This is a genomic window from Terrabacter koreensis, from assembly GCF_054783315.1.
Window position 1 is genome coordinate 1 of the sequence record NZ_BAAGQU010000005.1, and the last position, 223,943, is coordinate 223,943.

The following is a 223,943-nucleotide window of genomic DNA, read 5'->3' on the forward strand; positions in this document are numbered from 1 at the left end:
TTCTCGGTGTCTACTCGACATTGAATGTGCTCCTCTCCCTAGCGCGATCGGGTGTCTCGGTGTGGCCCCTTGGGATCGCCACGGAAGCGGGGCGGGGTGAGGCGCGTGCGAGCCGACGGCGCCCCAGGGTCACCGGTGAGCCGCCTTCCACGCACATCGATGGGTGTGCCGTCCCCGTCGGCGAGCACACAGTCCCGCGCCTCTGGCGCGACCTGACGGGCGCATCACGCTCGGTGGGGCCCGCCGCAAGCAAGCTGTCCTCGATCGCGCGCCCGACGGCTGGATGGGGCCAATCCCATTTGCTACGTGCCGGTGGCTTGCAAGGTGGTTTAGGTGACGACGCGCTTGGCGGGTTGGCCGTGCTCCGAGTCGGCGCCGATATCAGTCTGCTGGAGGCGAGTGGCGCGACCGCGGACATTCGACATCGTCTCGCCAATCTTGTGTATTCGCTATGCTTGCGAGGCATTGGCACGCAGGATTTCGAGGACACCCACTGCAACTGTCGCGCCCCCACTGGATCGTCATCGACACCGCTGTACGGGACGCCTGGACAGCTCGTACCTATGGAACTCGCAGGTACTGTCTCGTGGCAGGGGGAGCGAACTCATTTGGCCCTCCGCGCCAACGCTAGCCTCAACTTGGCACTGACGCCCTGCGCAAAGTGCTCCGGAATGATCGAATTGGAGTTGTCCGTATCGATCCAGTACTTACCCGTAAGCGTGCCATAGTCGTTGAAATCAATCTCCGCCTTCCATGTCGAAAGTCCACTGTTGGACTTCACATAAATGACGGCTGTCATTCCGGTTACAACAACATTCGTCACTCTCGGCGTTGACTTCGCCACGTCATTTACCAACTGACTGAACTCCACCTGAGAGTAACTCTCGGAGAAGCACGGAGGTGAGTTCCTCCGCCTACTTGTCTCCTGAGACTCTCGGTAGCTCCGCACGATGGTTGCGCCTATCGCGGCGACAGCGCCGCCCGCCAGCAGGTTGTCCAGCAAGCCCATATTGTCCCCTGTCGAAGTCTCCTTGCCCGAGAGGCTAGTGACTCCTCAGCCCACCAGGTGCCAAGGGGCTCGGTGCGTCGCCAGAGGGAGTGGGGACGGCTGCCACAGCAACCGCTGCGCAGTGCGGGTGAAGCGACGCTGCCGGCGTTCGCAACAGCTTCGGACCGCAGCGTGGGAGACATAGGCGGCGAAGGGACACACCTCCCTCGCCGCGGGTCTCACCGTCTTGCGATAGGCACACGTCGCAGCCTTCCACGGCTTCGAATTGAACCAGTTCACCTACTGACACCCCCGCGGGCCACCTTGTCGTTCATCGAGCCGCCAAGCGATGTCGCCATACGCGGATACATTCGCTCCATGGGACGCGTCAACAAGTTCGGATGTAGGTCAGCGCCAAGGTGGTTGAAGTGAACTTGCTCGACCGCATCGACCAACGCCTCTCCGACACGCGTGCGCGGATCAATCCGCACGATTTCGAAGACTGTGCGACCTCATTGCTCAGTCCCATCCACCCCGGGCTCGTACCGATCACCGGAGGCTCCGACTTCGGCCTTGACGCAGAGATCACCGAAGACTCCCGGATCACCGGTCTCATCATCACGTCCTCGCGGAGTTGGGACGGCGCGAGGCGAAGCCTGCGAGACAGCCTGCGGTCGATACGGAAGAACCAAGTCCCCGTCCAGCGTGTCGTCGTGGTCAACCTCGCCGAAGCGAACAGGTCGAAGCGCGAGAAGCTCAGAGACATCGCGAAGGAGTTCGATTGCGAACTCGTGCAGGTCTACGACCGAGCATGGTTCGCGAACCAGTTCCGAGAAAACCCCGACTGGCGGCGCAAGATCCTCGACATCGAAGGTGGACCGTTCAGCTTCTCGCGCCAACCGCGCGGAGCACGCCCCGACGAACAACAACTATCAACCATCGGACGCGACGCCCTCATCGCCGAAGTGAACCAGTCCGACTCCGACATGACCTTGTTCGGAGTACCAGGCGTCGGGAAGAGCCACGTAGCCAGCAGACTAGACGGCGCCCTTTTCCTCGAACGGCACCCCACGCCCGAACGACTTCTCGATGACCTCATCGAAAGCAGGCCCGCCCTGGTCGTGGTCGACGACGCGGGCGCACGACTCCAAGACGTCGACCTTCTAATACAACTGCGGGACGCGGAGAAGCTCGACTACCGCATCGTCGCAACGTGCTGGCCGCACGAGACGGAACGGATCGCAGACCACCTCCCGAATGCGGTCCAGCTCGAGGTCGACCTCCTCACCCGCGAAGAGCTCGGAGCAATACTCCGCGAACGCGGCATCACCCGGCTTTCAGTAATCGTGCACCTCCTCACACAAGCCGACGGCCGCCCCGCCTGGGCGCTGAACCTTGCCGACCTCCTCATTCAAGAGGGTGACTGGAAGTCCGTATGGACCGGCAACGCGCTGCGAGACCGGATCTTCGCCTTCCTACGCATATCCAACGCACCGGAAGATGCAGTCGATGTGCTCGGCACCCTGGCGCTCCTCGGCCAAGTCAACGACGACCAGTTACGACGCCTAGCCGACCTCCTCCAGATCCGGCAACCCGAACTGGTCCGACTCATCCGATCTATCGCGATCGCCGGCCTCGTCGATGTCCAGGACCACAAGCGCTTCGACCGCGAGACCCAGCAGGTCGAGCACACCCAGACCTACCGCGTCCAGCCGCACATCATCGCCGCCAGCGTCGCATCCGAGGTGTACTTCTCCGGCACCGCCTCACCCGTCCGACTGCGCGACGTCCGAGACAAGTTTCCTGAAATGGCTGCCGACATCATGCAGATCCAGATCTACACGAAAATCCTCGGCGCAACGCACCCAAGAGTGCCGACCACCGCCGAACTCATCTCTGTGCTGCCCGACGCCAAGAAGGCCGTCGAACTCCTACGAAGCTTCGGCCAACTCGGCCCCAAACAAGCGCAAGCCGTCGTGGACATCCACCTAGCACGCGTCACCACAGCGCTTAACGCCAGTGATCCCACGATTGCCGAGAGCGAAGCGAAGCTCTTGGCCGCACGCGTCGCAGACGCAGTGGAAGGCAACGTCCCCGGCGTCGTTGCCACCTTCGTCAAAGCGCTTACCTTTCTCGAAGGCGCAGGCCGCGACATCAAACCGGCGGCCAAGGAACTCGTGGAAGAAGTTCGCGACGCGCGCAGCGGCGACCAACCCCAGCTCGCCGATCTCATGAAACTCGTCCAAGCACTCCAGACCGTGCCCGACGCCGACCTCACCGACACCGTCTGGGCAGCGCTCGCCTTCGAGATCCTCGCCCCGACGTACGACGGCAACTACATGAACCCCGAGGTCCTCCACCAGTTCATCCTGCAGTCGTTCACCTGGGCCGCTACCCATATGGAAACCCTCTACGACGCCATTCAGCCCGCACTCGCAACTCGTGCCCCCGGACTAACGCCCACCCTCCAACTCGCACTGATCGACCTGCTCGACAAATGGGTGCGGATCGCGAACGGATGGGACCTCCCATTCGGCGGCAAGACCAACAAGGCCCAAGTACGCGCGGGCAAGCGGATCGCGAAGAACATCGCGAACACCCTCGCCCCAGTCATCACCGCCCCCGGCGTCCGAGCCCGGTTCAACAACGCGACAAGCACCCTAAATATCCGGCTCGATGAACCAGACAAGTTGTTCGCTACCCTTACGCACGAACGCGAGCGCCTGACCGCCTACGACGAAAGCAGGCGCCGCAAAGAATCCGCGCTCGACAAAGCTCTCGCACCATTCCAGCAGCAGGCACCCGAAGTTCTCATGGAGTGGTTGAAGACCCATGAGCCCGAGCTCGCGACCGTCGGCCAAACGGCCACCGGCACATGGCAAGTGTTCGCGCGCCTCGCCTACCAGGCCGACCGAGAACCAGCGAAATGGCTCACCGCGGCCATCGCCCACGGCTTTGCAGGATCAGCTTCAGCGCTCATCGACGTATGCGCCCGCACCGACCAACTCACCCCCGCGATCGCCGACGGACTACTCTCGGACCCGAACGGCCGACGCGGCATCATCAGCGCCGTCATCGGCCAATCGACGAACTCGGCCCTTGTCCAAAGAGTCGTCGACCAACTCACCTCCGGTGACGTCCAAGAACTCGAGTCAGCGTTCGTCCTAAGACACGCACCCGAGCCAACCAGGCACGCGCTGTTCACACACCCTGACGATCAGGTCCGCGGAACCGCGGCAGCACTCTGGGCCGCCGAATGGACCTACGACAACGACCCCATGCCGGATGACCCCGACTGGCTCAACGCCATGAAGTCCTACACCGTCCCTGAGAACAGCAGACACGATCACGTCCACACCCAAGCGCTCAATGCACTCGCAAAAGCGTCACCCGAAGGATTCATCGAACTCTTCACAAAGCACGCCACGACCACGTTGCGCAGCAGCTGGCGAGACCTCGACGAATGGGAAGAGCCAGTCCGGCTCCTCACCCCCGCCGAACGGAGCAAGCTCTGGCAGCAAATCAGAGACACCGAGCTAGCGCGCGAACTCTTCTGGGTCATCGCAGGCAAGGACATTGAATGGATCACCGAAACGGTCAGCGAACCCACCTTCAACATCTCTGTCCGTGAACTCCTTGGCGCGCTCCAGTTCCAGGTCGGACACCGCTACCCTCTCGACACACTCGCCACCATGCTCCGCGCGCTCAGCCCAGAACCCGACGACCTGCTCCACACCCTCGAAGTTGGATCGTTCTCGGGCGAGGACCACGAACGGTACGCAGCCAAACTCGACAACCTTCGAGACCTCGCCAACTCTGACGACGAGGACATTGCCCGCCTGGGCCGACGCGGCATCGAGATCTACGAGCCATTGCTCAAAGAAGCACTCGTCAATGCGCGACGGGCAGCCGTCCGCGGCATCCGCGACTACTAACGACAACAGTCGGTCGTTAGTCGGTGCGGAATGGAGCGCATTCCGCAGTGCGCATTTCGAGCCAAGCTTCTCGCGTCCTGACTGCGTCTTTGTGGGCGCGGTGACGCGGGTTGCGACGGCAGTTCTCAGGCGGGTTTCCACCCCCCGCGGGTAGGTTCACGACGTGAGTGACGTCCAAGGTGCCCCCCACGCGGCCGCCGTGTACGGGCGGGCTGCCCATGTGCGTGGGCTTGTGCTGGCCGCTGGAGCTGGGCGCCGGATGGGCGGACCGAAGGCCCTTGTGCGCCGCAGCCCGGACGAGCCGACCCTCGTCGAGTCGGCCGTCCACCTACTCCACGCCGGCGGGTGTGCCGGGGTCACCGTCGTCGTGGGTGCCGCCGCCACTGAGGTGACGGACATCGTGAAGGCCCTCGGCCGAGACATCGACGTCGTCACGTGCCCGGACTGGGATGAAGGCATGGGCGCCTCGCTCCGAGCCGGTCTCACCGCGCTGGCCCGGTCGACCCACGAGGGCGAGGGGTGTGTCGACGCGGTGCTGGTCACCCTCGTCGACCTTCCCGACCTGACACCCGAGGTCGTGGCGCGCGTTCTGGACGTGCCCGCCCATGTCGACAACGCCCACAGCGACCACGTCGACGAGGCCGAGCAACCAGACGCAGCCCAACACGCGCTTGACCTCCGCGCCACGAGCGACCCCGAGCTTCGCGCGCAGCTCAAGCGAGCGGCATACGGCGGCGTGCCAGGCCACCCCGCGCTCATCGGTCGCGACCACTGGGAGGAGATCGCCGCGACAGCCACCGGAGACCAGGGCGCCCGCACCTACTTCCGCACCCACGACCACGAGCTCGTCGAGTGCGGCGACCTCGCTACGGGCCGCGACGCCGACACGCCCGATGCGCTGAACACGTTGCGCTGAACGCCCCACGCTTCCGCGAGCAACGATCATCAGCAATGCTCAGGTCATGGACCCCCTCTTCGCGAGCCCAAGCGCCGTCACGACCGCACTCGGCGGCACCGGCTACCTCGCCGACGAGGCGCTCGCGACCGTCACCTTCCTCGCGACGCGGCTGAACCGCCCGATCCTGCTCGAGGGCGAGCCAGGCACCGGCAAGACCGCCCTCGCCGAGGCCCTCGCCGAGTCCCTCGACCTCAAGCTCATCCGCCTCCAGTGCTACGAGGGCATCGACGCGACGCAGGCCCTCTACGACTGGGACTTCCCGCGCCAGATCCTGCACCTGCGCACCGTCGAGGCGCTCAGCCGCGACGAGCACCACGACGCCAAGCAGCTCGAGGCCGAGCTCTTCGACGAGCGCTTCCTCCTCGCGCGCCCCGTCCTGCAGGCGCTGCGTGAGGCCCCCTGTGTGCTGCTCATCGACGAGATCGACCGCGCCGACGACGAGTTCGAGGCCTTCCTCCTCGAGGTCCTCTCCACCTGGCAGGTGACGATCCCCGAGCTCGGCACCATCGCTGCCAAGACCCCACCGATCGTCGTGCTCACCTCGAACCGCACCCGCGAGCTGCACGACGCCCTCAAGCGCCGCTGCCTCTACCACTGGATCGACCACCCCGGCCTGGCCCGCGAGCTCGAGATCGTCCGTACGCGTCTGCCCGAGGTCTCCGAGGCCCTCGCCGAGCAGGTCGTCACCCTCGTCCAGCGTCTGCGCACGAGCGGCGAGCTCATCAAGCCTCCCGGCGTCGCCGAGACCCTCGACTGGGCTCGCGCCCTCGAGACCGTGGGCGCCACCCGTCTGGACCCCGAGGTCGCCGCCGCCACGCTCGGCGCCGCCCTGAAGTACCGCGAGGACTCCGAGCGCATCCGCGCCTCCCTCGACAAGCTGCTCACCGCCTGACGAGCCCCACCCGACCGCATCATGCCAAGCACTGACGCCCACGAAGACCTCGAGCCCGACGAGCTGCTCCTCGGCTTCGCCCGCGCCCTGCGCGCCGCCGGCCTCGCCGTCACCGCCGACCGCGAGCGCACCTTCCTGCTCGCCGCCGCCACCGTCGGGATGGGCGAGCGCGCCCACGTCTACTGGGCCGGCCGCTCCACCCTGACGAGCACGCCCGCCGACTTCCCGGCCTACGACGAGATCTTCGAGCGCTGGTTCGGCGGCGAGTCGATCCCCAAGGGCCGCAACGTCGACATCGTGCGCCCTCCGGTGCGCCAGGCCCCCCTCGACAGCGGCGAGGGTGAAGGCAGCACCGACGACAGCGACACCCTCGAGGCGCGCGCCAGCGCCCAGGAGGTGTTGCGCCACCGCGACGTCGCCACCCTCGACGCTGCCGACCGTGCCGCCGCGGCCCGCCTCTTCGCCTCCCTCGCGCCGAGAGCCCCTCAGAGAAGGGCGCGCCGCCACGTCCGCGCAACGAGTGGCACCGTCGACGGCCGCGCCACCCTGCGCGAGCAGCTGCGCCGCATGGGCGAGCCCGGCCGCGTCCACCACCGCCGCCGCGGCGTACGCCCGCGCCGCATCGTCCTGCTCATCGACGTCTCCGGGTCGATGAGCCCGTATGCCGACAGCCTCCTTCGCCTCGCCCACGCCTTCGTGCGCACGGTGCCCCACGTCGAGGTCTTCACCATGGGCACGCGCCTGACCCACGTGACCCGCGCGCTGACCGAGCGCGACCCCGACCGCGCGCTCGCCGCCGCGGGCCGCGTCGTGCCCGACTGGTCGGGCGGCACCCGCCTCGGCGACTCTATCGGCGCCTTCCTCGACCGCTGGGGCCGGCGCGGTATGGCCCGTGGCTCCGTCGTCGTTGTCTTCTCCGACGGCTGGGAACGCGACGGACCGGAGGTGCTCGGTGAGCAGATGCGACGCCTCGCCGCGCTCTCGCACCGCGTCGTGTGGGCCAACCCGCACCGCGGCAAGGCCGGCTACGAGCCGGTGCAGCAGGGCATCGTCGCGGCCCTGCCGCACATCGACGACTTCGTCGCGGGCCACTCGCTCGCGGCGTTCGAGCAGCTGATCGAGGTGGTCTCCCGTGCGTGAGGTGATGGACGAGCTGATGCAGTGGTGGTCGGCCGGCGAGACCGTCGGCGTCGGCACCGTCGTCGGCACCTGGCGCTCCGCCCCGCGCCAACCCGGCGCGTCGATGCTCGTCGGCCCCGGCGGCGAGGCCGTCGGCTCCGTCTCGGGCGGGTGCGTCGAGGGCGCCGTCTACGAGCTGGGCCAAGAGGTCGTCGAGACCGGCCGGCCCGTGCTCCAGCGCTACGGCGTCAGCGACGACGACGCGTATGCCGTCGGGCTGACCTGCGGGGGCATCCTCGACGTCTTCGTCGAGAAGGTGAACCGCGAGACCTTCCCCGAGCTCGGCGCGGTCGCCGACGACATCGCCGCCGGTCGACCCGTCGCCGTCGTCACCGTGATCGAGCACCCCGAGCCGGCGTGGGTCGGTCGGCGCGTGGTCGTGCACCCTGAGGCCGAGGGGCCTGACGAAGGCGACGACACGGCATCCGTGCTCGGCTCGCTCGGCAGCGGCCGCGCAGACGACGCTGTACGCGACGACGCGAGAGGGCTTCTCGCACAGGGACGCTCGGCGATCCTCACCTACGGCCCCGACGGTGAGCGTCGCGGCGAGGGCATGCGCGTCTTCGTCGCCGCCCACGCGCCCAAGCCGCGGATGCTCGTCTTCGGCGCCATCGACTTCGCGGCCGCCGTGGCGCGCGTCGGAAGCTTCCTCGGCTACTACGTCACCGTCTGCGACGCCCGGCCCGTCTTCGCGACGAAGACGCGCTTCCCCGGTGCCGACGAGGTCGTCGTCAGGTGGCCGCACGACTACCTGCAGAACGAGGTCGACGAGGGCCGCATCGACTCGCGCACCGTCATCGCGGTGCTCACCCACGACCCGAAGTTCGACGTGCCGCTGCTCGAGGTCGCGCTGCGGCTGCCCGAGGTCGCCTACATCGGCGCCATGGGCTCGAGGCGCACCCACGAGGACCGCCTTGCCCGGCTGCGCGAGGCCGGCCTCACCGACGACGAGCTGGCCCGGATGAGCTCGCCCATCGGTCTCGACCTCGGCGCCCGCACCCCCGAGGAGACGGCCGTCTCGATCGCCGCCGAGATCATCGCGCTGCGGTGGGGCGGGGCGGGCGAGCGGCTCGCCTCGACCGAGGGCCCGATCCACCACCACCATCCCGCCCACGACCCGGAACCGTCGCACTGACCTCGCCCCCAGACAATCGAAAGAACACTCCGTCCCGTCAGCGAGGCTGCGCGGTCCCGCTCGCGGGGACGGAGTGTTCTTTCGATTGAACGGTCTCTGCTCAGTTGAGGCGGATCCACTGGTCGCCGGCGCGGCCCAGGCGGGCACAGCCGCCACCGACGAGCACGGCATCGAAGGCGTTGTACGGCGTGGTGATCGGACGGTAGACCGCAGTGCACTTCGGGTCGTCCGCGGCGGTTGCGGTCACCCTGCCGTCAGGGGCGACCGACAGCCGACCCTTGCGGTTCCGGTCGGCGGCGGCAGGGTCGCGCACCTCGTACGCGCCCGCTGCCGTGATGGTGAGCACCCGACCCGTGCCCTTGAGCAGCCAGGTGCCCGCCAGGTCGCCCAAGCCCTGGACGGGAGTGGTCGCACGAGCGGCCCACACCGACGACAGGACTTCGCTGGCGGGAGACTTCGGCGAGATCCGGGTGAGATCCCAGAAGTCACCCTTGGCGAGGTTGCACAGCCGGCCCTGCGTGGGCGTGCTCGTCACGACGGTCGCCCGCATGCGTCCCTCGTCGGTGACAGCGGCCGAGAAGCGTGTGGTGCACTCGGGAGCCTCGGTGTCAATGGTCGTGAAGCCATCCGGAACCAGACTCAGCCGGTGCGTCGCCGAGGGCAGGAAGAGGTCGTTGGGCCCCCCATCTATGGCGAGGGCTCCGGTGCGGAACGTCCAGAGCCACCCGGTCGGGTCCTGGCCCGGCTTTGGTTCCTCGCGCCAGATTCCGGCGAGGTCGGTCATGGTCGGCGTGGGCGCCAAGTCGGACGAGGCGGTGGGCGTCGCGGCAGGTGCCGGTGTCGGTTCCGGTCCACTGCGGAGGGCGAGGGCGCCGAGGACCACGCCCGTCACTGCACAGGCAGCCACGGCCGCTTGGAAGATCCTGTTGCGCCGCCCTCTGCTCTGGGCCTGCTTCGCGGCCCGCTTCTGCTCGAGCTCCTGCTCGAGTCGGTTGACGTCCTGGGTGGTCATCTCGAGTCCTTCTCCGTAGCCGCGCAGCAGCTCGCTGACGCGGCGCTCGAACGTGCTCATCGTGATTCCTCCAGACGTGCCTGCAAGGTGGCGAGGCCCCGGTGCGCATGGCGTTTGACGGAGCCGACACCGATCTCGAGGAGCTCGGCGGTCTCCCTCTCCGTGAGCTGGAGGTAGTAGCGGCAGGTGATGACCTCCCGCTGACGGCGCGGCAGCCCGCGCACCTGGTCCGCGAGCCGGCTCGCCTCGTCACGAGCCACGACGTCGGTCGCGGCGTCGGCGCCCGCCTGGGCACCGACGGCGCTGAGCTGCAGCTGCGGCTGCCCCCGCCGAGCGCTGTAGAGGCGCCGTTGGTCGGAGCGGCAGCGGTTGATGACACCGGCGCGGAGGTAGGCCAGTGCCGACGACTCATCGCGCGGGGGCCAGTGCCGGAACAGCGAGAGGTAGACCTCCTGGACCGCGTCCTCGGCGCGCTCCCGGTCACCGAGCAGGCAGTACGCGAGGCGGACCAGCTCGACGCAGTGCGAGCGGAACAGGCCGGTGAGCACCTGCTCCTTCGTGACGTGCGCTGCAGTCGACTCCATGCGGATCGCTCCCGTGGCCACTTCCCACCTCCGACGGACACCGTGTGTCAGAGGAGAAGTCGCTCGTCTTCCTCAAAGGTTGACACTCCCTGCGGATTTGTCGAGCGGCTCGCGACCCACACGGGCCGCTGCGGGCCGTACGGTGAGGCACCCCCAGGTGACGAGGAGATGGTGATGAGGCGTTCGAGGTGGCTGGTCGCGCTGTCCGTGCTGGTGCTGGGGGCGTCCACCGCCTCGGCCGCACAGGCAGATCAAGGTGGCGTCGACCCCGTCCCCGGGCTGCCCGTCTACCTCGCTCTCGGCGACTCGGTCGCGAACGGCCAGGAGTCGGCGCCGCGTGTCGTCGACTACGCCACGACGGTCGCCGGCTGGCGCGCGAACGGCTACGTCGCCCAGCTCGCCGACACGCTGCGCGACCGGTTCGACTGCTCGCCTGCGCGGAGCGCCGATGCACGCTCCGGCTGCACGGCCCTCCAGGTCGTCAACCTGGCGCGCTCGGCGGTGCCCGCGATGGACGGCCACCCCGCGCTGCCGGGTGTGACCACCCAGACGGTCATCGACGAGCAGCTGCCGCAGGCGACCGCCCTGCTGCGCGCTCGCAACCACGACGCCAACCCGCGCAACGACGTCGAGGTCGTCACGCTCACCGTCGGCGGCAACGACATCTTCGGCCCGATCACGACGGCCTGCCTCGGGCCCACCCCGGCGACGTGCCCCGCCGCCATCGGGGCGGCCTTCGCCGCCGTCTCCAGCAGATATGCCGCGGTGCTGGGTCAGCTGCGCGAGGCCGCCGGTCCGGGCACGCCCATCGTGACCATGACGTACTACAACCCGCTGCGCTCCTGCGTGCTCGGCCAGGGCAACCCGGCGGCCGGCGCCTTCGCCGACTGGTTCCTCGAGGGCGGCACCCTGCCCGGGCTCGGCACGCTACCGGCCGGCTTCAACGACCTCATCACCGCGATCTCGGCGCAGCACGGCGCGCGCACGGCAGACACGTTCGGCATCCTGGCCGGCACGGACCTCGTCGGCGGCACCGACTGCCTGCACCCGAACCGGACGGGCCACACGAAGATCGCGGCAGCCTTCGCCGCCCAGCTCGTCGGCTGAGGAAAATCGAAAGAACACTCCGTCGCCGACTCGAGACCCGCGCGGGCCCGCTCGAAGTGGACGGAGTGTTCTTTCGATTGGAAGGGCGATCGTGCTCCGCTCCGGGGAGCACGATCCGAGTACGCGCGCCCTCTCCGCGTCGAGTGACGGGCCGGCGGCTCAGGTGCGGGGGCGCCAGCGCTTCCAGAGGGCGGTGGCCTGGGCGCGCACCTTGCCGTCGAAGCGCAGCTCGACCTCGACCGTCATCTGCGGCTCGTCAGCCGCCGTGACCGCTGCGAACAGCTCGACCGTGTCGTGCAGCGGCGCGGGCCGCAGGTAGCGCACGTCGAGCCCGGCCGTCACGTAGGAGAGGTCGGCGCCGGGCAGCGGCGGCCACCCGCCGCGCTCGGCCTCGAGCATGACCGCCGCGGCGCTGTGGCAGTCGAGCACCGTGCCGATGATGCCGCCGTTGAGGTAGCCGAGGCCGTTGTCGTGCTCGGGCCACGGCGTGAACGAGGCCGTGACCCCGTCAGCAGCCGTGCCGCCAAGGGCATAGCTCTTGAGCTGCAGCCCCTTGGCGTTGGCCTGGCCGCAGCCGAAACAGGGCAGGTCGGGGTAGAGGCGCTCCTGGATGCTCGGCCCGTCCGTCGTCCCCGTCGTCTGCACCATGGCGCACAACCTACACAGCGGACTACGTCACAGAATTGGTCCAACCTCTTGATGAGTTGACCCCTTGCCGGGCACAGTGGCCCCCATGAGTCAGAGTGGATTCGGCCCCGTCGCGCGACGCTCGGTGTCCGACGAGGTGTTCTCCGAGCTGCGCGACGCCGTGCTCACCGGCCGGTTCACCCCCGGCGACGCCCTGCCACCCGAGCGCGAGCTCGCGGCGTCGTTCGCCGTCAACCGGCACGCCGTCCGCGAGGCCCTCCAGCGTCTCCAGGTCGCCGGCTTCGTCAAGGTCACCCACGGCGGCGGCACCCGCGTGCTCGACGTGCGCAGCAGCGCCGGCCTCGACCTGCTCGCCCACCTCGCCCGTTCCGGCGAGGGCCTCGACCCCACGATCCTGCGCGACGGCCTCGAGATGCGCCGCTGCATCGGCGTCGACGCCGCGCGCCTGGCTGCGACCCGAGGCACCGCGGAAGGGCACCAGCGCATCGTCGCCGCCGCGACGGCATACGGCTGCCCCGACATCGACGACGCCGACCGCACCTTCTGGCTCGAGGTCGTGGAGGCGAGCGGCAACCTCGCCTTCCGGCTCGCCCTCAACTCGCTCACCCACGCAATCGACGGCGCCCCCGGCTCGCTCGACGCGCTGCTCGCGGCCGACCGTGCCGACCTCGTCCCGCACGCGCCCCTCGCCGCCGCCATCGCGGAACGCGACGCCGACGCGGCCGCCCGTCTCTCCGACGCCATCCTCACCCAGGCCATCGACGTGTGGGCCACCCTCACCGACGGCGGCCGCACCCTCGACCACCTCACCAAGGGCGCGTGATGGTCGACCTCATCGTCACGGCGATCCCGTTCTTCATCGCGTTCATCGTCATCGAGGTCCTCTCGCTGTGGCTCGCTCCCGACGACGACGAGGTCGGCTACGAGGTGCGCGACACCGTCACGAGCCTGTCGATGGGCATCGGCAGCGTCGTCGTCGGCATCGGCTACAAGGCCCTGCAGCTCGTCGTCTACGCCGCCCTGTATGCCGTCACGCCGCTGCGCCTCGACACCTCGCTCTGGTGGGTCTGGGTCGTCATCTTCCTCGCCGAGGACCTCGCCTACTACTGGTACCACCGCAGCCACCACGAGGTGCGCATCCTCTGGGCCAGCCACGTCGTGCACCACTCGAGCCAGCGCTACAACTTCTCGACGGCGCTGCGCCAGACCTGGACCCCGTTCGGCGGCATCCCGTTCTGGGCACCCCTCGCGCTGCTCGGCGTGCCGCCGTGGGCGATCTTCCTCCAGCAGTCGATCTCGCTGCTCTACCAGTTCTTCCTGCACACCGAGCGGATCGGAAGGCTCTGGCGTCCAGTCGAACTCGTCATGAACACGCCGTCGCACCACCGCGTCCACCACGGGATGAACAACGGCTACCTCGACCGCAACTACGGCGGCATCCTCATCGTCTGGGACCGACTCTTCCGCTCCTTCGAGCCCGAAGGTGAGCGCGTCGTCTACGGCCTGACGAAGCAGCTGCGCACCTACAACCCGCTCGTCGTCGCCACCCATGAGTACGCCTCGATCTGGCGCGACGTCAGGGCCGCCCGGTCGTGGCGCGACCGCTGGGGCTTCGTGCTCCGCGGCCCCGGCTGGCAGCCGAACGCCTGAGCGTGTGCCGTCGGGCCGGCACGTCCGAAACCGTGACGGCACGAGCGGGGCAGGTCTACCGTGGGTCTCGCCTCTCGGGGGAAGAGCCGCGCGCTCCGGCGCGCCAGCCCCTCGAAAGGTCACCCATGAAGAAGATCTGGTTCGCGCTCGTCGCGTCCCTCGCGCTCGTCCTCGGCGCGGCCGCTCCCTCCGGCGCCATCACGGACGGCGCCCTCGACGGCAACGCACACCCGTACGTCGGTCTCATGGTCGCCCAGGACGCGAACGGCGCCCCGCTCTGGCGGTGCTCGGGCACGCTCCTCAGTGAGTCCGTCTTCCTCACCGCAGGCCACTGCACCGAGGCCCCGGCGGCGCACATCGAGATCTGGTTCCAGTCCGACGTCGAGAACGGCCGTCCGGCCAACGGCTACCCCTTCACCGGTCAGGTGGGCGGCACCCCGCACACCCACCCACTCTTCGACACCAACGCCTTCTTCCTCCACGACGTCGGCGTCGTCACCCTCGACCACCCCTTCGCGATGTCGACCTACGGCGCCCTGCCGACGGCCAACTCGCTCGACTCGCTCAAGCCGCGTCGCTCGACGACCTTCACGTCGGTGGGCTACGGCCTGCAGCAGGCCTACCCGGACGCGGCGGCGTTCAAGGAGCTGGCCCTGCGCATCCGCATGGTCGCCCACCCGCACCTGCTGCAGATCAACACCGGCTTCACCGGGCAGCAGTCGCTGATGCTCTCGAACAACGCCAACACCGGCGGAACCTGCTTCGGCGACTCGGGTGGCCCAAACTTCCTGGGATCGTCCAACGTCGTCGCGGCCGTCACCTCGTTCGGCCTCAACCCGACGTGCGGCGGCACCGGCGGCGTCTTCCGCGTCGACCGTCCCGACGTGCTCGCGTTCATCAACGGCTTCATGAGCTGACCACGTGACCGAGTGCGTATGCCGTGTGGCCGGCCACACGGCATACGCCCTCGGTGTGCGTGGGGTGGGGGAGCGTCAGTGGGCGCTCGAGGTCTTCCAGAGGTTGATGCCGCCCTCGACGGCGTGCTGGTCGATCGTGTCGAGCTCCTCCTGCGAGAAGTCGAGGTTGTCGAGCGAGCCGAGACTGTTCTCGAGCTGGGCCACCGACGAGGCGCCGATGAGCACCGACGTCACGCGCTCGTCGCGCAGGATCCACGCGAGCGCCATCTGGGCGAGCGACTGTCCGCGCTGCTTCGCCATCTCGTTGAGCGCGCGGATGTGCGTGAGGTTCTGGTCGGTCAGCAGGTCGGTCGACAGGGACTTGTCCTGCGACGCGCGCGACCCCTCGGGCACACCGTCGAGGTACTTGTCGGTGAGCATGCCCTGGGCGAGCGGGCTGAACGCGATGCAGCCGACGCCCTCCTCGCCGAGCACGTCCAGCAGGTCCTCCTCGACCCAGCGGTTGAGCATCGAGTAGCTCGGCTGGTGGATGAGCAGCGGGGTGCCCATCGAGCGCAGGATCTCGATCGCCTCGCGGGTGCGCGGACCCGAGTAGCTCGAGATGCCGGCATACAGGGCGCGGCCCGAGCGCACCGCGGTGTCGAGCGCGCCCATCGTCTCCTCGAGCGGCGTCGTCTCGTCGAAACGGTGGGAGTAGAAGATGTCGACGTAGTCGAGGCCCATCCGCGCGAGCGACTGGTCGAGCGAGGCGAGGACGTACTTGCGGCTGCCGCCACCCTGGCCGTAGGGGCCGGGCCACATGTCGTAGCCGGCCTTGCTGCTGATGATGAGCTCGTCGCGGTAGCGCTTGAAGTCCGGCGCGTAGATCGTGCCGAAGTTGCGCTCGGCGCTGCCGTAGGGCGGACCGTAGTTGTTGGCCAGGTCGAAGTGCGTGACCCCGAGGTCGAAGGCCCGGCGCAGCGTCGCGCGCTGGCGGTCGAGCGGCACGTCGTCGCCGAAGTTGTGCCAGAGGCCGAGCGAGACGGCCGGCAGGTCGAGGCCGGAGCGGCCCGTGCGGCGGTAGGTCATCGAGTCGTAGCGGCTGCGGAGCGCCTGGTAGTCGTCGGCGTGGAGAGTCATGCACGACAGTCTTGCGTATGCCGCCGGGTGGGCCGAGAGCGCTCGCCCGGCCGGGTCCGCGGGACGGGTTCTCCCGGTGCCCTTGTGCAGTAGGGGAAGCCGAGCAAGACTCACCGTGGGGAAGTCAACTGCAGTGCGGCAGGAGGACAAACAGCAATGACCCGTATCAATGTGACCGTCGACGGGGTGCGCTACTCCGACGAGGTCGAGCCCAGGACCCTTCTGGTCCAGTACCTCCGCGAAGGACTCGGCAAGACCGGGACCGTCGTGGGGTGCGACACGAGCAACTGCGGTGCGTGCACCGTGCACCTCGACGGAACGAGCGTGAAGTCGTGCAACGTCCTCGCCGTCCAGGCGGACGGTCACGAGGTGACGACGATCGAGGGGCTCGCCACGGATGGCGAGCTCCATCCAGTTCAACGGGCCTTCCACGAGACCCACGCCCTCCAGTGCGGCTACTGCACGCCCGGCATGATCATGCAGGCCTGCGACCTCCTCAAGGAGAACGCCGACCCGAGCGAGCAGGAGATCCGCGAGGGGCTCGAGGGCAACCTCTGCCGCTGCACCGGCTACCACAACATCGTCAAGGCCGTTCAGCAGGCCGCCAAGGACCTCAGCTCACAGGCGGTGGGCTCATGACGATCACCGAGGACCGGGCATCCGAGACCCCGGCGGCCGAGATCGGCAAGGCGCGCACCCGCAAGGAGGACCAGCGCCTCATCACCGGACGCACCCGCTGGACCGACAACATCCAGCTGCCCGGCATGCTGCACCTCGCCATGGTGCGCAGCCCCTTCGCGCACGCGACGATCAGCGCGATCTCGGTCGACGAGGCCAAGGGGGCGCCGGGCGTCATCGCCGTCTTCACCGGCGAGGACCTCAAGGACATCCAGGGCGTCAACATCACGGCCTGGCCGATCAGCGCCGACCAGAAGACGCCCGACCACCTGCCCGTCGCCGTCTCGCACGTCGCCCACGCCGGTGAGATCGTCGCGGTCGTCGCCGCGCGCTCGTCGGCCGAGGCCCGCGACGCCGCCGAGCTCGTCGACGTCGACTACGACGAGCTTCCCGCGGTGCTCGACCTCAAGGAGGCCGCCAAGGACGAGGTGCTCGCCCACCCCGACCTCGGCACCAACAAGAGCGCCTTCTGGCAGCTCGACTCGGCCGGACAGGGCTCGGGCGGTGACGTCGACGAGGCCATCGCCAAGGCCCGCGACGGCGGCATCGTCATCGAGCGCGAGTACCGCCAGCAGCGACTCATCCCCGCCTTCATGGAGCCGCGCTCGACCGTCGTCGACCCGACCGGCGAGCAGGTGACGATGTGGTCGGCCACGCAGGTGCCGCACGTCCTGCGCTTCTGCATCGCCGCGACGACGGGCCTGCCCGAGTCGAAGATCCGCGTCATCGCGCCCGACGTCGGCGGTGGCTTCGGCGGCAAGCTGCAGACGACGCCCGAGGAGTTCACCACGCTCGCGGTCGCCCGCAAGCTCGGCAAGCCGTGCAAGTTCACCGAGACCCGCTCCGAGACGATGGTGAGCGGCCACCACGGCCGCGACCAGTGGCAGAAGCTGACGCTGGCCGCCGAGAAGGACGGCACCGTCACCGGACTGAAGGTCGAGCTGATGGCCGACCTCGGTGCCTACGCCGCCATCGTCGGCGGCGGCGTGCCGGTGCTCGGCGCGTGGATGTTCAACTCCATCTACAAGTTCGGCGCCTACCAGTTCAACACGACGAACTACTACACGAACAAGACGTGGGTCGACGCATACCGCGGGGCCGGGCGCCCCGAGGCGACCTACGCCATCGAGCGGCTCATGGACGAGCTCGCCGTCGAGGTCGGGGTCGACCCGCTCGAGATCCGCGAGAAGAACTGGATCAAGCACGACGAGTTCCCGTTCACCACAGTGGCCGGCATGACCTACGACTCGGGCAACTACGAGGCGGCCACCGCCAAGGCGAAGGAGCTCTTCGGCTACGACGAGCTGCGCGCCGAGCAGAAGCAGCGCCGCGAGTCGAACGACCCGGTCCAGCTCGGCCTCGGGGTCTCGACGTTCACCGAGATGTGCGGCCTCGCGCCGTCCCGCATCCTCGGCGCCCTCAGCTACGGCGCCGGCGGCTGGGAGTCGGCGAGCATCCGCATGCTCGCCACCGGCACCGTCGAGGTCGTCACCGGAACGTCGCCGCACGGCCAGGGCCACGAGACGGCGTGGAGCCAGATCGTCGCCGACCGCCTCGGTGTGCCGTTCGAGAACGTCGAGGTGCTCCACGGCGACACCCAGATCGCGCCCAAGGGCATGGACTCCTACGGCTCCCGCTCGCTCGTCGTGGGCGGTGAGGCCGTCCTGCGCGCCGCCGACAAGGTCATCGAGAAGGCGAAGCCGATCGCCGCGCACCTGCTCGAGGCCAGCGTCGACGACGTCGAGTTCAAGGCCGGCACGTTCGGCGTCAAGGGCACCGACAAGGGCGTGACGATCTCCGAGGTTGCGCTCGCGACGTGGACCGGTCACAACCTGCCCGACGGCATCGAGCCGACCATCGACGCCGACGCGACCTTCGACCCCGACAACTTCTCGTTCCCGCACGGCACCCACCTGTGCGCGATGGAGGTCGACACCGAGACCGGTGCCACGAAGATGCGCAAGTACGTCTGCGTCGACGACATCGGCACCATCATCAACCCGCTCATCGTCGAGGGCCAGGTGCACGGCGGTCTCGTCCAGGGCATCGCGCAGGCTCTGTGGGAGGGCGCCGAGTACGACGACCAGGGCACGCTCGTCACGGGCTCCTTCGTCGACTACACGCTGCCCACGTCGGCCGACACGATCAGCTTCATCACCGACCACACGACGTCGCCGTCGACCTACAACACGTTGGGCACCAAGGGAGTCGGAGAGGCGGGCACCATCGCCTCGACCCCCGCCGTGGTCAACGCCATCGTCGACGCGGTGCGTCACCTCGGCGTCAACGACATCGTCATGCCGTGCACGCCCGAGCGGGTCTGGAAGGCCATCCAGGCCGGTGCCGCCGTCAACACCGAGGGTGAGCGCGACGCGGCGCCGCACTTCGACGAGGGAGCGCCCAACCAGGATCCGGCATCGGGTGGGAGCGAAGGGAGTGGCCAGTGATCCCCGCACAGTTCGACTACGTCGCACCGACCTCGGTGGCCGACGCCGTCGCCGCGCTCGCCGAGCACGGCGACGATGCCAAGGTGCTCGCCGGCGGTCAGTCGCTGCTGCCGATCCTCCGGATGCGCCTCAACGCACCCGGCGTCGTCATCGACCTCGGGCGCATCCCCGAGCTCCAGGGCGTGAGCGAGGACGGTGACCACCTCGTCATCGGTGCCATGACCACGTATGCCGCCGTGCTGGCCTCCGAGGCCGTGTCCACGCACGCCGCCCTGCTCAACAAGGCGATCGCGACCGTGGCCGACCCGCAGATCCGGCACCGCGGCACCGTCGGTGGCGCGCTCGTGCACGCCGACCCCGCTGGCGACGTCGGCGCCCCGGCGCTCGCGCTGGGCGCCGAGCTCGTCATCGCCGGCCCGGGCGGCTCCACGCGTACGGTCGCGGCCGAGGACTTCTTCGAGGACCTCTTCACCACGGCCGTCGGCGAGGGCGAGCTGCTGACGCAGATCCGCATCCCGAAGCACACCGGGTGGGGGGCGCACTACGAGAAGTTCGTACGCGTCAGCCACCAGTGGTCGATCGTCGGCGTCGCGGCGACCGTGCGCAGCGAGGGCGGCTCGATCGCCGAGGCTCGGGTCGGGCTCACGAACATGGGCTCGACCCCGTTGCGCGCCAAGGCGGTCGAGGAGGCGCTCGTCGGCAAGCCGGCCACCGACGAGGCGGTGCGCGAGGCTGTTGCGTCGGTCGCGGAGGGCACCAACCCGCCCTCCGACCTCAACGGCGACGCCGACTACCGCAAGCACCTCGCCACCGTGCTGACGCGGCGTGCGGTGCTCGCCGCGGCGGGAGCGTGATCACCGGATGGAGCTGACGCACTCCTTCACCGTGCCGACCTCGGTCGACGACGCGTGGGCCCTCTTCATGGACCTCGAGCGCGTCGGCGGCTGCTTCCCAGGGGCGACCGTGACGGAGGTGACCGACGACGGCTTCTCCGGCACGGTCAAGGTCAAGCTCGGGCCGATCGCGCTCGTCTACTCCGGCTCGGGCTCGTTCGTCGAGCGCGACGACGCGACGCACCGCGCGGTCATCGAGGCGAAGGGCAAGGACAAGCGCGGCAACGGCACCGCCGGCGCGACGGTCTCGATCGAGCTGTCGCCCGACGGTGACGGCGCGCGGGCCGACGTCACCACCGACCTCGCCGTCACCGGCAAGCCGGCGCAGTTCGGCCGGGGCGTCATGCAGGACGTCTCCGACAAGCTGCTCCAGGCCTTCGTCGCCTGCATCGAGAAGCAGCTCGGCGCCGGCGGTGGCGAGGAGGTGGCTGCTACCGCGCCGGCCGCGCCGGCCGCGCCGACTGCGGCGGCCGAGCCGGCCGCAGACGACTCTCCCGCAACGGGATTCGTCGAGACCGGGTCGGACGCGCTGGCAGCCGACACGGGCCCGCAGGCGGCGACGCCCGCGGTCCGAGCGGCGCCGCCGCCGCGTCGGGTCACGTCCGACGTCGAGGAGGACGCCCCGCTCGACCTCGGGTCGGCCGTCATGCCCGTGCTCATCCAGAGGTACGCCGGCTACGCCGCAGCAGCCGCCTTCGGCGTCGTCCTCGGCTACCTCATCGGCCGAGGCTCGCGCGACACCTGACCGACCAACCCGATCGAGAGAACGCTCCGTCACGCCCCTGTGCGTGACGGAGCGTTCTTTCGTTTGGAGGGGTGGGGCTCCACTCCGTGATCGAGAGTCGGGCGTGAGCTCGGGGTCAGGGGTGGTGGAGCGGGGTGGCGACGAGGACGCTGATGTCGTCGTACTCCTCGCGAGCCGCGTCCCACCGTCCGCCGCACGTCGCGAGGAAGAGCCGCTCCGGGCCGCTGGTGTCGTAGAGGTGCGCGGTGGCCACGATGCGCGGGTAGTCCCGCTGGGCGTCGACGGCCGGCCACACCTTCGCCACCCGGTACGAGCAGACGGAGCCGTCCGGCTGCACGGTCTGGATGAGCTGCCCGGCCGTGGCCCGCGTCGGGAAGTCCTCACCGAAGACCGCCGACCCGTCGCGGTAGGTGTGCCCGTCGAGCAGCACCGTGCCCGCGCCGCTCCCGGGTCGCGGACCCTCGGCGTACCACCCGACCTGGCTGATGTCGGTCGGGTTCCCGAGACGGTGCACGCCGGTGCCGCCGCTCGAACGGTCCCTCTCGAGGCCGATCCTCTCGACGGCGGCATCCACACCGAGGGCGGGGTAGACGACGCGCTGCGGCGCTCCCGGACGGCAGGCCGTCCCCTCGGCCGGGGTGACGGGCGGGTGGGCTTTCGCTGTCGGATGAGCGGCTGCTTCGGCCTTGGCCAGCGGTCGGTCGACGAGGAACCAGACTCCGCCGCCCGCGAGCAGCGTCACGAGCACGGGCACCGCCGCGCGTCCGACAGACGCACGGCGGTGCTCCCGGTGTCGGCCGCTGATCAGTCGACCTCGACGGTGTCGCGCCGGCGACGGCGGGTCCGCAGGGCGAGCACGCCGCCGGCGAGCGCCAGGGCGCCCACACCGATGACGATGTCGAGCGGGCTCGTGCGGTCCGCCACCTGGCCCATGCCGCCGGTGTCGGGGGCACCCTCACCGAGGGCCGGGACGGGCGCGAACGCGACGGTCGCCGGCGCCTCGGCGACGGCGGCGTCCGCGACGACGGGCGGCGCCGGGTCGATGGCCGGCGTGCTCCTCGGGGCGGTGGCGCCGCCGGCGACGACGGGGCCGCTGCCAGGTGCGGTCGGGGCCGGGCTGGTGGTCACGGTGGCGGTCGGCGTCGGGATGGTGGCGGTGCCAGGGCGTGCGGACGTGCCGGTCGCCTCGCGCTGCTGCGTCGTCGGGCACTCGGTGGCGGGTGCCTCGTCGTCGAGCGACACCACGACAGAGAGGAACTGGCCGTCGGAGAAGGTGTCGCCGAGCGCGGGCGCCACACCGCGGTCGTTGGTCAGCGAGGCGGCGTCGACGTGGATCGGGTTCTTGCCGCCCTTGAGCACCTCGTCCGCACCGGGCTTGTGCACGTACTTGCAGACCCACACCTTGTGCGGGTCGCCGGGGGTCGCCGAGGCGGACGGAGCGCCGAGGCTCCACGTGCCCGCGGCGGCGAAGGTGGTGGCGACGAGTAGGGCTGCGGCGCGCGACGGCACGCCGGCATGGGTGGTTCTGGGCATCAGTGAGTGCGCTTCCGGGCAGGGCGGCACAGACCGATCGGGTCACGAGCCGCGAAGGTGGAGGGTGTTGTGACGCAAGGAAACTCAGTGACCGTGAGGGCGGCCGGCGAACCGTGGCGAGGCGCCTGGCGCCTCAGCCGAGGGAGAACATACACGACCCGAACACGCTGCGCCGCTCGGGAGAGTGTCGCGTGCGCCACCCCGCTCGGGAGCGTTCGCGGCGCTCCTCTGCGATGGTGGAGTCATGTCACGAGTCCTTCTCATCGGCGGCCACGGCAAGGTCGCGCTGCTCGCCGCCCCGCTCCTCGTCGCCGACGGCCACGACGTCACCTCCGTCGTGCGCAATCCCGACCACGTCGCCGACGTCCGGGCGACCGGCGCGACCCCCGCAGTGGTCGACGTTGAGTCGGCGTCCACCGAGCAGCTCACCGAGCTCGTCCGCGGCAGCGACGTCGTCGTCTGGTCGGCCGGCGCGGGCGGCGGCAACCCCGCGCGTACGTATGCGGTCGACCGCGACGCCGCCATCCGCTCGATGGACGCGACGGCCGCCGCCGGAGTCAGCCGCTACGTCATGGTGTCCTACTTCGGCGCGGGCCCGGATCACGGTGTGCCGCAGGACAACCCGTTCCACGCCTACGCGGACGCGAAGACCGCGGCGGACGCGTACCTCGAGGGCACCGACCTCGCCTGGACGATCCTGCGCCCGAGCGCCCTGACGCTCGACGCGGCGACGGGACACATCGCCGCAGGCGAGGGCGTCACGGCCGGGCAGGTCTCGCGCGACAACGTCGCCCACGTGATCCGATCGGTCGTGTCGCACCCCGACTCGACGTCGCGGCGCGTCATCGCCTTCAACGACGGGCCGTCGCCGATCGACGAGGTCGTCGGCGGTGCCTGACCCGACTGGCCCGCCGGATCCGCCTCGTCAGTGCCGGGCGACGTGCTCGGCGATGACGAGGTCCTGCCACGCCATGCCGACGCTCTTGAAGACGTTCGGCCGGTCACCGGCTCGGCTGACCCTTCCGAGCACGACCTCCTGGAGGGTCTTCACGTCGTCCCAGTCGATCGCGCCCTGCTCGGCCGCGAGGATGACGTCACCGGCCTCGCGGTGGGCGGTGGTGATGTCCTCGACGACGACGAGGGAGCGTCCGAGCAGGCCGGAACCCAGCTCGCGGCGGTGCGCCTCGTGCGACCCGATCGCCACGACGCACGCGCCGTCGGCCACCCAGTCGTCGCCGAGCACCGGCGTGGCGGCGGACGTTGCCGTGACGACGACCTGCGCCTGCCGCACCGCGTCCTCGACCGCGGCGTCGTCGACGGTCAGGGCCCGCACGTCCAGCCGCGCGCTGCCCCTGAGGCTCGAGACCCGTTGGGCGGTGGACCGGGCGGCTTCGGAGCGCCGCCCCACGACCGTCACCGAGGCCGTATGCCGGATGGCGAGCAACGCCTCCACGTGACCGACGGCCTGCGGGCCCGTGCCGAAGACCACGGCTGCCTCGACCTCGGCCGGCGCCAGCGCGTCCATCGCGACCGCCGAGACGGCCGGCGTGCGCAGCGTCGTGACGGCGGAGCCGTCGATGAGCACCGACGGGGTGAGGGTCTCGGCGTCCATCAGCACGTAGAGGGCCTGGATGCGCTCGAGGTCGCGCGCCGGGTTGCCGGGGGCGACGGACAGCACCTTGACCCCGGCCGACCGGCGGCCGACGGACGGCATGAGGAGCAGCTGCCCCTCGCCTGCGGGCACCGCCTGACGCAGCGGGTCGGCGGAGGGGTCGAGGCCGTCGGCCAGCGCCTGCCGCACCAACCGCCGGGCGCGGTCGGGCGTCAGCGACCGGCGAACCGTGGCGGCGTCGACCCAGCGTGGTTGTGGCATTGCTCGACTCTAGGGTGGCGCGACCCTCGGCGCGCCCGGGGGTGCTGCAGTGTCGTCGCCCGCCGGGGCGGCTCTCACGAGCGTGTGACCGGGACCGCCAGCACGACGCTGATGTGGTCGTACTCCTGCGAGGCCGCGTTCCACGAGCCGCTGCACGTCGCGAGCAGCAGCCGCTCGGGACCGCCGAAGTCGTAGAGGTGCTGCGTGGCGACCAGCCGGGGGTAGCCGCGGGCCGACTCGACCTCACGCCACACCTTCGCGATGCGGTAGGAGCAGACCGAGCCGTTGTCCTGGCGCAGCTGGACGAGCTGGCCCACCTGCACGCGCTCGGAGAAGTCCTCGTGGAAGATCGCGGAGCCGTTGCGGTAGGTGTGCCCGTTGGTGAGCACGGTGCCGCGGCCCGACCCGGGTCTCGGGCCGTCCGCGTACCAGCCGGCATTCTTGCGGTTGCTGGGGTTTCCCAGCGGCGGACGCCCCGCGGCGTCACGCGGAGCGCTCTGGTCCAGGCCGATCCGTTCGAAGGTCGCGTCGACACCGAGCGCAGGCATGACGAGGCGCCGGGGCTCGCCCACGCGGCACGACGACCGGGCGGTCGTGGGCGGCGAGGAGCGAGTTGCCGTCGACGGTGAGGGGGCCGGTTCGACGAGCGCGGGCCTCGTGGGCGCGGCCGCCTCGGTACTGGGCTCGGGCTGCGCCCTGAGGCTCGGCAGCAGCAGCGCGAGCCCCGCCGCGACCAGGAGGGTCGCCAGCGTCCACCGCAGCCAGGCCCGTCTCACCGGTTCGACATCCTCCCTGGTGCCCGGCCGCCGAGCTGGTCGGCGGCCGGGACTCGTGGGTGTGCGTCAGCCACGCGCGTGCTGCCGGCGGCGGCGCTCGGCCTCGGCTAGGGCGACGGCGATGCCGGCGCCGAGCAGACCGGGTCCGACGAGCAGGCCGATGGGCGTGCCGTCCCCGTCACCACCGGTGTCCGGTGCGCCGAGGCCCGGGACCGGGCCGGGGGTGCCCCCGTTGCCGCCGTTGTCGACGAAGCCGCCGTTGTCGACGACACCGCCGTTGTCACCGCCGCCGCCACCACCAGCAGGCGTCGTGGTGGTGGTCGTGGCCGGCACCGTGCTCGTCATCGTCGTGGGCGGCACGGTGTGCGTCATCGTCGTGGGCGGCACGGTGTGCGTCGTGGTCGGAGGCTGGGTGTGCGTCGTCGTGGTCGGCGGCGGCGTGTGGGTCTTGGTAGGTGGCACCGTGTGGGTCTTCGTCGGAGGCGTCGTGTGGGTCTTGGTGGGCGGCTTGGTGTGGGTCGTGGTCGGCGGCGTGCCGGCCGGGCAGGCGCTCTTGCCGGGGTCGGTGCCGCCGATCTTGATGACGACGGACTTGTCGTGCGCATCGGAGAACCTGTCACCCACGTGCGGCGCAGACGCCTTGCCCGTCAGGGAGGCCCAGTCCACGTAGATCGGGTTCTTGCCCGCCTTCAGCACCTCGTTCTGGTGCGGCTTCTGCACGTACTTGCAGACCCAGACCTTGTGGGGGTCGGTCGGGGTGGCGGATGCGGCCCAGCCCGTGCCGAGGGCGACAGCCCCCGACAACGCGAGTCCTGATGCAGCGATGAACGTCAACGTCGTGCGCGGAAGCAGCACTGATCTCACAGCCATGTCGTGTTTTCCCCTTGTCTTCGTGGTGGCGCCTCGTTGCCCCCGAGCGCCCTGACCCCGAGTCCTTGGACCATAAGCACAGTTGCGTCCGCGATAGAGGCTTAGGGTGAAGCAATTTCGTTGCCGCACAAGCGAATTGGGTCGCTATCCACCTAAATGACTCGAATGTCACCGGGCCTGAAGTCCCGCGCGGAAGCATGCGACGGGCCCTCGGGCGGTCGAGCGAGGGGCATCCGGCGACGGGCTCGGCGGCGGGCTGTGTGCGTGCCCAGCGGGGCTGGTCGTACGCTCGACAGGTCGTCCACACCCCGGGCGGCAGCCGTCAGCGACGACACGAAGTCAGGACACCATGGCGCTCAGCGTTTTCGATCTGTTCTCGGTCGGTATCGGGCCGTCGAGCTCGCACACCGTGGGGCCGATGCGGGCGGCGGAGATGTTCGCTCAGCGGCTGCGGGAGGACGGCGTGCTGGAGCGGGTGGCTCGGGTGCGCTCGCAGCTGTTCGGGTCGTTGGGGGCGACGGGGCACGGGCACGGCAGCGACAAGGCGGTGCTGCTCGGGTTGACGGGGGAGCGGCCCGAGTCGTGTGACCCGCGGGCGGTCGAGGGCCGGTTGGCGCAGATCCGGGCGAGCAAGCGTGTGTCGCTGTTGGGGGTGCACGAGATCGCGTTCGTCGAGGACGAGGACCTGGTGCTGCACCGGCGCAAGACGCTGCCGGTGCACCCGAACGGCATGACGTTCACCGCGCTCGACGCCGGCGGGCAGGTGCTCGCGGAGCGCACCTACTACTCCGTCGGCGGTGGCTTCGTCGTCGGAGGCGACGCGGATGGCGAGACGAAGATCGTCGCCGACTCGACACCGGTCGCCCATCCGTTCCGCACGGGTGACGAGCTGCTGGCGCACTGCAAGGAGACCGGCAAGTCGATCTCGCGGATCATGCTGGAGAACGAGCTCTCGTGGCGCACCGAGCAGGAGGTGCGTGACGGCCTGCTCGAGATCTGGCGCGTGATGAAGGAGTGCGTGCGCAACGGCATCGACACCGAGGGCGTGCTGCCCGGCGGGCTGCGGGTGCGGCGGCGCGCCCCCGAGCTGGCCCGCCGCCTGCGCCTGGAGGCCACGAGCGACGACCCGCTGCGCGGCATGGACTGGATCACCCTTTACGCATTGGCCGTGAACGAGGAGAACGCCTCGGGCGGCCGTGTCGTCACCGCTCCGACCAACGGCGCGGCCGGCATCATCCCGGCGGTGCTGCACTACTACGCGAACTTCGTCAACGGCGCGGACCGCGACGGGATCGTGCGGTTCCTGCTGACGGCGGGTGCGATCGGGGTCATCTACAAGGAGACGGCCTCGATCTCCGGGGCCGAGGTCGGCTGTCAGGGCGAGGTGGGTTCGGCCTGCTCCATGGCGGCCGGCGCCATGGCGGCCGTCATGGGCGGCACCCCGGAGCAGGTGGAGAACGCGGCCGAGATCGGGATGGAGCACAACCTGGGCCTGACGTGCGACCCGGTCGGTGGTCTGGTGCAGATCCCGTGCATCGAACGCAACGCGATCGCCTCGGTCAAGGCCATCACGGCCGCCCGCACGGCCATGCGCGGGGACGGGTCGCACGTCGTGTCCCTGGACAAGGTCATCAAGACGATGCGCGAGACGGGCGCCGACATGAAGGTCAAGTACAAGGAGACCGCCCGCGGCGGCCTCGCCGTCAACGTCATCGAGTGCTGAAACCCCGTGGGCACGCGAGGACGCCCTGCCCCCGCCACACCCACCCTGCAACACACCCGGTAGCGGTCAACCGCGCAGGGTTGCAGCACCGCGGCCTGACCGTTGTCGGGTGTGTTGCCAAGGGGGACGGCGACGGCCGGGGCCCCCTGGAGCAGGTGGAGGTCACATGGCGCGGGCGAGGCTGCGCCGCAGGGCCCACGCGCCGACGGCCAGCGCGGCGACGGCCATCGCCGTGAGCACCCCGAGCTGCGGCAGCACGTCGACGAGCGTGCCGTCGCGGCGCTGGATCTCGGCGAAGGCCTCGTAGGCCCACGCGTGCGGTGTCACGTGGGCGACCCCGCGCAACGTGTCGCTGAACACCTCGAGCGGAACCATGCCGCCGCCGAGACCGGCGAGCACCAGGCCCAGGCCGACCCCGAGCCCGCCTGCCGCGCCCTCGTTGTCGACGAGCGACCCGAGCACCATGGCGAGCCCGGCCGACACGGCACCGAAGACGAGCAGCACGAGACCCGTCAGCCAGAGGCTCCCCCAGTCGACGCCGAAGAGCACCGATGTCGCGACGACGATGTAGATGCCCTGCGCGAGAGCGATGACGAGCCGACCCCCGGCCTGGCCGAGCAGCACCTGGGCCGACGAGACGGGCGCCGCCATCGTGCGGGCGATGACGCCGTGGCGCCGCGCCTGGATGAGGGTCGCCGAGCCGGCGAGCGACGTGAGGAACGTGAAGAGCAGCAGCTGGGAGGCCGCGCCGACGTCGAACTGGCCGACACCCTGGAACTCGCGGGCCAGTGCGTCGACGTTCTCCACGCGCGTCGACGGCCCGGTCACCTGGGCACGCGCCGCATCCACGGCCGCCCGGGCTGCCGGCGCGGCGACCCCACGCCCGGTGAGCGCGGCGAGCTGGGCCTGGTCGAGCTGGAGGACGTCGACCGCTCCGCGCACGCGCTGCTGCACGGCGAGGGCATTGCTCGCCGAGCCGGGGACGACCTCGAGGGTGACAGGTCGTCCTGCGGCGAAGGCGGCGCCCGCGCCGTCGGGCACGAGCACGGCGACGGCCGCCCGGCCCCGCGACACCTGCTCGAGCACGTCCTCGCGCGAGCCGCTCGTGACCACCAGCCCCTCCGACTCCAGCTGCGTCGTCAGGGCGGCCACCATCGCGCCGCTCTCACCGGCGACGGCGACCTTGCCCGCCGTCGCTCCGCTGCCGAACTGCGCACCGATGACGAGCACGAGCACGAGCGGGAAGATGAAGACGAAGAAGAGGTTCGAACGGTCGCGCAGGAAGCGCCGCAGCTCGGCGGTGACGATGGCGAGCACGGGCCTCACAGCGCGTCCCCCCGGTCCGGCACCACGCGCGAGACGCCGACCATGACCACCGCGAAGACGAGGAGGACCAGCACCGGCACGCCGATGTCGCCGACGCCTCCGCCGCCGGAGGTGATGCCGAGCCCGCGGATGAAGGCTCCCACCGGGTTCGCGTCGAGCAGGGTGCCGAGCACCCCCCCGGCGTTGAGCGGGAAGAACGCGCCTCCGGCGATGCCGAGCACGAGGGCCACGATGGACTGCGCGACGTTCGACTGCTCGGCGGTGCGTGCGATCCGCGCGATGACGAACGTGATCGAGGTGCCTGCCGTGACGGCGCAGAGCACGAGCACCGCCACCGCGAGCGGCGACCCGAAGTCGACGTCGAAGAGCAGGCTGCCCGCGGTCAGCAGCACGGTGGTCGCGACGACACCGAGGATGAAGCTGACCAGGGCCTTGGCCGCCACGATCAGCCCGGGGCGCATCGGCATGGAGCGCAACCGCGCAAGGGTGCCCTGCTCGCGCTCGTTGACGAGCCCGAGCACACCGAACCCGACCGTGAAGAGCAGGAAGAGTCCGGCCTGGCCGGCGACGAGCGCCCCTGTCGTGGAGAGCTGCTCGTCGGACGCCCGACCCTCCGTGAGGGCGATCGTCGGGGTCGCTGTCGCCACCTCCCGGCCGATGGCGGCCAGGTCGGAGGCCGGCAAGCCGACCCTGCCTGCGGCCGTCGCGGCCACCGTGGCCGCGCGGTAGCGGTCGACGGTCCCGGTCACGACCGAGATGACGACGTCGTTCTCGATGCCGCCGCCCCCGTCGACCACGGTGACGTCCTTCGGAGCGCCCTGAAGCAGCGCCGCCCCGAAGCCGTCGGGCACGGTCAGCCCGAGGTCCGCCTCGTCATTGGCCACCAGCCGGCGCACGTCCGAGGGCGAGACCGGCCGCACCCTGACGTCGAAGCCACCGGCGCCGTCGATGTCACCGAGCGAGCGCAGCGTGCCGACGAGGCTCTGCCCCGCCTCGTCGCCGACGGGCACGGAGACGGCGACGGTGACCGGCGTCAGGTCGCGGCTCAGGAGATTGCCGATGACGAGGTTGAGCACACCCATCAGGGCCAGCGGCACCGCGATGCCGAAGAGGAAGACCGACTTGTCGCGGGCCCGCTGCCGCAGGTCCGAGATCGCCATGGTCCAGAGCGGGCGCATCGTCTCGTCCTCAGTCCCGCAGGGCCTTGCCGGTGAGGTGCAGGAAGACGGACTCGAGGTCGGGCCGGGTGATCTCGACGTCGGCGAGGCTCATCCCCGCGTCCGTCGCCCGGGTGACGACCTGCGCGACCGCGCTCGGCGCGTCACCGACGGTGAGGCGCAGCTCGCGCCGGTCGACGTCGACCTGCGACACCGACGGCAGGGCCCGCAGCGCCTCGGCGGCGGCGTGCGTGTCGCCCGTGCCGGAGAGCCGGATGTGGTCGACGGCCCCGGTGAGGCGGACGAGCTCGTCGCGGGTCCCCTCCGCCTGCAGGACGCCGCTGTCGATGATGCCGATCCGGTCGCAGAGGCGCTCGGCCTCCTCCATGTAGTGCGTCGTGTAGAGCACGGCCATGCCCTCGACCGACAGCCGCTCGACCGACTCGAGGATCTGGTTGCGTGACTGCGGGTCCACTCCCACCGTCGGTTCGTCGAGGATGAGCAGCGTGGGCCGGTGGAGCAGGCCGATCCCGATGTTGAGCCGGCGCTTCATGCCGCCGGAGTACTCCTTGGTCGGGTCCTTCGCGCGCGCGGTGAGGCCGATGAGCTCGGTGACCTCGGCGACGCGGGCCGTGAGCTGCGGACCGGTCATCCCCTGGAGCCGGCCGAAGAGCACGAGGTTCTCGCGGGCCGTGAGCTCGGGGTAGACGGCGAGGTCCTGCGGCACGAGGCCGATGTGGCGCTTGGGCGCGACGGCCGTGCGGCCCATCTGCTCGCCTGCGACGGTCACGGTGCCCTCGTCGGGCGCGATGAGCCCCGCGACCATCGAGATGATCGTCGTCTTGCCGGCGCCGTTGGGGCCCAGCAGGCCGTACGTCTCGCCCGCGGCGATGCGGAACGAGACCCCGTCGACGGCGGTCAGGTCACCGAACCGGCGTACGAGGTGGTCGACGACGAGCACGTCGCCGCGTCCTGTCGGCTCCGCTGTGGCCCCGTCCGTCCGCACGATGCCCTCCGCCCCGCTCGTCGACGCTTCCACTACCGAGCGTAGGAGAGTCACCGTGGCGGCACCCGGGACCTCCGTCACCCATCCCCGTGAGGTTCGACACCAGCGACGAGGTTGCCGGGGGCGTCAGCGGTGGTGGCTCTCCGACTCGCTCACCGGGTACACCTGCCCGGCCACGTGACGGTCGTACAGCTCGGGAGTGCCACCGCCGGCCCGCACGACCTCGGCGAAGAAGCGCCCCGAGTCGCGCACGGTGCGCTGCTGCGTGTCGTGGTCGAGGGCCACCAGCCCGAAGCGCGGGCCCTCGCCCTCGTTCCACTCCCAGTTGTCGACGAAACACCAGTGGTAGTAGCGGTCGACCGGAACCCCTTGTGCCCGAACGTCGCTCACGACCGACAGGTGCTCCCACAGGTAGCGCGACCGGAACGCGTCGGCAGCGTCCGCCGTGCCGTTCTCGGTCACCCACACCGGCAGGCCGTACGTCTCCCACGCCCACCGGGCGGTCTCGCCCATCCCGGCGGGGTAGACCTCCCACCCGAGGTCGTTGACGGGCACCCCGGGCGGAGTGCCGTCGTCGAAGCGCGTCACCGTGGTGCGCGAGTAGTAGTTGAGGCCGAAGAAGTCGGCGTACCGTCCCGTTCCCGAGCCGTCACCCTGCTTCGGTATGCCGGGTGGCCGGCGGAGCGGGGCCGTGAACTCCCCGGTCGTCATCGCACCCACGATCGCGTCCTGGAACAGGTGACGCATGGCGGGGGTCAGCAGCCGGTGCCACGGGTTGCGCGGGTTGCCGGGGCGGAAGGGCCGGAGGTGGTGGGCGACCCCCACCTTCGTGTCAGGTCCGGGCTGCAGGGCGTGGATGAGGGCGTACGCCCGCAGGTGCGCGGCCGCGAGCACGGAGTACACCCGCAGGCCCTCGCGGAGCGAGCGGTGGCCGGGTGGGAAGTCGCCGAAGACGTGGGCACCGGTGACGAAGACGTTGGGCTCGTTGACGGTGACCCACTCCGTGACGAGGTCGCCCAGCCGCGTCACGACCTGGGTGACGAACCGCTCCCACACCCACAGCGCGCCGGGCCCGAGCCACCCGCCGTCGCGCTCGAACCACAGCGGCTGGCTGAAGTGGTGGAGGGTCACCAGCGGGCGGATCCCCCTCTCGCGCAAGAGGTCCAGCTCGTCGCGGTAGTGCGCGAACGCTGCGTCGTCCCACTCGCCGGGCCGTGGCTCGAGCCGGGCCCACTCCACGCTCATCCGGTAGACCTGCACCCCGAGCGACGACATCAGCTCGGTGTCCTCGCGCCACCGGTTCCAGTGGTCGGTGGCGCGCCGCGGCGACGAGCCGTCACGGATCGTGCCGGGGCGGTCGGCCCAGTCGGTCCAGCTGCTCGCGACGTCACCGCCCTCGATCTGGGTCGCGGCGGTGGCCACGCCGAGCAGCACCCCGTCCAGCCGGAAGCCGTCCACGGTCGCCATGCCGGTCAACGTACCGGCCCGTCATGCGACAGACTGGCGCGCGTGGGTCACGTACCTGTCCCGGAGCACCGTGCCGCCGTCGAGCGGCTCCTCGGCGAGGGCGTCGTCGAGCGGGTCGCGCTCGACCGGCACGCGGCCGGTCGCCGCCTCGCCGGTGAGCTCGTCGCCGTCGACGACCTGCCACGCTTCGACTCGTCCGCCATGGACGGGTATGCCGTCCGGCCGGCCGATCCCGACCAGCGCACCTTCCCCGTGGTGGGGGACGTGCCGGCCGGTTCTGCGCCGGGCTTCGAGCTGACCGACGGCCAGGCGGCACGGGTCATGACCGGCGCCCGGGTGCCGGTGGGCACCGTCGCGGTGGTCCCCGTGGAGCGCACCGACGCCGCCCCGACCGGGCCGGCGCCCGCCACGGTGACCATCGACGCCGCGCCCACCGACGGCCAGCACGTGCGACTCCGCGGCGAAGACGTCTTTGCCGGATCGGTCATCGCCGCAAGGGGGTCCGAGGTGACGCCCGCCCTCATCGCTCTCGGGCGGTCTGCCGGCTGCACCGAGGTCGACGTCTGGGCTGCGACCCGGGTCGCCGTCGTGGCGACCGGGGCCGAGCTCGTGCGGGCCGAGAGCGACCCCGGGGCCGGCGGCATCCACGAGTCGAACTCCGACATGGTCGCCGCCCTCGCCGACGAGTCGGGCTGTGCCGTCGTGCGGGTCGAGGTCTGCTCCGACGAGCCCGACGAGCTGCGCGCCCTGCTCGACGCCCTCGACGCGGACGACGGTGTCGACGTGGTCGTCACGACCGGCGGCGTCAGCGCGGGCGCCTACGAGGTCGTGCGCCAGGTCTGCTCGCCGTTGCCGACCTTCGCCTTCGTGCACCTCGCCATGCAGCCCGGTGGCCCGCAGGGCCTCGGCCGCTACGGCTCGACACCGGTGGTGTGCCTGCCCGGCACCCCGGTCGGCGCCTTCGTGGCCTTCCACGTGCTCGTGCGTCCGGCGCTCGACCGGCGCCACGGCGCGCCCGTCCGACAGGCCGGCCGGGCGGCATACGCAGGCAAGACGCGACGGGCCCGCACGGGGCGGGTCCAGTTCGTCACCAGCGTGCTCGCACCCGACGGCACGGTGAGCGCCGCCGACGCACGACACCTCACGGCGCTCGCGGCCGCGAACTGCCTCATCGAGGTGCCCGCGGCGGTCGACCAGCTCATCGACGGCGACGACGTGGTCGTCCACCACCTGTGACCGGGACGTGTTCGCGTCGGCCCTAGGCTGTCCGGCGTGAGCGCGACCCTCGTGGCCAAGGACCTCGCCGGCGGCCACGCCCACCGGACCCTCTTCGAGCACCTCGACCTCACGGTCGCGCCGGGTGACGTCGTCGGGGTCGTGGGTGCGAACGGTGCCGGCAAGTCGACCCTCCTGCGCCTGCTCGCCGGGCAGGACCGGCCGCTCGCCGGGTCGGTGACGACGGCGCCGTCGGACGCGTTCGTCGGCTGGCTGCCCCAGGAGCACGAGCGCCTGCCCGGCGAGACGGTCGCCGGGCACATCGCCCGACGCACCGGTGCGACCGCGGCGACCGAGGCGATGGAGGCCGCCGCCCACGGTCTCGGCGGCGACGACCCCAAGGCCGACGACGCGTACGCCGTCGCCCTCGACCACTGGCTGGCCAGCGGGGCGCCCGACCTCGACGAGCGCATCCCGCCCATGCTCGCCGAGCTCGGGCTCGACGTCGGCCCGGAGGCCCTCATGACCTCGCTCAGCGGCGGCCAGGCCGCTCGAGCGGCGCTCGCGGCCCTGCTGCTCAGCCGCTTCGACCTCGTGCTGCTCGACGAGCCCACCAACGACCTCGACCTCGCAGGGCTCGAGCGGCTCGAGTCCTTCGTCCACGGCCAGCGCGGCGGCGTCGTGCTCGTCTCGCACGACCGCGAGTTCCTCGCCCGCTGCGTCACCCGCATCGTCGAGCTCGACCTCGCTCAGAACTCCGTCGCGGTCCACGACGGCGGCTACGAGTCCTACCTCGAGGAGCGCGAGGTCGCACGACGGCACGCGCGCGAGGCGTACGACGCGTATGCCGGCACCAAGGCCGACCTCGAGGCGCGCGCCCGGACGCAGCGGGAGTGGTCGTCCAAGGGCGTGCGCAACGCGATGAAGAAGAGCCCCGACAACGACAAGAACCGCCGCGCGGCGAGCATCGACTCGGCGGAGAAGCAGGCGCGCAAGGTGCGCCAGATGGAGTCGCGGATCGCCCGGCTCGAGGAGGTCGCCGAACCGCGCAAGGAGTGGGTGCTGCAGTTCAACATCGCGGCGGCCCCGCGCTCGAGCACCGTCGTGTCGACGCTCAACGAGGCGACGGTGCAGCGGGGCGACTGGACCTTCGGGCCGGCCTCGCTGCAGGTGGAGGCGCGCCGCCGCGTCGGCATCACCGGGCCCAACGGCGCCGGCAAGACGACCCTGCTGTCGCTGCTGCTCGGGCGGGTCGAGCCCGACACCGGCAGCGCGTCGCTCGGGGCGTCCGTCGCGATCGGCGAGATCGACCAGGCCCGCACCGGGCTGCGCGAGGACCTGCCGCTCGGCGACGCCTTCGGAGAGGCCGTGCCGGACCTCGCACCCGCCGACCGGCGCACGCTGCTCGCCAAGTTCGGACTCAAGGCCGACCAGGTGACGAACCCGGTCAGCCGCCTCTCTCCCGGTGAGCGCACCCGCGCCGCGATGGCGCTGCTGCAGGCCCGCGGCGTCAACCTGCTCGTGCTCGACGAGCCGACCAACCACCTCGACCTGCCGGCCATCGAGCAGCTCGAGGAGGCCCTCGAGTCGTACGACGGGGCGCTGCTGCTCGTCTCGCACGACCGGCGCCTGCTCGAGAACGTGCGGCTCGACGAGCGCTGGCACGTCGAGGGGGGACAGGTCACCCGCCTCTGACACCCACCCCCACTCGAGTGCTCATTTGCTTGCGTCGGGAACTGAGCACTCGACGGGTGTAGGGGAGGACGGGGCCCCCGGAGAGGGGGTCACCAGGTGCCGCGGTGCACGACCTCGTCGAAGGGGCGCCGGTTCAGCGTGTGGATGACGGCCAGGGGCTTGTCGGCGGGGTAGCCGACCGAGAGGACGTACGCGAGGAAGTGGCCGTCGGGGAAGCCGAGGACCGCTCTGGCGTGGTCCTGGTCGGCCGCCGCGGCGTGCCCCGTGCCGACGCCGAGGTCGGCCGCGGCCACCGTCATCGCGTAGGTGGCCTGCCCGAGGTCGTACTGCAGCAGCCCCGACTGGCGGTCGTCCTGCGGCTGGGGCGCGACGATCGCGATCGCGGCGGCCGCCCCGGCGACGTGTCTCGCGCCCTGCCAGACCTTCGCCAGCTCCCCGAGCTGCGCCTTGTCCGTCACGAGCACGAAGTCCCACGGCTGCCAGTTGCCCGCGGACGGGGCGCGTCGCCCGGCGTCGAGGATCCGGTCGAGGGCCTCGTCGGGGACCGGCTGGTCGGTGAACTGCCTGACGTTGCGTCGCGCCCTCAGGGCGTCCCAGGTCTCCACCGTGTCATCGTGCGCCCGCCGGGCCGGGCATGGCCACCATCCTGTCCAAGGGGAGTGCTGCGCCACCTACGGCAGGTCGGGCCACGCCGCCAGGTCGACGAGGTTGCCGGAGGGGTCGGCCAGGGTGAACCAGTGCGGGGCGTGAGAGTCGTCGACGAGACGGCCGCCGGCCTGCACGGCCGCCTCGATGCGCCGGGCGACCTCGGCCGCCGACGTGCTGAGGTCGACGTGGATCCGCGCGGGCGCCCCGCGCCCGTCGTTCACGGCCTGGTTCCAGACGCCGGGCGCGCGGCGAAGCGGGTCGATGATGTCGGCGTCGGCGACCTGCTCGTAGCCCGTCACCGCCTGCCAGAAGGGGACCGACTCCATCCCGCCGTCGATCGCGATCTGGATCGACTGCAGGTGTGAGACGTCGCCGGCCAGGCCGACCTGTGCCGCGACCGCGGAGACCGAGGCGGCCAGACCGGCTGCGGCCTCGGGCAACCCGCCGGCGTCCCACGAGGAGGGCAGCCGCACCGTGACGCCTGCAGCCCGGAGCTCGAGGTCAGGGCCGTAGCCCTCCGGTGCCAGCTCCACCACCCGCGAGGCGAACTCGACCCTCCGCCGGGCGTCCGGGCACGGGAAGTGCGCCAGCGCCCCCTCGAACGTCAGGCGCCACTCGTCCGCTGACGCCACCGCGTAGAACTCGCCCGCCCCGATGACCGTCGTCACGTCGCCTCCCCGCCTCGGATCCTGCCGCCAACCTACCCGCGACGCCCCGGCAGCCCCAGTCACGCATCGAGGAAGCAATCCGCCCGGTGGACGGATTGCTTTCTCGCTGGGAGCCGTCAGCCGGGCGAGTTCGTCGGGTCGGCCACCCAGGGCCCGAGCGGCGGGTCCCAGGTGCGCACGACCCGGCGCAGCACGTAGCCCCCGAGCCAGTACGGGTCCTGGTCGAACGCAGAGGTCAGCTCCTGCAGCGAGTCCGCGGAGCACACGATCAGCGCAGCATTCGCCGGCTCCTGGTCGGTGGGCTCGCCCTCGCTCACCTCGTCGGTGCCCGGCTGGTACATGCCGGCGACCAGCAGTCCGGGCAGGCTGGTGAGCCATTCTCGGTGCTCGGGCCGGATCGTCAGCATCTCGTCGACGTCGTCGGGATAGGTGTAGTGGACCGCGAAGATCGGCACGCTCGGTTCTCCAGTCGTCAGGTGGGTGGTTGGCAGCAAACCACGGCGGAGGGTCAGGTGGTCGTGATCCGGTGCCCCCCGGCATACACGTTGAGACGGGCGTCGCGCACGAAGCCGAGCAGCGTCATGCCCGCGTCGTCGGCGCACTCGACGGCCAGCGACGACGGCGCCGACACCGCCGCCAGCGCGGGGATGCCGGCCATGATGGCCTTCTGCACCAGCTCGAACGAGGCGCGCCCCGAGACGACGAGCACGCACCCCGCGCCCGGCACGCGGCCGTTCTGCAGCGCCCAGCCGACGACCTTGTCGACGGCGTTGTGGCGGCCGACGTCCTCGCGCACGACGAGCAGCTCGCCGTCGGCAGTGGCGAGCCCCGCCGCGTGCAGCCCACCCGTCTTGTCGAACGAGCGCTGCTCGCGCCGCAGCGCGTCGGGCAGCTCGACGACGACCTTCGCCGCGAGCTCCACCGGGTCGGAGCGCACGTCGAACGCCGACTGCGCGCGCAGCTGCTCGATGCTCGCCTTGCCGCAGACGCCGCACGACGAGTTCGTGAAGAACGCCCGGGTCGCCGAGGCATCGGGCGCGGCCACCCCGGCGGCCAGCGTCACGTCGATGACGTTGTAGGTGTTCTCGTCGAAGCCGCTCTCGCCCGACACGACGGCGCCCTCGCAGTAGCGCGCGAGCGCGATGTCCTCGACCGACCGGATCAGCCCCTCGGCCATGAGGAAGCCGTGCACGAGCTCGATGTCGTGCCCGGGCGTGCGCATGGTGACGGTCAGCGGCGTGCCGTTGACGCGCAGCTCGAGCGGCTCCTCGACGGTCAGCGTGTCGGGACGCGTGCTCGTCGACGGCGTCGCGACGTCGATCGTCGTGACCTTGCGCCGCACGGTGACCCGTCCCATGGGCCCAGCCTAGATCGCGTGCCAGACTCCGAGGGTGTCCAGCACCCCAGTGCCGAGCTGCGTCGTCGTCGTGCTGACGGGCGGCGCCTCGCGACGGATGGGCTCGCACAAGCCGACCCTCGAGCTCGCCGGGCGGCCGCTCGTGGCCCGCGTCCTCGACGCCGCCGGCCCGCACCCTCCCGTCGTGGTCGGCCCCGGTCAGGGCGTCCCCGACGGGGTACCGGTCGTCATGGAGCGCGTGCCGGGCGGCGGGCCGGTCTCGGGCCTTGCGTATGCCGTCGAGGCCGTCCGCGCCGGCGTGACCCGGGTGCCCCACCCGGACGTCGTCGTCGTCCTCGCTGCCGACCTCCCGTTCGTCACGGCCGATCACGTCGAACGCCTCGTCGCAGCCCTCGAGCCCGACGCCCTCGAGCCCGCCGACCTCGCCGTCACCGTCGACGCCGACGGCCGCACCAACTGGCTCTGCGCTGCCTGGCGCACGGACGCCCTGCGAACCCGGCTCGCCGCGCTCGGGGACGTCGGCGACGCGTACGGCCGGAGCATGCGAGAGCTGTGTGACGGCATACGCACCGTGCACGTCGCCGACCCCGACGGGCTGGCCGCCGACGTCGACACCCCGGCCGACCTCCAGCGCGCTCGAGAGCGCGCTCAGAACAGCTTCGACTGACCGCTCGGCCACCCTCCGGACGGCCCGTCACGGCCTCAGAAGAGCCGCGCCGACCCCCGACTCTGGGAGGTCGCCCAAGCGGCTGTCTGCGGCGAATCCTCCTGCCGCCAAGTGTTTTCCCAGAGTTGTCGGACATTTGGCAAAGACTTGGTAAGCCCCGTTGACCGCGATTCTCGCTGCTGCGAACGTCGCGCTCGTTCTCGCCGGAATCTCGGTTCGTGAGATGGGGCGGGACTCCCTCCAGGCGGCCACCGAGCCGCATCCTGACAAGGAGTAACCAGTGAATCGACTGAAGTCCGGGCTGGCGACCGGAGGGCTGCTCGCCCTCGCTCTCGCCATCTCGCCGGCGATCCCGGCGGGCGCAGCGGCCAGTGCGGGACGCGACAAGGCGCCCGCCCCAGAGTCGCAGAGCCTGAAGGCGACCGAGCAGTCCCGAGCAGCATCCTCCGCGAGCGCCCTCGGGCTCGCGAAGGGCGAGAAGCTCGTCGTCAAGTCCGTCATCGCCGACGCGAACGGTGCGACCTCCGTGCGCTACGAGCGCACGCTCGACGGCCTGCGCGTCATCGGTGGCGACCTCGTCACCCACAAGGACGCGGCCGGCTCGGTCAAGAGCGTCACCTGGAACCAGCGCAAGAACGTCACCCCGGCGACCATGACGCCGACCGTCTCGAAGAGCACGGCCCACCAGGCCGGCCTCGCGGCGTCGAAGGCCAACAAGGAGACCGCCTCCGCCGGCGAGCTCGTCGTCTTCCAGTCGGCCACCGGACCCAAGCTCGCCTACGAGGTCATCACGGAGGGCATCAAGCCCGACCAGACCCCGACCCGCCTGCACACCATCGTCGACGCCACGAGCGGTGCCACCCTCACCAGCTGGGACGACATCAAGCACGGCACGGGCAACGGCATCTTTGTCGGCAACGTCTCCCTCGCGACGTCGGGCAGCGCAGGCAGCTACACGATGCGCGACACGCACGGCAACTACACGACGGACCTCAACCAGGCCACGACCGGCACGGGGACGACCTTCACCGACGCCGACGACGTCTGGGGCAACGGCCTGCAGAGCAACCGTCAGTCGGCCGCCGTCGACGCGCACTACGGCGCCGGCAAGACGTACGACTACTACAACACCCAGCTCGGCCGCGCCGGCATCTGGAACAACGGCACCGGCGCCCGCAGCCGCGTCCACTACGGCCAGAACTACGTCAACGCCTTCTGGGACGGCACGCAGATGACGTACGGCGACGGCTCCGGCAACGCGGCCCCGCTCGTCGAGCTCGATGTCGCCGGCCACGAGATGAGCCACGGCGTCACGGAGAACACCGCCAACCTCACCTACTCGGGCGAGTCCGGTGGCCTCAACGAGGCGACGTCCGACATCTTCGGCACGGCCGTCGAGTGGTACGCCAACAACCCGAGCGACGTGCCCGACTACCTCATCGGCGAAGAGATCAACATCAACGGCAACGGCACGCCGCTGCGCTACATGGACAAGCCGAGCAAGGACGGCGCGTCGAAGGACTGCTGGAGCAGCACGCTCGGCAGCCTGGACCCGCACTACTCCTCGGGTCCGCTCAACCACTGGTACTACCTGCTCTCCGAGGGCTCGGGCGCCAAGACCATCAACGGCGTGAGCTACAACTCCCCGGTGTGTGGCACGGCCGGCGCGGTCACCGGCATCACGCACCAGAAGGCGGAGAAGATCTGGTACCGCACCCTCGCGACCTACCTGACCTCCTCGAGCAACTACGCCGCCGCCCGCACCGGCGCGATCAAGTCGGCCAAGGACCTCTACGGCGCCGGCTCGGCCGAGTGCACCGCGGTCGAGAAGGCGTTCACAGCCATCGCGGTCGCCGCTACCTCCGAGACCTGCGGCGGCACCACGCCGCCGCCCACCGGCGGCTCGCTGACCAACGGCGGCTTCGAGTCCGGCCAGACCGGCTGGACCGGCACGTCGGGCCCGATCACGAACAACACGGGTCGCCCGGCCCGCACCGGTTCGTGGAAGCTCTGGCTCGGTGGCAACGGCTCCACGGCCTCCGAGAACGAGTCGCAGACCTTCGCGGTCCCGTCGACGGCCACGTCGCCGACGCTGACGTACTACATCCGCATCGACACGGCCGAGACCTCGACCACGACGGCGTACGACACCGCGACGGTCCAGATCAACGGCGTCACGAAGGCCAGCTTCTCCAACCTGACGACCCCGAAGGCGTCCTACATCACCAAGACGATCGACCTGACGTCCTACAAGGGCACGAACGTCACGCTGAAGTTCGCGGCGAGCGAGGACTCCTCGCTCCAGACGAGCTTCGTCATCGACGACGTGTCGACGAACTTCTGAGCGAAGGTCGCCTGACGCACCTCTGAGGTCGGTGTGCTGCCGGGTCCGCCCGGTGGCACACCGACCTCTTGCGTATGCCGTCGGGCCTGCGTGTGCCGTCGGGCCTGCGTACGCCGTCGGGCGCGGCCGCGTGCCCGGCTCAGGGGGCGGGGGCGACGACGGGCGGCGTCGGCGTCGTGCAGTGCGTCGTGGCGGGAGCCGAGAGCGTGACGTCGGAGACGAGGCTGCCGACGAGGCCCGCGATCTCGCCCAGCGAGGGGTCGCTGAGGTCGATGGCGCGCTCGTGGTCGTCGGTGACCGAGATGGAGATGGGGTCGCTCTCGGTCGCGGCGTTCGGGTCGAGCGGCGTGAACTCGTCGCTCGGCACCTCGGTGAGCGGCACGCCCAGGCGCAGGGTTGCCAGGAGCGTCACGAGCTGGCGCTGGACCGGCCCGGCGAGGGTGCAGATGCGCCCGTGCACCGATCGGGTCTCGACGCGCAGCCGGCCGTCGGCGTCGAGCACGATGCGGTCGTCGAAGCCGGCGATGCCGCCGGTGCGGTGGAGGACGAGCGGGAAGACGGGACTGTCGGACGTCGTGACCGCGCCGCCGCCGCTCGCGCCGAAGCGCTGCTTGGGCGGGGCCGTCGACGTCGCCGTCGACCGGTGCTCCGTGCCGGCAGGGGAGGTGTCACCGTCGGACACGACGGCCCCGCACCCCCCTGTCAGGAGTGCGGCAATGGTCATCCCCACGTACAGACCCGTACGCCCCATGGTGACCATGGTGACCCGTCGGGAGCGTCTGCGCACCGTGGACACGGACGATTTCTGGCAACGCTTGGGTGAATGTTTCAAGTGGCGGGCCTCGGCAAGCACGGGAATGCTCGGCGTCAGAGGTGTCTTCGGGCTCGGGGCCGTGGGCATCTCACCCGCAGAGCGCCTGCCCGTCGACGGACCCGTGTCGACGTGTAGAGCGCCTGCGGTCACCAGGCATACGAAAGGGACCAACGAGTGATACCCAACTCCACTCCACACCGATCAGCGGCACCCCGCCGAGTCCGTCGATCGCTCGCCTCGCTCGGGGCCGTCGCCGCCGTGGCGGCCGGCATGGCGATGGCGAGCCCGGCCGCACAGGCCGCCGACCCGTCCGTGACCGTCGGCGACGACGCCGGCAGCCGCGAGCGCGCCTTCGCGGCGGCGGCATCCGAGTTCGGCGTGCCGCGCACCGTGCTCGAGGCCGTGTCGTACGCGCAGACACGCTGGGACTTCAACCCGGGGCACAGCTCGTCCGGCGGCTACGGCCCGATGCACCTCGTCGACGCCGACCTCGGCTCGGCCGCGGAGGGCAAGGGCCTGGGCGACGCCCCGGCCGCCGACGCAGCCGCGCCGGTCGCCGACACGCTCGGTCGCGCGGCCGGCCTCACCGGGCTCGACGAGGCCGCCCTGCGCACCGACGAGCTCGCCAACATCCGCGGTGGCGCCGCGCTCCTCGCCGCCACCCAGCAGCGGCTCGGCCTGCCCACGGGCACCGACACCAAGGCCGGCGACTGGTACGCCGCCGTGGCCGACGCCTCCGGCTCGGCGCAGGAGGACGTCGCCGCAGCGTTCGCCGACGACACCTACTCGGTCATCGCCTCCGGCGCCTCGCGCCGCACGGTCGACGGCAAGGACGTGTCACTGCTCCCGTCGGCGGCCACGCCCCAGAAGGGCCAGCTCGACCGGCTCGGCCTGACGAAGAAGGCGAACAGCGCGCAGACCGACTGCCCGCCCGGGCTCGACTGCGACTGGGTGCCGGCGCCCTACAAGGACCTCGGCGGCGGCGACTACGGCAACCACGACCTCGCGTCGCGGCCGGTCTCACCGAAGATCACGAACATCGTCATCCACAACACCGAGGCGTCCTGGAACACGACGCTCAAGCTCGTCACGGACCCGACGTACCTCGCGTGGAACTACTCGCTGCGCTCGAGCGACGGGCGCATCGCCCAGCACCTCGAGCCCAAGGACGTCGGCTGGCACGCCGGCAACTGGTACGTCAACAGCCACTCGATCGGCCTCGAGCACGAGGGCTTCGCGGCCACCGGCGCCCAGTGGTTCAGCGAGCCGATGTACCGCTCGTCGGCGCGGCTCGTGCGCTACCTGGCGACGAAGTACGACATCCCGCTCGACATGCAGCACGTCTTCGGCCACGACCAGATCCCCGGCGTGACCCCCGCCAACGTGGCCGGCATGCACTGGGACCCGGGCCCCTACTGGAACTGGGAGCACTACTTCCAGCTGCTCGGCGCGCCGCTGCAGAGCCACGGCGTCGACGGCGCCCAGGACCTCGTCCGCATCCTGCCCGGCTTCGACGACAACGTGCAGACGGTCACCTCGTGCACGACGGCCGGCCAGCCGTGCCAGCCGCAGGGCACGAACTTCGTCTACCTGCGCACGGCCCCGTCCGAGACGGCTCCGCTCGTCAACGACATCGGTCGCAAGTCCAGCGGCGCCCCGTCGACGACGTCGGTCTCCGACATCGGCGCCCGCGCCCAGACGGGGATCACCTTCGCCGTCGCCGACCGCCAGGGTGACTGGACCGCGATCTGGTTCAACGGCGTCAAGGGCTGGTTCCACAACCAGGCGAGCGACCCGACGGCCATCGCGGTCGGCGGCCAGTACGTCGTGCCGAAGGCCGGCCTCGCGAGGGTCCCGGTCTACGGCCGGGCCTACCCCGAGGCGTCGGCCTACCCGGCCGGGATCCCGGTGCAGTCGCTCGCGCCGCTGCAGTACCAGTTCACGGCCGGCCAGCGGTACGCCGTCGGTGACCTCACCGTCCCGACGAACTACTACCGCGCGACGACGTACTCGGCCACGACGCCGAACGACCACGTCGACGTCGTCGGCCAGGACCGCTACTACCAGGTCTCGCTCGGCCACCGCTTCGCGTTCGTGCGCGCTGCCGACGTCGACGTCGTGACCGCCAAGTAGCACCCCGGGCGACTCAGCAAGTGCCCACTCGACGACAACAACCCGTCGAGTGGGCACTTTGTCGGGCCCTAACGTCGAGTGGGCACTTTGCCGGGCCCCGAACGTCGAGTGGGCACTTTGCTGAGCGGCACAGTGCCCACTCGACTGGGTGTCAGCGGAGGTCGTAGGCCTTGAGGAAGCTGATGATGAAGGGGGCCGAGCCGGTCACGCCGTTGTCGCCGACCTCGTTGTAGGCGGCGATCGCGATGTCGCCGCGCCCCGCGACCATCCACGTGTGCGTGTCGGGCGGGTTCTTCGTGCCGAACTCGGCCGTTCCGGTCTTGGCGTACTCGATGCCCAGGGCCTTGAGCACCTTGCCCGAGCCCTCGTTGACGACGGCCCGCATCTCCTGGCGCAGCACCCCGGCCTCGGTGGGGCTGAGCGGCGTGGCGGGTGCCGGCAGCGCCGGAGCACCGGCGACGAGCTGCGGGCGCACCGTCTGTCCCTTCATCACGGACGCGACGACGATGGCCATGGTGAGCGGCGAGGCCTCGACGCGGCCCTGCCCGATGAACGACGCGGCGTGCTCGACGACGTCGTCGGTCGGCGGCACCGAGCCGAGGAAGCCGGTGAACGGCAGGTCGAGCTTGTCGCCCATGCCCAGGGACTGTGCGGCCTTGATGAGGTCGTCCTGGCTCACCTTCTCGTACTGGCTGATGAAGGCCGTGTTGCACGAGAACGCGAGCGCGGTCTGCATGGTGATGTTGCCGAGCTTGTCCTTGGGGTAGGTCGTGTAGTTGCTGAACCGCCGACCGTTGACCGTGAGGGAGTCGGTGCAGGGCAGCGGGGTGTCGGCCGTCGCGCCCTTGCGCACGTTGGCGAGCGAGCTGGCGATCTTGAAGGTCGAGCCGGGGGCCACCTTGCCGGCGAGGGCGAGGGTCGAACCGTTCGCCGCCGGACCGATCGCCGCGGCCAGGATCTCGCCGGTGGAGACCCGCACGGCGACGAGCGCCGTCGGGTGGGCGGTCTGCTTCGCGAGGGCAGCCTCGGCCGCCGACTGGGCCTTGGCGTCGAGGGTGATCGTGAGCGGCTGTCCCTCGGTGGACTGCTCGGCGAACAGCTCGCGCTTGTCGAGCACGCTGCCGTCGGCGCCGCGCTTGACGGCCTGCACCGCGAGCCCGGGCGTGCCCCGCAGCTGGGCGTCGTAGCGGAACTGCAGACCGTTGGTGCCCACGCTGTCGCCGGCCTCGAGCGTGCCCTTGGAGTCCTTGACCTGTTCGGCCGTGGCCTCGCCGACCGAGCCGAGGATCGGGGCGGCGAAGGTGCGGCTCGGCCCGAGCACCTTCATGGCCGGAACCGTGATGGCGCCCTTGACCTTGGCGATCGCGGCACCGTTCTTCTCGATGACCGGGTCGGTCTCGCGCAGGGTCAGCCCCTCGACGAAGGCCTTGGCCCCGGCGGCGGAGACCTTCGCGGCATACCTCGTCGGGTCGATGCCGAGCAGGGTCGCGAGCCGGCGCGCGGACGCGGCGGCCCCGGCGCCGGCCACCTTCGTCTTGTCGATGCCGACGACCGCGACCTCGCGCTCGGTCATGATCTTGCCGCCGGAGGTGTCGACGATGTCGGCCCGTCGCGGCCACTTGCGGGCGATGGTGAGGGTCTCGTCGGAGGCCAGCTGCGGTGCCACGAGGGCCGGGTTCCACGCCACCTGCCAGGCGCCGTCGACGAGGGTCATCGCGGCCTTCGACTGGTAGCTCCAGTCGGCGCCGGCCTTCGAGACGTCCCACGTGGTGGAGAGCGTGGCGGTCGCCTTCTCGGACCCCTCGGCGTGGCTGACGTCGGTGACCGACACCGCCGGCCGCAGCGAGTCGAGGCCCTTGTAGGCGGCCTTGACGAACGTCCCGGCCTTGGCGGCGGTCGTGCCCTTGAGCGGGACCTTCGTGAAGTCGCCGTTCGCGAGGGCGGCGGCGAGGGCGCGCGCCGCGTCGTCGGGCTCGGGCGGCGAGTCGAACATCGAGCAGCCGGCCCCCATCGTCGCGACGAGCGCGCCGGACAGCGCGGTCGCGACGAACGAGCGGCGGCGTGATCCGGTCGATGAGCCGGTCCGTGAGCCGGTGCGTGAGCCGGTGCGAGGTCCCGAAGGCATGCGTCGAGGGTACGTGGCGCCACCCCCAGCGCCGGTCATCGACGGGTCGCGTCGACCTGCTCGCCGTCGGCGGCCGGCGTCGCGGCGCTCGCCACGGCGGGTCGCCCCGGGTCGCTGCCCGCCGGTCCCCTGCGACCGGAGCGGAGCCACAGCACGCCGGTGCCGACGAGCCCGACGGCCACGGCGACGGCATACGCACCCCACGGCTGGAACTCCGGCTGGAGCGCCCGGAGGAAGACGTCACGGCTGGCCTCGACGTGGTCGCGCAGGCCGTCCGGCAGGCCGGACCGCGGGCGCAGGTAGGCCGTGAGGTAGCCGAAGGCGGTGTGCGCGGCGGAGCAGACGGCGACGAGGACGAGCACGAGGGGCCAGACGAGCACGCGCCCCGGCGAACGCACGCCGACCGGGGCGAGGGCCAGTCCGACGAGCACCGCGGTGAGGGTCGTCGTCCACGCGAGCACGGGCAGGGCGCGCTGGGTGCCGACGAGCGCCACCGCGACCGCGCTCACCCACGAGCCGACGGCGACGGCGAGGGGCGCCGCGGCCAGGGCCCGGAACACCGGCCGTCCGAGCACGACGACGAGGCCGAGCAGCAGCCCCGCGACCGTGCCGACCACCGCGACGGCCAGCACGCCGACGAGCACGCGGTCGTCGCGGTCGAAGTCGTTGCCGAGCTGCCGGGTGGCACCGGCCGACTGGGCGACGGTGTAGGCCGCGGCGGCGAGGGTGCCGAGAGCCGCGGCGCCTGCGACGGCGAGGGTGCGTCCCTCGCGCGGTCGCACCCACAGGGCCGCGATCGCGGCGGCGAGCCCACCGACGAGGGTGACGACGAGCAGCAGGCCCATCCGCCCCGCCGTGAACGGCAGCAGGCTGAGGTAGCCGCTGGCGACCGACCCGGTCTCGATGTCGGAGGTCCAGTCGCGCGGCGAGCGCGCCCCCAACCCGTCGACGATCCACGGCAGCGCCCCGACGACCCACCAGCCGGCCGCCGCGAGGGGCAGCACGGGCCACAGGAGGGTGCGGGCGTGCCGTCGGTGTGCCTCACTGCCGAAGCTGACGACCTTGTCCACGCGCAGATCCCAGCACGTCCGCCCGATCTGCGCCAATCGTCGCTATCGCTCGGGCCTCCAGAGCTGCACCGAGGCGACCGGCTCGAAACCCGCTCCGAGGAAGGCTCGGAGGGCGCGGGCGTTGCCCGGGGCGCAGGCCGCGACGACGACCTCGCCCTCGTCGACGAGCGTCAGCGCGTCGCGCACGACGTCGGTGCCGACGTGGTCCTTCGCGGGGTCGGTCTCGACGCCCACCTCGGGCAGCCCGCCGAGCCCCGTCGAGAGCGTCACGAGCGTGCGGTCGTCGGGGGCGGCGTACCCGAAGGTCGCCACCTCGCTGCGCACCGACGTCGCGTGCTCGGCGCGGGGGTGGTTGCGCAGGTCGCTGCGCGGCACGAGGGCCGGCTCGCCGCCGACGCCGCGGGCGACGAGGACGATGTCGAGCGCGTCGATCCACCCGCTGCCGGCCAGGCGCGACACGAGCCGCGGGCTGCTCGCGCCGCCGAAGCCGTCGGGGCCGAGCGAGCCCAGGGTCCCGTCGGAGACGTCGTCGTCGACGGCGAGGTACGCGTGCCCGGTGAAGGCGACGACGCCCTCCACTCCGTCGCGCCACGGGGCGACCCGCTGCCACCCGCCGTCGACGGCGGGGAAGTCGCCTCCGGACGCCTTGCTGAGGACTTCCGCGATGAGGTGCACGCCGTCCATCAAACCCGTGACGTCCGGCCCGCGCTCGCCGGGGTCCACCTGTTGGCACGGCGCCGTATGCCGTCACGCCGCCCCGGCGCTGCCGCCCCGCCACGTCCGCCGGGTAGGTTGTGGCCATGTCACGACCGCACGCGGCCGCCATCATCGAGGACACCGTCCACGAGCAGGTCGAGCGCGTGCTGCGCAGCCGCGGCTGGGGCAACCGCGTCATCACGCACGTCGGCTACGGCTCGTCGTCCTTCGTACGCGTCTTCGCGCGGATCCTGCTGGGGCGCAAGGGTCGCGAGAGCACCGAGGGTCCTGAGAGCCGTCAGGACGCCACGGGCGCGATCAGCCCGGCGCACTACGACCGCGGCTGGCGGGCGTTTCTCACCTCTCCCGCGACCGGCGTGCCGGTCAAGGTCACGGTGGGCGACCGTGAGGTGTTCGGCCGGTCCGACCGCGGCGGGCACGTCGACGTCGTCGCCCGCGACCACGGACTCCCGCCCGGCTGGCAGCAGGCCGTCGTCGAGGTGCAGGGGGCCGAGCCGGTCGCCGCCGACGTCTTCATCGTCGCCGACGACGTGCGCTTCGGGCTCGTGAGCGACATCGACGACACCGTCATCACGACGATGCTGCCGCGACCGATGATCGCCGCGTTCAACACGTTCGTGCGGCGCGGCAAGGCCAGGCACGCGGTGTCGGGCATGGCGCCGATGTACCGCCGCATCCTGTCGGCCCACCCCGGTGCCCCCATCGTCTACGTCTCGACCGGCGCGTGGAACACGGCGGCGACGCTGAACCGCTTCCTCGTCGAGAACGGCTTCCCGCTCGGGCCGCTGCTGCTCACCGACTGGGGCCCGACCAACACCGGCTGGTTCCGCAGCGGCCAGGACCACAAGCGCACGTGCCTGCACCGGCTCGCCCGGGACTTCCCCGACATCCAGTGGCTGCTCGTCGGCGACGACGGCCAGCACGACCCGCAGCTCTACGCCGAGTTCGCGGAGGCCCGCCCCGACCGGGTCGACGCCATCTGCATCCGGCACCTGTCGCCGGCCGAGCAGGTGCTGAGCAAGCCGATGAAGATCGACGCGCCGGTGCGCACCATGGGGCCGGTCAGCGTCTCGACGTTCTCGGCGCCCGACGGGCACCAGCTGCTGCGCGTCCTCGAGGAGCACGGGCGGGTCGGGCCGCCCGTCGCCGCCGACGAGCAGCCGTCACGGCCCCTGCGACAGCCCACCCGCTGACACCGCCTGATGGCAGACTGGCGCCATGCCTGAGCTGCCCGAGGTGCAGGCGCTCGTCGACTTCCTCGCCGAGCGCACGGCCGGGCTCGCCATCACCAAGGTCGAGCTCGCGTCGTTCAGCGTGCTGAAGACGTTCAACCCGCCGCCCCAGGCGCTCGAGGGCGTGCCGGTCGACGGCGTGCACCGGCACGGCAAGTTCCTCGACATCGATGCCGATGGCACCCACCTCGTCTTCCACCTGGCCCGCGCCGGCTGGCTGCGGTGGTCCGACCAGCTGCCGGCGACGGTGGTGCGTCCCGGCAAGTCCCCGATCGCCCTGCGGGTCAGGCTCTCCGACGGCTCGGGCTTCGACCTCACCGAGGCCGGCACGAAGAAGTCGCTGGCGGCCTACATCGTCAAGGACCCGGCCGAGGTGCCCGGTGTCGCGCGCCTCGGCCCCGACCCCCTCGCCGACGACTTCACGCTCGACCGGTTCCGGTCGATGCTCGACGGCCGGCGCACCCAGATCAAGGGCCTGCTGCGCGACCAGGAGTTCATCGCGGGTGTCGGCAACGCCTACTCCGACGAGATCCTCCACGTCGCGAAGATCAGCCCGTTCGCCATCGCCGGCACGCTGGCCCCCGAGGTCGTCGACCGGCTGTATGCCGCGCTGCGCGACACGCTGGCCCACGCCGTCGAGACGGCGTCCGGCAAGCCGGCCAAGGAGCTCAAGGACGCCAAGCGCGCGGGCATGCGGGTGCACGCCCGCACCGGCGAGCAGTGCCCCGAGTGCGGCGACGTCGTGCGCGAGGTGTCGTTCGCCGACACCTCTCTGCAGTACTGCGCCACCTGCCAGACCGGCGGCAAGCCGCTCGCCGACCGCCGGATGTCGAAGCTGCTCAAGTAGGCGCGACCGACGAGTTCGTCCGGAATGCAACGCTTCGGCCGACGTGGTTGTCTTCACCGTCATGAAGCCGCTCCAGCGACACCTCACGTCCCCGCTCACGCTGCTCGCCCTCGGCGCCGTGCTCGTCACCGGCGCCTGCGGGCAGGCGAGCCCGTCCGAGGGTGCAGCCACACCTGCGGGTGGCGGCGCACCGGCGAGCTCGACGTCGGCGGCTGGCACGGCAGGCGGGTCCGGGCCGGCGAAGCAGACCGTGACCGCGGGAGGCGTGCGCCTCGAGGCGGAGATGGCACCGGGCGGGGCAGGCATCGCGGCGAGCTCGGGCCTCGTCGTCGACTACTCCCTGACCAACACCGGCTCGAAGCCCCTCGTCGCCTACGACGTCGTGCCCGCTGACCTCGGCAGCGCGACCCTCCCCAAGGACGTCGACCCGCAGCACGCCTGGGTCTACGCCGAGTCGGGCGTGCTGCGCATCAGCAAGCAGGGCTTCGCGACCGCGCCGGACGTGCGGTTCGCGGCCGCCCCGGTGATGGGCGGGCACACCATCGCGCCCGGCGCGACCGTCACGGGCAAGGCGTATGCCGCGACGCCTCCGAAGCTCGACGTGCCCGGCAGGTCGTTCGAGGCCCCCCGAACCCTCGTCGACCCGGCCGTGAAGCAGTGGCAGCTGTGCATCCAGGTCGACGACCGCGCCGCGCAGGCTCGGCCCTCTGCCGTCGGGGGCGGCGTCGTCGAGGTGGCCTCGATGGCTCCCGAGGGCGACCAGCTCGTGTGCACCCAGCCTGCGATGATCCCCGTCTCCTGACGAGGGCTCGAACCGTCAGGTCCGCCGGTCGGTCGCCAGCCCGGCCTCGACCCTGGCCACCGCCCGGCGGCTGCTCGCGAGGTGGTCGCGGAACTCGGCCGCCGCGCGCGCCGCGTCGCGGGACCCGAGCGCCGCCAGGATCGCCCGGTGCTCTGCGATGATCTCGCCCGGTTCGGCGTGCTGGTTGAGCAGCCATGCCATCCGGCCCGCGACCGGCTCGATGATCGAGGTGAGCACGCGGCTGTCTGCGAGCTCGACGAGGGCGGCGTGGAAGTCGGCGTTGCAGCGCACCGCATCACCCGACCGTCCCGCGGCGAGGTGGGCCTCGGCCGTGCCGACGAGGTCGTCGAGGCGCGTCAGGCCGTCGTCGTCGAGCACGTCGACGAGCCGGTGGGAGAGCACGCCCTCGAGCGCCTCCCGCACCGCGAAGAGCATGGCGACGTCGTCGGGGTCCAGGCGGCGCACGACCATGCCGCGCGTGGCCCGTTCCTCGAGGAAGCCTTCACGCTCGAGGGTGCGCAGCGCCTCGCGCACGGGCACCCGGGACACACCGAGCTGCTCGGCGACGTGACGCTCGACGACGCGCGTGCCGGGCGTGAGGTCGCCGGTGACGATGCGCTCGCGCAACGTCTGGGTGACCGATCCGCGCAGCGAGACGGCGTGCTCCGCATGTTCCTCACCGGTAGGCATTGACGCTCCTCTCGATTTTGGTATACCAAATTGGTATACCAAAACTGCTCACCGCTGAGCGTATCCCCTGGAGGTCTCCCCATGTGCCTGCACGACCACGACGCCGTCACGACTCCTCCGCCCTCGGGCCTGTCCCGGCGAGGCGTCCTCGGTGGCGCCGCGCTCCTCGCCGGTCTGGGCGCCGTCGGGGTCGCCGCAGCCGCGCCCGCCGGTGCCGCCGGGCACGGGGGTGACGCCCCGGGTCATGTCGGGTCGCTCCGTCCGACCGCGGCCCCGCCGCTCGTGGTCGAGGGAGGCTCGGTCGTCGACCCGCTCACCGGGCACGTCGTCGAGGACGGGGTGGTCGTCCTGCGCGACGGCAAGGTGCTCGCGGTCGGCAGCCGGGACGCCACCCGCCGCGCCGTCGCCGACGTCGGCTCGGCCGCGCGCCACATCGAGGCGAGCGGCCGCTGGGTGGTGCCGGGCCTCGTCGACGTGCACGTCCACGCCAACGCGCTCGCGGACGTGCGGGCCCTCGTGCACGCCGGCGCGACCTCCGTGCGCAGCGGGTCGTCCACCTTCTACCAGGACGTCGCCATGCGGTCGCTGCCCGACTACGCGCCGGGCCTCGCGCCCCGCATGCGCGCGGCCGGCGTCTTCGTCTCGCCGCAGCTCGGCGACTCGGCCCTCGCCGACCCCGACCTCGCGCCCTTGGCCGCCCTGCCCGGTGGAGTCACCTCGACCGTCGACATCGCCCACGTCACGAAGGTCAACGTCGCCCGCGGCGTCGACGTGGTCAAGACCCGCGCCAACCCCCGCGCCGGGCTCGCCGAGCAGGACCCGACCGAGCTCGTCTACGACCGCGAGCAGCTCTCGGCCGTCGTGCGCGCCGCGAGCGGTCGTCCCGTCCTCTGCCACGCGTACAGCGAGGAGGGCATCGACGGAGCGGTGCGCGCGGGCGTGCGCAGCATCGAGCACGGTGTCTTCGTCGGCGACGCGACCATCTCCGAGATGGCCCGCCGCGGCACCCACTTCACCCCGACAATGGCTGCGATCACCGGCATGATCGGCTCGAGCAACCCGGTGCTGGACGCGCGCGGCCGGGCCTACACGCCGGTGCTGCAGGCCGCCGTGCGCGAGGCGCACGAGCGCGGGGTCACGATCGTCGCCGGCACCGACTCGTTCGGCACCGACGTCGACCCCATCGGCTCGGAGGTGCGCCTGCTCGTCGAGGCCGGCCTCAGTCACCTCGAGGCGCTGCGCGCCGCGACGACGTATGCCGCCCGCCTCCTCGGCTGGTCGCGGCAGGCGGGGCGCCTCGTGCCCGGAGCCTTCGCCGACGTCGTCGTGGTCGACGCCAACCCGCTGGAGGTCGCCGACGCGCTGGAGCAGGTGCGCGTCGTCGTCGCGCAGGGCGCGGTCGTGCGCGAGTCCTGAGGGCCGGTGCCGGGCGGGCGGCCTCAGAAGTGCATGAACATGCGGCCGCCGCCCAGCGCGCCCAGGCAGCTGAAGAGCAGGGCCGAGCCCGGCCAGATGGCGGCGGCGACGAGACACCACGTCTTGGCGGCGCGCGCGGCCTTCTCCGCGCCGATCCAGTCGCCCTGCGCCCAGCGCGGCTTCACCTGGAGCGACTTGACCACCGCGACGATGCCGAGCGGCATGAAGCAGAAGATCGCGCACACGACCGCCCAGCCGAAGTAGGTCGTCGGGGGAGGCCCGACGCGCGGCGGCCCTGCCCAGGGCGGCGTGACGGCATACGGCAGGGGCGGCGCCGGCGGGACGGCAGGCGGCACGGGGTCAGCGCCCGTCGACGGACCGCTCGCCTGCGGCAGCGGGGTCGTGGACGAGCCCGGGGTCGTGGGCGAGCCCGGGGTCGCCGGCCCGTCGAGCTGCGGGAGCCAGGCCGACCAGGAGTCCTGCGACGGGTCCGGGGCGTCCGGGTCGCGCTCCCGGTCGCGGTCGTGCTCGTTCATCAGATGATGTTCGGCTCGCCGTCGGCCGAGAGCTGCTTGCCGGCACGCTGCCACTCGAGCATGCCGCCCTCGACGTTGGCGACGTCGTAGCCCTGGTGGACGAGCCACTGGACGGCGCGAGCCGAGCGGCCGCCCATGCGGCAGACGACGCCGACGGTGTCGTCGGTCTCGGGCAGCTCGTGCAGACGGCTCGGCAGCTCACCGAGCGGGATGTGGATGGCGTTGGGGGCGTGGCCCGCGGCCCACTCGTCGTCCTCACGGACGTCGACGAGGACGGCGTCGTCGGGCAGCGCGGAGACAGTGGTCGTGGGAATGCTCATGTCCTTATCGTGACACGGAGTCCGGGAGGAACATCCGGGAGGAACATCACGCGCGGCGCGAGGCGAGGGTGTTGAGCACCGCGGCCGCCTCTGCGGCGTCGTCGACGGTGACGACGACGGGCGGCTCGCCGATGCGCTCGACGACGAGGGCCTCGCCGGACCGCGTGACGAAGCCACGGGTGCCGTCCTTGCCGATGCGCCAGCCGTACCCGCCGAACTCACGCAGCGGCGACACCGTGCCGGTGCGGGCCTCGGCGACCCGATCGAGCGGCACACGGCTCCACGTGAGGAAGAGGCTCGTGACGCGCAGCCCCTCGGCGTCGACGACGACCCGCGCCGAACCGGTGAGCACGAGCAGCGCGACGATGCCGACGGCGAGAAGGAGCAGCCACGGCATCCCGAGGACGGCGACGACGAGCAGCGGCGTGACCGCGAGGAGCACGACGAGCAGGATGCCGACGTCGGGCAGTGCCGCGTGCCCCGTCCAGGCGACGCGGGTGGTGTCGGGCACGTCGAGCCGCACCGCACCGGCGGGCACGGATCGCGGCGTGCCGTCGAGGGCGGGGGGCCTCAGGCGTCCCCAGCGCCAGAGCCCGACGCCCACGACGGCGGCCAGCACGAGGGTGGGGAGGAGCCAGCTCACCGGGAAGGCCTGTGCCACCTCACCGGGTCGCTGCGACGTGAGGCTGCCGAAGAGCAGGCCGCCGAGGAAGACGGCGACCGCTCCGCCGAAACCGGCGAGCGGGCCGCGCGCGCTCGGGTGCCACGCCGCGCCGATGACGACGAAGACCAGCGGGAGCAGCGCCGTCATCACCGACGCGGTGACCGCGGCCTCGGTCAGCGACGCGAAACGGTCGGGTCGGCCGCTCGTGCCCCAGTGCACGGCGACGCGCTCGGGCAGACGGTCGCGCACGGCATACGTGAGCAGGAGGCCGGCGACGGTGAGCACCGGCCCGACGAGGGCGCTCGCGACGAGGGCGTGGGTCGGTCGCCGGTCGGCGCCGGCGGAGGCGCTCGTGGCGGCTGGCGTGGTCATCGCTGGAACTCGCTCTCGATCAGTCGGGTGAGGTCGGTGGGGGTGGTGCCGGTGAGGCGGGCCTCCGCGACGAGATCGGCGACGAGGGAGCGCAGCCGCGCGTCGCCGGCGGGATCGGTGGCCGTGACGACGGCGCCCCGCCCGCGGCGCAGGTCGATGAGGCCCTCGTCGCGCAGCGTCTGGTACGCGCGGAGCACGGTGTGGAGATTGACGTCGAGCACGCCCGCGACCTCCTTCGCGGAGGGCAGCCGGTCGCCGCGCTCGAGCCGCCCGTCCGCCATCTCACGGCGCACGCACGCCGCGACCTGGACGTGCAGAGGCGTGCTCGACGTCGGGTCCACCTGCCACAACATAATTTGATTATCACTAGAACTATGCCGTGTTTGCAAGCCACTAGGGTGAGCGGGTGAAGATCCTGTCGATCCAGTCCCACATCGCCTACGGCCACGCCGGCAACTCGGCCGCGGTCTTCCCGCTGCAGCGGCTCGGCCACGAGGTCTACCCCGTGCTCACGGTGACCTTCAGCAACCACACGGGCTACGGCTCGACGCGGGGGCCGCTCATCGCGCCGGCCGACGTCGCCGCGGTCATCGACGGCGTCGAGGAGCGCGGCGCCTTCCCCACCATCGACGCCGTGCTCTCGGGCTACCAGGGCGCCGAGTCGGTCGGCGAGGTCGTGCTCGACGCCGTCGCCCGCGTCAAGGAGGCCAACCCGGCCGCCGTCTACTGCTGCGACCCCGTCATGGGTGACGTCGGCCGCGGCTTCTTCGTGCGCGAGGGCATCCCCGAGTACATGCGCGACCACGTCGTGCCGAAGGCCGACATCGTCACGCCCAACCAGTTCGAGCTCGAGTTCCTCGTCGGTCGCGAGGTGACGACACAGGACGACCTCGTCGCGGCCGCGCGCGAGCTCGTCGCCCGCGGGCCGCGCGTCGTGCTCGTCACCTCGGCGCTGACGTCCGACACTCCCGAGGGCTCGATCCAGATGGCCTGCGTGACCGCCGACGACGCGTGGCTCGTGACGACGCCGATGCTGCCGATGACGGTGCGCGGTGGCGGCGACGTGACCGCCGCGGTCTTCCTCGCGCACTTCCTCACCGACGGGCCCGAGGTGGCGCTGAGCCGCACGGCGGCCACCATGTTCGCCGTCCTCGAGCGCACCCACGCCAGCGGCTCGGACGAGATGCTGCTCGTCGCCGAGCAGGACGCCATCGCCGCTCCCGACGAAGTCTTCGAAATCTCGGCGATCAGTTGACCTCGACGCCCCGGTGGGCGTTATAGTCGCAACGCGCCGTTCCGCATGACCACCCCTGACCGTGCGGAACGGCGCTTTTTCATGCCCGAATTCGCTTGAATCCGAATCAAGTCACTTCGGTTCCCGGTCAGTCGGTGGGCGGCCCGACCAGGGCCCGCGACGCGCCGATGACGCTCTCTGCGGATGTCTCGGGTGAGGCGTAGAGAGACGTATAGCCTCCGATCGTGGACCCGATCACGAACCCGTACGCCCCGGGCGCGGGCCAGCGCCCGCCCGAGCTCGCCGGACGTGACGAGCAGCTGCGCACCTTCGACGTCGTGCTCGAGCGCATCGCCCGCGGCCGGTCCGAGCGGTCGATCGTGCTGACCGGCCTGCGCGGCGTCGGCAAGACGGTGCTCCTCAACGCGCTGCGCTCCTCGGCCGTGCGCGCCGACTGGGGCACCGGCAAGTTCGAGGCCCGCCCCGACCAGCGGCTGCGCCGACCGCTCGCCGCCGCCGCCCACCAGGCCGTGCGCGAGCTGGGTCACCCGCGCACTGACGACGTCGACCAGGTGCTCGGCATCATCAAGGCCTTCGCGCTGCGCGAGTCGCCGAACGGGGCGAAGCTGCGCGACCGGTGGCAGCCCGGCATCGACGTGCCGGCCGTCTCGGGTCGCGCGGACTCCGGCGACGTCGAGATCGACCTGGTCGAGCTCTTCACCGACATCGGCGGCCTCGCCGCCGACGTCGGCAAGGGCGTCGCCTTCTTCATCGACGAGATGCAGGACCTCGACCCCGAGGACGTCTCGGCCCTCTGCGCCGCGTGCCACGAGATCTCGCAGTCGGGTCTGCCGGTCATCGTCGTCGGGGCGGGACTGCCGCACCTCCCGGCCGTGTTGTCGGCGTCGAAGTCATACTCCGAGAGGCTCTTCCGCTACTCGCGCATCGACCGACTGCCGCGCGACGCGGCCGACCACGCCCTCGTCGGTCCCGCCTCCGAGGAGGGCTGTGACTTCACTCCCGAGGCCCTCGACGAGATGTATGCCGTCACCGCCGGCTACCCCTACTTCATCCAGGCCTACGGCAAGGTCGTGTGGGACGTCGCCCCGTCGTCACCGGTGACGGCGCAGGACATCCGCGTCGCCGTGCCCGAGGCCGAGTCGGAGCTCGCCGTGGGCTTCTTCGGCTCGCGCTTCGAGCGGGCCACGCCGGCGGAGCGCGAGTACCTTCGAGCCATGGCCGACGCCGCGATCGTGAATCCGTCACAGGAACAAGCGGATTCGCGGGGTGACGGTGGGGCGGAACCGGGCGCGGCATACGACCGCGACGGGGTGCAGGAGCGCGAGGCGGTGCCGACCTCGGCAGTCGCCGACGTGCTCGGCCGCAAGCCCCAGTCGCTCTCGCCGGCCCGTGACGCCCTCATCAAGAAGGGCCTCATCTACTCCGGCGAGCGCGGCCTCATCGCGTTCACGGTCCCGCACTTCGGGCGCTACCTGCGCACCCAGGGAGTGTGACCCCGATGCAGCTGAAGCTGGAGCTGATCCCGCTGCCGGTCTCGGACGTGGACCGGGCCATCGAGTTCTACGAGGGCACGCTCGGGTTCACCAAGGACGTCGACGTGAGTCCTGCCGACGGGGTGCGGGTCGTGCAGCTGACGCCTCCCGGCTCGGGGTGCTCGGTCGGCTTCGGCACGGGCCTCGACGTGTATGCCGGCGAGCCGGGCAGCATCCGGGGCCTGCACCTCGTCGTCGAGGACATCGAGGAGGCGCGCGCCGAACTGGTCGGCCGCGGCGTGGAGGTCGGCGACATCCACGACTTCGGCGGTGGCGTGCGCGGCGCCGAGTTCGCCGACCCCGACGGCAACGGCTTCGAGCTGCAGGAGATGGCCTGGCGCAGGGGCGCCGACTACTAGTGGCGGTCCCGGTCATCCGCACGGAACGGCTGCTGCTGCGCGGGTGGACGCCGGACGACCGAGCGCCGTTCGCCGAGCTCAACGCCGACCCGGAGGTGATGGGGCACTTCCCGGCACCGCTCACGCGCGCCGAGTCGGACGCGTTCGTGGACCGGATCGAGCAGCACTTCGAGGAGCATGGCTTCGGTCTCTGGGTGGTGGAGGTCGGCGGGGAGTTCGCCGGCTACACCGGCCTGTCGATCCCCCGGTTCCGCGCGGACTGGATGGAGGCGCGGGAGCAGCCGGTCGTCGAGATCGGTTGGCGTCTGGCGAGATCCGTGTGGGGCATCGGCTATGCCACCGAGGCGGCACGGGCGTGCGCGCGGTTCGCCTTCGACGACCTCGGTCGGTCCGAGATCGTCTCGTTCACGGTCGTGGGCAACGCGCGGTCCCGCGCGGTGATGGAGCGCCTCGGGATGCGTGAGATCGCCGAGTACGACCACCCGGTCGCCGGCGGCGTCTCGATGCCGTCAGTCTGCTACCTGCTGGCCTGCCCGCCCGACGTCAGCCGATGAGCTCCTGGAGCAGCTCGACGGCGCGGCAGGCGGCGCTGTTGCCGGCGGGGTCGCGCACGACGGCCGCGATGTGCCGCACCGGGGTGGGGGCGGTGAGGGGCAGCACGCGCACCTCGGGCGGGATGATGCGTGCGGCGAGCTGGGGCACGGCGGTGATGCCGACGCCCGCCTTGACGAACGCGATCGCGGTGATGTGGTCCTGGGCCTGCACCGCGAAGCGGGGCAGGAACCCGGCGGACTCGCACGCGGCCGCGAAGATGCGCGAGCACGTCGTGTGGGGGAGGTCGTTGCGGATCCAGGTGTCGGCGGCGAGCTGCGCGAGGTTCACCTCGTCCTCGTCGGCGAGCGGATGGTCGGCGGGCAGGATCACGACGTAGGGGTCGACCGCGAGCGGCACCCGCTTCGAACCGGCCGGGTCCTGGGCGCCGGGGGTGTCGATGACGAGGTCGAGGTCGAGCGTCGCGCCGGCGTACTCGGGGATCTCGGTGAGCACGAGCTCGAGCGTGAGGTCGGGCATCTCGGTGGTGAGGCGGCGGGCCAGGGTCGGCATCCACTCGGCCCCGGCCGAGGCGAAGTAGCCGATCGTCAGCAGCCCGGACCGGCCCTCGCGCAGGTCCTCGACGACGCGGTCGAGCCGGCTCAGCTCGCCCATGAGGTCGTTGGTGTTGGCGACGAGCGAGCGCGCCGCGGCGGTGGGGCTCAGGCCGCGGCCCTCACGCTCGAAGAGGGTCAGCCCGGTCTCCTTCTGCAGCGCGGAGATCTGCTGGCTGATGGCCGACGGGGTGTAGCCGAGGTTGTCGGCGGCGGCCTGGATGGAGCCGCTGGCCATGACCGAGCGGAACACCCGGATGCGGTGCGTGTCGAGCATGGACACATTCTACAGTCAGCCTTAAGGGTTGTGAAGTAAACATCGCTTGTGCTGAATAGTGCAAGGTTGGATCATAGAGGCATGACGACACGCACCCTCTCCCTCGGTTCCCTCCGCTCCTTCGCCTCCGCCGCCCGCCGCGGGCACCTCGCCGGCAGCTCCTGGCTCGCCGTCGACCGCGACCTCGACCGCGTTGCCGGCGACCTGCTCGCCGTCGCGCACGCCGACCCCGAGCGGCTCTCCGCTCCCGCCGTCGCGGCCCCCGTCGCGCCCGTGGACCTCTCCGCCCGACGCGCCCGCTCGGCCGCCGGAATCTCCGTGCCGCGCGACCACGCGCCCCACGCACAGGCCAGCTGACCGCGTACGCGAGTCGTCGCACACACCGCGAACGGCCGGTCGGGCACGAGCCCGGCCGGCCGTTCTGCACGTCCGGCGCCGGTGGGCGCCGCGAGCGAGCGAATCAGAGGTGGTGGAGCAGGAACGCAACCTCGTCGGTGACCACGCGGTCGAGGTGCTCGGGCGAGAAGCACCCGAAGTGGTCCATCGGGTAGCTGAGCAACTGTCCCTGCGGCGCCGCGGCGGCGGTCCGCTCGATCGGCGCCAGGGGCACCATGCCGTCCTGCTCGCCGACCTGGAGCAGGACGGGCACCGTGATGTCCTTCGCGCGGCGGACCGGGCGGTACCGGAACATCCCGAACACGGACGAGCTGTTGACCTCGTTGAGCCAGTCGGTGCCCGCGGTCAGCTGCTCGAAGCCGCGCACCGCCTCCGGGGCGGCGTTCGCGGCGAGCGTGCCTGGAGGGCCGGCGACCGGCACCGTGACGGGGCGTCGCGTGAGCACCTCCCTGAACGCGCGCCAGAGACCCCGCGCCACGACGCCGGGCGGCGCAGGGCGCAGGTTGAACGCGACCCCGTCGGCCACCGGGACGAGTGACACCACGGCCGCGACGCGTGGGTCGTCTGCGGCAGTCACGAGGGCGTGGCCGCCGCCGAACGACATGCCCCAGAGACCGATTCGGGCGGGGTCCACCCCGTCGAGGCCGCGCGCGTGGGCGACGGCGGCCCGCCAGTCCTCGAGCTGCTCACGCAGCGAGAACCACCGCCGCGGCTGGCCGCCGCTGTCGCCCCAGTGGCGGTAGTCGAAGGCCAGCGCGGACATGCCTGCGGAGACGAAGCGCTCTGCGTAGGCCGGTATGCCGTCGCCACGCGTCAGCGTGCCCCCGGGACCCATGACCACGCAGGCGAACGGCCCGGCGTCGCGATCCGGCCGGTAGAAGGTCGCCGCGCACTGCACTCCGCCGGACACGAACGGAACCTCGAGCCGTTCCATCCCTCGAGGCTAGTGACGATCGGTCGGCCCGTGCGCCGGTTTCGCTGCGCCGGGCAGGACGAGACGCCGGATCGACCGTCGGCAGCACCGGACCGGCACGCCCGAGTTCGCAACCTCGTGGTCCGGACGGCATGCTCGGGGCATGCCAGCGCCCCTCGACGTCCTGCTCGCCGTCACCGGCCTGGCGCTCCTCGTGCTCGCCCTGCGCACCTCCCGTGCCGAGCCGCGGCGCTGGCGCAGCGGAGTCCTGCTGGCCGGATCCCTCTGGGCGGCAAGCGTGCTCGTCGTCGACTTGCTCACCCCACTGGGGGCCCTGACGGCCGTGCTGGCCCTGCCGTGGCTCGCTGCCGCGGTGCTCGGGCTCCTCTTCGTGGGCAGCGCCGCCTCCGCGGCAGTGCGCGACGGCGCCAGCCTCGTGGGGTCGCTGGCGCTGCTCCTCGGCCTCGCGATGGTGGCGGCGACCGTCCTCGCGGCGGTCGCCACGGTCGGCGGTAGTCCGTGGCCGCCGGCCGCCACGGTGGTCCTGCTGCTGCCGGGCTACCCCGGGCTCACCTTCCTCAGCTACCTGTTCTACTGCCTCCTCCAGCGGCGCGCCGAGCCTCGCCCGGCGCCCCTCGCCGTCGTCGTGCTCGGCTCGGGACTCGTCGAGGGGACCGTGCCGACGCTGCTGGCCAACCGGCTGGACGCGGCGGTCGAGGTCTGGCGGGCCGAGCGGGGTGCCGGGCGCGAGCCGCTCGTCGTCCCGAGCGGCGGCCAGGGCGACGACGAGCCGATGGCCGAGGGCGTGGCGATGTCGGCCTACCTCGTCGCGCACGGCCTGCCCACCGACGCGGTCGCCACCGAGGACCGGGCGACGACGACGGAGGAGAACCTGCTGCTGTCACGCGAGATCCTGCGCGCCCGCGGCCTCGACGGCGACGGGCACCTCCGCGTCGTGACGAGCAGCTTCCACGTCGGTCGCTCGGCCCTCATCACCCGCCGGCTCGGGATCGACGCCGATGTCACCGGCGCACCGGCGGCCTGGCACTTCGTGCCGAGCGCGTTCCTGCGGGAGTTCCTCGCCGCCGTCACCTACCGCCCGCGCACCAACGTGGCCGGCCTTCTCCTGTGGGCCCTTTCGACCGCCCTCCTTGCGTATGCCGTCGGGCCGGGCTGAGCACCCCCGCCCGGCACCGCCGAGTCACCCCGTGGCGGAGTCGCCGACGTCCTTGGTGAGGTCGTCGCGAAGCACCCGTTTGAGCAGCTTGCCGCTCTGGTTGCGGGGAAGGCCGTCGACGAAGTGGACGGCCTTGGGCAGCTTGAACGGGGCCAGCGACCCGCGCGCGTGCTGGACGAGCTCCGCCTCGCTCACCGTGTGGCCCTCGCGCAGCACGACGACCGCCGTGACGGCCTCGACCCACCGCTCGTGCGGCGTCGCGATGACGGCCACCTCGGCCACGGCCGGGTGCGTGTAGAGCGCGTCCTCGACCTCGCGCGAGGCGACCATGACGCCACCGGTGTTGATGACGTCCTTGATGCGGTCGACGACGGTGAGGTGGCCCTCCTCGTCGCGGGTCACGAGGTCGCCGGAGTGGAACCAGCCGTCACGGAAGGCCTCGTCGGTGGCGTCCGGCTTGTTCCAGTAGCCGGTGCACAGCTGGGGTGAGCGGTAGAGCAGCTCGCCCGGCTCGCCGGCCGACACGTCGACGCCCTCGGGGTCGACGACTCGCGCCTCGACGAACAGCACCGTGCGCCCGCAGGCCTCGGGTCGGGCGGCGTGCTCCTCGGGCCGCAGCACGGTCGCGAGCGGGCCGATCTCCGACTGCCCGAAACAGTTCCAGAAGCCGAGGTCGGGCAGTCTCTGCTGCAGACGGTCACGCACGGGCACCGGCATGATCGAAGCGCCGTAGTACGCCTTGTGCAGCGAGCCGAGGTCGGCCGTGTCGAGCGCCGGGTGGTTCGACAGCGGCACCCACACGGTCGGGGCGAGGAAGAGCGACCCGATGCGCTGCGAGGCGACCTTCTCGAGAATCGTGGGCACGTCGGGCCGCGTGAGCAGGTGGTTCGTCGCGCCCACCGCGAGGTAGGGCAGGAGGAAGACGTGCATCTGGGCCGAGTGGTAGAGCGGCATCGAGTGCAGCGGTGCGTCGCCCTCGCGCAGGTCGAGCCCGACGATGCACGACACGTACTCGTGCACGAGCGCGCGGTGGGTCATCATCGCGCCCTTGGGCTGCGACGTCGTGCCGGACGTGTAGAGCAGCTGCACGAGGTCGGTGTCCGACCGCTCGACCTCGAGAGCCGGCACGTCGCCGTCGCTCCAGAGCGGCAGCACCGCGCCGTCGGCGCCGTGGAGCAGCAGCACCTGCTCGAGCGACGTGCCCTCGCGCACTGCCTCGACCGCCTCGCGCAGCGCGACGTCGACGAGCGCCACCCGGGCGCCGGAGTCGCCGAGCAGGTAGGTGAGCTCGCGGCCGGTCAGGGCGTAGTTGACCGGCACGTGCACGAGCCCCGCGCGGGCGCAGCCGAGGAAGGCGAGCAGGTACGCGTCGGAGTTGAGTCCCACCGTCGCCACCCGGTCGCCCGCGGCGAGCCCGAGACCCAGCAGGTGCGCTGCCGCGCGGGTGACCGCGTCGTCGAGGGCGGCATACGTCCACGTGCGGTCCTCGAAGACGAGGGCCGTGCGGTCGGGGTGGCGCGCCGCACTGCGTCGCACGACGTCGTCGACGGTGCTCGACGTGGGGCTCGACGTGGTGCTCGAGAAGGTGGCGTTCACTCGGTGTCTCCGTTCGGGGCGGCGAAGGCGGTGATGAGGGCGTCGGCGTCGGGGGTGGCCGAGAGGCGCGCGATGGTGGCGGCCTCGTCGGCGAGCTGGGCGGCATACGGCCGCTCGGGCGCGAGGCGCAGCAGCCGGGCCGCCTCGCCGACGGCCTCACGCGGCAGCGCGGCGATGCCGGCGACGACCTCGCCGGCGCGGGCCTCGAGGTCGTCGAGGTCGACCACCTCGGTCACCAGGCCCCAGTCGAGCGCCGTCGCGGCATCGAGGGTCGCCCCGGAGAGGAGGAAGAGCGCCGCCCGGCGGGCACCGACCGCCGCGGGCAGCAGGGCGCTCACGCCGCAGTCGGGCGACAGGCCCACCGACGGATAGGCCGCCACGAAGGTCGCGTGCTCGGCCGCGACGACGACGTCGGCCGCGAGGAGCAGTCCGATGCCGGCACCGGCCGCGGTGCCCTGGACGACCGCGACGACGGGGACCGGCAGGGCCCGCAGCGCGACGAGGGCGTCGTGCAGCACCCCGGCGAGCTCCGCGACGAACGCCGGTCGGTCGGCCGCGGCCGCCATGGCCCGCACGTCGCCGCCCACGCAGAAGAGCCGCCCCTCGGCGCGCACCACGACGACGTCGATGTCGCGGACGGTCCGGGCGATCTCGGTGACCGCGTCACGCAGCGCGGTGGCGGCCGGCAGGTCGAGGGCGTTCCCGGTGTCGGGACGGCCGAGCCGGATGGTGGCCACGCCGTCCGACACCGACAGGGGCGGCAGCGTCGTCACCCGGTCATCCTGCCCCGCCGCGGTTCCCGGGACCAGAGTCCGTCCTGCGGAGATGGGGAGCGCCGCGCCGAAACATGGGGAGCCGCACCCGATGTGACACCCCTTGCCCGAGCCGCACCCTGAGGGGGCGTCGACAAGCCGTCGGCGTCCCAGCACAGAGAGAAGGACAGATCCTCATGAAGCGGTTCCTCATCGAGCGCGAGATCCCCGGAGCCTCCACGCTCACGATGACCGACCTGTGCGAGATCGCTCGCACGTCCAACGCCGCCGTCGACTCGCTCGGTGTCCCCTACACCTGGGTCACGAGCTACGTCGCCGGCGACAAGATCTACTGCGTCCACGAGGCGGAGGACGCCGAGACGATCCTCGAGCACGCCCGCCGCGGTGGCTTCCCGGCCAACCTCGTCGCCGAGGTGACCAACGAGTTCGGCCCGCACACAGCGGAGTACGTCGCAGCCTGACCGGCGCGACGCGAGAGCGGAGAGGGGGGATGACCATGAACGACACCCAGATGTACGCGTTGCTCCACGAGCTGGAGCGGCGCCGGTCCGGTGGGGCCTGGGAGACGACGCGACAGAGACGCGACCGTCACCGGGGGCTGCAACGGAGCGCTCGGGAGATCTCGCTCGAGGTGCGCCGGCAGCGGCGCCACGGCGAGGCCGCCTGACCAGCGGGGGCGGGAGGCAGGGGGAGCCTCCCGCCCCCGACGTCGTGGCTGCGTGCGGCCGGCGGAAAGGGCGTGCCACGGGCGCCGGTGGAGTCCTACCCTCGACAGGGTGGGGCTCTTGGAGCGCGGGCCCGAGCTCGCGCGGCTCCGGCAGGCGCTGCACGACAGCGCCCGCTCGGGGCGGGTGGTCGCCGTCACCGGCGAGGCGGGAGCGGGCAAGACGAGCCTGCTCCGCGCGCTCACCGCTGCCCCGCTGGAGCCGGCACACACCAGGGTCGTACGCGGACTGTGCGACCCCCTCGCGACGCCGCGCCCGCTCGGCCCGGTCCGTGACGTGCTCACCGACCTCGGTTCCGCCGACGTCCCGGCCGCGCCCGCCCGCGGGGAGATCGAGGCCCACGTCACCTCGGTCGTCGGCAACGCGCCCTCGGTCGTCCTCATCGAGGACGCGCAGTGGATCGACAACGCGTCGGTCGACGTGCTGCGCCACCTCGTGCGCCGGATCGACGCGCTGCCCGTGCTGCTCGTGCTCACCTACCGCGACGGCGAGCTCGGCGCCGACCATCCGCTCAGGCCCCTGCTCGGTGACCTCGCCCGGCTCGAGAACGCCGAGACCCTCGCCCTCGCCTGCCTCAGCCGCGAGGCGGTCGCCACCCTGGTCGCCGGCACCGACCTCGACCCCGACGACGTGCACCGCCTCACGGGCGGGAACGCCTTCTACGTCAGCGAGGTCGCGCGCCACGCGGGGGAGGGGCTGCCCGCCTCGGTGCGTGACGCGGTGCTCGCGAGCACGAGCACCCTGGACGGCGACGACCTCGAGACCATGCAGCTCGTCGCCACCGCGCCCGACGCCGTCGAGGACCGGCTGCTGCCCGTGCTCGGGGTCGACGTGCCGCGGCTGCGCCGGCTTGAGTCGACCGGGCTGCTCGCCCGCACCCGCCGCGGCGTCGGCTACCGCCACGAGCTCGCGCGGCTGGCGGTCCGCTCGGCCATCCCGCTCGGGGTCGAAGTCGAGCTCCACCGTCGCCTCATCGACGCGCTCGAGCAGGTCGGCTCGACCGACCACGCCGTGCTCACCCACCACGCCGAGGCCGCTCACGACCGACAACGCACGAGCAGGTATGCCGCCCTGGCCGCCGAGGAGGCGGCGCGCACCGGGTCGCACACGGAGGCCGTCGCGTTCCTCACCCTCGCCCTCGAGCGCAGCGACGCCGGCCCGGCCGAGCGGGCGCGGCTGCTCGAGCTGCTCGGCGACGAGCAGTACATGGTGAGTCGGCTGCCGGAGGCCATCGCGACGCTGACGACGGCGACCCGGCTGTGGGAGCAGGTCGGCGACCCCGGCGGGCTGGCGGCCGCTCACGCGAGACGCGGCCTCATCGAGTACTACTCCGCGCGGCGGCGGGAGGCCGAGCTGCACGTGAGCCTCGCCACCGAGCGGGAGGACGCCCCGGCGTACGGCTCGGCGTGCGCCACCCAGGCCTACCTCGCCGACCGGCGCCACGACGACGAGGGCGCCGCCGCCAGCGGTCTCGCCGCCCGCGTGACGGCCGAGCGCACGGGCGACACGGCCGTGGGCCTGCGCTGCGACATCATCGAGGACGCCGCCGCCCTGCTGCGCGGGACGCTCGCGGCCCGGGGTCGCCTGCTCCTGCACGCTGCCGTCGCGCTCGAGCGGTCCTACGACGAGATCGGCACGACGGCCTACAGCAACCTCTCCGCCATCGACATCGAGCACCGCCGGTTCCGTGACGCCGAGGAGGTGCTCGCGCGGTCGATCCCGATCACCGTCGACCGCGACATCCCCGTGTGCAACCAGTGGCAGACCGCGATGCGATCGCGGCTGCACTTCCAACGAGCCCGGTGGGCCGCGGCCCTCGAGGACGCCGACCACATCATCGACGGACGGGGCATGCCGCTCTCAGCGATGTGGCCGCATCTCGTGCACGCCCTGGTCGCCCTGCGCACCGGTGACGGGGTCGACGCCGTGGCCGCGCACCTCGACGCCGCGTGGGCGCTCTCGCAGCGCCTGGACGAGCCGCTCGCCCACCTGCCCGTCCTGTCGGCCGTCGCCGAGAAGGTCTGGCTCACGGGCGAACCCGATGCGCGGCTCGACGCGGCCGGCCCGACCCTGGCCCGGGTCGCGCACCTGCCCGGGGTGCAGTGGGCCGTCGGCGACCTCCTCGTCTGGCTGGCACGCCTGGGCGCTGCCGGGGTGCCGGGTGGCGAGCACTCAGCGGTGGCAGAGCCGTTCGCCCTCGAGCTGGCCGGCGACCACGCCGGAGCGGCGGCCGCGTGGCACGCGCTCGGCGCTCCCTACGAGCGTGCCCTCGCACTCGTCCACGGCGCAGACGAGACCGCGGCGACCCGCGCCGTCGACGATCTCGAGGGGCTCGGCGCCGCCGCCACGGCCGTCCGGTGCCGCCGGTCGCTGGCCGACCGCGGGATGCGGGCCACGTCGGGCCGTCGGCGGGCGAGCACGCGCACGAACCCGTCGGGGCTGACCAACCGGCAGCTCGACGTCGCGCGGCTCGTCGCCCGGGGCCTGACGAACGCCGAGCTCGCCGACCACCTCTACATCTCGCCCAAGACCGCCGACCACCACGTGTCGGCCATCCTCACCAAGCTCGGCCTCAGCACCCGCCGCGACGTCGTGCGACGGGCCGTGGAGCTCGGCCTCGACTGATCAGGCACGGTCACCGGGTCACCCCAGCCAGACCATCGCGTGTGCAGCAGGAGGGGTCCTGACCGCACCTGCTGCACACAATGGCGCGACGCCTACCGGGCCGGCGGCATCACCTGAGCAGCGCCGCGATGCCGACCGCGCCGAAGGACACGATGAGCGCCACGACGGTGATGCCGGCCACCCAGAGGGCGCCGCGCTGCTCACCGTTCATGCGCTCCTTCCAGCCCAGCTCGTTGGCCACGCCGCGCACGAGGTCGCGACCCTCGCCGGCGCGGAAGGAGTAGTCGACGACCTTGCCCACCTTGCCCGTGTCGGCGTCGACGCCGAACTCGATGCGCCGCGAGTAGCTCATCACGCGACCGCGGCTGAACTTCTTGCGCGCCGTCAGGCGGACGCCGCCGCCACCTGCGGCCGCGCCGTAGGTGACCTGGTTGTCGACGTCGGTGATGCCGTAGCGTCCGTCGTCCTCGAGGTGGACCTCGTGCGTGAAGACGCGCTTCAGACGGTGGGCGGCGGTCAGGGTGAGCCAGCGCTTGCTGGCCACGTCGACGGTCAGGTCGAAGCCGTACGGCTGCTCCGTGACGGCATACGGCGTGCCCTCGGTGGCGCGACGGACACCGTCGATGAACTCCTGCTTGCTCGTCATGGGCTCCCCTGTGGTCGAACGGGTCCCGAGGCCAGCCCTGGGGACCCGCCTCAGGCTAGCCCTCGAGTCCGGCCTCGAGGGCGGCGATGATGCGTGGACGCATCTCGTGCGCCCCGATGACGGCGTCGACGGAACCGACGGAGACGGCGCGGTGGATGCTGTGCACCGCGTCGAACTCCGACGCGACCTGGCTCAGCTTCTCGGCGCGCACCGACGTGCGCAGGTCGGCGAGCTCAGTCGCCAGGCGGGCGCGCTCGACACCCGACGCCGCCGCGACCTGCGCCTCCAGCTCGGTGATGCGCGGGTCGGAGGCGGTGCGGGCGTCGACGTCGCGCGAGAACACGACGGCCGCCGCCGGCGCCCCGCCGAGCACCGACGCGAAGGAGCCCTCGACGGCGAGCACGGTCATGCGCGGGTTGAGCGTCTTGGAGAAGACCACGAACGCGCCGCCGTGGTAGCGCGAGACGACGGTGAAGACGATCGGTCCGTCGAAGTTGACGATGGCCCGCCCGATCTCGGCGCCGTACTCGAGCTGCAGGGCCCGCATCGACTCCGGTGACCCGTCGAAGCCCGACAGGTTGGCCAGCACGACGGCGGGCCGGTTGCCGCTCGCGGCGTTGATGGCCCGGGCGACCTTCTTCGACGAGCGCGGGAAGAGCGTGCCCGCCGTGTAGGTGTCGGGGCCGTCGGTGGGCGGGAACCCGCGCCGTGCCACGGACTTGCTCTCGATCCCGATGAGCGTCACCGGGATGCCCGCGAGGTGGGCGTCCTGCACGACGGCGGTCTCGGCGTCGGCCATGCCGGCCCAGCGCTCGAGCGTCTCGTGGTCCTGGTCGGAGACGGCGCGCATCAGCGTGCGGATGTCGAACGGCTTCTTGCGGTCGGGGTTGGTGAGCGAGCTGAAGATCTCGCCGACCGTCTTGAAGTCCGACCCCGGCGCGTCGTGCGGGTAGAGCGTCACGTCGCGGTGGGTCGGGTCGCTCGTCGGCACGCGCCGCGGACCCGACTCGCCCGGGGCGACGTACGCGTGGTCGTAGTGCGCCATGAGGATGTCGCGGGCGCCGGCGAGGTCCTTGGCCCAGTACTGCGCCTGGCCGTTGGGGCCCATGACGCGGTCGTAGCCACCGATGCCGAAGTTGTCCTCGGCGCTGACGCCGCCCGAGAAGTCGAGCGACTGCTTGCCGGTGAGCACCATGGCGCTGTCGGGCGTCATGACGAGGATGCCCTTGGTGTGCATGAGCATCGTCGCCTCGGCGTTCCAGTAGGGCTGGGCGCCGACGTTGATGCCGGCGACGACGATGTTGATCTCGCCGCCGGCCTGCGTGAACTCGATGATCCGCTTGAGGGCGCGGGCCACCCAGTCCATGTTCTCGGTGCCGGAGTCCATCGAGATGCGGGCGCCGGCCGACAGGGAGTACCACTCGAGCGGCACGCGCATCTGCTCGGCGAGGTCGATCGCCGCGATGACCCGAGCGCACTCGGCCTCGGCGACCGAGCCGAGCGACCGCAGCGGGTCGCCCGACAGCACGACGCGGGTCACGCCCTCGGGGTGGCGCACGGTGGGCGACGTGACGACGGCGACGATGATGCCGGCCTTGTTGAGGCCCTGCGGGCGGTCGACCGGCACGAGCGCGCCGGTGTCGTCGAGGTCGTGCTCGACGACGGTGCCGCCGTCACCGGCGATCATCGACTGCAGCTCGTACGGGTAGACGAGCCCGCGGCGGCGGGCCCGGACGACCTTCGACGCGTAGTCGTCGAGGGGCTTGAGCGGCTCGGTGGGCGGGGCGCCGACGGAGGCGACGACACCCGAACCCGGCTGGTAGTAGAAGCGACCCGCGATGGCGAGCGGCGCGGCGTCGGGCGTGCCGGCGACCGTCGCCTGCACGAGCACCTCCTCGATGCCGGCCCCGGCGGTGACGGGGGCGATCTTGCTGCGCAGCGCCGTCAGCTGTCCCAGGTCGGCCTCGATGGTCGGCCAGATCTGCACCCACACGTGGTTCATGTCGAGCTTCGAGGCTCGTTGGCCGCGCGAGGCGCGGACCCGTCGGATCGCCTCGAGGCAGTTCGCGATGGCGCGCTCGACGTGCGGCAGGCCGGAGACCTGCCCGGCCTCGTCGCGCACGACGACGACCTGGCGCACCTGGGCGAGGGCGACGAGACGCGTGTCGTCGGGGTTGTCCTTGGCCACGCACTCGTAGAGCAGGACGTCCTCGGGGGCATCGAGGCGCGTCACGTCGAACGCCGAGAGCCGCCACAGGTTGAGGCGTCGACCGACCATCGGGTGCACGCCGCGGACGAGGCGGTCCTCGACGAGGGCGCCGTCGACCGGCCGGAACGTGAAGTAGTCGACGTGGCGGTCGGTGCCGCCGCTGACGCACACCGCGACGCGGCGGGTGTCGTGCGCGAAGGGCAGCTCCTGGAGCAGCGCCGCGAGACGGTCGCTCGCCTCGTCGGGCGACTGCGGCTCGTCGGCCCAGCGCAGGTAGAGGTCGACGACCGACTGGCTGCCCTCGGTGCGGGCCCACACGTCGGCCGAGACGGCCGCGTCGAGGGCGCTGCCGGGCACGAGCTCGTCGACGGAGCCGATGCTCGTCGTGAGGTGCGTCGGCCGGTCGTCGAGGGTGTAGTCGGCCGTGGCGAAGGGCCGGCCACCCTCGGTGAAGGTGCGCAGCGCGTGCAGCTCGTGCTCGCGATAGTGGCGCTTGATGAGCACCTCGAGCATCGGCTCGTGGCGCTGCAGACCCGTGTCGCTGTCGACCGACTCGTGCAGCCGCTCGGCGAGGAAGCGCACGATCTGCTCGGGGATCGCGGCGAGCTCGTCGACGCGGGCGGTGCGATCGGGCGCCTCGGGGTCGGCGGCGAGCGCGGCCACCTTGTCGCGGACTCCCGAGAGCACGCCCGCACGGTCCTCGTCGACGAGGGGCTGGTCGAACCAGCGGAACCGCACGCTGCGGGCGAGGTCGCCGATGACGGGGAAGCGGAGCTGGGTCGCGACGACGAGGCGGTCGAGCGCGTCGCGGGCGGCGACGTCGAGCGGCGCCGCCGGGATGGGCTCGGCCAGCCACCGCTGGAGGATCGACGTCGCGAGCTGCACCTCGGGGGCCGAGCGCTGCTGCGCGAGGAAGATGCGGAAGACCGCCTCCTCGAGGTCGGGCGTGCGCTCGAAGTCGGTGACGCCGTAGTGGCGCAGCACGCGGGCGAGCTTGTCCTGGAAGTCGGCCGAGAGCCCGGCGCGGTCGACGTCGAGGCTCTGCAGGTAGGAGTGGAAGTGCTCGCGGGGGCTGTGCACGAGCAGCTCGGTGTGGCGCTCCTCGGCCGCCGGGCGGTTGCGGCTCAGCTCGGCGAAGTCGGTGATGAGCTCGAGGATCGCGATCTCCTCGGCGAGCGGCACGGCGCCCTCCGAGGCGACGGTGTCGCGGGCCTCGAGGTAGCCCGAGAGCATCCTCGCGTCGCCGCTCGGGTCGCCGTCGAAGCCGAGGACGCTGGCGGAGAGGTCCTCGATGCCGCGGACCACCCGCTCGCGGGCGGTCGCGGTGTGGGCGCTCGAGTCGGGCAGGTCGAGGTCGACGGCTGCGTCGTCGGCAGCCGCGTCGGCGACCTCGGCCTCGTCGCCGGTGGGCTCGAGGCGCACGAGGGGCGCGCCCGTCTCGACCTGGCTGCCCACCGCGACGAGCAGCTCGCGCACCCTCGCGGGGAACGGCGCCGGCAGCACCGTCTCCATCTTCATCGACTCGAGCACGAGCACGGGCGCGCCCGCGGCGACCTCGGCGCCGACCTGGACGGGGGTGGCGACGACGAGCGCGGGCGCCGGGGAGCGCACGACACCGCCTTCGTCGCGGCTGACGCGGTGGGTGACGCCGTCGACCTCGATGAGGTGGACGGGGCCGTGGGTGGCGGTGACGAGGCGGTGGGAGCGGCCCTCGACGACGATGCGGCCGGCATACTCGTCGATGCGGTCGATGGTCGCGTCGACGACGTGCGGCTCGGCGCCGTTGGTGATGCTGACGCGGTAGCGGTGGCCGGCCGTGCGCAGCACCATGACCTTGTAGGCCGTGCCGCGCAGCTTGAGGTCGATGGCGCGACCGACGGCGTGCTGGACCTGTGGGCGGCCGCCACGCGCCGACTCGAGCAGGCGGGCCCGCTCGATGGCCTCGGCGTCCTCGTAGGCCTCGATGCCGGCGGCGACGAGCGCGATGCCGGAGTGGCGGTGCGAGACGAGGCGGCCCTCGGCCCGCACGCGGTCGATCCAGCCGGTGTCGGCCGAGCCGTCGATGATCTCGGGCTGGTCGAGCAGGTCGAGGATGAAGCTCTTGTTCGTCGAGCCGCCGTCGATGACGACCGTCGTCTCGGCCATGGCGCGGCGCAGGCGGGCCAGCGCCTCGTCGCGGTCGCGACCGTAGGCGATGATCTTGGCGATCATCGAGTCGAAGTCGGCGGGGATCGAGTCGCCCTCGCCCACACCGGTGTCGACGCGGATGCCGGGGCCGGCGGGGAACTGGAGCAGGCTGATGCGGCCCGGGCTGGGCGCGAAGTCGCGGTCGGGGTCCTCGGCGTTGAGCCGGGCCTCGACGGCGTGACCGCGCTCGGTGGGACGTCCCTGCGGGAGCTTGTCGAGCCGGCCGCCGTTCGCGACGTGGATCTGCAGCTTGACGAGGTCGGTGTCGGTGACGGCCTCGGTGATCGGGTGCTCGACCTGGAGGCGGGTGTTGACCTCGAGGAAGGCGAAGAACTTCTCGCCCGGGTGGTAGAGGAACTCGACCGTGCCGGCGCCGGCGTAGCCCACGGCGATCGCGAGCCGCTCGGCGCTGTCCTTGACCTCCTGAGCCTGATCGGCGCTGAGCACCGGCGAGGCGGACTCCTCGATGACCTTCTGGTTGCGGCGCTGCACGGAGCAGTCGCGCACGCCGACGGCCCACGCGGTGCCCTGCCCGTCGGCGATGACCTGCACCTCGATGTGGCGGGCGCCGGTGACGAGCTTCTCGAGGAAGACGACGCCCGAGCCGAAGGCGCGCTCGGCCTCGTCGCGGGTGCGCTCGTACGCGTCGGTGAGGTCGGCGTCGGAGTCGACGCGGCGGATGCCGCGGCCACCACCGCCGGCGGTCGCCTTGAGCATGAGGGGGTAGCCGATGCGCGCGGCCGCGGCCTTCGCCTCGTCGAGGGTGTCGACACCGCCGCGGCTCCACGGCGCGACGGGCACGCCGACCTCCTCGGCGATGAGCTTGCTGCCGATCTTGTCGCCGAGCTTGGTCATCGCCTCGGCGCTCGGCCCGATGAAGGTGACGCCGATGCGGTCGCACAGCTCGGCGAAGGCCGGGTGCTCGGCGACGAAGCCCCAGCCGACCCACGCCGCGTCGGCGCCGGTCTCGCGCAGGGCGCGCTCGAGGACGGCGTAGTCGAGGTAGGGCCGCGCCGAGGCCGGCCCGAGGTCGTACGCGTGGTCGCTCTCGCGCACGAACATGGCCCGCCGCTCGCCCTCGGTGTGCAAGGCGATCGTCTCGATGCGGTGACCGCCGGGGCCGGCGCCCGCGTTGAGGTCACGCACGGCGTGGATGAGGCGCATGGCAGCCTCACCGCGGTTGACGATCGCGATCCGCGAGATCATCGAGCAGGTCTCCTTCGTCGTGCTTGCGCCCGGCAGGGCGCGTGGCGCTCGTCACGCCACACCCGCAGCCTTCCACTCATCCATGGCGACCCGCGAGTAGACATCGCCTCGACATCACGCAGGATTGCCGTCACGCCTCGTGGAACCGTCTCTCCACGGCTCGCATCTGCCAGACTGCGCCGGCCGGACGGGCGGCGACAGGAACGGGTCCGACGGCCCGACGACAGGGGACCGACATGTTCAGACGCTCCATCGCCGCAGTGCTCCTCGGTGGCATCGCCCTCGCCGGGTGCACCTCGTCCGACGCCTCGTCGTCCGGGGCTGCGGCGCCCGACCGCGCGGACCAGCTCTGGAAGCAGCGCACCGACTTCGTCGGCGACAACTCCCGTGTCATCTGGCTGACGCGGGCGGCCGGCTTCGGCCCCGACGGCTCCTACACGATCTCGCTGCAGACCGCCGCGAAGCCGTACGGCCTCACCATCACCTTCGACGAGGACCTGCCCAGGCCGGTCGACAGCATCGACTTCACGTCGCCGTCGACGCTGCTGCTCGGGACCATCGGCAACCTCGGCACGGTGCACGTCGAGGCTCCCGGCCGGTCGTTCGACCTCACGTCCGCGCAGGCGAGCACGCAGCTCGGCTACGACGTGAAGAGGCTCGGCCGCGACCACGAGCAGCTGACGGCCTACGTGGACGCGCTCGACGACTGAGGCCGGTGGGGACTGACACCGGCGGCCGATAGCGTTCTCGCTCGTGACCACGATCGACGACGTCAGGCAGGCCGTCCGCACCGCATCCGAGGTGTCGCTCGACGTCGTCCTCGGGCCGATGAAGTCCGGCAAGAGCCTCGCCCTCGTCTCGCTGCTCTCGCCCCTGCAGTTCACGCGCGTGCGTCACCGCGTCTACCAGTCCGAGCGGCACGTCCGTGACGCCGGCGTCACCTCCCGCAGCGGTGGCAGCCTCACCACGACGAAGGTCGCGAGCCTGCACGAGGCTCTCGACGAGCAGCTCGACGTCGTCGCCGTCGACGAGGTGCACATGTTCGACCTCGACGACGTCGCGGTCGTCGACCGGCTGCTGCGCCGCGGCACCCGTGTCGTCGTCGCGGGCATCGACCTCGACCACCGGGGCGAGCTCTTCGCGCCGGTGCGGGCACTGCTCGAGCTCGGGCCCGACACCGTGACCTACCGCCGTGCAGTGTGCGACCAGTGTCGCGACTTCAGCGCCACGCACACCCAGGTGCTCCGCTCCGGCGAGCCGTTCCTCGACCACCTCGGCGGCTCCGAGGCCCTGCCCGACGACGGCACCTTCACCTACGAGGCGCGCTGCCGCTCGTGCTTCGTGCGACCAGCGACGACCTGACCCGCCCGCTCGGGCGCGCCGGGGTCCTCACGCCGGACCCTCGCTCGCCGAGGTCGAGGCCGTCGCCGCGCTCAGGCCCTGACGTGGACGAGCGGCTCGCCGGCCGTGCCGTTGACCAGCAGTGCCGCCCGCTCCCACGGGCGGTCGGCGGCGAGGAAGGGCTCCTCCGACGCGGCGTACTCGTCCCAGAACGCCTCGGCCTCGGCGGGCGTCCGGCCGAGCTCGACGTCGCGTCGTAGCCCGCGCTCGCGCGCGAGGTCACGGTCCGACTGCACCCACACGACGGCGTCCGCGTGGTCGGCGATGGACGCACGGCCCGCGCCGACCCCCTCGAGGACGAGCACGCGTACGTCGTCGGGCACGCGCACCTGCCCGTCACGGCCCCTGGCGACCCAGCCGGGCGGCCGGTAGGAGATCTCCTCGCCGCGGCGCCAGGGCCCGATGACGTGCTCGATCGCGAGGTCGTCCCACGCCGTCAGGTCGTGGTGCCAGGCGAGGTCGTCGGCGTGGACGACGGCGCCGCCGAGCAGGTGGGCCGCCCGCTCGGCGAAGGTGGTCTTGCCGCCGCCGGATCGTCCGTCGACGAGCAGCACCGGCCGGTCGCTCGTCAACAGGTCGCTCAGGGTCGCGGTGAGGGTCGCGTCGTCCACGGGCTGCCACGACGCGACCTCGGGCTCCTCCGGGTGCAGGTGCATGCCCGCGAGTATGCCGTCAGGGAGCCGGGTCGGGCTCGTGCGTCGTGACGATGTCGTTGGCGGCCGCCCAGGCGGTGATGTCGCGCCTCTCGATCGCCGTGGCCATGAGGTCGGGGAAGCGGTCGGGCGTGCACGCGAAGGCCGGCACCCCGACCGCCGCCAGCGCCGCTGCGTGGTTCGCGTCGAAGCTCGGCCGCCCGGAGTCGCTGAGCGCGAGGAGGGCGACCATCGTGGCCCCCGAGGCGACGATGGAGGACGCGCGACGCACCATCTCCTCGGCGATGCCGCCCTCGTAGAGGTCGCTGATGAGCACGAGGATCGTGTCGGCCGGCTGCTCGACGAGTCCCTCGCAGTAGGCGAGTGCCCGGTTGATGTCGGTGCCGCCGCCGAGCTGGACGCCGAAGAGCACGTCGACGGGGTCGTCGAGCTCGTCGGTGAGGTCGACGACGGCCGTGTCGAAGACGACGAGCTTGGTGTCGACCGACCGCAGCGACGCGAGCACGGCGCCGAAGACGCTGGAGTAGACGACCGACTCGGCCATCGAGCCGGACTGGTCGATGCAGAGGATGATCCGCCGCTCGACGCGGTGCGCGCGCCGGGCGTAGCCGACGAGGCGTTCGGGCACGACCGTGCGGTGCTCGGGCTGGTAGTGCTTGAGGTTGGCCGCGACCGTGCGGTTCCAGTCGATGTCGGAGTGCCGCGGCCGGCGAGTGCGCGCGGCCCGGTCGAGCGCGCCGGTGACGGCCTGCACCGTCTCGGCCCGCAGGCGTTCCTCGAGCTCGTCGGTGACGACGCGCACGACCGCCCGGGCCGTGGCGCGGGAGCGCTCCGGGATGACGCGGTTCAGGCCGACGAGCGTCGAGACGAGGTTGATGTCGGGCTGCACGGCCTCCATGAGCTCGGGCTCGAGGAGCAGCTGGGTCAGGCCGAGCCGATCCATCGCGTCGGCCTGCATGACCTGCACGACCGACGACGGGAAGTAGCCGCGGATGTCGCCGAGCCAGCGCGCCACCTTGGGCGCGGACGCGCCGAGCCCGCTGCGGCGCTCGCCGTCGTAGAGCTCGCGCAGCGCCTCGTCGCGCTTGAGGTCGTCGGCGTCGAGGCTCGCCGCCTCGCCGATGCCGTCGGACTGCTCGCCGCCGAGCACGAGCCGCCAGCGGGTCAGTCGGTCGCGTTCCTCGCTCACGAGGCCACCTCCAGTCCGAGCAGGCGGGCGACGGCCGCGATGGCGGGGGCCGCGCGGTCGAGGTCGACGTCGGTCGACGACACCGAGGAGGTACGCGTGCCGCTGGCCAGGTCGCGCAGGTGTCCTCCGATGAGGCGGCGTTCGGCGGGCTGGTAGCGCGAGAAGGTGCGGCGCACGAGGGGCAGCAGGTCCTCGAACGACTCCTCGGACGCATCGACGAGCCACTCGTCGATGATCTGGAGCAGGTCGTCGCCGTGGACGAGGAGCAGCGCCTCGCCGGTGAGGAAGCCGTCGAGCCAGGACGCGGCGGCGGGCGCGGGTGTGCCGGGCGACAGGCGCCGGCTCAGCCGGGCGGCAGCCTCGGCGTGCTCGAGCAGCCCGCCGTCGAGCAGCAGGCGGTTGACCCGGCCGGACACGGCCCCGTGGATCACCTCGTCGCGACCGACGGCGAGCAGGGCCTCGTGCCACGGGTCGCGCAGGTCGTCGCGGTCGACGAGGGCGATGCCGCGGTGCGCCGCCTCGACGGCCTTGCGCATGCGGTCGGCGCTGTCGTCGTCGAGGCTCGCACAGGCGGCCCGCAGGCCGATCGACGCGCGCACGACGACGGTCTGGAGCACGTGCGTCACGTCGGCGACGTCGACGCCACGGACGTCGCCGTAGCGGCACGTGCGGGCCAGTGGCTCGACGGTCTCGAGGAGGGCCTGGGTGTCGTGCTGGCGCGCCGTGCGGTCGGCGAGGGCGGCGACGACGGCGCGCAGACCGTCGGGCAGGTCGGCGAGCAGGCACTGCTCGATGAGGCCGCCGAGCACGCCCAGGTCGGAGGCCTGCTCGGCCTCCTCGGCGACCTTCGACTCGGCGGCGCTGCGAACGGTCGTGCCGTGCAGGCTCGCCTCGATGACGGCGACGGCGAGCTCGGGGGTCCACTCGAGCTCCCACGCCTCCTTGAAGGTGCCCGTCGACCGGCCGGCGTCGACCTGGGCGCCCCAGTGGACGTCGAGGACGGCGAGCCGGTGGAGCAGCACCGAGCGCGCCAGCTGCGACTCGCGGCGGAGGTCGAGCTGGACGACCGCCGACGTCGCTGAGACCTTGAGCCGCAACGACTTCTGCAGCTTGGCGAGGTCGCTCGCGAGCGGCACCATCGGCGTCGACTCGGGCACCCGGCCGAGCTCCTCGCCGATGACGAGCGTGCGGTCGATGAGCCGCAGCGGCAGGTCGGCGCCCTCGGTGAGCACGGCGCGGGCGGCGTCGGTGAGCTCGCTCAGCCCGACGGACGGCCGACCCCGCACGGCGGCCAGCGCGCCCGCGAGCCTGGTCGCCTCGACGACGGATGCCGTGGACGCGTCGAGGTTCTCGCCGCGCAGGGCCCGCGCGACGCGGACGAACCACGACGGCACGACCTCGTCGTCGGGAGTGACGAAGAGGTGCTGGTACCACCCCGGCGAGCGGACGCCGGCACCGTAGCCACTGGCGTACGCGAGCCGGCCGGAGCTCCACGGCGCCCACGTCGCGGCGACCTTGACCTTGGGCAGCTTGCTGAGCAGCGCGTTGTCGCGGCCGACCGGCGGGAACGCCGCGGGGTCGAGGGCAGGCGCGTGGTAGGCGCCGCAGACGAACGCGACCCGCTCGCGGCCTGCCTTGATCTCAGACCGGATCACCTTGCGCATGAACGCTTCTCGTCGGTCGTCGTCGTCGACGTCGAGGTCACCGCGCACGCCCTGCATCGCCTCGCGGAGGTGGGCGAAATGGGCGAGCGACGAGGTGCGCCGGTGCTCGATCGCGTCCTCCCACCAGCGCTCGGGGTCGTCGTAGCCGGCCGCCGTCGCGAGCGCCGTGATCGGGTCGGGCCGACTGCCGCGACGTCGGCGAGGACGCCGCTCGCTCTCGTCGTCGTCCGAGCCGTCGTCCGAGCCGTCGGGGGTGCCGTCGGGGGTGCCGGCGAGGAAGTGGGTCGCCGGCAGGTCGGCGAACCGGACGTCCACCTCGTGCGCGAGCGCCCACTGGAGCGCCACCCACTCGGGCGAGAACACCGCGAACGGGTAGAAGGCGGCCTTCCTCGGCTCGTCGACGGCGTAGACGAGCCCGGCGACCGGGGGCACGAGGTCGGGGTCGGCGGCCAGCGGGATGAGGGCGTCGAGCTCGGGCGGCCCCTCGATGAGGACGACGTCGGGCTTCAGCTCGTCGAGCGCCTGCTCCACCGAGCGCGCCGAGCCGGGTCCGTGGTGCCGGACGCCGAGCACCTCCACGCGGGTCATCTCAGCCGAGCTCGCGGCAGGCGCGGTAGAGGTCGGTCCACTCGGGGCGGTCCTTGACGACCGTCTCGAGGTACTCCTGCCAGACGATGCGGTCCTGGACCGGGTCCTTGACGACGGCGCCGACGAGCCCGGCCGCGACGTCGTCGGCGCGCACGACGCCGTCGCCGAAGTGCGCTGCGAGCGACAGCCCGTTGGTCATGACCGAGATCGCCTCGGCCGTGGACAGCGTGGCCGACGGCGACTTCACCGTGGTGCGCTGGTCGGCGGTGACGCCCGCGCGCAGCTCGCGGAAGACCGTCACGACCCGCTCGATCTCGGCGAGCGACTCGAGGCCGGCGGGCAGCTCGAGCGAGCGCCCGAGGGAGTCGACTCGGGTGCGCACGATCTCGACCTCCTGCTCGAGCGAGTCGGGCAGCGGCAGCACGAGGGTGTTGAAGCGGCGCTTGAGGGCCGAGGACAGGTCGTTGACGCCCTTGTCGCGGTTGTTGGCCGTGGCGATGACGTTGAAGCCCTGCTGCGCCTGCACCTGGGTGTCGAGCTCGGGGATGGGCAGCGTCTTCTCCGACAGGATCGTGATGAGGGCGTCCTGCACGTCGGCGGGGATGCGGGTGAGCTCCTCGATGCGCACGAGCGCGCCGGTCTCCATGGCCCGCATGACGGGGCTCGGCACGAGCGCGGCGCGGGTCGGGCCCTCGGCGAGCAGCCGGGCGTAGTTCCAGCCGTAGCGCAGCGACTCCTCCGGAGTGCCGGCCGTGCCCTGGACGACGAGCTTCGACGACCCGCTGACGGCGGCGGCGAGGTGCTCGCCGACCCACGTCTTCGCGGTGCCGGGCACGCCGAGCAGCAGCAGTGCCCGGTCGGTCGCCAGTGACGCGACCGCGACCTCCATGAGCCGGCGCGACCCGAGGTACTTCGGCGTGATCTCGGTGCCGTCGTCGAGGGTGCCACCGAGCAGGTAGGTCGTGACGGCCCACGGCGACAGCCGCCAGCGCGGCGGACGGGGGCGGTCGTCGGAGGCCGCGAGCGCAGCCAGCTCGGCGGCATACGCGTCCTCGGCGTGGGCCCTCAGGACGGTTGCGGACGTGGGGGATTCGCTCATCTGAAGGCCTCGGTGATCGATCGCTTGACGGAGTGGAACTGGAGCAGGTTGCGCAGGTTGGTCGACAGTGCCTGGTCGCCGCCGGCCTCGGCGACCCAGCGCTCGAGCGGGTCGAGCGAGACCGGGTGCAGTCCGGCGAGCAGGTGCGGCATCGTCGCGAGCACCATGGCCGAGCCGACCTTGGAGGCGCGGAGCCGCGAGAGCAGCGCCACGCTGAAGTCGGGTGACCACGGCGGGTCGACGGCCCCCACGACGGCGCCGAGCTCGTGCACCCGGTCGGTGGTGGCGTCGACGCGCTGCAGGGCCACGCGCTCTCGCGCCTCGCGCGGCAGGGCGGGGACGAGTGTCGCGTCCCAGCCGCGCTCGAGCAGCGCCGCCGCCCACACCGGGTCGCGTCGCGCCCGCACGGCCCGGCGTATGCCGGCCAGCACGTCGGGCTGCTGCGCGTCGGTCAGTCGCCTGACCGTCGTCGCCGGATCGGCCCCGGTCAGCTCGGACCACACCTCGAGCGGGGCGCCGGCACTCAGCTGCTCGAGCCACCACCCGCGAGCGGAGCGGCGCGGGGGCGGCTTGCCGAGCCCGTCGCGGACGGCGGCCGGATCGGGCTCGTCGGGCAGGGTGACGTCGACGCCGCGTCCGAGCATGCCGGTGCGGTGGACGAGAGGCCGAAGCCGCTCGGCCATGCGGGCGGCGCGCCGCGACCCCGGGAGGGCGTCGAGCAGCTCGGCGGCCACCTCGCGCACGGTTCCGGCGCGGTCGTCGAGGGCCGCCTCGAGCAGTGCCTCGTCGTCGGCGCCGAGACCCACCCGCAGCGCCTCGAGGTGCGAGCGCCGGTCGCGGGCGGAGTCGGTCGACCACGTCGACTCGACGAGTGCGCGGGCATCGGCGGCGTCGACGGCGCGTGCCGACGCGAGCACCGCGACCCGGTCGGTCGACGAGAGCCGTGCCCAGTCCTCGGCGGCAGGAACGGCTCCCGACACCCGCGACGCCGTGCGCGCCTCGGCCCCGGCGGTGGCCTCGGCCACCCATCCCCACTCCTCGCGCAGCGCCGCGAGCCAGCGTCCACGCTCGCCCAGGACCGCCGCCGCGGGTCGCCGCAGCTCACGTGACGCAGTGGCCATGCCGAGCAGCAGCGGCAGCACGACGGGCGGCACGCGGCAGCCGGCGTCGTCGGCCGCGCGCAGCCAGTGCACGAGCAGGCCCACGCGCTGCGCGGCCCCCGCCGGTGGCTGGGTCAGCACGAGCTCGAGCAGCTGCACGGCTCGCCGCGGCGCGACCGGACGGGTCTCGTCGGGCGCGGCCGCCGGCGGTGCTGCGTGGTCGAGCCGCCGGCCCGCCCGGAGCGCCGCCCCGCCGAGCGCGGCCGCCTCGAGCAGCGCCTCCTCGCGCGGTCCGGGCACCTCTCGGGGGCGCACCCCGGCGGGGCCCAGGTCGGGCAGGTCGGGCACGGCCCGGCGGGCGGTGCCGAGCAGCGCAGCGTTGCCGACCTCGCGCCACCACGTGTCGACGCCGGACATCGGGTCGGTCACAGCCCCATCACCTCGCCGTCGACGACGACGGTGAGCGGCCGCAGCCGCGCCTCCTCGAGCTCACCGAAGAGCCGGGTGGGCCGGCCTCCCGTCACCGCGAGCAGCGCCCACACGTCGGCGTCGTCGGCGAGGGCCACGCTGGCCCCCTCCGCGTCGACGACCCGGTCGAGCCCGACCCTGGCCTCGTCGAGGACCACCGGGCAGCGCCGCGCCCACGGGTTGAGCCCCCAGGCGGCCGCAGCCGCGGACCGCGCGTGCTCGAGGGACGCGCCGGACGGCATACGCCCCGGGGCGTCGGCGACGACGGGCTCGTCGACGAAGAGGGCACGGCGCACGGCCGCCCCCGGGTAGCGGGCGAGCGTCGCGTCGAGGCTCGACCCGACGATGCGGGCGACGGGCAGCACCTGCCCGCCGGCCGCGAAGTCGAGCACCTGCACGGTCTCGCCCGTCGCGTGCCCGCGCAGCCAGGTGCGCTGTTGCTGGAGCCGGCCGTCGTCGGTGCGGTGGGCGCCGAGCACGAGCCACCGGTCGGTGACCGCGTCGCCGCGCCGCACCAACTCGCTGCTCACCGACCACCCGAGGTAGGCGCGGAGGTCGCCGACCTGGTCGTCGCCGAGCGACTCGCGAGCCGCCCACGCCCGCGTGGCCGTCCACCACCGCCCCAGCGCCACGAGCAGCCGCTCGGCCCAGTCCGGTCGCCCGCTCATAGCCCCGCCGACCGCACGCACGTCGTCGGCGAGCCCGGGCAGCTGCGCGTCGACGAGCCGGGCGGCGGTGCCGTCCCACCACGTATAGGACTGCTGGCGGGCCGACGCCGTGCCGCTGCGGGCGAGGTCGGTGAGCCAGCGGGCGAAGTCGTCCATGCCGCCGTCCATGAGCGCGAGACGCTCCTCGAGGCGCTTCGCCGCAGCAGCGGGGTCAGGCGTACGCGTGGGGTGGGCCGCGTCGCCGGCCGCCTTGGCGCCTGCCCGCGCCGACCGCTCGGCTGCCCACTCCTGCGCGAAGCCGGCCGCCTCCGCGGCGTCGGCCACGGCCCCCGAGCCGGCGACCCAGAGCAGCAGCAGCGCCAGGCCGTGCTTGCACGGGAACTTGCGGCTCGGGCACGAGCACCGGAACGCGGGCCCGGTGAGGTCGACGCTCACCTGGTAGGGCGTCTTGCCCGAACCCTGGCACTTGCCCCAGACGAGCACGTCGGTCGACCCCGTGTCGGACCACGGACCCGGCCGCGCGAGCCTGCGGGCAGCCGCCAGCGACGAGGCGTCGGGGGCCAGGCCGGCCACCTGGGCTGCGGTCCAACGAGTCCATCGGGTCATGACTGGCACATCATGACCCACACCTCCCACAGCGCGGGGAGGTCGGGACGGACGCCGTTCCGACAGGCCGATATGTCCGTTTCGTGCCAGAGTGGCCGGGCCGGAGCCGACCGGCCCCGGCGGACACCGCGATCGCTCCCGACTCGGGGGAGGGCGGTCCGTCACAGGAGGCTCACCCATGCGCCAGCTCCGCACCCTCGCCGCCGCCGCTGCAGCCGTCGTCGCCCTGGCGACCGCCCTGCCTGCCGCCGCTCACGAGCCCTGGGACGACGGGAGCATCCCGCCACCTCCACCGGCCAGCGCGGCCGACGGCTTCAGCAAGGACATGCACCTGCTGAGCACCGACAAGCACACCGGTGGGGTCAACTCCGACCTCGCCTTCAAGGGGACCCTCGCCTTCGCCGGGCACTACGGCGGGTTCCGCGTCGTCGACCTCGCCGACCCGGGCTCGCCGGTCGAGCTCGCCGACGTGCACTGCAACGGGCCGCAGGGCGACGTCACGGTGCACGGCGACCTGCTCTTCCTGTCGGTCGACACCCCGCAGAGCACCGTCGGCTGCGAGGGCTCGCGCAACGTCACGGCGACGACGCCCGGCGCGTTCGAGGGCGTCCGGGTCTTCGACGTCAGCGACCCGGCCGACCCGGTGTTCCTCCAGGGCATCCGCACCGACTGCGGCTCGCACACCAACACGCTCGTGCCCGCCGACGGCGGCAAGGCGTACGTCTACGTCGCCTCCTACCCGCTGTCCGCCAGCGGCATCGGTCCGGACTGCCAGCCCCCGTTCGAGAAGATCTCGGTGATCGAGGTGGACGGCACCGACGCGGCTGCCGGCCGCTCCGCGCGCGTCGTGGCCGAGCCGACGGTCAAGGGTGTCGACTACTTCGGGGCCAAGCAGGGCGTCACGCCGTTCTTCGCCTGCCACGACATCACGGTGCTCGCGCCGAAGAAGCTCGCGGCGGCGGCCTGCCTGTCGCAGGGCCAGCTGTGGGACATCTCGAACCCGCTCCAGCCGGTCGTCACCGCGAACATCGACACCCCCGACGTCGACATCTGGCACTCGGCCGCGTTCACCCCGGACGGCAGGTACGTCACCTTCGGTGACGAGTACTTCGGCCCGGCGAAGGAGCCGTTCGGCGCGCTGTGGACGTACGCGGTCGCCGACCCGTCGCGGGCCCTCAGCCACCTCCGCATCCCGCGGGCCGAGCCGAGCACGTACCACAACTTCAACTACGTCCCGCTGGCCGACCGCTACGTGCTCGTGTCGTCGGCGTACGGCTCCGGCACGTCCGTCGTCGACCTGACGAACCCCTCTGCTCCCAAGGAGATCGGCTACTACGACATGCAGTCCAACCAGTGGTCGACCTACTGGTACAACGGGCTCATCGTGGCCAACGACATCTCGCGTGGCGTCGACACGCTCCGCTTCAGCAACAAGGCCGTGGCCGGGGCGAGGCAGCTGCCGATGCTCAACCCGCAGACGCAGACCTACCTGCTGGGCTGACCCGGCAAACCCGTGGCGTCCGCGTCGAGGCGTGCGGCCTCGGCGCGGGCGCCGCCACGTCCGACGGGAAGGCCGCGCCCTCCGGGCAGCACGACGAGCGCCACGACGAGGGCCAGGGCCGCCAGCGCGGCGACGGCGCCGACGACGCCGACCCAGCCGAGTCCCGACCACGCGTAGCCCAGCACCCAACCGACGACGGCCGAGCCGCTGTAGTACGCGACGTTGTAGAGCGCCGTGGCCTGCGCGCGCCCGGTCGTCGCGCGAGCCCCGACCCAGGCCGAGGCCGTGGCGTGGGCGGCGAAGAAGCCTGCGGTGAGCACGAGAAGACCGCTGACGACGGCGACCAGCGCTCCCGCGAGCGTCAGCCCGGCGCCCGTCGCCATGGTGAGCGTCCCGGCCACGAGCACCCGCCGTCGCCCGAACCTCGGCACGAGACGGCCGGTCAGGCGCGAGCTGACGGTCCCGGCGGCATACGCGGCGAAGATCAGCGACCCGACCGTGGCGGGGAGGGCGAACTCGGGCCCCTCGAGCCGGAAGGCGAGGTAGTTGTAGATGGCGACGAACCCGCCCATGAGCAGGGCACCCTGCACGCACAGGGCGACGAGGGCCGGGTCGCGCAGGCTCACCCGTATGCCGTCGGCGACCGACCGCGCCGTCGCGCCGGACGGGCGGTAGCCGCGGGCCTTCGGCATGAGGCGCAGGAAGACGGCGGAGGCGACGGCGCAGACGACGGCCACGGTGAGCAGGGCGGGTCGCCAGCCCACGAGGCCGGCGAGCGGGCCGGCGACGAGGCGGCCGGCGGCGCCGCCGACCGTCGTGCCGGAGATGTAGGCAGCCGCGGCCGCCGCGGTGTGGTGGGCGTGCACCTCGTCGTGCAGGTAGGTGACGGCGAGCGCCGGCAGCCCGCCGAGCGCCATCCCCTCGACGAGACGGAGCGCCAGCAGCACCTCGATGTTCGGGGCGACCGCGACGAGCACCCCGAGGGCGGTCGAGGCGACGATCGCGACCTGCATGGCCCGGAGGCGGCCCACCCGGTCGGCGACCCACGACCACGGCAGCACGGCGGCGGCGACGCCGAGCGTGGCGACCGACACCGAGAGCGCGGCATCGGCCGGGCTGACCCCGAGGCCGCGGGCGAGCGTCGGCAGCAGGCCCTGCGGGGAGTAGAGCTGCGCGAAGGTGGCGATGCCGGCCGCGCCGAGGCCGGCGAGGATGCGCCGGTACTCGCGGCTCTCGGGCAGGTGGCCGTCCCAGGACATGCCGTCGACGCTAGGCCGAGGCGACCCAGAGCACCAATGCATGTCACGTCGACTACTCATACGATCAAGGCATGAGACCGAGTGACTTCCGTGCGGTGGTGCGTCTGCTGCCCGTCTTCGTCGTGGTCGCCGAGGTCGGCCAGGTCACCACCGCTGCCGCGGTCCTCGGTATGCCGCAGCCCACCGTCAGCCGCGCCCTGGCCCGCCTCGGCGTGCTGCTCGGGACGCCGGTCGTCGAGCGGGAGGGGAGGGGCATCGCCCTCACGGCGGCGGGCCGGGCGCTGCTGCCCTTCGCACAGGAGGGCGTCGCCGCGCTCGAGCGGGGCGTCGACGCCGTCACCGGGTCGGGCGTCATCGGGCACGGCACCGTCGGGCTGTCCTTCCAGACGCTGCTCGGCGAGGCCGTGGTGCCGGCACTGATCCGGCGCTTCCGCGACCGGTTCCCCGGCGTGCGGTTCGAGCTGTCCCAGGGCTCGCGCCAGAAGGCCCTCGACGACTTCGAGGCAGGCCGGTGCTCCGTCGCCCTCGTGGCCTCCCCGCCGGAGGTCGCCGGCGGGTCGAGCACCGTCCTCTACGACGAGCCGCTCGTCGTCGCCGTCCACCGGTCGCACCACGCGGCCGGGGCCGCGTCGGTGTCCGTCGAGAGCCTCGCCGCGGACGGTCGCGACGACCTCATCGTGCTCAAGACCGGCTTCGGTCTGCGCGGCCGCGTCGAGGAGATCTATGCCGACGCCGGGGTGCCGCTTCGGGTCGGGTTCGAGGCCGAGGACGTCCACACCGCAAGGGGACTCGTCGGCGCGGGCCTCGGAGTGGCGATCCTGCCGGCCTTCGCGCCCGAGGGTGACGTCGTGCCCGTCGCGCTCGACCACCCGCAGGCGCTGCGCACCATAGGCGTCCTGGTGCGCAACCCGGCGCACGACCCGACCGTCGCGGCGTTCGAGGAGTTCGTCGTCCGGTCGGGCCGGACGGTCGCACTGGCGGCGCTCAGCCGGACAGCGTGATGACGAGGGTGATGAGTGCGGCGACGAGCAGCCCGGCGGCGGCGATGCCGGCGACCGCGAGGGTGACCCGACGGTCGCGGCCCCGCTGCTCACGCCAGCCGAGGGTCTGGGCGGCCTCGCGGACCAGCCCGCGGCCCTCGCCGTCGGGTGCTGCCTCGTCCCAGCGGGCCGAGTGGGAGACGTCGGTGATCGACAGCTCGTGCGCCGCCTCGTCGACGCGGACCCGGTGGGTCACCACGGGCTCGAGCCCCTGCTGCCCGAGCCGGTCGGCCGAGCGGGCGTCCGCCTCGTCGACCGTCAGGTCGAAACCGTAGGGCCGCTCCACGACGAGGTAGCGGCCACCCGCGGCGACCGAGCGCACCCGCTCGATGAGGTGCTGGGTGTCAGCGGATCCTGAGGGCATGGGCACTCCATCGGTGGGCGGGCTCGCGCGTGGCTGCACGAGTGTTGTGGCACAAGGCAAACGAGCCTAGCCCTGACCGCGTCACGCCGGTGACCGAGCCCCGCTCAGACCGCCGACGGCGCGTCGAGCGCAGGCCGTGTGCCACCGAGCTCCTCGTTGACCGCCCGGGCAGCCCGGACGGGGTCGCCGTCGAGGAAGGACGCGTCGCACAGCTCGCCGACGTCGTCGCTCGCGCCGGGGCCGGCGACGTGCAGTGACGCGGACGCCGCGATGCGTCGCAGCGCCGGCCCGTGCGTCTCGAACGTCTCGTGACGGTGTGCGGAGAGCACGACCGCGTCCGGCTGGAGCGTCGCGCAGGTGAGGGCGAGCTCGGAGATCGGGGTGTCCGCGCCGAGGTAGCAGGTGCGCCAGCCGAGACGCGAGAGGGCGAGCGACATCGCCATCTGGCCGAACTCGTGGTGCTCGTCGGGCATGCAGGCCAGCACGGCCAGGGGCCCCTCGGTGCGTGCCTCGGAGTTCATGAGCAGCGACAGCCGCGACCGCAGGACGTTGCTCGCGAAGTGCTCCTGCGCGACGCCGATCGCGCCCCGGGACCACCTCTCGCCCATCGCGTGGAGGTACGGCAGGACGACGACCGAGAGCGCATCCTCGAGCTCGAGCTGCGTGAAGACCTGGCTGAGCACCCGGTGCCCGCCGGCCTCGTCGAAGCTCTCGAGGGTCTGCTCGAGCTGGTCGACCCACTCGGTGGGCGTGGTGCGTGAGGACATGGTGGAGGGCTCCTTCACGGGTGGTGCCTCGAGTGCCCGGCTGTCGGGCCCGGGAGCCGAAGCCGAACCGACGCGTCATACCCAGTTGCCCCTCCCTCGTCACACTGGCGCGGAGGGAGCCGTCCACCTCCCACCTCGTCGTGGGCGATGGACGGCTCCGGTCGGATGAGGGTCGGCTCCGGCGAGCGGCCGGTGGTGGCCGGCGGTCAGACCTGGGGCAGCCGGGTGAGGGCGAAGGAGGCGGTCGCGGGTGACGGCACGCCGAAGCGGGCGTTGACGACCCACAGCGAACCGAGCGCGGCCGTCGCGGTCGACGGCACGTCGAGCGAGGGGTCGGTCAGCGTCTTGAGCCACTCGGCGCGCCACGTGTCGCCGTGGCGTCGCATCCGGGTGACGACGACCTCCGCGCCGCCGGCCCCGCGCACGTTGTAGAGCTTCGTGCCGACGAGCTCGAGCCCGTCGCCGCTCGTGATGGCCGGGCCACCCTTCACCATCATCCGCCGGGCGTAGCCGGTCTTGCGGTTGACCTGCCACAGACCACCGACACGACTGTTGTTGAGCACGAGCGCGCCGTCCGGCAGGCTGCGGATCCCGTTGGCGTTGAACGTGTTCGGCGGGCTGGGCGGCCACTGCCCCCGAAGGGTCACGAAGTGGGGCATGCCCCCGGTCGGCCGCCCGCTGCTCGTGAGGCGGAGCATCGTGAGCCGGCCGACGGCCGAGTCGGTGACCCACACCGAGCGTCGGGTGACGACGAGGTCGTTGAGGAACCCCGCACCCGGCACCACGGTGTCGCTCACGACACGACCGGACCTGGAGCTGACCGCCCAGACGTGGCCGACGGCACCGAGGCTGCCGACGGCCCACACGAGACCGGTGCGGTGGTCGAAGAACAGACCGCGCAGCGAGCGGCCGGCCGCCCCGGCGAGGAGCGTGCGCACCATCCCGGTGCGGAGGTTGCCCTTGACGATGCGCCCGTCGGCGACGGACCCGACGTAGAAGGTGGCGCCCGGTCCGGACGTGATGCCCTCGGGCTGCGTGCCGTTCGGGAGGGCGACGCTGTGGGGGAGGTGGCCGCTCGTGCGGCTCCTGGCGGAGGCGACCGGGGCGGTCAGCGCGGTGACGGCGACGGCGGCTGCCGAGCCGAGGACGAGGCGACGCGAGGGGGTGCCAAGCACGGCGTTGTGGTTGTCCATCCTCCATGCTGTTCCGCTGCCTCGAGAGATGTCGAGACGCTGCCGTTGAACCTTTGGCGCGGATGTGCCGTTACACCGCGACGGCACATCCGCGCCTGCTGGACCGGTCCGGTCAGCGGAAGAGGTCGAGCTTGTCGTGCTTCTCGGCGAGCAGGTAGTAGACGGTGACGCGGTTCTTCGTGCGGTCACCCTTGAGCGTCTGTCCCACCTCGGCGAGCGAGGCGTCGAGGTCGGCGTCGGACCCGGTCAGGCCGAGCTTCTTCTTCATGAAGCCGTCGCGCACGCGGTCGAGCTCGCTCTTGTCGCTGAACGACACGAGGGAGGAGTCCCGCTTCTGCAGGGCGATACCGCAGTGGCGCACGATGCCCTTGATCGCGGCGTCGTCGGCGTCGGGCGAGTACTTCTTGACGTCTGCTGCCCAGTCTTCTGCCATGTGTCGTGCCCCTCTTCGTTGAATGGCGTAAACACGGACGACGCTAGACCCAAAGCCTTCGGTTGGTGACGTCTCTTCGCTGAGAAGTTGCGGCGAGACCTCCGCCCATCAGACGGTGAGCTTCGCCCAGGTGCGCGGCCCGACGATCCCGTCGGCGGTGAGGCCCCGCGACCGCTGGAACGCCTGCGTCTTCGTCGTGGTCGTCGAACCGAACGTGCCGGTCGCCGACACCCCGAAGCCGCGGTGCGTGAGCAGCTTCTGCACGGCGACGACGGCCTGTCCGGTCGAGCCCTGCTTGACCGTGGCGACGAGGGCCGTCCACGTCCTCGGCCCGACGATCCCGTCGGCGGCGAGAGCCTTCGAGCGCTGGAAGGCGATGACGCGGCTCTCGGTCGTGGGGCCGAACACGCCGTCGACGGTGAGGGAGTAGCCGCGGTGGCGCAGCAGGTGCTGGATCGCCGTGGTGCGGAAGCCGTTGGCGCCTCGCCTGACCGTCGTCCACACGATGGGCGCCGGCGCGGGTGCGCCGCCACCGATGCGCCGGGCGAGGGCCGCGAGCCGGGCGTCGCCGGGACGCACGTTGATCTCGAAGTGCATCTCGTCCTTGCGGCCCGAGTAGTCGCCGCCCCAGCGCACGACGCCGTTGCAGGCGGAGACGATGGAGTGGATCCTCGTGCGCTGCGCGGTGGAGAAGGTGCCCGCCTTGCCGAGCGGGTGGCGGGGGGCGTTGAGGTCGATCGCGGTGCCGCTCGAGTGGTTCGAGAGGGAGGTGCTGCCGGAGATGACGCGGTAGCTGTGCCCCCAGCACCAGCCCTTGACGAGCGCCTCGACCTCGCGGTCGAACCGGCGGGCCACGTAGCCGAGCACCGTGTGCACGTCGCCGCGTCGAACGCCCGCCGGGAAGGTGGCGGCGCCGACGGCGAGGGTGGCGAGCGGGATGGCGGACGACGAGCCGGCCGGCCAGCCGTTCTGTGACGTCGCGGCCTGGGCCGCGGTGCCGGTGACGCCGACCAGGCCGCCGGCGAGGAGGAGGCCACCGGCGCCGCGGATGAGCGTGCGGCGACCGAGTTCGGGCGTGGACGTTTCGTGGAGCTCACACATGACTACCCCTGCTCGTCGTTGGTGCGGGCCGCGGGTGCGTCCGCAGCGCCGAGGCTAGGGGCGGGAGCTCGGCTGGTACATGGGGAGAACTACCCGGCCGGCAGCTCGGTGCCGGAGGCCACGAGGGCGTCACCGACGGCGGTGCGCCAGTAGAGCACCTCGCGGCCCGAACGGCGCCGGAGCACGAGCCCGGCCGCGAGCAGCACCTTGAGGTGGTCCCCGACCGAGCCGATCGCCAGGCCCGTGGTCGCCGCCAGTCCGCTTGTGCTGGAGGGCGATTCGAGCACGACGAGCAGGCGCGCGCGGTTGCGCCCGACGAGCCGTTCGAGCCCGTCGGGCGCCCCGGCGTCCACCCGGGCCAGCGCTCCCGCGACGGGGTAGTAGACGGCATACCTGCTCGGGAGCAGCCAGCCGACCCAGCGCGCACGGTGGTTGACGGGCACGAAGAAGAGGTCGGCGTCGTCGGGCAGCACGCGCGAGGGCAGGTCGTAGTTGTTGATGCGCAGGTGGCCGTCGCCGACCCACTCCCGGTCGCGGCCGAGGTCACGTAGCACCGACGCCCAGCCCTGCGTCGCGAGCCGCGAGGTGCGTGAGACGACGTCGGCGCGCAGGATCCGTTCGCGGCGAGCCCAGTCGGTGGCGAGGACGTGCGTCCAGACCCACTCGAGCAGCTCGACGCCGTGCTCGGTGAGGCCGTCGCGCAGCAGCACGTCGGGCAGGTCGCGCGTGGGTGAGCTCTCGGCGAGCTGCTCGCGCATGACGGCGTCGCCGAGGTCGCGCACGTCGTCGAGCTCCTGCTCGAACGTGCGCCCGCCGGTGGCGGGCGGCAGGCAGAGCCAGTCGGAGATCCACTGCGGCCTCCAGCTGTGGTCGAGCACCACGCGACGGACCGGGTGCTCGTCGAGCATGGCGCGGAACGCCTCGCCGTGGGCGGCGGCCAGAGCCCGCCCCTCGGGGTCGGACGGGCGCACGAGGTCGTTGAGGGCGCCCACGGTCTCGATGCGCGGCGACACGACGAAGCGGCTCCTGGCCAACAGGTCGGCCGAGATCTGCCACGTCCCCATGTTTCGCCTCCGTCCGAAACATTAGCCCGCCGGTCGGTCGGCCGGGCACCGTGTGCGGGTGCAGACGTACCGCCAGCTCTTCTCCGTCCCGGAGTTCCGCGTCCTCTTCCTCGTCACCAGCCTCAACGTCGGGTCGTATGCCGTCGCCTCCCTCGCGCTCGGCACCATCACGTTCGCCGCCACCGGCTCACCCGTGCTCACGGCCCTCGCGATGTTCGGCGCCCCGCTCATGCGGATCGTCGGCCAGGCCCTCTTCGGGTCCGGCTCCGACCTCGTCCGCCCCCGCACCGCGCTCGTCCTCGTCGCGACGACGACCCTCGTCACCGACCTGCTGCAGGCGATCCCCGGGCTGCCGTGGGGCTGGCGGTTCGTGCTGCTGGCGGTCGGGCCGCTCATCACCTCTGCCCTCGGGGGCAGCATGATGGCGCTCGTCTCCGACATCCTCCCGCCCGACGGCTTCATCCTCGGGCGCGCGACGCTCAACATCGCGGTCGGCGGCATGCAGATCGTCGGCTACGGCATCGGTGGCCTGCTCCTCATCCGCTTCACCACCACTCAGCTCTTCCTCGGCTCCGCTGCGGCCCTGCTGGTCGCCGTGGTGCTGCTGCGGCTCGGCCTCTCGGACCACCCGCCGCGCCACACGGGCTCGTCCGTCGTCCGGCGCACCCGCGAGATGAACCGCCGCCTCCTCGGCTCGCCCGTGACCCGTCCGATCTACCTCACGCTGTGGGTGCCGAACGGGCTCATCGTCGGTTGCGAGGCCCTCTTCGTCCCGTTCGCGGGGCAGCGGGCCGGCTATCTCTTCGCCGTGACGGCCGCCGGCATGCTCGTCGGGGACGTCGTGGTGGGTCGCTTCCTCTCGGTCCCGTGGCGCGACAGGCTGATCGGGCCGCTTCGCCTGCTGCTGGCCGTGCCGTACCTCGCCTTCTTCCTCGTGCCGTCGTTGCCGTATGCCGCCGCGCTCGCCTTCGTGGCGTCGGCGGGCTACGCCGCGAGCCTGCCCCTGCAGGAGCGGCTCGTCACGCACACCGAGTCGGGGGCACGCGGGCACGTGTTCGGCCTGCAGGGCACCGGGCTCATGGTCGGTCAGGCGCTGGGCGCCCTGCTCGGTGGCGCGGTGGCGAGCGCGCTCGGGGTCGGCCCCGAGGCCGCGGCCGAGGCCATGGGCGTCATGGCGGTGGCCTCGGTCCTCGTCTCCGTCGCCCTCACGCCCGGCCTGCGCCGCTCCCGCCCGGTCGCCCCGGCAGTCGCCCCGGCAGTCGCCCCGGTGGAGGCCGCCTCTCGCTAGGAGACGATGCCGCGCCGCCTCGCGATGGCGGCGGCCTCGGTGCGACCGGTGGCGCCGAGCTTCGACAGCAGGTTGGAGACGTGCACGCTCACGGTCTTGGTGCTGATGTAGAGCTGCTTGCCGATCTGGCCGTTGGTGAGGCCCTGGGAGAGCAGCTCGAGCACCTCCAGCTCGCGGGGGGTGAGGTCGTGCGACGGCGCGGTGCCGGCGGCACTGCGACCGCCGGCCGACCCCGGCCGCACCTCGTCGAGCTCGCGCAGGAGCGGCTCGGCCTCGAGCCGGACGGCGACCCCACGGGCGGCCTCGGCCTCGCGGCGCGAGCCCGCGGCGTCGCCGACGCTGCGCAGGGCGGCGGCCAGGCGCGCCCGGGAGCGAGCCGTCTCGAAGACGTGGCCGTAGCGCTCGAACGCGGCCGTGCTCGTGCGCCACGCCTCGACGAGCTCGTCGGCCGTGGGTGGGTCGTCGAGCTCGACCGCGTGGCGCAGCCGGAGCACCTCGGCCTCGAGGCGCGACGTCCACGCCCACGTCTCGCGGCTGGTGTCCTCGAGCGACTCAGCGGCGGACCGCTCGAACTTCGGGCGGCTCGCCTTCTCGACGGCGGGTCGTAGCTCGCCGATCTCGCGACCGCGCTGCGTGAGCTCGTCGACGAGGGCGACGGCACGCTCTCGGAGGGGAGGGTCGGCGGTGGGCGCGAGGCGGGCGACCTGGCCGGCGAGCAGCGCAGCGAGCCGGACGACGGCGTGGTACTCGCCCCACGCGGCATCGAGGGTGCGGACCGCGGCCTCGGTGAGGTCGAGCAGGCCGGTGAGGTCGCCGGCGTCGCCGAGCACGTCGACGGCGGGCATGACCGTGAGGACGACGCACAGGCCGTCGACCGGCCACCACTCGCGCAGGGCGTCGAAGAGATCGGGGTCGATGGGCTCACCGCGACCGGCCCGGACCAGCAGCATCGCGCCGGTGAAGATCGTGCGACCCGGCTGCGGCGCGGGGCGTCCGGCGAGGTCGAGGCGTCGGACAGAGCCGTCCCAGTCGCCGAGCTCGTAGGCGGTGATGCCGCCAAGCAGCCGGCACTCCTGGCCCCACGGCGCCCACTCGCGGTGCAGGCGTCGGGCGACGTCGGCGCCCCGGTCGTAGAGGGAGAGGGCGCCCGGCAGGTCGCCGCGGCGGTGGGCCAGCGAGGCGAGCTGGTGCAGGGCGCGAAGCAGCAGCGGGTCGTCGGGGTCGATGTCGTCGACGAGGGCGCGGAGGTGGGTCTCGACGGCGGCGAGGTCCTCCTGGGCCTCGAGCACTCGCGCCATGATGGTGCGCACCTCGGCGACCGCGCCCACCATGCCGAGACGCTCGGCGAGGAGCGAGACCTCGTTGCCCACGACCGCCGCCTCGACGAACGAGCCCTGGTCGACGAGGGCCTGCACCCGAGCGACGAGCACGCGGACCCGGCGCTCGCCGGCCTCGTCGCCGAGCAGGCACATGGCCTCGTCGGTGAGGGCGATCGAGTCGACGGGCAGGTCGAGGATGCGGGCCCGGATGACGAGCGTCGACAGCAGGTCGGCCCGGACGAGGGGGTCCTGTGCGGTGCCGGGATGGTCGAGGCGGTCGCGCAGCAGGTCCATGGCGCGCACCGACTCGCCCGCGACCATGGCTGCCCGCGAGGCGCGCAGGGTCACCTCGTCGCGCTCGGCGTCGTTCTCGTCGAGCCACGTCAGGGCGCGCTCGAAGTGCAGCAGGGCCTCCTGCGGGCCGCCGACGGCCATCGCGGCCTCGCCCGCTGCCCGGCTCGCGCGCACCGCGGTCGGCAGGTCGCCGACCGCGGCAGCGTGGCGCGCCAGCTCCGACGCGGGAGCGAGGTCGGGGCGCTCGGCGAGCACGGCGGCATACGCCCGGTGGAGCCTGAGGCGCTCGCCCGGGAGGAGGCCGTCGGCGACGGTCTCGCCCAGGAGCGCGTGGCGGAACGTGTAGGCCGGGGGCCAGCGCGCCTCGAGCACGTGGTGCTCGACGGCGGAGGCGAGCGCGGTCTCGAGCGTCTCGTCGGGCAGGTCGAGCACCTTCGAGAGCAGCTCGTGGTCGATGAACTGGCCGCCCTTGAGGGCGATGGCGCGCAGCACCCGCTGGGCGGTGTCGTCGAGCTGCTCGACGCGGGCCCGGAGCACGCGGCTCAGGCCGCCGGTCAGGGTCTGGCCCGCCGCGGCGCTCGCCACGAGCTCCTCGGCGAAGAACGGGTTGCCCTCGGAGCGACGCGCGATCTCGGCGGCCGTCGTCGCGTCGGTGGGGGCGCCCTCGATGCCCGAGACGAGCTCTCGGACGGCATCGGCGGGCAGGGGTGCGAGCTCGACGTGCTCGAGCCCGGCGATGCGGGCCCAGACGGCGAGGGTGTCGTGGAGCGGGTGCCGGCGGTAGAGGTCGTCGGAGCGGTAGGTCACGACGAGGCCGACGGCCTTGGCGAAGCCGCGCGTCAGCAGCAGGGTGATGAGGTCGCGCGACGAGTGGTCGGCCCAGTGGACGTCCTCGACGACGACGAGGGAGGGCTGTGCGTCGCCGAGCGCCGACAGCAGGGCGTGCACCGCCTCGGCCACCTGGCCGGGGTCGGTGGTGCGGCCGGCGCGCTCGGGGTCGTGCGACTCGGGGCGGCCGGGCAGGAGGTGGCCGAGGCTCGGGTGGGTGACGAGCACGCGCTCGACGACCTCGGGGTGCCCGGCGTCGACGGCACCGGCGAGCTCGACGAACGGCAGGTAGGCGAGGCTGCTGCCTGCCTGCCCCACGCAGTGCCCGACGGCGGTGAACCAGCCGGAGTCCTTGGCCTCGGTGACGAGCTGCCCGACGAGACGCGACTTGCCGATGCCGGCGTCGCCCGACAGCACGACGACGCCACCGGGCTGGCCACCCGGGGTCGGGCGCAGTCCGATGGCGTCGGCGAGATGGGAGAGGTCGGAGTCCCTCCCGATGAGGGGGCCGGTGCTGAGCGGCATACGCGGAATTCTCGCGTACTCCGCCGACAGCGCGAGGACGGTGGACGACACGGTGCGTGTCGCCGTCGTCACCGCGTGCGGCCCGGGTTGTTCTCCTCACGGGAGATCCGCGCCAGCGTGCGTCGCATGATCTCGAGCGACGAGCTGCTGCGGGGGCGGCGACGCTGCGGGTAGCGGGCCTCGATCTCGGCCTGGACGGTGCGGTAGTCGTAGAAGTGAGTGGTCACGGTCTTTCCTCTGTTCGTGCCTTTTCTGGACTCCTCCAGAGTCGGCTCCTGAGGTAGACCCCCACATCGGGTGAGCTCCCTATCCGTGCGCGCCCACTACCTCAGATCCGCGGTGCCGCCCTACCTCAGACAGGCCCGCCGGCTACCTCAGCCGAGGACGAGGGTGGCGGCGATCGCGAACATGACGAGCGCGATGACGACGTCGAGCACGCGCCACGTCGCGGGACGGGCGAAGAGCGGGGCGAGCAGGCGGGCCCCGTGGCCGAGCGCGGTGAACCACATGATGCTGGCGGCGATCGCGCCCGCGGTGAACCACCAGCGTCCGTCGGGTCCCTGCTGGTTGGCGATGGAGCCGACGAGCAGCACCGTGTCGAGGTAGACGTGCGGGTTGAGCCACGTGAGGGCGACGACGGTGGTGAGCACGCCCCGGCGCGACGTGGCGGTGCCGTCGGCCTCGAGGGCCTTGGGGTGTCGCGCGTTGCGCAGGCACAGCAGGCCGTACCCGACGAGGTATGCCGCCCCGACCCACCGCACGACGGTGAGCAGGGTGGGGTGGGCCGTGACCAGACCGCCGACGCCGAGGACCCCTGCGACGACGAGCACCGCGTCGCTGAGGGCGCACACGGTCACGACGAGGCCGACGTGCCGGCGCGTGAGCCCGGTGCGCAGCACGTAGGCGTTCTGCGCCCCGATGGCGATGATGAGCGAGGCCATCGTGAGGAAGCCGGGCAGGAGGGAGGTCACCGTTCGACGGTACGGGCCGACAGCAATTCAGTGAAGCGAAGGATTCTTCAGCATCATTAGCATGACTTCATGAGGTTGCAGCCCGAGCACCTGGCGACCCTGCTCGCCATCGTCGACACCGGCACCTTCGACGCGGCGGCGCGGCGCCTGCACGTGACGGCGTCTGCCGTGAGCCAGCGCGTCAAGGCCCTCGAGGCGGAGGTGGGGCAGGTCGTCGTCGTGCGCGCCAGCCCGTGCCGTCCCACCTCCGCCGGTGAGGCGCTCGTCCGCCTCGCCCGTCAGCAGGGACTGCTCGAGGCCGAGGCGCTCGCCGGCCTGTCGTCCGGCGCGGAGGGGCGCGTCGACCTGCCCGTGGCCGTCAACGCCGACTCGATGTCGACGTGGTTCGGGGCGGTGTTCGGCGACGTGGCCGGTTGGCCCGACGTCGTGATCCGGGTGCACGTCGAGGACCAGGACCACTCGGCGCGGCTGCTGCGGTCGGGCGAGGTGCTCGCCGCGGTGACGTCGGACCCGTCGCCGGTGCAGGGGTGCTCGACCGAGCCACTCGTGACGATGCGCTACCTGCCGGTCGCGCGGCCCGAGCTGGTCGAGCGCCACCGCGCGGGTCGCGGGATCGACTGGGGCGCAATGCCTCTCGTCAAGTTCAATGGTAAGGACGACATCCAGCAGCGGATCCTCGAGAGGCATCGCGCCAGCTCGGCGCCGCCGACCCACGAGGTGCCCGACGGCACCGGGTTCGCCACGGCCGTGCGCGCAGGGCTGGGGTGGGGTGCGTTGCTGACCTCACAGCTCGACTCGGCCCTCGACTCGGGTGAGCTCGTCCGGCTCGGCACGCGAGACCACGTCGACGTGCAGCTCTACTGGCAGCGCTGGCGCCTGCCCTCCGAGCACCTCGACCGGCTCAGCGCCTCCGTCAGGGCTGCTGCTGCGACGGTGACGTCCCCGCGGAATGCTCGTCCAGCCACTCCCGCCAGGCGGCATACCCGCCGATGACGTCGGTGGCACGGTGGATGCCGAGCTCCTGCAGGGCGGCTGCGGCGAGGCTCGAGGTGTAGCCCTCCTGGCAGAGCACGATGACGGGTAGGTCGTGGCTGGCGAGGGGCAGCGAGGCGTCGCTCGCCGGGTCGAGGCGCCACTCGAGCACGTTGCGCTCGATGACGACGGCGAACGGCAGCTCGCCCTCGGCCTCGCGCTGGGCGGCGGGGCGGATGTCGACGATGACGGCGCCGTGGGCGCGAGCGGCGTCCGCCTCGGCCGGCGTGACCCGGTGCAGGTGCGTGCGCGCCTCGGCCAGCACCTCGTCGATGGTGCGTGGTGGGCGTCCGGGGGTGGGGTCCTGGCTCACCAGTCGACTCCGATCTCCTCGTGCTCCTCGACCTCGAGGACGCCGTCGACGGCACGGTAGTTCGTCATCGCCGTCAGCTTCGGTGCGTAGACGTGCAGGCTCACCGCAGGGTCGGAGCCGGCGTTCGTGACGCGGTGCAGGTGGCGGGTGCCGAAGGTGCGCTGGTCGCCGGGCGTGAGCAGGACGCCGGGACCGGTGACCCGGCGCGAGCCGTCGAGGTCGACCGCTGCCTTGTAGCCGGCGACCTCCTCGGTGAGCACGCCCTGGAGCACGACGAAGGAGCCGGCGCTGCCGCCGTGGTCGTGCCACGGCGTGCCCTGGCCCGGAAGCCACGTCAGCAGCCAGGCCTCGTGGTGCTCGTCGGCGAGCAGGCGGGCGTAGTAGCGGGTGATGGGGTCGAAGTCGACGACTCCCTGCCAGACGGAGCGCTGGCGGGCGAGTCGTCGGGCGGTGTCGGCGAGGTCGACGGAGATGCGCTGGGCGCCGCGGGACATGGTGAGGGCCTTTCGGGGTGGGTGGGGTGTGCGGGTGCGGCGGCGCTCGGGAGGGGTCGGCAGCCCGGTATCAGGCTGGGCGACGGCTCCCGAGCGGGCTACAGGCACACATTCGGCCGTCCCGGCAGCGCGGGTACGCGATGGGCGCGGAGTGGTGGGGGCGGTTCCCTCGCCCACTCACATAACCATTCCTACTCATAATGAAAACGCTAACTTATGCGATCCCGCCAGGCAAGCGGAAGGTTTGCCATTAGGTAAGGCTTACCTATCTAATGTGGGGCGTGCTGAACGCCCTGACGACTCCCACGACTGCGCCCCCGGCCGCACCGTGGCTCGACCTGCCCGGCGACCCGCGCGCCGCCGCTGTCGTGCTGGGCGACCGCGTCGTGAGCCGTGCCGAGCTGCGCGACCTCGTCGAGGACGCCGGGCGCCCCCTGGCCGGGACCCGCCGCCTCGTGCTCGTCGCCATGCAGAACCGGCTCGACTGCCTCGTCGCCTACCTCGCCGCCCTGCGGCAGGGGCACGCCGTCCTGCTGGCCGCCGGCGACCGGCCCGACGTCCTCGAGGGTCTGCGCGCCGCCTGGGACCCCGACATCGAGATCTCCGCAGTGGGGGAGGTCGACGTCCGTCGTGACGCGCCGGCGGCTCCCCTGCACCCCGACCTCGCGCTGCTGCTCAGCACGAGCGGCTCGACCGGCTCACCGAAGCTCGTGCGCCTCTCCTACGACAACCTGACCGCGAACGCCGAGCAGATCGCCGAGTTCCTCCAGATCCGAGAGACCGACTGCGCCGCCACGACGCTGCCGCTGCACTACTGCTACGGCCTGTCGGTCCTGCACAGCCACCTCGTCCGGGGCGCCGGCATCGCGCTCACCGACCTCGCCGTCGTCGACGAGTGCTTCTGGGACCTGGCGCGGCGGGCCGGGGTCACCTCGTTCGCCGGGGTGCCGTGGACCTTCGAGATGCTCGACCGGTCGGGCTTCTCCGGCGTCGACCTCCCGCGCCTGCGCTACGTCACCCAGGCCGGTGGTCGCCTCGACCCCGAGCGCGTGCAGCACTGGGCCCAGCTCGGTCGCGAGAGCGGCTGGGACTTCTTCGTCATGTACGGCCAGACCGAGGCGACCGCCCGGATGTCCTACCTGCCGCCCGACCTCGCCCTGAGCAGCCCCGGCTCCATCGGCGTGCCCGTTCCCGGCGGCAGCCTCGAGGTCGTCGACGGCGAGCTCTGCTACACCGGGCCCAACGTCATGCTCGGCTACGCGGAGCGCCCGGCCGACCTCGCGCTCGGTCGCACGACCACCCGGCTGCGCACGGGTGACCTCGGCCGGGTGGGCCCCGACGGCCTCTTCGAGGTCACGGGCCGCTCCAGCCGACACGTCAAGGTGCTGGGTCATCGCGTCGACCTCGACGTCGTCGAGCGCCGCCTCCGGGACGGCGGACGTGACGTGCGCGTGGCCGGCCGAGAGGGCCTGGTCGCCGTGTCGGTGCGTGGCGGCGAGCGCTGCGGTGCAGGGTCCGGCGTCGACCACGGTGCGGTGCGGCGTGCCGCCGCCGCGGCGGGTCACGTGCCCCTCGGCGCCGTACGCGTCGTCGAGGTCACCGAGCACCCCACCCTGGCGGGTGGCAAGGTCGACCTGCAGGCCATCGTGGCGCTGGGCGAGGGAGGCACCTCCACCTCGTCGTCGCCCGAGGTGGCCGGGGAGGGCGGTTCGGTCGCGCGGATGTATGCCGCAGCCCTGCACCGCGACACAGTGCCCGCCGACGCGACCTTCGCCTCGCTCGGTGGCGACTCCCTCAGCTACGTGGAGGTGTCGCTCAAGCTCGAGGAGCTGCTCGGCGACCTGCCGCCGTCGTGGCACGTGACGCCGGTCGGCCGGCTCCAGGAGCAGGCCGACGACGCCCTCGCTGCGACCAGGCGCGGCGCGTCGGGGGACGACGGCAGCCGGCCGCGCGCGGACCGCGGTGTCGCGGGGGCGGGGCCGACGGCATACGGCAGGGGTCGACGTGCCGGTGTCGGGCGACGACGCACCGTCGAGACCGGGGTGTGGCTCCGGGCGCTCGCGATCCTGCTCATCGTCGGCACGCACGCCGACCTCTTCGCGCTGCAGGGCACCGCGCACGCGCTGCTCGTGCTCGTGGGCTTCAACGTCGCGCGGTTCGCGCTCGCGGCGCCGCAGCGGGCCGCCCGGCTCCGGGCCCTCGGGCGCGGCCTGGTGAGGATCGTGGTCCCCACGCTCGCCGTCATCGTGCCCGCGCACCTCGTGTGGGGCGACTACGAGACCCGCAACCTGTTCCTGCTCAACTGGGCGTTCGGCGAGCAGCGTCTCGGGCCACCATGGCGCTTCTGGTTCATCGAGGCGCTCGTCTTCGCCCTGGTCGTCGCGATCGTGCTCACGGCCGTCCCCGCGGTCGCGCGGCTCGAGAAGCGCTGGCCCTTCGGCCTGCCTGTCACGCTGACCCTGGCCGCCTTCACCCTGCGCCTCCCGCTCTTCGAGCTGCCCGTGCCGCGCATGCAGGGCTCGGCCCTCGTCGTCCTCTTCCTCTTCTTCCTCGGCTGGGCCATCGCGCGGGTCAGCACGCCCCGGCACCGGTGGTGGGTCACCGTCGCTGCGGTGCTGCTCGTCGGCACCTTCTCCGGCAATCCTGCCCGCGACGTCCTGTCGCTCGCGTTCGTGCTCGCCCTCGTGTGGAAGCCGACCACCCGTCTGCCGGCGTGGCTCGTGCCCGCCGTGCAGGTGCTGGCCGCGAGCTCGCTCTACGTCTACGTCATCCACTGGCAGGTGCTCGAGCACCTGTGGGGTCGGCCCGTGCTCGCGTTCACCGGCTCGATGGTCGTGGGTGTCGCGTACTGGCTGCTGTGGACGCGCGTGCTGCCGTGGGTCGGCGAGCGGCTGGCGCGGGTCGGAGCGTGGCCTGCGTGGCGGCAAGTCGCGCACACCTGACCGGAAACCCTGCGGCGCCGTGTCGGTGCCGGCGTCTACGGTCTGCTGGTGACCGTCGAAACGCCCGCCACCGCAGAGGCCCCAGTCACCTCTCGCCGCACCACCTGGCTCGTGCTCGGAGCCGTGGCCGTGACCCTGCTGCTCTGGGCGTCGGCCTTCGTCGCGATCCGCCACCTCGGGCGTGACGTCCCACCCGGCGCGCTGTCGCTGGGCCGGCTGCTCGTCGCGTCCGTGGCGCTCGGGGTGCTCGTCTTCCGCCGGCCACGCACCTGGCCGGCCCGCCGCGACTGGCCGCTGCTGCTGCTGTGCGGCATCGGCTGGTTCGGGGTCTACAACCTCGCCCTCAACGAGGCCGAGCGGCGCATCGACGCCGGCACCTCCGCCCTCATCGTGCAGATCGGGCCGATCATCGTCGCGCTGCTGGCCACCGTGTTCCTCGGCGAGGTGATGACGCGCTGGCTGCTCATCGGGATGGCGGTCGGCTTCGCGGGAGTCGTCGTCATCGCACGCGGTTTCTCCTCCGGCGACTCGGGCGACATGGTCGGCGTCTGGCTCGCCGTGCTGGCGGCGATCACGTATGCCGTCGGCGTCCTCGCGCAGAAACCGCTCCTCGGGCGACTCCCGGGCCCCGAGGTCACCTGGCTGGCCTGCATCATCGGCGCCGTCGTGTGCCTGCCGTGGAGCGGCGAGCTCGTGACCGTGGTCCGCGACAGCGACGCGGCGACGTTGTGGTGGATCGCCTACCTGGGCATCTTCCCGACGGCGATCGCCTTCTCGACGTGGGCCTACGTGCTTGCCCGCAGCAACGCGGGCACGCTGACCCTGACGACCTTCCTGGTGCCGTTCATCGCCACCCTCATCGCGTGGGCGCTGCTGTCGGAGGTGCCCCCGCCGCTGACGTTCGTGGGCGGCGCCCTGTGCATCGCCGGTGTGCTGCTGACGCGGCGCAAGCCACGATGCCCGGTTGCCGCCGAGACGGTCGAGTGAATGCCGCACGTGTGGACAAACCTTTCATTCTGTTCGAACTGGTGTTCTAATGGAGTTGTTGGATCCGACGGCAGGAGGAGGGCGGCGTGCCTTATCAGGAGGCGACTCCTACCGTTCTGGCCCGGATTGCCTATGTGCTGGGTGCCCGCGGCGAGGCCGCTTCGGTGCGCCGCTTCACCGGCACGGGTCCGCGGGCGACTGCAGACGCCGACGGCTCGTTCCGCGATGAGGGGCTCGACGAGGAGGCGGCGGAACTCGTCGCCGAGATCGAGGCGCTCGAGCGGTCGAAGGCACGCACCGAGGCACGGCTGATCGCCGCCTATGCAGCGCTGCACACGGTCGAGGAGCTCCAGCTCGCGAGACTCCCGCGGACGCCGGTCCCGCTCTCCGTCGACCAGGTCGTGACCCAGGAGATCGCCTCTGCCACGGGGGTCGGCGCCGCGGAGGTGTCGCGTCGGCTCGAGCTGGCCACGACACCGAGACGCCACCGGCTGCTGCGCCAGCGACTGTCCGAAGGCCGCGTCAGCCTGCACCGTGCCCTGCAGGTCGTCGCCGAGACCCGGTCCCTCGACGACAGCGTGCTCCCTGATCTCGAGGCTGCCGTGCTGGCGCCCGCGCCGGACGGCTCTGTGTCGTCGCAGCGCCTCTTCATGAGCCGACTGCGCCGCTGCGTCCGCAGTGCCGACCATCGCGGTGAGGGCGAAGGACGCTGCGCGGCCCTTCGTCGACGCAACGTCCACGGGCGCCTCACCGACGACGGTATGGGGGTGTTCACGGTCGTCGCTCCGGCGGAACGGGTCGTCGGCGTCCTCGACCGGGTCGACGCGCTGGCCCGAGCCACCCGTGCAGCCGGTGACGAGCGCACGCTCGACCAGCTGCGCAGCGACGTGCTCACCGACCTCGCCCTCTTCGGCACGGTGTCGGGCTCTGGTGGTCCCGTCCTCAGCCCGTCGGTCGAGCCATCGGGCACCGACGTCGCGACCACCTCCTCCGCAGGCTCGGCCGGGCTCGACGCGGCAGTCCCATCTTCGGCCACGCTTGCGCCGACGTGCGGGTCGTGGCTCGCGTCCGCGCCGCCGGCTGTCGTCCGCATCGTCGTGCCGTTCGAGGTCGCCGTCGGCCTGTCGGATGCTGCGTGCGAGATCCCCGGCCATGGCTGGGTCACCGCCGCGCACGCCCGTCAGATCATGACCGCGCCAGGCTCTGTCTGGCAGCGACTCGCGGTCGACGTCGACTCGGGTCGTGCGCTCGAGCTGTCCTCCGACCGCTATGAGCCGACGCGCGAGATGGTCGAGCACGTGCGCGCCGTCGACGGCGTGTGCCGCGCTCCCGGGTGCCAGGTGCCGGCCGAGCGCTGCGACGTCGACCACATCGTCCCGTGGCCGAAGGGCGAGACGCGGGTCTCGAACTTCGAGTCGCTGAGCCGCGGCTGCCACAACCCCAAGACCGCCCGGGCCTGGACGGTCGAGAAGGTCGACGACGACGGGCTTTGTTGGACCACCCTCGCGCGCCGCGACTACATCACCTACCCGAAGGACTGGCGCGAAGCGCTACGAGATCCCGGCGGCTGTTCAGGTGCGTCGAGTCCGCCGCGCTGCGGCGATACCGGGTGTACTGAGACCAGCAGCGACCCGCCTCCGTTCTGACGAGGCGTGCCCATGCCCTGGCCCACGTGGCTCCTGCTGGATAGCGCGCGGCGGACATGCGTGACGCCGGGTCGGTCGACCCGGCGTCAGCCGGAGGAGTTCGGTTCTGGTCGGCGTGGATGCTCCGGCACGGTCTGGGTCGTCGGTGCGGCTCAGTGGGCGACGGGCACGTCGTGCAGGACCCTGACGAGATCGCGGTCGACCTCGGCGTCCGCGCCGAAGGGGGCGCGTGGCAGCGAGAACGTCCGGCGGTGGTGCGGGCCGAGGGCTGCGACGAGAGCGACGATCATGGCGATGAAGAAGATGATGTCCATGGCAGAAATTCTGCGCCCGCCGTGATCCCGCCACGAGTGGCAGAACTGACGACTGTCGACAAGATTCTGCCAACCGTGCGATGCTGGCCGGATGTTGCGCACGATCGCGGTCATCGCCCAGGAACCGGTCGCCATGTTCGAGCTCGGCGTGCTGAGCGAGGTCTTCGGCATCGACCGCACCGACGACGGCGTCCCGCCCTTCGACTTCCGCGTCTGCTCGGCCAGACCGGGCGAGCCGCTGCGCACGACGAGCGGGCTGAGCATCGTCGCCCCGTTGCCCCTCGAGGCGGCCCGCGGCGCCGACCTCGTCGCCATCCCCGGCGGCTCGGTGGACGGTCCCTTCGACCCCGACGTCCTCGAGATCCTTCGTCACACGGTCGAGCACGGCGGGCGCGTGCTGTCCGTCTGCTCCGGTGCCTTCCAGCTCGCGGCCGCGGGCCTGCTCGACGGTCGTGACTGCACCACCCACTGGCGGTATGCCGCCCGGCTGGCCGACGAGCACCCGAGGGCGTGCGTCGACCTCGACGTCCTCTATGTCGAGGACGGCCCGGTGCTCACCAGCGCCGGCACCGCGGCCGGCATCGACGCCTGCCTGCACCTCGTGCGCACCGAGCTCGGTTCGGAGGTCGCGACCCGCATCGCGCGCCGGATGGTCGTACCGCCGCACCGTTCGGGCGGGCAGCGCCAGTTCGTCGAGACCCCGTTGCCGGCCGAGCCGTGCGAGGGACTGCAGGACGTCATGGAGTGGGTGGCCCAGCGACTCGACGAGGAGCACTCGATCCCGTCCCTGGCGCGGCGCGCGGCGATGTCCGAGCGCACCTTCGCCCGGCGCTTCGCCGCCGAGGTGGGCACGACCCCGCACAAGTGGCTGACCAGCCAGCGGGTGCTGCGGGCCCGGCACCTGCTCGAGACCACGGACTTCGATGTCGAACGCATCGCCCGCGAGAGCGGTTTCGCCACCGCTGCCGTGCTGCGCCACCACTTCCAGCGCGAGATCGGCATCCCGCCGGTCGCCTATCGCCGCGCCTTCGCCAAGCAGCCCGTGTCCGCCTGAGCGGGAACCGGCAGGGCAGGCGCCGAACTGGGCCCGACCTCCCATGACGCCTTCGATCCCGGCGTCTTCGACTGTCTCGCGTCAGCGCTAGACATCCTGATACCGATCTAGCGGCCCCGATCTCGCCGCGACACCGCTTCTTACCGCACGTAGGTTACTGGCCAGTGGGACGACAACGGCGTCGTCCCCAGGCCAGAGGAGCGCCCTCCGTGACCCACCCCTCCGCACCGCCGTCCCTCCCCACCCGCCAGCGCGCACACCGCTTCCGCCGCATCGCCGGCGTGGTCGTGCTGGCCGTCGCCGCAGCAGTCATGTCACCCGTCACGACAGCTCGCGCGGCAGGCGACTTCTACGCCGCGCCGGCCACCGTCGACGGGCCGCCCGGCAGCGTGCTGCGGTCCGAGGCGATGACCTTCTACCTCGACCCGCTGCGCACCCTCCGCTCGACCGCCGCCGCCACCCGCGTCATGTACGCGACCCGCGACCGCTCGGGCGCCCCCATCGCGGTCACCGGCACCGTGCTCGTGCCACCGATCCCGTGGATCGGTCCGGGCCGCCGCCCCGTGGTCGGGTATGCCGCCGGCACCCAGGGCATGGGCGACCAGTGCGCCCCCAGCCGCCAGCTCGCCGCCGGCTCGGAGTACGAAGGCGTCTTCATCTCGGGCCTGCTGGCGCGTGGCTACGCCGTCGCCATGACCGACTACCAGGGTCTCGGCACCGCGGGCACGCACACCTACATGGTGCGCGAGGCGCAGGCGCACGCCGTTCTCGACATGGTCCGCGCGGCCCAGCGCCTCCCCGGCACGGGACTGCCCTCGGCGGGTCCGGTCATGCTCGCCGGCTACAGCCAGGGCGGCGGGGCCACCGCGGCCGCGGCCGAGCTCGCGCCCTCGTACGCGCCCGACCTCGACGTCACGGGTGCCGTCGCCGGCGCCGTGCCCGCCGACCTCGGTGCCGTCGCCGCCAACCTCGACGGCGGTCTCTACTCCGCCTTCGCCCTCTACGCCGTCGCCGGACAGTCCGCCGCCTACGGCCTCGACCTCGACGCCTTCCTCAACGCCCGCGGCACGTCCGTCATCCAGGCCGTCAAGGGCGAGTGCGTGGCCGAGTCCATCGCCCTGCACGCCTTCACCCGCTCGAGCGACCTGACGAAGGACGGCCGCTCCCTCACCGAGCTGGCCGCCGCCGAGCCCTTCCGCTCGATCGTCGCCGACCAGCGCATCGGCCGCCTGAAGCCCACGGTGCCCGTGCTCGTCACCCACTCGGCGCTCGACGACGTCATCCCGTATGCCGTCGGGCGGCGTCTCGCGAGCGACTGGTGCGCCCGTGGTGCGAACGTCGCGTTCTCGCCCAACATCACCCCGACCCACGTGGGCGGCGCCGTGCCGTCGTTCGCCAAGCAGTTCGCCTTCCTCGAGGCGAGGGTCGCCGGCCTCCCGCAGGTCTCCGACTGCTGGTGGCTGTGACCGGTCGGGCCAGGGATCGGCAGGACCGGGCGACCTCGGGCCTCAGCGGTTCCGACGCGCGATCGCGGCCGAGAGGGCGGTCGCGAAACCGCACCACACGGCATACGGCGACAGGGCCACACCGACCGTCCTGTTGACGGACCCGGCCCGGCGGGCGAGGTCGGCGGAGCTGAGCGTCAGCACCGCCGCCTCGGCCGCCGCGGCCCACGGTCGCCGCGCCCTGAAGAAGACGGCGCTCCACGCCGCGTTGAGCACGAGGTTCGTGCCGAACGCCTTGAGGTAGGAGTTGCGGGCCGCCTTGTCGCTCGAGGCGTCGAGCTCGGTGAGCACCGTCGCCGAGCTTGCCGCGATGTCGGCGTAGAGCGCCGTCCACACCACGGGGAACGCGGCCGGCGGTGGCTGCCAGGCCGGCTTGTCCAGCGACGCGTACCAGCGCGAGTCGGGCCGGGTGGCGATCGAACCCGCGAGCGCGGCCGCGGTGACCGCCGCCCCGGTGAGCGCCAGGTTGCGCCACGCCGTGTCGGGCGGCACGGAGGCCATGGCCGAGCGCACCGCCGTGTCGAAGTCCGTCAGCCCGCCCGGCACGTCGACGTGCTGCTCGATGTCGCGCTCCTTGGCGACGACCTCGTGAACGAGGCTCCCCACCAGCGGCTTGGCCAGGCCGGCCGAGATGGGCGTGACGAGGCCGACCCAGTGGCTCGCGAGCCGCGGCGTCAGCACCGGCACCGTGACGACGACCGGTCGCCGCTGCCCGGTGACGTCGGCGAAGCGGCGGATCATCTCGCGGTAGGTGAGCACGTCGGGTCCGCCGATGTCGAACGTCCGGTTCACCTCGGGCGGAAGGCTGCCCGCCCCGACGAGCAGCGTCACGACGTCGTCGACGGCGATCGGCTGGATGCGGTTGTCGAGCCACTTCGGCGCGACCATCGCCGGCAGGCGCGTCGTGAGGTAGCGCAGCATGTCGAACGACGCCGACCCGTCGCCGATGACGACGGCGGCCTGGAGCACGGCCGTCGGAACGCCCGAGTCGAGCAGGATGCGACCCACCTCGACGCGCGAGGCAAGGTGCGGCGAGAGCACCTCGTCGTCGGGGTGCAGCCCGCCGAGGTAGACGATGCGGCCGACGCCCTCCTCGCGGGCAGCCGTGCCGAACGTCGTGGCCGCGTCGCGGTCGCGCTCCTCGAAGTCGGGGCGGTCGTCCATCGAGTGCACGAGGTACCACGCGGCGTCGACCCCGCTGAGCGCCTTGCGCATGTCGGTGGCGGACGACACGTCGCCCTCGGCCACCTCGACCCGGTCGCGCCACGGGCGTCCGTCGAGCGACGAGCGGTGACGGGTCAGGACCCGCACCGCCCACCCCTCGTCGAGCAGCCGAGGCACGACCTGGCCGCCGATGTAGCCGGATGCGCCGGTCACGAGCGCCGTGCGGGCGGTGTCCATGGTGTCGGGGTCAGCGGTCATCGTTCACCTCGTGAATGAGAGGGCGGGTGGGAGGAGGACGAGCATCCCCGTCGACCACACGACGTGCGTGATGATCGGGCCGAGGAAGCCGCCGGTGACGCGGCGCTGCAGCCCGGTCACGACACCGATGACGGCGGCGGCGAAGACGAGCAGCGGCACGCCGCTGCCGACGGTGGTGAGGGCGTAGAGCACCGTGGTCAGCGCGACCGGGTGCCGGGGGATCGCGGCATACAGGGCGCCGCGGAAGTAGATCTCCTCGACGACCCCGTTGAGGAAGGTGATGGCGAGCACCGCGGTGAACGAGCCGAAACGGGCGTGGTCGAGCAGCTGGTCGACGGGCTCGCGAAGCAGCGGGATGCGCGCCACGACGAGTGCGCCGAGCAGGAAGACGGCGAGCAGCAGCGCCCCCAGGGCGAGCGACTGGACCACGGGCCGGGCCTGCTCGCCCCGACGCGTACGCCCCATGCCCGCGTGCAGCGGGCCGGACAGCAGCGCCCCCACGATCCACACCGCCGCGAGGCCGAGGGTGGCGACGTAGAAGAGCGGGTCGCCGGGCGTGATGCGCAGCGCCCACGCGAGCACGGCCGAGCCGATGACGAAGGTGACCGCCACGACGACCTGGCGGCGCCGGAAGACGTCGTCCGGGTCGCGGTGGTCGCGGTCGACCTTCTGGATGAGCGCCGCGTTGACGAACGCGCGCAGCTCGGCCACGGGCCCCCGCATCGTGTCGACTCCTCGCCTAGCCTCGGGCCCGCTCGTAGCGAGCCAGCGTCTCCTTGCGCTCGTCGTCGTGGTCGACGATCCGCTCCGGATACTCGTCGTCGTACCCGTTCTCGTGCTTCCACGGCTCGTGCGCCGCCGCGCCGCTCAGGTGGCGCAGCTCCGGCACCCAGCGCCGCACGTACTCGCCGTCCGGGTCGAACTTGCGCCCCTGCGTCACCGGGTTGAAGACGCGGAAGTAGGGAGACGCGTCGGTGCCGGTGCCGGCGACCCACTGCCAGCCGTGGTTGTTCGAGGCGATGTCGCCGTCGATGAGGTGGTCGAGGAAGTGCTGGGCGCCGACCGGCCACCAGACGTGGAGGTCCTTGGTGAGGAAGCTGGCCGTGATCATGCGCACCCGGTTGTGCATCCAGCCCTCCTCGAGCAGCTGGCGCATCCCCGCGTCGACGACGGGGTAGCCGGTGCGTCCCTCGCGCCACGCGTCGACGAGCCGGTCGGTCTCGGCCCCCGTGTCGTAGGGGAGCTTCGCGAGCTCGGGCCGCAGGTCGTGCCAGGCCGAGCGCGGGTTGTGCCAGAGCACGTCGGCGTAGAACTCGCGCCAGATGAGCTCGGTGACGTATGCCGTCGCCGCCTTCGAGCGCCCGGCCGAGTGGGCGGCGATGTCGGCGAGGATGGTGCGCGGGTGGATCTCGCCGTACTTCAAGGGGGCCGACAGCCGCGAGGTCGTGTCGAGGTCAGGTCGGTCGCGTTCGTCGTCGTATGCCGTCAAGCCGTCGTGGAGGAACGCCTGCCACCGCTTGAGCGCGGCTGCCTCACCGGCCTCCATGTGCGGCGCCTTCGGCAACGGGTCGCTGCGCACGTCGTCGCGCAGCCAGGCGATGCGCTTGGGGCGTGCGGCGGGTGCAGGTCGCCCGTGCTGATGCCATGCCCTGGAGAACGGCGTGAAGACCTTGTAGGGAGAACCGGACTGGTTGACGATGCGACCTGGCCCGACGGCATACGGCGTGCCCGTGGCGACGAGCTCGCAGCCCTGGTCGGCCAGCGCCTTCTCGACCTTCTCGTCGCGGCGGCGGCCGTAGGGCGTCGTCTCGCGCGAGACGTGCACCTGGTGGGCGCCGACCTGCTTCGCGAGGCGCGGGATGACGTCGACGGGGTCGCCCCTGCGGATGACGAGCGCGTCGCGGGTGTCCTTCGACAGGGCCTTGAGGGAGGCGAGCAGCCGCTGCGAGCGTGGCGTGTCGGTGTCGAGCAGCCGGGGGTCGAGCACGAACACCGGCAGCACGCGCGTCGCACTGTCGACGGCTGCGAGCAGCGCCGGGTGGTCGCTAAGCCGCAGGTCGCGGCGGAACCACAGGATCGACGTGCTCGGATCGACCATCAGACCGGCGCCTCCTCGCGCTCGACCTCCTGCTCGACCTCTCGCTCGAGTCGCAGCTGGGCGACGTCGAGGTAGGCCGTGGCGAAGCCCGCCTCGCAGTAGGCCAGGTAGAACTCCCACTTGCGGCGGAACGTCTCGTCGAAGCCGAGCGCGTTGACCTCGGGCCAGCGGGCGAGGAACGTCTCGCGCCAGCGCCGCAGCGTCTCGGCGTAGTCGCTGCCGAACGCGTCGACGCCCGTCATCCGCAGGCTCGTGGCTGCCGAGGTGGTCTCGTGGATCGCCTGGAGGCTCGGGATGAGGCCGCCGGGGAAGATGTGCTTCTGGATCCAGCCGTAGGAGTGCTTCGTCGCGAGCAGCCGCTCGTGCGACATGAGGATCGCCTGCACGGCGGCGACACCGCCGGGCGCGAGCCGCTCGTCGATGGTGCGGAAGTAGGTCTCCCAGTACTCCTCGCCGACGGCCTCGATCATCTCGACGCTGACGACGGCGTCGTATACACCCTCGACCTCGCGGTAGTCCTGGATGCGGATGTCGACCTGGTCGGCGTAGCCGGCCTCGGCCACCCGGACCCGGGCCAGTGCGGCCTGCTCCTTGGACAGGGTGACGGACGTGACGGTCGCGCCGCGACGTGCGGCCTCGAGGGCGAGCGTGCCCCAGCCGGTGCCGATCTCGAGCAGGCGCGTGTGCTGCCCGACCTTGGCCATGTCGAGGATGGCGTGCACCTTGCGCAGCTGCGCCTCCTCGAACGACTGCGTGCGCAGCGGCTGGTCCGGGTCGAAGATCGCCGAGCTGTAGCTCATCGTCTCGTCGAGGAACGTCGCGAAGAGGTCGTTGGACAGGTCGTAGTGCGCCTCGATGTTGCGGCGCGACCCGAGCAGCGAGTTGTTCTGGATCGACGGGATGCGGCGGTCGACGACGCCACGCAGTCGCAGCCAACCCGGCGGCACGGCCGTCGTCATGCGCTCGGCGAACGGCGTGAGGAGGTCGGCGAGGTCGGTGCCCTCGGCCGCCTTCCAGTCGCCGGCCATGTAGCCCTCGCCGATGCCGATCTTCGGGTGGTGCGCGAGCCGCTCGAAGAGGGCGGTCGGGCGGACGATCTCGAGGGCCGGGCGGTCGGCGCGGCGCGTGCCGCCGTCGAGGAGCGAGCCGTCGGGCATGACGACGTCGACGGGCACGCGTTTGGCCACCTGGGAGAGGATGCTGCGGGCCAGGCGGGCCCGCACGCACAGCACGCGCAGGGTGGGGCGGCGCAGGCAGAGCGGCTGGGCCATGGTGGGGGACTGGGCGGTCATCGGACGGCCTCCTCGGGGTGTCGGGGGCGGGGCACGACGGGCAGGCGGCGCAACCAGAGCCGGATGCCGTGCGCGCGGATCAGGGCGGTCACGCGCTGGGTCATCAGCCCGTGGCGTCGGACGAGTCGGAGCAGGGCGCGAGGGGTCGCCGGCTCGGGGGTGCCGCGCGTCACGGCGGTCATGATGCGCTCGCCTCCGCGCTCGAGGGCGACGGTCACGCTGACGGCACGCGGCTCGAGCACGAGGCGGACGGCATACTCGCCGCTCGTGTCGTTGAAGGGCGACACGTAGAACGCCTTACCCACCGTCGCCGTGCCGTCGTCGGCGACGTCGAGCAGGTACGCGTGGCGCTCGCCGTACGTGTTGTGCACCTCGAAGACGACGGCGAGCAGGCTGTTGTCGGGCCGGAGGCACCAGAAGACCGACAGCGGGTCGAAGGTGTGCCCCAGCACCCGGGCATTGGCGAGCATGAGCACCCGGTCGGTGGGCTCGAGCGTGACGCCGCGCGCCTCGAGGAACCGCGAGACGTCGCCGCGTATGCCGCCGCCGAGCCGTCCGCGGTCGAGGTGGTCGCGCGCGTCGAACCGGGCGAACAGCTTTACGGGCCAAGGCATCCGGGGCAGGTCGTCGAGGTCGACGAGCCACTGGTAGTGGCCGTACGTGAAGCTGTGGCGCAGGGGGGTGCGGCGTGAGTGGGCGACGGTTCCGTCGACGAGGGCCGGCACCGGGGGCGGCGTCAGGACCGCTGTCACCAGCGGACCCCGAAGGACTCGGCCGCCTCCACGCCCGACCGGCACCCGTCCTCGTGGAAGCCCCAGCCGAGGTGTGCCCCGGCGAAGGCGAGGCGGTCGCCGCCGGCGCCACGCAGCCGGGCCGCAGCGTCGACGGCCTCACGGGTGAAGATCGGGTGGTCGTAGGTCATCCGCGCCGTGACGAGGGACTCGTCGACGGCGCCGGCGGGGTTGAGGGTGACGACGTGGTCGTCGGCGTCGGTGAGGCCGTGCAGGCGGTTCATCCAGTAGCTGACCGTCACGTCGGGCGCCGGTGCGTCGCAGGCGTGCATGCGGTAGTTCCACGACGCCTTGGCCTGCCTCGGCCTCGGCAGCACCGACGAGTCGCGGTGCAGCCACGTCTCGTTGCGCGAGTAGCGGATCGCCGACAGGTCCCGCTTCTCGTCCGGGGTGGCGTCGGCGAGCAGGTCGAGCGCCTGGTCGGCGTGGGTGGCGACGACGACGCGGTCGAACGTCGTGGTGTGGCCGCCGCCGACGATCACGTCGACCCCGTCGTCGTGCCTGGCCACTGCGGTCACGGGGCTCTCCTTGCGCACGTCGGGCAGACGCTCGACGAGCCGTTCGACGTAGGTCGCCGACCCGCCGGTGACGGTGCGCCACGTGGGCGAGCCCGTCACCGTCAGCATGCCGTGGTGGTCGAGGAACCGGAAGAGGTGACGCGCGGGGTAGGACGACGCGTCGAGGTCGCCGCACGACCAGACGCAGGCCACGAGCGGGATGGCGAAGTGCCGCACGAAGTAGGTGGAGAAGCGGTGCTGCGCGAGGAACTCACCCCACGTCGGGTGCTGCGTCTCGTCGGCGAGGAGGGCACGGGCTGCGCGGTGGAAGCGCGGCACGTCGGCCAGCATCCGCACGAAGCGGGGGTCGGCGAGGCGGCGACGCTGGGCGAACATCCCCTTGGGGCCGCGCCCGCCGGCATACGAGAGCCCGCAGCCCCGGCACGTGATGCTCATGCTCATCTCGGTCGGCTGCGTGGGCACGTCGAGCTCGCGGAAGAGGCGGAGCAGGTGCGGGTAGGTCTTCTCGTTGTGGACGATGAACCCGCTGTCGATGCGCAGCGGCCCGTCACGGCCGGGCACGTCGTGGGTGTGCGCGTGGCCGCCGAGCCGGCGGTCGCTCTCGAAGAGCGTCACGTCGTGGGTCGCGCTGAGCACGTGGGCGGCCGTGAGGCCCGAGACGCCCGCGCCGATGACGGCTGCTGAGGGTCTGGTGCTGGGTCCCGTGCGGGGTCGGGGGGTGCTGTGGGGGCGGTTCACCGAGGCCTCCTGGCTGATGGGTCCCGGGTGGTTCGGCGCGGCGCCCCGACCGGATTGCGGCGGCCAGCGACCTTGTCGGGCCGTCGGTTTCGACGCGTTTTCGACGTGGTGCGTTGTCCATCCTTCGTCCACACCGTAGAGTGGCTGTTCAAGGTATGTCAAAGGTTTGGGAGTAGGCCATGGTCATCGTGCGCACCGTCACCGTCGAGCAGCCGGTGGACCGCGTCTTCGCCTACCTCTCCGACTTCACCAACACCAACGACTGGGACCCCGGCACGGTCCGCACCGAGCGCGTCGCCGGCGAGGGCGGCGTCGGCACGCGGTACCACAACACCTCGAAGTTCCTCGGCCGCGAGACCGAGCTCGACTACCTCGTCACCGAGCACGTGCCGGGCGAGAAGGTCGCGCTGCGCGGCGAGAACGCGACCGTCGTCGCCCACGACACCATGACCTTCGTGCGCACCGTGATGGGGGGCGGCGGCGCCGCCGGCAGCCCCGGCAGCGGCACGGGCACGACCGTCACCTACCGGGCCGAGTTCGAGTTCAAGGGCGTCGCCAAGCTCGTCGCGCCGCTCTTCGCGCCGGCCTTCAAGAAGCTCGGTGACGAGGCCGAGCAGGGCCTGCGCCGGGCACTCGGACAGCTGGCATAACCATGTACACCATCAAACGCGCGGCGGAGCTGACCGGGATCAGCGTCGCCACCCTGCGTGCCTGGGAGCGACGCTACGGCGTCGTCAGCCCCAAGCGTTCCGACGGCGGCTACCGGCTCTACGGCGCCGAGGACGTGCGCGCCCTCGCCATCATGAACTCCCTCGTCAACGAGGGCTGGTCGGCCCGTGAGGCGGCGGCCGAGACCCTGCGCCGCCTCTCGTCCCGCGACCCGGCCGGCAAGGACGGCCGCGACGGCCGCGAGCGCACCCACGCCGTCCCCCGTCGCGTGGCGCCCCTGCGGCCGGGCAGCCGCTACCAGTCCGAGGACGCCGAGGCCTTCATCCGCGCCGCCGAGCGGCTCGACAGCGCGTCGGCGACCGCGGTGCTCGACGCCCGCTTCAGCCTCGGCACCTTCGAGCACGTCGTCGACGACTGGCTCATGCCGACGCTCGAGCTCGTCGGCGAGGAGTGGGCGCACGGCCGCCTCACCGTCGCCGGTGAGCACCTCGTCTCGTATGCCGTGCAGCGCCGTCTCGCGGCCGCCTACGAGGCCGCCTCGGGCCGGTCCGACGGGCCGACCCTGCTCATCGGCCTGCCGCCGGGCGCCCGGCACGAGCTCGGCCTGCTCGCCTTCGCCGTCGCCGCACGCCGTGCCGGGTTCGCCACCGTCTACGTCGGCGCCGACCTGCCCGCCGAGGAGTGGGTGCGCGCCATCGAGGCACGCCGGGCCGCGGGCATGGTCATGGCCGTGCCGCGACACGTCGACATCGCCGCCGCCCGCAAGATCGTCGAGACGGTCAACCGCAGTCACCCCGAGGTCGTCATCGGTCTCGGCGGCAGCCAGCAGGACGAGATCGAGGGAGGCTGCGTGCACCTCGGCCACTCGATCACCGTGGCCGTCGGCGAGATGTCGCGGCGCCTGCGCGTCCCCGCCTGACGTGCGGGTCCTCGTCCTCGGGGGAACCGGCGAGGCCCGGGCGCTCGCCGCCGGGCTCGTCGACCGCGGCATCGACGTCGTGTCGAGCCTCGCCGGCCGGGTCAGCGCTCCGGCCCTGCCCGTGGGAGCCGTCCGCGTCGGTGGCTTCGGCGGGGTCGACGGCCTCGCCGACCACCTCGTCGCCGAGGGCTTCACGCACGTCGTCGACGCCACCCACCCCTTCGCCCAGCAGATCACCGCCAACGCCGTCGCCGCCGCCGCGCGCGTCGGGGTGCCGCTCGTGCGGCTGCAGCGCCCCGGCTGGTCGGTCCACCCCCTGGCGGACACCTTCACGTGGGTCGACGACGTCGACGCGGCCCGGCGTGCCGCCGAGGAGCTGGGGCGGCGCCCCTTCATCACCACCGGCCGTCAGCAGCTCGAGTCGTTCGCGCGGTGGACCGACCGCTACGTCCTCGCCCGCGTGGTCGACCCGCCCGACTGGGCGGTGCCTTCCGGCTGGGAGGTGCTGCGCGCCCGCGGGCCGTACCCGTATGCCGCCGAGCGCGAGCTGCTCGAGAGCCGCCGCATCGACGTGCTGCTGACGAAGGACTCCGGCGGCGCCCTCACCGAGGCCAAGCTCGCTGCGGCGCACGACGTCGGCGTCCCCGTCGTGGTGGTCCGGCGACCGGCCGTTCCGCGGGGCCTGCGGGTCGTCGAGTCGGTGGACGCCGCGCTGGCCGAGGTCGTGGCCGAGGGCGTGTCCGACGTCGTCGCCGACGTCGGGACCGCACTCGACCCGAAACGCACCTGACGGCATACCTCGTCGCGTACCTTCGTCGCGTGACGGCGGTGCAGCGGGAGCGGGCGCTGTGGGAGCGGCTGCTCCCGGGGCTCGCCGTGCTGCGCGACTACGACAAGGTGTGGATGCGCGGCGACGTGCTCGGCGGCATCACCGTCGCCGCGTACCTCGTGCCCCAGGTCCTCGCGTACGCCGAGGTGGCCGGACTCCCCGCGGTCACGGGACTCTGGGCGGTGGGCCCGAGCCTGCTCGTCTACGCCGTGTTCGGGTCGTCGCGGCGGCTCTCCGTCGGGCCCGAGTCGACGACCGCCCTCATGACGGCGGCAGGCATCGGCGCCCTCGTCACGGGCGCGGGCGGTGTGGCGATGCGGCAGGAGATGGCGGCACTGCTGGCGATCGCCGTCGGGCTGATCTGTGTCGTCGGCTTCCTCACGCGTCTCGGGTTCCTCTCCGACCTGCTCTCCAAGCCGGTGCTCGTCGGCTACATGGCCGGCATCGCGGCGCTCATGGTCGTCAGCCAGATCGGCAAGGTGACCGGCATCCGCGTGCAGGGCGACTCGTTCGTCCAGGAGCTGAGGTATGCCGTCACGCACCTGGGCGCCGTGCAGGTGCCGACACTGCTGTTGTCGGCGGGGGTGCTCGTCGTCCTCCTCGGCTTCCAGCGCCTGCGGCCGACCTGGCCCGGCCCGCTCATCGGCATGCTCGGGGCGACCCTCGTCGTGGCGGTGTTCGGGCTCGTCGACCGCGCCGGGGTCTCGGTCGTGGGCGACGTGCCCCAGGGGCTGCCGGCGATCCGCGTGCCCGACCTCGGCAACGTCGACGTGTGGCGGCTCCTCCCCGCTGCCCTCGGCATCGCCGTCGTCGCCTACTCCGACAACGTGCTCACAGGGCGTGCCTTCGGGGCGCGCCACCGCGAGAGCATCGACAGCAACCAGGAGTTCCTCGCGCTCGGCGGCGCCAACGTCGCCACCGGTCTGCTCCAGGGCTTCCCGGTCAGCTCGAGCGGCAGCCGCACCGTCATCGCCGACGCGATGGGCGCGCGCACGCAGCTGCACTCCCTCGTCTCGCTCGTGCTCGTCGTCGCGACGCTGCTGTGGCTCGGGCCGGTCATCGGGGCCTTCCCGACGGCGGCTCTCGGGGCGGTCGTGGTCTACGCGGCGATCCGACTCGTCGACATCCCGGAGATGCGGCGCATCGCCGCCTTCCGCCGCAGCGAGCTCGTGCTGGCGCTGTCGACGACGGCTGCGGTGCTGCTCTTCGGGGTGCTGCCGGGCATCGGTGCCGCCATCGCGCTGTCGGTGCTCGACCTCCTGCGGCGCATCGTGCACCCCCACGACGGCGTGCTCGGCTATGTGCCCGACGTCGCCGGCATGCACGACATCGACGACCACCCGGACGCCGTGCAGGTGCCGGGTCTCGTCGTCTACCGCTACGACTCGCCGCTCTTCTTCGCCAACGCCGACGACTTCACACGACGCGCGCTGGAGGTGGTCGACGCGGCCCAGCAGCGCGGCGGGGTGGAGTGGTTCCTGCTCAACGCCGAGGCCAACACCGAGGTCGACCTCACGGCAGTCGACGCGCTCGAGGCGCTGCGCGCGACCCTCGAGCGGCGTGGCATCGTGTTCGCCATGGCGCGGGTGAAGGAGGACATGCGGGTGTCCCTCGAGGCGGGGGGCCTCGTCGAGCAGGTGGGTGCGGACCTCATCTTCCCGACCCTCCCCACCGCCGTCGCCGCGTATGCCGCGTGGTACCGACGCGAGCACGGCACGCCCCTCCCGGGGCTGCGCATCCCGCCCGTGCCGCCCCAGCCGAAGGCCGAGGCGTGACGGCTCGGCCGACCGTCGTGGGGCTCCACGTGGCGAAGGCGCGCCGCCTGCCGACCCGCTCGGTGGAGAGCGTGGAGGCCGAGGCAGGTGCCGGTCTCGTCGGCGACCGCTACCACGGCAGCAAGCACCGGCACGTCACGGTGCAGTCGGCCACCGACCTGGCGGCCGCGGCCGAAGCCCTCGGGCGGCCCGTCGACCCCGGCCTCACCCGGCGCAACGTCACGATCTCGGGCGGCGACATCCCGACGAAGCCCGGCACGCGCATCACCATCGGCGACGTCGACCTCGAGGTCGTGCGGGTGGCTGCGCCGTGCCGCCTGCTCGACGACAACCTCGGCCCCGGCGCCGCGCGGGCGCTGCACGCCCGGGCCGGCACGGTGTTCCGGCTGCTCACGTCGGGCACCATCCACGTCGGCGACGAGGTCGACCTCCACCCGACCCCCTGACGGGACCACGCCGGACCCCGTCGGGAAGTGGGCACTCGACGAGAAGTCTCGGTCGAGTGCCCACTTTTCCGACGCGCGGCCGGTGATCGACCTCAGAGCGCGGGTGCCGGACTGCGAGGACTGAGTGCGAGCTCGGCGGCCACGAAGTCGGCGAAGGCGGCGCCCAGCGGCATGTCCGACATGCCCTCGACGAAGAGGAACTGCCCCTGCGGGTTGACCTCGAGGAAGACCGGGTGCCCGTCGGGACGCAGCTTGAGGTCGTAGACGCCCATCCGCAGCCCGAGGCGCCGGGTGACGTCGCGGAGGGCGTCCGAGAGCCGTGGCTCGAGCTCGACCGGCTCGACGACCATGTCGTTGGCGAGCCGCCAGTCCAGCTCGGCGCTGCTGATCCGTGCCGCGTGCACCGCGTCGCCGAAGACCATGACGCGCAGGTGGTCGGTGCCGGGCACCTCCTCCTGGTAGACCGTCGCCGAGACGCTGATCTCCGCGTCGTCGTCGAGGGAGTCGAGGGTCACCCGCCCCGCCTGCAGCGACGTGCCGAGCAGCCCGGTGAGGGTCTTGGCGATGACCGTGCCGCCGTGGGCGCGGGTGAAGTCGCGCACGTCGGTGGGGTCGGAGCTGACGAGCGTGCGCGGCACCGTGAGGCCGACCGCATTCGCGACGCTGAGCTGGAGCAGCTTGTTCTGGGCGCGCTCCGTCGCGTACGGGTCGCTGATCCACGTGCCGGAGAAGCCGGCCATGAGGGTGCCCCGCAGCGCAGCCCGGTTGTCCTTGACGACGAGCTTGCGCAGCTGCGTGTCGGTGACGGCGTCGGGCACCGTCGGCCGGCCGTGGCAACGACGCCACCACACGAGGTCGAGGCCGCGCACGTCGACGGTGCCGCCCTCCTCGGTCGGCAGCGTGTGCCCCGGTCCGTCCACGTTGGACCAGGTGAGTCCCCCGGCGGCCGAGAGACGGTCGGAGGCGATGATGGCCGCGTCGATGTCGTGCGCCTCGCGCAGGTGCTTGCTGATCACGTACGCGTGGAGGTCGCCCGCGAGGGTGACGATCGCAACTCTGGTCATGGTTCTACTCCTTCGTCCTTCGGTCGCCGGGGTGCCGGTCACTCGTCGCAGTCGTCCCAGCCGTCATCGCTGCCGGAGATCGAGCCACCGGGCCAGCTCGGGCGCAGGCCGTCGGGGCCGACCACGGTCTGCTCCCAGGCGTCCAGCCGCGGCGGGTGGACGTAGCCCTCGTGGCTGCGGGTGAAGCGGGCCGACATGGGTGAGAGGTCCTTCATGACAACTCCTCGGTACTGGCCGGGCCTCGGTGACCCGGCACCGCCCGTCAGAGGTGCTCAGCCCGAGGGAGATACGGCGCGGCTGCCCATTTGAGTAGCGCTACCCAGCTGGGCTCTCGTGCGGGAGAGGGCGATGGCGAGGCCCACGGCGAGCGAGCCGGCGGCCACCTTGCGGGCCAGACGCGCAGCGGGGGCGATGTGGGCGCGTCCCGCTGCCGGTCCGGTGCCGAGCGTGCCGCGGTCCTCGACGCGACCGTCGTACGTGTTCGACCCGCCGAGCCGCACGCCGAGCACACCGGCGAAGGCCGCCTCGACGACGCCGCCGTTCGGGCTCGGGTGGGCGGGTGCGTCCCTGCGTATGGCCTCCCATCCGGCGGCGGCTCGGTCCGACGAAGGCGCCGCGGCCAGCGCGATGGCGCCGGCGACGCGCGCCGGCACCCAGTTCACGAGGTCGTCGAGTCTCGCTGCCGCCCAGCCGAACTCGGCATAGCGCTCGTTGCGATGGCCCATCATGGCGTCGAGGGTGTTGACGGCGCGGTAGCCGAGCAGACCGGGGACACCGAGGAGGCCGCCCCAGAGCAGCGGTGCCACGACGGCGTCGGAGGTGTTCTCGGCCAGCGACTCGATGCAGGCCCGTGCCACCTCGTCGGCGTCCAGCTCGGCCGTGGCGCGTCCCACGAGGTTGCGCACCTGGACGCGCGCGGCCGCGAGGTCGCCCTGGCGGAGCTGCTCGTCGATGGTGTGGGCCTCGCGCGTGAGCGAGTGCCCGCCCAGCACAGCCCAGGTGGCCGCAGCTGTCGCCAGCGTGTGGGCCGGCCCGAACCGGCGGCTCGACCGCTCGGCGACGACGCCGAGGAGCGCCGTCGCGCCGACGAGGGCGGCGACGTGCGTGGCCCCGGAAGCGCGGCGGGCGGCATACGTCCTGCGCTCGAGCGCCACTGCAGCAGAGCCGAACCCGGCGACGGGATGCCAGCGACGTGGGTCGCCGACGGCCAGGTCCAGGAGGTAGCCGAGAGCCAGCCCGAGGGACCTGCTCATCGCAGCACGTCGAGCGCGGCCACCTCGCCGATGACGACGACCGCGGGTGCGCCGATTCCCTCACGGGCACACGTCTCGGCGATCTGGGCCAGGGGAGCACGCGCGGTGTGCATGCTCGGCAGGCCCGCGTCGGCGACGACGGCGGCCGGGGTCTGTGCCGACATCCCTTCGGAAACAAGGGTTTCCGCGACGACCGCCAGGGTCGCCACGCCCATGAGGATGACGATCGTCGTGTTGCTGCGGGCGATCGCACCCCAGTCGAGCGTGCTGCGTGGGTCGCCCGGAGCGACGTGCCCGCTGACGACCGTGAAGCCCTGGACCAGCGTGCGGTGCGTGACCGGGATGCCCGCGAGGGCGGGGGCGGCGATGCTCGAGGAGATGCCCGGGATCACCGCCACGGGGATGCCTCGAGCGGCGCAGGCCTCGGCCTCCTCCCCTCCACGGCCGAAGACGAAGTTGTCGCCGCCCTTGAACCGCAACACGTTCCGCCCCGCGAGCGCATGCTCGACGATGAGGTCGTTGATGCGTTCCTGGGGGGTGAAGTCGCCGCGCGGGATCTTGCCGACGTCGATGACCTGGACGTCGTCGCGGGCGTGGCGCAGCGCGCTGAGCGGAGCGAGTCGGTCGTGGACGATCACGTCCGCCTGACGGATGGCCTCGATGCCCGCCACGGTGAGCAGTCCGGGGTCGCCGAGCCCGCCGCCCAGGAGCGTGACGGACCCGACGGTCCCGCTCGCGGTGGTGACCGTCGGGTCGGCTGCAGCGGGTGCGGTGGAGACGTCCGCCCGGAGCACGACGTCGTACGCGGCCGGGTCGGCCCCCGCGTCGAGGGCGACGAGCCCGCGCTCTGCGAGGTCGCGCAACGAGGTCGGCAGGTCGGTGAGCTCGGCAGCAACGGTGACCTGGGCGCCGTCGCGGAGCAGCGCGTGCACGGTGGCGACCGTGTGCGGCACGACGCGGGCGAGCAGGACCGACAGGCCGGTGAAGCTCAGCTCAGGCGACACGGCGCACCCTCCCCAGCTCGGCGAACGCGGCTGCGACGGACCGCGACGTCCCAGCGTCTCGCACGGCCAGCCGGACCCAGGTGGGTCCGAGGCCCGGGAACGTCTCGCCGCGGCGCACGGCGAAGCCGAGACGGGCGAGCTCCTCACGCACCGAGTGAGCGCCCAGCGGGCTCGTGTCGACGAGCACGAAGGGGGCGCCCGAGGGAGCGGCCGCGGACAGCCCGACCGCCTCGAGCTCCCGCACAAGCACGTCGCGGTCGGCGGCGATCGTCAGGGCGCCGGCCTCGGCCTCGGCGACGGCGCGATCCGAGAGGCAGGCCACCGTGGCGGCCACGGCGGGGCTCGACACCGACCACGGCGGCTGCACGGCGCGAAGGGCGGCGACGACGGCCGCGTCACCCACCACGTAGCCGGCCCTCAGGCCTGCCAGCCCCCACGTCTTGGTCAGCGACCGGACGACCAGAAGGCCCTCGAGGTCGGGCCCGACGACAGACTCCGTCTCGCCCGGCACGGCGTCCATGAACGCCTCGTCCACCACGACGAGACGACCCGGCGCCCGCAGGGAGTGCACGTCGGCGGCCGGGTGCAGCACGCCAGTCGGGTTCGTCGGGTTGCCGACCACGACGAGGTCGGCGCCCTCGTGCTCGCTCCCCACAGCGAAGGTGCGCGGGTCGAGCCGGAAGCCGGTGTCAGGCGACAGCACGCACCGCGTGACGTCGTGCCCGGCGGCGGCGAGCGCAGCCTCGGGCTCGGTGAACTGCGGGTGCACGACGACCGCGTGTGAGGCCCGGACGCCCCGCGCGACCAGCGTGAACGCCTCCGCGCCGCCCGCGGTCGGCAGCACGCACGCGGGGTCGACGCCGTGCCGGGCGGCGATGGCCTCGACTGCCGGAGCAGGGTCGGGGTAGCGGCCCAGGTCGTGCAGCGAGCCGGCGATGACGTCGGCGAGCCAGGGAGGGGGAGCGGGCAGGCGCACGTTGACGGCCAGGTCGACGAGGCCGGGCGCGACGTCGCGGTCGCCGTGGTGGTGCAGGTCGACGCTCACGACGCCGGCCTCGGGGAGCGCGCCGTGGCGGCATACGCGTGGACGGCGTCGGCGAAGCGGGCCGCGAGGTGCGGGTGGCCCGCCCAGTGGGTGTGGAGGTACGACGCGTGGAGGGTCGCGCGTCCGGTGCCCGCCGGGTCGAGGGCGAAGCCGTCGGGAGTGCCGTCGAGCAGCCACGCCGTGGCGCCGGTCGAGCGGTCGGCGTCGTCCGCGCTGATCGTCGTCCGGTGGAACTCGTGACCGGTGACCCGGGTGCCCGGGACCCCCAGCACGGAGTCGCCCGGTGCCACGGCCGTGCGGTAGCCGAGGGTGAGGCGCGGGCCCATGGAGCCGACACCCGGGATCGCCCCGACCATCTCGTTCCCGTCGACGGAGGCGCTGAGGTAGAGCATGCCGGCGCACTCGGCAACCGTCGGCAGGCCATCCCCCACGACACGACGGATGCCTTCTCGCAGGGCGGAGTTGGCCGACAGCCCCTCGGCGTGCACCTCGGGGAAGCCGCCTCCGAGGTAGAGGCCCGCAGTGCCGGCCGGGAGGTTCGGCGCCGTCAGCGGGTCGAAGACGACCGGCTCGAGCCCCGCGGCGCGCAGCAGCTCGTCGGTCTCGGCGTAGCGGAACGTGAAGGCCCGTCCTCCGGCGACCGCCACGACCGGTCGACGCGTACTCGACCCCGGGCGAGCGGCAGGGCGCGCGGCGTCACCGAGGGCAGCCGATGCGTCCCAGGCCGCGGCATCGAGCTCGGGCGCCGATCGGGCGATGGCCATCAGCTGGTCGAGGTCGACGTGCTCGGCGACGCGTTCGGCGAGCAGGGCCACCGACTCGGCAGCCTCGTCGCGCTCGGCCGCGGGCACGAGCCCGAGGTGCCGTGACGGCGCGGCGATGCCGGCGTCGCGCGGGAGCACGCCGAGGACCGGCACGCCGGTGGACTCGAGCGCCGACCAGACCTCGCGCATGTGGCGCCCCGACGCTGCCTTGTTGAGCACGACACCGGCCACGCGGACGCCCGGCTCGAAGGTGGCGAGGCCGTGGACGATCGCCGCGGCCGTGCGGGTCATGTGGCTGACGTCGAGGGCCAGCACGATGGGGGAGCGGGTCAGCGAGGCGACGTGCGCGGTCGAGGCGTAGCCGTCTCCGCCGATGCGGCCGTCGAAGAGCCCCATGACCCCTTCGACGACCGCCACGTCGGTGGGGCCGTCGGCGGTGGCGCCGTGGACGAGCAGTGGCGCGACGAGCGCCTGGCTCGTGAGGAACGGGTCGAGGTTGCGGCCGGGCCGCCCGGTGGCGAGGGAGTGGTAGCCGGGGTCGATGAAGTCGGGGCCGACCTTGAAGCCGGCCACGCCCAGCCCGCGGGCGCGCAGCGCGGCCATGAGTCCGGTGGCAAGCGTCGTCTTGCCGTGCCCCGAACCCGGCGCCGAGACGACGACGCGGGGGAGCGCGATGGTGGTCGGCTCCTGCGGGGCGTCGCCCGTGCGTGGCAGGCGGCCGAGGGCGGTGTCGATGGCGCTCACCACTCGATCCCCCTCTGTCCCTTCTGGCCGGCGTCGAAGGGGTGCTTCACCTTCGTCATCTCGGTCACGAGGTCGGCCAGGTCGAGGACCTCCTGCGGGCAGCGACGTCCCGTGATGACGACGTGCTGGTGCCCCGGCCGGTCGCGCAGGGTGGTGACGACGTCGTGGACGTCGATCCATCCCCACGCCATCGGGTAGGTGAACTCGTCGAGCACGTAGACGCCGTGCGTCTCGTCGGCCAGGCGGCGCTTGATCTCGGCCCACCCCTCGCGGGCGGCCTCGGCGTGGTCCTCGTCGGTGCCCTCCTTGCGGCTCCACGACCAGCCGGCGCCCATCTTGTGCCACTCCATGGGGCCGCCCTGGCCGGTCTCGCGGTGCAGCTCGCCGAGGGTCTCGACCGCAGTCTGCTCGCCGATGCGCCACTTCGCGCTCTTGACGAACTGGAACACCCCGACCGACCAGCCCTGGTTCCAGCCGCGCAGGGCGAGGCCGAAGGCGGCCGTCGACTTCCCCTTGCCGTCGCCCGTGTGGACGATGACGAGCGGCCGGTTGCGGCGCTGCCGGGTGGTCAGCCCGTCGGCCGGGACCGTGGTCGGCTGGCCGCGCATCAGGCGGCCCTTCCCGAGGTCTCGCGCGCGGCACCCACGATGGCCGACGCTGCGAGCTCACCGACGGGCAGGTGCTCGGCACCGAGCTGCTCGGCGAGGCGGCCGGCGAGGCCCATCCGGAAGCGCCCGGTCTCGCAGTCGAGCACCACGGACTCGACGCCCTCGTGGCACAGCCGGGCGGCCACGCGGGCCGAGCGGGCGAGGGCGTCCGGGCCGCTCGTGGCCCGGCCGTCGGTGACGACGACGAGGAGCGGGCGCCGGTTCGGGTCGCGCAGCCGCTCGACGCGAAGGGTCTCGTAGGCCGTCCCGAGCCCTTCCGCGAGGGGCGTGCGCCCACCGTGGGGGAGCTCGCGCAGCCGGCGCGCGGCGACGTCGACCGACCCGGTCGGGGGCAGGACGAGCTCGGCGCCGGCGCCGCGGAAGGTCACGAGACCGACCTTGTCACGGCGCTGGTAGGCGTCGAGCAGCAGGGACAGCACGGCGGACTTCACCGCCTCCATGCGCCGGCGAGCGGCCATCGAGCCGGACGCGTCGACGCACAGCAGCACGAGGTTGGACTCCCGGCCCTGGAGCACCGACCGCCGCAGGTCGCCCGGGAGGACCCGCAGTCGGGCGCTCGCGCGCGCAGGGCTCGTGGTGGCCCGGCTCGCGGCCGCGCGGATCGTCGCGGGCAGGTGCACCGGGCCGGTGGGGCGGGTCGTCGAGCCGACCCGGCGCCCCGAGCTCGTGATGGCGGTCGAACGACGCCCGGGGTCGCCGTGCCCGATGCCCTTGGCGCGCAGCAGGCGGGCGCGGTAGGGCTCGTCGGCTGCGCTCACGCCGGACGCGGCCGGGGCCCCAGCGGGCTGGGGCTCGCTCGGCTCGCTGGGTTCGCTGGGCTCGCTCGGCTCGCTGGGCTCGCTGCCCTCGGTCGGCGGGCTCGCCTCGCTCGCCGCCTCGTCGGTCTCGGGCTGTCCTCCACCGTCGGGCTCGGGACCCGGGTCACCGTCGCGCAGCAGCTGTTCGAGCAGGTCCTCGTCGAGACCGGGGGAGTCGAAGGGGTTGCGGCGCCGCCGGTGCGGCAGGGCGAGCCGGGCGGCGGCGCGCACGTCGTCGACCGTCACGGCGTCACGACCTGCCCAGGCCGCGTGGGCGACGGCAGCCCGTGCGGTGACGATGTCGGCGCGCAGCCCGTCGACCTCGAAGCCCGCGCACACGTGGGCGATCCGCGTCAGCTCGCGGTCCGGCAGTGCGACGGAGCCGAGCGCCGAGCGGGCTGCGGCGATGCGGTCGCGCAGCGCGTCCTGCTCGGCCCGGAACCGCGCCACGAACCCGGTCGGGTCGGCGTCGAAGGCGAGCCGGCGGCGTACGACCTCGGCGCGCAACGCAGGCTCACGGGGCGCCGCGGCCTCGACGGTCAGCCCGAAGCGGTCGAGCAGCTGCGGTCGCAGCTCGCCCTCCTCGGGGTTCATCGTGCCGACGAGGACGATGCGCGCGGCGTGCGAGACGGAGACGCCGTCGCGTTCGACGGTGTTGCGGCCCATCGCGGCCGCGTCGAGCAGGAGGTCGACGAGGTGGTCGTGGAGCAGGTTGACCTCGTCGACGTAGAGGATGCCGCGGTTCGCGGCTGCGAGCAGGCCGGGCTGGTATGCCGTCTCGCCACGTCCCAGCGCCCGCTCGAGGTCGAGCGACCCGACGACGCGGTCCTCGGTGGCGCCGATCGGCAGCTCGACGAGCCGGGCCGCGCGGGTGTCGGCGTCGGCGTTCGCGTCGTGGGGCCCGTCGGGGCAGCCCGAAGCTGCAGCGTCGGCGGGGGCGCAACCGAAGCGGCAGCCGGCGACGACCTGCTGGTGCGGCAGGACGGCGGCGAGGCCACGCACCATCGTCGACTTCGCGGTGCCCTTCTCGCCGCGCACGAGCACGCCGCCGACGTCGGGGGAGACGGCCGTGAGCACGAGCGCGAGGGCGAGGTCGTCCGAGCCGACGACGGCCGAGAAGGGGAAGGTGGCCGGGCGAGCCGCCGGGTCGCTGCCGGCCTGGTTCGTGCCGTCGTTCGTGCCGTCGTTCGTGCCGTCGTTCGTGCCGTCGCGCATGTCGCTGTGAGCCTCCTGCGGGTGCCTCGCCCGCGTCGGTGGACCGGACGCACCCGGCGGGCGCGACCAGCGACGGGAGATGCCCTGGCTTCCCGCGACCGTCAGGTCAGGGGTTCACAGTGGCGGGACCGCTCCGGACTTGCACCGGATTCCTCTCCAGTCGCCACGCGCAGTCTGCCACGTCGCGTCGAGGTCCGGCGGCGCGGTCAGGCCGAACGGGCCACCGAGCCGCGGCCGAGGTCGTCGAGGCCGTCGGGCAGCACCGCGACGACGGCCCGCCAGAGCTTCGTGCCGGAGACGGGTACGAGCACGGGCCCGTGGTCGTCGGCCTCGATGCGCAGCATCCCGGCGTCCGTGTCGAGCCAGGCGAGCCGGCGGGCGACCGTGCGCCCGGCCTCGACGAAGGCGACGTCGACGAGCGCGAGGTGCCAGCCGCCGGCGCGCACGGCGGCGGCGGCAGCCGGCCACGGCGCGAGCAACCCGGCGAGCGCCTCGACGCCCGCTGCCCTGGCAGTCGATGAGCTGGACGCGAGGTCGTCGAGCACCGCTTCGTCGACGACGACGGAGCCGCTGCCGAGACGCGGACGCGGTCCGACGAGCGTGACGCGGGCGATCGCCTCCGGCACGAACTCGGCCGACACCGAGGCGAAGTCGTACGTCCCGTCGCCGAGGTCGGTGAGCAGGGCGGCGTCACCGGCCAGCCAGCCGTGGTGGAGGCGTACGTCCTCCGGCCCGGCGACGAGCACCTGCAGAGTGGCGACCGACCCCGCGACGGCGGCGAGCCCGGGCCGGAGCAGCGGGTGAGGCACCCCGGCGGTCACGGCGCCGACGTCGACGAGACGGCCGAGCGTGGTGTCGCAGGAGTCGACCGCGTCGCTCGAGAGCTCCGCGAGGGTGATGAAGGCCTCGGCGTCGAGCCGAAGGGTCCCGTTCGCGGCGTCGAACTCCACGCTCATGCGGGCACGTGTCCCGGCACGCCGTCCGCCACGCAGCCGGTCTCGCGGACGACGAGGCTCGAGGCGACCGCGTCGATGAGCGGCGCCATCTCGGTGAGGCGCAGCGTGCCGACGTTCGCCGTGAGGGTGACGCCCGTGCCGCCGACCACCGTCGACCACGACTCCGTCGTCACCGACTCGCGGGCAGGAGTCCAGTGGGTGGTGAGGCGACGGGAGCCGGCGTGGCCGCCGACACCGAGCTCCTCGTGGTCGAGCACCAAGTGCTCGGCCACCTCCTCGTCGTGCCGCGCGACCTGGCGCTGCCAGTCGCCGAGCGGCCCGTCGACGGGTCCGGCGGTGAGCACGAAGTTGGTGCGGAAGAGCCCGGCCCGTTCCGGCTCGAGGGCTGCCACGACGCCGGCGTCCTCGGACAGCACGATCGTCTCCCAGGCGGCGGGCACGTCGAAGGTGACGCTGCCTCCGTGCGCGCTGACGGTCGTCAGTCGCGTCGTCGGGACGCGGCCGGAGTCCGTGCGGGCATCAGTCATGGTTGGGTTCTTCCTCCCCTGTGGCGACGTGGTCGCACGGCATCCCCGACGGTCCCCTGACGCCCTGCGATAGCCCATGATGGGGCCGGGAGGGCACGGGCATGACCGGAACGGGCAGATCCGTCTGCCGATCTTCGTCCGCGCTAGGGTCGCCGCTGTGACCGCCCGAGCGAGTGACGTGCCGATCGACGTCGTGCCGATCGAGGTGGTCGGGGTCGGGGCCGCCGGGCTGGGGACGCTCGACCCCGGCGCGCGGCGCATGCTCGACGAGGCCGACGTCGTCGTCGGTGGCGACCGCCACCTCGACATGCTCGGCGAGCGGCCGGGCGTGCGGCTCGTGCCGTGGCCGTCGCCGCTCCTGCCCGGTCTGCGCGCCCTCCTCGACGAGGTCTCGGGCAGGCGCGTGGTCGTGCTGGCGAGCGGTGACCCGCACGTGTCGGGCATCGGCTCGACCCTCGTCCGCGAGCTCGGCACCGACGCCGTACGCGTGCACCCCGCGGTCTCGTCCGTCGCCCTCGCGCGCGCCCGCATGGGCTGGGCCGCCGAGGACAGCGAGGTCGTGACACTGGTCGGGCGTGACGTCGACCGGCTGCGGCGCGACCTCGCCCCGCGCGCCCGGCTCGTCGTGCTCACCTCTGGTGAGGACGCCCCGTCGCGCGTTGCCGCCCTCCTCGTCGACGAGGGGTATGCCGGCAGCCGCGTCACGGTGCTCGGCGACCTCGGGTCGCCCGCCGAGTCGCGCACCGACGGCGTGGCCGCATCGTGGGACGACCGTCCCGCCCCTCGGTTGCACCTCGTGTGCGTCGAGTGCTCGTCGGGACCCGCCACGCGCGCTCCGTCGCTCGTGCCGGGACTGCCCGACACGGCATACGAGAACGACGGGCAGCTGACCAAGCGCGTCGTGCGGGCGGCGGCGCTCGCCCACCTCGCACCGCGGCCAGGCGACGTCATGTGGGACCTGGGCGCCGGTGCCGGCTCGGTCGGCATCGAGTTCGCGAGGCAGCACCCGCGCAACGAGGTGCACGCCGTCGAGCGCGACCCCGCGCGCGCCGGGCGGGTGCGGCGCAACGCGCGCGCCCTCGGCGTCCCGGGCCTGCGTGTCGTCGAGGCGTGGTCGGCCGACGCCGTCGCGGCGCTGCCCCGGCCCGACGCCGTCTTCGTCGGTGGCGGCGCCACGGCTGACCTGCTCGACGCGTGCTGGACGGCGCTCGCGCCGGGAGGGCGGCTCGTCGTCCACGGCGTCACGGTCGAGACCGAGCTGGTGCTGCACGAAGCACGCCGCCGGCTGGGCGGGTCGATGAGCCGCATCGCGGTCGAGGAGCTGGACGTCATCGGGTCGCTGCACGGGTGGAGGCCGGCTCGGTCGATCGTCCAGTGGTCCGTGGAGAAGGCTGTGCTGCAAGAGGATTCGGAGTTCGACACATGACCGTGCACTTCATCGGCGCAGGGCCGGGCGCTGCCGACCTGCTGACGCTGCGGGCCGTCCGGCTCGTCGGCGAGTCGCAGGTGTGCCTCTACGCCGGCACCTACATCGGCGCCGAGGTGCTGGCGCACTGCCCCGACGGCGCGCAGCTCGTCGACACCCAGCACCTCGACCTCGACGCCATCACCGAGCACTGCGTGCGGGCCCACGAGGCCGGGCACGACGTGGCGCGGCTGTGCTCCGGCGATCCGTCCGTCTACTCGGCCGTCGCCGAGCAGACGCGGCGCCTCGACCGGGCGGGCGTGCCCTGGGACGTCACGCCCGGGGTGCCCGCGTATGCCGCCGCGGCAGCGCTCATCGGGCGCGAGCTGACCGTGCCCGAGGTCGCCCAGTCGGTCGTGCTGACCCGCGCGCACCGCGACTCGACGCAGATGCCCGCGACCGAGTCGCTCGCCCACTTCGCGCGGTCGCGCGCGACGCTCGTGCTGCACCTCGCGATCCGGCGCACGCGCGAGCTGATGGTGACGCTCGTCGAGGACTACGGTGCCGACTGCCCCGTCGTCGTCGTCGCCAACGCCGAGCAGCCCGACCAGCTCGTGCTGCGCGGCACCGTCGCCGACATCGCCGACCAGGTCGAGGCCGCCGGGCTGCGGCAGGCCGCGATCATCCTCGTCGGGCGGGCGCTCGCCGCACGCGACACGGACGACTTCGCCGAGTCGCACCTCTACGGGACGCGAATCACGCGACGCGCGTGAGCATTCGGGCGCACCCCCGTGGCGCCGGCCGTCGGCCTGTGTCAGGATGCGAGGGCCGCAGTGCACGGGAAGTCGGTGTGATTCCGACGTGGTCCTCGCCACTGTGACCAGGGAGCAAGTCCCCACCATCGCCACTGGTGACCTCAGGTGAACAGCCGGGTCGCTGGGAAGGCGGGGAGGCGCGACGATCTGGAAGCCAGGAGACCGGCTGCGGCGTGATCTGTCCACGAGGCATGGAAAGAAAGGGTCAATCTGCCATGACCACTGCTGCATCCGTCGTCCCCTCCACCGCGTCCGCCGCCACCGTCAAGGTCCCCGTGTGGGCCTGGCTGCTGCTCGCCGTCGCCGTCTTCACGATCTACGTGCTCGCTCAGGAGAACGGGGCGCTGCTCAGCGCTCCCGCCGCCGAGATGCTCCACGAGCTGACGCACGACGCGCGCCACGCGCTCGGCGTCCCCTGCCACTGACGTGGCGGTCGGTTTCGGCTCCGTGCTGCGGCGCGGGGCCCTCGCCGGCGTGCTCGCCGGGCTCGCCGCTGCGCTGACCATCTGGCTCGTCGTCGAGCCCGTCATCCGTCGTGCCCTCGTGATCGAGGACCTGCGCGGGATGCACGGGGGGCACGCGGCCGGGGTGCCGCTGCACGGCGGCGACGAGCCGCTCGTGTCGAGGTCGGCGCAGGTCGTCGGGGGTGCGGTCACCTCGGTGGTCGTCGGTCTGGCGGTCGGCGTGATCTTCGCGGTCGTCTTCGCCCGTCTGCGCGACCGCCTGACCGGCGGCGGCGACCTCGGCCGGTCGCTGGTGCTCGCAACGGTCGGCTTCGGCGCCGTCACGCTCCTGCCTGCTGTGAAGATCCCGGCCAACCCGCCCGCCGTGGGCGACCCGGCGACCGTGGGGCGCCGCACGACCCTGTATGCCGTCGTGCTCCTCCTCGGCGTCGCCATCGCCGTCGTCGTGCCGATGCTCGACCGCTGGCTCGCGTCGCGGGTGCCGGTGCCGTCGACGCGGTGGGCCATCGACGTCGTCGCAACGGTCGTGCTGCTCGTGCTCGTGCTCACCCTGCTGCCGGGCACCCCGGACCAGGTGCCGGCCGACGTCCCCGCCGACGTGGTCTGGGACTTCCGGCTCGCCTCGCTCGCCCAGCTCGGCGCGATGTGGCTGACGCTCGGACTCGCGTTCGGGCTCCTCATGGAGCGCGGCGAGGCCGTCCGTCCCGGGCGTGCGCGGGTCGACGCCGGCACGACCGTCTCGGCGTGACGGCATACGAAAGCGGCTCTCCCGCAGGCTCGCCCGGCGGAACATGCATCGTGCGCGTCTGCCGCGACTGTTGCTGCGGCACGCAGGAGAAGCACCCCGGCGTCGACCACGACGGGCTGCTGGCCCGGCTCGAGGTCGGCGCGGGGGCGCACGCGCGGGTGCTGCGGAGCGGCTGCCTGCTCGCCTGCGACGAGTCGAACGTCGTCGTCGTGACACCGTCGCCGGGGGGACGCCGGGCAGGCGCGCGGCCCGTGTGGCTGCGCGCCGTCCTCGACGAGACCACGACCGACGCGATCAGCGAATGGGTGAGACGGGGCGGGCCAGGCGTCGCAAGCATCCCGCCCGCGCTGGTGTCACGGGTCTTCGTGCCGAGCGGGATCGCGCTCGAGTGGGCGCCGGCCTGACAGCGGCAGCTCAGAGCCCGGCGAGTGAGCCCACGGCTGCGACCGCCGCCAGCGCGATCGCGACGGCCGCGACGAAGGTGCCGACCATGAGCGCCACCTTCACGCCCGTCGACTGCTCACCGCGGGTGATCCCGAGGTTGACGAACACCCCGCCGAAGGCGACGGCGAAGCCGATGGCGCCCTGCACCACCAGCAGGGTCACCAGGGGAAGCAGCGCGAGGAGCTGCAGCGCCACCGGCGTCTCCGGGCCGGTCGCGTACTCCCGGTCGCCGACGACGAGCGCCGGGTAGGCGCGGTTGAGGCCCGCCTTGACCCGGGCCTCCACCGGTCCGGCCGTGCCCGGGAGCGTGAGGCGGTTGCGGGGGAACCCGTGCGGCTTCAGGCGGGTGCCGTCGACGGAGAACCGGTAGCCGCTCCAGAACGAGTAGTCGGTCGACACGACTCCCGCGACACCGGGGATGCTGAGGTCTGCGAAGGCCATGGGGCGTACCTTGGCAGATCCGAGCCCGACGGTGTGGGACCGTCCGGTCAGACCTCGGCGCGCACGTCGAGGCCGATGCCGATGACGTCGCCGTCCTCGATGTCCTCGGCCCGACGGACGGCGCTCTTGAGCGGCACGATGTAGCCGCCGTCCTTGGGCCACAACGAGGTCGACCACTCGGTGCGACCGACGCGCGCCGTCACGGGGATCATGCCCCAGCCGTAGCTGACGTGGGCGACGTCGTGCAGCGCCTCGGACTCGGGCTCGGGCACGCGCACGAAGTAGTAGGGCTGGGGGCCGCGCCACTGGTAGACGGTGCCCTCGAAGTCGAGCTGCATGGGGTCAGGATGTCAGGGCGAACCTGCCGACGGCGGGCAGCTCGGGGCCCTCATGCCGCGTCGGAGCTGAACGCGCGCGGCGTCATGACGACCGCGGGGGTGAACTCGACCGGGTCCGGCATGGGGCCGCCCGGCGGCAGGCCCGAGCGTGCCATCGCCCTGGGGAACACGTCGCGGTTGAAGGCCTCGAGCTGTTCCTTGGACTCCCACACCTCGACCAGGTCGAAGCCCCGGTCCGACGGGTAGGCGTAGTGCAGCAGCAGACCCTCGACCTCACCTTCCTCCGAGACGGTCTCCATGATCGCTCGGTGCATGGTCAGGTAGACCTCGATGGGCGCCGGGAAGTGGAGCGTGTATCCGTACATGGCCGTACCTCCGTCCGATCTATCGATGGGACGGCAGCGGCCGCTCGCCTGTCAAGACATCGTGCGACGACGGGTGCCGTCGCATGGCTCACTGGACGAAGCGGGGTGTCCACACCTGGCCGGTGGCGGTGACGCGGGTGCCGGTGGCGCAGACGACGACGAGGCACTTCATGTCGATGGTCGCCGGGTCGAGGGCCTCGAGCGTCGTGACGGTGAGGGTCTCCTCGTCGCGGCCGACGTCGCGACCGACGACGACGACGGTGTCGCCCGAGCGCTCCTCGAGGAGGACCTCGCGCGCCCGGGCGACCTGCTCGGTGCGGCTGCGCGAGGCGGGGTTGTAGAGCGCGACGACGAGGTCGGCGGCGGCCGCGGCGCGCAGGCGCCGCTCGATGACGTGCCACGGCTTGAGCCGGTCGGAGAGCGACATGATCGCGAAGTCGCCGCCGAGCGGTGCGCCGGCGCGGGCGGCCACGGCCTGGGCCGCCGTGACGCCGGGCAGGACGCGCACCGGGACGTCGCCGTAGCCGTAGGTGTCGGCGGCCTCGAACACGGCGGAGGCCATGCCGAAGACGCCCGCGTCGCCGCCGGAGACGACGGCGACACGCTCGCCCTTGCGGGCCAGCTCGAGGGCGTCGCGCGCGCGGTCGACCTCGACGGTGTTGCCCGACGCGTGACGGACGAGGCCCTCGCGCTGGGGCACCCGGTTGACGTAGGGGGCGTAGCCGACGAGGTGGCCCACCTCGGCCAGGGCGGCGGAGGCCTCCGGGGTCAGCCACCGGCCGGGACCGGGACCGAGACCGACGACGACGACCTCACCGACAGGTGCCTCGGTCGGGCTGGCTTCTGCTGGAACAGGACCGGCGGCGGGGGTGCCCGCCGACGAGGCCGCCCGACCGGCTGCGTCGGCGCGCAGATCCTTGCCCGGCAGGACGACCATCGACATGTACGGCACCGACGAGGGGTCCACGTCCGCGACGGGCAGCACGCGCTCGGCCTCCGAGCTGGCTCGCTCGACGTAGCGCGCCTCGTCGAGGCGGCCGGCCTGGCGGAGCGCCTCGCGGACGTTCTCGAAGGTCCGGCCCAGCTTCATGACGACGGCGGCCTCGGTGTCGGCGAGACGGCGCGCGAGCTCTGGCACCGGCAGCGTGCCGGGCAGGACCGTGAGCACGTCCTCGTGTCGGCAGAGCCCGGTCGCGACGGCGGCCGCGCTGCCGCTCACCGACGTGACACCCGGCACGACGGCGGTGTCGTAGCGGCCCGAGAGGCGGTCGTGCAGGTACATGTACGTGCCGTAGAAGAGCGGGTCGCCCTCGGCGAGGACGACCACGTTGCGGCCCGAGTCCAGATGCGCTGCAAGGCGATCCGCCGACTCGTCGTAGAAGTCGGACATGAGCCCGTGGTAGCCGAGCGGGTGGTCGGTGGCGCCGGTGGTGACGGGGTAGACGAGCAGCTCCTCGACCACGTCGTCACGGAAGTACGACTGCGCGATGCGACGCGCGATGGAGTCACCGCGCGGGCCGCTGTGGAAGGCGACGACGTCGGCCCCGCCGATGAGACGCGCAGCCTTGACGGTGACGAGCTCCGGGTCGCCCGGGCCGACGCCGACCCCCCTCAGCCAGCCGCTCACAGCTCCTCCTCGCGGGCGAGCGCGTTGACGGCGGAGGCAGCCAGGGCCGATCCGCCCCGCCGCCCGTGGACGACGAGCCACGGGATGTCGAAGGGGTTGTCGGCGAGGGCCACCTTCGACTCGGCCGAACCGATGAAGCCGACCGGGATGCCGACGATCGCAGCCGGACGGGGGCCGCCGTCCGCGATCGTCTCGAGCAGGTGGAAGAGGGCGGTCGGCGCGTTGCCGATGGCGACGACGGCGCCTTCGACGCGGTCACCCCACAACGACACCGCGGCGGCGGAACGTGTTGTGCCCCAGGCCTTTGCGAGGCCGGCGACCCGCTCGTCGCGGAGCGTGCAGACGACCTCGTTGTCGCGCGGGAGTCGGGCCCTGGTGATGCCCGAGGCGATCATGTGCGCGTCGGTGAGGATCGGCGCGCCCGTCTCGAGAGCGCCCCGGGCGGACGCGACGAGCCGCGGGTGCACGGCGATGTGCTCGGTGAGGTCGACGTCGCCGCTCGCGTGGACCATCCGGACGGCGACGACGCGGGCGTCCTCGGGCAGGTGGTCGAGCCGTGTCTCGGCCCGGATCGTCGCGAACGACCGCCGGTAGATCTCGGCGCCGTCCGTCTCGTACGCGTAGCGGCGGGTCGGTGGACCCTCCGTCCCGTTGGTCGTCCTCAGGTCCATGACCCCTCCTGCTCCGTCGACCCCGTCGAGTGGGCACTCTCCCTCGCCGAGTGGGCCGCGATCTGGTCCAGCGCCGCGCCGAGAGACGGCGGCGACAGCACGTCGACGTGCGCCGCTGCCGGCTTCCCACAGCGACGCTCGCACCCGCTGACGTGCACGGGGAGGTCCCCGGCTGGCAGGACCGGGGCGAGGTCGCGGGCGAGGGCGCGGGTGTCGATGGCCGAGCGGCTGCACCCGGGGAGGCCGGTGCAGGCGTGGAGCCGGTGCCAGGGCGAGCCCGCGTGGGTGGCGAGTCCTGCTGCCTCGAGCGCGGGGAGGTGGCGCGAGCCGTGCTCGACGACGAGCGACCTCCACGGCGTCACGCGTACGGTCTCGGCGACGCGCCAGAGGGCGTCGACGTGCTCGCGGCGCAGCAGGCCGAGGGGGACGGCGACGACGGCGTGCTCGCCGACGGCACCCAGCGGACGGTCGGGCTGGGGCGGTGGCGAGATCGCACACGTGGGGGCGGGCCCGAGACGGTCGGCGAGCTCGTCGACGTGCCAGGCCGTCTCGCTGCCCTTGGTGCGCTCGGCGAACTCCTCCGCGAGCGCGGTCACGGTCCGCACCGCCTCACGGAGCGGCACCGACCAGCCACCCGGTTGCGAGCCTGCCAGGACGACGCCGCGGTCCGGGCCGGTGGCGAGGAACCCGAGGTCGAACGTGCCGCCGATGACGTCGCCGCGCCCGTCGTCGAGGGCGAAGAGGAAGCGGCCGCCGAGGTGGGTTAGCCCGGGCGCGGCGCAGACGGCGTCGTCCAGAGCCGCGGTGAGGGGACGCACGTCACACCGGCCGCCGCCGTCGAGACCCGACAGCGGCGACGCGACGACGTTGCGGACCAGCTCGTGGCTCGGTGCCGGCACGAGGCCGGTCGCGAGGACGGCCGCGCGCGTCTCGGCCGTCAGCGGGTCGGGAAGGCCGCGCAGCTGGAGAGCTGCTCGGGAGGTGAGCAGGACGGTCGGATCCGGCTGTCCCGCAACGACATCGAGAAGTCCAGACAGGGCGCTGACAGACACTGGAAGTCCGGCTGGACGCAGCCGGACGATCGACCCGTCGACAGCGGAGAACGGCCGCGCGACGCCGGGGCAGGCGTCTGCGGCACCTCGGGCTCGGCTCGTCGGGGCGGTCACGCGGCACATCGTAGGGGCGCCCCCGTCCGCGTCAAGGCCGGCGTCTCGGGCTATGGTGGCCCCAGCGTCGTCGACCAGGAACCCGGTGTGAGTCCGGGACGGTCCCGCCACTGTGAGCCGTCACCCGCGAGGGAGGCGGTGAGTCAGGAACTGCCGGCAGCGCCTCACCTTCCTTTCGACCGCGGGGCGTGGACACCCCGCCGAGGAGACCCTGATGACGCGCATCGCGCTGCTCTCGACCTCTGACACCGACCTGCTGTGCGCGCGCGGCAGCGGCGCCGACTACCTGGTCGCGAACCCGACCCGGCCGGGCCACCCGTCGATGGCCGAGGCGATCGAGGCCGCCGACATCGTCGTCGCCCGCGTCCTCGGCGGACCCCAGGACCTCTGCGACGGCTTCCGTCGACTGCGCGGCGCGGGCAAGCCGATGGTGGTTCTCGGTGGCGAGCAGACCCCGAACGCGTCGCTCATGGACCTGTCCACCGTCGCCCCGGGCGTCGTCGCCGAGGCGCACCGCTACCTCGCCGAGGGCGGCGCGGCCAACCTGCGCGAGCTGCACGCCTTCCTCGGCGACACGCTGCTCATGACCGGCGAGGGCTTCGAACCGCCGGCGTCCCTCCCGGCCTGGGGCGTCCTCGATCGCCCCGAGCCGGCGACGGCCTCCGCCCCGACTTCCGACGTCGCGGGCGCCGCTCCCCGCCCGCGCGTCGGGATCCTCTTCTACCGCGCCCAGTTCGCCGCCGAGAACACCGCCTACGTCGACGCCCTCGCCGACGCGGTGGACGCCGCCGGCGGCATCGGCGTCCCGGTGCACGTGTCGTCGCTGCGCGAGGCCCCGGCCGACCTGCTCGAGCACCTCGCGGCATACGACGTGCTCGTCACGACCGTGCTCGCTGCCGGTGGCACGAAGCCGGGCACCGCGAGCGCGGGCGAGGACGACGAGGCGTGGGACGTCCAGGCGCTCGCCGCGCTCGACGTCCCGATCATCCAAGGCCTCTGCCTCACGTGGAGCCGCGAGCAGTGGGAGGCGAGCGACGACGGGATGAGCCCGCTCGACGTCGCCACCCAGGTCGCGGTGCCCGAGTTCGACGGCCGCATCATCGCGAACGCGTTCTCCTTCAAGGAGATCGACGGCGACGGCCTGCCGCACTACGTGCCCGACCTCGAGCGGTGTGCCCGCCTCGCGACGCTCGCCGTCAACCACGCCCGCCTCCGCCACACGCCGGCCGCCGAGCGTCGCATCGCGATCGTGCTGTCGGCGTACCCCTCGAAGCACTCACGCATCGGCAACGCCGTCGGCCTCGACACCCCGGTGTCGATCATCCGGCTGCTGCGGGCCATGCGCGAGGCCGGCTACGGCCTCGGCGCCCCCGGCGAGATCCCCGGCACCGGGCCGCTCGAGCCCGTCGACGGCGAGACGCCTGACACGACCGCGGGCAACGCCCTCATCCACGCGCTCATCGAGGCCGGTGGCCAGGACGAGGACTGGCTGACGCAGGAGCAGCTGAGCGGCCAGCCGGTCCGCATCCCGGCCGCCCGCTACCGCGAGCACTTCGAGGCGCTCCCTGACGAGCTCCGCGACGCCGTCACGAAGCACTGGGGCGAGGCGCCGGGTGAGGTCTTCGTCGACCGGCACACCGACGCCGGAGGCGAGCTCGTCGCGGCCAGCCTGCGCGCCGGCAACGTCGTCATCCTCGTGCAGCCGCCGCGCGGCTTCGGCGAGAACCCCATCGCGATCTACCACGACCCGGACCTCCCGCCGACGCATCACTACCTCGCCGTCTACGACTGGCTGGCAAGGGATTTCGGCGCCCACGCCATCGTCCACATGGGCAAGCACGGCAACCTCGAGTGGCTGCCGGGCAAGAACCTCGCGCTCTCGGCGGCCTGCGGCCCCGACGCGACGATCGGCTCGATCCCGCTCGTCTACCCGTTCCTCGTCAACGACCCCGGCGAGGGCAGCCAGGCCAAGCGCCGGGCCCACGCGACGATCGTCGACCACCTCGTGCCGCCGATGGCACGAGCCGAGTCCTACGGCGACATCGCCCGGCTCGAGCAGCTGCTCGACGAGTACGGCAACGTCTCGGTCATGGACCCGGCCAAGGCGCCGGCCCTGCGCGCCGAGATCTGGACCCTCATCCAGGCCGCGCAGATGCACCACGACCTCGGTCTCACCGACCGCCCCGACGACGACGAGTTCGACGAGTTCGTCATGCACGTCGACGGGTGGCTGTGCGAGGTCAAGGACGTCCAGATCCGGGACGGCCTCCACATCCTTGGCGAGGCCCCCGCGGGGGAGGGCCTCGCCAACCTCGTGCTCGCGATCCTGCGGGCCAACCAGGTCTTCGCCGGCGCCGTCGGTGCCGTGCCGGGCCTCCGGACGGCGCTCGGGCTGAGGGAGGGGGAGTCCGAGCGCTCGTCCGTCGATGTCGCCGAAGCGCAGGCGTCCGCCCTCGTCGCCGCCCTCGCCGAAGCGGGCTGGGCCGAGGACGCCGTGCCCGGGATCATCGCCGAGGAGCTCGGTGATCTCCCGAACGTCGACATCGAGGGCGTATGCCGTTCGCTGGCCTTCGCCTGCCGCGAGGTCGTGCCGCGTCTGCTCGCGACGACGCGCGAGATCGACGCCGTGCTCCACGCGCTCGAAGGCGGCTACGTGCCGGCCGGTCCCTCGGGCTCACCGCTGCGTGGCCTCGTCAACGTGCTGCCGACCGGGCGCAACTTCTACTCCGTCGACCCGAAGGCGATCCCGAGCCGGCTCGCGTGGGAGACCGGGCAGCGGCTCGCCGACGATCTGCTCGCTCGGCACCGCGCCGACACGGGCGAGTGGCCGCGCTCCGTGGGGCTGTCGGTGTGGGGCACGTCGGCCATGCGCACGTCGGGCGACGACATCGCCGAGGTGCTCGCGCTGCTCGGCATGCGCCCCCGGTGGGACGAGATGTCGCGCCGTGTCGTGGGCCTCGACGCCGTCTCGCTCGAGGAGCTCGGCCGGCCCCGCATCGACGTCACGGTCCGCATCTCGGGCTTCTTCCGCGACGCGTTCCCCCACGTCATCGCGATGCTCGACGACGCGGTGCGCCTCGTCGCCGACCTCGACGAGGGCCCCGACGACAACTACCTGCGCGGCCATGTCGCCGGTGACCTCGCCGACCACGGTGACGCCCGCCGAGCGACGACCCGCATCTTCGGCAGCAAGCCCGGCTCCTACGGCGCCGGCATCCTCCCGCTCGTCGAGTCGGGCAACTGGCGCACCGACGCCGACCTCGCGGAGGTCTACGCGACGTGGGGCGGCTTCGCCTACGGGCGCGAGCTGGACGGCATACCGGCTCGGGCCGACATGGAGCGCACGTACGCGCGCATGGACGTCGCCGCGAAGAACATCGACACGCGCGAGCACGACATCGCCGACAGCGACGACTACTTCCAGTACCACGGCGGCATGGTCGCGACCGTGCGCGCGCTGACCGGGCGCGAGCCCAAGGCGTACGTCGGCGACTCGACGACCCCCGACGCCGTGCGCACGCGCACCCTCACCGAGGAGACCGCGCGCGTCTTCCGCGCCCGCGTCGTCAACCCGCGGTGGATCGCGGCCATGCGCAAGCACGGCTACAAGGGCGCGTTCGAGCTCGCCGCGACCGTCGACTACCTCTTCGGGTTCGACGCGACGGCGGGCGTCGTCACGGACTGGATGTACGAGCAGCTCGCCCAGACGTACGTTCTCGACAAGGAGAACCGCGACTTCCTGCAGCACGCGAACCCGTGGGCGCTGCACGGCATGGTCGAGCGACTGCACGAGGCCGTCGAGCGCGGGCTCTGGGAGGAGCCGGACCCCGAGCTGCTCGCCGAGCTGCAGCAGGTCTACCTCGACGTCGAGGGCGACCTCGAGGACTGACCCACCGTCACACCCAGCAGGGCCGGCCGGCCGACCCGCTCAGCTGTAGATGCCGTGGCGGGCATTCCACTCGCGGGCGCCCTGGTACGCGTCGACCATCCCCCACACCCAGAAGCCGAAGACCCCGAGGATCCCCACGAGGACGATGACGAGCACCCAGCTCACGCAGTAGCCGAGCAGGATCAGCACGCCCCGCCCGGCCTGCCCGTTGAGCATCGTGCCGAGCCCCGGGAGGAAGAACGACGCGAGCACGGCGATGGCCGGGTTCTTCGGGACGACCTGCGTGAACGTGGTCTGGGCCGGGGCGTACGGGTACACGGCAGGGACTGCGGGCACCTGCCGGGCGGCGTATGCCGGACCGACGTGAGCCTCGTGGTGCGGCAGCCCGTGGGCATCGACCGACGCGGCCGGTGGCGCGGGGGCGGGCCGGACGTGCGGCGTCCAGGCGCGGCCGTCCCAGTAGCGCTCACCCTCCCCGACCGGGTACCACCCGGCGGGCGCCGTCGGACTCTGGCTCATGCATCTCTCCTGTCGTGCGTCAGAGGCTCTGAGGCTATGTCGCAGCCAGTGAACCCGCGGCGCTTTCAGGCGATTCGCCATCATCTGTGGGTCTGACGCCGCTGTCGCACGGCTCGTCTACGGTTCGTCCGGGACATCAGGGAGCCGGCGTCGTGACCGACGACCACGACGACGCGGCCACGCGAGGGGAGCACCGATGGACGTGAGGGCGGCATACGTCATGGGACGACAGCTCATGGAGCAGCATGCGCTCGAGGACTGGACGCTCGTGCTCGACCGGGCCAAGACGCGTGCCGGTGCCTGCCGCCCCGCGCGGCGCGAGATCGCCCTGAGCGCACCGCTCACCCGGCTCCACGACGAGGCGGAGGTACGCGACACCCTCCTTCACGAGATCGCGCACGCCCTCGTCGGTGCACGTCACGGGCACGACGCCGTGTGGCAGGCCAAGGCGCTCGAGCTCGGCTGCTCCGGCCAGCGGTGCTCGTCCGCCGACGCGCCGTCCCTGGAGGGGCCGTGGAAGGCGACCTGCCCGGCGGGCCACGTCCTGACACGTCATCGACGTCCGACCCGGGCGGGCTGGTGTTCGCGCTGCTCCGGTCCGCCGCGCGACCGCCTGTTCGAGTGGACCTTCCACGGGCGGTCCGTGGCCATGCACCCGAACTACGTCGCCGAGCTCGAGGCGCTCCTGACCGACGCCCCGCACCAGGTCCCGGGCGCCCTCCCCCTCGGCCAGGTCGTGCGCGTCACGGCGCCGGGGCCGTACGACGGCCTCGTCGGTCCGATCCTGCGCAGGGGCCGGAGCAACTACAAGGTGCGGATCGAGCAGGGCGTGCTCACCGTGCCGTTCGCCTGGGTCGAGGCCGCGGGCTGAAGCTGCGGCGGCGTCGCTCGGCCATCAGCCGCTCAGGCCGCGCATGTCGTGAGTCAGCACATCGACGTCACCACAGCGTCTGCACGTCAGGATCGTGCGGCCGCGCAGCTTCAGGCGGTCGTACTTGTGACCCAGGATCAGGCACCTGAGGTTGCGCTTGGCCATTCCCCCAGTGTGCTCCGGGGTTCGTTCTCGCGGGAAGGACCGACGTCGGCGACCGGGTCGGGGAGCACGGGCTGGTCGGTGGGGTAGAGGCCGACCGCGAAGCCGTAGACGGTCTCGCCCTCGCGCGGCAGCGACGTGAACTCGCGGACGAGGCCCTCGACGCGGCGCCAGAACTCCGAGGCGCTCTCGCGCGGGATGCGCACGTGGCGCAGGGTCGAGTAGAGGGTGTCGTCCTCGTGGGCCGGGACCGACTCGGCGGCGGCGACCGACAGCGAGTTGACGCAGACGGGCGTCGTCGGGTCGCCGGGCCGGCGGGCGACGCCGACGTTGATGGTGCGACCCGTGCGGCCGTAGAAGCGCTCGTCGATGGCCCGCACGCGGCGCGTCCGCACCACGCGGAGCATGCCGGCCTCGACGAGCACGCCGACGTGGTGGGCGACGGTGCTCTTGGGCCGCCCGACGGCCGCGGCGAGCTCGGACACGGTGGCGGCGCGCTCGAGCGTGAGGTCGAGCAGCGACGACCGCAGCGGGTCGGCGATGGCCCGCAGCTGCGCAGGCGTGGTCACCTCGACGGTGTCGGGGAGGTCGTAGTCGGGGGTGCCGAGACTATTGATCGACATGATTGGATCAGTCTAGATTGTTGGATCAAACACGCGCGAACCATCGATCACAGGAGCAAGCATGGCCGACGTCCTCCTCTTCCACCACGCTCTGGGCCAGACCCCGGGCTTTCTCGCGTTCGCCGACGCGCTGCGCTCGGCGGGGCACACCGTCCACACGCCCGACGCGTTCGAGGGACGCACCTTCGCCACGATCGAGGAGGGCGTCGCGCACGCGCGTTCGCTCGGCTTCCAGCGCGTGCAGGACCACGGCGTCGCCGCAGCCGACAGCCTCCCCAGCGACCTCGTCTACGCGGGCTTCTCGCTCGGCGTCATGCCCGCGCAGCGGCTCGCCCAGACCCGCCCGGGTGCTCGCGGCGCCGTCCTGCTCGACTCCGCGATCCCGCTCGGCGAGTTCGGCGACGAGTGGCCGGCCGGCGTGCCCGTGCAGGTGCACGGGGGCGAGGGCGACGAGTTCTTCATGGACGAGGGCGACGTCGACGCCGCGCGCCAGATCGTCGGCGCGGCCGACGACGGTGAGCTCTTCACGTATGCCGGCTGCGGCCACCTCTTCGCCGACCCGAGCGCTCCCGCGTACGACGCCGACGCCGCCGCGCTCGTGCAGCAGCGCGTCCTCGACTTCCTCGCTCGCGTGTAGGAGGGGCCTACGCGTCGAGGCCGCTGACGTGGGCCACGACCTCGGCGCCCCGGGTCAGGCGCAGCACCGTCGCCGCCCAGAGCACGAAGGTCGTCACGAAGACCCCGACGTGCAGCCAGCTCTGGGTGGGGTCGGGCACCGCCGTGCGGTCGCCCGACGAGCCGAGGATGAAGGCCGAGCACGGGATCCACGCCAGCGCCCATGCGGTCACCGTCCACGAGCGGCGACCGTGGACCGCCTTGTCCCAGCCCGAGATCCGGACGCCCGGCAGCACCCACATGACGAGGGGCAGCACCCACATCACCCACAGGCCGACGTCGGTCGCCATGGTGCCGATGCGGTTCGCGCGGGCGAGGAAACCCTGCAGGCGCACCAGCCACACGCAGGCGAGGCAGCCGGCCACGAAGAAGAGCAGGCCGGCGAGGTCGACGGTGGTGCCGCTGGTCGGCGTCCCCCACGTGACGAGTCGCTCGGTCTCCGGGCGGAAGGCGGCCCAGGAGAGCGGCACGAGCGACGCGGCTCCGATGCCCAGCGACCACGTGGCCGGGCGGCGCAACCGGGGCTGCCGGCGGCGTACGGGCCGGTCGTCCGGAACGGTCACGACGGCGGCCGGGCCCCGTGACGTCACCTCCCCTGGTGTCCACGATCGCACCGTACCGCGCGGGATCGTTCAGCAGAGCGTCTCCACGACGAAGCGGTCCCTGGTGAGGGAGTAGTAGACCTCGTCGGAGCGGGTCCCGTCGGCGTTGGGCAGCCGCTGGGCCAGGCGACCCTCGGCCCGGAACCCGGCTTTCGCCGCGGCCTTGCCGGACGCGATGTTGTCGACCTTGTGCCCCAGCTCGAGCCGCGCGATCCCCGCCGACTCGAACGCCCAGCCCGACACGAGCCGCAGCGCCCGCGTCGTGAAGCCGCGCCCGCGGAAGGCCGGCAGCACGCCGTAGCCGATGAGCCCGACGCCGGGAGGTCCCATCCGGATGACGTTGATGACGCCCGCGCCCTCGCCGGTGGCCGCGTCGACCATGACGAAACGGGCGGCCCGTCCGGACCGCCACTCGCGCCGCGCCTGCGCCGCCTTCTGCCGCGCCACGTCGTCGCCGTACGTCTCCCCGAAGAAGTCCCAGCGCAGCGACTCCCCGTCGTTGTGCTCGTCGCGCACGACCTGCCAGTCGTGGGCGGCGAGGGGGCGCAGGGTGAGCACGCCGTCGGTCAGCTCGCCCGTATCAGGGAAGCCGGTCGGGCCCGGCGTGCCGGGGGCATCCGCCCGCTGGCGCAGCAGGTAGGTGTCCATCACCCAGCCGTGCCGCTCACGGGCCTCGACACGCACCCGCTGCACCTCGTCGATGACGTCGCCGAGCCGTCCCCGCACGAGCACCTCGTCGGGCGACCCGAGGTAGGCGCCCCAGAACAGCTCGAGGTCGGGGAACGTGTCGGCCAGCTCGGCGCAGGCGAGACCCCCGTCGAGCATGACGACGACGTCGCCGAGCGCCGGGTCGTACTCGTCGACGAGCCGCCGCCCCGTCGTGACGTGGATCGGCGCACCGATGCGGTTGAGCGGGATCCGGTGCCGGGCGGCGAGCAGCTGCGGGGCGCTGATGCCGGCGATGACGTCGTGCTCGACCGTGACGCCGGCGGCCGCCCACCTCTCGACGAGGGCGTCGACGACGCGGATCGTCGAGTCGTAGAACGCCGGGTCGCCCCACACCAGGAACCCGACCGTCGTCTCGCCGTCGTCGAGCCCGTCGATGACGGAGGCGTAGGCGTCGACACGTGCCGCGTGCCAGTCGCGCACCCCCCGGCCGTATGTCGTGTCGTCGCGTTCGGCGTCGGGGCCGCGCCTGGGGTCGGGCACCTCGACGACCCGGTACGCGTGGTCGGCCGGGATCAGGGCGTCGCAGACGCGTTGTCGGGCCACGACGAGATCGGTCTTCGAGCCGCCCTTGTCGGCGACGAGGAAGATGTCGACGGTCGAAAGTGCCTGTGCCGCTTCACCGGTCACCTGTTCGGGACTGCCCATGCCGATCCCGATGATGCGGACCCGTTCGATCATGACGTGCCCCCTGCGCGGGTGAGGTCGAGCAGTGCGTCGAGGTCGACGTGCTCCTCGAGGGCGTCGGCGAGGGTGTCGAGCATGCGCTCGCGCCGCTCGGCGAACCCGGCCGCGCCGTCGTGAGGCTGCCACTGCGATCCCGCGACCGACGCGACGTGCGACAGCCACGCGCGGCGGAAGCCGTCGCTCTCGAAGGCCCCGTGCCACATCGTCCCCCACACCGCACCGGTCGACCAGCCGTCGAGGAACGGGTCGGCGTCGCCCGCGCCGTTGTGCGTCGCGATGCCGTGGTGGATCTCGTAGGCGGTCTCGACCGGGTGGCCGGACCAGGCGCCGGTGGGGCGGGCGAGCACCTTGTCGTCGCCGAAGTCGACGCGCACGGGCAGGAGTCCGAGGCCGGGCACGACGCCGACCCGTCCCTCGACGTCGTCGTCGATCTCGTGCCCGAGCATCTGGTAGCCGCCGCACACCCCCAGCACGGGGCGGCCGGCTGCCGCGCGACGCTCGATCACCTCGGCCAGACCGCGCTCCCGCAACCACGCGAGATCACTTGCGGTGGAACGTGATCCGGGCACGACGAGCAGGTCCGCGGACTCGGCCACCGCCGGGTCGACCGTCACGAGCACGTCCACCCCAGGCTCGGCGGCGAGGGCGTCGACGTCGGTCGCGTTGGAGATGCGGGGCAGTCGCAGCACCGCGACCTTGAGCCGGTCGCGGGCCGTGGCCGACAGCGCCGTCGAGGCGCGCCAGTGCCCGACCTCGAGGGTGTCCTCGCTGTCGAGCCACACGTCGAGCAGCCACGGGATGACGCCGTGGAACGGCACTCCCGTGCGCTGGGTGATGTCGTCGAGGCCGGGCTCGAGCACAGACACGTCGCCGCGGAACTTGTTGATGACGAAGGACTTCAGCAGCGCGCGGTCCTCGTCGTCGAGCAGGGCCCACGTGCCGTAGAGCGCCGCGAGGATGCCGCCGCGGTCGATGTCGCCGACCACGACGACCGGCAGCCCGAACTCGCGCGCGAGTCCCATGTTCACGTAGTCACCGGAGCGCAGGTTGATCTCCGCGGGTGACCCTGCCCCCTCGCAGACGACGAGGTCGTACTCGTCGGCGAGCTCGCGGTAGGCGCCGAACGCCGCGTCGCGCAGGTGACCGCGCCCGGCGGCATACTGGCCGGCCTCGAGGGTGCCGGCGGGCTCGCCGCGCACCACGATGAACGACCTGCGATCGGTGCCGGGCTTGAGCAGCACCGGGTTCATCGCGGTGGTCGGTTCGACGCGCGCGGCGACGGCCTGGAGCCACTGCGCCCGGCCGATCTCGCCGCCGTCGAGGCAGACCATCGAGTTGTTCGACATGTTCTGCGCCTTGAACGGTGCGACCCGCAGCCCGCGGCGCACGAGGGCCCGGCACAGGCCGGCGACGACGACGGACTTGCCCGCGTCGGACGAGGTGCCGGCGACGAGGAGTCCTGAGGGGGCGGGTGGCGTCACGCCGCCATCCTGCCCGACGTGCGCACACCGGCCGACGGGCACCCGCACACGTCGAGCCAGCCAGCGCACGTCGAAGCCGCCCGCCCACCGGGTGCGGTGTGCGGGCGGCCCCTGGGTGTGCTGCCGGGCTCAGCGACCTGTCACTCGGGGTCGCCGTCGGCGAGCAGGCGGTAGAGCTTGCGCCGGGTCTCGGTGAGGATCTCGGCGGCCTCGGCCCGCTGCTGCGAGGTGCCGGTGGTGACGATCTGCCACATCGCGCCCATCACCTGGCCGACGATCGGCATGAGGTCACTGCCGCTGCGCTGCTCGTGCTGCGGAGCGTCCTCGCCGTCGGGGGACTCCTCGAAGGGACGCCACGTGGCGGCCATCTCCTCGGCGTTCTCCTCGACGTAGGTGCGGCCCGCGTCGGTGAGGCGAAGCAGCCGACGGCCCTCGACGTCGCGGCCCTCCACCAGGCCTTCGTCCTCGAGCTGCTGGACGGTCGGGTAGACCGAGCCGGGGCTCGGCTTCCACGCGCCGCCGGTGCGCTCGGAGATCTGCTGGATGAGCTGGTAGCCGTTCATCTCGTCGCCGGCGAGGACGTCGAGGATGGCGGCGCGAACGTCGCCGCGACGCGCTCGTGGCCCGCGGCGGGGCCCGCCGAAGTCCGGCCCGAAGCCGGGCCCGCCGAAGTGGCGGACCAGGTCGGCGACCCACGGGGGCGGACCGGGGCGTCCGCGTCCACCGGGGCCGCCCGGACCGCCGGGGCCGCCCCACGGACCGCGACCCGGGCCGAAGCCCGACCCGCCGCCCCAGCCGCCGCCCCAACCGCCGTCGAACCCGGACTCTCGTCTGCTGTGTCGGTGTCCGTGCATGGTGGTTCTCCTTGTCTGTCGACGCGACTCACGAACAGTCGCGATAGGTCGACGATATATCGCGACTGTTCGAGAATCAAGCGGCGACGCTGTTGTCGTGCTTGGGGTCGATGACGATGGGTACGTATCCCGCGATCTAGCCGTCGTCCTAGATCTCGCGATACGAGCCGATCGCCGCTCCAGGGCGGGAAAAAGTCACAGGTTCGTTGAGGTACGGCGCAGGTTTGGTTAGCGTGCGACGACGGGGACACGCGAATTGCCCGAGGAGGTCCTGACCGTGGCGAGCGCACAGGGGATCGGCCCTCGCGCCCACACCGCAGCACGTGCGGGTGTGGACGCCCGACGAGCCGAAGCAATCTCAAGGAGAGCCACGATGACCAACGTGCCGGCCACGCCGCTGGGCGAGAAGCGCACCGTGCGCATCCAGTGGGCACCGTCCGCGGCTCCACGCATCCGCAAGGAGCTCGTCGAGGACCTCCTCGCGCGCGAGCTGCCCTCGCAGGTCATCGACGAGGCCGAGATCGTCGTCAGCGAGCTCGTCGCCAACGCCATCCGGCATGCCAAGCCGCTCGCCGACGGTGCGATCCGCATCCACTGGAAGGTCAAGAACAACGTCGTCGAGGTCGAGGTGTCCGACGGCGGCGGTCCGACCGCCCCGCGCCCGTCCCCGCCGACCACCTGGGCGCCCGGGGGTCGCGGGCTGCGCATCGTACGGTCGCTGGCGCACGAGTGGGGCGTCATCGACGAGCCGCACGGCCGCACCGTCTGGGCCTCGCTCGGCGGCCCCTCCCGTCGCCGGTCGCACTGACACCACGACGCACCGAGGTGACGCTGCCCGACCCGGCGCTCGTCGTCCTCGTCGGCGCGTCCGGCTCGGGCAAGTCGACCTGGGCCGCCGAGCGCTACCGGGCGGCAGAGGTCGTTTCGTCCGACGCCCTCCGTGCCGTCGTCGGCAGCGGCGAGCAGGACCTCGACGCCTCCGTCGACGCCTTCGCCGTCCTCGAGCAGGTCGTCGCCGCACGGCTCGGTCGTGGCCTGACCACCGTCGTCGACACGCTCGGCACCGACGCGGCGCGGCGTCGCCGTTGGCTCGACGGCGCCCGCGCGGCGGGACTGCCGGCCGTGGCCGTCGTGCTCGACACCCCCGCCGCCGTATGCCGTTCGCGCAACGCCGCGCGTGACCGCCCCGTCCCGGCGCGCGTCCTCACGAACCAGCTCGCCTCCGTCGCCACGGCCACGGACGAGCTCCAGGCCGAGGGCTGGGACCTCGTCAGCCTCGTGACCGACGGCGCCCCGACCGAGCCCGGCCGCCTCTCCCGCAACACACCCGGTAGCGGTCAACCCGAGGCGGCTGCAACCGTGGGGCGCGGACCGCTTCCGGGTGTGTTGCGGGGCCAGGGCTCCGGACTGCGGGGCGTCGTGCTCCAGCTCTCGCGCTTCCCGGCTGACGGTGACCTGCTGGCCTGGCTGCGTGACATGGCCGGCGCCGCCGAGGCTGCCGGCCTGACGGGCATCGCGCTGATGGACCACCTCATCCAGATCCCACAGGTCGGCCGCGCCTGGGACCCGATCCCGGAGCCGTGGGTCACCTTGGGCGTCTTGGCCGCGTCCACCACGCGGCTGCAGCTCGGCACGCTCGTGACGCCGGTGACCTTCCGCGAGCCGGGCATCACGGCGAAGGCGGCCGCGACGCTCTCGGCGCTGTCGGGCGGGCGCGCCTTCGTCGGCGTCGGCGCGGGCTGGTGGGAACGCGAGCACACGGCATACGGCCTCGGGTTCCCTTCCGCAAGAGAGCGACTCGACGCGCTCGAGCGGGGCATCGAGCTGATGAAGGCCCTCTGGGCCCCTGGAACCAAGCCGTATGCCGGACGGCGGGTCTCGCTGCCCGAGACGACCTCGTACCCGCGGCCGGTCGGCCCGATCCCCGTCATCGTCGGAGGCGGTGGTGCCCGGTCGCTGCGCGTCGCCGCGCGTCTCGGCGACGGGTGCAACGTCCCCTCGGACGAGGCGGGCCTCGCCAAGGTCGACCACTACCTCGAGCTGGTGCGCGCGGAGGGACGTGACGCGTCCGAGGTTCACGCCACGGTGCTCGACCTGCCTCTCGTGGGATCCGACCGCGACGACGTGTGGGCGCGGGTGGAGCGGCACCGCGGACGCGCTCCGGCCGCGACCTTCGCGGCCCGGCACCACGCCGGTACGGCGGCGGAGCACGCCACCCGTCTGGCAGGCCTCGCCGCGCGCGGGATCACGACGGCCTTCGTGGCGCCCGTGGGCCTCACGACCCCCGACGACGTGCTCGCCCTGGCGCCGCTCGCGTCCGCGTTCGGCTGACCCGACGGCGGCCACTAGGGTGGCGCGCATGGGTAAGGCATCACGTCGTCCGCGCGGTGAGCGCACCGACCGTTCCGCACGTCCGCAGCCGGCACCGTTCGTGGCCCGCCCCTTCGAGGGCCTGCCCAACGAGACCGACTGGGTCGCGATGCGCGAGATCGTCCCGGCCGCGACCGCGACGGTGCGCTTCGCCAAGGGCAAGGCGCCCGAGGGTGCGCCCGACGAGGTGACGATCGCGACGGTGCTGCCGCTGGCCTGGCCGGGCCTGCACCGCGAGGGCGGTGAGGTGCTCGTCGGCATCCAGTCCGGCAACGCGAGCGGCGACACGAGCCGCGACATCGCCTCCGCGATCGCCCTCGCCTCGGCTGCCGACGCGGGCTCGCCCGTGACCACGCTGCCCGTGTCGATGGCCGACACCCCGCGCCTGCAGGACCTGCTCGACCTCGACGCGCCCTTCGAGATGCAGCTGCACGAGGGCTTCGACTTCTGGGTGGCCGACGCCGACCTCGACGCCGAGGGCAAGGAGTCGCTCGAGCGCGCCAACGAGTCGGCCATCCCGACGGTCAAGCTCGACGCGGCTCCGTCCGCCTTCTGGTGCCGCATCGGCGACCGCACCTACGTGCGGTGGGTGCTGCCGTTCGACGAGGACACCGCGACGAGCGCCCTCGCCCGGTTGCACGCTGCCGGCGAGAGCCACCTCGGTGACGACGGCCGTCTGCTCGGCTGCTTCCGCTCGAGCGGTCTGCTCATCCCGGTCTGGGAGGTCGACCCCGGTTCCGAGGCCGCCGACTTCGAGAAGCCCCTGGCCGAGATGAAGAAGCGCATCGACGCCGCGGCTTCCTCGACCGAGACGCTGACGGCCGCCGAGCGTGGCGCCCGGGCCGGCCTCACCAACCGCCAGGTCACCCTCCGCTGAGGCACGGGCGACGATGACGACCGTGCCGTTCTCCGTCGCCGTCGTCATCCCGGCCAAGGACGAGTCGGCCCGCATCGCCGAGACGATCCGCGGCGTGCGCAGCATCCCCGGCGTCGCCACGGTCGTCGTCGTCGACGACGGGTCGAGCGACGGCACCGCGGCCATCGCCGCCCGCGAGGGCGCCGAGGTCGTGCGCCACGCCCGCAACCACGGCAAGGCCGACGCCATGATGAGCGGCCTCGGACGGGTCAACGGCCTGCGCCGGGTCGGTCGGCTCGACGCCGACACGGCGGTGCTCTTCGTCGACGCCGACCTCGAGGCCTCCGCCAGCGCGGTCGGCGAGCTCGTCACCCCCATCGTGATCGGGGCAGCCGACCTCACCATCGCGAACCTGCCGCAGCAGCGCGGCAGCGCCGGTGGTCACGGGCTCGTCGTCGGGCTCGCGCGGCGCGGCATCGAGGAGCTCACCGGCTGGTCTCCGAACCAGCCGCTCTCGGGGATGCGGTGCCTGTCGCCGGCCGCCATCACGGCAGCGACGCCGTTCGCGCGTGGCTGGGGCGTCGAGGTCGGCATGACCGTCGACGTGCTCGACGCCGGCCTGCGGGTCGTGGAGGTGCCGTGCGACCTGCACCACCGCGTCACCGGCACCGACTGGCGCTCGCAGGTGCACCGCGCGGCGCAGTACCGCGACGTCGCCCTGGCGCTCGGTGTGCGGCGCCTGCGACGCCGCCTCGGCCACGGCTGACCCGCCAGTGAGAAAACGAGCACTCGATCGGACCCACCAGTCGAGTGCCCACTTCCCGACGCCCCGCACCAGTCGAGTGCTCACTTCCCGACGCCGGTGTGCGTTGGAAACTGAGCACTCGACTGAGACAAGAGTTCGGCGCGTCACGCCTGGACTGACGAGCGATGCGAGCGCCAGCGAGCGAGTCGAGGAGGGAAGGCGTGACGTCCAGGCGCGCCGGACGCGGGCGAGCGGAGCGAGCCCAGAGAGCGCGGAGCGAGCCCAGACAGCTCAGAGGTGGTGGCGGTCGCGGCGTCGGCGCACCGGGGCCTTGCGCGCCTCGATCGCCAGGAAGTGCATCACGGCCGACACGACGAGCGGCACCGTGAAGATCGCGGCCACCGGCGGGATCGCGGCCCCCGAGTCGTTGGTGAGGAAGCCGATCACCGCCATGACGATGATCGACCAGAGCCCGCGGTGCATGAGCGGAGCCTCGTCGAGCAGGCGCTTGAGCGGCTCCGTGCCGAAGGCGCCCGGACGCTTGACGACGACCACGACGATCGCCAGCAGCAGCGCGGCGAGGACGAGCAGCACCGGCAGGTGGATCGCCAGCGACACGTTGGCGAGGAACTTGCGCGACATGACGTCCCACGCGCCACCGTCGATGACGGTTTGGAGGAAACGGCCCGGGTGTGAGCGCTCGGACTCGGGGCGGCGCCAGTCGAGGTAGCAGACGAGCCCGACGACGAGTCCCGCCGCCACGAGGACGATGAGCACGTTGCGCGCCGACGTGCGCCACCCCATGACGCCCATGAGCAGGAAGCCGAGGGCCGGCACGAGCGCGATCGGTCCGCCGAAGTCCGCGCCCCAGGCGGGCAGCACGTCGACGGCCAGGGCCACACCACCGACGACGACCATCGCGAAGACCGCCAGGCGCGGCGCGTTGCGGCGCACCAGTGCGTGCGCGAGGGCCGCGCAGAGCATCAGGACCGCGGCGGCATACAGGGCGAAGGCGACGTTGCCCATGCCGTAGAAACGACCACCGACGAGCGGCTGCAGGCCGAAGATCGACGAGATCTGCAGGTGCGACCCGGTGAGCAGGTCGACGCCGATGACTCCCGCCGTCACGGCCGACATCGCGGCCAGGGGGCCGAGGGCGGAACTGCTCCACGGACCCCTCAGGCACACGAGGGTGATGGCCGCGCTGATGAGGAACACCAGCACGAAGAGCATGACGGCGAGCACGATCGTGTCGGTCGACCACCGCCACCACGGGATGAGGTTGGCGAGGAAGGTCGCCGCAGGCATCGCGGCGGACAGCAGGCCCACGAGCCGCACCATGCGCAGCACGCGCGCCCGGGTGAGACGGCGGTTCCACGGCCGAGCCCGCCGCACCACGACCCACAGCACGAGCAGCGCGAGCGCGGTGCCGGCCAGCCAGATGACGAGGAAGGGCGCCACGATGCGGTGCATCGCATCGGCCTTGGTGTCGATGTCGGTGAGCACCGTCAGCTTGCTCGCGGCGGTCGACTCGCTGTTGTTGGCCGACGGCGAGACGCTGAGGGCGCGGCCACCGATCGCCGCGACGGGGTTCACGCCGCCGCGCTGGAGGATCGTCGCGGTGATGTCGGACAGCTGCGCGACCCCGGTGAGGCGGGTCGAGGCCGACGCGAGCAGACCCGGGCCGTAGTGCGGGCCCGACGCGGTGAGCAGCCGCAGCCGCTCCTGCTGGTCGCGGTCGGCGAGGCCCACGACGAGCAGGTCGGCCCCGTTGGGCATCGCGTCGATGACCTGCTCGAGGCGCCGCTCGATGCCGTTGATCTTCTCGATGTGCCGGGTGCGGTCGGGGTCGGTGGCGTCGATGCTGCCCACGTCGACGATGCTCACCGGGCACTGGGCGAGGTCGGACACGAGCGTGGTCGCCTGGAACAGGCTGTACTTCGCGACCTTGCCGCCCGACGTCGCCGCAGCCAGCCCGGCGCCGGGCCCGACCGCCTGGATGCACGTCTTGGCCGCCGCGAAGCTGTCGCCCAGCATGCCGAGCCGGGCCCGGAACTCGGCCTCGCGCGAGGCCGTCGCCAGGTCGTCGAACCCGATGACGCGGAAGCCGGACGTCGCGTCACCGGCGACCGACGGCAGCGACGCGCACGAGGGGCGGGCCTCGCTGGTGTCCGGACCGGCGGCCTCACCCGCGGAGACGGTGGCCCAGCCATCGGTGGGGCACGTCGTCAGACGCAGGCTCTTGACCGACACCGAGGCGGCTGAACCGTCACGCAGCAGGCCCCACAGCGTCGGGGTGTCCTTGGCCGAGACGTCGTCCCACGACAGGCCACCGAGGCCGACCACGACGAGCGACTCGCCTGGTTTCGGCTGCGTCGTCGGCGGCACGGGGACCGTCGTCCGGTTGACGTAGGCGAGGCTGAGACCAGCGACCATCACCAGGAGCAGGACGACGAGCGTCTTGACGGGATGGCGGCGGATCACGGGGGACAGACTACAAACCGGGGCTGTATGCCGAGGGTGAGGTCACGGGCTGGAATCGACCGGGCGCCGGGGCGCCACGCGGCTACCCTTGCCGATCGTGGACTCCTCGACGCTGACGACCGTGGCCGCCGTCGCCGCGGGCGTCGCGCTGCTGGCTCTCGTCCTGGCGGTGGCGGCCCAGCTGCGGCTGGCCAGGGTGCGCCGCGACTTCGCCGCGCTCGGCGGGGACGGCCGCACCGACATCGCGCGCGTCGCCGCCACGCAGAACCACCGCATCGAGCGGCTCACGGCCGAGGTGGCTGCCCTCCGCGACCACGTCGCCACGGCGGAGGAGGACGTGCGCCAGAGCCTGCGCAACGTCGCCGTGGTGCGCTACGACGCGTTCGGCGACATGGGCGGACGGCTCTCGTTCTCCGCCGCCATCGTCGACGACCTCGGGGACGGCATCGTGCTCAGCTCGATCCATGCTCGCGGCGAGTCCCGCACCTACGCCAAGGGCATCGTCGGCGGGCGGTCCAGCATCACCCTGACCCCCGAGGAGCAGCAGGCGCTGGCCTCGGCCAACCGCGACGAGCCCGCCGCCACCAGCAGCACGCGCGCAGGCAGCGCTCGCGCGGCAGACAGCACGAAGGACGTGTCGTGACCCCGCCCCGCACCCCCGACCAGCTCCACCGCTTCGGCTACCTCGGGCCACGCGGCACCTTCACCCAGATGGCCCTCGACGCGTGGGACGCCGCGGAGGGCCGCGAGCACCTGCCGTTCGGGTCGGTCGACGCGGCGCTGAGCGCGCTGCGCGCGGGCGACATCGACGCCGCGATGGTGCCCATCGAGAACTCCGTCGAGGGCGGGGTGTCGGCGACGCTCGACGCCCTCGCGACCGGTGATCCGCTCGTCGTCGTCGGCGAGGTGCTCGTGCCGATCACCTTCGTGCTCTGTGCACGCCCGGGCACGACGCTCGACTCCGTGCGCACCGTGGGCACCCACTCGCACGCGTGGGCGCAGGTGCGCGGCTGGATGGGCGCGAACCTGCCCGACGCGGCGTACGTGCCCACCCTGTCGACCGCAGCCAGCGCCGCCGCCCTCGCGCAGCCCGGAGAGGTCATGTTCGACGCCGGCGTCTGCGCCCCGGTCGCGGCGCGCAACGAGGGCCTCGAGGTGCTCGCCGAGGACATCGGCGACAACACCGCCGCGGTCACCCGGTTCGTGCTCGTCGCCCGGCCCGGCACCCTGCCGGAGCCTTCGGGCGCCGACAAGACGACCGTGGTGCTGTTCCAGCGCGACGACCACGCGGGCGGCCTGCTCGAGCTGCTCGAGCAGTTCGCGGTGCGCGGCGTCAACATGACCCGGCTCGAGTCGCGCCCCACCGGCGAGGCGATGGGCTCGTACTGCTTCTCCATCGACTTCGAGGGGCACGTGCTCGACGCGCGCGTCGGCGAGACGCTCATGGGCCTGCGCCGGGTGTGCGCCGAGGTGCGCTTCCTCGGGTCCTACCCGCGCGCGGACGGCGGCCGGCCCGACGCCCGGCCGGGCACCTCCGACGAGGACTTCAGCCGCGCCCAGTCGTGGCTGGACGACCTGCGCGCCTGACCGAGTCCCTTGACGGCTGGACGTCAGCCCGTTGTCGGCCCGTTGTCAGCCGATCGTCGCGCCGCTCTTGAGCAGGAAGAGGGTCTCCTCGCCCACGACGCCGTCCTCGCCGATGCGGTTGGCGTCCTGGAAGCGCTGGACGACCTTCTTCGTCTCGGGTCCGAACGTGCCGTCGACGGTGAGCTTGCCACCCGCGGCCCGGAGGGCGCGCTGCAGCGTCTCGACGTCGGGGCCCTTCGAGCCCTGCTTGAGCGTCTCGCTGCCCATGGACCGGGAGATGATGAGCACCCAGACCCCGGCGTCGACTCGCCCCGGCTTGGGCGCCGGCCCCTCGAACGTCGCCTCGACCCGGCGCATCGCCTCACGCGTCTGCGCGCCGTAGACCCCGTCTACCGCCACCGGACCGAAGTCGGCGTCGTTGAGGAAGCACTGCAGGGCGCTCACGGCCGGACCCTTCGAGCCGGGTGAGACGACCGGGTATGCCGGCAGCGTCCGCTCGCACGCACCCGCGACGCTCCCCGGGTCGGTGGCCGTGGCCGTCGCCGTGGCCGTCGGCTTGGCGGTCGTCGCGGTGGGGGTCGGCTTCGAGGGGGTCAGCGGATCGGCGGTGACCGTGGGCAGCGGCTCGGTGGGCCCGGGTGCCGTGCTGCCGGTGGTGGCCATGGCGGTCTCCGACGCCGACGACTCGGCAGCCGTGGGGGTGGCCGGGCCGGCAGAGGTGCAGGCCGAGAGCCCCAGACCCAGGGCGGCGGCCACCGCCAGCGAGGTGGTCACGCGCCGCGCACCGACCGGCGCACCGTTCGTCATGCCGAACATCCGACTCCCCTGAGCTCACGGCGCGGCCCCGACGTCCGCGCACGTCCGAAGAGTATGCGCCCGCCCGACCGGGCGCGCGAGCGCGACGCGCGGCGACGGCATACGTGGTCGGCGGCAGTGCACCCCGAGGGGCAGGGAGGGGGCGCCGGTGCTGCCAGGCCCGGCGCCCCACCGATCGGGACCGCCCCCTGGTGGTCCCGACTTCCCTGCTGCGGTCACCGGGCCCTGCTGCCCCTCCGCAGCGCCCCGACATCGGCCCGGTGACCAAACCCCCGTCAGCAAGAGTCGGTACGCGGCGGCTTGATACGTCCTGAGGCGGACAAATTTCTCGAGTCGATGTATCAGGAACGCGAGCACGCGCACTCACTCGGGTGTAAGGGTCTTTCCAGCACCGTCGCCCCACCATCCGTCCCCTCAGGAGGTCAGCCGATGTCAGAGTCGGGTCCCGATGCGCCGCAGGGCGCGAACGACGCGAGTGGGACGGGCGGCCGGCGCCGGTCCGAACGACCGCCGGTCCGCGCCCTCGACCCGGCCACGGCGCTGCGCCTGACCGACGGCCAGCCGCCCCGGCCCGCGCTCTACCTCTCGGACCGCCTGCTGCTCAGCAACGAGGGCGGCCGCCCGCGGGGCCTCGACGACCTGCGCGACGCGCTCGGCAAGCTGGAGCTGGACTACGAGGTGACGCCCCGGCAGGACGGCGGCCCGCGCGACATCGACCAGCCGACGTGGGGCACGAGCATCACGATCCGCCCGACCCGGTCCCCGATCGAGCCCGTCGACGCGTGGAACGTGCTGCAGCGGCTGCGCGAGGCGGGGGAGCCGATCGCGCAGCGCCTCAGCCTCGAGCACGTGCTGCGTCCCGCCGACGGCTACTGGGGTGGCGTCGGTGGCTACTGGGGTGGCGTGGGCGGCTACTGGGGTGGCGTGGGCGGCTACTGGGGCGGGGTCGGTGGCTACTGGGGTGGCGTCGGCAGCGCCGTGCAGGAGTACGCCGTGCCGGGCCGCGGCGGCCGTATGCCGGTCGCCCTGGCCCTGCCCGACCCGCGGCTGCGCGCGCGGTCCCTCGACCGCGCGCCCGTCATCGTCGTGCCGGACACGGCGATCGCCGGGCACCCCTGGTTCAAGGACGACTCCGGCATCGTGCGGCTCGTGCTGAAGGAGGGCAAGCTCATCCCTCTCCTCACGGGAGCCGGCGCCTCGAGCGAGCCCACGCAGCCGCCGCTCTCGGTGCCTGCTCCGAGCGAGCCCGTCGGGCTGCTGCAGGGCCACGCGACGTTCATCGCCGGGCTGCTGCGGCAGGGCTGCCCCGAGGCGACGATCGTGTCGATCCCCGTCATGGGCGACGACGGTGTCGTCGACGAGGGCTACATCCTCGACGTGCTGCAGGCCCTGCTCGACCGCCACGTGCACGGGCAGGCGCACGACCCGTCCGAGGTCGTCGACGTGCTGAACCTCTCGATGGGCTACTACGCCGAGGACCGCACCTACACGTCAGGGCCCATCGCGGACCTGCTCGACCGGTTCGCCGAGCACGGTGTGCTCGTCGTGGCGGGCGTCGGCAACGACGGCACCGACGCACCGTTCGTGCCCGCAGCGCTCGCGGCCGAGCCTCCGTCGCGCATCACGGCCAAGGCGGTGCCGCCGGTCGCGGGTGTCGGGGCGAGCAACCCCGACGGCGTGACCGTGGCGCTCTTCTCCAACAACCTGCCGTACGTCAGCGCGGTCCGCTCCGGCGTCTCCGTGGTCAGCACCCTGCCGCTCACCAACGGCATGGGCCAGCCGTCGTCGCAGGTCCGGTCCGGTGACACGGTGCGGTGCACCGTTGACCCCGACGACTACACCGGCGGCTTCGGTGTCTGGAGCGGCACGTCCTTCTCCACCCCGATCTTCGCCGCCGAGCTCGCCGCCGCCCTCGTCGAGGCGGGCGACCTCACCGACGTCTCCTCGTCCGCGATGCGCAAGCGTGCCATCAAGGCACTGCGCGCCTGCATCGGAAGGGGACGGTCATGACCCCGACCCCGACGGCTCCCGACGGCCTCGGCACCCTGGCGGGCAAGGCCTTCGCGGCCTATGTCGCCGGCGAGCGCGAGCGGCTCTCCGAGCTCGTCGACCTCGTCACGCCCGTGCTGTGGAACGCCGCGCGCTCGCAGGGCGGCTCCCACGCGACGTGCGAGGACGCCATCCAGACGGCCTTCCTCCAGCTCGTCGACCGGGCCGAGTCGATCAACGAGCCCGCCGCCGTGCTCGGCTGGCTCGTCGTCGTCGTCAAGCGCGAGGTGTGGCGGCTCGCCCGCGGCTCGCGTCGCGAGTTCGGTGTCGAGGAGGTTCCGGAGGCACCGGCGCAGCAGCTCGACCCCGAGGCGCAGTCGATCCTCTCGGAGCGCCAGCGGGTGCTGTGGCAGCACATCTCGACCCTCACCCCGCGGTGCCAGGAGCTCCTCCGGGTCATCGCGTTCGCCGACCGTCCCGACTACGCCGCCATCGCGGAGTCGCTCGGGATGCCCGTCGGCAGCATCGGCCCGACCCGCGGCCGTTGCCTCCAGAAGCTGAGGACGACTCTCGGCTCCGACCCCGGATGGGCGGTCTGACATGACATCTCACACTGACGCCATCGACGCCCGCGACGTCACCAACCTCGGTCACGTGCGCGACCTCTTCGCCCACGCCGACCCGGTGCCGAGCGATCTGGCCGAGCGGATCAAGTTCGAGATCACGGTGCACGCCCTGCACGCCGAGGTCGCCGAGCTGATGGACTCGGCCCTGCTCACCACGCGCGGCGCCGAGACGGCGGTCGAGCCGACGCCGACCGAGTCGGTCACCTTCACCGCGGCCTCCGTCAGCCTCATGGTGTCGGCGAGTCCGTCGGAGACGAGCGACAGCGACGACGCCGACCAGCGCGTACGCGTGGACGGCTGGGTCACGACGCCGGGCGCGCAGGTCGAGGCCGTCACGAACGAGGGCAGCCGCACGGCGATTTCCGATGCGAACGGGCGCTTCGTTCTGGATGATCTACCCCATGGGCCGGTCCACTTCGTGGTGACCGACCCCAGCAACGACGAGACGCGGCCGGTCATCACCCCGACGATCACGATCTGACGGGTGGCCGGCCCGAGTGAGAGGCCGGCCACGACCATCGACCTGCTGGAGCACGCACGCACCCTGCGGGACCGGGGGGCGGCGGCGAACTTCGCGGGCCGTCCCGCCGAGGCGGCCGCGACGCTCGCCGCGGCCCTCGACGAGATCGACCGCGCCGGGGGCACCGAGCCGTCCCTCGAGGCCCTCGAGCTGCGCTGCAAGACCCTCATCACGCTTGCCCTGACCGAGTTCATGCTCGAGGGGCTCGACTCGGCGACCGCACGGCTGGCCGAAGCCGAGCAGGTCGTCGACGCCCTCGGTGACGATGCGCTCCGGGCGCGCCTGGACTACCAGCGCGCCAACCTGCACGGCCGGGTCGGTGACCTCGCCTCGGCGTGGGACGGCCTCGAGGGCGCCGTGCGTCGGCTCGACGCCTTCACCGAGCGCGAGCAGGCCTCGGTGCACCTCAGCCGGGGGATGCTCGCCTTCGAGCTGCTGCGCCCCCAGGAGGCGCTCGACTCGTTCGCCGAGGCGGCGCGCCTGGCCCACTCCCTCGGTGCCGGCGAGCTGGAGTTCATGGCGCGGCACAACGAGGGGTATGCGGCATACCTCCTCGGTGACATCCCCCGCTCGCTCGCGGACATGGCCGAGGCCGAGGACATCGAGGCCGACGTCTTCAAGGGGCCGGCGCGCCTCGACCGCGCGCGGGTGCTGCTGGAGGCGGGGCTCGTCAAGGAGGCCGTCGAGGCGCTCGAGTCCGGGCTCGCGGTCCTCGTCGGCGACGGGCACGACCAGATCCGCGCCGAGTTCGAGCTCGAGCTCGCCCGGGCGCACCGGCTCCTCGGGCACCTCGACCTCGCCGCCGGCGCCGCTGCGTCCGCGCGCGGGACGTACGAGCGGATCGGGGCCACCGCCTGGGCGGCCAAGGCGGTGCTCGTCGGTCTGCTGGTGGAGCTCGACCGGCAACGTCGCCGCCCATCGCCCCCCCATCGAGAGAACGCTGCGTCCGCTCTTTCAGGCTCACCCCGCACCTCCACCCCTGATCGAGAGAACGCTCTGTCACCCGCCGCGCCCGTCGGCGAGGACGACCCGAGGGCCGTCACGCGTGCTGCGGCCGGGACGGCCGACCGGCTCGTCGAGACCGCCACCGAGCTGGGAGACTCCGAGCTCGCCGACAGCGCGCGGGTGGTGGCGGCTCAGGCCCTGCTCCTCGCCGGAGAGGTCGAGGGTGCGCAGACGCGGCTGCTGAGCCTCGAGCGGGTGTCGACGGGGTCGCTGTCCGACGAGCTCGACGCGGCCGCGGTGTCGGCGATGACGCTCGTCGCCGCGGGCGAGCCGGGGCCTGCTCGCCGCCTGCTCGTGCGCGCGTCGCGACGGCTCGCCGCCGGTCAGGAGGGCAGCGCGAGCCTCGACCTGCGCACGGCTCGAGCCGTGCACGGTGCCCGGCTGGCCGAGCTCGACCTCGAGCTCGCCGTGCCACGGGGGAGCGCCGCCGTGCTGGAGGCGCTCGACCGGTGGCGCAGCGCGACCGACCGGCTGCCCTCGCTCGGCCGCCCCGACGACGACGAGCTGGCCGCACTCACCGAGCAGCTGCGCGGTGTGCGGGCGCAGGCGCGCGGCGAGAGCGACGCGGCTGTCGTGCGTGAGCTCGACGACCACGCCTCGCGCCTCGAGCGCCGGATCCGCGACCGCGACTGGGCCCTGAGCCGCAGCGGCGGCGCCGGTCGGGCGGCCACGGTGCGGGTGCGTGACGCGCGGGCGCACCTCGTCGACGTCGACCGCGACCACGTGTGGTTCTTCCGGCACCGCGGCCGGCTCGGAGGCGTCGGCATCGTCGGCGGTCGCGCGACGCTGCGCGACCTCATGCCGATCGAGCGAGCCGTCGAGCTCGCCCAGCGCGTCCGCGTCGACCTCCGAGCCGCTGCGACCCACCACCTCGGGCCGCTCGCCGGGGCCGTGTGGTCGTCGCTGCGCTCGAGCGCCGCCGAGCTCGACGACGCGCTGATCCGCCCGTGGCGATCGGACCGCGGACTCGTCGTGGTCTCGTGCCCGGAGGTGTCGGCCCTGCCGTGGGCGGTGCTGCCGTCGATGCGCGGTCGGGCTTTCACCGTGGCGCCCTCGCTGACGTCCTTCGCCCGACGTGGTCTGGCCGGTGCGCCGCCGGGTGTGGTGCCCGAGTGTCCGACACCGGTCCACGTCAGCGTGGGGCCCGGTGTGCCGCGCGCGACCGCCGAGGCCCAGGCGATCGTCGGCACGTGGGGACCCGCGGCCCGGCTGGCGCAGCCGTCACGGCGCGACGAGCTCGTGGAGGCCCTCGCCCGTCCCGGCATCGTGCACGTCGCTGCGCACGGCACGCACCAGGTCGAGTCGCCGCTCTTCTCCTCACTCGTGCTGCACGACGGGCCCGTCTTCGCCCACGAGCTGCAGCCGACCGGCGTGCGCGCCGACCACGTCGTGCTGTCCGCGTGCGAGGTCGGCCTCACCACCCCCCGACCGGGGCACGAGTCCCTCGGCCTCGCCCTCTCCATGCTGTCGCTCGGCGCGCGGTCGGTCGTTGCCGCGGTCGCTCCGGTGCCCGACGACGTGGCCGCGACGACGATGAGCCGCCACCACGAGCTGCTCGCGTCGGGCCTGCCGAGCGACGAGGCCCTGGCGCGAGCCGTCGCCGACACGGACGACGTGGCCGCCGCCTTCCTCAACCTCGGCGGCCAGCACCACCCCTGACCCCACCGCCAAACGCCGAACGCCGCGTTCGATCGTGAACTCAGCGTTCCAACCGTGAGTTCGAGACCGAACGCCGCGTTCGACGCGGGCGTTGAGGGTGATCAGCGGACGAGGCAGGGGCGCTTCGGGTCGAACGCCCAGTCGTCCACGAGGTACTGCATCGCCACGGCGTCGTCACGCGCCCCCAGGCCGTGCTCGAGGTAGAGCTCGTGCGCCTCGGTCAGCGCGTCGCGGTCGAGGGTGACACCGAGGCCGGGCGCGGTCGGCACCTCGATCGCGCCGTCGCGGATCTCGAGAGGCGCGGTCGTCAGTGCCTGCCCGTCCTGCCAGATCCAGTGCGTGTCGAGCGCCGTGATCTCGCCGGGCGCGGCAGCACCCACGTGCGTGAACATCGCGAGCGAGATGTCGAAGTGGTTGTTCGAGTGCGACCCCCACGTGAGGCCGAAGTCGTTGCACAGCTGGGCGACCCGGACCGAGCCGGCCATGGTCCAGAAGTGGGGGTCGGCGAGCGGGATGTCGACGGCGTTCGTGCGGATCGCGTGCGCCATCTCACGCCAGTCGGTCGCGACCATGTTCGTCGCCGTCCGCAGACCTGTGGCCCGCTTGAACTCGGCCATCACCTCGCGGCTCGAGAACCGGCCCTCCGCTCCGCAGGGGTCCTCGGCGTACGCGAGCACGTCGCCGAGCCCTCGGCAGAGCCGGACGGCGTCGACGAGGAGCCAGCCGCCGTTGGGGTCGAGCGTGATCCGCGCGTCAGGGAAGCGCCGGGCGAGCGCCGTGACGGCCTCGACCTCCTCCTCGCCGGCGAGCACCCCGCCCTTGAGCTTGAAGTCGCTGAAGCCGTAGCGCGCCTGCGCCGCCTCGGCCAGCGCGACGACGGCCTCCGGAGTCAGCGCCTCACGGCGCCGCAGCTGCGACCAGCGGTCGTCGCCCTCGTCGCCGACGAGGTAGGGCAGGTCGGTGCGGGCCGGGTCGCCGACGTAGAAGAGGTAGCCGAGCATCGGCACGTGACTTCGCTGCTGCCCGTCGCCGAGCAGCTCCGCGACAGGCACGCCGAGATGCTGGCCCATGAGGTCGAGCAGCGCCGACTCCAGACCGGTGACCGCGTGCACGGTCGTGCGGAGGTCGAACGTCTGGGCGCCGCGGCCGCCCGCGTCGCGGCCGGCATACGTCTCGGAGACCTGGCGGAGCAGCTGGCGGAACCGCGCGATCTCCTTGCCCTGCAACAGCTCTGCGGCATCGCGGATGGTGTCGGCGATCTTCTCGCCGCCGGGCACCTCGCCGAGGCCGGTGTTGCCGTCGCTGTCGGTGACGAGGACGACGTTGCGGGTGAAGAAGGGGCCGTGGGCGCCGCTGAGGTTCAGCAGCATGCTGTCGTGGCCGGCGACGGGCACCACCTCGACGGAGGCGATCTTCGGTGACATCGGCGTGCTCCTGTCAGTCCTGGGCGAGGCGGAGGCGGCCTTCGACGCGCTGGGTGAGCCCCCACGGGTTGTCGTCGCGGGTGGCCTCGGGCAGCAGGTCGGCCGGCACGTCCTGGTAGGCGACGGGCCTCTGGAAACGGTAGATCGCGAGCGAACCGACCGAGGTGGTGCGCGGGTCACTCGTCGCCGGGAAGGGGCCGCCGTGCACCATCGCGTGGCCCACCTCGACGCCCGTCGGCCAGCCGTTGAAGAGGATGCGCCCGGCCTTCGTCTCGAGCAGCGGGAGCAGGGTGCGGGCGACCTCGTGGTCGGACTCCGCCGCCTGCACCGTCACCGTCAGCTGCCCCTCGACTCCGCGGAGTGCCTCGCTGAGCTCGTCGACGCCGCTCCATCGCACCAGCACCCCGGCCGCGCCGAAGACCTCCTCGCTGACGGCGGCCTCGTCGCGCAGCGTGGTCGTCGTGGTCGACGTGAGCAGCGGGGCGGGCGCGTTCGCGGCCTGACCGGCCCGGCCCTCGGCCTCGACCGTCACGCCCGCCGCGCCGCGGAGCGCGCTGGTTCCCTTGTCGTAGGCCTGCGCGATGCCGGTGGTGAGCATCGTCTGTCCCGTGGTCTCGGCGACCGCCCGAGCGGCTGCCGCGACGAACGCGTCGCCGTCGGCGCCCGCCGGCACGAAGGTGAGGCCGGGGTTCGTGCAGAACTGCCCCGAGCCGAGGGTCAGCGAGCCGACGTATGCCGTCGCGAGCGCCTCCGCGCGCCCGCCGGCGATGCTGCCGGGCAGCACGACGACCGGGTTGACCGAGCTCATCTCGGCGTAGACCGGGATGGGCTCGCGCCGGGCCGCGGCGGTCGCGACGAGTGCGAGCCCGCCGGCCCGCGACCCGGTGAAGCCGACCGCCTTGATGCGGGGGTCACGGACGAGGGCCTGCCCGACGGAGGTGCCGCTGCCGTACACGAGCGAGAACGTGCCGGCCGGCAGGCCGGAGTCCGCGACGGCGCGCGCCACCGCGGCGCCCACGAGCTCGCTCGTGCCCGGGTGGGCGTTGTGCGCCTTGACGACGACCGGGCACCCGGCGGCGAGGGCCGACGCCGTGTCGCCGCCGGCGACCGAGAAGGCGAGCGGAAAGTTGCTGGCGCCGAAGACGGCGACCGGGCCGAGCGGCACCTGGCGCTGCCGGATGTCGGCGCGGGGCAGGGGTGTCCGGTCCGGCCGGGCGGGGTCGATGCGGGCCTCGAGGTGGTCGCCGACGCGTACGACCTCGGCGAACATCCGCAGCTGACCGGTGGTGCGGGCGAGCTCTCCCGTGAGGCGGCCGAGCGGAAGGCCGGACTCGGCGACCGCGCGTGCGACGATGCCCTCACCGTCGGCCTCGATCTCGGCAGCAACCTTCTCGAGGAAGGCTGCTCGCTGCTGAGGCGATGTGGCGCGATAGGTGTCGAACGCGTCCGCGGCGGCCTGCGTCGCCTCCTCGAGCTGGGCTTCGTCGACGTTGGTGTAGACGGGCTCGAGCGGCTCGCCCGTGGCCGCCTCGACCCCGGCAGAGCCGTGGAGGCGGCCCGGCACGGGCGAGCCGGCGATGATCGAGTGTCCGGTGAGGGTGGTCATGCGGAGGAGCTCCGTTCAGCTGATCTTGTCGATGAGGATCTTGAGGTCCGACACGTCCTGCTCGGTGAGGTTCGTCAGCGGCGGGCGGACCGGTCCGGCCGGGCGACCGATGGCTTCCAGTCCACCCTTGATGATGCTCACGGCGTACCCACGCTCGCGGTCGCGGATGTCGAGATACGGCAGCACGAAGTCGCTCAGCTTGCGGTAGACGGTCTCGAGGTCCTGCCGGCGCACGTCCTCGTAGAAGCCGACCGCGAACTCCGGCACGAAGTTGAAGATGGCCGACGAGTAGGTCGTCACGCCGAGCTGGAGGAGCGGCAGCGCGAAGGTCTCGGCCGTGGGCAGGCCACCGACGTAGAGCAGGCGCTCGCCGACCCGGGCGTAGGTGCGGGTCATCGCCTCGACGTTGCCGACGCCGTCCTTGAGCCCGATGAGGTTCGGGTTGCGCTCGGCCGCCTCGGCGACGGCGACGTCGCCGAGGACCGCGTTGGCACGGGAGTACGCGATGACGCCCAGCGAGGTGGCACGGCACACGGCCGAGATGTGCTCGACGAGGCCGCGCTGGCTCGCCTCGGTGAGGTAGGGCGGGAAGAGCAGGATGCCGTCGGCGCCCGCAGCCTCCGCGGCCTTGGCCTGGGCGATGGCGACCGCGGTGCCGCCGGTGGCGGGGGCGAGCACGGGCACCTTGCCGCCGATCTCGTCGACGGCGACCCGCACCACGGTGTCGATCTCCTCGCTGCGCAGCGAGAAGCCCTCGCCGGTGCCGCCGGCGGCGAAGAGGCCCGCGACGTCGTAGCCGCTGAGCCACGACAGGTGGTCGCGGTAGGCCGCCTCGTCGAACGCGAGGTCCGGCGTGAAGTGGGTGACGGGGAACGAGAGCAGTCCCTTGCCCAGCGTGTGGGCGAGTTCGTCGGGGGCCAGGGGCACGGGAACGTCCTTTGCGACAGAGCGGCTGCCCGTCCCGGTGGTCGGTGGGCCCGCCGCTGGGCCAGTGAGTGGCATCAGGCTAGGAAGATCGCTGGATACCTGTCCAAGACGGATTGCGTATGCCGTGATGCTCCGTGAGCATCACATCGCCGGGCCTCGCTCAGCCCTCCACCCCGAGCTGCATGCGCCCGACCTGCGCGAGCACCCGCCGCAGCATCGGGCTGCGACGGCCGCGTGCCCAGATGGCGTGCAGCTCGACGGGACGCCCCGGCACCTCGCTACCGTCTGGGTCGCCGCCGCCGTCGACGAGGTCCTTGTAGGCCACGCCCTCCACCCCGAGCGACCGCGCGGAGGCAGGGACGAGGGCGCAGCCGCGGCCGGCGGCGACGAGCAGGACGGCGGTGAGGATCTGGTGCACCTGTTGCACGACCCTCGGGTGCGCGTTGGTGAGGAACCGGACGGTGAGCTCGTGGAAGTAGCGCGACTGGACCGGGTTGTAGCTGATGACCGGCACCCCGTCGAAGTCGCCCGCCGTGAGCGGCCGCGACACCCGGGCGAGCGGGTGGTCGGCCGGCACCGCGGCGCAGAGCGGCTCGCGGAAGACGACGCGCGACTCGAGCTCCGACGTGTCGAAGGGCGGCCGCGCGAGGCCGAGGTCGAGCTCGCCGCGGCGGATGCCGTCGGCCTGGGCGGCCGTCACCCTCTCGTGGAGGATCACCTCGATGCCCGGCAGGCTGCGCTCGAGCTCCTTGAGCAGCGGACCGAGCACGCCGATGGCCGACACCGCGGTGAAGCCGAGCCGGAGCGTGCCGGCGGCGCCGCCGTCGATCCGGCGTGCCACGTCGCCGGCGCTCTCGACGAGGGCCAGCAACCGGTAGGACTCGTCGAGGAACGCGCGCCCCGCCTCAGTGAGCTCGACCTTGCGGTTGTCGCGCTCGAGCAGGGTCACTCCGACGGTGCGCTCGAGCTTCTGGATCTGGCGGCTCAGCGGCGGCTGCGTCATGTTGAGGCGCTCCGCGGCGCGTCCGAAGTGCAGCTCCTCCGCGACGGCGACGAAGGCCTGCACCTGGTCGAGGGTCATCATGCCGTGGGAGATTACCGCACGTGATATCGGGAAGGTATCAACCGATGCAGCATCGGGTTTGGACAGGCATTGAGCGGATTCGTAGTGTCAGGCGGCACGGGGACAGACCGCACCCCGATGAGCACCGAGTCGGTGCCCCAGCTCGCCCCCATCTCGTAGGAGACCTTCAATGACGAACGTTCGCACGAGGACCCGTATCGCCTCCGTGGCCGGTGCCGCCGCCCTCGCCCTCGCCCTCTCCGCCTGCGGCGGGGTCAAGAACGGCAGCGGTGGTGGTGGCGACGCCTCGGGGGGCAGCGACTACCCGACGAAGAGCATCCAGATGACCGTCGGCGCCTCCGCCGGCGGCAGCAGCGACCTCATCAGCCGCGCGATGTCGAAGGGCATGGGCCAGTCGCTCGGCGTCGCGATGCCGGTCGTCAACAAGCCCGGCGCGAACGGCGCGCTCGTGGCCAAGGAGCTGCAGTCCGCCGCGCCCGACGGCTACTCCATCGCGATCCAGAACGCCTCGCTCTTCGCCATCACGCCGCTCGCGGTCTCGGAGTCGGAGTCGGTCAAGGTCGACGACTTCGACATCGTCTACGGCGTCTCGCGCGACGACTACGTGCTCGCCACCAACCCGAAGACCGGCTGGACGTCGATCGCCGACATGAAGGCCGCCGGCAAGACGATCCGCTACGGCACCACGGGTGTCGGCACGGGGGCCCAGCTCAACTCGGCCCTCACCTTCGCGACGGCCGGCATCAAGGCCACGGCTGTCCCGTTCGACGGCGGCGCGCCCAACCTGACCGCGCTGCTCGGCGCCCAGGTCGACGTGTCGACGATGCAGGTCGGCGAGGCCATCGAGAACATCAAGGCCGGCAAGCTCGTGCCGCTGGCCGTCTTCTCGGCCGACCGCGTGAAGTTCCTGCCCGACGTGCCCACCGCCAAGGAGCAGGGCTTCGACGTGCAGGTCTCGCAGTACCGCTTCATCACGACGCCGAAGGGCACGCCGCAGGCGGTCAAGGACAAGCTCGTCGAGGCGGCGAAGAAGACGTTCGCCACCGAGGAGTACAAGAAGTTCAACGAGGAGAACAACCTCACGCCGCTCGAGATCCCGGGCGCAGAGGTCGCGGCCAAGCTCAAGGCCGACCTCGCCTCGAACACGGCCAAGCTCAAGGAGTTCGGCATCTCCCTCGCGTCGAACAGCTGACGCCACCCTTACCGGAGGCCCGGCGCGGGGTGCGCAACCCGCCCCGCGCCGGCCCGCCCAGACGCACCCACTCGAAGAGGAGCCAAGGATGAGCACGACGAGCGAACCGGCGCGGCCCGAGGCCGCGGACGCCGCCGAGGTCGACATCCTCGAGGAGCTCAAGGCAGAGCTCGCCCATGACCTGGAGGAGGAGAGGCCTCCTCACGCCGGTCCCCTCGCCCAGGTCGCCGCCGGCCTCGTGACCCTGGCCCTCGGCGTGGCGGGCGTCGTCCTGTCGCTGGGCTACGGCCTCGGCAGTCTGACCCAGCCGGGGCCCGGGCTGTGGCCGTTCGCCGTCTCGGTCGCCGTGACGGCGCTGTCCGTCGCGCAGGTCGCCTTCGGCCGCCGCGCCCAGGACACCGAGCAGTTCACGCGGTCGAGTGCCCTCACCGCGCTCGGCGTGCTCAGCCTCGTCGTGCTGGCCGGGCTGCTGCCGGTCATCGGCTTCGAGGTGCCCTCGCTCGTGCTCATGGTCGTGTGGCTGCGCTTCCTCGGCGGCGAGTCGTGGCGCATGACGGCGCTCATCAGCGTGGTCACGGTCGCGGCGTTCTACGCGCTCTTCGTGCTCGCGCTGTCCATCCCGCTCCCGCGACTGATCTGAAGGGAGGCGCGCCATGGACTTCACCCCGATCATCGACGGCTTCGGCATCGTCCTGCAGCCGACCAACCTGCTCTACTGCCTCATCGGTGTCGTCATCGGCATGCTCATCGGCGTGCTGCCGGGCCTCGGGCCGGCGGCGACCATCGCGATCCTGCTGCCCATCACCTACGGCGTCGAGCCGGTCTCGGCGATCATCATGCTCGCCGGCATCTTCTACGGCGCCCAGTACGGCGGAACCATCACCTCGGTGCTGCTGCGGCTACCGGGCGAGGCGAGCTCGGTCGTCACCGTCTTCGACGGGTTCGCGATGGCCAAGCAGGGCCGGGCCGGGGCCGCGCTCGGCATCGCGGCCATCGGGTCGTTCATCGGTGGCACGGTCTCGATCATCGGCCTGTCGGTGCTCGCCCCCGTCATCGCCGGCTACGCGCTGGACTTCGGGCCGCCGGAGTATGCCGCGCTCGGGCTCCTGGGCGTGCTGCTCGTCTCGACCGTCGGCAACGGCGGCAAGCTCAAGGCCGTCATCGCCGCCGCGCTCGGCCTGCTCATCGCCACGGTCGGCCGTGACTCGTTCACCGGCGCCGAGCGGTTCACCTTCGGCAACCTCAACCTCGCCGACGGCATCGACTTCGTGCCGATCGCCATGGGCCTCTTCGGTCTCGGCGAGATCCTCTACAACCTCGAGGAGAACCACAAGAAGGTCCACGCGCCGGCGAAGGTCACCAAGGTGTGGCCCAGCCGCAAGGACCTCTCCGACTCCAAGGGTGCGATCGCTCGTGGCTCGGGCATCGGCTTCGGCCTGGGCGTGCTGCCCGGTGGCGGCGCCGTGCTCTCGTCACTCGTCGCGTATGCCGTCGAGAAGCGTCGCGCGAAGCAGCCCGAGCGCTTCGGCAGGGGCGCGATCGAGGGCGTGGCCGCCCCCGAGACCGCCAACAACGCGGCCGCGACGTCGTCGTTCATCCCGCTGCTGACGCTCGGCATCCCCGCCAACGCGACGATGGCCCTGATGTTCGGCGCCCTTCTCCTGCAAGGGGTCCAGCCAGGTCCACAGCTCGTCGACACCCACCCCGACATCTTCTGGGGCGTCATCAACTCGATGTACATCGGCAACATCCTGCTGCTCATCATGAGCATCCCGATGGTCGGCGTCTTCGTGCGCATCCTCAGGGTGCGGCCCGCCATCCTCGCGCCGATCACGGCGCTCATCACGGTTCTCGGCGTCTACACCGTCAACAACTCGGTCTTCGACATCTACCTCGTCATCGTGTTCGGCGTCGTCGGCTACCTCATGAAGAAGTTCGGCTTCGACCCCGGCCCGATGGTCCTGGCGTTCGTGCTCGGCACGCTCATCGAGTCCTCGGCCCGTCAGTCGCTGCTCATCTTCGGGGGTGACCCCACCGGGTTCCTCACCCGCCCGATCTCGGGCACCGTCCTGGCCGCCATCGTCGCCGTCGCGATCTTCCCCTTGGTGCGCAAGGTGATCCGTGCGCGCCGCGGCGGGCCCGTCGACGCCCCGGGCTCGACCCCCACAGAGATCCCCGCAGGGATCCCCGCAGAGATCCCCGACCGCGAGACCACGGAGGCGAAATGACCATCCTCGTCGGCTACCTCGACACCCCGGAGGGCCGGGCCGCGCTCGACTCGGGCATCGCCGAGGCGGCGCTGCGCGACCAGCCCCTGGTCGTCGTCAACTCACCCCGGCGCGGCGCGCCCGTCGACGACGACATGCTCGCGCCCGAGCAGGTCAGCGCCATCGTCGACCGCGCGACCGACCGTGGCGTCCGCGTCGAGGTGCGCCAGCCGCTGCACGGCGACTCGCTCGCCGAGACCCTCGAGTCGGTCGCCCGCGACGTCGACGCCTCCCTCGTCGTCATCGGCATCCGGCACCGCAGCCCGGTCGGCAAGCTCATCCTCGGCAGCACCGCCCAGCGCATCCTGCTCGACGCGTCGGTGCCTGTGCTCGCCGTCAAGGCGGACTCGTGACGCGCGCGACCCGCTCGCGCATCGCGGCGGTCGAGATCACGCCCGTCGCGTTCGAGGACCCGCCGCTGCTCAACGTCGTCGGGGTGCACCAGCCGTACGCGTTGCGCGCGATCGTGCGCGTGCGCACCGACTCAGGGTCGGTCGGCCTGGGCGAGACGTATGCCGACGAGACGCACCTCGCGCGCCTCGCCGCGGTCGCGAAGGCCGTGGTCGGCACCGACGTCTTCGACCTCAACGCGCTGTGGCGCGCCACCGTCGACGCGCTGGGCGCGAGCACGGGGGGAGGTGGCGCCAGCTTCGGCGGCATGCTCGAGCTCGGCTCGGCGGTCGCGACGGTCTACTCCCCGTTCGAGGTGGCCTGCCTCGACGTCCAGGGCCGCGAGACCGGCCGCCCGGTCAGCGACCTGCTCGGCGGGGCCGTCCGCGACACGGTGCCGTTCAGCGCCTACCTCTTCTACAAGTGGGCCGGGCATCCCGACCGGCCCGACGACGACTGGGGTGAGGCCCTGACCCCCGACCAGCTCGTCGATCAGGCCAAGCGGATGGTGACGGCATACGGCTTCGAGGCGATCAAGCTCAAGGGGGGCGTGCTGCCGCCCGCCGATGAGGTCGAGGCGATGCGGGCGCTGCGCGAGGCGTTCCCCGACCACAGGCTGCGCATCGACCCCAACGGTGCCTGGACGGTCGACACCTCGGTGAAGGTCGCGGCCGAGCTCGCCGACGTCATCGAGTACCTCGAGGACCCGACGCCCGGCATCGACGGCATGGCGGCCGTCGCCCGCGAGACCGACCTGCCGCTCGCGACGAACATGTGCGTCATCGCGTTCGAGCACCTCGAGCCGGCCGTGCGCGCGAACGCCGTCGGCGTCGTCCTGTCGGACCACCACCTGTGGGGTGGGCTCCAGCGGTCGCGCCTCCTCGCCGGCATCTGCGACACGTTCGGCCTGGGCCTGTCGATGCACTCGAACAGCCATCTCGGCATCAGTCTCGCGGCCATGACGCACCTGGCCGCCGCGACGCCGAACCTCACGTACGCGTGCGACACCCACTACCCGTGGAAGACGGAGGACGTCGTCAAGCCGGGCGTGCTCGACTTCGTCGGCGGCGCGGTCGCGGTGCCGACGACACCCGGCCTTGGCGTGGATCTCGACGAGGACGCGCTCGGCGCGCTGCACGAGCAGTACCTGTCGTGCGGCATCCGCCGACGGGAGGACACCGTCTACATGCAGTCGGTCCAGCCGGCGTTCGAACCCAACACGGCACGCTGGTAGGCGCGCTCAGCCCTGCTGGAGCCGGGCCCGCGAGTTGGCGAGGTGCAGTCTCATCGCGGCGCGGGCTGCCGGCCCGTCCGCCCGGGCGATCGCGAGGTAGATGTTCTCGTGCTCGAGCGACACCCGCGTCACGTGCGTCGCGTCGGAGACCGTGTAGGCGGCCTCGAGCCGCGTGCGCGGGAGCATGATCATCACCGGCCCCATTGACGCGAGCAGGTCTGCGTAGAAACGGTTCCCGGACGCCAGGGCGATGCGTCGATGGAACTCGAAGTCGGCCTCGACGGCGCCGCTCGGCTTCTCGCCGGCCCGGGTCAGCTCGCGCAGCGCCCGCTCGATCGCCTTCAGCTGCACCTCGGTGCGTCGCTCTGCCGCCAGCCCGGCCGCCTCGCTCTCGACCCCGATGCGGAAGTCGATCATGTCGAGCACGTCGCGGTGGGTGCGCACCCGGTCCGCGCCGACGGCGAAGCCCTGGGTCTCGGGCAGTGCGAGCACGAACGACCCGCGGCCCTGAAAGGTCTCGACGAGGCCTGCCGCCTGAAGCCGCGAGATGGCCTCGCGGACGACGGTGCGGCTCACGCCGTACTCGGCGACGAGCGAGGCCTCGGTCGGCAGCTTCTGGCCGGGCTCCATCCTGCCGGCGAGGATCTGCTCCTTGAGCTTCTCGACCAGCTCGTGCGCCAGGCCGCGGCCGGTGTCCCGGTCGATGAGGTCGGTGCGGTCCGGGCGCTCGTCACCGCCGGCGTCTCGTGGGGTCACGGCGCCCAACCTAGTCGGCGCGCAGGCGGGGCGGCGGGCACGTCAGGCGCGCCCGACCTCATAGGTGTCCACGGTCCAGGCCTTGGCCTGCTCGCTGAGCGTGAAGCCGAGGCCGGGTCGGTCGGGCACGACCATGCGCCCGTCGCGGGTCTCGAGGCGCTCGTTGAAGAGCGGGTCGAGCCACTCGAAGTGCTCGACCCACGGCTCGCGGGGGTAGCAGGCGGCGAGGTGCAGGTGGATCTCCATGGCGAAGTGCGGGGCGAGCTGCAGGCCGGCGTGGTCGGCGAGCGTCGCGAGGCGAAGGAAGGGCGTGATGCCACCGACGCGCGGAGCGTCCGGCTGGATGATGTCGGCCGCGCGCGCCTCGATGAGCCGCACGTGCTCGGCGACGCTCGAGAGCATCTCGCCGGTCGCGATCGGGGTGTCGAGCGCGGCCGCGAGCTGCGCGTGGCCCTCGGCGTCGTACGCGTCGAGGGGCTCCTCGATCCAGACCAGGTTGAGGTCCTCGACGGCGCGGCCGAACCGCAGGGCACTCGCGCGGTCCCACTGCTGGTTGGCGTCGACCATGAGCGGCACGTCGTCGCCGAGGTGCTCGCGCACGGCGGCCAACCGCTGGAGGTCGATCTTCATGTCGGGCTGGCCGACCTTGATCTTGATGCCCCCGATGCCGGCCGCGACCGACTCGGACGCACGCTCCTTGACCTCGTCGATCGGGGCGTGGAGGAAGCCGCCCGACGTGTTGTAGGTGCGCACCGAGTCGCGGTGCGAGCCGATGAGCTTCGAGAGCGGCAGGTCGGCCCGGCGTGCCTTGAGGTCCCAGAGCGCGATGTCGATGGCGGCCAGGGCCTGGGTGGCGACGCCGGAGCGGCCGACCGAGGCGCCGGCCCAGAGCAGCTTGTCGTAGACCTTGGCGATGTCGCTGGGGTCCTCGCCGAGCAGGCCCTCGGCGACCTCCTTGGCGTGCGCGAACTGCGCGGGCCCACCGGCACGCTTGCTGTAGCTGAAACCGGTGCCGCTGTGGCCCTGCTCGGTCGCGATCTCGGCGAAGAGGAGCACGACCTCGGTCATCGGCTTCTGGCGACCGGTCAGCACCTTGGCGTCGCTGATCGGGGTGGGCAGGGGCAGGACGACGGACGAGAGGGCGACGTGGCGGATGCGGTCTGCGGTCATGGCACTTCCTCGAGCACGGACGACGGTGACGCGACTTATATTACGAGTCAATTACTTGTATGACAACTAGTCTCGATCGAGTGGGCAGTTTCCGACGTCGGGAAGTGGGCACTCGACCAGGAGCTTCGGTCGAGTGCTCATTTCGCGGTCGGGTGGGTCAGGAGGCCTTGCGGAGGGCGTTGATCTCGCGGCGCTTCGTCAGCGCCATGGCGAGGGCGATCTTGCGCGCGTCGATGCTGATCTCGCGCAGCATGCCCGAGATCGGGTTCGTGTAGCCGGTGTACCAGAGGCCCCTGGCGCCGCGAGCCGTTCGACCGCCGCGCTCGACCGGGCGGCCCTTGCCGTCGAGCACGCCGAGGTGGCCGAGGAGCGGCTCGAGGCCCTGGTGGTAGCCGGTGGCGAGCACGACGACGTCCGGCCTGAGGCGGGTCCGGTCGGCCAGCACGACCTCGTCGCCCTCGACCGAGACGAGGGCTGCCACGGGCTCGACGGCGCCCGTGCGCACGGCGTCGATGATGCCGACGTCCTGGACCGGGATCGCGTTGTCGCGCTCGACGCGGGTCAGCAGCCCGGTGTCGGGGCGGGGGAGGCCGTGCGCGGACAGGTCAGGCGTCTGGAGCCGCTCGACGAAGGGGGCCACGCGGTCGACGAGTGCGGTCGGCAGGCGGCGCACGGCGATGCCGGTGTACTGCGCGGCGACGGGTCCGCGGTTGCGGCGGAGGATGTGTGGCACGGTGCGGACCGCCATCCGCACGCGGGCGGCGCCGTGCTCGGCGAGGTCGACGGCGAGCTCGGTGCCGGTGTTGCCGGTGCCGACGACGAGGACGTCCTTGCCGGCATACGCGGCGCCGTTGCGGTAGCGCCGGGCCAGCAGCACCTCGCCGGTGAACCCGTGCAGGCCGGGGACGTCGGGCTCGCGCGGCGTGTGGTTGAAGCCCGTCGCGACGACGGCGTAGGGCGCCGTCACGGACGACCCGTCGGCGAGCGAGACGGTCCACGAGCGGCCGTCGGCGGTGCGGTCCACCCGGGCCGCCTCGGAGTCGTGGCGCACGTCGAGGTCGTGGTGGGCGGCATACAGCTCCAGGTAGCGCACGACGTCGTCGCGCGAGACCCAGCGCCCCATCTCCCTCGGGATCGGCAGCCCGGGCAGACCGGAGAGCTCACGCGGGGTGTGCAGGTGGAGACGGTCGTAGTGCCCCCGCCACGAGCTGCCGACGGAGTCGCTGCGCTCGAGCACGACCGCGTGCAGCCCGCGGTGCTTGAGGGCCGCGGCGGTCGCGAGGCCGGCAGGGCCCCCGCCGATGACGTGGGCATCGACAGGTCGGGCGGGCCGGTTGGGTGAGCTCACAGTCGGACCCTAGTGCCGGCTCGGGCTCGGCGGGCCGAGGACGGCCGGACCTCGGCGCCCTGGCGTCTCAGGCGTTCTCCACGTGCTCGGCCACCCACTCGTTGAGGGGACGGATCGCGCGCCACGTGTCGCGCACACGGGTGAGGGTGCTCTTCGTCGCGAGCCAGTCGGGGTCGCCGAAGTCGCGGATCACCATGAGCTCCTTGTGACGGAGGGTCTCGATGCGGGGGTGGTCGGCGGCATACCCCCTCGGTGTGGTGCGCACCTTCTCGCCGTGCACCTCGAAGCCCTTGCGCCGCAGGCCGTCGAGCAGCGACTCGAGGCGCTGCCCGCTCGCCGGAGCGTCGACGGCTCGGCGCAGGCTCGCCGTCTGCGCGGTCGAGTGGGCGCGGAAGCCGCCGCCGGCCCGGAGCCCGGTCGCACTGATCTCGACGTAGTAGCCGGAGCTCGGCTCGGCCGCGACGAAGGCCCCGAGGTGGGTCTTGTAGGGCGACTTGTCGGCGCTGAAGCGGATGTCGCGGTTGGGGCGGAAGAGCTTCGCCTCGCCGAACTCCTCCTCGAGCGCGTCGACGAGGGCGAGCATCGGCGCACGCGCGTGCCGCTCCCACTGCTCCTTGTGGTCGGTCCAGTACGCCTTCGAGTTGTCGGCCTCGAGCCCGGCGTAGAAGCCGAGGGCGCCGGTGGGGAAGCCGGTGAAGGCGGCGGGTGTGGTCGCGTCGGCGCTCATGGGGTGGACTCTCGCACCACCCCCGGCTTGTTAGGCAAGGCTTACCTGTGCTTTGCTCATTTCGGGCACGGTGACGTGACCTAATTGCTGGGAGAAGTCTGGGACTGGAGGGGCACCGTGCTCGCGAGCAACGCGCTCATCGGACTGCGTGAGGGGCTGGAGGCCGCGCTCGTCGTCGTCATCCTCGTCGCGTTCCTCGTCAAGACCGACCGCCGGTGGGCGCTGCGCCACGTCTGGACCGGTGTGGGGGTCGCGGTCGCGCTGTCTGTCGGGCTGGGCGCCCTGCTCACCTACGGCACCAAGCAGCTGACCTTCGAGGCCCAGGAGCTCATCGGCGGCAGCGCCTCCATCATCGCCGTCGTCTTCGTGACCTTCATGGTCTTCTGGATGAAGTCCGCCTCGCGCACCATCTCCGGCGAGCTCAAGGGCAAGCTCGACCGTGCCCTCGACATGGGCCCGTTCGCGATCGCGCTCGTCGCCTTCCTCGGCGTCGGACGCGAGGGCCTCGAGACCGCGATCTTCTTCTACGCCACCACCGAGGCCGCCGGTCAGGGCAACAACCAGCCGCTCATCGGCTGGGTCGTGGGCCTCGCCGGCGCTGTCGTGCTCGGCTGGCTCCTCTACCGCGGCGCCGTGAGGATCAACCTCGCGAAGTTCTTCCGCTGGACCGGCATCCTGCTCGTGCTCGTCGCGGCCGGCATCCTCGCGTACGGCCTGCACGACCTGCAGGAGGCGCGTCTCCTCCCCGGCCTCACCACCCTCGCCTTCGACGTCAGCGCGACGGTCGACCCGAGCAGCTGGTACGCCACCCTGCTCAAGGGCATCTTCAACTTCACGCCGGCCACCACGGTGCTCCAGGCGGTCGCCTGGGTGCTCTACGTCGGCATCGTCATGACGCTCTTCCTGCGTCCGGCCCGGTCCGCCCCGCAGGCCCCGGCCGCGACCTCTGGTGGCACCCGTCCTGCCGTCGCCGCCTGAACCGGCCGACTCAGGGCCGGCACGCGCCCGAACCACCCGACCCACAGCCCAGCTCACAGGAGAACCATGTCCCGCCGCGCCCTGCGCACCGTCACTCCCCTCGCCCTCACCCTCATCGCCGGGCTCGGGCTCGGTGCCTGCACCGACAAGGCCGACTCGAACGGCGCGACCGGTGGGGCGACCGCGGCCGGTGGCCCGATCATCGTCAACGCCACCGACACGGCTTGCGAGCTGAGCGCGACCACCGCGAAGGCCGGCACCATCACCTTCGAGGTCACCAACCGCGGCACCGAGGTCAACGAGTTCTACGTCTACGCCGAGGGCGACCGCATCGTCGGCGAGGTCGAGAACATCACCCCGGGCCTCAAGCGGGAGCTCAAGGTCGAGGTCACCCAGCCGGGCTCGCTGACCACGGCCTGCAAGCCGGGCATGGTCGGGGACGGCATCCGCGGCACCTTCACCGTCACCGGATCGGCCACCGCGGGCAGCGCGGACCAGAAGGTCGCCACCGCCATCGCCGACTACAAGGCCTTCGTGGCGACACAGACCGACGAGCTGCTCACCGGCACAGCGGCTTTCGTGGCCGCGGTCAAGGCCGGCGACGTCGCCAGGGCCAAGGAGCTCTACCCGACCGCGCGGCTCCCGTGGGAGACCATCGAGCCCGTCGCCGAGAGCTTCGGCGACCTCGACCCGCGCATCGACGGACGTGAGGACGTCGTCGAGGACGGCATGACGTTCACCGGCTACCACCGCCTCGAGAAGGACCTCTGGGTCAGCGGCCTCCAGAAGGACTCGAACGCCGTCGCCGAACAGCTGCTCGCCGACGTCAGGGAGATCGCGGCGAAGAGCAAGACCGTCGAGCCCACGGCGCTGACCATCGCGGGCGGCGCCAAGGCCCTCCTCGACGAGGTCGCGACCGGCAAGGTCACCGGCGAGGAGGAGCGCTACTCGCACACCGACCTCTGGGACTTCCGCGGCAACCTCCAGGGATCGCAGTCGGCGCTCGAGACGCTCCGTCCCGTCGTCGCCGAGCGCGACCCCGCGCTCCAGAAGGCGCTCGACGCGCGCTTCGCCGCGCTCAACAAGCTGCTCGAGTCGCACCGCGTCGCAGGCACGTTCGTCTCCTACGAGAAGCTCAGCGACGCCGACATCAAGGCTCTGACCGTCTCGCTCGACGCCCTCAGCGAGCAGGTGGCCAAGGTGCCCGGTGTCGTGGAGGCCAAGTGAGCACCGAGGGCCTGAGCCGCCGTCGCCTCCTCGGAACCGGCGGGACGGCCGCCGTCGCAGGTGTGGCAGGTGTCGCCGTCGGCGCCACGACCGCTGGAGCCCTCGCTCTGCGAGGGAATGCCGTGACCGATGACAGCACCGCCGCAGGTGCCCCGGGGGCGACGACCCCGTCGCCGGCGCTCGCCCTCGATGCGGCGATCCCCTTCCGCGGCGTCCACCAGGCCGGCATCGTCACGCCGGCCCAGGACCGCCTGCACTTCGTCGCGCTCGACGTCGTGACGAAGGACCCGGCCCAGCTGCGCGGGCTGCTCGAGGCCTGGACCCGTGCCGCCGAGCGGATGACCGTCGGTGCCGAGGCGGCTCCGGGCGGCCTCGTCGGCGGTGGACCCAACCGGGCACCCGAGGACACCGGCGAGGCGTACGGCCTGCCGGCATCCGGCCTGACGATCACGATCGGCTACGGACCCTCGCTCTTCGACGAGCGCTTCGGTCTCGCAGCGAAGAAGCCGGCGGCCCTGAAGGAGCTGCCGGCCTTCGCCGGCGACCAGCTCGACCCGAGGCGCACCGGGGGCGACCTCTGCATCCAGGCGTGCGCCAACGACCCGCAGGTCGCCGTCCACGCGGTGCGCAACCTCATCCGCCTGGGCTTCGGCGTCGTCGCCGTCCGCTGGTCGCAGCTCGGCTTCGGCCGCACGTCGTCGACGTCCACCGCCCAGGCCACGCCGCGCAACCTGTTCGGCTTCAAGGACGGCACGAACAACCTCAAGGCCGAGCAGCCCGAGGACCTCGCGCAGCACGTCTGGGTCGCGAAGGACGACGAGCGGACCGGCGGCGCGTGGATGGCCGGCGGCTCGTACCTCGTCGCGCGACGCATCCGCATGCACATCGAGGTCTGGGACCGCACGCCCCTGCAGGAGCAGGAGGACATCATCGGCCGCGACAAGAAGGAGGGCGCGCCCCTCGGGCAGGCCAAGGAGTTCGACGCGCTCGACTTCGCGAAGAAGGGCCCCGACGGCGCGACCGCGATCCCCGTCGAAGCGCACGTTCGCCTGGCCCACGCCAGCCGGCTCGGCGGCATACGCATCCTGCGCCGCGGCTACAACTTCACCGACGGCTCCGACGGGGTCGGCCACCTCGACGCGGGGCTCTTCTTCCTCGCGTTCATGCGTGACCCCGAGAAGCAGTTCGTGCCGATGCAGCGGGCGCTCGCGAAGGCGGACGTGCTGAACGAGTACATCGAGCACAACGGCTCTGCGGTCTTCGCGTGCCCGCCCGGGCTGGCTGACGGCGAGCACTGGGGCCAGGCGCTCTTCGCCTGACCGCCGCTCCCTTGCCACCGAACGCGGCGTTCGGTGGCGAAAGCGCTGTCAGAACACTGAGTTCGCGATCGAACGCCGCGTTCGATGCGGGCGTGGTGCCTGGTCCTAGACGCTGACGCGCACCGTGAGGGAGCCGGGGCGCACGTTCGCGGTGACCTCGGTGGCCTCGCCGACGACGTCGCCGTCGATCTGCAGGGGGAGCGGCCGGTCGGCGCGCACCCGGATCTCCTTGCACACCTTGTGGTCGAGCGTCGGGTGGCCCTTGCGGCGACGGGTGGCGACGCGGGTCGCCACCGGCACCCAACCGACGACGCCCTTGGGCGAGGCGATGACGGTGTCGAGCTGGCCGTCGTCGACGCGGGCACTCGGCATGAGCACGAGGCCGCCGAGCAGCCGGCCGCAGTTGCCGATGACGACCATGCGAGCGCGTCTGCGGAACTCGAGGTCGTCGTCCACCTTCACCGAGACGCGGAACTCCGGCGACACGAGGTGCTTCAGGCCCGAGACCATGTAGGCCGGCCAGCCCACCTTCGCCTTGAGGTTCTCGTTGGTGCCCGCCATGATCTGCGCGTCCATGCCGACGCCGGCCATGACGACGAAGTAGTGCGTCTCGGGCGCGCCGGACTCGTCGGGGGCGTCGTCCATCGGGGCGGCCCCGACCACGATCTCGCCGACGTCGATGCGGCGGTTGCGCCCGGTGAGCGCCACCGCGACCGCGGCCTCCAGCGCGACCGGCAGGTCGAGGTTGCGGGCCAGCAGGTTGCCGGTGCCGGCCGGCAGGATGCCGAGGGGCGTCTCGGTGCCGACGAGCGCGCTCGCGACGTTGCGCACCGTGCCGTCGCCGCCGAGGCTGCAGACGACGTCGACGCGCTCGCTGACGGCCTGTGCCGCCTGGCCGCGGCCGGGGTCGTCGATCGTCGTCTCGAAGTAGAGCGGCTCACCCCACCCGTTGGCGAGGCACGTGCTCGTGATGCGCTCGCGGACACCCGGCAGGTCGGCGAACTTCGTCGGGTTGATGACGATCCCGGCACGCTTGAGCGGCGCGGGCGAGTCGTCGTCGCCGGAGCGAAAGTGGTCGCGCGGCGGACGGGGTCGACGGCGCCGCAGCGTGGCGGTCGTCTCCGGCGCGACACGGTTCAGGACGAGCCCCCCGACGACCAGCGCCAGCACGACGACGCCGGCGATGATCCACGGCAGGTAGTCCTTGAGCACGAAGACATACGCTATCCCGCGCGTGGGGCGCTCCCCGAATCGCCGGTGGACCGCGGCCCTAGGCTGGGCGCATGAGCGAGCCCCTCACCGACCCCGGGCCGTCGACCCCGGACGACTCGGACTGGACGTGGGTGCTGACCCGCCCGTGCCCCGACTGCGGCTTCGACACCGACGCGCTCGACGTCGCCGACGCACCGGCCGTCCTCCGCGACGCGGGGCAGAGGTATGCCGCCGCGCTGGGTCGCGACGACGTGCGCACCCGACCGGCCGAGGGGGTCTGGTCGCGGCTCGAGTACGCCTGCCACGTGCGCGACGTCTGCGACGTGATGACGGGCCGCCTCGAGCAGATCCTCGCCGGCGGTGGCGAGCTCGTCACCTTCGCCAACTGGGACCAGGACGCGACGGCCCTCGAGCGGCAGTACTGGCGCTCCGACCCCGACGTCGTCCAGCGCGAGGTCACGGCGGCGTTCGAGACGGCGGCGACGGCATACGCCCGACCCTCCGGTGCGCAGTGGGAGTGGCCCGCCCTGCGCAGCAACGGCTCGCAGTTCACGGCCCGCACGCTCACGCTCTACTTCCTGCACGACATCCGACACCACCTCTGGGACGTGACCGCATGACTCTCCCGATCGACGTGACCCTCCAGCTTCCCGAGCCCCGCACGCCCGACCCGCACGAGGCGCCGGCGATCCGCTGGGGCGTGCTGGCTCCCGGCGGCATCGCGCACGCCTTCGCCGACGCCGTCGCGGTGGGCACCTCGTCGTCGGTCGTCGCCGTCGGCTCGCGCAGCAAGGAGCGGGCTCAGGACTTCGCCGACGAGTTCGGCATCGCCCGCGCGCACGGTAGCTACGAGGATCTCGTGGCCGACCCCGACGTCGACGCCGTCTACGTCGCGTCACCGCACTCCGAGCACCGCGACCACGCGCTGCTCGCCATCGAGGCCGGCAAGCCGGTGCTCGTCGAGAAGGCCTTCACCCGCAGTGCCGCCGAGGCGCGCGAGGTGCTGTCCGCCGCCGAGTCCCGCGGACTGCTCGTCATGGAGGCGATGTGGAGCAGGTTCCTGCCGCACTACGACGTCGTGCGCCACGTCGTCGAGGCGGGGCTCATCGGCGACCTCGTTGCGGTGTACGCCGACCACGGCCAGCACCTCTACCCCGACGGACCCGCCCGGCTCTCCCAGCCCGAGCTCGCCGGCGGCGCCCTGCTCGACCTCGGCGTCTACCCCATCTCGTTCGCCGACGTCGTGCTCGGGGCGCCGGCTTCGGTCACGGCCGTCGGCACGCTCACCGACCTCGGCGTCGACGCGTCCTCGACCGTCACCGTCACCGGCGCCGCTGGTGGCCACGGGGTGCTCACGTGCACGATGGCTGCCGCGACCCCGTGCTCTGCTGTCGTCGCCGGCACCGAGGCGCGGCTCGAGCTCTCCAGCACGTTCTACACGCCCGGGTCGTCGATCCGTCTCGTCAACCGCGCCGGCGACGTCGTCGACGAGCGCGATGGTGGCCTGCCCGATGACGTGCGCGGCTTCTCCTACGAGGCAGCGGAGTTCGCCCGTCGTCTCACCGCGGGTGAGCGCGAGTCGCCGCTCATGACCCACGCCGCCACGCTGCGGGTCATGGAGACGATGGACGAGGTGCGCCGCCAGACCGGGGTCGTCTACCCCGGCGAGTGATCGGTGGCCGGCGGGCGAGGCCTGCCGTCACCGCGATCCCGCTCCCAGGGAGGCTTTTATGAGCACCTCGACCGACCGCAAGGGCAGCACGGGTGGGTTCGCGCGCCTACTCGGAGGCTAGGCGCCCGTGATGTTCGGGTCGCGCCAGCGGCGCTCGAAGGGCAGGCGCCACGTGAAGGGCGAGACGAGCTGGTGGATCTGGTTCGGTCCCCACGTGCCTGCCTCGTACGGCCGCACGACGGGCGGGTTGTCGAGCAGCGGCTGGGAGATCTCCCAGAGGCGCTCGATGCCCTCGGCGGACGTGAAGAGCGTGCGGTCACCGCGGGCCGCGTCGTAGATGAGGCGCTCGTAGGCCTCGAGCACCGCACCCGCCCAGTTCGTCTCCTGCATCGAGAACTGCATCGACAGCTTGTCGAGCTTCATCCCCGGGCCGGGGCGCTTGCCATAGAACGACAACGACATCCGGGCCTTGTCGGCGAGGTCGAAGGTGAGGTGGTCGGGGCCGTTGTCGCCGACGCCCGAGCTCGCCGGGAACATCGAGCGCGGCGGCTCCTTGAAGGCGATCGAGATGATGCGGGCGCCCTCGGCCATCCGCTTGCCGGTGCGCAGGAAGAACGGCACCCCGGCCCAGCGCCAGTTGTCCACGTAGCACTTGAGCGCCACGAAGGTCTCGGTCTGGCTCTCGGCGGACACGCCCTCGACGTCGCGGTAGCCGACGTACTGGCCGCGCACGACGTCGTGCGGCTCGATCGGCGACATCGAGCGGAAGACCTTGTTCTTCTCCTCGCTGATGGCGTGCGGCTCCAGGGCGGTCGGCGGCTCCATCGCCGTGAACGCCAGCACCTGGAAGAGGTGCGTCACCACCATGTCGCGGTAGGCGCCGGTGCCCTCGTAGAAGTCGGCGCGCTGCGCGAGGCCCAGCGTCTCGGGCACGTCGATCTGGATGTGGTCGATGTGGTTGCGGTGCCAGATCGGCTCGAAGAGGCCGTTGGCGAAGCGGAACGCGAGGATGTTCTGGGCCGCCTCCTTGCCGAGGAAGTGGTCGATGCGGAAGATCTGCTCCTCGTTGAAGACCTGGTGCAGCTCGGCGTTGAGCGCCTTCGCGCTCTCGAGGTCGGTGCCGAACGGCTTCTCCATGATGATGCGGCTGCGCTCGACGAGCTTGGCCTCCTCGAGCTGGTGCACGACGGCGAGCGCGGCCTTGGGCGGGACCGACAGGTAGTGCAGGCGCCACGCGTCGGGCCCGAGGATCGCCTCGGACTCGTCGACGGCATCGCGGATGCCTTGGGGCCCAGCCGAACCTGGCACCCAGTGGATGCGATCGGCGAACTCACGCAGGTCGTTGTCGGTGACGTCGTGGCTCGAGTGCTCGCGGATCGCGGTGAAGGCCAGGTCGAGGAACTCGTCCCGGCTCAGCTCGTCGAGCGAGGTCGCGACGACGCGCAGGCCCTCGAGCAGCTGCGACTCGTGGAGGTGGAGCATGCCGGGGAGGAGCTTGCGCCTCGCGAGGTCTCCGGTGGCACCGAACAGGACGACTGTCGTTGCAGGCATGCCCCCAGCGTCGCGCAAAACTCCTCCCCGCGGGAGGTCAGAGGGCCACCACGTCGACCCGCCCGCCGGCGACCTCCCACCGATGCGTCAGCCGTATGCCGTCGAGCAGGGTCTCGTCGTGGCTGACCACGAGCACGGTGCCCCCGAAGGCCGCCACGGCGGCCTCGAGCTGCTCGATGGCGTCGACGTCGAGGTGGTTGGTCGGCTCGTCGAGCACGAGCACGTTGACCTCGCGACCCTGGAAGAGGGCCATGAGCGCGCGGGTGCGCTCGCCCATCGACAGGCTGCGTGCCGGTCGGGCGACGTGCTCTGAACCCAGGCCGAACTTGGCGAGCAGGGTGCGCACCTCGGCCAGGGGCCACTCGCTGCCCGTGCTCCTGTGCGGACCCAGCTCGCGGCGCACGACGTCGAGCACGGTCGCGTCGTCGTCGAGCAGGGCACGCCGCTGGTCGATGACGCCGACGGAGACCCGCGTGCCGAGCGTGTGCCGACCCGACGTGAGGGGGAGGTCGCCGAGCAGGGCGGCGAGCAGCGTCGTCTTGCCGCTGCCGTTCTCGCCGACGAGGGCGATGCGGTCACCGCGGCCGACAGCGAGGTCGACCGGCCCCAGCCGGAACCCGTGCCTGTCGACGACGGCGTCTGCCAGGGTGGCGACGACGTCGGCCGACGGGCGCCCCTCGGTGATCGTGTAGCGCAGCTGCCACTCCTTGCGCGGCTGCTCCACCACGGCGAGCCGGTCGGCCGCGCGCTCGAGGCGTGCGCCCTTGGCGGCCTGCCGGTCGGCGCGGGCCCGGTGCTTCTCCCGGATGTGCTTGTCGCCCTCCTTCGTCGCCTTGAACCCGGTGCGTCCCTTGACCGCCCAGTCAGCCCGCTGGCGCGACTGCGCGAGCAGGCCGTCGCGCTCGGCGGCATACCCGGCATACGCCTCCCACGCCTGGGCGCGGGCGAGCTCGCGCTGCTCGACGTACGCACTCCAGCCGCCCGTGTAGTGGGCGATGCGCTGCTGCTTCGCGTCGAGCTCGAGGACGCCCGTCGCGACCTCGTCGAGGAACCTCCGGTCGTGGCTCGCGATGAGGACCGGGCCGGTGTGGGAGCGCACGAACTCGGCCATCATCGCGAGGCCACGGGCGTCGAGGTCGTTCGTCGGCTCGTCGAGCAGCAGCACGTCGTAGCGGCTGAGCAGCACGGCGACGAGACAGGCTCGGGCCGCCTGGCCGCCCGAGAGCGTGCCGAGCGGACGGTCGAGCGCGACGTCGAGGCCGACCTTCGCGGCCACCTCGGGCAGGCGCTCGTCGAGGTCGGCCGCGCCGAGGGCGAGCCAGCGCTCGAGGGCCAGGGCGTAACGGTCGTCGCTGCCGGGCAGGCCGTCCGCCACCGCGGCCGAGGCCGCCTCGAGCTCCGTGTCGGCGGCCGTGACGCCGGTGCGGCGGCGGGCGTAGGCGAGGAGCGTCTCGGCGGGGTTCGGCACGACCTGCGGCAGCCAGGCGACGGTCGCGTCGCGCGGGGCGAGCCGGATCGAGCCGGCGTCGACTGAGAGGTCGCCGACGACGGTGCGCATCAGCGTCGACTTGCCGGACCCGTTGGGGCCGACGAGCGCCGTGACGTCACCGTCGGCGAGCGTCAGGTCGAGCCCGGAGAAGAGCGTGCGCGCGCCGAAGGCGACGTCGAGGCCGGAGAGGGTGAGGGTGCACGAGGGTGTGGGAGACATGGCGAGGTCCTTGATGGTCGGCAGGGCCCCGCGGCGTGACGTCAGCTCGAGTGCGAGCGGTCAGGGCGCGGGCGGGCACGAGGCATCAGGAGATCCACACGGAGCAGACCGTAGAGGCTCTGCGCGGCCCCCGTCCACCGACTTTCCGTTCCGGGGGAGGGCGTGGGGGGTCAGGTGAGGCCGGCGTCGTGGACGACGATGGCGACCTGCACCCGGTTGTCGGCGCCCACCTTGTCGAGCACACGTGACACGTGCGCCTTGACGGTCGGCACCGACAGGTAGAGCTCGCGCGAGATGTCGGCATTGGACAGACCGCGGCCGATCGCCAGCGCCACCTCGCGCTCCCGCTCCGTGAGGTCGGCGAGGCGCGCCTCGGCGGCGGAGCGCCTGCCGTCCCCGTCGCCGGCGGCACCGCCGGCCGCACCTGCGACGTGCGCGATGAGCGTGGCCGTGACGCTGGGGGACAGGATCGGCTCGCCCGCGGCGACCTGCCGCACCGCGTCCACGAGCCGCCGCGGCTCGGTGTCCTTGAGGAGGAAGCCGGACGCGCCGTCGCGCAGAGCCTGCACGACCATGTCGTCGGCGTCGAACGTCGTCAGCACGATGACCCTGAGCTCCTCACCCCGGGCGGCGCGCGCAGCACGAGCGGCGTCGGAGAGCAGGGCGCGCGTCGTCTCGAGGCCGTCCCGGCGCGGCATCCGGATGTCCATGAGCACGACTTCGGGCCGGTGCCGTTCGACGACGGACTCCCCCTCGATGCCGTCACCGGCCTCGGCGACGACCTCGAGGTCGTCCGCGCCTCCGAGGATCATGCGCAGCCCGGCCCGCACGAGGGCGTCATCGTCGACGAGCACGACCCGCGTGCGCCGCTTCGCCTGGTCCCCCGACTCCCCGTTCATCGCGACCACGGTAGCCGTGCGGTCACGACGAAGTCGCCCGCCCGGTCGGGGCCGTAGGTGAGCTCGCCGCCCGCGAGGACGGCCCGCTCGGTGAGGCCCAGCAGCCCGAGCCCGGCACCTTCGGTGCGCCCCGGCCGTATGCCGTCCGTCCCGTCGGTGCCTCGCCGCGCGCTCGGGAGGGCGGCGGGGTTGCGGACGCTGACGCGTACCTCCTCGTCGTCGAGGCCCGCGCCGGGCGCGGTCGAGACGGCGAGCCGGACGGGAGCGCCCGGCGCGTGCTTGCGGGCGTTCGTGAGGCACTCCTGGACGATCCGGTAGGCGTTGCGCGACACCTGCTCGGGCACCGACGACAGGTCTCCCGACGAGTCGAACCTGACGATCGACCCACCCGAGGCCGCCTCTGCGACAAGGGGTCCGAGGTCGTCGAGGGTGGGCTGTGGCGGTTCGGGCGCGCCGCCGTCGACCCCGCCCGCGCCGGGCACGTCGCGCAGCACCCCGAGCACGGCCCGCAGCTCTGTCAGGGCCCGGTTGGCGCTGTCGCGCACGATCTCGGCCGTCTCGCTGACCTGCTCCGGACGCAGGTCGGTGCGGTAGGCGAGAGCCCCGGAGTGCATGGCCACCAACGAGATCCGGTGCGCGAGCACGTCGTGCATCTCGCGTGCGATGCGGGCCCGCTCGGCCACCTGGGCCTGCACGACGCGCATCGCCTGCTCCCGCTCGGCGGTGAGGGCGCGCTCGTGGAGCGAGGCGACGAACGCCCGGCGCTCGCCGATGGCCCAGCCGATCGCGACGAGGGCCGCGAGCGACAGGGCGCCGATGATGACGGAGGTCAGCGTCTGGGGCGGCAGCTGGGCCCGGAAGATCCACTCGTGGCCGAAGCCGGCGAGGAAGTAGGGCACCGCGATGACCGCCACCTCGCGCCAGCGCCGACGCGTCGCCAGGGAGACGAGCGCGAGGGCGGACGGTCCGATCGCGACCGTCGACCCGGCGCTGACGACCGACGTGACGACCGCGACGGGCAGCGGCCACCGCCGGCGCCAGTGCAGCAGTGCCGTCGCGACGACGCCGAGCCCGAGGTCGACGAGCAGCCAGTCCTTGCCGAACCGCGTCGTCACCTGCTCCGAGTCGAGCTCGACCTGGACCGCGCCCCAGACGAGGAGTCCGAAGGCCAGGGCGACGGCGAGGCGCCACGACTCTCCCCACACGTGACCGCGGCGGGTAAGGGCGATCCGGGGCTGGGGCACCCGCCCAGCGTAGGCAGCGAACCCGCCGGGCGGCATACGACCAAGGTCTGCTTTCGGGGCCCGACCCTGAGCGCGGACCCTGACTCCGGTCAGGGTCGCGTACGACCTTGGTAGGGGTCGGAATCAGGCTTGTGACGGATGTGCGGGCCCGTTCGTCTCCGAGAGGGTTGGGCCCATGATCACAGTGGAACGACTCACCAAGCGCTACGGCCCCTTCACGGCCGTCGACGACGTCTCGTTCGAGGTGAAGCCCGGTCTCGTCACCGGCTTCCTCGGGCCGAACGGTGCCGGCAAGACGACCGCGATGCGCGTCATGTCCGGCCTGACTCCCGCGAGCTCGGGCCGGGCCACGGTGCTCGGCAAGCCGTACGCCGCCCTGCCGAACCCGGGCCGCCACGTCGGCCTGCTCCTCGACGCCTCCGCGCAGCACGCCGGCCGCACGGGTCGCGAGGTCCTCACGCTCGGCGCGATCCTCATGGGCGTCGGCAAGCGCCGCGTCGACGAGATGGTCGAGCTGGTCGGCCTCACCGAGAAGGAGGCGAACCGTCGGGTCCGCAACTACTCCCTCGGCATGCGCCAGCGCCTCGGCATCGCCCACGCGCTCCTCGGCGACCCCGAGGTGCTCATCCTCGACGAGCCGGCCAACGGCCTCGACCCCGCCGGCATCCGCTGGATGCGTGACCTGCTGCGCGGCTACGCCAACGAGGGCGGCACGGTGCTGCTCAGCTCGCACCTGCTGAACGAGATCGAGCGCGTCGCCGACGAGATCATCGTCATCGGGCACGGCAGGATCGTCGCGCAGGGCACCAAGGACGAGCTGCTCGCCGGCGCCGGCACCTACACCCGCTCGACCGACGACGACGCGCTCCTGGGCGCGCTCGCCGCGCAGTCGATCGTCGCGCAGCGCACCCCGACCGTTGGTCTCCAGGTCGAGGCCGAGCCCATCGAGGTCGGCCGGGTCGCCGCGGCCCACCAGATCGTCCTGACCGAGCTGCGCGGTGGCGACAGCCGGGGTCTCGAGGAGATGTTCCTCGACCTCACGGCCGACGCCGCCCGAGAGGAGGTGGCGGCATGATCACCACGACGTCCCCCGCCACGGCGCCGGTGGCACCGGTGTCACCGAACGCCGAGTCCAGTCTCCCGACCACCGCGAAGGTGCCGTCGCGCCTGGCCGGCCCTCGCCCGGCCATCGGCGTCCCGTTCACCCGCCTCATGCACGTCGAGCTGCGCAAGATGCTCGACACCCGCGCCGGTCGCTGGCTGCTCATCGGCATCGCAGCCATCATCGCCATCGCTCTGACGATCATGTTCTTCAACGACGGTGGCCAGCACTCCTTCGAGGAGTACCTCCAGGCGACGACGATGCCGATGGCGATCATCCTCCCGGTCGTCGGCATCCTGGCCGTGACGTCCGAGTGGAGCCAGCGCACCGGCCTCGTCACGTTCGGCCTGGAGCCGCGCCGCATCCGGGTCGCGTGGGCCAAGCTGCTCTCGGCGCTGGCCGTCGGGGTCGCCGCCTTCGCGCTCGCACTGGCCCTCGCCGGCATCGCCCACCAGGCAGCGATCACGTTCCGGGGCATCACGGCCGACTGGGGCATCGACGGTCTCGTGTTGCTCGGGGCCGGCGGCTACGTGCTGCTCGGCATCGCGCAGGGCGTCGGCTTCGGCATGCTCTTCAAGAACACGCCCGCCGCGATCGTCGTCTACTTCATCCTCCCGACCGCGTGGTCGATCCTCGGCTCGATGGTCTCGTGGCTCGAGTCCGCGGCCGAGTGGCTCGACATGCAGCGCACGATGCAGCCGCTCTTCTCCGGGTCGCTGACCGGTGAGCAGTGGGCCCAGCTCGGCACCTCCGTCAGCCTCTGGGTCGTGCTCCCGCTGGCCTTCGGCATCTGGCGCCTGACCCGCGCCGAGGTGAAGTAGCCGGGGTCGGATAACGGCACCAACCCCCGCAGGTGGGCGGACGAATCCCCAAACGGGACAAGTCCGCCCACTTACGGGGGAGGTCTTGGCCGGGTCGTTCCGACGGTCCTACCGTGGCTTGGGTCAGGGGAAGACCGAACAGGGATGTCCATGATCACGAAGTCATTGGTTCGTCGTATGGCCGGGGTCGGTGTGCTGGCAGTCGCTGCAGGCACCGCCGGAATGAGTTCAGTTACAGCGCAGGCAAGTCCGGCGCACAGTCACATGCCGAAGGTCATCGCCTCCGGCCTCAACAGCCCGCGCCAGCTGGCGTTCAGCCCGAGCGGGTCCCTCTACGTCGCGGAGGCCGGCACGACCGGCAACACCGCCTGCCGCCCCAGCCCGCTGGACCCTGACGGAGGCACCCAGGCCTGCGTCGGCCTCACCGGCTCCGTCGCGCGGATCGGCGCGAAGGGCTACGTGAAGCGCGTCGTCACCGGGCTTCCGTCCGTCGGGTCCCCGGCTGACGCACTCGGCCCGGCCGACCTCGTCTTCACGGGCAACCACACGTTCGCGCTGACCATGGGTCTCGGTGGCTCGCCCGAGTTCCGGGCCAGCTTCGGGCCCAAGGGCAAGAACCTCGGCAAGCTGCTCAACGTCGAGCTCAAGAGCCACGGCAAGGCACGGGTCACGACCATTGCCGACCTCGCCCGGTTCGAGGCGAAGAAGAACCCCGACGGCACGGACGTCGACAGCGACCCGACGGGCCTCGCGCGCGCCGGGAAGGGCTTCGTCTTCACCGACTCGGGCGGCAACTCGATCAACGCGGTGCGCAGGTCGCACGTCTCGAACGTCGCCGTGCTCCCACCGGTTCCGACCACCAAGGCTGCACTGGGCCTGCCCGTCGGGTTCCCGGCCGACTCCGTCCCGACCGACGTCGTCAAGGGTCCGGACGGCGCCTGGTACGTCTCCCAGCTCGTCGGCTTCCCCTTCGAGAAGGGATCCGCGGCCATCTGGCGCATCAAGCCGGGTCATGCCCCGCAGAAGTGGGCGACCGGCCTGACCAACGTCACGTCGCTGGCCTTCGACAAGAAGGGCCACCTCTACGCCGTGGAGATCGCGTCGAACGGGCTCGCCTCGCCGCCGCCGATCGGCGCGCTGGTGCGCGTGCGGCCGCACTCGACGGCCCCGACCGTCGTCACCGGTGGCCTGTTCATGCCGTACGGCCTCGCCCTGCGCGGTGACTACGCCTACGTCACGACGCACTCCACCGATGCCGGAGGCGGTCAGGTCGTGAGGATCCACCTCTGACCCCTTGAAGGAAGAACGAGCGCGAGGTGTGCCGTGTGCCGTGTGGGGCGCACGGCATACCTCTGCGGGTGGGCGGCGCCCTACAGTCGGGGCATGAGGCACGGCCGTCCAGCGCGGACAGGGTCGACGCTGCTCGCGGCGCCGGCCCTGCTGGGGCTGCTGGCCGTCGCCGCGTGCACCTCCGCCGGAGCCCGGCCGTCTGCGCCCACGGTGGCAGACGTCGGCGCGGTCCGGGTGCCGGAGGTGTCGCTCACACCGATCGACCCCGGGCCGTCGCCGAGGCTCGAGGTGCCCGGACGTGCGTCCGGCGAGGTGGCCCGCGTCGTCGTCACGAGCACAGGCGCGCGCAAGGTCTTCCGCAACGTGCCGGGGGTTCCGGTCGCGGCGGGCCGCACCTACACGGTCGAGGTCGCCTGCTCGGCCCGACGCCCCTCGGACGCCTCGGCCGGCACGAGCTACGCCGTCTACGACGCCGCGCCCGGCACGTGGGGCCACGGGGAGCCGCTCTACTCCCGGCCGTTCCCCTGCGACGGGTCGGTGCAGCGCACGGTCGACCTCGGGCTGCCGACGGGCCGCGTCCAGATCGACGTGCGCGGCCTCCCGGAGGACACCGTCGCGGCATACGCCCTCATCCGGCCCGAGTGACGGTGCCGGCGTCACCGGGGATGCCGGAGAGATCTCGGTCGAGGCGCACCGGCGCCCGCCGTTAGGCTGGCCCGCGTGATCGACATCAAGCTCGTGCGCGACGAACCCGACAGGGTCCGCGCCTCGCAACAGGCCCGTGGTGAGGACCCGGGGATCGTGGACGCGATCCTCGCTGCCGACGAGCGGCGCCGATCGTCCCTAGGCGAGTTCGAGTCGCTGCGTGCCGAGCAGAAGACGGTGAGCAAGTCGGTCGGCGCGGCCATGGGCGCCTTCCAGAAGGCGAAGAAGTCGGGCGACCCGGAGGCCGAGCACCTCGAGAAGGTGGCCCACGAGGCGCGCACGCACGCGGCCCGGCTGAGCGAGCAGGTCAAGGCGCTCGAGTCGACGGCCGGTGCGGCCGACGCCGAGCTCGACACGTTGCTGCGCAAGGTCGGCAACGTCATCATCGACGGCGTGCCGGTCGGCGGCGAGGACGACTACGTCGTGCTCGAGACCGTGGGCACCCCGAGGGACTTCGCCGCCGAGGGCTTCGAACCGCTCGACCACCTCGCGCTCGGCGAGAAGCTCGGCGCCATCGACATGGAGCGCGGCGCCAAGGTCGGCGGCGCTCGCTTCTACTACCTCACCGGTGTCGGCGCGCAGCTCGAGCTCGCCCTGCTCAACATGGCGATCGCCCAGGCCAGCGCGACCGGCTTCACGCCGATGATCACCCCGACGCTCGCGCGCACCGAGATCATGGCCGGCGCCGGCTTCATCGACGCGCACGACGAGGAGGTCTACAAGCTCAAGGACGACGAGCTCTACCTCACCGGCACGTCGGAGGTGGCGCTCGCCGGCTACCACGCCGACGAGATCCTCGACCTCAGCGACGGCCCGAAGCGGTATGCCGGGTGGTCGGCCTGCTACCGCCGCGAGGCCGGCTCGCACGGCAAGGACACCCGCGGCATCATCCGCGTGCACCAGTTCCACAAGGTCGAGATGTTCAGCTACTGCCGGCCCGAGGACGCCGAGGCCGAGCACCAGCGCCTGCTCGGCTGGGAGCGCGAGATGCTCGCCAAGATCGAGGTGCCCTACCGCATCATCGACACGGCCGCGGGTGACCTCGGTGGCCCGGCGGCGCGCAAGTTCGACTGCGAGGCGTGGGTGCCCACCCAGGGCAAGTACCGCGAGCTGACGTCGACGTCGAACTGCACGACCTACCAGGCACGCCGGCTGAACACGCGTGAGCGCGACCCGAACGGCTCGGGCACCCGCGCCGTCGCGACGCTCAACGGCACGCTCGGCACAACGCGCTGGCTCGTCGCCATCCTCGAGAACCACCAGCAGGCCGACGGCTCGGTGCGCGTGCCCGAGGCGCTGCGCCCCTTCCTCGGCCGGGACGTCCTCGAGCCCCTCTCCTGACCCACACCTCTTCGATCGAAAGAACACTCCGTCACCTTGCAGAGGTGGCGGAGTGCTCTTTCGATCGGGTTTCGGCGCTCACTCACCAATCGAGAGAGCGCTCAGTCACCTGTCCCGGGTGACGGAGTGTTCTTTCGATCGGGGGAGTAGGTGATGCCGAGCTGTCTCGTGACCTCGTCGAGGGCCGACATGTTGGCCCGGACCGACGCTGCGTCGTGCAGGGGAGACTCGAGCAGGCCGTCACCGATGCAGCGGGCAGCCTCGACCGCCGAGTGGTAGAGGGCCTCGTGGCCGATCGGCTCGGGGTCGGTCCAGGTCACCGAGTGTGAGCCGTCGGCCGACGTGACGACGACGTCGCCGGGCATGAAGAACGGGCTGGGCAGCGTGAGCGTCGCCGCCGTGCCGGCGATCGTCGCAGTCGTGGGCGTACGCGCAAGCAGCGTCGAGTGCAGCACGCTCGTCGCGTCGCCCGCATGGGTCAGCACCATCGCGGCCTGCCCGTTGACGCCCGACGACGTCATCGAACCCGAAGCCTGCACTCGGGTCGCCGGGCCGAGTGCCCACGTCGCGAGAGTCGTGACATAGGTGCCGAGGTCGAGCAGCGTGCCTCCGGCCATCGCCGGGTCGAGGATGCGGTGCGGCGGGTCGAAGTGCGCGCCGTGGTCGGCCAGCACCGTGTGCACCTGCCCGAGCAGCCCGCTCTCCAGCACCTGTCGCACGACGTCGAAACGCGGCAGGAACAGCGTCCACATCGCCTCCATGCAGAAGACTCCCGCGGCGCGCGCGGCTGCCGAGATCTCCTGTGCCTCGGCGGAGTTCAGCCCGATCGGCTTCTCGACCACCACGTGCTTCCCCGCCGCGATCGCAGCCAGGGCCCCGCTGCGGTGGAGGTGGTGCGGCGTCGCGACGTAGACGACGTCGACGTCGGGGTCGCCGACGAGCTGCTCCATCGGACGGAGTGCCTTCTCGATGCCGTGTCGTGCGGCGAAGGCGTCGGCGGACTCCTGGGTGCGCGAGCCGACCGCCACGACCCGCTGCGTCGTCGACGCCTGCAACGACGCGACGAACCGCGAGGCGATCCACCCCGTGCCCAGCACGCCCCAGCGAAGGGACGGCACGGAGTCGGGGGAGCGGCGGCGCGGCGCCGGGAGGGCGTCGGGCAGCGAAAGGGACGTCACGGCATACCTCCTCGGTATCTCGGTGTCGGAAAGTGGGCACTCGGCTGGGGCGGAAGGGGGTCAGCGCTCGTCGAGCATGACCTCGATGGAGTAGTCCTGGGCGCGGTAGCAGTGGTCGCCGTACTCGACGGGCCCACCCACGGCGTCGAAGGCGGTGCGTGTCATCGTCAGCACGGGCTGCGACGGCGTGAGGTTCAGGTGCCTGCGCTCCGCCGCCGACGGCTGGCGGGCGCCGATGCGCTGGTGCGCGACGACCGGCTTGCCGCCGCGCGCGCGAAGCATCGCGTAGAGGCCGTCCTGCTCGAGGTCGGCCCTGCTGATGTCGGAGTAGGCGGGCGGCAGCCAGTTGCGCAGGATCGCGAGCGGCTGGTCGCCGTTGAGCCGCAGCCGAACGAGGTGCAGCAGCGGAGTGTCGGCGGCCAGGCCGAGCGCCGCGGCCGCGACCTCGTCGGTGGTCACCTCGTGGGTCAGCACCTCGGTGCGGGGGTCGCCGCCACCCGCGCGCCGCAGGTCGTCGAAGAGGCTGGTCAGCTCGGCGCGGCGGTGGATCTGCCGCCCGGCGACCGTGGTGCCGAGACCACGGCGCCGGAGCAGCAGGCCCTGCGCGACGAGCTCCTGGATCGCCCGCCGGACCGTCGGCCGCGAGAGGCCGAGCCGCTCCGCCATGGCGACCTCGTTCTCGAACGCGTCGCCCGGCTGCAGCGTGCCGCTGCCGATCGCCGCACTCAGCTGCTCGGCCAGCTGGTGGTAGAGCGGGACCGGCGTCTCGCGGTCGATGCGGACGTCAACGGGCTTCGACATGGCCGCAGACTAGCCAGTACGTGGATTCATGTCCGCACCTGCTCATGTCAGCACCTCTCTGCGTGTCCGCGTGCTCACCTCGGGCTCTTGACGACGAGCACCGGCACGTCGGCATCGAGGATGATGTTCTGCGCCACGCTGCCGAGGAAGGCCTTGCCCAACGGTGAGCGACGCCGTGCCCCGATGACGAGCAGGTCGGGTCCCAGCTCGCCGACGGCCCCGAGGATCGCCTCCGAGACGTCCGCGATGTCGCGACCGCCGGCGACGAGACGGACGTCCCACCGCACGTCCGGCAGGGCCGCCGCGGCCAGGGCCTTCTCGACCGCGTCGGAGATGCCGGCCTTGTTGGCTTCTGCGATGTCGTTGTCGAGCGAGTCGACGACGTGGACGACGACGAGATCCGTCCCGCGGTAGGCCGCCTGGCGGGCGCCCTCCTGCAGGGCGAGGTCGCTCGAGCTGCGGGTGTGGTGGGCGACAGCGACGCTCATGACGTCACCCCGCTCACTTCTGCAGCTCGTGCGACAGCTCGGTCAGCTCGTCCCCGCCGGCCATCTGCCGGGTCAGCTCGTCGAGGGCGACCTCGGACCGCTTCTTGTCCAGCACGGCCTGGCCGAGCTTGAGGATGACGAAGTGGTTGCCGACGAGGTACGCGTGGTGCGGGTTGTGCGTGATGAAGACGACGCCGAGGCCGGCGTCACGGGCTGCCGCGGTGTACTTCAGCACGACGCCCGACTGCTTCACGCCGAGGGCGGCGGTGGGCTCGTCGAGGATGAGGACGCGAGCGCCGAAGTAGACGGCGCGGGCGATCGCGACGCACTGGCGCTGGCCGCCCGAGAGCGTGCCGATGGGCTGGTTGATGTCCTTGACGACGACGCCCATCTTGCGCAGCTCCTCGTCGGCGATGCGCTTCATCTCGTTCACCTTCATCGGCGCGAACGGCCAACGGCCGGCAACCAGCTCGGAGCCGAGGAAGAAGTTTCGCCACACCTCCATGAGCGAGACGACGGCCAGGTCCTGGTAGACGGTCGCGATGCCGTGCGAGAGCGACTCTCGTGGCGAGGAGAACGAGACCTCCTTGCCGTCGACCTTCATGGTGCCCTCGTTGTGCGGGTGCAGGCCGGCGATGATCTTGATGAGGGTCGACTTGCCGGCGCCGTTGTCGCCGAGGACGCAGGTCACCTCGCCTGCGTTCACCGTCAGGTTGATGCCCTTGAGGGCGCGGATCGCGCCGTACGTCTTGCCGACGTTGGTCATCTGGACAAGGGGTTCGCCCCGGTGCAGGGTGCTGTCCGCGTGGTCGGCCAGGGTGTCGGTCATGTCAGCCCACCTTCCGGGCGGTCGAGAGCTTCTTGACGTAGAGGTTGACCATCACGGCGAGGAGGAGCATGACGCCGAGGAAGGCCTTGAACCAGTTGGGGTCCCAGCCGGCGTAGACGATGCAGAGGCTCGTCATGCCGAAGATGAACGCGCCCAGAGCCACGCCCAGCGCGTTGCCGTAGCCGCCGGTGAGCAGGGTGCCGCCCACGACCGCGGCGATGATGTAGAGGAACTCGTTGCCGACGCCGTTGCCCGCCTGGAGCGTGTTGAAGTTGTAGAGATAGTGCATCCCGGTGAACCAGCCGAGGAAGGCCACGGTCATGAAGAGGCCGATCTTGACCCGCGTCACGGGCACACCGACCGCTCGGGCCGAGTCGGCATTCCCACCGACGGAGTAGATCCAGTTGCCGATCTTGGTCCGCTGGAGCAGGTAGGCGGACACGCCCGCGAACAGGAACCACCAGATGACCGTGATCGAGAGCGTGACCGAGCCGATCTGCCACTCGTGGGCGAAGACCCAGCTGAGGGAGCCGTAGCCGGCCATCTGGTTGATGTTGGGGCTGGACACCGAGCCGGTGACGAGCTTGGTGACGCCGAGGTTCGCGCCCTGGAGCACGAAGAAGGTGCCGAGGGTGATGAGGAAGCTCGGTATGCCGGTCCGCATCACCAGGTAGCCGTTGAGGAACCCGATGGCGAGGCAAAGCACGAGCGACAGGATCGCGCCGACCCAGAGGTTGATCCCGAGCTGGTAGCAGAACATCGCGTTGAAGAGCCCCGCGGTGGTCACCACGACACCGGCCGAGAGGTCGAACTCGCCGCCGATCATCAGCATGCCGACCGCGACGGCGACGATGCCGATCGTCGAGGACTGGTAGAGCACGGTGAAGAAGGACGCCGGGGTGCGGAAGGCCGGCGCGGCGACGAGGAAGAAGATGAAGATGACGATCGCCGCGACGAGGGCGCCGATCTCGGGTCGTGCGAGCAGGCGGTTGGACCAGCCGAGCGTGACCCGGTTGGAGGTCTCGACCGGGGCCGAGGGTGTCGGGTCCGTCTTGACGGGAATGGTGCTCATGACAGCTCCAGTGCTGTTCGGCGGGGGCCGGGCCGCACCCGGACGAGCCCGGGCGGCCCGGCCCCCTGGAGGCGGTTAGCGAGTGTTCTGCTTGATGAACGGGAGGACCTGCGCGATGTTCGTCTTGTCGACGAATGAGGGGCCGGTCAGCACGGGCTGGCCGCCACCGAGGACGTTGCCGTTCTTCTTGAAGAGGTAGAGCTGCGTGACTGCCATGTAGCCCTGGAGGTACGGCTGCTGGTCGATGAACCACTCGATCTTGCCGTCGCTGACCGCCTGTGCTGCATCAGGGTTGGTGTCGAAGGTCCCGACCTTGACGGTGGCACCGGCGGTCTGTGCCGCCTTGACCGTGTCGAGGGCCTGCGGTGCGCCGAGGGTGATGACCCAGTTGATCGACTTGTCCTGGGTCAGCTTCGCCTGGATCGCGCTGGTGACCGCCGCGTCGTCGGCGCCGTTGACCTGCAGGTTCTCGGTGTTCGGGAAGGAGTCCTTGACGCCCGCACAGCGGTCCTCGAGGGCCACGGATCCGGTCTGCTGGATGGTGCAGAGGATCTTCGTGGCGCCCGCGGCCGCGGCCCGCTTGCCCGCCTGCTGGCCGGCCAGCTTCTCGTTGGACGCGAAGTGCGTCAGGGCGCCCGCCTTCTGGAAGAAGTCGATGCCCGAGTTGAACGTGTCCACGGGGATGCCGGCGTCGACGGCCTTCTTGATGGTCGGGATGAGCGCGTCGGGCGTGACCAGCGTGGTCGCGATGCCGTCGACCTTGGAGTCGATCGCGTTCTGGATGAGGACCGCCTGCTTGCTGGCCTCCGGGTCCGATGAGTACTTGAGCGTGGCGCCGGTGTCCTTGGCGGCCTGCTGCGCGCCGGCCTTGATGCGGTCCCAGAAGGTGTCGCCAGGGGTCTCGTGCGTGATCATCGCGAAGGTGTAGCCGCTGTTGCCGCCACCACCGCCGCCGCCTCCAGTGGACGTGGTGGCGGGAGCGCCGCCGCCACTGCAGGCGGCGAGGACGAAGGCGGCGGCCGTGACCGTGCCGGTGGCGGCGATCAGTCTCTTCCGAGTCCGAGTCGGAGTCATCGTTGATTCCTTTCGTTGCGTCGCGTGGCCCGGTCGCCGGAGTGACGCGACGATCTGTGACGGGGGCTCCCGTCGATCAGAGCTCTGTTGTCCCGCCGGCGGTGCGGCGGGCTCTCGGGGGCGAGATGTCGCCCAGCGATTGGAGGATGCCCCCGCCAGCAGCGTCATGTCAAGAGATTGATCAAACATCAGAATGTCCTAACATTTGCTTGACATGACGACGGTCGGCGCTGGACGATCGGTGTCACCAAGCCGAGACACCCAAGGGAGTGTGCACATGCGCATCGGACTGGCCGGAGTCGGCCGCATCGGGGCGTTCCACGCCGAGACCCTCCGCGACCTCCCCGAGGTCGACGAGGTCGTCGTCGCAGACCTGGACGCCGACGCAGCCCGGGCGGTCGCCGAGCGGCTGGGCATCGCGTATGCCGCCTCGCCGGCCGAGCTGCTCGCCCAGGGTGTCGACGGCTTTGCCATCGCCACCGCGACTCCCGGCCACGCGCCACTCCTGCGCCTCGGCCTCGAGGCAGGTGTGCCGACCTTCTGCGAGAAGCCCGTCGCCGCCACGCTCGACGAGACGATGGACCTCGCCAAGCTCGTCTCGCAGTCGAGGACGCCCGTGCACGTCGGCTTCCAGCGCCGCTTCGACCGCGGCTACCAGCGGGTCCAGCAGGCTGTGGCCGCCGGCGAGCTCGGCTTCCTGCACAGCATCCGCGCGCAGACGCACGACCAGGCGCCGCCGCACGCGGCCTACATCCCGACGAGCGGCGGACTGTTCCGCGACTGCTCGATCCACGACTTCGACATCATCCGGTTCGTCACGGGCCGCGAGGTCGCCTCGGTCTACGCCACCGGCGCCAACAAGGGTGCGCAGTTCTTCACCGAGGCCGGCGACGTCGACACCGCCGCCGCGGTGCTGACGCTCGACGACGGCACGCTCGTGTCCCTCTCGGCGACGCGCTACAACGGCGCCGGCCACGACGTACGCATGGAGGTCCTCGGCAGCGAGGGCACCCTCGGCGTCGGCTACGACGACTCCCTGGCCGTCACCTCCGCAGAGCCCGGCGCCACCTACCCGTCGGGCCCGCGCCACTGGTCGTTCATGGAGCGCTTCCTGCCCGCCTACCGCGCCGAGCTGACAGCCTTCGCGGCCGTCGCCCGCGGCGCCCTGGCCTCGCCGTGCACCGTGGGCGACGCGCTCCAGGCGTTCCGGGTCGCGGAGGCGTGCGAGCTGTCGCGCCACGAGGACCGGCCCGTGTCCCTCGAAGAGATCCCGAACCTGTGAGGACGTCGCACCGATGAGCACCCAGCCCCCCACGTCGACGGGCGCGGCAGCCTCGACCGGCGACGCGGCATACGACGTCGTCGCCATCGGTCGCACGGGCGTCGACATCTACCCGCTCCAGCACGGCGTCGGCCTCGAGAAGGTGCGCACCTTCGAGAAGTTCCTCGGCGGCAGCGCCACCAACGTGACCGTCGCCGCCGCGCGCCACGGCCACCGCGTCGCCCTCATCACGCGCACCGGCAAGGACGCGTTCGGCCGCTACATCCACGAGGCGCTGCAGGACTTCGGCGTCGACGACCGCTTCGTCAGCGCCGTCGACGGGCCGCCGACGCCCGTCACCTTCTGCGAGGTCTTCCCGCCCGACGACTTCCCGCTCTACTTCTACCGCTACCCGACCGCACCCGACCTGCTCGTCGAGGCCGACGAGATGCCGCTCGAGGCGATCCGCAGCGCCGGCGTCTACTGGTCGACGGTCACCGGTCTGTCGCAGGAGCCGAGCCGCGCCGCGCACTTCCGCGGCTGGGAGGTGCGGGCACGACGCACCCACACCGTGCTCGACCTCGACTACCGCCCGATGTTCTGGAACGACCCCGCCGAGGCGAGCGAGCAGGTCGGCCGCGCCCTCGAGCACGTCACGGTCGCCGTCGGCAACCGCGAGGAGTGCGAGGTCGCCGTCGGCGAGACCGACCCGCAGCGGGCCGCCGACGCGCTGCTGGAGCGCGGCGTCGAGCTCGCCGTGGTGAAGCAGGGCCCCAAGGGTGTCCTGGCCGCGACCCGCGACGAGCGTGTCGAGGTCCCTCCGTTCCCCGTCGAGGTCGTCAACGGTCTCGGGGCCGGGGACGCCTTCGGCGGTGCCCTCTGCCACGGCCTCCTCGAGGGCTGGGACCTGCGCCGGGTCCTCGAGTTCGCCAACGTGGCCGGCGCGATCGTCGCCAGCAAGCTCGAGTGCTCGACCGCCATGCCGACCTCGGGCGAGGTCGAGGAGCGCCTCGCCGGCGCCCACTCGCACGCCAACCCGTTCGCCGCCGTCGCCGAGGAGGCACGATGACCACCACGCACCCGCCCACGAGTCCCGGCCTCGGTGCGGGAGTCGCGGTCGCCGACCTCACCGAGATCCGGGTGCGCGAGCCCGGCCGCATCGCCGCGGCGTGGGCCGCCCGCGAGCACCGCCCGCTCGTGCGCGAGGACGGTCGCATGCTGCTCGTCGCCGCCGACCATCCCGCTCGAGGTGCTCTCGGTGTGCGCGGCGCCGGTGCCGCGATGGCCAGCCGTAGCGACCTGCTCGGGCGCCTCGTGACCGCGCTCGGCCGTCCGGGCGTCGACGGCGTGCTCGGCACCCCGGACGTGCTGGACGACCTGCTGCTCCTCGGCGCGCTCGAGGGCAAGGTCGCGATCGGCTCGATGAACCGCGGCGGCCTCCAGGGCGCCAGCTTCGAGCTCGACGACCGCTTCACCGCCTACACCGCCGCCGAGATCGCGCGGCGTGGGCTCGACGGCGGCAAGATGCTGACGCGCATCTGCCTCGACGACCCGGGCACCGTCGCGACGCTCGAGGCGAGCGCCCGCGCCGTCACCGAGCTCGCCGAGAGGGAGCTCATGGCGATGGTTGAGCCGTTCCTCTCGACGCGCGAGGGTGGGCGGGTGGTCAACCAGCTCGACCCCGACTCGACGATCAAGTCCGTCCACATCGCCGCAGGACTCGGCGCCTCGAGCGCGCACACGTGGCTCAAGCTGCCCGTGGTCGACGAGCTCGACCGGGTCATGGACGCCACGACCCTGCCGACCCTGCTGCTCGGCGGCGACCCGCAGGGCGATCCCCAGGACACGTACGCGTCGTGGGGCCGCGCGCTCGACCTGCCCGCCGTGCGCGGCCTGGTCGTGGGCCGTGCCTTGCTCTTCCCGCCCGACGGCGACGTCGCGGCGGCGGTCGACATCGCAGCCGGCCTCGTCCACGGCAGGGGGGCGGCATGAGCTGGCACCACCCCTTCGGAAGCACGTCGCGCGACGGCTGGGACGTCGTCGTCGAGCCGGACTCGTCCGGCTGGGAGCACACGGGGATGTATGCCGGCCTCCTGGCCGACGGCGACACCCGCACTCTCGAGGCCGGGCACCGCGAGCACGTCGTCGTTCCCCTCGCCGGCTCGGTGCACGTCGCCGTCGCGGGCGCGTCGGGTGAGCACGAGGCGAAGCTCGCCGGCCGCCCGTCGGTCTTCGCCGGAGCCTCCGACGTCGCCTACGTCCCGGCCGGTTCGTCGCTCACGGTGACGGCGGCGGGCGATGCGCGGGTCGCGGTGGTCTTCGCGGTCACCGAGACCGCTGAGGCGCGTTTCCCCTTCCGCCACGTCGCCGCCGACGAGGTGCCCGTCGAGCTGCGGGGCGCGGGCATCGCATCTCGCGAGGTGCGCAACTTCGGCATCCCGGGGGTGCTCGAGGCCGACTCGATCATCGCGTGCGAGGTCATCACGCCGGGTGGCAACTGGAGCTCGTGGCCACCGCACAAGCACGACGAGGAGCGGGCCGGCGAGGAGACCGCACTCGAGGAGATCTACTACTTCGAGGTCGCCCCCTCGGCCGGTTCGCCGGCCGCCGCCGGCACCGACCCCATCGGCTACCAGCGGGTCTACGGCACGGAGCACCGCCCCATCGACGTGCTCGCCGAGGTGCGTGACGGCGACGTCGTGCTCGTGCCGCACGGCTGGCACGGCCCGGCCATCGCCGCCCCGGGCTACGACATGTACTACCTCAACGTCATGGCCGGTCCCGGCGAGGAGCGGGCCTGGCTCATCTGCGACGACCCGGCCCACGGCTGGGTGCGTGAGACCTGGGCCTACCAGCCCGTCGACCCCCGACTTCCCCTTGGAGGCACCCGATGACGCGCGCGCAGACCGACACGACCGCGAACGGAGAGACGGTGCGGCTCACCGTGGCGCAGGCCGTCGTGCGCTTCCTCGCCAACCAGTGGAGCGAGCGTGACGGTGAGCGGCAGAAGCTCTTCGCCGGATGCTTCGGCATCTTCGGTCACGGCAACGTCGCCGGACTCGGTCAGGCGCTGCTGCAGAACGAGCTTGCCGATGGTGAGGAACATCTTCCGTACGTCCTCGCCCGCAACGAGCAGGCGATGGTGCACACGTCGGTGGCGTACGCGCGCCAGAAGGACCGCCTCCAGACGTGGGCCTGCACGGCCTCCGTCGGCCCCGGTTCGACGAACATGCTCACCGGCGCCGCGCTCGCGACGATCAACCGACTGCCCGTGCTGCTGCTGCCCTCCGGCACCTTCGCGACCCGCGTCAGCGCACCAGTGCTCCAGGAGCTCGAGCTGCCGTATGCCGCCGACGTGACGGTCAACGACGCCTTCCGCCCGCTGTCGAAGTTCTTCGACCGCGTCAGCCGGCCCGAGCAGCTGCCCTCGGCGCTGCTCGGTGCGATGCGCGTGCTCACCGACCCGGTCGAGACGGGTGCAGTGACGATCTCACTGCCGCAGGACGTGCAGGCCGAGGCCCACGACTGGCCGGTCGAGCTCTTCGCACCGCGGACGTGGCGAGTCGCGCGTCCGCTGCCCGAGGCCGTCGACGTCGCCGACGCCGCGGCGGTCATCCGCTCGGCGAAGCGGCCGCTCGTGGTCGCCGGCGGCGGCCTGCACTACTCCGGTGCCGAGGAGGCCCTGCGGGCCTTCTGCGAGGCCACCGGCATACCGGTGGGGGAGTCGCAGGCCGGCAAGGGCTCCCTGCCGCACGGCCACCCGCAGGAGATGGGGGCCATCGGCTCGACCGGCACGACCGCCGCCAATGCCCTCGCAGCCGAGGCCGATGTCGTCATCGGCATCGGCACCCGCTGGAGCGACTTCACGACCGCATCGCGAACGGCCTTCCAGGACAGCGGTGTCCGCTTCGTCAACATCAACGTCGCCCGCTTCGACGCGGGCAAGCACTCAGGGCTCTCGGTCGTCGCGGACGCCCGGGAGGCACTCGTCGCGCTGACCGCGGCGCTCGACGGGTATGCCGTCGACGACGCCTACCGGTCCCGCCAGGCCTCGCTGTGGTCCGACTGGGACGCCTCGGTCGAGGCGGCCTTCCACCCGGCGCCCGAGGTGACCGACCGGCTGGCGGCCGGACTGCTCACCCAGGGCCAGGTGCTCGGCGCGGTCAACGAGCTGACCGACCCCCGCGACGTCGTGCTGTGCGCGGCCGGCTCGATGCCCGGCGACATCCACAAGCTGTGGCGGGTGCGGGACCGCAAGGCGTACCACGTCGAGTACGGCTACTCCTGCATGGGCTACGAGGTGCCGGCCTCCATCGGCATCCGGCTCGCCGACGACACGCGGGACGTCTTCGCGATGGTCGGCGACGGCGGCTACCTCATGATGCCGACCGAGCTCGTCACCGCCGTGCAGGAGCGCGTCAAGGTCGTCGTCGTGCTCGTGCAGAACCACGGCTTCCACTCGATCGGCTCGCTGTCGGAGTCCTTGGGATCGCAGCGATTCGGCACGTCCTACCGGTTCCGTGGCGAGCAGTCCGGTCGCCTCGACGGCGACGTGCTGCCCGTCGACCTCGCCGCCAACGCCCGCAGCCTCGGGGCTCACGTCATCGAGGTGCACTCGCTCGACGAGCTGCATCAGGCGATCAAGGAGGCCAAGGCGTGGCCGTCCGACGGCGGTCCCGTCGTCATCCACGTCGAGACCGACCCGCTGGTGCACGCACCCGACAGTGCGTCGTGGTGGGACGTCCCGGTCTCGGCGGTCAGCGACCTCGAGTCGACGCAGACGGCATACGGCGAGTACCTCGACCACAAGGCCACCCAGCGCCACCTGCTCTCTCCGCCCCGCGCGGACTGAAACCCCTGGCCGACAAAGGAGTTCGCCCCTCATGAAGCTCGCCATCGACCCCTACATGTTCCGCCAGGCCCCCCTGCGCGAGCTGCCCGGCCTCGTCGCCGACCTCGGCTACGAGTGGATCGAGCTGTCGCCGCGCGACGACTTCATCCCGTTCTTCAACCACCCCCGTGTGGACGACGCCGGCGTGGCCGCGTTCCGCAGGGAGCTGACGGCCGCCGGCGTCGGTGTCTCGTCGGTGCTGCCTCTCTTCAGGTGGAGCGGCCCCGACGAGGAGGACCGGCAGGCAGCCGTGCGCTACTGGAAGCGCGCCATCCAGATCGCGTCCGACCTCGGCGTCGACACGATGAACTCCGAGTTCAACGGCAACCCGCGTGAGGCGGCGGCCTGCGAGCGGCAGTTCTGGAAGTCGATGGACGAGCTGCTGCCGGTCTTCGAGAAGGAGGGCATCCGCCTCGTCCTCGAGCCGCACCCGGACGACTGGGAGGAGGACGGCAAGCGCGCCGTCGACCTCATCAAGGGGATCAACAGCCCGAACGTCAGCTTCCTCTACTGCGCGCCCCACACGTTCCACCAGGGCAACGACTGCGACGGGATCATGGACAAGGCCGGCGACCTGCTGACGATGGTCCACGTCGCCGATGCCTACGACCACACGGCGTCGTCAGGGCTGCGCTACATCGTCAACCCGCCCGGCTCGCAGGTCACGGTGCACCAGCACCTCGACATCGGACAGGGCGAGGTCGACTTCGACGAGTTCTTCCGCGGGCTCGAGCGCATCGGTTTCGACGGCATCGTCACCTCGTGCGTCTTCGCCTGGGAGGACCGCGCCCGCGAGTCGAGCGAGTACATGCGCGACACCATCCGCTCCTACCTCGACAAGTGGTCGACGCCGCCCACCTTCGTCTCCCCCTGACCGCACACCCTGTCTCACCCGAAGGACCCACCATGAGCACGCCCACCCGCATCACCCACCTCATCGACGGCCAGTCGTGGACCGGCACCGCCGAGCGCACGTCGCCCGTCTTCAACCCCGCGACCGGTGAGCAGACCGGCGTGCTCGACCTCGCCTCCGCGGCCCTCGTCGACGAGGTCGTGAAGTCGGCCGCCTCGGCCTGGGAGTCGTGGACCGACGCCTCGCTCGCCAAGCGCGCCCAGGTGCTCTTCGCGTTCCGTGAGCTGCTCAACTCCCGCAAGGACGAGATCGGCGCGCTCATCACCGCCGAGCACGGCAAGGTGCTGAGCGACGCCGTCGGCGAGGTGACGCGCGGCCTCGAGGTCGCCGAGTTCGCCTGTGGCATCCCGCACCTGCTCAAGGGTGGCTTCAGCGAGAACGCCTCGACGAACGTCGACGTCTACTCGATCCGCCAGGCCGTCGGTGTCGTCGCCGTCATCTCGCCGTTCAACTTCCCGGCCATGGTGCCGCTGTGGTTCATCCCGATCGCCATCGCCTGCGGCAACTCCGTCGTGCTCAAGCCGTCCGAGAAGGACCCGTCGGCGGCGCTCGCCATCGCCGCCCTCTGGAAGGAGGCCGGCCTGCCCGACGGCGTCATGCAGGTCGTGCACGGCGACAAGGAGGCCGTCGACGCGCTGCTGACGCACCCGGACGTCAAGTCGGTGTCGTTCGTCGGGTCGACGCCGATCGCGAAGTACGTCTACGAGACGGGCACCGCGCACGGCAAGCGGGTGCAGGCCCTCGGCGGCGCCAAGAACCACATGCTCGTGCTGCCCGACGCCGACCTCGACCTCGCCGCCGACGCCGCCGTCAACGCCGGCTTCGGCTCGGCGGGCGAGCGGTGCATGGCCATCTCGGCTCTCGTCGCCGTCGAGCCGATCGCCGACGAGCTCATCTCGAAGATCCGCGACCGCATGGGCAAGCTCGTCACCGGCGACGGCACGCGTGGCGCCGACATGGGCCCGCTCGTGACCAGGCAGCACCGCGACAAGGTCGCCGGCTACCTCGACTCCGGGGTGGCGGACGGTGCGACGCTCGTCGTCGACGGCCGTGAGAGCGACTTCGACGCCGACGGTGACGGCTACTTCCTCGCCCCGACACTCTTCGACAACGTCAAGCCCGGCATGTCGGTCTACGACGACGAGATCTTCGGTCCGGTGCTGTCCGTCATTCGTGTCCACTCCTACGACGACGGTCTGAAGCTCATCAACTCCAACCCGTACGGCAACGGCACCGCGATCTTCACCAACGACGGCGGCGCGGCCCGCAAGTTCCAGCGCCAGGTCGAGGTCGGCATGGTCGGCGTCAACGTGCCGATCCCCGTGCCTGTCTCCTACTACTCCTTCGGCGGCTGGAAGAACTCCCTCTTCGGCGACACCCACGCCCACGGCATGGAGGGCGTGCACTTCTTCACCCGCGGCAAGGTCGTCACCTCGCGCTGGCTCGACCCGAGCCACGGCGGCCTCAACCTCGGCTTCCCCCAGAACGACTGACCCCCAGCCGAGCCTCGCGCGTACGTACGCGTTCACCGAACTTCCCCTCGAAAGGACCCCGAACGATGGCCGAGTCCAAGGCCCGCAACACCGACGAGCGTTACAGCAAGCTGACGATCGGCGTGTGTCCCGACCAGTGGGGCGTGTGGTTCCCCAATGATGACAAGCAGATCCACTGGGAGACCGCGCTCGACGAGATGGCCGAGGCCGGCTTCTCGGTCATGGAGACGGGCCCCTTCGGCTACTTCCCGAAGGACGCCGCGCGCCTCAAGGAGGAGATGGACAAGCGCGGCTTCCGCGTGGTCGCCGGCACCGGCTGGGGCATCCTGCACAAGCCGGAGGCGTGGGCCGACACCGAGAAGACGTTCCGCGAGATCGCCGAGACGCACGCAGCGGTCGGCGCGGAGTACATCGTGCACCTGCCGCCCCTCTTCCGTGACGACAAGACGTGGGAGTTCACCGACGACCGCACGCTGTCGGCCGAGGCGTGGAATGCGTACATCGCCAACGCGGACAGGCTCGGTCGCATCATGAAGGAGGACTACGGCCTCAAGATGGTGCTGCACCCGCACGGCGACAGCCACATCGAGACGCCCGAGGACATCGACCGGATCTTCCAGGCGACCGACCCGGACTACGTCGGCTTCTGCCTCGACACCGGCCACGTCGTCTACGGCGGCGGCGACCCGGTCGAGCTGTGCCGCAAGTACCCCGAGCGCATCTCCTACGTCCACATCAAGGCGATGGACGAGGGTCTCGTCAAGCAGGCCCACGACGAGGACTGGCCCTTCGGTCTCGCTGTCGCCAAGGGCTGCTCGGTGCGACCGCCGGCAGGTGCGCCCGAGATGCCCCCGCTCATCGAGGCCCTCGCCGACCTCGGCAAGGAGCTCTACGTCGTGTGCGAGCAGGACATGTACCCGTGCGACCCGTCCTACCCCCTGCCCAACGCCATCCAGACCCGCGAGTACCTCGCCTCCATCGGCCTCGGCCAGCTCTGAGCCTCGCGGCTCGGGCCTCACTGACGAAGGAGTCAGACGAATGACTGTACGTATCGGGATGATCGGCCCCGGTGGCATGGGCCAGGCCCACATCGACCGCATCCACACCGTCATAGCCGGCGGTCGTGTCGTCGCCGTGGCCGACGTCGACGACGTGCGCGCGAAGGAGGTGGCCGCGCGGATCGACGGGACGGCATACGCGACCTCCGCAGAGCTCATCGCGTCTGACGAGGTCGACGCGGTCATGATCTGCAGCTACGGGCCGGCGCACGAGGTCGACGTCCTCGCGGCGATCGCCGCGGGCAAGCCGATCTTCTGCGAGAAGCCGCTGACGCCGACCGCCGAGGCCGCGCTGCGGATCATGGAGGCCGAGCAGGAAGCCGGGCGCCGTTTGGTGACAGTCGGTTTCATGCGTCGCTTCGACCGCAGCTACCGCCAGATGAAGGCGCTGCTCGACTCGGGCGAGCTCGGTGAGACGCTCATGGTGCACTGCGCGCACCGCAACCCGACCGTGCCCGAGCACTACACGTGGGACATGGCGATCAACGACACCGCCATCCACGAGGTCGACACGATGCGCTGGCTCCTCGGCGAGGAGTTCGTGTCGGCGCGTGTCGACAAGCCGAAGAAGACGTCGCTGCGCTTCGAGCACCTGCAGGACCCGTTGGTCCTCATCCTCGAGACGGAGTCGGGGGTGCGCGTCGACGACGAGATCTTCGTCAACTGCCAGTTCGGCTACGACATCCGCTGTGAGGCCGTCGCCGAGAAGGGCACGGTGTCGCTGGCCGACCAGAACGCCGTAGAGGTGCGCGACGGCTCCGGCCACCGCAACTCGATCGCGCGCGACCACAACGACCGCTTCTGGGGAGCGTTCGTCACCGAGGTCCAGGAGTGGATCTCCGCCGTGGCTCGCGGCGAGCACACCGGGTCGACGTCGTGGGACGGGTATGCCGCCGCCTGCGTCTGCGACGCCGGCGTCCGCGCGCTCACGGACGACGGGGTCGTCAAGGTCGAGATGATCGCGAAGCCCGACTTCTACTCCTGACGAGGTGCCCCCGCGGCCGTCCCCCGACGTTCGACTCGCGTGGACAGATGGTCCAGGCGTGGATACTTTGGGCAGATCGTCGCGGGGGCGGTCAGCCTCCGCGGTCCGATCGAGAGGGCCGTCCCATGTCTCGTCACGTGAACCCTTGTCCCTCAGTCCCGTCGGACCGGTCGGCCTGACGTGGCCGGTGCGGGCCCGGAGCTGAAGCGGGCGCTCAACCAGCGGCAGCTGACGATGATCGCCATGGGCGGCGTCATCGGCGCGGGCCTGTTCGTCGGGTCCGGGACCGTCATCCACGACACCGGTCCGGGAGCGTTCATCACCTACGCCCTCTGCGGAGTCCTCATCATCATGGTGATGCGGATGCTCGCGGAGATGGCGGTGGCCAACCCCTCGACCGGATCGTTCGCCGACTACTCCCGCAAGGCCCTCGGCGACTGGGCCGGCTTCTCCGTCGGGTGGCTCTACTGGTACTTCTGGGTCATCGTCGTGGGCTTCGAGGCGGTGGCGGGAGCCAAGGTCATCAACTTCTGGCTCCCGGGCGTGCCGACGTGGGTGCTCAGCCTCGTGCTGATGCTCCTCATGACGGGCACCAACCTCATCTCGGTCTCGTCCTTCGGGGAGTTCGAGTTCTGGTTCGCCGGGATCAAGGTCGCGGCCATCATCGTCTTCCTCTTCTGCGGCGCACTGTTCGTCCTCGGGATCTGGCCCGACGCCGATCTCGACTTCGGCAACCTCACCGCGCACGGCGGCTTCTTCCCCAACGGTGGACTGGCGGTCACGGCGGGCGTCGTGACGGTGATCTTCTCGATGGTGGGGGCCGAGATCGCGACCATCGCCGCCGCAGAGTCGGACAACCCGGAGCGGGCGGTCTCCAAGGCCGCGAACTCGGTCATCACCCGCATCGCCATCTTCTTCGTCGGCTCGATCTTCCTGCTCGCGGTGATCCTGCCGTGGAACTCGGCCACCCTCGAGGCATCGCCCTACGTCGCGGCCTTCCAGCAGATGGGCATCCCGTACGCCGACCACGTGATGAACGCGGTCGTGCTGACCGCCGTGCTCTCGTGCCTCAACTCCGGCCTCTACACCGCCTCCCGGATGCTCTTCGTCCTCGCGGCCCGCAGGGAGGCGCCGGCGTCGATGGTGTCGGTGAACTCCCGGGGCGTGCCGACGGTCGCGATCCTGGCGTCGTCGGTCGTCGGGTTCCTTGCCGTCATCATGGCCGCGGTCTCGCCCGACACCGTCTTCTCGTTCCTGCTCAACTCGTCCGGCGCCGTCATCCTCTTCGTCTACCTGCTCATCGCCGTCTCGCAGATCATCCTGCGCTACCGGGCCGACGCCTCGACGCTCAAGGTGAAGATGTGGCTCTTCCCCGTGCTCTCGGTCATCACGGCACTCGCCATCGTCCTCGTCCTCGTGCAGATGGGCCTGACGGCGGACGTGCGCATCCAGCTCGTGCTGAGCCTCGTGTCGTTCGGCGTCGTCCTCGTCCTCTTCTTCATCAACCGCGCCCGCATCGCGCGCCTGCCCGAGCGGGTCGCGCCCGAGCACACCGGTGAGGCCCGGCGCGTTCTGGTCCTCGCCAACCAGACGCTCGAGTCCGACGAGCTCGTGTCGGAGCTGCAGCGCATCGACGCGCAGGGTGGCGCCACGTACTACGTGTGCGTCCCCGCCAGTCCCGTCGAGACCGGCACGGCCGCGACCCACGGGGCCGTCTCCGTCAAGGATGCGACGACCGAAGCCGCGCAGCGACGGCTCGAGCGCACGCTCGAGACCCTGACGGCCCACCGGCTCGACGCGACCGGCGCCGTCGGTGACCAGCGGCCGCTCCGTGCCCTGCGCGCCGCCATCAAGGAGTTCGACCCCGACCAGATCGTCATCGTGACCCTGCCTGCGGCTGAGTCGATCTGGCAGCGGTTCGAGGTGGTCGACCGGGCGTCCGAGCTCGGCCTACCAGTGACCCACGTCGAGGCGGCCTCGCTCGTCGGCGCGGTCTGAGCCATGGCGATCGTCGTCGCCTACACCGCACAGGACAGCGGCGCATCGGCTCTCGAGCTGGCCGCCGTGTTGTCGCGCTCCACGGGCGAGCCCCTCACGGTGGCTGTCGTCGTGACGACCCCGCAGGCGGCGGGGGCGGTGGAGTTCGTCGACGGCAACTACCTCGGCCCGCTCCGCGACTGGGGCGAGTCCGTGCTCGAGCAGGCGCGGGAGTCGCTGGCTCCTGACGTCCGGGCGACCTTCGTCGTGCGTGCGGCCTCGTCCATCCCTGCCGGGCTGCTTGACCTGGCAGCCGAGGTGAAGGCCTCCGCGCTCGTGCTCGGCTCGTCGAGCAAGGGAGCGCTGGGCCGCATCTCCTTCGGAAGCGTGACGGATCGGCTCGCCCACTCCGCGCCCCTTCCGGTGTTGCTCGCTCCACGCGGCTTTCGGCCCGCGCCCGGGTCCCGCATCCGCCGGGTCACCATCGGGTTCGGCGGGTCGTCGGGTGCAGCGCATGTGGCGTCCGCGGGGGCTGGGCTCGCTGCGTCGGTCGGTGCGAGCCTTCGGGCGGTGTCGTTCGCCGTCAGGCCGCCGAAGAGGATCTACGGCAGCGTCGAGGAGTCGGCGGACGACCTCGTCGTCGAACGGTGGCTGGCCCGCACGAGGAGCGCTCTCCGGGCTGAGGTGGGGGCTGTGGACGCTGCCCTGGCCGAGCGTCTCGCGCGGTCGCTCGTGGTCGGTGAAGGCGTCTCCTGGAGCGCGGCGATCTGGGGCGTCGAGTGGAACGACGGTGACCTGCTCGTCGTCGGCCCGAGCTCCGCGGCGCCGGCAGCCAGGCTCTTCCTGGGCTCGCGCGCGTCGAAGATCGTGCGTTCGGCACCGGTGCCGGTCTACCTCGTTCCGGCCCCGCGGGGCGGCTGAAGGGACCCAGGACGCTCTTGCGGGTAGGTCACACGTGCCGTTGACCGAGTGAGGGGACCACCACCATGACCGACGACAGCACCCGGCTTGCCGTGCTGATCGATGCCGACAACACCTCTCCGAGGCTTGTCAAGGAGATGTTCGACGAGCTCGCCAGCTACGGGACCATCACGGTGAAGCGCGCCTACGGCGACTGGACCAACCCGCACCTCAGCGGTTGGCGAGAGGTGCTGCTCGGCAACGCGATCTCGCCGCAGCAGCAGTTCGCCTACACCGTCGGCAAGAACGCGACGGACTCGGCGCTCATCATCGACGCCATGGACCTGCTCTACTCCGGCAACGTCGACGGGTTCGCCATCGTGTCCAGCGACAGCGACTTCACGCCTCTGGCCACGCGCTTGCGCGAGTCCGGCAAGCGTGTCATCGGCGTCGGGCAACGCAAGACCCCCAAGGCGTTCGTCGAGGCGTGCGAGCGGTTCCTGTTCCTCGAAGTGCTGGCCAACGGCGGCGCCGCGGACGAGGACGACGCCGACCTCGTCAAGATCGAGCCGACGCGTCCCATCGAGAGCGTGCTGACCCGCGCCCTCCAGAAGGTGGACACGGACGACGACGACTGGGCTCCGCTCAGCGCGCTGGGCAACCACCTGCGCCGCACCGACCCGTCGTTCGACTCACGCAACTACGGGTTCGGCAAGCTCAGCGAGCTCGTCCGGGCCCAGGGCTACGTCGAGACGAAGACGGTGAGCGGCGCCAGCGGGAACGGCCAGCTGTGGGTGCGACGCAAACCACGTCGGGCGGCCGAGCTACCGGCCGTCGAGCCCACGGCGAAGAAGACGGCCAAGCGTGCCGCGAAGACCGCGAAGACCGCGAAGACCGCGAAGAAGGCTGTGAAGAAGGCCGTCGCCGCGCCTCGCACCCTGGGGGAGTCCTGAGCGGTCCCCCGGACGCGGGATCTCGGCCGAAGAGATCGGATCTTGCTCCGCCCAGCGGAGCAAGAACCGATCGCTGTCGGGCCTTCTGATCGCTCGGAGACCTAGAAGCTCCACACCGCGGTCAGAGGCCGACGGCCTTGACCCCGTACGCCGCCTGCGACTTGCTGAAGCCCTCGAACCTCAGCTGATCGATGAGTCCGCCGCGTGAGAACGACGTCATGTCCAGGTACGACTGCGCCTTCTTCGCCGCCTGCTCGTTCCAATTCACCGTGATGTGGTCGACGGCGAACGTGGCGTCAGACTTCGAGAACTGCTCGTACTGGAGCTGCTCGATGAGGCCCTTGCGGGAAAAGGCCGTGAACTCCAGATAGGACTCCGCCTTGGCGATCGCTTGCTCCTGCGAGACGGTGACCGCATTGGCGGCCTTCTCTGCCGCGGCTTTCGCGGCGGCGGCCTTGGCAGCAGCCGCCTTCTTGGCGTCCTCCGCCTTCTTGTCGGCGGCGGCCTTGTCGGCGGCGGCCTTGTCGGCGGCGGCCTTGTCGGCGGCGGCCTTGTCGGCGGCGGCCTTGTCTGCGGCGGCCTTGTCGGCGGCGGCATTGTCGGCGGCGGCCTTGTCGGCGGCGGCCTTGTCGCCGGCGGCCTTGTCTGCAGGGGCCGCAACACTCGGTGCGGGCGCAGCCGTGCTCGAGTTCGCGACCGTGCCAGCTGTGGGGGCGGTCTTGGGGTCGTTGGTCAAGGCGCCCATGGCGATGAAGGCCACGAGGATGCCGCCCGTCCAGAGACCGGCTTTCTTGCCCTTGCCCATCTTCTTCTTCGGGTCTGTGTCCTGCCCGGTGTAGGGGGAGCCATGAGGCGGTGGTGCCCAGAGGGCGGGCGGGGGCGTCATGTCTTCGGGCGTGGGGATCTGCTGGGTGTTCTCGTTCATGGCACTTCTTCCCTGTGAGTTGCCTGTACTGCAAGGGAAGTCTCCGTCGCGTCCGGACATGTGTCTCGATTTCGGAGTTATCCGTGCGAAGAATCTCAGTCTGAACCAGGCACGACACTCGACCATCGGCGGTGTCGGTGTTGGGGCTGGACAGACGAGCCGGCCAGCTCCCTGAGGAGCTGACCGGCTCGATGAGTCGTGAGCGACTTTCGTCGCTGGACTCGTGGGTCAGTCTGCGGCTTGGAGGGCCTTCACCTCGTCGCGAGCAGCCACCACCGCCGCGTGCTGGCGGGTCACGACCTCGCGGAAGCCGGCGCTGAGGTCCTGCTCCAGCGCCTTCTCGTACTCCCTGACGGCATGGTCCTCACCCGTGACGGCGGCACCGAGGACGCTGCCCGCGTCGTCACCGGTCAGCGCGTCCTTGAGCGCGATCCACCCGCGGTGCAGGGCCGCCGTGGCGGTCCCGCTGTTGTCGACGTCGTCGCCGTACTCGTGGCCCATCGCGACGATCTCGCGGTGGAAGCCGGCGCGCTGCTCGGAAAAGCGCTGCAGCGTCGTTGCCCACTCGGGTCGATCGTCGTTACGCAGCTTCTCAGCGGCGGAGGCGAACCCACGCTCGCCGTCCTTCAGCGTCTCCACGAGCTCCTTGGCAGCCTTGGCGTCGTCCGACATCTTCACTCCTTCGGTCGATGTGCTGGTCCTTCGGGTCCTACCCGAAGGCGCGACGGTGCAACCAGTGACCGGGGGCGACGCCACCCTGACAGCGAGCTCACCGCAGGTTGTAGAACTCGCGGTGCACGTTGGCCGCACGGACCCCAGCGCGGACGAGGTCCCGCTGCAGCGCGCTCACCATCAGCTCCGGGCCGCAGAGGAAGGCGGATAGACGGTTGGCCTCGACACCGACCGTCTCGAGGATCTGCGCGCTCGTGAGCCGCGGTTGCCTCTCGGTGTCCACGAGGTGCAGGAGGAGCTCCTCGTGGTGGCCCGCCAGGTGGGCGACCTCGTCGGCGAGCGGAGCCGGTCCGCGTGCCGAGAAGAAGAAGTCGACGCGGTGCGGCAGCTCACCGGGACCCGCCGATCGGAGCCAGCTGAGCATCGGCGCCACGCCGATGCCGCCCGCGACCCACACCTGGTGCTCGGTGCCCCGCTTGTAGTCGAAATGGCCCTGGGGACTGCTGATCACCGCTGGCATGCCGGGGGCGACGACGTCGCCGATGCTCGACGTGAAGTCACCCACGGCTCGCACGGTGACGCGCACCTCCTGCTCGCCGGGGCCGCTGGCGATGGTGAACGGATGACGGTGCCAGCCGTCGCGGGCCTCGAGATTGACGAGGGCGAACTGTCCTGGGCGGAAGGCGAACCGCTGCCCGAGTGGTCGCAGCCAGATCTCGTAGGCGGAGTCGTCGATGGGTGCCACCGACGACACCGCGTAGTCGTGGGTCCGGGCCACCCTGCGAGCGAGCAGCTCGCGGAACAGGTAGAAGCCCAGTCCGACGCCACCGACGACGACGTAGGACCACCGCAACAGCGACGAGCCGAACAGTGTGGCGTCCATGAGGCCGTGCACGAAGCCGAAGGCGAGGAAGAGGCCGGTGAGGCGGTGGAAACCGCGCCACAGGCCGTAGCTGCCCACCCACCGCCCGACGATGCGGACGGGCCCGGTCTGCATGAGGCGCTCGACGGGGCCGCGTAGCGGTCTCGGGGTGATGAAGCGCCAGCGCGGCGCGATGGCCCACACCGTGAGGGCCGCGAGGCCGCTGATGCCGATGGTCCCCAGCGTCGGGCCGAGCTGAGTGGCGTTCGGGTTGCCCGTCGTGGCGATGTGCACCCCGATCAGGGTCGTGCCGGCGAGGGCGACCCGGCGGTGCCAGACGGCGGCCTTGTCGACGCCGTCGAAGAACTGTTCCACCCACCTCAGCGTGCTGATGAGGACCAGTCCCACCGAGAGCAGCAGCACGCCCTCGGCCCCGATGAGCTGGCCGACGAACTGGCCGGGATCGCCGGCCGGCCGGACGAGCAGCCAGAACAGGGCGAACGCGGTGACCAGGGCCCCGATGGTGAGGGGACCGACAAGGCGGGTGATGAGATGCGACCCGCTGTAGGGGCGCCGGTGTCGCACGGGTGTGGCGATGGCCATGCTGGGTCTCTGCTTTCGGTCAGGGCGCACGGCGCTGCGCCACGGTGCCGGTCGTCGGCACCCACCCCGATCAGGTTCTGGGGAACACGTACCCAGCCGCCGCTGCCGACCGGCGCAGTGCAGTCGTCCGGCCCCCGCAGAGTCCGGCGGGGCTTGCCGTGCCCGGGCCGCGTGGCCGAAGGTGGACGCCATGGAGACGCGAAGGCTCGGTCGGCTGGGCCACGAGAGCTCGGTGCTCATCTACGGCGCTGCGGCGCTCGCCGACGTGACACAGGACGTGGCCGACGCCTCGATCCAGCAGGCTCTCGACGGCGGGATCAACCACTTCGACGTGGCCGCGAGCTACGGCGAGGCAGAGCTGCGACTCGGGCCGTGGGTGCCGCAGATCCGCGACCGCATCTTCCTCGCCACGAAGACGGGTCGTCGCGACCGCGAGTCGGCCTGGCGGGAGATCAACGCGTCGCTGGAGCGGCTCCAGACCGATCGGGTCGACCTGCTCCAGCTGCACGCGATCGGCGACCTCGACGAGCTGGACCGGGCCACGGGCGCAGGCGGCGCCCTCGAGGCAGCGCTGCGCGCGCAGGACGAGGGCCTGGTCGGCGCCGTCGGAGTGACCGGTCACGGTCAGGAGGCGGCACAGACGCATCTCGAGGCGCTGCGGCGCTACCCCTTCGCGACCGTGCTGACCCCGCTCAACCCGGTGCTGTGGCGCGACGACACGTACCGGACGGCATACCTCGCGCTGGTCGACGAGACCCGGCGTCAGGACGCGGGGCTGATGACGATCAAGACGGTGTCTCGCCGCAACTGGGAGGAGGGCGCCGACCAGACGCACACGACCTGGTACGAGCCGTTCCAGCACCAGGAGGCGATCACGGCTGCGGTCTCGTGGGTGCTGGCGCACGACGAGGTCGCAGGCATCCCGACGGCGGGCGATGTGAGGCTCCTCGGCATGCTGCTCGAGGCCGAGCGCAACCGGATCGCGGCGGAGGACGCCGAACGACACCTCTCGGTCGACGACGCCTACGCGTCACCCTTCGTGGACATGCCGATCTGACCGCACGCCCGATGACGTACTTCTGGGCTGCTGTCGGCGTGCTGCTCGCCGTCGGGCTCGGCCTGATCATCTGGGGTTCGCTGACCGGGCCCGACCGGGAGGGCCGCGACGTGTCGAGGCAGCGCAACCGTGAGATGCAGGTCGGCGCGGTGCTGGTCGGCATCTCGCTGCTGGTCCTGGTGATCGCCTACCTGACGGCAGACTGGCCGTAGCGCTACGGCTTGAGCACCGGGTAGCGCAGGTGCGTCACACCGACGCCCTCGACGACGGTCGGGCTGCCCAGGGTCGCCGGCGTGCCGGTGAGCCGGTCGAAGAGCCGTACCCCGCGACCAAGCAGGATCGCGGCGACGTCGATCTGCAGGTGGTCGAGCAGGCCCGCGTTGAGGCACTGCTGGATCGTGTCGGCGCCGTGCACCGCGACGGACTTCCCACCGGCGGCCTCCTTGGCCTGCCGCACCGCGCTGTCGATGCCGTCCGTCACGAAGCTCACCGTGGAGCCGGGCCGCGGCCAGCCGGCGGGGATCTCGTGGGTGAGCACGAAGGCCGGTCCCCACGCGTGGTTGCCGCCCCAGCCCTGCGCGGCATCGAAGGTCCGACGTCCGGTGACGAGGGCGCCAAGACCGGACGTGAGGTCACGGAAGTGCTGGGCGCTCGGCGCGGACATGCGGAAGGCCATCGGGTCCGACCCGCCGCCGTCGACCTCGACGTCACCCGACCCGAAGTACCAGCCGAAGACGCCCGTGGGGTCGCCGTCGGGGTCGGCGACGTAGCCGTCGAGCGACATGGACATGATCGCGATGACGTCGGACATGGTGATGGTTCCTCTCCGTCGGTGGCGGCCCGGTGTTCCGTGCCCTCACCGTTGCGTCGAACGGACCGCCCCCGTCTCGACACGGGTGGCGGGACCGCTTTCAGCCGTCGTGGGTTCGCGCCCTCCGTGTCAGAGGGCCCGGCGGCTCGCAGCCGACGCGAAACCCAGCCAGGTGTGACGGTTGCCCGCCCAGCACCAGCCGACCTTCGGGGCGCCGCGCCGCTCGCGCCCGTCGCGGCCGGTGCCGTTGCTGATCCAGAGCGCGGGTGTGCGGGCGTCGAGCCGACCGCCGGCCTTGCGCAGCCGTGACCCGATGGTCATGAAGCAGTGGTTGCGTTCGAGCACCTCCGGCACCTGGAGCGCCCAGTGGATTCCCTCGACGAGAGTCAGCGGAGTTCGCCCCGCACCGGTGATGTTCGGCAGCGCCTCGTCAGGGCTCCAGTTGGCCATCTCGTCGCCACGGTCGACGCCGCCGACGACGTATGCCGGACCGCTGGGCAGGTCGACTGCCTCGACGGGGGCGAACGCGTCGACGTCCGTCATGTCCTCGACGACGAAGCCCTCGCGATCACCGAGGCGCAGCAGCGGCGCCAACGCCGAGGTCGGGACGACGGTCTCGCTCAGGACGAGGAGATCGCTTGCAGTGGATGAGGATTCGTCCGCGGCGTACGCCCTCAGCTCAGCGGCCGGCATACCTGCCAGGTCGTGGACACCGAGCGCGACGAGACGGTCGGCCTGGCTGGTCAGCGGGGGGAGGGTCGGGGTCGCGAGAGTGGCTTCGGGCACGGGTCCTCCAACGCTGGGTGGTTCGGTCGGCCATCGTTCAACGCGCACGTATGCCGTGCCGTTCCCTACCACCTCGACGGAGCGTGCGTGGCGGGTTTAGGAGGGTCTAGTACCAATGTCCGATGGTCGGCCATCCGTGTTCGGGAGAAGGATCGGGCACGCACCGTGACACTCAACGCCGAGGAGCAGGTCATGACAGTGAAGAGACGAGTACTGGGGGTCGTGGGGGCGGTGGCGCTGGCAGCATCCACGCTGGCCGTCACCACCGTGCCGGCACAAGCCGCGTCGTCCAAGGGTTGCGAGGGCGGTGGCTTCCGTCTCGTCAACCTGTCGACGGGGGTGACCGTCGCCGCAGCCGGGGCAGACCGCATCCGCACCACCATTGCTGCCAACCAGCTCGGAGGCACCTTCGGCGTGCGCGGCCGCTACGCCCAGTTCGACGTCCGCTCAGTGGATTTCGCCGTTCTGAACCAGGCCTTCACCGGCGCGCCGAACGAACTCGACATGACGGGAGGCCGGTTCACGCCCGTCTTCGCGAGCAAGGTTCCCGACCACCGCGGGCTCGTGCTGAACAGCGGGGTCGCCGTGGAGCTCGACGGTGAGGGACTGTCGCTCCAGCGGACGGGGACTGGCCTGTCGATGACCCTCTCCGCCAAGGACTGCGCGCAGGGCGGCATCTTCCAGATGGAGCCGCAGCGAGGTGACGGCACGAGGACTCGTGTCACCCACACCCTCGCCGCGTCGGGCACCGCCGGGCTGACGCCGTTCTACTTCGACAACCCGAACTTCCGGGCGCGTGTCGGCCAGTTCCTGGGCTCGGGCTGCACCAGCGTGCAGACCGGCCCGCCCGGCCAGTTCTGCGTGCAGGTGAGCACGCGCGTCAACATCGCCAACGACCTGTCCCCGCGCTTCGTCGCGCGTGACAGCGCCCAGGTGGCCGACCGCGTGCCGAACCCGGCGTGCAACACCGCCACGCCCGTGACGCCCAGCGTCCGGCACTGTGGCGGCGTGTCGGTCTGGGACGTCGCGAGTGGCGGACGGATGGGCTTCGTCACCGGAGGCGACGCCACGGAGGTGGCCAACCCGCCGACCGACTGCGTCTCCAACTGCCAGGCCCAGAACCAGGTGCGCGGCCGGCTCGCGAACCTCGGATTCCCCTTCCCGGTGCCCGGGGGAAGCCGTCTCGTGCCGAGGTCCGCTCCCTGACCGGGGAGGGGGACGGCGAACCCACTCCACCGCTGGGTGGGGTGGGTTCGCCGGCACCCCGCTCCACGCACACGGCTTCGCGGAGCCCGGGACTCAGGTCGTCCTCGACCCGTCGATGCTGAGCTGCTCCCTGTGGAAGTCGTAGTGCTCCACGGCGTACGCGTAGACCTGGGCGAGCGTCATCGTGTCGCGGAAGAACGGGTCCCACCCGACCGGGAAGTGCATCCGGAGACCGAGGGCCTCCTCGGTCTCGGCGTCGAGGCGTCGGTGCAGGCCGTCGATGGTGCGGTCGAGCCGGGCGGTCAGTCGAGGGCCGTGGAAGACGAGGGCGCCGCCCACGGAGCCGAGGTAGTTGACGTGGTGGAACGGCCGGATCGCGGCGTCCAGGGCGGCGGCGAAGACGCGGCTGAACCGGTCGGGCAGGCGACCGAACAGCCGCACCAACGGGAGCAACCGGCGTACGACCAGGAAGCCGAACGTCATGTGCCACAGCATCTGACCGTTGGTCCACCTCGTCCCGCGGGTGCGGCGACGCAGGTCGTCAGGCGTCGCGCGCGCGACGAGGTCGCGCAGGTCGGCGCGTGCGCGCTCCAGCTCGTCGTGGATGCGCTGCCGGTCGACGACCGGTGAGCTGTCGGTGGCCACGAGTCCAGTGTCGCGCAGGTCGCCCTTCAGCCCTTCCGGAGCTCCTCGGCGAGCATCACCAGGATGCCGCTGGGGCCGCGGACGTACGTGAGCCGGTAGACGTCCTCGTAGGTGGCGACGCCGCGCAGCGGGTGGCACCCGTGCCTCGCCGCGATCGCCAGCGCCTCATCGAGGTCGTCGACGGAGAACGCCACGCGGTGCATGCCGATCTCGTTCGGGAGGGTGGGCTCGGTCTCGATCGCGTCCGGGTGGATGTACTCGAACAGCTCGAGGCGGCCGCTGCCGTCCGGCGTCTGGAGCATGGCGATCTTCGCGTGGTTGCCGTCGAGGCCGACGGCCGTGTCGGTCCACTCGCCGCTCACCGTGTCACGGCCGAGGACGGTGAGGCCGAGATCGGTGAAGAAGGCGATCGTCGCCTCGAGGTCGCGGACCGCGATACCGACGTTCTCGAGCTTGATGGGCATGCAGGCACGCTACCGAGTCAGCGCGCGTGGGCCACTCAGTCCCGCCCGAGGCTGGCGGTCACGGCGAGCTGGTCGACGAGGTCGTTCATCTCGTGGCCGGAGTGGCCCTTGACCCACTGGAAGGCGACGTCACCGCGGTCGTTGACGGCTGTCACGAGCGGCTCCCACAGGTCGCGGTTGGCGACCGGCTTCTTCGCCGACGTGGTCCAGCCGCGCTTGAGCCATCCGTCCCACCACCGGTCGCGGAAGCAGTTGACGACGTACGTCGAGTCGCTCACCACCACGAGCGGTCCACTGATCGCCGTGACGGCCTCGAGCGCCGCGCGGATCTCCATGCGCTGGTTGGTGCTGGGTCGCTCTGCGCCGGAGGCGAACTGGTCGCGGTCGATCGCCCAGGCCCAACCGCCGGGTCCGGGATTGCCCGAGCAGGCGCCGTCCGTGTAGACGAAAGTCGCGCCGTCGGGGGCCGCCATCGGTGCCTTGGGGGCCTTGGGTGCCTTGGGGGCCTTGGGTGCCTTGGGTGCCTTGGGTGCCCGCGATGTGCTCGCCGTCATGGCGCGCGCCGCTCCTGCTGCCGGCGGGGCCGCCAGGCCAGGGAGGGCGAGCTCGGAGCCGCAGTCCGCGTGCACCCAGACGTTCGCCTCACCGCGGGAGCCGACGATCTCGTCACCCACCCGGATCGGCTCCAGGCAGCGGGTACAGCGTCCGGGAAACTTGGCCAGCACGGTTCTCCTCATGGCTCGGTCGAGGGCAGCAGCGTAGGCCTGCTCGGCCGAGCAGCCGCGCCGGGGTCCCGGTGGCTGGCCGACGACCGGACCTCGAGCTGTTGCCCTACGCGTGTGTGTCGCGTGCCCGAGGTCTCCGGCCGTCGCGCTGTGACCGCGGGCTCAGCCGGCGGTGTTTCTGTCATCCCCATACCCATTTCGTATGCCGTCCGCGTGCCGGCGCCACGCCCGCCTAGGGTTGGACCGTGACTGTCGACGTGGAGAGCTCCATCGAGATCGACGCTCCCCGTGACCGGGTGGCGGCCTCCGCAGCCGATCCCGGGAACGCCCCGCGCTGGTACGTGAACATCCGTTCGGTTGCGTGGGGGACCCCGCCGCCGGCTGTCGTGGGATCCCGCATTGCTTTCGTCGAGGGCCGACCCACTGGGGGCGGTGGATGAGGACCCTGCACCTCGGGCTCCTGGTCGCCGACCTCGAGCGTTCGCTCACTTTCTACGGCGCACTCGGCTACGCCGTGGTCGGCACCGTGCCGCAGGCCGAGTTCGGGAGCCTGACGATGCTCAAGCTCCCCGATGACGAGTTCGTCGCCCTCGAGCTGGTCCACACCCCTGACGCCGGACCGGTCGACCCGCGAGGACTCAACCACCTCGTCGTGCAGGTGGACTCGATGACCGACGCCATGGCCACGCTGGCTGCGAACGGAGTCACCGCCGAA

Annotated in this window: 210 protein-coding genes and 3 riboswitches (1 of these 213 running past the window's edge); of the genes, 100 read left to right on the forward strand and 110 right to left on the reverse strand. The window is 72.1% G+C overall.

Going from position 1 to position 223,943, the window contains the following annotated elements:
* Positions 1-604: 604 nt before the first annotated feature.
* The gene (locus ACYVNR_RS12275) at positions 605-1,003 is read right to left on the reverse strand and encodes a hypothetical protein (protein ID WP_461048308.1); all 399 of its coding nucleotides are present in this window, start codon (positions 1,001-1,003) and stop codon (positions 605-607) included.
* Positions 1,004-1,416: 413 nt separating this feature from the next.
* Between ACYVNR_RS12275 and ACYVNR_RS12280 the strand changes: the two genes are divergently transcribed.
* From ACYVNR_RS12280 to ACYVNR_RS12300, 5 genes are all read left to right on the forward strand, one after another.
* Positions 1,417-4,923: a hypothetical protein gene (locus tag ACYVNR_RS12280; protein WP_461048309.1), complete on the forward strand. Its 3,507-nt coding sequence runs from the start codon at positions 1,417-1,419 to the stop codon at positions 4,921-4,923.
* A gap of 232 nt (positions 4,924-5,155) precedes the next feature.
* Positions 5,156-5,839, forward strand: a complete 684-nt coding sequence (locus ACYVNR_RS12285) for a nucleotidyltransferase family protein (protein WP_461049378.1) — start codon at positions 5,156-5,158, stop codon at positions 5,837-5,839.
* Positions 5,840-5,885: 46 nt separating this feature from the next.
* Positions 5,886-6,773: an AAA family ATPase gene (locus ACYVNR_RS12290; protein WP_461048310.1), complete on the forward strand. Its 888-nt coding sequence runs from the start codon at positions 5,886-5,888 to the stop codon at positions 6,771-6,773.
* 21 nt (positions 6,774-6,794) lie between these two features.
* Positions 6,795-7,913 (forward strand): vWA domain-containing protein, encoded by a 1,119-nt coding sequence (locus ACYVNR_RS12295; protein WP_461048311.1) that lies wholly within the window; start codon positions 6,795-6,797, stop codon positions 7,911-7,913.
* Positions 7,906-9,087 carry an XdhC family protein gene (locus tag ACYVNR_RS12300; protein ID WP_461048312.1) on the forward strand — a complete coding sequence of 394 codons (1,182 nt, stop codon included), beginning with the start codon at positions 7,906-7,908 and terminating at the stop codon, positions 9,085-9,087. Before ACYVNR_RS12295 ends, ACYVNR_RS12300 begins: the two co-directional genes overlap by 8 nt.
* A gap of 100 nt (positions 9,088-9,187) precedes the next feature.
* Here ACYVNR_RS12300 and ACYVNR_RS12305 read toward each other — a convergent pair whose 3' ends face one another.
* Both ACYVNR_RS12305 and ACYVNR_RS12310 read right to left on the reverse strand, forming a co-directional pair.
* Positions 9,188-10,159, reverse strand: coding sequence for a hypothetical protein (locus ACYVNR_RS12305; RefSeq protein ID WP_461048313.1), 972 nt, complete (start codon positions 10,157-10,159; stop codon positions 9,188-9,190).
* Entirely contained in the window at positions 10,156-10,683 is a 528-nt protein-coding gene (locus tag ACYVNR_RS12310) for an RNA polymerase sigma factor (RefSeq protein WP_461048314.1), read from the reverse strand. The genes ACYVNR_RS12305 and ACYVNR_RS12310 overlap by 4 nt, the downstream gene beginning before the upstream one ends.
* A 174-nt stretch (positions 10,684-10,857) precedes the next feature.
* Here ACYVNR_RS12310 and ACYVNR_RS12315 point away from each other — a divergent pair, with 174 nt between their 5' ends.
* Positions 10,858-11,790, forward strand: a complete 933-nt coding sequence (locus ACYVNR_RS12315; RefSeq protein WP_461048315.1) for an SGNH/GDSL hydrolase family protein — start codon at positions 10,858-10,860, stop codon at positions 11,788-11,790.
* A 159-nt stretch (positions 11,791-11,949) separates the two neighbouring features.
* On the opposite strand, the gene ACYVNR_RS12320 is transcribed toward ACYVNR_RS12315, so the two are convergent.
* The gene (locus tag ACYVNR_RS12320) at positions 11,950-12,438 is read right to left on the reverse strand and encodes a PaaI family thioesterase (RefSeq protein ID WP_461048316.1); all 489 of its coding nucleotides are present in this window, start codon (positions 12,436-12,438) and stop codon (positions 11,950-11,952) included.
* A gap of 85 nt (positions 12,439-12,523) precedes the next feature.
* Between ACYVNR_RS12320 and ACYVNR_RS12325 the strand changes: the two genes are divergently transcribed.
* The 3 genes from ACYVNR_RS12325 (at position 12,524) to ACYVNR_RS12335 (ending at position 15,005) form a co-directional block, all read left to right on the forward strand.
* Entirely contained in the window at positions 12,524-13,261 is a 738-nt protein-coding gene (locus ACYVNR_RS12325; protein ID WP_461048317.1) for a FadR/GntR family transcriptional regulator, read from the forward strand.
* Positions 13,261-14,088 carry a sterol desaturase family protein gene (locus ACYVNR_RS12330; protein ID WP_461048318.1) on the forward strand — a complete coding sequence of 276 codons (828 nt, stop codon included), beginning with the start codon at positions 13,261-13,263 and terminating at the stop codon, positions 14,086-14,088. The genes ACYVNR_RS12325 and ACYVNR_RS12330 overlap by 1 nt, the downstream gene beginning before the upstream one ends.
* A gap of 125 nt (positions 14,089-14,213) precedes the next feature.
* Positions 14,214-15,005 (forward strand): trypsin-like serine protease, encoded by a 792-nt coding sequence (locus tag ACYVNR_RS12335; RefSeq protein ID WP_461048319.1) that lies wholly within the window; start codon positions 14,214-14,216, stop codon positions 15,003-15,005.
* A gap of 75 nt (positions 15,006-15,080) precedes the next feature.
* Here ACYVNR_RS12335 and mgrA read toward each other — a convergent pair whose 3' ends face one another.
* Positions 15,081-16,124: an L-glyceraldehyde 3-phosphate reductase gene (gene mgrA / locus ACYVNR_RS12340; RefSeq protein ID WP_461048320.1), complete on the reverse strand. Its 1,044-nt coding sequence runs from the start codon at positions 16,122-16,124 to the stop codon at positions 15,081-15,083.
* A gap of 156 nt (positions 16,125-16,280) precedes the next feature.
* Here mgrA and ACYVNR_RS12345 point away from each other — a divergent pair, with 156 nt between their 5' ends.
* From ACYVNR_RS12345 to ACYVNR_RS12360, 4 genes are read left to right on the forward strand one after another with little or no spacing between them, the layout of a single operon-like run.
* Positions 16,281-16,763: a (2Fe-2S)-binding protein gene (locus tag ACYVNR_RS12345; protein WP_045192842.1), complete on the forward strand. Its 483-nt coding sequence runs from the start codon at positions 16,281-16,283 to the stop codon at positions 16,761-16,763.
* Positions 16,760-19,249, forward strand: a complete 2,490-nt coding sequence (locus ACYVNR_RS12350) for a xanthine dehydrogenase family protein molybdopterin-binding subunit (protein ID WP_461048321.1) — start codon at positions 16,760-16,762, stop codon at positions 19,247-19,249. The genes ACYVNR_RS12345 and ACYVNR_RS12350 overlap by 4 nt, the downstream gene beginning before the upstream one ends.
* Positions 19,246-20,103 (forward strand): FAD binding domain-containing protein, encoded by an 858-nt coding sequence (locus ACYVNR_RS12355; protein ID WP_461048322.1) that lies wholly within the window; start codon positions 19,246-19,248, stop codon positions 20,101-20,103. Before ACYVNR_RS12350 ends, ACYVNR_RS12355 begins: the two co-directional genes overlap by 4 nt.
* A 7-nt stretch (positions 20,104-20,110) precedes the next feature.
* Entirely contained in the window at positions 20,111-20,887 is a 777-nt protein-coding gene (locus ACYVNR_RS12360) for an SRPBCC family protein (RefSeq protein ID WP_461048323.1), read from the forward strand.
* A gap of 115 nt (positions 20,888-21,002) precedes the next feature.
* On the opposite strand, the gene ACYVNR_RS12365 is transcribed toward ACYVNR_RS12360, so the two are convergent.
* Positions 21,003-21,641, reverse strand: coding sequence for a class F sortase (locus ACYVNR_RS12365; RefSeq protein WP_458798887.1), 639 nt, complete (start codon positions 21,639-21,641; stop codon positions 21,003-21,005).
* 50 nt (positions 21,642-21,691) lie between these two features.
* Positions 21,692-22,420, reverse strand: a complete 729-nt coding sequence (locus tag ACYVNR_RS12370) for a hypothetical protein (protein ID WP_458798886.1) — start codon at positions 22,418-22,420, stop codon at positions 21,692-21,694.
* A 244-nt stretch (positions 22,421-22,664) separates the two neighbouring features.
* Here ACYVNR_RS12370 and ACYVNR_RS12375 point away from each other — a divergent pair, with 244 nt between their 5' ends.
* Positions 22,665-23,318 carry an NAD(P)H-binding protein gene (locus tag ACYVNR_RS12375; protein ID WP_461048324.1) on the forward strand — a complete coding sequence of 218 codons (654 nt, stop codon included), beginning with the start codon at positions 22,665-22,667 and terminating at the stop codon, positions 23,316-23,318.
* Positions 23,319-23,345: 27 nt separating this feature from the next.
* Here the strand turns inward: ACYVNR_RS12375 and ACYVNR_RS12380 are convergent, their stop codons facing one another.
* From ACYVNR_RS12380 to ACYVNR_RS12390, 3 genes are all read right to left on the reverse strand, one after another.
* The gene (locus ACYVNR_RS12380; RefSeq protein WP_461048325.1) at positions 23,346-24,293 is read right to left on the reverse strand and encodes an ornithine cyclodeaminase family protein; all 948 of its coding nucleotides are present in this window, start codon (positions 24,291-24,293) and stop codon (positions 23,346-23,348) included.
* Between the two features lie 74 nt (positions 24,294-24,367).
* Positions 24,368-25,069, reverse strand: coding sequence for a class F sortase (locus ACYVNR_RS12385; protein ID WP_461048326.1), 702 nt, complete (start codon positions 25,067-25,069; stop codon positions 24,368-24,370).
* 66 nt (positions 25,070-25,135) lie between these two features.
* Positions 25,136-25,939, reverse strand: coding sequence for a hypothetical protein (locus tag ACYVNR_RS12390; RefSeq protein WP_461048327.1), 804 nt, complete (start codon positions 25,937-25,939; stop codon positions 25,136-25,138).
* 349 nt (positions 25,940-26,288) lie between these two features.
* On the opposite strand from ACYVNR_RS12390, the gene ACYVNR_RS12395 reads away from it, so the two are divergent.
* Complete coding sequence (locus ACYVNR_RS12395; RefSeq protein ID WP_045192852.1) at positions 26,289-27,662, forward strand: L-serine ammonia-lyase; 1,374 nt, start codon at positions 26,289-26,291, stop codon at positions 27,660-27,662.
* A gap of 162 nt (positions 27,663-27,824) precedes the next feature.
* Here ACYVNR_RS12395 and ACYVNR_RS12400 read toward each other — a convergent pair whose 3' ends face one another.
* The 4 genes from ACYVNR_RS12400 to ACYVNR_RS12415 form a co-directional block, all read right to left on the reverse strand.
* A complete protein-coding gene (locus tag ACYVNR_RS12400) occupies positions 27,825-28,988 on the reverse strand; it encodes an ABC transporter permease (protein ID WP_461048328.1) in 1,164 nt (387 codons plus the stop codon).
* Complete coding sequence (locus ACYVNR_RS12405) at positions 28,985-30,166, reverse strand: ABC transporter permease (RefSeq protein WP_461048329.1); 1,182 nt, start codon at positions 30,164-30,166, stop codon at positions 28,985-28,987. Before ACYVNR_RS12405 ends, ACYVNR_RS12400 begins: the two co-directional genes overlap by 4 nt.
* A 10-nt stretch (positions 30,167-30,176) precedes the next feature.
* A complete protein-coding gene (locus ACYVNR_RS12410) occupies positions 30,177-31,151 on the reverse strand; it encodes an ABC transporter ATP-binding protein (protein ID WP_461048330.1) in 975 nt (324 codons plus the stop codon).
* 126 nt (positions 31,152-31,277) lie between these two features.
* Complete coding sequence (locus tag ACYVNR_RS12415) at positions 31,278-32,618, reverse strand: glycoside hydrolase family 1 protein (protein WP_461048331.1); 1,341 nt, start codon at positions 32,616-32,618, stop codon at positions 31,278-31,280.
* A 42-nt stretch (positions 32,619-32,660) separates the two neighbouring features.
* Here ACYVNR_RS12415 and ACYVNR_RS12420 point away from each other — a divergent pair, with 42 nt between their 5' ends.
* The gene (locus tag ACYVNR_RS12420) at positions 32,661-33,854 is read left to right on the forward strand and encodes a molybdopterin molybdotransferase MoeA (protein ID WP_461048332.1); all 1,194 of its coding nucleotides are present in this window, start codon (positions 32,661-32,663) and stop codon (positions 33,852-33,854) included.
* A gap of 36 nt (positions 33,855-33,890) precedes the next feature.
* On the forward strand, positions 33,891-35,528 hold the full coding sequence (locus ACYVNR_RS12425) for an ABC-F family ATP-binding cassette domain-containing protein (RefSeq protein ID WP_461048333.1): 1,638 nt from the start codon (positions 33,891-33,893) through the stop codon (positions 35,526-35,528).
* An 89-nt stretch (positions 35,529-35,617) separates the two neighbouring features.
* Here ACYVNR_RS12425 and ACYVNR_RS12430 read toward each other — a convergent pair whose 3' ends face one another.
* The 4 genes from ACYVNR_RS12430 to fdhD form a co-directional block, all read right to left on the reverse strand.
* Positions 35,618-36,133 (reverse strand): nitroreductase family protein, encoded by a 516-nt coding sequence (locus tag ACYVNR_RS12430; protein WP_458798878.1) that lies wholly within the window; start codon positions 36,131-36,133, stop codon positions 35,618-35,620.
* 66 nt (positions 36,134-36,199) lie between these two features.
* Positions 36,200-36,844 (reverse strand): VOC family protein, encoded by a 645-nt coding sequence (locus ACYVNR_RS12435; RefSeq protein WP_461048334.1) that lies wholly within the window; start codon positions 36,842-36,844, stop codon positions 36,200-36,202.
* Between the two features lie 116 nt (positions 36,845-36,960).
* Positions 36,961-37,299 (reverse strand): YciI family protein, encoded by a 339-nt coding sequence (locus ACYVNR_RS12440; protein ID WP_458798876.1) that lies wholly within the window; start codon positions 37,297-37,299, stop codon positions 36,961-36,963.
* A gap of 53 nt (positions 37,300-37,352) precedes the next feature.
* Positions 37,353-38,201 (reverse strand): formate dehydrogenase accessory sulfurtransferase FdhD, encoded by an 849-nt coding sequence (fdhD, locus tag ACYVNR_RS12445; RefSeq protein ID WP_045192860.1) that lies wholly within the window; start codon positions 38,199-38,201, stop codon positions 37,353-37,355.
* 34 nt (positions 38,202-38,235) lie between these two features.
* Between fdhD and mobA the strand changes: the two genes are divergently transcribed.
* Both mobA and ACYVNR_RS12455 read left to right on the forward strand, forming a co-directional pair.
* Positions 38,236-38,868: a molybdenum cofactor guanylyltransferase gene (mobA, locus tag ACYVNR_RS12450; RefSeq protein WP_461048335.1), complete on the forward strand. Its 633-nt coding sequence runs from the start codon at positions 38,236-38,238 to the stop codon at positions 38,866-38,868.
* Positions 38,869-39,148: 280 nt separating this feature from the next.
* Positions 39,149-41,212, forward strand: a complete 2,064-nt coding sequence (locus tag ACYVNR_RS12455; RefSeq protein WP_045192861.1) for a M4 family metallopeptidase — start codon at positions 39,149-39,151, stop codon at positions 41,210-41,212.
* Between the two features lie 139 nt (positions 41,213-41,351).
* Here the strand turns inward: ACYVNR_RS12455 and ACYVNR_RS12460 are convergent, their stop codons facing one another.
* Positions 41,352-41,894, reverse strand: a complete 543-nt coding sequence (locus tag ACYVNR_RS12460) for a hypothetical protein (RefSeq protein WP_458798872.1) — start codon at positions 41,892-41,894, stop codon at positions 41,352-41,354.
* A gap of 402 nt (positions 41,895-42,296) precedes the next feature.
* Between ACYVNR_RS12460 and ACYVNR_RS12465 the strand changes: the two genes are divergently transcribed.
* Positions 42,297-44,159, forward strand: coding sequence for an N-acetylmuramoyl-L-alanine amidase (locus tag ACYVNR_RS12465; protein ID WP_461048336.1), 1,863 nt, complete (start codon positions 42,297-42,299; stop codon positions 44,157-44,159).
* Positions 44,160-44,310: 151 nt separating this feature from the next.
* Here ACYVNR_RS12465 and ACYVNR_RS12470 read toward each other — a convergent pair whose 3' ends face one another.
* The 3 genes from ACYVNR_RS12470 to ACYVNR_RS12480 are packed head-to-tail and all read right to left on the reverse strand — an operon-like array spanning position 44,311 to position 48,029.
* The gene (locus ACYVNR_RS12470) at positions 44,311-46,284 is read right to left on the reverse strand and encodes a penicillin-binding transpeptidase domain-containing protein (RefSeq protein WP_461048337.1); all 1,974 of its coding nucleotides are present in this window, start codon (positions 46,282-46,284) and stop codon (positions 44,311-44,313) included.
* A gap of 35 nt (positions 46,285-46,319) precedes the next feature.
* Positions 46,320-47,354, reverse strand: coding sequence for a hypothetical protein (locus ACYVNR_RS12475; protein ID WP_461048338.1), 1,035 nt, complete (start codon positions 47,352-47,354; stop codon positions 46,320-46,322).
* Between the two features lie 42 nt (positions 47,355-47,396).
* Complete coding sequence (locus tag ACYVNR_RS12480; RefSeq protein ID WP_458798868.1) at positions 47,397-48,029, reverse strand: N-acetyltransferase; 633 nt, start codon at positions 48,027-48,029, stop codon at positions 47,397-47,399.
* 125 nt (positions 48,030-48,154) lie between these two features.
* On the opposite strand from ACYVNR_RS12480, the gene ACYVNR_RS12485 reads away from it, so the two are divergent.
* Genes ACYVNR_RS12485 through ACYVNR_RS12495 form a run of 3 tightly spaced genes read left to right on the forward strand, consistent with a single transcriptional unit; the run spans position 48,155 to position 50,952 of the window.
* The gene (locus ACYVNR_RS12485) at positions 48,155-49,264 is read left to right on the forward strand and encodes an App1 family protein (protein ID WP_045192866.1); all 1,110 of its coding nucleotides are present in this window, start codon (positions 48,155-48,157) and stop codon (positions 49,262-49,264) included.
* 25 nt (positions 49,265-49,289) lie between these two features.
* A complete protein-coding gene (locus ACYVNR_RS12490) occupies positions 49,290-50,150 on the forward strand; it encodes an Fpg/Nei family DNA glycosylase (RefSeq protein ID WP_461048339.1) in 861 nt (286 codons plus the stop codon).
* Positions 50,151-50,193: 43 nt separating this feature from the next.
* A complete protein-coding gene (locus tag ACYVNR_RS12495; RefSeq protein WP_461048340.1) occupies positions 50,194-50,952 on the forward strand; it encodes a hypothetical protein in 759 nt (252 codons plus the stop codon).
* 15 nt (positions 50,953-50,967) lie between these two features.
* Here the strand turns inward: ACYVNR_RS12495 and ACYVNR_RS12500 are convergent, their stop codons facing one another.
* Complete coding sequence (locus ACYVNR_RS12500; RefSeq protein WP_461048341.1) at positions 50,968-51,642, reverse strand: GntR family transcriptional regulator; 675 nt, start codon at positions 51,640-51,642, stop codon at positions 50,968-50,970.
* 81 nt (positions 51,643-51,723) lie between these two features.
* Here ACYVNR_RS12500 and ACYVNR_RS12505 point away from each other — a divergent pair, with 81 nt between their 5' ends.
* On the forward strand, positions 51,724-53,058 hold the full coding sequence (locus ACYVNR_RS12505) for an amidohydrolase family protein (protein WP_461048342.1): 1,335 nt from the start codon (positions 51,724-51,726) through the stop codon (positions 53,056-53,058).
* A 23-nt stretch (positions 53,059-53,081) separates the two neighbouring features.
* Here the strand turns inward: ACYVNR_RS12505 and ACYVNR_RS12510 are convergent, their stop codons facing one another.
* Genes ACYVNR_RS12510 through ACYVNR_RS12525 form a run of 4 tightly spaced genes read right to left on the reverse strand, consistent with a single transcriptional unit; the run spans position 53,082 to position 55,303 of the window.
* A complete protein-coding gene (locus ACYVNR_RS12510; protein WP_461048343.1) occupies positions 53,082-53,594 on the reverse strand; it encodes a CD225/dispanin family protein in 513 nt (170 codons plus the stop codon).
* Complete coding sequence (locus tag ACYVNR_RS12515) at positions 53,594-53,914, reverse strand: rhodanese-like domain-containing protein (protein ID WP_045192871.1); 321 nt, start codon at positions 53,912-53,914, stop codon at positions 53,594-53,596. Before ACYVNR_RS12515 ends, ACYVNR_RS12510 begins: the two co-directional genes overlap by 1 nt.
* 46 nt (positions 53,915-53,960) lie before the next feature.
* Positions 53,961-54,950 carry a DUF1648 domain-containing protein gene (locus ACYVNR_RS12520; protein WP_461048344.1) on the reverse strand — a complete coding sequence of 330 codons (990 nt, stop codon included), beginning with the start codon at positions 54,948-54,950 and terminating at the stop codon, positions 53,961-53,963.
* The gene (locus ACYVNR_RS12525; protein WP_045192873.1) at positions 54,947-55,303 is read right to left on the reverse strand and encodes a GntR family transcriptional regulator; all 357 of its coding nucleotides are present in this window, start codon (positions 55,301-55,303) and stop codon (positions 54,947-54,949) included. Before ACYVNR_RS12525 ends, ACYVNR_RS12520 begins: the two co-directional genes overlap by 4 nt.
* Before the next feature lie 53 nt (positions 55,304-55,356).
* On the opposite strand from ACYVNR_RS12525, the gene pdxY reads away from it, so the two are divergent.
* From pdxY to ACYVNR_RS12545, 4 genes are all read left to right on the forward strand, one after another.
* The gene (gene pdxY / locus ACYVNR_RS12530; RefSeq protein WP_461048345.1) at positions 55,357-56,205 is read left to right on the forward strand and encodes a pyridoxal kinase PdxY; all 849 of its coding nucleotides are present in this window, start codon (positions 55,357-55,359) and stop codon (positions 56,203-56,205) included.
* 224 nt (positions 56,206-56,429) lie between these two features.
* Positions 56,430-57,698 carry an ATP-binding protein gene (locus tag ACYVNR_RS12535; protein WP_461048346.1) on the forward strand — a complete coding sequence of 423 codons (1,269 nt, stop codon included), beginning with the start codon at positions 56,430-56,432 and terminating at the stop codon, positions 57,696-57,698.
* A gap of 5 nt (positions 57,699-57,703) precedes the next feature.
* On the forward strand, positions 57,704-58,096 hold the full coding sequence (locus ACYVNR_RS12540; RefSeq protein ID WP_461048347.1) for a VOC family protein: 393 nt from the start codon (positions 57,704-57,706) through the stop codon (positions 58,094-58,096).
* On the forward strand, positions 58,096-58,650 hold the full coding sequence (locus tag ACYVNR_RS12545) for a GNAT family N-acetyltransferase (protein ID WP_461048348.1): 555 nt from the start codon (positions 58,096-58,098) through the stop codon (positions 58,648-58,650). The genes ACYVNR_RS12540 and ACYVNR_RS12545 overlap by 1 nt, the downstream gene beginning before the upstream one ends.
* On the opposite strand, the gene ACYVNR_RS12550 is transcribed toward ACYVNR_RS12545, so the two are convergent.
* Entirely contained in the window at positions 58,640-59,518 is an 879-nt protein-coding gene (locus ACYVNR_RS12550; protein ID WP_045192877.1) for a LysR family transcriptional regulator, read from the reverse strand. The genes ACYVNR_RS12545 and ACYVNR_RS12550 overlap by 11 nt on opposite strands.
* Positions 59,519-59,599: 81 nt before the next feature.
* On the opposite strand from ACYVNR_RS12550, the gene ACYVNR_RS12555 reads away from it, so the two are divergent.
* Positions 59,600-59,875, forward strand: coding sequence for a hypothetical protein (locus ACYVNR_RS12555; protein WP_461048349.1), 276 nt, complete (start codon positions 59,600-59,602; stop codon positions 59,873-59,875).
* A 103-nt stretch (positions 59,876-59,978) separates the two neighbouring features.
* Here the strand turns inward: ACYVNR_RS12555 and ACYVNR_RS12560 are convergent, their stop codons facing one another.
* Positions 59,979-60,848 carry an alpha/beta hydrolase gene (locus ACYVNR_RS12560; RefSeq protein ID WP_458798857.1) on the reverse strand — a complete coding sequence of 290 codons (870 nt, stop codon included), beginning with the start codon at positions 60,846-60,848 and terminating at the stop codon, positions 59,979-59,981.
* Positions 60,849-60,990: 142 nt separating this feature from the next.
* On the opposite strand from ACYVNR_RS12560, the gene ACYVNR_RS12565 reads away from it, so the two are divergent.
* Complete coding sequence (locus tag ACYVNR_RS12565) at positions 60,991-62,004, forward strand: YdcF family protein (protein WP_461048350.1); 1,014 nt, start codon at positions 60,991-60,993, stop codon at positions 62,002-62,004.
* Positions 62,005-62,028: 24 nt separating this feature from the next.
* Here the strand turns inward: ACYVNR_RS12565 and ACYVNR_RS12570 are convergent, their stop codons facing one another.
* Positions 62,029-63,600: a fatty acyl-CoA synthetase gene (locus ACYVNR_RS12570; protein WP_461048351.1), complete on the reverse strand. Its 1,572-nt coding sequence runs from the start codon at positions 63,598-63,600 to the stop codon at positions 62,029-62,031.
* Complete coding sequence (locus ACYVNR_RS12575; RefSeq protein ID WP_461048352.1) at positions 63,597-64,373, reverse strand: enoyl-CoA hydratase/isomerase family protein; 777 nt, start codon at positions 64,371-64,373, stop codon at positions 63,597-63,599. The genes ACYVNR_RS12570 and ACYVNR_RS12575 overlap by 4 nt, the downstream gene beginning before the upstream one ends.
* A 176-nt stretch (positions 64,374-64,549) precedes the next feature.
* Between ACYVNR_RS12575 and ACYVNR_RS12580 the strand changes: the two genes are divergently transcribed.
* The 3 genes from ACYVNR_RS12580 to ACYVNR_RS12590 all read left to right on the forward strand — a co-directional run bounded on the left by ACYVNR_RS12580 (position 64,550) and on the right by ACYVNR_RS12590 (position 67,723).
* On the forward strand, positions 64,550-64,834 hold the full coding sequence (locus tag ACYVNR_RS12580) for a DUF4242 domain-containing protein (RefSeq protein WP_045192881.1): 285 nt from the start codon (positions 64,550-64,552) through the stop codon (positions 64,832-64,834).
* A 35-nt stretch (positions 64,835-64,869) separates the two neighbouring features.
* On the forward strand, positions 64,870-65,040 hold the full coding sequence (locus ACYVNR_RS12585) for a hypothetical protein (RefSeq protein ID WP_458798853.1): 171 nt from the start codon (positions 64,870-64,872) through the stop codon (positions 65,038-65,040).
* A gap of 109 nt (positions 65,041-65,149) precedes the next feature.
* The gene (locus ACYVNR_RS12590) at positions 65,150-67,723 is read left to right on the forward strand and encodes an ATP-binding protein (RefSeq protein ID WP_461048353.1); all 2,574 of its coding nucleotides are present in this window, start codon (positions 65,150-65,152) and stop codon (positions 67,721-67,723) included.
* A 109-nt stretch (positions 67,724-67,832) separates the two neighbouring features.
* Here ACYVNR_RS12590 and ACYVNR_RS12595 read toward each other — a convergent pair whose 3' ends face one another.
* Both ACYVNR_RS12595 and ACYVNR_RS12600 read right to left on the reverse strand, forming a co-directional pair.
* Complete coding sequence (locus ACYVNR_RS12595; RefSeq protein ID WP_461048354.1) at positions 67,833-68,369, reverse strand: hypothetical protein; 537 nt, start codon at positions 68,367-68,369, stop codon at positions 67,833-67,835.
* A 55-nt stretch (positions 68,370-68,424) separates the two neighbouring features.
* Entirely contained in the window at positions 68,425-73,971 is a 5,547-nt protein-coding gene (locus ACYVNR_RS12600) for an ATP-binding protein (RefSeq protein WP_461048355.1), read from the reverse strand.
* Here ACYVNR_RS12600 and ACYVNR_RS12605 point away from each other — a divergent pair.
* The 3 genes from ACYVNR_RS12605 to ACYVNR_RS12615 all read left to right on the forward strand — a co-directional run bounded on the left by ACYVNR_RS12605 (position 73,928) and on the right by ACYVNR_RS12615 (position 75,333).
* Positions 73,928-74,071: a hypothetical protein gene (locus tag ACYVNR_RS12605; RefSeq protein ID WP_461049406.1), complete on the forward strand. Its 144-nt coding sequence runs from the start codon at positions 73,928-73,930 to the stop codon at positions 74,069-74,071. The genes ACYVNR_RS12600 and ACYVNR_RS12605 overlap by 44 nt on opposite strands.
* Before the next feature lie 136 nt (positions 74,072-74,207).
* Positions 74,208-74,681: a DUF4825 domain-containing protein gene (locus tag ACYVNR_RS12610; protein ID WP_461048356.1), complete on the forward strand. Its 474-nt coding sequence runs from the start codon at positions 74,208-74,210 to the stop codon at positions 74,679-74,681.
* Between the two features lie 43 nt (positions 74,682-74,724).
* On the forward strand, positions 74,725-75,333 hold the full coding sequence (locus tag ACYVNR_RS12615) for a thymidine kinase (RefSeq protein ID WP_045192886.1): 609 nt from the start codon (positions 74,725-74,727) through the stop codon (positions 75,331-75,333).
* A gap of 71 nt (positions 75,334-75,404) precedes the next feature.
* Here ACYVNR_RS12615 and ACYVNR_RS12620 read toward each other — a convergent pair whose 3' ends face one another.
* Genes ACYVNR_RS12620 through ACYVNR_RS12645 form a run of 6 tightly spaced genes read right to left on the reverse strand, consistent with a single transcriptional unit; the run spans position 75,405 to position 83,407 of the window.
* Entirely contained in the window at positions 75,405-76,028 is a 624-nt protein-coding gene (locus ACYVNR_RS12620; RefSeq protein ID WP_461048357.1) for a uridine kinase family protein, read from the reverse strand.
* A gap of 16 nt (positions 76,029-76,044) precedes the next feature.
* The gene (locus tag ACYVNR_RS12625; RefSeq protein ID WP_461048358.1) at positions 76,045-77,214 is read right to left on the reverse strand and encodes a VWA domain-containing protein; all 1,170 of its coding nucleotides are present in this window, start codon (positions 77,212-77,214) and stop codon (positions 76,045-76,047) included.
* The gene (locus ACYVNR_RS12630) at positions 77,211-79,466 is read right to left on the reverse strand and encodes a DUF5682 family protein (RefSeq protein ID WP_461048359.1); all 2,256 of its coding nucleotides are present in this window, start codon (positions 79,464-79,466) and stop codon (positions 77,211-77,213) included. The genes ACYVNR_RS12625 and ACYVNR_RS12630 overlap by 4 nt, the downstream gene beginning before the upstream one ends.
* Before the next feature lies 1 nt (position 79,467).
* Complete coding sequence (locus ACYVNR_RS12635; RefSeq protein WP_458798844.1) at positions 79,468-80,565, reverse strand: ATP-binding protein; 1,098 nt, start codon at positions 80,563-80,565, stop codon at positions 79,468-79,470.
* Positions 80,562-82,094: a DUF5691 domain-containing protein gene (locus tag ACYVNR_RS12640; protein WP_461048360.1), complete on the reverse strand. Its 1,533-nt coding sequence runs from the start codon at positions 82,092-82,094 to the stop codon at positions 80,562-80,564. The genes ACYVNR_RS12635 and ACYVNR_RS12640 overlap by 4 nt, the downstream gene beginning before the upstream one ends.
* Entirely contained in the window at positions 82,091-83,407 is a 1,317-nt protein-coding gene (locus ACYVNR_RS12645) for an SWIM zinc finger family protein (protein ID WP_461048361.1), read from the reverse strand. The genes ACYVNR_RS12640 and ACYVNR_RS12645 overlap by 4 nt, the downstream gene beginning before the upstream one ends.
* A 178-nt stretch (positions 83,408-83,585) precedes the next feature.
* Between ACYVNR_RS12645 and ACYVNR_RS12650 the strand changes: the two genes are divergently transcribed.
* Positions 83,586-84,908, forward strand: a complete 1,323-nt coding sequence (locus ACYVNR_RS12650; protein ID WP_461048362.1) for an LVIVD repeat-containing protein — start codon at positions 83,586-83,588, stop codon at positions 84,906-84,908.
* On the opposite strand, the gene ACYVNR_RS12655 is transcribed toward ACYVNR_RS12650, so the two are convergent.
* Complete coding sequence (locus ACYVNR_RS12655; RefSeq protein WP_461048363.1) at positions 84,893-86,167, reverse strand: MFS transporter; 1,275 nt, start codon at positions 86,165-86,167, stop codon at positions 84,893-84,895. The genes ACYVNR_RS12650 and ACYVNR_RS12655 overlap by 16 nt on opposite strands.
* Before the next feature lie 71 nt (positions 86,168-86,238).
* Here ACYVNR_RS12655 and ACYVNR_RS12660 point away from each other — a divergent pair, with 71 nt between their 5' ends.
* Positions 86,239-87,168, forward strand: a complete 930-nt coding sequence (locus tag ACYVNR_RS12660; RefSeq protein ID WP_045192891.1) for a LysR family transcriptional regulator — start codon at positions 86,239-86,241, stop codon at positions 87,166-87,168.
* On the opposite strand, the gene ACYVNR_RS12665 is transcribed toward ACYVNR_RS12660, so the two are convergent.
* The 6 genes from ACYVNR_RS12665 to ACYVNR_RS12690 all read right to left on the reverse strand — a co-directional run bounded on the left by ACYVNR_RS12665 (position 87,152) and on the right by ACYVNR_RS12690 (position 92,129).
* On the reverse strand, positions 87,152-87,571 hold the full coding sequence (locus ACYVNR_RS12665) for a hypothetical protein (RefSeq protein WP_461048364.1): 420 nt from the start codon (positions 87,569-87,571) through the stop codon (positions 87,152-87,154). The genes ACYVNR_RS12660 and ACYVNR_RS12665 overlap by 17 nt on opposite strands.
* A gap of 104 nt (positions 87,572-87,675) precedes the next feature.
* The gene (locus tag ACYVNR_RS12670) at positions 87,676-88,338 is read right to left on the reverse strand and encodes a cobalamin B12-binding domain-containing protein (RefSeq protein ID WP_052677499.1); all 663 of its coding nucleotides are present in this window, start codon (positions 88,336-88,338) and stop codon (positions 87,676-87,678) included.
* A gap of 206 nt (positions 88,339-88,544) precedes the next feature.
* A complete protein-coding gene (locus ACYVNR_RS12675) occupies positions 88,545-89,531 on the reverse strand; it encodes an NHL repeat-containing protein (RefSeq protein ID WP_461048365.1) in 987 nt (328 codons plus the stop codon).
* Positions 89,532-89,643: 112 nt separating this feature from the next.
* Positions 89,644-89,964, reverse strand: a complete 321-nt coding sequence (locus ACYVNR_RS12680) for a DUF2853 family protein (protein WP_045192894.1) — start codon at positions 89,962-89,964, stop codon at positions 89,644-89,646.
* Between the two features lie 108 nt (positions 89,965-90,072).
* A complete protein-coding gene (locus tag ACYVNR_RS12685) occupies positions 90,073-91,065 on the reverse strand; it encodes a peptidoglycan-binding protein (RefSeq protein ID WP_461048366.1) in 993 nt (330 codons plus the stop codon).
* Between the two features lie 89 nt (positions 91,066-91,154).
* Entirely contained in the window at positions 91,155-92,129 is a 975-nt protein-coding gene (locus tag ACYVNR_RS12690; RefSeq protein WP_045192895.1) for an ArsR/SmtB family transcription factor, read from the reverse strand.
* Between the two features lie 58 nt (positions 92,130-92,187).
* On the opposite strand from ACYVNR_RS12690, the gene ACYVNR_RS12695 reads away from it, so the two are divergent.
* Positions 92,188-93,417 carry an MFS transporter gene (locus ACYVNR_RS12695; protein WP_461048367.1) on the forward strand — a complete coding sequence of 410 codons (1,230 nt, stop codon included), beginning with the start codon at positions 92,188-92,190 and terminating at the stop codon, positions 93,415-93,417.
* Here the strand turns inward: ACYVNR_RS12695 and ACYVNR_RS12700 are convergent.
* The 3 genes from ACYVNR_RS12700 to ACYVNR_RS12710 all read right to left on the reverse strand — a co-directional run bounded on the left by ACYVNR_RS12700 (position 93,414) and on the right by ACYVNR_RS12710 (position 97,354).
* Entirely contained in the window at positions 93,414-96,434 is a 3,021-nt protein-coding gene (locus ACYVNR_RS12700) for a helix-turn-helix transcriptional regulator (protein WP_461048368.1), read from the reverse strand. The two genes, ACYVNR_RS12695 and ACYVNR_RS12700, sit on opposite strands and share 4 nt — an antisense overlap.
* A gap of 17 nt (positions 96,435-96,451) precedes the next feature.
* On the reverse strand, positions 96,452-96,610 hold the full coding sequence (locus ACYVNR_RS12705; protein WP_458799178.1) for a hypothetical protein: 159 nt from the start codon (positions 96,608-96,610) through the stop codon (positions 96,452-96,454).
* Positions 96,611-96,757: 147 nt separating this feature from the next.
* Entirely contained in the window at positions 96,758-97,354 is a 597-nt protein-coding gene (locus tag ACYVNR_RS12710; RefSeq protein WP_458799179.1) for a LysE/ArgO family amino acid transporter, read from the reverse strand.
* A gap of 69 nt (positions 97,355-97,423) precedes the next feature.
* Between ACYVNR_RS12710 and ACYVNR_RS12715 the strand changes: the two genes are divergently transcribed.
* A complete protein-coding gene (locus ACYVNR_RS12715) occupies positions 97,424-98,347 on the forward strand; it encodes a LysR family transcriptional regulator ArgP (protein WP_461048369.1) in 924 nt (307 codons plus the stop codon).
* On the opposite strand, the gene ACYVNR_RS12720 is transcribed toward ACYVNR_RS12715, so the two are convergent.
* Entirely contained in the window at positions 98,268-98,699 is a 432-nt protein-coding gene (locus ACYVNR_RS12720) for a rhodanese-like domain-containing protein (RefSeq protein ID WP_458799181.1), read from the reverse strand. The two genes, ACYVNR_RS12715 and ACYVNR_RS12720, sit on opposite strands and share 80 nt — an antisense overlap.
* Positions 98,696-99,193 carry a cysteine dioxygenase gene (locus ACYVNR_RS12725; RefSeq protein WP_461048370.1) on the reverse strand — a complete coding sequence of 166 codons (498 nt, stop codon included), beginning with the start codon at positions 99,191-99,193 and terminating at the stop codon, positions 98,696-98,698. The genes ACYVNR_RS12720 and ACYVNR_RS12725 overlap by 4 nt, the downstream gene beginning before the upstream one ends.
* Before the next feature lie 281 nt (positions 99,194-99,474).
* Here ACYVNR_RS12725 and ACYVNR_RS12730 point away from each other — a divergent pair, with 281 nt between their 5' ends.
* The 3 genes from ACYVNR_RS12730 (at position 99,475) to ACYVNR_RS12740 (ending at position 104,768) form a co-directional block, all read left to right on the forward strand.
* Positions 99,475-102,135 carry an AMP-binding protein gene (locus ACYVNR_RS12730; RefSeq protein WP_461048371.1) on the forward strand — a complete coding sequence of 887 codons (2,661 nt, stop codon included), beginning with the start codon at positions 99,475-99,477 and terminating at the stop codon, positions 102,133-102,135.
* A gap of 48 nt (positions 102,136-102,183) precedes the next feature.
* Complete coding sequence (locus ACYVNR_RS12735; protein ID WP_461048372.1) at positions 102,184-103,122, forward strand: DMT family transporter; 939 nt, start codon at positions 102,184-102,186, stop codon at positions 103,120-103,122.
* A 134-nt stretch (positions 103,123-103,256) separates the two neighbouring features.
* On the forward strand, positions 103,257-104,768 hold the full coding sequence (locus tag ACYVNR_RS12740) for an HNH endonuclease signature motif containing protein (RefSeq protein ID WP_461048373.1): 1,512 nt from the start codon (positions 103,257-103,259) through the stop codon (positions 104,766-104,768).
* Positions 104,769-104,920: 152 nt separating this feature from the next.
* Here ACYVNR_RS12740 and ACYVNR_RS12745 read toward each other — a convergent pair whose 3' ends face one another.
* Complete coding sequence (locus ACYVNR_RS12745) at positions 104,921-105,082, reverse strand: hypothetical protein (protein ID WP_461048374.1); 162 nt, start codon at positions 105,080-105,082, stop codon at positions 104,921-104,923.
* A gap of 91 nt (positions 105,083-105,173) precedes the next feature.
* Between ACYVNR_RS12745 and ACYVNR_RS12750 the strand changes: the two genes are divergently transcribed.
* Positions 105,174-106,136, forward strand: a complete 963-nt coding sequence (locus tag ACYVNR_RS12750) for a GlxA family transcriptional regulator (protein WP_045192901.1) — start codon at positions 105,174-105,176, stop codon at positions 106,134-106,136.
* Between the two features lie 209 nt (positions 106,137-106,345).
* Positions 106,346-107,602 carry a lipase family protein gene (locus ACYVNR_RS12755; protein ID WP_461048375.1) on the forward strand — a complete coding sequence of 419 codons (1,257 nt, stop codon included), beginning with the start codon at positions 106,346-106,348 and terminating at the stop codon, positions 107,600-107,602.
* 42 nt (positions 107,603-107,644) lie between these two features.
* Here ACYVNR_RS12755 and ACYVNR_RS12760 read toward each other — a convergent pair whose 3' ends face one another.
* Genes ACYVNR_RS12760 through ACYVNR_RS12785 form a run of 6 tightly spaced genes read right to left on the reverse strand, consistent with a single transcriptional unit; the run spans position 107,645 to position 114,500 of the window.
* Positions 107,645-109,063, reverse strand: a complete 1,419-nt coding sequence (locus ACYVNR_RS12760) for a tryptophan-rich sensory protein (RefSeq protein WP_461048376.1) — start codon at positions 109,061-109,063, stop codon at positions 107,645-107,647.
* 3 nt (positions 109,064-109,066) lie between these two features.
* Positions 109,067-109,786 (reverse strand): CPBP family intramembrane glutamic endopeptidase, encoded by a 720-nt coding sequence (locus ACYVNR_RS12765; RefSeq protein ID WP_461048377.1) that lies wholly within the window; start codon positions 109,784-109,786, stop codon positions 109,067-109,069.
* 16 nt (positions 109,787-109,802) lie between these two features.
* On the reverse strand, positions 109,803-111,161 hold the full coding sequence (locus tag ACYVNR_RS12770; protein WP_461048378.1) for a cryptochrome/photolyase family protein: 1,359 nt from the start codon (positions 111,159-111,161) through the stop codon (positions 109,803-109,805).
* Positions 111,161-112,453 carry a class I SAM-dependent methyltransferase gene (locus ACYVNR_RS12775; RefSeq protein WP_045192904.1) on the reverse strand — a complete coding sequence of 431 codons (1,293 nt, stop codon included), beginning with the start codon at positions 112,451-112,453 and terminating at the stop codon, positions 111,161-111,163. The genes ACYVNR_RS12770 and ACYVNR_RS12775 overlap by 1 nt, the downstream gene beginning before the upstream one ends.
* Positions 112,450-113,205: a DUF1365 domain-containing protein gene (locus ACYVNR_RS12780; RefSeq protein ID WP_461048379.1), complete on the reverse strand. Its 756-nt coding sequence runs from the start codon at positions 113,203-113,205 to the stop codon at positions 112,450-112,452. Before ACYVNR_RS12780 ends, ACYVNR_RS12775 begins: the two co-directional genes overlap by 4 nt.
* Positions 113,202-114,500, reverse strand: a complete 1,299-nt coding sequence (locus tag ACYVNR_RS12785) for an NAD(P)/FAD-dependent oxidoreductase (protein WP_045192908.1) — start codon at positions 114,498-114,500, stop codon at positions 113,202-113,204. Before ACYVNR_RS12785 ends, ACYVNR_RS12780 begins: the two co-directional genes overlap by 4 nt.
* 179 nt (positions 114,501-114,679) lie before the next feature.
* Here ACYVNR_RS12785 and ACYVNR_RS12790 point away from each other — a divergent pair, with 179 nt between their 5' ends.
* From ACYVNR_RS12790 to ACYVNR_RS12810, 5 genes are read left to right on the forward strand one after another with little or no spacing between them, the layout of a single operon-like run.
* Entirely contained in the window at positions 114,680-115,150 is a 471-nt protein-coding gene (locus ACYVNR_RS12790; protein ID WP_458799197.1) for an SRPBCC family protein, read from the forward strand.
* A gap of 2 nt (positions 115,151-115,152) precedes the next feature.
* Positions 115,153-116,088: a MerR family transcriptional regulator gene (locus ACYVNR_RS12795; protein ID WP_045192911.1), complete on the forward strand. Its 936-nt coding sequence runs from the start codon at positions 115,153-115,155 to the stop codon at positions 116,086-116,088.
* A 1-nt stretch (position 116,089) separates the two neighbouring features.
* Positions 116,090-116,878: a cobalt-precorrin-6A reductase gene (locus ACYVNR_RS12800; RefSeq protein ID WP_045192912.1), complete on the forward strand. Its 789-nt coding sequence runs from the start codon at positions 116,090-116,092 to the stop codon at positions 116,876-116,878.
* Between the two features lie 29 nt (positions 116,879-116,907).
* Positions 116,908-118,692: a SulP family inorganic anion transporter gene (locus ACYVNR_RS12805; protein ID WP_461048380.1), complete on the forward strand. Its 1,785-nt coding sequence runs from the start codon at positions 116,908-116,910 to the stop codon at positions 118,690-118,692.
* Positions 118,689-119,138, forward strand: a complete 450-nt coding sequence (locus ACYVNR_RS12810; protein WP_461048381.1) for an MOSC domain-containing protein — start codon at positions 118,689-118,691, stop codon at positions 119,136-119,138. The genes ACYVNR_RS12805 and ACYVNR_RS12810 overlap by 4 nt, the downstream gene beginning before the upstream one ends.
* A 92-nt stretch (positions 119,139-119,230) precedes the next feature.
* Here the strand turns inward: ACYVNR_RS12810 and ACYVNR_RS12815 are convergent, their stop codons facing one another.
* The 10 genes from ACYVNR_RS12815 to ACYVNR_RS12860 all read right to left on the reverse strand — a co-directional run bounded on the left by ACYVNR_RS12815 (position 119,231) and on the right by ACYVNR_RS12860 (position 129,175).
* On the reverse strand, positions 119,231-120,202 hold the full coding sequence (locus ACYVNR_RS12815; RefSeq protein ID WP_461048382.1) for an ATP-grasp domain-containing protein: 972 nt from the start codon (positions 120,200-120,202) through the stop codon (positions 119,231-119,233).
* Between the two features lie 38 nt (positions 120,203-120,240).
* Positions 120,241-120,417: a hypothetical protein gene (locus tag ACYVNR_RS12820; protein WP_458799202.1), complete on the reverse strand. Its 177-nt coding sequence runs from the start codon at positions 120,415-120,417 to the stop codon at positions 120,241-120,243.
* Between the two features lie 57 nt (positions 120,418-120,474).
* Entirely contained in the window at positions 120,475-121,455 is a 981-nt protein-coding gene (locus tag ACYVNR_RS12825) for a cobalamin biosynthesis protein (RefSeq protein WP_461048383.1), read from the reverse strand.
* A complete protein-coding gene (gene cobA / locus ACYVNR_RS12830; protein WP_461048384.1) occupies positions 121,452-122,459 on the reverse strand; it encodes a uroporphyrinogen-III C-methyltransferase in 1,008 nt (335 codons plus the stop codon). The genes ACYVNR_RS12825 and cobA overlap by 4 nt, the downstream gene beginning before the upstream one ends.
* Entirely contained in the window at positions 122,449-123,504 is a 1,056-nt protein-coding gene (gene cobC, locus ACYVNR_RS12835) for an Rv2231c family pyridoxal phosphate-dependent protein CobC (RefSeq protein ID WP_461048385.1), read from the reverse strand. The genes cobA and cobC overlap by 11 nt, the downstream gene beginning before the upstream one ends.
* Complete coding sequence (locus ACYVNR_RS12840) at positions 123,501-125,012, reverse strand: cobyrinate a,c-diamide synthase (protein WP_461048386.1); 1,512 nt, start codon at positions 125,010-125,012, stop codon at positions 123,501-123,503. Before ACYVNR_RS12840 ends, cobC begins: the two co-directional genes overlap by 4 nt.
* Positions 125,009-125,620: a cob(I)yrinic acid a,c-diamide adenosyltransferase gene (gene cobO, locus ACYVNR_RS12845; RefSeq protein WP_458799207.1), complete on the reverse strand. Its 612-nt coding sequence runs from the start codon at positions 125,618-125,620 to the stop codon at positions 125,009-125,011. The genes ACYVNR_RS12840 and cobO overlap by 4 nt, the downstream gene beginning before the upstream one ends.
* Positions 125,620-127,692, reverse strand: coding sequence for a putative cobaltochelatase (locus ACYVNR_RS12850; protein ID WP_461048387.1), 2,073 nt, complete (start codon positions 127,690-127,692; stop codon positions 125,620-125,622). The genes cobO and ACYVNR_RS12850 overlap by 1 nt, the downstream gene beginning before the upstream one ends.
* Positions 127,693-127,772: 80 nt before the next feature.
* Positions 127,773-127,844: riboswitch (cobalamin riboswitch) on the reverse strand.
* A gap of 54 nt (positions 127,845-127,898) precedes the next feature.
* Positions 127,899-128,648 (reverse strand): hypothetical protein, encoded by a 750-nt coding sequence (locus ACYVNR_RS12855; protein ID WP_458799209.1) that lies wholly within the window; start codon positions 128,646-128,648, stop codon positions 127,899-127,901.
* Entirely contained in the window at positions 128,645-129,175 is a 531-nt protein-coding gene (locus tag ACYVNR_RS12860) for a hypothetical protein (protein ID WP_045192920.1), read from the reverse strand. Before ACYVNR_RS12860 ends, ACYVNR_RS12855 begins: the two co-directional genes overlap by 4 nt.
* A 157-nt stretch (positions 129,176-129,332) precedes the next feature.
* On the opposite strand from ACYVNR_RS12860, the gene cbiE reads away from it, so the two are divergent.
* The 5 genes from cbiE (at position 129,333) to ACYVNR_RS12885 (ending at position 133,011) form a co-directional block, all read left to right on the forward strand.
* The gene (gene cbiE, locus ACYVNR_RS12865; RefSeq protein ID WP_461048388.1) at positions 129,333-130,601 is read left to right on the forward strand and encodes a precorrin-6y C5,15-methyltransferase (decarboxylating) subunit CbiE; all 1,269 of its coding nucleotides are present in this window, start codon (positions 129,333-129,335) and stop codon (positions 130,599-130,601) included.
* Entirely contained in the window at positions 130,598-131,353 is a 756-nt protein-coding gene (locus ACYVNR_RS12870) for a cobalt-precorrin-4/precorrin-4 C(11)-methyltransferase (protein ID WP_461048389.1), read from the forward strand. Before cbiE ends, ACYVNR_RS12870 begins: the two co-directional genes overlap by 4 nt.
* 41 nt (positions 131,354-131,394) lie before the next feature.
* Positions 131,395-131,580: riboswitch (cobalamin riboswitch) on the forward strand.
* Between the two features lie 30 nt (positions 131,581-131,610).
* Positions 131,611-131,820: a CbtB domain-containing protein gene (locus ACYVNR_RS12875; protein ID WP_045192924.1), complete on the forward strand. Its 210-nt coding sequence runs from the start codon at positions 131,611-131,613 to the stop codon at positions 131,818-131,820.
* Between the two features lies 1 nt (position 131,821).
* On the forward strand, positions 131,822-132,607 hold the full coding sequence (locus tag ACYVNR_RS12880; protein WP_461048390.1) for a CbtA family protein: 786 nt from the start codon (positions 131,822-131,824) through the stop codon (positions 132,605-132,607).
* Entirely contained in the window at positions 132,604-133,011 is a 408-nt protein-coding gene (locus tag ACYVNR_RS12885; protein ID WP_461048391.1) for a hypothetical protein, read from the forward strand. The genes ACYVNR_RS12880 and ACYVNR_RS12885 overlap by 4 nt, the downstream gene beginning before the upstream one ends.
* Positions 133,012-133,021: 10 nt before the next feature.
* Here the strand turns inward: ACYVNR_RS12885 and ACYVNR_RS12890 are convergent, their stop codons facing one another.
* From ACYVNR_RS12890 to ACYVNR_RS12915, 6 genes are all read right to left on the reverse strand, one after another.
* Positions 133,022-133,492, reverse strand: coding sequence for a hypothetical protein (locus ACYVNR_RS12890; protein ID WP_052677504.1), 471 nt, complete (start codon positions 133,490-133,492; stop codon positions 133,022-133,024).
* A gap of 47 nt (positions 133,493-133,539) precedes the next feature.
* Entirely contained in the window at positions 133,540-133,830 is a 291-nt protein-coding gene (locus ACYVNR_RS12895; protein WP_045192930.1) for a DUF1905 domain-containing protein, read from the reverse strand.
* A gap of 50 nt (positions 133,831-133,880) precedes the next feature.
* A complete protein-coding gene (locus tag ACYVNR_RS12900) occupies positions 133,881-134,195 on the reverse strand; it encodes a hypothetical protein (RefSeq protein WP_461048392.1) in 315 nt (104 codons plus the stop codon).
* 88 nt (positions 134,196-134,283) lie between these two features.
* A complete protein-coding gene (locus ACYVNR_RS12905) occupies positions 134,284-135,822 on the reverse strand; it encodes a precorrin-2 C(20)-methyltransferase (protein WP_461048393.1) in 1,539 nt (512 codons plus the stop codon).
* Entirely contained in the window at positions 135,819-136,493 is a 675-nt protein-coding gene (locus tag ACYVNR_RS12910) for a precorrin-8X methylmutase (protein WP_461048394.1), read from the reverse strand. The genes ACYVNR_RS12905 and ACYVNR_RS12910 overlap by 4 nt, the downstream gene beginning before the upstream one ends.
* The gene (locus ACYVNR_RS12915; RefSeq protein ID WP_461048395.1) at positions 136,484-137,659 is read right to left on the reverse strand and encodes a precorrin-3B synthase; all 1,176 of its coding nucleotides are present in this window, start codon (positions 137,657-137,659) and stop codon (positions 136,484-136,486) included. Before ACYVNR_RS12915 ends, ACYVNR_RS12910 begins: the two co-directional genes overlap by 10 nt.
* A gap of 39 nt (positions 137,660-137,698) precedes the next feature.
* Positions 137,699-137,831: riboswitch (cobalamin riboswitch) on the forward strand.
* A 42-nt stretch (positions 137,832-137,873) separates the two neighbouring features.
* Here ACYVNR_RS12915 and cobN point away from each other — a divergent pair.
* On the forward strand, positions 137,874-141,548 hold the full coding sequence (gene cobN / locus ACYVNR_RS12920; protein ID WP_461048396.1) for a cobaltochelatase subunit CobN: 3,675 nt from the start codon (positions 137,874-137,876) through the stop codon (positions 141,546-141,548).
* Between the two features lie 39 nt (positions 141,549-141,587).
* Here the strand turns inward: cobN and ACYVNR_RS12925 are convergent, their stop codons facing one another.
* The gene (locus tag ACYVNR_RS12925; protein ID WP_461048397.1) at positions 141,588-142,067 is read right to left on the reverse strand and encodes a DUF2510 domain-containing protein; all 480 of its coding nucleotides are present in this window, start codon (positions 142,065-142,067) and stop codon (positions 141,588-141,590) included.
* Between the two features lie 196 nt (positions 142,068-142,263).
* Between ACYVNR_RS12925 and ACYVNR_RS12930 the strand changes: the two genes are divergently transcribed.
* Positions 142,264-142,938: a SprT-like domain-containing protein gene (locus ACYVNR_RS12930; protein WP_461048398.1), complete on the forward strand. Its 675-nt coding sequence runs from the start codon at positions 142,264-142,266 to the stop codon at positions 142,936-142,938.
* A gap of 24 nt (positions 142,939-142,962) precedes the next feature.
* Here the strand turns inward: ACYVNR_RS12930 and ACYVNR_RS12935 are convergent, their stop codons facing one another.
* Together ACYVNR_RS12935 and ACYVNR_RS12940 are read right to left on the reverse strand one after the other, a co-directional pair.
* Positions 142,963-143,103, reverse strand: coding sequence for a hypothetical protein (locus ACYVNR_RS12935; RefSeq protein WP_458799220.1), 141 nt, complete (start codon positions 143,101-143,103; stop codon positions 142,963-142,965).
* Positions 143,076-143,723 (reverse strand): ArsR/SmtB family transcription factor, encoded by a 648-nt coding sequence (locus ACYVNR_RS12940; RefSeq protein WP_458799221.1) that lies wholly within the window; start codon positions 143,721-143,723, stop codon positions 143,076-143,078. The genes ACYVNR_RS12935 and ACYVNR_RS12940 overlap by 28 nt, the downstream gene beginning before the upstream one ends.
* A gap of 61 nt (positions 143,724-143,784) precedes the next feature.
* Here ACYVNR_RS12940 and ACYVNR_RS12945 point away from each other — a divergent pair, with 61 nt between their 5' ends.
* A complete protein-coding gene (locus ACYVNR_RS12945) occupies positions 143,785-144,360 on the forward strand; it encodes a dienelactone hydrolase family protein (protein ID WP_461048399.1) in 576 nt (191 codons plus the stop codon).
* Between the two features lie 7 nt (positions 144,361-144,367).
* On the opposite strand, the gene ACYVNR_RS12950 is transcribed toward ACYVNR_RS12945, so the two are convergent.
* From ACYVNR_RS12950 to ACYVNR_RS12965, 4 genes are all read right to left on the reverse strand, one after another.
* Positions 144,368-144,988, reverse strand: a complete 621-nt coding sequence (locus tag ACYVNR_RS12950; RefSeq protein WP_461048400.1) for a hypothetical protein — start codon at positions 144,986-144,988, stop codon at positions 144,368-144,370.
* A gap of 42 nt (positions 144,989-145,030) precedes the next feature.
* Positions 145,031-146,407 (reverse strand): precorrin-6A synthase (deacetylating), encoded by a 1,377-nt coding sequence (gene cobF, locus ACYVNR_RS12955; protein ID WP_461048401.1) that lies wholly within the window; start codon positions 146,405-146,407, stop codon positions 145,031-145,033.
* Positions 146,404-147,894 carry a cobyric acid synthase gene (locus tag ACYVNR_RS12960; protein WP_461048402.1) on the reverse strand — a complete coding sequence of 497 codons (1,491 nt, stop codon included), beginning with the start codon at positions 147,892-147,894 and terminating at the stop codon, positions 146,404-146,406. Before ACYVNR_RS12960 ends, cobF begins: the two co-directional genes overlap by 4 nt.
* Positions 147,895-148,034: 140 nt before the next feature.
* Positions 148,035-148,748 (reverse strand): PadR family transcriptional regulator, encoded by a 714-nt coding sequence (locus ACYVNR_RS12965; protein WP_045192944.1) that lies wholly within the window; start codon positions 148,746-148,748, stop codon positions 148,035-148,037.
* A 373-nt stretch (positions 148,749-149,121) separates the two neighbouring features.
* On the opposite strand from ACYVNR_RS12965, the gene ACYVNR_RS12970 reads away from it, so the two are divergent.
* The 4 genes from ACYVNR_RS12970 to ACYVNR_RS12985 are packed head-to-tail and all read left to right on the forward strand — an operon-like array spanning position 149,122 to position 152,740.
* Positions 149,122-149,556 carry an ATP-binding protein gene (locus tag ACYVNR_RS12970; RefSeq protein ID WP_045192945.1) on the forward strand — a complete coding sequence of 145 codons (435 nt, stop codon included), beginning with the start codon at positions 149,122-149,124 and terminating at the stop codon, positions 149,554-149,556.
* A gap of 17 nt (positions 149,557-149,573) precedes the next feature.
* A complete protein-coding gene (locus ACYVNR_RS12975) occupies positions 149,574-151,079 on the forward strand; it encodes an LLM class flavin-dependent oxidoreductase (RefSeq protein ID WP_461048404.1) in 1,506 nt (501 codons plus the stop codon).
* Between the two features lie 28 nt (positions 151,080-151,107).
* Positions 151,108-151,995 (forward strand): DUF5926 family protein, encoded by an 888-nt coding sequence (locus tag ACYVNR_RS12980; protein WP_461048406.1) that lies wholly within the window; start codon positions 151,108-151,110, stop codon positions 151,993-151,995.
* Between the two features lie 13 nt (positions 151,996-152,008).
* Positions 152,009-152,740, forward strand: coding sequence for a glycosyltransferase family 2 protein (locus ACYVNR_RS12985; protein ID WP_461048408.1), 732 nt, complete (start codon positions 152,009-152,011; stop codon positions 152,738-152,740).
* Positions 152,741-153,010: 270 nt separating this feature from the next.
* On the opposite strand, the gene ACYVNR_RS12990 is transcribed toward ACYVNR_RS12985, so the two are convergent.
* On the reverse strand, positions 153,011-155,203 hold the full coding sequence (locus ACYVNR_RS12990) for a hypothetical protein (RefSeq protein ID WP_461048410.1): 2,193 nt from the start codon (positions 155,201-155,203) through the stop codon (positions 153,011-153,013).
* Positions 155,204-155,300: 97 nt separating this feature from the next.
* On the opposite strand from ACYVNR_RS12990, the gene ACYVNR_RS12995 reads away from it, so the two are divergent.
* Positions 155,301-155,846 (forward strand): DUF4446 family protein, encoded by a 546-nt coding sequence (locus tag ACYVNR_RS12995; protein ID WP_082081149.1) that lies wholly within the window; start codon positions 155,301-155,303, stop codon positions 155,844-155,846.
* Positions 155,843-156,790, forward strand: coding sequence for a prephenate dehydratase (pheA, locus tag ACYVNR_RS13000; RefSeq protein ID WP_045192950.1), 948 nt, complete (start codon positions 155,843-155,845; stop codon positions 156,788-156,790). The genes ACYVNR_RS12995 and pheA overlap by 4 nt, the downstream gene beginning before the upstream one ends.
* Before the next feature lie 45 nt (positions 156,791-156,835).
* Here pheA and ACYVNR_RS13005 read toward each other — a convergent pair whose 3' ends face one another.
* Positions 156,836-157,606, reverse strand: a complete 771-nt coding sequence (locus ACYVNR_RS13005) for a peptidoglycan-binding domain-containing protein (protein ID WP_461048413.1) — start codon at positions 157,604-157,606, stop codon at positions 156,836-156,838.
* Between the two features lie 429 nt (positions 157,607-158,035).
* On the opposite strand from ACYVNR_RS13005, the gene ACYVNR_RS13010 reads away from it, so the two are divergent.
* Genes ACYVNR_RS13010 through ACYVNR_RS13025 form a run of 4 tightly spaced genes read left to right on the forward strand, consistent with a single transcriptional unit; the run spans position 158,036 to position 163,405 of the window.
* Positions 158,036-159,616, forward strand: coding sequence for a S8/S53 family peptidase (locus tag ACYVNR_RS13010; RefSeq protein ID WP_045192952.1), 1,581 nt, complete (start codon positions 158,036-158,038; stop codon positions 159,614-159,616).
* The gene (locus ACYVNR_RS13015) at positions 159,613-160,194 is read left to right on the forward strand and encodes an RNA polymerase sigma factor (RefSeq protein WP_045192953.1); all 582 of its coding nucleotides are present in this window, start codon (positions 159,613-159,615) and stop codon (positions 160,192-160,194) included. The genes ACYVNR_RS13010 and ACYVNR_RS13015 overlap by 4 nt, the downstream gene beginning before the upstream one ends.
* 1 nt (position 160,195) lies before the next feature.
* Positions 160,196-160,702 carry a hypothetical protein gene (locus tag ACYVNR_RS13020; protein ID WP_052677506.1) on the forward strand — a complete coding sequence of 169 codons (507 nt, stop codon included), beginning with the start codon at positions 160,196-160,198 and terminating at the stop codon, positions 160,700-160,702.
* 3 nt (positions 160,703-160,705) lie between these two features.
* The gene (locus ACYVNR_RS13025; protein WP_461048416.1) at positions 160,706-163,405 is read left to right on the forward strand and encodes a CHAT domain-containing protein; all 2,700 of its coding nucleotides are present in this window, start codon (positions 160,706-160,708) and stop codon (positions 163,403-163,405) included.
* Between the two features lie 101 nt (positions 163,406-163,506).
* On the opposite strand, the gene ACYVNR_RS13030 is transcribed toward ACYVNR_RS13025, so the two are convergent.
* From ACYVNR_RS13030 to ACYVNR_RS13045, 4 genes are all read right to left on the reverse strand, one after another.
* Complete coding sequence (locus ACYVNR_RS13030; protein WP_461048418.1) at positions 163,507-164,829, reverse strand: enolase C-terminal domain-like protein; 1,323 nt, start codon at positions 164,827-164,829, stop codon at positions 163,507-163,509.
* Between the two features lie 13 nt (positions 164,830-164,842).
* Positions 164,843-166,435, reverse strand: a complete 1,593-nt coding sequence (locus ACYVNR_RS13035; RefSeq protein ID WP_461048420.1) for an aldehyde dehydrogenase (NADP(+)) — start codon at positions 166,433-166,435, stop codon at positions 164,843-164,845.
* 15 nt (positions 166,436-166,450) lie between these two features.
* Positions 166,451-167,362, reverse strand: a complete 912-nt coding sequence (kdgD, locus tag ACYVNR_RS13040) for a 5-dehydro-4-deoxyglucarate dehydratase (RefSeq protein WP_045192958.1) — start codon at positions 167,360-167,362, stop codon at positions 166,451-166,453.
* A gap of 160 nt (positions 167,363-167,522) precedes the next feature.
* Positions 167,523-168,446 (reverse strand): LysR substrate-binding domain-containing protein, encoded by a 924-nt coding sequence (locus ACYVNR_RS13045; protein WP_045192959.1) that lies wholly within the window; start codon positions 168,444-168,446, stop codon positions 167,523-167,525.
* A 169-nt stretch (positions 168,447-168,615) separates the two neighbouring features.
* Between ACYVNR_RS13045 and ACYVNR_RS13050 the strand changes: the two genes are divergently transcribed.
* The 5 genes from ACYVNR_RS13050 to ACYVNR_RS13070 all read left to right on the forward strand — a co-directional run bounded on the left by ACYVNR_RS13050 (position 168,616) and on the right by ACYVNR_RS13070 (position 173,529).
* Positions 168,616-169,638, forward strand: coding sequence for a tripartite tricarboxylate transporter substrate binding protein (locus tag ACYVNR_RS13050; RefSeq protein ID WP_045192960.1), 1,023 nt, complete (start codon positions 168,616-168,618; stop codon positions 169,636-169,638).
* Between the two features lie 88 nt (positions 169,639-169,726).
* On the forward strand, positions 169,727-170,278 hold the full coding sequence (locus tag ACYVNR_RS13055; RefSeq protein WP_082081137.1) for a tripartite tricarboxylate transporter TctB family protein: 552 nt from the start codon (positions 169,727-169,729) through the stop codon (positions 170,276-170,278).
* Positions 170,279-170,291: 13 nt separating this feature from the next.
* The gene (locus ACYVNR_RS13060) at positions 170,292-171,866 is read left to right on the forward strand and encodes a tripartite tricarboxylate transporter permease (RefSeq protein ID WP_461048423.1); all 1,575 of its coding nucleotides are present in this window, start codon (positions 170,292-170,294) and stop codon (positions 171,864-171,866) included.
* A complete protein-coding gene (locus ACYVNR_RS13065) occupies positions 171,863-172,258 on the forward strand; it encodes a universal stress protein (RefSeq protein ID WP_045192962.1) in 396 nt (131 codons plus the stop codon). The genes ACYVNR_RS13060 and ACYVNR_RS13065 overlap by 4 nt, the downstream gene beginning before the upstream one ends.
* Complete coding sequence (locus ACYVNR_RS13070; protein ID WP_461048426.1) at positions 172,255-173,529, forward strand: glucarate dehydratase family protein; 1,275 nt, start codon at positions 172,255-172,257, stop codon at positions 173,527-173,529. Before ACYVNR_RS13065 ends, ACYVNR_RS13070 begins: the two co-directional genes overlap by 4 nt.
* 6 nt (positions 173,530-173,535) lie before the next feature.
* On the opposite strand, the gene ACYVNR_RS13075 is transcribed toward ACYVNR_RS13070, so the two are convergent.
* From ACYVNR_RS13075 to ACYVNR_RS13090, 4 genes are all read right to left on the reverse strand, one after another.
* Entirely contained in the window at positions 173,536-174,285 is a 750-nt protein-coding gene (locus tag ACYVNR_RS13075; protein WP_461048428.1) for a FadR/GntR family transcriptional regulator, read from the reverse strand.
* Between the two features lie 42 nt (positions 174,286-174,327).
* The gene (locus ACYVNR_RS13080) at positions 174,328-175,455 is read right to left on the reverse strand and encodes an L-talarate/galactarate dehydratase (RefSeq protein ID WP_461048430.1); all 1,128 of its coding nucleotides are present in this window, start codon (positions 175,453-175,455) and stop codon (positions 174,328-174,330) included.
* A gap of 157 nt (positions 175,456-175,612) precedes the next feature.
* Positions 175,613-176,803 (reverse strand): flavin-containing monooxygenase, encoded by a 1,191-nt coding sequence (locus ACYVNR_RS13085; RefSeq protein ID WP_461048432.1) that lies wholly within the window; start codon positions 176,801-176,803, stop codon positions 175,613-175,615.
* A gap of 67 nt (positions 176,804-176,870) precedes the next feature.
* Complete coding sequence (locus tag ACYVNR_RS13090) at positions 176,871-177,530, reverse strand: DUF2461 domain-containing protein (RefSeq protein ID WP_045192966.1); 660 nt, start codon at positions 177,528-177,530, stop codon at positions 176,871-176,873.
* Positions 177,531-177,647: 117 nt separating this feature from the next.
* Here ACYVNR_RS13090 and efeU point away from each other — a divergent pair, with 117 nt between their 5' ends.
* The 3 genes from efeU (at position 177,648) to efeB (ending at position 181,054) form a co-directional block, all read left to right on the forward strand.
* The gene (gene efeU / locus ACYVNR_RS13095; RefSeq protein WP_461048434.1) at positions 177,648-178,508 is read left to right on the forward strand and encodes an iron uptake transporter permease EfeU; all 861 of its coding nucleotides are present in this window, start codon (positions 177,648-177,650) and stop codon (positions 178,506-178,508) included.
* A gap of 66 nt (positions 178,509-178,574) precedes the next feature.
* The gene (efeO, locus tag ACYVNR_RS13100; RefSeq protein WP_461048436.1) at positions 178,575-179,735 is read left to right on the forward strand and encodes an iron uptake system protein EfeO; all 1,161 of its coding nucleotides are present in this window, start codon (positions 178,575-178,577) and stop codon (positions 179,733-179,735) included.
* Entirely contained in the window at positions 179,732-181,054 is a 1,323-nt protein-coding gene (efeB, locus tag ACYVNR_RS13105) for an iron uptake transporter deferrochelatase/peroxidase subunit (RefSeq protein WP_461048438.1), read from the forward strand. Before efeO ends, efeB begins: the two co-directional genes overlap by 4 nt.
* A gap of 105 nt (positions 181,055-181,159) precedes the next feature.
* Here efeB and ACYVNR_RS13110 read toward each other — a convergent pair whose 3' ends face one another.
* Positions 181,160-182,266, reverse strand: a complete 1,107-nt coding sequence (locus tag ACYVNR_RS13110; RefSeq protein WP_461048440.1) for a diacylglycerol/lipid kinase family protein — start codon at positions 182,264-182,266, stop codon at positions 181,160-181,162.
* Between the two features lie 71 nt (positions 182,267-182,337).
* On the opposite strand from ACYVNR_RS13110, the gene ACYVNR_RS13115 reads away from it, so the two are divergent.
* Together ACYVNR_RS13115 and ACYVNR_RS13120 are read left to right on the forward strand one after the other, a co-directional pair.
* Entirely contained in the window at positions 182,338-182,886 is a 549-nt protein-coding gene (locus ACYVNR_RS13115; RefSeq protein ID WP_461048442.1) for a DinB family protein, read from the forward strand.
* Positions 182,883-183,938, forward strand: coding sequence for a Gfo/Idh/MocA family protein (locus ACYVNR_RS13120; protein WP_461048444.1), 1,056 nt, complete (start codon positions 182,883-182,885; stop codon positions 183,936-183,938). The genes ACYVNR_RS13115 and ACYVNR_RS13120 overlap by 4 nt, the downstream gene beginning before the upstream one ends.
* A gap of 117 nt (positions 183,939-184,055) precedes the next feature.
* Here the strand turns inward: ACYVNR_RS13120 and zwf are convergent, their stop codons facing one another.
* The 4 genes from zwf to ACYVNR_RS13140 form a co-directional block, all read right to left on the reverse strand.
* On the reverse strand, positions 184,056-185,489 hold the full coding sequence (gene zwf, locus ACYVNR_RS13125) for a glucose-6-phosphate dehydrogenase (protein WP_045192973.1): 1,434 nt from the start codon (positions 185,487-185,489) through the stop codon (positions 184,056-184,058).
* 37 nt (positions 185,490-185,526) lie between these two features.
* Positions 185,527-187,197 carry an ABC-F family ATP-binding cassette domain-containing protein gene (locus ACYVNR_RS13130; RefSeq protein WP_458799254.1) on the reverse strand — a complete coding sequence of 557 codons (1,671 nt, stop codon included), beginning with the start codon at positions 187,195-187,197 and terminating at the stop codon, positions 185,527-185,529.
* 170 nt (positions 187,198-187,367) lie between these two features.
* Positions 187,368-188,096, reverse strand: coding sequence for a response regulator (locus ACYVNR_RS13135; protein WP_461048447.1), 729 nt, complete (start codon positions 188,094-188,096; stop codon positions 187,368-187,370).
* Positions 188,093-189,340, reverse strand: a complete 1,248-nt coding sequence (locus ACYVNR_RS13140; RefSeq protein WP_461048449.1) for a sensor histidine kinase — start codon at positions 189,338-189,340, stop codon at positions 188,093-188,095. Before ACYVNR_RS13140 ends, ACYVNR_RS13135 begins: the two co-directional genes overlap by 4 nt.
* 175 nt (positions 189,341-189,515) lie before the next feature.
* Between ACYVNR_RS13140 and ACYVNR_RS13145 the strand changes: the two genes are divergently transcribed.
* From ACYVNR_RS13145 to serS, 5 genes are all read left to right on the forward strand, one after another.
* A complete protein-coding gene (locus ACYVNR_RS13145) occupies positions 189,516-190,415 on the forward strand; it encodes an ABC transporter ATP-binding protein (protein WP_461048451.1) in 900 nt (299 codons plus the stop codon).
* A complete protein-coding gene (locus ACYVNR_RS13150) occupies positions 190,412-191,263 on the forward strand; it encodes an ABC transporter permease (RefSeq protein ID WP_461048453.1) in 852 nt (283 codons plus the stop codon). Before ACYVNR_RS13145 ends, ACYVNR_RS13150 begins: the two co-directional genes overlap by 4 nt.
* Before the next feature lie 264 nt (positions 191,264-191,527).
* The gene (locus tag ACYVNR_RS13155; protein WP_052677507.1) at positions 191,528-192,553 is read left to right on the forward strand and encodes a ScyD/ScyE family protein; all 1,026 of its coding nucleotides are present in this window, start codon (positions 191,528-191,530) and stop codon (positions 192,551-192,553) included.
* 93 nt (positions 192,554-192,646) lie between these two features.
* Positions 192,647-193,198 (forward strand): hypothetical protein, encoded by a 552-nt coding sequence (locus ACYVNR_RS13160; protein ID WP_458799259.1) that lies wholly within the window; start codon positions 192,647-192,649, stop codon positions 193,196-193,198.
* A 75-nt stretch (positions 193,199-193,273) separates the two neighbouring features.
* Positions 193,274-194,599, forward strand: coding sequence for a serine--tRNA ligase (gene serS, locus ACYVNR_RS13165; RefSeq protein WP_461048456.1), 1,326 nt, complete (start codon positions 193,274-193,276; stop codon positions 194,597-194,599).
* A 101-nt stretch (positions 194,600-194,700) separates the two neighbouring features.
* On the opposite strand, the gene ACYVNR_RS13170 is transcribed toward serS, so the two are convergent.
* The 6 genes from ACYVNR_RS13170 to ACYVNR_RS13195 form a co-directional block, all read right to left on the reverse strand.
* Entirely contained in the window at positions 194,701-195,777 is a 1,077-nt protein-coding gene (locus ACYVNR_RS13170; RefSeq protein WP_461048458.1) for a Gfo/Idh/MocA family protein, read from the reverse strand.
* A gap of 60 nt (positions 195,778-195,837) precedes the next feature.
* A complete protein-coding gene (locus tag ACYVNR_RS13175; protein ID WP_045192979.1) occupies positions 195,838-196,578 on the reverse strand; it encodes a GntR family transcriptional regulator in 741 nt (246 codons plus the stop codon).
* Positions 196,579-196,652: 74 nt separating this feature from the next.
* On the reverse strand, positions 196,653-197,066 hold the full coding sequence (locus tag ACYVNR_RS13180) for a universal stress protein (protein WP_052677508.1): 414 nt from the start codon (positions 197,064-197,066) through the stop codon (positions 196,653-196,655).
* A 13-nt stretch (positions 197,067-197,079) separates the two neighbouring features.
* Positions 197,080-197,895 (reverse strand): ATP-binding cassette domain-containing protein, encoded by an 816-nt coding sequence (locus ACYVNR_RS13185; protein WP_045192980.1) that lies wholly within the window; start codon positions 197,893-197,895, stop codon positions 197,080-197,082.
* A 1-nt stretch (position 197,896) separates the two neighbouring features.
* Positions 197,897-198,967 (reverse strand): ABC transporter permease, encoded by a 1,071-nt coding sequence (locus tag ACYVNR_RS13190; RefSeq protein ID WP_458799261.1) that lies wholly within the window; start codon positions 198,965-198,967, stop codon positions 197,897-197,899.
* Positions 198,968-199,042: 75 nt separating this feature from the next.
* Positions 199,043-200,041, reverse strand: a complete 999-nt coding sequence (locus tag ACYVNR_RS13195) for a substrate-binding domain-containing protein (RefSeq protein WP_045192981.1) — start codon at positions 200,039-200,041, stop codon at positions 199,043-199,045.
* A 277-nt stretch (positions 200,042-200,318) separates the two neighbouring features.
* Here ACYVNR_RS13195 and ACYVNR_RS13200 point away from each other — a divergent pair, with 277 nt between their 5' ends.
* The 12 genes from ACYVNR_RS13200 to ACYVNR_RS13255 all read left to right on the forward strand — a co-directional run bounded on the left by ACYVNR_RS13200 (position 200,319) and on the right by ACYVNR_RS13255 (position 214,472).
* Positions 200,319-201,323: a Gfo/Idh/MocA family protein gene (locus ACYVNR_RS13200; RefSeq protein ID WP_461048462.1), complete on the forward strand. Its 1,005-nt coding sequence runs from the start codon at positions 200,319-200,321 to the stop codon at positions 201,321-201,323.
* A 13-nt stretch (positions 201,324-201,336) separates the two neighbouring features.
* Positions 201,337-202,371, forward strand: coding sequence for a 5-dehydro-2-deoxygluconokinase (gene iolC / locus ACYVNR_RS13205; protein ID WP_461048464.1), 1,035 nt, complete (start codon positions 201,337-201,339; stop codon positions 202,369-202,371).
* Positions 202,368-203,294 (forward strand): Cgl0159 family (beta/alpha)8-fold protein, encoded by a 927-nt coding sequence (locus ACYVNR_RS13210; protein ID WP_045192986.1) that lies wholly within the window; start codon positions 202,368-202,370, stop codon positions 203,292-203,294. The genes iolC and ACYVNR_RS13210 overlap by 4 nt, the downstream gene beginning before the upstream one ends.
* On the forward strand, positions 203,291-204,196 hold the full coding sequence (gene iolB / locus ACYVNR_RS13215) for a 5-deoxy-glucuronate isomerase (protein ID WP_461048467.1): 906 nt from the start codon (positions 203,291-203,293) through the stop codon (positions 204,194-204,196). Before ACYVNR_RS13210 ends, iolB begins: the two co-directional genes overlap by 4 nt.
* Positions 204,193-206,154, forward strand: coding sequence for a 3D-(3,5/4)-trihydroxycyclohexane-1,2-dione acylhydrolase (decyclizing) (gene iolD, locus ACYVNR_RS13220; protein ID WP_461048469.1), 1,962 nt, complete (start codon positions 204,193-204,195; stop codon positions 206,152-206,154). Before iolB ends, iolD begins: the two co-directional genes overlap by 4 nt.
* Before the next feature lie 31 nt (positions 206,155-206,185).
* Entirely contained in the window at positions 206,186-207,067 is an 882-nt protein-coding gene (locus tag ACYVNR_RS13225) for a sugar phosphate isomerase/epimerase family protein (RefSeq protein WP_461048471.1), read from the forward strand.
* Positions 207,068-207,099: 32 nt separating this feature from the next.
* A complete protein-coding gene (locus tag ACYVNR_RS13230) occupies positions 207,100-208,599 on the forward strand; it encodes a CoA-acylating methylmalonate-semialdehyde dehydrogenase (RefSeq protein WP_461048473.1) in 1,500 nt (499 codons plus the stop codon).
* Positions 208,600-208,664: 65 nt separating this feature from the next.
* Entirely contained in the window at positions 208,665-209,597 is a 933-nt protein-coding gene (locus ACYVNR_RS13235; protein ID WP_461048475.1) for a TIM barrel protein, read from the forward strand.
* Between the two features lie 40 nt (positions 209,598-209,637).
* The gene (locus ACYVNR_RS13240; protein ID WP_461048477.1) at positions 209,638-210,642 is read left to right on the forward strand and encodes a Gfo/Idh/MocA family protein; all 1,005 of its coding nucleotides are present in this window, start codon (positions 209,638-209,640) and stop codon (positions 210,640-210,642) included.
* Positions 210,643-210,822: 180 nt separating this feature from the next.
* The gene (locus tag ACYVNR_RS13245; RefSeq protein WP_461048479.1) at positions 210,823-212,640 is read left to right on the forward strand and encodes an amino acid permease; all 1,818 of its coding nucleotides are present in this window, start codon (positions 210,823-210,825) and stop codon (positions 212,638-212,640) included.
* A 3-nt stretch (positions 212,641-212,643) separates the two neighbouring features.
* The gene (locus ACYVNR_RS13250; protein WP_458799268.1) at positions 212,644-213,540 is read left to right on the forward strand and encodes a universal stress protein; all 897 of its coding nucleotides are present in this window, start codon (positions 212,644-212,646) and stop codon (positions 213,538-213,540) included.
* A gap of 65 nt (positions 213,541-213,605) precedes the next feature.
* Positions 213,606-214,472, forward strand: a complete 867-nt coding sequence (locus tag ACYVNR_RS13255; RefSeq protein WP_461048482.1) for an NYN domain-containing protein — start codon at positions 213,606-213,608, stop codon at positions 214,470-214,472.
* 121 nt (positions 214,473-214,593) lie between these two features.
* Here ACYVNR_RS13255 and ACYVNR_RS13260 read toward each other — a convergent pair whose 3' ends face one another.
* The 3 genes from ACYVNR_RS13260 to ACYVNR_RS13270 all read right to left on the reverse strand — a co-directional run bounded on the left by ACYVNR_RS13260 (position 214,594) and on the right by ACYVNR_RS13270 (position 217,534).
* The gene (locus ACYVNR_RS13260; protein ID WP_461048484.1) at positions 214,594-215,397 is read right to left on the reverse strand and encodes an Ltp family lipoprotein; all 804 of its coding nucleotides are present in this window, start codon (positions 215,395-215,397) and stop codon (positions 214,594-214,596) included.
* Positions 215,398-215,625: 228 nt separating this feature from the next.
* A complete protein-coding gene (locus ACYVNR_RS13265) occupies positions 215,626-216,069 on the reverse strand; it encodes a ferritin-like domain-containing protein (protein ID WP_461048486.1) in 444 nt (147 codons plus the stop codon).
* Positions 216,070-216,166: 97 nt separating this feature from the next.
* Entirely contained in the window at positions 216,167-217,534 is a 1,368-nt protein-coding gene (locus ACYVNR_RS13270) for a ferredoxin reductase family protein (protein WP_461048488.1), read from the reverse strand.
* Between the two features lie 190 nt (positions 217,535-217,724).
* Here ACYVNR_RS13270 and ACYVNR_RS13275 point away from each other — a divergent pair, with 190 nt between their 5' ends.
* Entirely contained in the window at positions 217,725-218,591 is an 867-nt protein-coding gene (locus ACYVNR_RS13275) for an aldo/keto reductase (RefSeq protein WP_045192997.1), read from the forward strand.
* A gap of 11 nt (positions 218,592-218,602) precedes the next feature.
* Positions 218,603-218,803 (forward strand): hypothetical protein, encoded by a 201-nt coding sequence (locus tag ACYVNR_RS13280; protein WP_461048491.1) that lies wholly within the window; start codon positions 218,603-218,605, stop codon positions 218,801-218,803.
* A 2-nt stretch (positions 218,804-218,805) separates the two neighbouring features.
* Here ACYVNR_RS13280 and ACYVNR_RS13285 read toward each other — a convergent pair whose 3' ends face one another.
* Positions 218,806-219,402: a dihydrofolate reductase family protein gene (locus ACYVNR_RS13285; RefSeq protein ID WP_461048493.1), complete on the reverse strand. Its 597-nt coding sequence runs from the start codon at positions 219,400-219,402 to the stop codon at positions 218,806-218,808.
* 129 nt (positions 219,403-219,531) lie between these two features.
* Positions 219,532-220,188: a DUF5701 family protein gene (locus ACYVNR_RS13290; protein WP_461048495.1), complete on the reverse strand. Its 657-nt coding sequence runs from the start codon at positions 220,186-220,188 to the stop codon at positions 219,532-219,534.
* A 192-nt stretch (positions 220,189-220,380) separates the two neighbouring features.
* Between ACYVNR_RS13290 and ACYVNR_RS13295 the strand changes: the two genes are divergently transcribed.
* The gene (locus tag ACYVNR_RS13295; RefSeq protein WP_461048497.1) at positions 220,381-221,394 is read left to right on the forward strand and encodes a hypothetical protein; all 1,014 of its coding nucleotides are present in this window, start codon (positions 220,381-220,383) and stop codon (positions 221,392-221,394) included.
* Between the two features lie 93 nt (positions 221,395-221,487).
* Here the strand turns inward: ACYVNR_RS13295 and ACYVNR_RS13300 are convergent, their stop codons facing one another.
* Genes ACYVNR_RS13300 through ACYVNR_RS13310 form a run of 3 tightly spaced genes read right to left on the reverse strand, consistent with a single transcriptional unit; the run spans position 221,488 to position 223,177 of the window.
* Positions 221,488-222,039, reverse strand: a complete 552-nt coding sequence (locus ACYVNR_RS13300; protein ID WP_461048499.1) for a DinB family protein — start codon at positions 222,037-222,039, stop codon at positions 221,488-221,490.
* 26 nt (positions 222,040-222,065) lie between these two features.
* A complete protein-coding gene (locus tag ACYVNR_RS13305; RefSeq protein WP_458799277.1) occupies positions 222,066-222,503 on the reverse strand; it encodes a VOC family protein in 438 nt (145 codons plus the stop codon).
* 35 nt (positions 222,504-222,538) lie between these two features.
* A complete protein-coding gene (locus tag ACYVNR_RS13310; RefSeq protein WP_461048501.1) occupies positions 222,539-223,177 on the reverse strand; it encodes a ribonuclease H family protein in 639 nt (212 codons plus the stop codon).
* A 308-nt stretch (positions 223,178-223,485) separates the two neighbouring features.
* Here ACYVNR_RS13310 and ACYVNR_RS13315 point away from each other — a divergent pair, with 308 nt between their 5' ends.
* Both ACYVNR_RS13315 and ACYVNR_RS13320 read left to right on the forward strand, forming a co-directional pair.
* Positions 223,486-223,668, forward strand: a complete 183-nt coding sequence (locus tag ACYVNR_RS13315) for an SRPBCC family protein (RefSeq protein ID WP_461049380.1) — start codon at positions 223,486-223,488, stop codon at positions 223,666-223,668.
* Positions 223,665-223,943, forward strand: the 5' portion of a protein-coding gene (locus ACYVNR_RS13320) for a VOC family protein (RefSeq protein WP_461048503.1). It continues 132 nt past the right edge of the window; the window shows 279 of its 411 coding nt (coding positions 1-279); its start codon is at positions 223,665-223,667; its stop codon lies off the right edge, out of view. Before ACYVNR_RS13315 ends, ACYVNR_RS13320 begins: the two co-directional genes overlap by 4 nt.

What these genes read in the sequence shown, in the direction of transcription:
- ACYVNR_RS12290 (WP_461048310.1), top strand. Translation starts at nt 5,886, where the DNA reads ATGGACCCCCTCTTCGCGAGCCCAAGCGCCGTCACGACCGCACTCGGC.
- ACYVNR_RS12295 (WP_461048311.1), top strand. Translation starts at nt 6,795, where the DNA reads ATGCCAAGCACTGACGCCCACGAAGACCTCGAGCCCGACGAGCTGCTC.
- ACYVNR_RS12305 (WP_461048313.1), bottom strand. Translation starts at nt 10,159, where the DNA reads ATGAGCACGTTCGAGCGCCGCGTCAGCGAGCTGCTGCGCGGCTACGGA.
- ACYVNR_RS12310 (WP_461048314.1), bottom strand. Translation starts at nt 10,683, where the DNA reads ATGGAGTCGACTGCAGCGCACGTCACGAAGGAGCAGGTGCTCACCGGC.
- ACYVNR_RS12315 (WP_461048315.1), top strand. Translation starts at nt 10,858, where the DNA reads ATGAGGCGTTCGAGGTGGCTGGTCGCGCTGTCCGTGCTGGTGCTGGGG.
- ACYVNR_RS12320 (WP_461048316.1), bottom strand. Translation starts at nt 12,438, where the DNA reads ATGGTGCAGACGACGGGGACGACGGACGGGCCGAGCATCCAGGAGCGC.
- ACYVNR_RS12325 (WP_461048317.1), top strand. Translation starts at nt 12,524, where the DNA reads ATGAGTCAGAGTGGATTCGGCCCCGTCGCGCGACGCTCGGTGTCCGAC.
- ACYVNR_RS12330 (WP_461048318.1), top strand. Translation starts at nt 13,261, where the DNA reads ATGGTCGACCTCATCGTCACGGCGATCCCGTTCTTCATCGCGTTCATC.
- ACYVNR_RS12335 (WP_461048319.1), top strand. Translation starts at nt 14,214, where the DNA reads ATGAAGAAGATCTGGTTCGCGCTCGTCGCGTCCCTCGCGCTCGTCCTC.
- mgrA (WP_461048320.1), bottom strand. Translation starts at nt 16,124, where the DNA reads ATGACTCTCCACGCCGACGACTACCAGGCGCTCCGCAGCCGCTACGAC.
- ACYVNR_RS12345 (WP_045192842.1), top strand. Translation starts at nt 16,281, where the DNA reads ATGACCCGTATCAATGTGACCGTCGACGGGGTGCGCTACTCCGACGAG.
- ACYVNR_RS12350 (WP_461048321.1), top strand. Translation starts at nt 16,760, where the DNA reads ATGACGATCACCGAGGACCGGGCATCCGAGACCCCGGCGGCCGAGATC.
- ACYVNR_RS12360 (WP_461048323.1), top strand. Translation starts at nt 20,111, where the DNA reads ATGGAGCTGACGCACTCCTTCACCGTGCCGACCTCGGTCGACGACGCG.
- ACYVNR_RS12370 (WP_458798886.1), bottom strand. Translation starts at nt 22,420, where the DNA reads ATGCCCAGAACCACCCATGCCGGCGTGCCGTCGCGCGCCGCAGCCCTA.
- ACYVNR_RS12375 (WP_461048324.1), top strand. Translation starts at nt 22,665, where the DNA reads ATGTCACGAGTCCTTCTCATCGGCGGCCACGGCAAGGTCGCGCTGCTC.
- ACYVNR_RS12380 (WP_461048325.1), bottom strand. Translation starts at nt 24,293, where the DNA reads ATGCCACAACCACGCTGGGTCGACGCCGCCACGGTTCGCCGGTCGCTG.
- ACYVNR_RS12390 (WP_461048327.1), bottom strand. Translation starts at nt 25,939, where the DNA reads ATGGCTGTGAGATCAGTGCTGCTTCCGCGCACGACGTTGACGTTCATC.
- ACYVNR_RS12395 (WP_045192852.1), top strand. Translation starts at nt 26,289, where the DNA reads ATGGCGCTCAGCGTTTTCGATCTGTTCTCGGTCGGTATCGGGCCGTCG.
- ACYVNR_RS12405 (WP_461048329.1), bottom strand. Translation starts at nt 30,166, where the DNA reads ATGCGCCCGCTCTGGACCATGGCGATCTCGGACCTGCGGCAGCGGGCC.
- ACYVNR_RS12415 (WP_461048331.1), bottom strand. Translation starts at nt 32,618, where the DNA reads ATGGCGACCGTGGACGGCTTCCGGCTGGACGGGGTGCTGCTCGGCGTG.
- fdhD (WP_045192860.1), bottom strand. Translation starts at nt 38,201, where the DNA reads ATGGGACGGGTCACCGTGCGGCGCAAGGTCACGACGATCGACGTCGCG.
- ACYVNR_RS12465 (WP_461048336.1), top strand. Translation starts at nt 42,297, where the DNA reads ATGGCGATGGCGAGCCCGGCCGCACAGGCCGCCGACCCGTCCGTGACC.
- ACYVNR_RS12470 (WP_461048337.1), bottom strand. Translation starts at nt 46,284, where the DNA reads ATGCCTTCGGGACCTCGCACCGGCTCACGCACCGGCTCACGGACCGGC.
- ACYVNR_RS12485 (WP_045192866.1), top strand. Translation starts at nt 48,155, where the DNA reads ATGTCACGACCGCACGCGGCCGCCATCATCGAGGACACCGTCCACGAG.
- ACYVNR_RS12490 (WP_461048339.1), top strand. Translation starts at nt 49,290, where the DNA reads ATGCCTGAGCTGCCCGAGGTGCAGGCGCTCGTCGACTTCCTCGCCGAG.
- ACYVNR_RS12500 (WP_461048341.1), bottom strand. Translation starts at nt 51,642, where the DNA reads ATGCCTACCGGTGAGGAACATGCGGAGCACGCCGTCTCGCTGCGCGGA.
- ACYVNR_RS12505 (WP_461048342.1), top strand. Translation starts at nt 51,724, where the DNA reads ATGTGCCTGCACGACCACGACGCCGTCACGACTCCTCCGCCCTCGGGC.
- ACYVNR_RS12510 (WP_461048343.1), bottom strand. Translation starts at nt 53,594, where the DNA reads ATGAACGAGCACGACCGCGACCGGGAGCGCGACCCGGACGCCCCGGAC.
- ACYVNR_RS12515 (WP_045192871.1), bottom strand. Translation starts at nt 53,914, where the DNA reads ATGAGCATTCCCACGACCACTGTCTCCGCGCTGCCCGACGACGCCGTC.
- ACYVNR_RS12520 (WP_461048344.1), bottom strand. Translation starts at nt 54,950, where the DNA reads ATGACCACGCCAGCCGCCACGAGCGCCTCCGCCGGCGCCGACCGGCGA.
- ACYVNR_RS12525 (WP_045192873.1), bottom strand. Translation starts at nt 55,303, where the DNA reads ATGTTGTGGCAGGTGGACCCGACGTCGAGCACGCCTCTGCACGTCCAG.
- ACYVNR_RS12540 (WP_461048347.1), top strand. Translation starts at nt 57,704, where the DNA reads ATGCAGCTGAAGCTGGAGCTGATCCCGCTGCCGGTCTCGGACGTGGAC.
- ACYVNR_RS12550 (WP_045192877.1), bottom strand. Translation starts at nt 59,518, where the DNA reads ATGCTCGACACGCACCGCATCCGGGTGTTCCGCTCGGTCATGGCCAGC.
- ACYVNR_RS12555 (WP_461048349.1), top strand. Translation starts at nt 59,600, where the DNA reads ATGACGACACGCACCCTCTCCCTCGGTTCCCTCCGCTCCTTCGCCTCC.
- ACYVNR_RS12560 (WP_458798857.1), bottom strand. Translation starts at nt 60,848, where the DNA reads ATGGAACGGCTCGAGGTTCCGTTCGTGTCCGGCGGAGTGCAGTGCGCG.
- ACYVNR_RS12565 (WP_461048350.1), top strand. Translation starts at nt 60,991, where the DNA reads ATGCCAGCGCCCCTCGACGTCCTGCTCGCCGTCACCGGCCTGGCGCTC.
- ACYVNR_RS12580 (WP_045192881.1), top strand. Translation starts at nt 64,550, where the DNA reads ATGAAGCGGTTCCTCATCGAGCGCGAGATCCCCGGAGCCTCCACGCTC.
- ACYVNR_RS12585 (WP_458798853.1), top strand. Translation starts at nt 64,870, where the DNA reads ATGAACGACACCCAGATGTACGCGTTGCTCCACGAGCTGGAGCGGCGC.
- ACYVNR_RS12595 (WP_461048354.1), bottom strand. Translation starts at nt 68,369, where the DNA reads ATGACGAGCAAGCAGGAGTTCATCGACGGTGTCCGTCGCGCCACCGAG.
- ACYVNR_RS12605 (WP_461049406.1), top strand. Translation starts at nt 73,928, where the DNA reads ATGGCAGCCTCACCGCGGTTGACGATCGCGATCCGCGAGATCATCGAG.
- ACYVNR_RS12600 (WP_461048355.1), bottom strand. Translation starts at nt 73,971, where the DNA reads ATGATCTCGCGGATCGCGATCGTCAACCGCGGTGAGGCTGCCATGCGC.
- ACYVNR_RS12610 (WP_461048356.1), top strand. Translation starts at nt 74,208, where the DNA reads ATGTTCAGACGCTCCATCGCCGCAGTGCTCCTCGGTGGCATCGCCCTC.
- ACYVNR_RS12620 (WP_461048357.1), bottom strand. Translation starts at nt 76,028, where the DNA reads ATGCACCTGCACCCGGAGGAGCCCGAGGTCGCGTCGTGGCAGCCCGTG.
- ACYVNR_RS12630 (WP_461048359.1), bottom strand. Translation starts at nt 79,466, where the DNA reads ATGACCCGCGTGGAGGTGCTCGGCGTCCGGCACCACGGACCCGGCTCG.
- ACYVNR_RS12635 (WP_458798844.1), bottom strand. Translation starts at nt 80,565, where the DNA reads ATGAGCGAATCCCCCACGTCCGCAACCGTCCTGAGGGCCCACGCCGAG.
- ACYVNR_RS12645 (WP_461048361.1), bottom strand. Translation starts at nt 83,407, where the DNA reads ATGACCCGATGGACTCGTTGGACCGCAGCCCAGGTGGCCGGCCTGGCC.
- ACYVNR_RS12650 (WP_461048362.1), top strand. Translation starts at nt 83,586, where the DNA reads ATGCGCCAGCTCCGCACCCTCGCCGCCGCCGCTGCAGCCGTCGTCGCC.
- ACYVNR_RS12655 (WP_461048363.1), bottom strand. Translation starts at nt 86,167, where the DNA reads ATGTCCTGGGACGGCCACCTGCCCGAGAGCCGCGAGTACCGGCGCATC.
- ACYVNR_RS12660 (WP_045192891.1), top strand. Translation starts at nt 86,239, where the DNA reads ATGAGACCGAGTGACTTCCGTGCGGTGGTGCGTCTGCTGCCCGTCTTC.
- ACYVNR_RS12665 (WP_461048364.1), bottom strand. Translation starts at nt 87,571, where the DNA reads ATGCCCTCAGGATCCGCTGACACCCAGCACCTCATCGAGCGGGTGCGC.
- ACYVNR_RS12670 (WP_052677499.1), bottom strand. Translation starts at nt 88,338, where the DNA reads ATGTCCTCACGCACCACGCCCACCGAGTGGGTCGACCAGCTCGAGCAG.
- ACYVNR_RS12675 (WP_461048365.1), bottom strand. Translation starts at nt 89,531, where the DNA reads ATGGACAACCACAACGCCGTGCTTGGCACCCCCTCGCGTCGCCTCGTC.
- ACYVNR_RS12680 (WP_045192894.1), bottom strand. Translation starts at nt 89,964, where the DNA reads ATGGCAGAAGACTGGGCAGCAGACGTCAAGAAGTACTCGCCCGACGCC.
- ACYVNR_RS12685 (WP_461048366.1), bottom strand. Translation starts at nt 91,065, where the DNA reads ATGTGTGAGCTCCACGAAACGTCCACGCCCGAACTCGGTCGCCGCACG.
- ACYVNR_RS12690 (WP_045192895.1), bottom strand. Translation starts at nt 92,129, where the DNA reads ATGGGGACGTGGCAGATCTCGGCCGACCTGTTGGCCAGGAGCCGCTTC.
- ACYVNR_RS12715 (WP_461048369.1), top strand. Translation starts at nt 97,424, where the DNA reads ATGAGGTTGCAGCCCGAGCACCTGGCGACCCTGCTCGCCATCGTCGAC.
- ACYVNR_RS12725 (WP_461048370.1), bottom strand. Translation starts at nt 99,193, where the DNA reads ATGTCCCGCGGCGCCCAGCGCATCTCCGTCGACCTCGCCGACACCGCC.
- ACYVNR_RS12745 (WP_461048374.1), bottom strand. Translation starts at nt 105,082, where the DNA reads ATGGACATCATCTTCTTCATCGCCATGATCGTCGCTCTCGTCGCAGCC.
- ACYVNR_RS12750 (WP_045192901.1), top strand. Translation starts at nt 105,174, where the DNA reads ATGTTGCGCACGATCGCGGTCATCGCCCAGGAACCGGTCGCCATGTTC.
- ACYVNR_RS12760 (WP_461048376.1), bottom strand. Translation starts at nt 109,063, where the DNA reads ATGACCGCTGACCCCGACACCATGGACACCGCCCGCACGGCGCTCGTG.
- ACYVNR_RS12765 (WP_461048377.1), bottom strand. Translation starts at nt 109,786, where the DNA reads ATGCGGGGGCCCGTGGCCGAGCTGCGCGCGTTCGTCAACGCGGCGCTC.
- ACYVNR_RS12770 (WP_461048378.1), bottom strand. Translation starts at nt 111,161, where the DNA reads ATGGTCGATCCGAGCACGTCGATCCTGTGGTTCCGCCGCGACCTGCGG.
- ACYVNR_RS12775 (WP_045192904.1), bottom strand. Translation starts at nt 112,453, where the DNA reads ATGACCGCCCAGTCCCCCACCATGGCCCAGCCGCTCTGCCTGCGCCGC.
- ACYVNR_RS12790 (WP_458799197.1), top strand. Translation starts at nt 114,680, where the DNA reads ATGGTCATCGTGCGCACCGTCACCGTCGAGCAGCCGGTGGACCGCGTC.
- ACYVNR_RS12795 (WP_045192911.1), top strand. Translation starts at nt 115,153, where the DNA reads ATGTACACCATCAAACGCGCGGCGGAGCTGACCGGGATCAGCGTCGCC.
- ACYVNR_RS12815 (WP_461048382.1), bottom strand. Translation starts at nt 120,202, where the DNA reads ATGACCAGAGTTGCGATCGTCACCCTCGCGGGCGACCTCCACGCGTAC.
- ACYVNR_RS12820 (WP_458799202.1), bottom strand. Translation starts at nt 120,417, where the DNA reads ATGAAGGACCTCTCACCCATGTCGGCCCGCTTCACCCGCAGCCACGAG.
- ACYVNR_RS12825 (WP_461048383.1), bottom strand. Translation starts at nt 121,455, where the DNA reads ATGAGCAGGTCCCTCGGGCTGGCTCTCGGCTACCTCCTGGACCTGGCC.
- cobO (WP_458799207.1), bottom strand. Translation starts at nt 125,620, where the DNA reads ATGCGCGGCCAGCCGACCACGGTCCCGGCCGACGGGCTGACCACCCGG.
- ACYVNR_RS12850 (WP_461048387.1), bottom strand. Translation starts at nt 127,692, where the DNA reads ATGCGCGACGGCACGAACGACGGCACGAACGACGGCACGAACGACGGC.
- ACYVNR_RS12855 (WP_458799209.1), bottom strand. Translation starts at nt 128,648, where the DNA reads ATGAGCGTGGAGTTCGACGCCGCGAACGGGACCCTTCGGCTCGACGCC.
- ACYVNR_RS12860 (WP_045192920.1), bottom strand. Translation starts at nt 129,175, where the DNA reads ATGACTGATGCCCGCACGGACTCCGGCCGCGTCCCGACGACGCGACTG.
- ACYVNR_RS12870 (WP_461048389.1), top strand. Translation starts at nt 130,598, where the DNA reads ATGACCGTGCACTTCATCGGCGCAGGGCCGGGCGCTGCCGACCTGCTG.
- ACYVNR_RS12875 (WP_045192924.1), top strand. Translation starts at nt 131,611, where the DNA reads ATGACCACTGCTGCATCCGTCGTCCCCTCCACCGCGTCCGCCGCCACC.
- ACYVNR_RS12890 (WP_052677504.1), bottom strand. Translation starts at nt 133,492, where the DNA reads ATGGCCTTCGCAGACCTCAGCATCCCCGGTGTCGCGGGAGTCGTGTCG.
- ACYVNR_RS12895 (WP_045192930.1), bottom strand. Translation starts at nt 133,830, where the DNA reads ATGCAGCTCGACTTCGAGGGCACCGTCTACCAGTGGCGCGGCCCCCAG.
- ACYVNR_RS12900 (WP_461048392.1), bottom strand. Translation starts at nt 134,195, where the DNA reads ATGTACGGATACACGCTCCACTTCCCGGCGCCCATCGAGGTCTACCTG.
- ACYVNR_RS12910 (WP_461048394.1), bottom strand. Translation starts at nt 136,493, where the DNA reads ATGGACCTGAGGACGACCAACGGGACGGAGGGTCCACCGACCCGCCGC.
- cobN (WP_461048396.1), top strand. Translation starts at nt 137,874, where the DNA reads ATGACGCGCATCGCGCTGCTCTCGACCTCTGACACCGACCTGCTGTGC.
- ACYVNR_RS12925 (WP_461048397.1), bottom strand. Translation starts at nt 142,067, where the DNA reads ATGAGCCAGAGTCCGACGGCGCCCGCCGGGTGGTACCCGGTCGGGGAG.
- ACYVNR_RS12930 (WP_461048398.1), top strand. Translation starts at nt 142,264, where the DNA reads ATGGACGTGAGGGCGGCATACGTCATGGGACGACAGCTCATGGAGCAG.
- ACYVNR_RS12935 (WP_458799220.1), bottom strand. Translation starts at nt 143,103, where the DNA reads ATGGCCAAGCGCAACCTCAGGTGCCTGATCCTGGGTCACAAGTACGAC.
- ACYVNR_RS12940 (WP_458799221.1), bottom strand. Translation starts at nt 143,723, where the DNA reads ATGTCGATCAATAGTCTCGGCACCCCCGACTACGACCTCCCCGACACC.
- ACYVNR_RS12945 (WP_461048399.1), top strand. Translation starts at nt 143,785, where the DNA reads ATGGCCGACGTCCTCCTCTTCCACCACGCTCTGGGCCAGACCCCGGGC.
- cobF (WP_461048401.1), bottom strand. Translation starts at nt 146,407, where the DNA reads ATGATCGAACGGGTCCGCATCATCGGGATCGGCATGGGCAGTCCCGAA.
- ACYVNR_RS12965 (WP_045192944.1), bottom strand. Translation starts at nt 148,748, where the DNA reads ATGCACGGACACCGACACAGCAGACGAGAGTCCGGGTTCGACGGCGGT.
- ACYVNR_RS12970 (WP_045192945.1), top strand. Translation starts at nt 149,122, where the DNA reads ATGACCAACGTGCCGGCCACGCCGCTGGGCGAGAAGCGCACCGTGCGC.
- ACYVNR_RS12980 (WP_461048406.1), top strand. Translation starts at nt 151,108, where the DNA reads ATGGGTAAGGCATCACGTCGTCCGCGCGGTGAGCGCACCGACCGTTCC.
- ACYVNR_RS12985 (WP_461048408.1), top strand. Translation starts at nt 152,009, where the DNA reads ATGACGACCGTGCCGTTCTCCGTCGCCGTCGTCATCCCGGCCAAGGAC.
- ACYVNR_RS13005 (WP_461048413.1), bottom strand. Translation starts at nt 157,606, where the DNA reads ATGTTCGGCATGACGAACGGTGCGCCGGTCGGTGCGCGGCGCGTGACC.
- ACYVNR_RS13010 (WP_045192952.1), top strand. Translation starts at nt 158,036, where the DNA reads ATGTCAGAGTCGGGTCCCGATGCGCCGCAGGGCGCGAACGACGCGAGT.
- ACYVNR_RS13015 (WP_045192953.1), top strand. Translation starts at nt 159,613, where the DNA reads ATGACCCCGACCCCGACGGCTCCCGACGGCCTCGGCACCCTGGCGGGC.
- ACYVNR_RS13020 (WP_052677506.1), top strand. Translation starts at nt 160,196, where the DNA reads ATGACATCTCACACTGACGCCATCGACGCCCGCGACGTCACCAACCTC.
- ACYVNR_RS13030 (WP_461048418.1), bottom strand. Translation starts at nt 164,829, where the DNA reads ATGTCACCGAAGATCGCCTCCGTCGAGGTGGTGCCCGTCGCCGGCCAC.
- ACYVNR_RS13035 (WP_461048420.1), bottom strand. Translation starts at nt 166,435, where the DNA reads ATGACCACCCTCACCGGACACTCGATCATCGCCGGCTCGCCCGTGCCG.
- ACYVNR_RS13045 (WP_045192959.1), bottom strand. Translation starts at nt 168,446, where the DNA reads ATGATGACCCTCGACCAGGTGCAGGCCTTCGTCGCCGTCGCGGAGGAG.
- ACYVNR_RS13050 (WP_045192960.1), top strand. Translation starts at nt 168,616, where the DNA reads ATGACGAACGTTCGCACGAGGACCCGTATCGCCTCCGTGGCCGGTGCC.
- ACYVNR_RS13055 (WP_082081137.1), top strand. Translation starts at nt 169,727, where the DNA reads ATGAGCACGACGAGCGAACCGGCGCGGCCCGAGGCCGCGGACGCCGCC.
- ACYVNR_RS13060 (WP_461048423.1), top strand. Translation starts at nt 170,292, where the DNA reads ATGGACTTCACCCCGATCATCGACGGCTTCGGCATCGTCCTGCAGCCG.
- ACYVNR_RS13065 (WP_045192962.1), top strand. Translation starts at nt 171,863, where the DNA reads ATGACCATCCTCGTCGGCTACCTCGACACCCCGGAGGGCCGGGCCGCG.
- ACYVNR_RS13080 (WP_461048430.1), bottom strand. Translation starts at nt 175,455, where the DNA reads ATGACCGCAGACCGCATCCGCCACGTCGCCCTCTCGTCCGTCGTCCTG.
- ACYVNR_RS13090 (WP_045192966.1), bottom strand. Translation starts at nt 177,530, where the DNA reads ATGAGCGCCGACGCGACCACACCCGCCGCCTTCACCGGCTTCCCCACC.
- efeO (WP_461048436.1), top strand. Translation starts at nt 178,575, where the DNA reads ATGTCCCGCCGCGCCCTGCGCACCGTCACTCCCCTCGCCCTCACCCTC.
- ACYVNR_RS13115 (WP_461048442.1), top strand. Translation starts at nt 182,338, where the DNA reads ATGAGCGAGCCCCTCACCGACCCCGGGCCGTCGACCCCGGACGACTCG.
- ACYVNR_RS13120 (WP_461048444.1), top strand. Translation starts at nt 182,883, where the DNA reads ATGACTCTCCCGATCGACGTGACCCTCCAGCTTCCCGAGCCCCGCACG.
- zwf (WP_045192973.1), bottom strand. Translation starts at nt 185,489, where the DNA reads ATGCCTGCAACGACAGTCGTCCTGTTCGGTGCCACCGGAGACCTCGCG.
- ACYVNR_RS13130 (WP_458799254.1), bottom strand. Translation starts at nt 187,197, where the DNA reads ATGTCTCCCACACCCTCGTGCACCCTCACCCTCTCCGGCCTCGACGTC.
- ACYVNR_RS13135 (WP_461048447.1), bottom strand. Translation starts at nt 188,096, where the DNA reads ATGAACGGGGAGTCGGGGGACCAGGCGAAGCGGCGCACGCGGGTCGTG.
- ACYVNR_RS13145 (WP_461048451.1), top strand. Translation starts at nt 189,516, where the DNA reads ATGATCACAGTGGAACGACTCACCAAGCGCTACGGCCCCTTCACGGCC.
- ACYVNR_RS13150 (WP_461048453.1), top strand. Translation starts at nt 190,412, where the DNA reads ATGATCACCACGACGTCCCCCGCCACGGCGCCGGTGGCACCGGTGTCA.
- ACYVNR_RS13155 (WP_052677507.1), top strand. Translation starts at nt 191,528, where the DNA reads ATGCCGAAGGTCATCGCCTCCGGCCTCAACAGCCCGCGCCAGCTGGCG.
- ACYVNR_RS13160 (WP_458799259.1), top strand. Translation starts at nt 192,647, where the DNA reads ATGAGGCACGGCCGTCCAGCGCGGACAGGGTCGACGCTGCTCGCGGCG.
- ACYVNR_RS13175 (WP_045192979.1), bottom strand. Translation starts at nt 196,578, where the DNA reads ATGTCGAAGCCCGTTGACGTCCGCATCGACCGCGAGACGCCGGTCCCG.
- ACYVNR_RS13180 (WP_052677508.1), bottom strand. Translation starts at nt 197,066, where the DNA reads ATGAGCGTCGCTGTCGCCCACCACACCCGCAGCTCGAGCGACCTCGCC.
- ACYVNR_RS13185 (WP_045192980.1), bottom strand. Translation starts at nt 197,895, where the DNA reads ATGACCGACACCCTGGCCGACCACGCGGACAGCACCCTGCACCGGGGC.
- ACYVNR_RS13190 (WP_458799261.1), bottom strand. Translation starts at nt 198,967, where the DNA reads ATGAGCACCATTCCCGTCAAGACGGACCCGACACCCTCGGCCCCGGTC.
- ACYVNR_RS13195 (WP_045192981.1), bottom strand. Translation starts at nt 200,041, where the DNA reads ATGACTCCGACTCGGACTCGGAAGAGACTGATCGCCGCCACCGGCACG.
- ACYVNR_RS13200 (WP_461048462.1), top strand. Translation starts at nt 200,319, where the DNA reads ATGCGCATCGGACTGGCCGGAGTCGGCCGCATCGGGGCGTTCCACGCC.
- iolC (WP_461048464.1), top strand. Translation starts at nt 201,337, where the DNA reads ATGAGCACCCAGCCCCCCACGTCGACGGGCGCGGCAGCCTCGACCGGC.
- ACYVNR_RS13210 (WP_045192986.1), top strand. Translation starts at nt 202,368, where the DNA reads ATGACCACCACGCACCCGCCCACGAGTCCCGGCCTCGGTGCGGGAGTC.
- iolB (WP_461048467.1), top strand. Translation starts at nt 203,291, where the DNA reads ATGAGCTGGCACCACCCCTTCGGAAGCACGTCGCGCGACGGCTGGGAC.
- iolD (WP_461048469.1), top strand. Translation starts at nt 204,193, where the DNA reads ATGACGCGCGCGCAGACCGACACGACCGCGAACGGAGAGACGGTGCGG.
- ACYVNR_RS13225 (WP_461048471.1), top strand. Translation starts at nt 206,186, where the DNA reads ATGAAGCTCGCCATCGACCCCTACATGTTCCGCCAGGCCCCCCTGCGC.
- ACYVNR_RS13230 (WP_461048473.1), top strand. Translation starts at nt 207,100, where the DNA reads ATGAGCACGCCCACCCGCATCACCCACCTCATCGACGGCCAGTCGTGG.
- ACYVNR_RS13235 (WP_461048475.1), top strand. Translation starts at nt 208,665, where the DNA reads ATGGCCGAGTCCAAGGCCCGCAACACCGACGAGCGTTACAGCAAGCTG.
- ACYVNR_RS13240 (WP_461048477.1), top strand. Translation starts at nt 209,638, where the DNA reads ATGACTGTACGTATCGGGATGATCGGCCCCGGTGGCATGGGCCAGGCC.
- ACYVNR_RS13250 (WP_458799268.1), top strand. Translation starts at nt 212,644, where the DNA reads ATGGCGATCGTCGTCGCCTACACCGCACAGGACAGCGGCGCATCGGCT.
- ACYVNR_RS13255 (WP_461048482.1), top strand. Translation starts at nt 213,606, where the DNA reads ATGACCGACGACAGCACCCGGCTTGCCGTGCTGATCGATGCCGACAAC.
- ACYVNR_RS13260 (WP_461048484.1), bottom strand. Translation starts at nt 215,397, where the DNA reads ATGAACGAGAACACCCAGCAGATCCCCACGCCCGAAGACATGACGCCC.
- ACYVNR_RS13265 (WP_461048486.1), bottom strand. Translation starts at nt 216,069, where the DNA reads ATGTCGGACGACGCCAAGGCTGCCAAGGAGCTCGTGGAGACGCTGAAG.
- ACYVNR_RS13270 (WP_461048488.1), bottom strand. Translation starts at nt 217,534, where the DNA reads ATGGCCATCGCCACACCCGTGCGACACCGGCGCCCCTACAGCGGGTCG.
- ACYVNR_RS13275 (WP_045192997.1), top strand. Translation starts at nt 217,725, where the DNA reads ATGGAGACGCGAAGGCTCGGTCGGCTGGGCCACGAGAGCTCGGTGCTC.
- ACYVNR_RS13280 (WP_461048491.1), top strand. Translation starts at nt 218,603, where the DNA reads ATGACGTACTTCTGGGCTGCTGTCGGCGTGCTGCTCGCCGTCGGGCTC.
- ACYVNR_RS13285 (WP_461048493.1), bottom strand. Translation starts at nt 219,402, where the DNA reads ATGTCCGACGTCATCGCGATCATGTCCATGTCGCTCGACGGCTACGTC.
- ACYVNR_RS13295 (WP_461048497.1), top strand. Translation starts at nt 220,381, where the DNA reads ATGACAGTGAAGAGACGAGTACTGGGGGTCGTGGGGGCGGTGGCGCTG.
- ACYVNR_RS13305 (WP_458799277.1), bottom strand. Translation starts at nt 222,503, where the DNA reads ATGCCCATCAAGCTCGAGAACGTCGGTATCGCGGTCCGCGACCTCGAG.